General features: G+C 59.2%; 211 protein-coding genes, 10 pseudogenes and 3 riboswitches (2 of these 224 running past the window's edge). Of the genes and pseudogenes, 99 read left to right on the forward strand and 122 right to left on the reverse strand.

Annotated elements, in window-relative coordinates:
• From ACOI7Z_RS03830 to ACOI7Z_RS03840, 3 genes are all read right to left on the reverse strand, one after another.
• Positions 1–146, reverse strand: the start of a protein-coding gene (locus ACOI7Z_RS03830) for a PTS transporter subunit EIIC (protein ID WP_065883975.1). Its footprint begins 1192 nt before the window's first position; the window shows 146 of its 1338 coding nt (coding positions 1–146); it begins with the start codon at positions 144–146; its stop codon lies beyond the left edge, outside the window.
• 101 nt (positions 147–247) lie between these two features.
• Positions 248–994, reverse strand: a complete 747-nt coding sequence (locus tag ACOI7Z_RS03835; protein WP_087849382.1) for a transcriptional regulator, RpiR family protein — start codon at positions 992–994, stop codon at positions 248–250.
• On the reverse strand, positions 975–1940 hold the full coding sequence (locus ACOI7Z_RS03840) for a C4-dicarboxylate transporter (RefSeq protein WP_240513451.1): 966 nt from the start codon (positions 1938–1940) through the stop codon (positions 975–977). Before ACOI7Z_RS03840 ends, ACOI7Z_RS03835 begins: the two co-directional genes overlap by 20 nt.
• A 53-nt stretch (positions 1941–1993) precedes the next feature.
• On the opposite strand from ACOI7Z_RS03840, the gene ACOI7Z_RS03845 reads away from it, so the two are divergent.
• Entirely contained in the window at positions 1994–3496 is a 1503-nt protein-coding gene (locus tag ACOI7Z_RS03845; protein ID WP_080844606.1) for a PLP-dependent aminotransferase family protein, read from the forward strand.
• Positions 3497–3639: 143 nt separating this feature from the next.
• Here the strand turns inward: ACOI7Z_RS03845 and ACOI7Z_RS03850 are convergent.
• A pseudogene (locus ACOI7Z_RS03850) lies at positions 3640–3774 on the reverse strand (IS30 family transposase); the annotation flags it as partial.
• A 183-nt stretch (positions 3775–3957) separates the two neighbouring features.
• Here ACOI7Z_RS03850 and ACOI7Z_RS03855 point away from each other — a divergent pair.
• A pseudogene (locus tag ACOI7Z_RS03855) lies at positions 3958–4530 on the forward strand (ISNCY family transposase); the annotation flags it as partial.
• 61 nt (positions 4531–4591) lie between these two features.
• On the opposite strand, the gene ACOI7Z_RS03860 reads toward ACOI7Z_RS03855, so the two are convergent.
• The 4 genes from ACOI7Z_RS03860 to pgtC all read right to left on the reverse strand — a co-directional run bounded on the left by ACOI7Z_RS03860 (position 4592) and on the right by pgtC (position 9615).
• On the reverse strand, positions 4592–4930 hold the full coding sequence (locus ACOI7Z_RS03860) for a hypothetical protein (RefSeq protein WP_087849384.1): 339 nt from the start codon (positions 4928–4930) through the stop codon (positions 4592–4594).
• A gap of 218 nt (positions 4931–5148) precedes the next feature.
• Positions 5149–6399 carry a two-component system response regulator PgtA gene (gene pgtA / locus ACOI7Z_RS03865; RefSeq protein ID WP_087849385.1) on the reverse strand — a complete coding sequence of 417 codons (1251 nt, stop codon included), beginning with the start codon at positions 6397–6399 and terminating at the stop codon, positions 5149–5151.
• Complete coding sequence (pgtB, locus tag ACOI7Z_RS03870) at positions 6389–8398, reverse strand: two-component system sensor histidine kinase PgtB (protein ID WP_087849386.1); 2010 nt, start codon at positions 8396–8398, stop codon at positions 6389–6391. Before pgtB ends, pgtA begins: the two co-directional genes overlap by 11 nt.
• Positions 8395–9615: a phosphoglycerate transport regulator PgtC gene (gene pgtC / locus ACOI7Z_RS03875; RefSeq protein ID WP_087849387.1), complete on the reverse strand. Its 1221-nt coding sequence runs from the start codon at positions 9613–9615 to the stop codon at positions 8395–8397. The genes pgtB and pgtC overlap by 4 nt, the downstream gene beginning before the upstream one ends.
• A gap of 406 nt (positions 9616–10021) precedes the next feature.
• Here pgtC and pgtP point away from each other — a divergent pair, with 406 nt between their 5' ends.
• On the forward strand, positions 10022–11413 hold the full coding sequence (pgtP, locus tag ACOI7Z_RS03880; protein WP_087849388.1) for a phosphoglycerate transporter PgtP: 1392 nt from the start codon (positions 10022–10024) through the stop codon (positions 11411–11413).
• Between the two features lie 144 nt (positions 11414–11557).
• On the opposite strand, the gene lysM is transcribed toward pgtP, so the two are convergent.
• From lysM to ACOI7Z_RS03895, 3 genes are all read right to left on the reverse strand, one after another.
• Entirely contained in the window at positions 11558–12007 is a 450-nt protein-coding gene (gene lysM, locus ACOI7Z_RS03885; protein ID WP_087849389.1) for a peptidoglycan-binding protein LysM, read from the reverse strand.
• Between the two features lie 359 nt (positions 12008–12366).
• Positions 12367–13011: a TenA family protein gene (locus tag ACOI7Z_RS03890; RefSeq protein ID WP_087849390.1), complete on the reverse strand. Its 645-nt coding sequence runs from the start codon at positions 13009–13011 to the stop codon at positions 12367–12369.
• Positions 13011–13856 carry a BtpA/SgcQ family protein gene (locus tag ACOI7Z_RS03895; protein WP_087849391.1) on the reverse strand — a complete coding sequence of 282 codons (846 nt, stop codon included), beginning with the start codon at positions 13854–13856 and terminating at the stop codon, positions 13011–13013. The genes ACOI7Z_RS03890 and ACOI7Z_RS03895 overlap by 1 nt, the downstream gene beginning before the upstream one ends.
• Before the next feature lie 26 nt (positions 13857–13882).
• Between ACOI7Z_RS03895 and ACOI7Z_RS03900 the strand changes: the two genes are divergently transcribed.
• Positions 13883–14755, forward strand: a complete 873-nt coding sequence (locus tag ACOI7Z_RS03900) for a PfkB family carbohydrate kinase (RefSeq protein WP_087849392.1) — start codon at positions 13883–13885, stop codon at positions 14753–14755.
• A gap of 1 nt (position 14756) precedes the next feature.
• Here ACOI7Z_RS03900 and ACOI7Z_RS03905 read toward each other — a convergent pair whose 3' ends face one another.
• Positions 14757–15710, reverse strand: coding sequence for a substrate-binding domain-containing protein (locus ACOI7Z_RS03905; protein ID WP_087849393.1), 954 nt, complete (start codon positions 15708–15710; stop codon positions 14757–14759).
• A 345-nt stretch (positions 15711–16055) separates the two neighbouring features.
• On the opposite strand from ACOI7Z_RS03905, the gene ACOI7Z_RS03910 reads away from it, so the two are divergent.
• The 7 genes from ACOI7Z_RS03910 to ACOI7Z_RS03940 all read left to right on the forward strand — a co-directional run bounded on the left by ACOI7Z_RS03910 (position 16056) and on the right by ACOI7Z_RS03940 (position 22761).
• Positions 16056–17078 carry a LacI family DNA-binding transcriptional regulator gene (locus tag ACOI7Z_RS03910; RefSeq protein ID WP_032428845.1) on the forward strand — a complete coding sequence of 341 codons (1023 nt, stop codon included), beginning with the start codon at positions 16056–16058 and terminating at the stop codon, positions 17076–17078.
• 380 nt (positions 17079–17458) lie between these two features.
• Positions 17459–18205, forward strand: a complete 747-nt coding sequence (locus ACOI7Z_RS03915; protein ID WP_072199055.1) for an ATP-binding cassette domain-containing protein — start codon at positions 17459–17461, stop codon at positions 18203–18205.
• Between the two features lie 18 nt (positions 18206–18223).
• A complete protein-coding gene (locus tag ACOI7Z_RS03920) occupies positions 18224–19225 on the forward strand; it encodes an ABC transporter permease (protein ID WP_023289710.1) in 1002 nt (333 codons plus the stop codon).
• A gap of 3 nt (positions 19226–19228) precedes the next feature.
• Complete coding sequence (locus ACOI7Z_RS03925) at positions 19229–20308, forward strand: phosphotriesterase family protein (RefSeq protein ID WP_044523249.1); 1080 nt, start codon at positions 19229–19231, stop codon at positions 20306–20308.
• Between the two features lie 14 nt (positions 20309–20322).
• On the forward strand, positions 20323–21078 hold the full coding sequence (locus tag ACOI7Z_RS03930; protein ID WP_023289712.1) for a glutamine amidotransferase: 756 nt from the start codon (positions 20323–20325) through the stop codon (positions 21076–21078).
• Positions 21078–22190, forward strand: coding sequence for a M20 family metallopeptidase (locus tag ACOI7Z_RS03935; protein WP_087849394.1), 1113 nt, complete (start codon positions 21078–21080; stop codon positions 22188–22190). Before ACOI7Z_RS03930 ends, ACOI7Z_RS03935 begins: the two co-directional genes overlap by 1 nt.
• A gap of 142 nt (positions 22191–22332) precedes the next feature.
• Positions 22333–22761, forward strand: coding sequence for a cell envelope integrity TolA C-terminal domain-containing protein (locus ACOI7Z_RS03940; protein WP_087849395.1), 429 nt, complete (start codon positions 22333–22335; stop codon positions 22759–22761).
• 187 nt (positions 22762–22948) lie between these two features.
• Here ACOI7Z_RS03940 and ACOI7Z_RS03945 read toward each other — a convergent pair whose 3' ends face one another.
• Positions 22949–23854: a LysR family transcriptional regulator gene (locus ACOI7Z_RS03945; RefSeq protein ID WP_048334823.1), complete on the reverse strand. Its 906-nt coding sequence runs from the start codon at positions 23852–23854 to the stop codon at positions 22949–22951.
• Positions 23855–23957: 103 nt separating this feature from the next.
• On the opposite strand from ACOI7Z_RS03945, the gene ACOI7Z_RS03950 reads away from it, so the two are divergent.
• Positions 23958–25166: an MFS transporter gene (locus ACOI7Z_RS03950; RefSeq protein WP_137916252.1), complete on the forward strand. Its 1209-nt coding sequence runs from the start codon at positions 23958–23960 to the stop codon at positions 25164–25166.
• A gap of 101 nt (positions 25167–25267) precedes the next feature.
• Here the strand turns inward: ACOI7Z_RS03950 and ACOI7Z_RS03955 are convergent, their stop codons facing one another.
• The gene (locus ACOI7Z_RS03955; RefSeq protein ID WP_032452873.1) at positions 25268–25897 is read right to left on the reverse strand and encodes a helix-turn-helix domain-containing protein; all 630 of its coding nucleotides are present in this window, start codon (positions 25895–25897) and stop codon (positions 25268–25270) included.
• Between the two features lie 66 nt (positions 25898–25963).
• On the reverse strand, positions 25964–26623 hold the full coding sequence (locus ACOI7Z_RS03960; protein ID WP_032452874.1) for a winged helix-turn-helix transcriptional regulator: 660 nt from the start codon (positions 26621–26623) through the stop codon (positions 25964–25966).
• Positions 26624–27061: 438 nt separating this feature from the next.
• Here ACOI7Z_RS03960 and ACOI7Z_RS03965 point away from each other — a divergent pair, with 438 nt between their 5' ends.
• The 8 genes from ACOI7Z_RS03965 to ACOI7Z_RS04000 all read left to right on the forward strand — a co-directional run bounded on the left by ACOI7Z_RS03965 (position 27062) and on the right by ACOI7Z_RS04000 (position 33689).
• Positions 27062–27592, forward strand: coding sequence for a fimbrial protein (locus ACOI7Z_RS03965; RefSeq protein ID WP_023289719.1), 531 nt, complete (start codon positions 27062–27064; stop codon positions 27590–27592).
• 57 nt (positions 27593–27649) lie between these two features.
• Positions 27650–28327 (forward strand): molecular chaperone, encoded by a 678-nt coding sequence (locus ACOI7Z_RS03970; RefSeq protein WP_049014138.1) that lies wholly within the window; start codon positions 27650–27652, stop codon positions 28325–28327.
• Between the two features lie 28 nt (positions 28328–28355).
• Positions 28356–28760 (forward strand): FimD/PapC N-terminal domain-containing protein, encoded by a 405-nt coding sequence (locus tag ACOI7Z_RS03975; RefSeq protein ID WP_240513460.1) that lies wholly within the window; start codon positions 28356–28358, stop codon positions 28758–28760.
• A 45-nt stretch (positions 28761–28805) separates the two neighbouring features.
• A complete protein-coding gene (gene tnpA, locus ACOI7Z_RS03980) occupies positions 28806–29210 on the forward strand; it encodes an IS66-like element accessory protein TnpA (RefSeq protein ID WP_023290559.1) in 405 nt (134 codons plus the stop codon).
• A complete protein-coding gene (gene tnpB / locus ACOI7Z_RS03985) occupies positions 29207–29554 on the forward strand; it encodes an IS66 family insertion sequence element accessory protein TnpB (RefSeq protein ID WP_000612626.1) in 348 nt (115 codons plus the stop codon). The genes tnpA and tnpB overlap by 4 nt, the downstream gene beginning before the upstream one ends.
• 48 nt (positions 29555–29602) lie before the next feature.
• Positions 29603–31141 (forward strand): IS66-like element ISKpn24 family transposase, encoded by a 1539-nt coding sequence (locus tag ACOI7Z_RS03990; protein ID WP_023290558.1) that lies wholly within the window; start codon positions 29603–29605, stop codon positions 31139–31141.
• A gap of 96 nt (positions 31142–31237) precedes the next feature.
• Complete coding sequence (locus ACOI7Z_RS03995; protein ID WP_240513437.1) at positions 31238–33352, forward strand: fimbria/pilus outer membrane usher protein; 2115 nt, start codon at positions 31238–31240, stop codon at positions 33350–33352.
• Between the two features lie 34 nt (positions 33353–33386).
• Positions 33387–33689: a hypothetical protein gene (locus ACOI7Z_RS04000; protein WP_240513436.1), complete on the forward strand. Its 303-nt coding sequence runs from the start codon at positions 33387–33389 to the stop codon at positions 33687–33689.
• A 1-nt stretch (position 33690) separates the two neighbouring features.
• Here ACOI7Z_RS04000 and alsE read toward each other — a convergent pair whose 3' ends face one another.
• From alsE to ACOI7Z_RS04020, 4 genes are read right to left on the reverse strand one after another with little or no spacing between them, the layout of a single operon-like run.
• Complete coding sequence (gene alsE / locus ACOI7Z_RS04005) at positions 33691–34371, reverse strand: D-allulose 6-phosphate 3-epimerase (RefSeq protein WP_087848825.1); 681 nt, start codon at positions 34369–34371, stop codon at positions 33691–33693.
• Positions 34372–34394: 23 nt separating this feature from the next.
• On the reverse strand, positions 34395–35657 hold the full coding sequence (locus ACOI7Z_RS04010) for a PTS ascorbate transporter subunit IIC (RefSeq protein WP_044523287.1): 1263 nt from the start codon (positions 35655–35657) through the stop codon (positions 34395–34397).
• A 30-nt stretch (positions 35658–35687) separates the two neighbouring features.
• The gene (locus ACOI7Z_RS04015; RefSeq protein WP_080901595.1) at positions 35688–35954 is read right to left on the reverse strand and encodes a PTS sugar transporter subunit IIB; all 267 of its coding nucleotides are present in this window, start codon (positions 35952–35954) and stop codon (positions 35688–35690) included.
• A gap of 11 nt (positions 35955–35965) precedes the next feature.
• Positions 35966–36403: a PTS sugar transporter subunit IIA gene (locus ACOI7Z_RS04020; RefSeq protein ID WP_087848824.1), complete on the reverse strand. Its 438-nt coding sequence runs from the start codon at positions 36401–36403 to the stop codon at positions 35966–35968.
• Positions 36404–36620: 217 nt separating this feature from the next.
• On the opposite strand from ACOI7Z_RS04020, the gene ACOI7Z_RS04025 reads away from it, so the two are divergent.
• Positions 36621–37673, forward strand: a complete 1053-nt coding sequence (locus ACOI7Z_RS04025; RefSeq protein ID WP_087848829.1) for a LacI family DNA-binding transcriptional regulator — start codon at positions 36621–36623, stop codon at positions 37671–37673.
• 35 nt (positions 37674–37708) lie between these two features.
• Here the strand turns inward: ACOI7Z_RS04025 and ACOI7Z_RS04030 are convergent, their stop codons facing one another.
• From ACOI7Z_RS04030 to ACOI7Z_RS04065, 8 genes are all read right to left on the reverse strand, one after another.
• The gene (locus tag ACOI7Z_RS04030) at positions 37709–38008 is read right to left on the reverse strand and encodes a LysR substrate-binding domain-containing protein (protein ID WP_240513435.1); all 300 of its coding nucleotides are present in this window, start codon (positions 38006–38008) and stop codon (positions 37709–37711) included.
• A 138-nt stretch (positions 38009–38146) separates the two neighbouring features.
• Positions 38147–39943, reverse strand: a complete 1797-nt coding sequence (atzF, locus tag ACOI7Z_RS04035) for an allophanate hydrolase (RefSeq protein ID WP_087848823.1) — start codon at positions 39941–39943, stop codon at positions 38147–38149.
• Positions 39940–43545: an urea carboxylase gene (gene uca, locus ACOI7Z_RS04040; protein WP_087848822.1), complete on the reverse strand. Its 3606-nt coding sequence runs from the start codon at positions 43543–43545 to the stop codon at positions 39940–39942. Before uca ends, atzF begins: the two co-directional genes overlap by 4 nt.
• 166 nt (positions 43546–43711) lie before the next feature.
• On the reverse strand, positions 43712–44347 hold the full coding sequence (locus ACOI7Z_RS04045; RefSeq protein WP_023289733.1) for an urea amidolyase associated protein UAAP2: 636 nt from the start codon (positions 44345–44347) through the stop codon (positions 43712–43714).
• Between the two features lie 10 nt (positions 44348–44357).
• Positions 44358–45086, reverse strand: a complete 729-nt coding sequence (locus ACOI7Z_RS04050) for an urea amidolyase associated protein UAAP1 (protein WP_087848821.1) — start codon at positions 45084–45086, stop codon at positions 44358–44360.
• Positions 45087–45090: 4 nt separating this feature from the next.
• Positions 45091–45867 (reverse strand): ABC transporter ATP-binding protein, encoded by a 777-nt coding sequence (locus ACOI7Z_RS04055; protein WP_044523302.1) that lies wholly within the window; start codon positions 45865–45867, stop codon positions 45091–45093.
• Positions 45864–46679, reverse strand: coding sequence for an ABC transporter permease (locus tag ACOI7Z_RS04060; RefSeq protein WP_023289736.1), 816 nt, complete (start codon positions 46677–46679; stop codon positions 45864–45866). Before ACOI7Z_RS04060 ends, ACOI7Z_RS04055 begins: the two co-directional genes overlap by 4 nt.
• Positions 46680–46703: 24 nt before the next feature.
• Positions 46704–47762: a putative urea ABC transporter substrate-binding protein gene (locus ACOI7Z_RS04065; RefSeq protein ID WP_087848820.1), complete on the reverse strand. Its 1059-nt coding sequence runs from the start codon at positions 47760–47762 to the stop codon at positions 46704–46706.
• Between the two features lie 56 nt (positions 47763–47818).
• Positions 47819–47917, reverse strand: a riboswitch (guanidine-I (ykkC/yxkD leader).
• Positions 47918–48529: 612 nt separating this feature from the next.
• On the opposite strand from ACOI7Z_RS04065, the gene oxlT reads away from it, so the two are divergent.
• Positions 48530–49786: an oxalate/formate MFS antiporter gene (gene oxlT, locus ACOI7Z_RS04070; RefSeq protein ID WP_023289740.1), complete on the forward strand. Its 1257-nt coding sequence runs from the start codon at positions 48530–48532 to the stop codon at positions 49784–49786.
• Between the two features lie 37 nt (positions 49787–49823).
• Here the strand turns inward: oxlT and ACOI7Z_RS04075 are convergent, their stop codons facing one another.
• Positions 49824–50396 (reverse strand): GNAT family N-acetyltransferase, encoded by a 573-nt coding sequence (locus ACOI7Z_RS04075; RefSeq protein ID WP_170927818.1) that lies wholly within the window; start codon positions 50394–50396, stop codon positions 49824–49826.
• Between the two features lie 24 nt (positions 50397–50420).
• Positions 50421–51029 (reverse strand): HAD-IB family hydrolase, encoded by a 609-nt coding sequence (locus ACOI7Z_RS04080; protein ID WP_023289742.1) that lies wholly within the window; start codon positions 51027–51029, stop codon positions 50421–50423.
• Between the two features lie 154 nt (positions 51030–51183).
• Here ACOI7Z_RS04080 and ACOI7Z_RS04085 point away from each other — a divergent pair, with 154 nt between their 5' ends.
• Positions 51184–51762 carry a TetR/AcrR family transcriptional regulator gene (locus ACOI7Z_RS04085; protein WP_023289743.1) on the forward strand — a complete coding sequence of 193 codons (579 nt, stop codon included), beginning with the start codon at positions 51184–51186 and terminating at the stop codon, positions 51760–51762.
• Here the strand turns inward: ACOI7Z_RS04085 and ACOI7Z_RS04090 are convergent.
• Positions 51738–52836: pseudogene (locus ACOI7Z_RS04090) on the reverse strand (iron-containing redox enzyme family protein). The gene ACOI7Z_RS04085 and the pseudogene ACOI7Z_RS04090 overlap by 25 nt on opposite strands.
• A gap of 202 nt (positions 52837–53038) precedes the next feature.
• Here ACOI7Z_RS04090 and ACOI7Z_RS04095 point away from each other — a divergent pair.
• Positions 53039–53953: a DMT family transporter gene (locus ACOI7Z_RS04095; protein ID WP_087848817.1), complete on the forward strand. Its 915-nt coding sequence runs from the start codon at positions 53039–53041 to the stop codon at positions 53951–53953.
• Positions 53954–53992: 39 nt separating this feature from the next.
• Here the strand turns inward: ACOI7Z_RS04095 and ACOI7Z_RS04100 are convergent, their stop codons facing one another.
• Positions 53993–55225, reverse strand: a complete 1233-nt coding sequence (locus ACOI7Z_RS04100) for an MFS transporter (protein WP_023289746.1) — start codon at positions 55223–55225, stop codon at positions 53993–53995.
• A 275-nt stretch (positions 55226–55500) separates the two neighbouring features.
• Between ACOI7Z_RS04100 and ACOI7Z_RS04105 the strand changes: the two genes are divergently transcribed.
• Both ACOI7Z_RS04105 and ACOI7Z_RS04110 read left to right on the forward strand, forming a co-directional pair.
• Positions 55501–57108 (forward strand): FAD-NAD(P)-binding protein, encoded by a 1608-nt coding sequence (locus ACOI7Z_RS04105; RefSeq protein ID WP_087848816.1) that lies wholly within the window; start codon positions 55501–55503, stop codon positions 57106–57108.
• A gap of 107 nt (positions 57109–57215) precedes the next feature.
• Positions 57216–58316 carry an NADH:flavin oxidoreductase/NADH oxidase gene (locus ACOI7Z_RS04110; RefSeq protein WP_023289748.1) on the forward strand — a complete coding sequence of 367 codons (1101 nt, stop codon included), beginning with the start codon at positions 57216–57218 and terminating at the stop codon, positions 58314–58316.
• 228 nt (positions 58317–58544) lie between these two features.
• Here ACOI7Z_RS04110 and ACOI7Z_RS04115 read toward each other — a convergent pair whose 3' ends face one another.
• The 9 genes and pseudogenes from ACOI7Z_RS04115 to hpxU all read right to left on the reverse strand — a co-directional run bounded on the left by ACOI7Z_RS04115 (position 58545) and on the right by hpxU (position 65739).
• The gene (locus tag ACOI7Z_RS04115; RefSeq protein ID WP_032452914.1) at positions 58545–59033 is read right to left on the reverse strand and encodes a hypothetical protein; all 489 of its coding nucleotides are present in this window, start codon (positions 59031–59033) and stop codon (positions 58545–58547) included.
• Between the two features lie 88 nt (positions 59034–59121).
• Positions 59122–59274 (reverse strand): annotated as a pseudogene (locus ACOI7Z_RS04120) (LysR family transcriptional regulator); the annotation flags it as partial.
• 63 nt (positions 59275–59337) lie between these two features.
• Positions 59338–60597 (reverse strand): allantoate amidohydrolase, encoded by a 1260-nt coding sequence (gene hpxK, locus ACOI7Z_RS04125; RefSeq protein WP_087848814.1) that lies wholly within the window; start codon positions 60595–60597, stop codon positions 59338–59340.
• A complete protein-coding gene (locus ACOI7Z_RS04130) occupies positions 60594–61835 on the reverse strand; it encodes a pyridoxal-phosphate-dependent aminotransferase family protein (RefSeq protein ID WP_023289753.1) in 1242 nt (413 codons plus the stop codon). Before ACOI7Z_RS04130 ends, hpxK begins: the two co-directional genes overlap by 4 nt.
• A gap of 15 nt (positions 61836–61850) precedes the next feature.
• Complete coding sequence (locus tag ACOI7Z_RS04135) at positions 61851–62588, reverse strand: amino acid ABC transporter ATP-binding protein (RefSeq protein ID WP_002905293.1); 738 nt, start codon at positions 62586–62588, stop codon at positions 61851–61853.
• Entirely contained in the window at positions 62569–63225 is a 657-nt protein-coding gene (locus tag ACOI7Z_RS04140; protein WP_002905295.1) for an amino acid ABC transporter permease, read from the reverse strand. The genes ACOI7Z_RS04135 and ACOI7Z_RS04140 overlap by 20 nt, the downstream gene beginning before the upstream one ends.
• Entirely contained in the window at positions 63225–63890 is a 666-nt protein-coding gene (locus ACOI7Z_RS04145) for an amino acid ABC transporter permease (RefSeq protein ID WP_087848813.1), read from the reverse strand. The genes ACOI7Z_RS04140 and ACOI7Z_RS04145 overlap by 1 nt, the downstream gene beginning before the upstream one ends.
• A 9-nt stretch (positions 63891–63899) precedes the next feature.
• Positions 63900–64685, reverse strand: coding sequence for a transporter substrate-binding domain-containing protein (locus ACOI7Z_RS04150; protein WP_023289755.1), 786 nt, complete (start codon positions 64683–64685; stop codon positions 63900–63902).
• Positions 64686–64899: 214 nt separating this feature from the next.
• Entirely contained in the window at positions 64900–65739 is an 840-nt protein-coding gene (gene hpxU / locus ACOI7Z_RS04155; RefSeq protein WP_023289756.1) for a MurR/RpiR family transcriptional regulator HpxU, read from the reverse strand.
• A gap of 179 nt (positions 65740–65918) precedes the next feature.
• Here hpxU and hpxW point away from each other — a divergent pair, with 179 nt between their 5' ends.
• From hpxW to hpxZ, 4 genes are read left to right on the forward strand one after another with little or no spacing between them, the layout of a single operon-like run.
• On the forward strand, positions 65919–67505 hold the full coding sequence (hpxW, locus tag ACOI7Z_RS04160; protein WP_064157880.1) for an oxamate amidohydrolase: 1587 nt from the start codon (positions 65919–65921) through the stop codon (positions 67503–67505).
• Positions 67506–67515: 10 nt separating this feature from the next.
• Entirely contained in the window at positions 67516–67701 is a 186-nt protein-coding gene (gene hpxX / locus ACOI7Z_RS04165) for an oxalurate catabolism protein HpxX (protein WP_023289758.1), read from the forward strand.
• The gene (locus ACOI7Z_RS04170; RefSeq protein ID WP_087848812.1) at positions 67698–69095 is read left to right on the forward strand and encodes an AtzE family amidohydrolase; all 1398 of its coding nucleotides are present in this window, start codon (positions 67698–67700) and stop codon (positions 69093–69095) included. The genes hpxX and ACOI7Z_RS04170 overlap by 4 nt, the downstream gene beginning before the upstream one ends.
• On the forward strand, positions 69092–69478 hold the full coding sequence (hpxZ, locus tag ACOI7Z_RS04175; RefSeq protein WP_044523350.1) for an oxalurate catabolism protein HpxZ: 387 nt from the start codon (positions 69092–69094) through the stop codon (positions 69476–69478). The genes ACOI7Z_RS04170 and hpxZ overlap by 4 nt, the downstream gene beginning before the upstream one ends.
• Before the next feature lie 172 nt (positions 69479–69650).
• On the opposite strand, the gene asd is transcribed toward hpxZ, so the two are convergent.
• Positions 69651–70769 carry an aspartate-semialdehyde dehydrogenase gene (gene asd / locus ACOI7Z_RS04180; protein WP_049014064.1) on the reverse strand — a complete coding sequence of 373 codons (1119 nt, stop codon included), beginning with the start codon at positions 70767–70769 and terminating at the stop codon, positions 69651–69653.
• 323 nt (positions 70770–71092) lie between these two features.
• Between asd and ACOI7Z_RS04185 the strand changes: the two genes are divergently transcribed.
• From ACOI7Z_RS04185 to fabF, 3 genes and pseudogenes are all read left to right on the forward strand, one after another.
• Positions 71093–71650, forward strand: coding sequence for a winged helix-turn-helix transcriptional regulator (locus tag ACOI7Z_RS04185; protein WP_023289762.1), 558 nt, complete (start codon positions 71093–71095; stop codon positions 71648–71650).
• Positions 71651–71691: 41 nt separating this feature from the next.
• Positions 71692–71867, forward strand: a pseudogene (locus tag ACOI7Z_RS04190) (EmrB/QacA family drug resistance transporter); the annotation flags it as partial.
• 19 nt (positions 71868–71886) lie between these two features.
• Positions 71887–73161, forward strand: coding sequence for a beta-ketoacyl-ACP synthase II (gene fabF, locus ACOI7Z_RS04195; RefSeq protein WP_087848811.1), 1275 nt, complete (start codon positions 71887–71889; stop codon positions 73159–73161).
• A gap of 261 nt (positions 73162–73422) precedes the next feature.
• Here fabF and ACOI7Z_RS04200 read toward each other — a convergent pair whose 3' ends face one another.
• Both ACOI7Z_RS04200 and ACOI7Z_RS04205 read right to left on the reverse strand, forming a co-directional pair.
• A complete protein-coding gene (locus ACOI7Z_RS04200; protein WP_032452927.1) occupies positions 73423–73914 on the reverse strand; it encodes a DMT family transporter in 492 nt (163 codons plus the stop codon).
• Positions 73915–73918: 4 nt separating this feature from the next.
• The gene (locus tag ACOI7Z_RS04205) at positions 73919–74359 is read right to left on the reverse strand and encodes a DMT family transporter (protein ID WP_087848810.1); all 441 of its coding nucleotides are present in this window, start codon (positions 74357–74359) and stop codon (positions 73919–73921) included.
• A 99-nt stretch (positions 74360–74458) separates the two neighbouring features.
• On the opposite strand from ACOI7Z_RS04205, the pseudogene ACOI7Z_RS04210 reads away from it, so the two are divergent.
• Positions 74459–75392, forward strand: a pseudogene (locus ACOI7Z_RS04210) (LysR substrate-binding domain-containing protein).
• Positions 75393–75643: 251 nt separating this feature from the next.
• Positions 75644–76000, forward strand: a complete 357-nt coding sequence (locus tag ACOI7Z_RS04215; protein ID WP_074442678.1) for an ASCH domain-containing protein — start codon at positions 75644–75646, stop codon at positions 75998–76000.
• Between the two features lie 619 nt (positions 76001–76619).
• Here ACOI7Z_RS04215 and ACOI7Z_RS04220 read toward each other — a convergent pair.
• Positions 76620–77420: an AraC family transcriptional regulator gene (locus ACOI7Z_RS04220; protein ID WP_170927817.1), complete on the reverse strand. Its 801-nt coding sequence runs from the start codon at positions 77418–77420 to the stop codon at positions 76620–76622.
• Positions 77421–77512: 92 nt separating this feature from the next.
• Between ACOI7Z_RS04220 and ACOI7Z_RS04225 the strand changes: the two genes are divergently transcribed.
• Complete coding sequence (locus ACOI7Z_RS04225; protein WP_087848808.1) at positions 77513–78238, forward strand: type 1 glutamine amidotransferase; 726 nt, start codon at positions 77513–77515, stop codon at positions 78236–78238.
• Positions 78239–78370: 132 nt separating this feature from the next.
• On the opposite strand, the pseudogene ACOI7Z_RS04230 reads toward ACOI7Z_RS04225, so the two are convergent.
• The 4 genes and pseudogenes from ACOI7Z_RS04230 to ACOI7Z_RS04245 all read right to left on the reverse strand — a co-directional run.
• Positions 78371–78644 (reverse strand): annotated as a pseudogene (locus ACOI7Z_RS04230) (LysE family translocator); the annotation flags it as partial.
• Positions 78638–79258 carry a histidine phosphatase family protein gene (locus ACOI7Z_RS04235; RefSeq protein WP_087848807.1) on the reverse strand — a complete coding sequence of 207 codons (621 nt, stop codon included), beginning with the start codon at positions 79256–79258 and terminating at the stop codon, positions 78638–78640. The pseudogene ACOI7Z_RS04230 and the gene ACOI7Z_RS04235, both read right to left, overlap by 7 nt.
• A gap of 143 nt (positions 79259–79401) precedes the next feature.
• Complete coding sequence (locus ACOI7Z_RS04240; RefSeq protein WP_087848806.1) at positions 79402–79626, reverse strand: hypothetical protein; 225 nt, start codon at positions 79624–79626, stop codon at positions 79402–79404.
• Between the two features lie 203 nt (positions 79627–79829).
• A complete protein-coding gene (locus ACOI7Z_RS04245; protein WP_087848805.1) occupies positions 79830–80597 on the reverse strand; it encodes an AraC family transcriptional regulator in 768 nt (255 codons plus the stop codon).
• Positions 80598–80706: 109 nt separating this feature from the next.
• Here ACOI7Z_RS04245 and ACOI7Z_RS04250 point away from each other — a divergent pair, with 109 nt between their 5' ends.
• A complete protein-coding gene (locus ACOI7Z_RS04250) occupies positions 80707–81498 on the forward strand; it encodes a sulfite exporter TauE/SafE family protein (RefSeq protein WP_032452938.1) in 792 nt (263 codons plus the stop codon).
• Positions 81499–81585: 87 nt separating this feature from the next.
• Here the strand turns inward: ACOI7Z_RS04250 and puuE are convergent, their stop codons facing one another.
• The 3 genes and pseudogenes from puuE to ACOI7Z_RS04265 all read right to left on the reverse strand — a co-directional run bounded on the left by puuE (position 81586) and on the right by ACOI7Z_RS04265 (position 83990).
• Positions 81586–82485, reverse strand: a complete 900-nt coding sequence (puuE, locus tag ACOI7Z_RS04255) for an allantoinase PuuE (RefSeq protein WP_223171644.1) — start codon at positions 82483–82485, stop codon at positions 81586–81588.
• A pseudogene (gene hpxA / locus ACOI7Z_RS04260) lies at positions 82409–83274 on the reverse strand (allantoin racemase). The gene puuE and the pseudogene hpxA overlap by 77 nt, the downstream one beginning before the upstream one ends.
• Positions 83274–83990, reverse strand: a complete 717-nt coding sequence (locus ACOI7Z_RS04265) for a GntR family transcriptional regulator (protein ID WP_002905523.1) — start codon at positions 83988–83990, stop codon at positions 83274–83276. The pseudogene hpxA and the gene ACOI7Z_RS04265 overlap by 1 nt, the downstream one beginning before the upstream one ends.
• Positions 83991–84134: 144 nt before the next feature.
• Here ACOI7Z_RS04265 and ACOI7Z_RS04270 point away from each other — a divergent pair, with 144 nt between their 5' ends.
• Complete coding sequence (locus tag ACOI7Z_RS04270; protein WP_087848804.1) at positions 84135–85631, forward strand: NCS1 family nucleobase:cation symporter-1; 1497 nt, start codon at positions 84135–84137, stop codon at positions 85629–85631.
• Between the two features lie 101 nt (positions 85632–85732).
• Positions 85733–87043 (forward strand): guanine deaminase, encoded by a 1311-nt coding sequence (gene guaD, locus ACOI7Z_RS04275; protein WP_087848803.1) that lies wholly within the window; start codon positions 85733–85735, stop codon positions 87041–87043.
• Between the two features lie 54 nt (positions 87044–87097).
• Here guaD and ACOI7Z_RS04280 read toward each other — a convergent pair whose 3' ends face one another.
• Positions 87098–88039 carry a hypothetical protein gene (locus tag ACOI7Z_RS04280; protein WP_023289776.1) on the reverse strand — a complete coding sequence of 314 codons (942 nt, stop codon included), beginning with the start codon at positions 88037–88039 and terminating at the stop codon, positions 87098–87100.
• An 89-nt stretch (positions 88040–88128) separates the two neighbouring features.
• Positions 88129–89385 carry a sensor domain-containing diguanylate cyclase gene (locus ACOI7Z_RS04285; protein WP_087848802.1) on the reverse strand — a complete coding sequence of 419 codons (1257 nt, stop codon included), beginning with the start codon at positions 89383–89385 and terminating at the stop codon, positions 88129–88131.
• 396 nt (positions 89386–89781) lie between these two features.
• Here ACOI7Z_RS04285 and ACOI7Z_RS04290 point away from each other — a divergent pair, with 396 nt between their 5' ends.
• The 3 genes from ACOI7Z_RS04290 to ACOI7Z_RS04300 all read left to right on the forward strand — a co-directional run bounded on the left by ACOI7Z_RS04290 (position 89782) and on the right by ACOI7Z_RS04300 (position 93121).
• Complete coding sequence (locus ACOI7Z_RS04290; RefSeq protein WP_087848828.1) at positions 89782–90822, forward strand: LacI family DNA-binding transcriptional regulator; 1041 nt, start codon at positions 89782–89784, stop codon at positions 90820–90822.
• A gap of 190 nt (positions 90823–91012) precedes the next feature.
• Complete coding sequence (locus ACOI7Z_RS04295) at positions 91013–91936, forward strand: TIM barrel protein (protein ID WP_087848801.1); 924 nt, start codon at positions 91013–91015, stop codon at positions 91934–91936.
• 12 nt (positions 91937–91948) lie between these two features.
• Positions 91949–93121 carry a Gfo/Idh/MocA family protein gene (locus ACOI7Z_RS04300; protein WP_087848800.1) on the forward strand — a complete coding sequence of 391 codons (1173 nt, stop codon included), beginning with the start codon at positions 91949–91951 and terminating at the stop codon, positions 93119–93121.
• 36 nt (positions 93122–93157) lie between these two features.
• Here the strand turns inward: ACOI7Z_RS04300 and ACOI7Z_RS04305 are convergent, their stop codons facing one another.
• From ACOI7Z_RS04305 to ACOI7Z_RS04315, 3 genes are all read right to left on the reverse strand, one after another.
• Positions 93158–94270, reverse strand: coding sequence for a DUF4056 domain-containing protein (locus ACOI7Z_RS04305; protein WP_087848799.1), 1113 nt, complete (start codon positions 94268–94270; stop codon positions 93158–93160).
• A 65-nt stretch (positions 94271–94335) separates the two neighbouring features.
• Positions 94336–95280 carry a hypothetical protein gene (locus tag ACOI7Z_RS04310; RefSeq protein ID WP_065883655.1) on the reverse strand — a complete coding sequence of 315 codons (945 nt, stop codon included), beginning with the start codon at positions 95278–95280 and terminating at the stop codon, positions 94336–94338.
• Positions 95281–95298: 18 nt separating this feature from the next.
• Positions 95299–96420, reverse strand: a complete 1122-nt coding sequence (locus ACOI7Z_RS04315; protein ID WP_087848798.1) for a BamA/TamA family outer membrane protein — start codon at positions 96418–96420, stop codon at positions 95299–95301.
• 220 nt (positions 96421–96640) lie between these two features.
• A riboswitch (TPP riboswitch) is annotated at positions 96641–96742 on the forward strand.
• A 68-nt stretch (positions 96743–96810) separates the two neighbouring features.
• Here ACOI7Z_RS04315 and tenA point away from each other — a divergent pair.
• The 7 genes from tenA to ACOI7Z_RS04350 all read left to right on the forward strand — a co-directional run bounded on the left by tenA (position 96811) and on the right by ACOI7Z_RS04350 (position 104218).
• Entirely contained in the window at positions 96811–97506 is a 696-nt protein-coding gene (gene tenA / locus ACOI7Z_RS04320) for a thiaminase II (RefSeq protein ID WP_065883654.1), read from the forward strand.
• Complete coding sequence (locus tag ACOI7Z_RS04325; RefSeq protein WP_048335802.1) at positions 97503–98231, forward strand: ABC transporter ATP-binding protein; 729 nt, start codon at positions 97503–97505, stop codon at positions 98229–98231. Before tenA ends, ACOI7Z_RS04325 begins: the two co-directional genes overlap by 4 nt.
• Entirely contained in the window at positions 98228–98968 is a 741-nt protein-coding gene (locus ACOI7Z_RS04330; protein ID WP_087848797.1) for an ABC transporter permease, read from the forward strand. Before ACOI7Z_RS04325 ends, ACOI7Z_RS04330 begins: the two co-directional genes overlap by 4 nt.
• A 24-nt stretch (positions 98969–98992) precedes the next feature.
• A complete protein-coding gene (locus ACOI7Z_RS04335; protein WP_065883653.1) occupies positions 98993–99928 on the forward strand; it encodes an ABC transporter substrate-binding protein in 936 nt (311 codons plus the stop codon).
• Positions 99929–100234: 306 nt separating this feature from the next.
• Positions 100235–101620, forward strand: a complete 1386-nt coding sequence (locus ACOI7Z_RS04340) for a diaminobutyrate--2-oxoglutarate transaminase (RefSeq protein WP_072096675.1) — start codon at positions 100235–100237, stop codon at positions 101618–101620.
• A 9-nt stretch (positions 101621–101629) separates the two neighbouring features.
• Positions 101630–103111, forward strand: coding sequence for a pyridoxal phosphate-dependent decarboxylase family protein (locus ACOI7Z_RS04345; protein ID WP_170927816.1), 1482 nt, complete (start codon positions 101630–101632; stop codon positions 103109–103111).
• A 213-nt stretch (positions 103112–103324) separates the two neighbouring features.
• Positions 103325–104218, forward strand: coding sequence for a LysR substrate-binding domain-containing protein (locus ACOI7Z_RS04350; protein WP_087848795.1), 894 nt, complete (start codon positions 103325–103327; stop codon positions 104216–104218).
• A 448-nt stretch (positions 104219–104666) separates the two neighbouring features.
• Here the strand turns inward: ACOI7Z_RS04350 and ACOI7Z_RS04355 are convergent, their stop codons facing one another.
• The 4 genes from ACOI7Z_RS04355 to ACOI7Z_RS04370 all read right to left on the reverse strand — a co-directional run bounded on the left by ACOI7Z_RS04355 (position 104667) and on the right by ACOI7Z_RS04370 (position 109119).
• On the reverse strand, positions 104667–105857 hold the full coding sequence (locus tag ACOI7Z_RS04355) for a cytochrome c biogenesis protein/redoxin (RefSeq protein ID WP_087848794.1): 1191 nt from the start codon (positions 105855–105857) through the stop codon (positions 104667–104669).
• Between the two features lie 102 nt (positions 105858–105959).
• Positions 105960–107303: a sensor histidine kinase gene (locus tag ACOI7Z_RS04360; RefSeq protein WP_050534070.1), complete on the reverse strand. Its 1344-nt coding sequence runs from the start codon at positions 107301–107303 to the stop codon at positions 105960–105962.
• A complete protein-coding gene (locus ACOI7Z_RS04365; RefSeq protein WP_017900551.1) occupies positions 107300–108040 on the reverse strand; it encodes a response regulator in 741 nt (246 codons plus the stop codon). The genes ACOI7Z_RS04360 and ACOI7Z_RS04365 overlap by 4 nt, the downstream gene beginning before the upstream one ends.
• Positions 108041–108126: 86 nt before the next feature.
• Positions 108127–109119, reverse strand: coding sequence for an alpha/beta fold hydrolase (locus ACOI7Z_RS04370; RefSeq protein ID WP_023289793.1), 993 nt, complete (start codon positions 109117–109119; stop codon positions 108127–108129).
• A gap of 242 nt (positions 109120–109361) precedes the next feature.
• On the opposite strand from ACOI7Z_RS04370, the gene ACOI7Z_RS04375 reads away from it, so the two are divergent.
• The 7 genes from ACOI7Z_RS04375 to pqqF all read left to right on the forward strand — a co-directional run bounded on the left by ACOI7Z_RS04375 (position 109362) and on the right by pqqF (position 116014).
• A complete protein-coding gene (locus ACOI7Z_RS04375; RefSeq protein WP_087848793.1) occupies positions 109362–110381 on the forward strand; it encodes a dipeptidase in 1020 nt (339 codons plus the stop codon).
• Positions 110382–110517: 136 nt separating this feature from the next.
• On the forward strand, positions 110518–110589 hold the full coding sequence (pqqA, locus tag ACOI7Z_RS04380; protein ID WP_002905689.1) for a pyrroloquinoline quinone precursor peptide PqqA: 72 nt from the start codon (positions 110518–110520) through the stop codon (positions 110587–110589).
• 54 nt (positions 110590–110643) lie between these two features.
• Positions 110644–111570, forward strand: a complete 927-nt coding sequence (gene pqqB, locus ACOI7Z_RS04385) for a pyrroloquinoline quinone biosynthesis protein PqqB (RefSeq protein WP_087848792.1) — start codon at positions 110644–110646, stop codon at positions 111568–111570.
• On the forward strand, positions 111564–112319 hold the full coding sequence (gene pqqC / locus ACOI7Z_RS04390; protein ID WP_023289796.1) for a pyrroloquinoline-quinone synthase PqqC: 756 nt from the start codon (positions 111564–111566) through the stop codon (positions 112317–112319). The genes pqqB and pqqC overlap by 7 nt, the downstream gene beginning before the upstream one ends.
• Before the next feature lie 2 nt (positions 112320–112321).
• On the forward strand, positions 112322–112600 hold the full coding sequence (gene pqqD, locus ACOI7Z_RS04395) for a pyrroloquinoline quinone biosynthesis peptide chaperone PqqD (RefSeq protein ID WP_065883639.1): 279 nt from the start codon (positions 112322–112324) through the stop codon (positions 112598–112600).
• Positions 112587–113729, forward strand: a complete 1143-nt coding sequence (gene pqqE / locus ACOI7Z_RS04400) for a pyrroloquinoline quinone biosynthesis protein PqqE (protein WP_087777050.1) — start codon at positions 112587–112589, stop codon at positions 113727–113729. Before pqqD ends, pqqE begins: the two co-directional genes overlap by 14 nt.
• Entirely contained in the window at positions 113729–116014 is a 2286-nt protein-coding gene (gene pqqF, locus ACOI7Z_RS04405; RefSeq protein WP_087848791.1) for a pyrroloquinoline quinone biosynthesis protein PqqF, read from the forward strand. Before pqqE ends, pqqF begins: the two co-directional genes overlap by 1 nt.
• Here the strand turns inward: pqqF and ACOI7Z_RS04410 are convergent.
• The 3 genes from ACOI7Z_RS04410 to ACOI7Z_RS04420 all read right to left on the reverse strand — a co-directional run bounded on the left by ACOI7Z_RS04410 (position 116011) and on the right by ACOI7Z_RS04420 (position 119622).
• Complete coding sequence (locus ACOI7Z_RS04410; RefSeq protein WP_087848790.1) at positions 116011–116748, reverse strand: glutamine amidotransferase; 738 nt, start codon at positions 116746–116748, stop codon at positions 116011–116013. The genes pqqF and ACOI7Z_RS04410 overlap by 4 nt on opposite strands.
• A 109-nt stretch (positions 116749–116857) precedes the next feature.
• A complete protein-coding gene (gene mrdA / locus ACOI7Z_RS04415; RefSeq protein ID WP_170927815.1) occupies positions 116858–118768 on the reverse strand; it encodes a penicillin-binding protein 2 in 1911 nt (636 codons plus the stop codon).
• A gap of 221 nt (positions 118769–118989) precedes the next feature.
• Positions 118990–119622 (reverse strand): LysE family translocator, encoded by a 633-nt coding sequence (locus ACOI7Z_RS04420; RefSeq protein ID WP_087848788.1) that lies wholly within the window; start codon positions 119620–119622, stop codon positions 118990–118992.
• Between the two features lie 17 nt (positions 119623–119639).
• A riboswitch (ZMP/ZTP riboswitch) is annotated at positions 119640–119719 on the reverse strand.
• Between the two features lie 343 nt (positions 119720–120062).
• On the opposite strand from ACOI7Z_RS04420, the gene katG reads away from it, so the two are divergent.
• Positions 120063–122240: a catalase/peroxidase HPI gene (gene katG, locus ACOI7Z_RS04425; protein WP_044523422.1), complete on the forward strand. Its 2178-nt coding sequence runs from the start codon at positions 120063–120065 to the stop codon at positions 122238–122240.
• 33 nt (positions 122241–122273) lie between these two features.
• Here katG and zapE read toward each other — a convergent pair whose 3' ends face one another.
• On the reverse strand, positions 122274–123335 hold the full coding sequence (zapE, locus tag ACOI7Z_RS04430; RefSeq protein ID WP_087848787.1) for a cell division protein ZapE: 1062 nt from the start codon (positions 123333–123335) through the stop codon (positions 122274–122276).
• Positions 123336–123431: 96 nt separating this feature from the next.
• A complete protein-coding gene (locus ACOI7Z_RS04435; RefSeq protein WP_032452970.1) occupies positions 123432–124112 on the reverse strand; it encodes an MgtC family protein in 681 nt (226 codons plus the stop codon).
• Positions 124113–124702: 590 nt separating this feature from the next.
• Here ACOI7Z_RS04435 and ACOI7Z_RS04440 point away from each other — a divergent pair.
• Positions 124703–126109, forward strand: coding sequence for an MFS transporter (locus tag ACOI7Z_RS04440; protein WP_087848786.1), 1407 nt, complete (start codon positions 124703–124705; stop codon positions 126107–126109).
• Between the two features lie 8 nt (positions 126110–126117).
• Here ACOI7Z_RS04440 and ACOI7Z_RS04445 read toward each other — a convergent pair whose 3' ends face one another.
• The 4 genes from ACOI7Z_RS04445 to ACOI7Z_RS04460 all read right to left on the reverse strand — a co-directional run bounded on the left by ACOI7Z_RS04445 (position 126118) and on the right by ACOI7Z_RS04460 (position 131867).
• Entirely contained in the window at positions 126118–126999 is an 882-nt protein-coding gene (locus ACOI7Z_RS04445; protein WP_087848785.1) for a LysR family transcriptional regulator, read from the reverse strand.
• A gap of 146 nt (positions 127000–127145) precedes the next feature.
• A complete protein-coding gene (locus ACOI7Z_RS04450; protein WP_087848784.1) occupies positions 127146–129446 on the reverse strand; it encodes an FdhF/YdeP family oxidoreductase in 2301 nt (766 codons plus the stop codon).
• Positions 129447–129765: 319 nt separating this feature from the next.
• Positions 129766–130683 (reverse strand): bestrophin family protein, encoded by a 918-nt coding sequence (locus ACOI7Z_RS04455; protein WP_032452977.1) that lies wholly within the window; start codon positions 130681–130683, stop codon positions 129766–129768.
• 242 nt (positions 130684–130925) lie between these two features.
• Positions 130926–131867, reverse strand: coding sequence for a cation diffusion facilitator family transporter (locus ACOI7Z_RS04460; RefSeq protein ID WP_087848783.1), 942 nt, complete (start codon positions 131865–131867; stop codon positions 130926–130928).
• A gap of 221 nt (positions 131868–132088) precedes the next feature.
• Between ACOI7Z_RS04460 and ACOI7Z_RS04465 the strand changes: the two genes are divergently transcribed.
• On the forward strand, positions 132089–132775 hold the full coding sequence (locus tag ACOI7Z_RS04465; RefSeq protein WP_087848782.1) for an ABC transporter substrate-binding protein: 687 nt from the start codon (positions 132089–132091) through the stop codon (positions 132773–132775).
• Position 132776: 1 nt separating this feature from the next.
• Here the strand turns inward: ACOI7Z_RS04465 and ACOI7Z_RS04470 are convergent, their stop codons facing one another.
• The 4 genes from ACOI7Z_RS04470 to ACOI7Z_RS04485 all read right to left on the reverse strand — a co-directional run bounded on the left by ACOI7Z_RS04470 (position 132777) and on the right by ACOI7Z_RS04485 (position 134872).
• A complete protein-coding gene (locus tag ACOI7Z_RS04470) occupies positions 132777–133646 on the reverse strand; it encodes an oxygenase MpaB family protein (RefSeq protein ID WP_023289819.1) in 870 nt (289 codons plus the stop codon).
• A gap of 113 nt (positions 133647–133759) precedes the next feature.
• On the reverse strand, positions 133760–134191 hold the full coding sequence (locus ACOI7Z_RS04475) for an OsmC family protein (protein WP_004202630.1): 432 nt from the start codon (positions 134189–134191) through the stop codon (positions 133760–133762).
• Positions 134192–134305: 114 nt separating this feature from the next.
• Positions 134306–134452 (reverse strand): hypothetical protein, encoded by a 147-nt coding sequence (locus tag ACOI7Z_RS04480; protein ID WP_032452980.1) that lies wholly within the window; start codon positions 134450–134452, stop codon positions 134306–134308.
• A gap of 15 nt (positions 134453–134467) precedes the next feature.
• A complete protein-coding gene (locus ACOI7Z_RS04485; RefSeq protein ID WP_032452981.1) occupies positions 134468–134872 on the reverse strand; it encodes a YdeI family stress tolerance OB fold protein in 405 nt (134 codons plus the stop codon).
• Positions 134873–135017: 145 nt separating this feature from the next.
• On the opposite strand from ACOI7Z_RS04485, the gene ACOI7Z_RS04490 reads away from it, so the two are divergent.
• From ACOI7Z_RS04490 to ACOI7Z_RS04500, 3 genes are all read left to right on the forward strand, one after another.
• Positions 135018–135521 (forward strand): hypothetical protein, encoded by a 504-nt coding sequence (locus ACOI7Z_RS04490; RefSeq protein ID WP_087848781.1) that lies wholly within the window; start codon positions 135018–135020, stop codon positions 135519–135521.
• Positions 135522–135529: 8 nt separating this feature from the next.
• Positions 135530–135976 (forward strand): DUF421 domain-containing protein, encoded by a 447-nt coding sequence (locus tag ACOI7Z_RS04495; RefSeq protein WP_023289822.1) that lies wholly within the window; start codon positions 135530–135532, stop codon positions 135974–135976.
• A gap of 320 nt (positions 135977–136296) precedes the next feature.
• Positions 136297–137292, forward strand: coding sequence for an SDR family oxidoreductase (locus ACOI7Z_RS04500; RefSeq protein WP_023289824.1), 996 nt, complete (start codon positions 136297–136299; stop codon positions 137290–137292).
• On the opposite strand, the gene ACOI7Z_RS04505 is transcribed toward ACOI7Z_RS04500, so the two are convergent.
• The 5 genes from ACOI7Z_RS04505 to ACOI7Z_RS04525 all read right to left on the reverse strand — a co-directional run bounded on the left by ACOI7Z_RS04505 (position 137289) and on the right by ACOI7Z_RS04525 (position 140421).
• Complete coding sequence (locus tag ACOI7Z_RS04505; RefSeq protein WP_087848780.1) at positions 137289–138914, reverse strand: alpha-amylase family protein; 1626 nt, start codon at positions 138912–138914, stop codon at positions 137289–137291. The two genes, ACOI7Z_RS04500 and ACOI7Z_RS04505, sit on opposite strands and share 4 nt — an antisense overlap.
• Before the next feature lie 39 nt (positions 138915–138953).
• The gene (locus ACOI7Z_RS04510) at positions 138954–139127 is read right to left on the reverse strand and encodes a hypothetical protein (RefSeq protein WP_044523443.1); all 174 of its coding nucleotides are present in this window, start codon (positions 139125–139127) and stop codon (positions 138954–138956) included.
• Between the two features lie 16 nt (positions 139128–139143).
• Positions 139144–139650, reverse strand: a complete 507-nt coding sequence (locus ACOI7Z_RS04515; protein ID WP_087848779.1) for a ferritin-like domain-containing protein — start codon at positions 139648–139650, stop codon at positions 139144–139146.
• Between the two features lie 23 nt (positions 139651–139673).
• Entirely contained in the window at positions 139674–139889 is a 216-nt protein-coding gene (locus tag ACOI7Z_RS04520) for a hypothetical protein (RefSeq protein WP_004202641.1), read from the reverse strand.
• A gap of 346 nt (positions 139890–140235) precedes the next feature.
• Positions 140236–140421, reverse strand: coding sequence for a general stress protein (locus ACOI7Z_RS04525; protein WP_008804757.1), 186 nt, complete (start codon positions 140419–140421; stop codon positions 140236–140238).
• A gap of 654 nt (positions 140422–141075) precedes the next feature.
• On the opposite strand from ACOI7Z_RS04525, the gene ACOI7Z_RS04530 reads away from it, so the two are divergent.
• Together ACOI7Z_RS04530 and ACOI7Z_RS04535 are read left to right on the forward strand one after the other, a co-directional pair.
• Positions 141076–141990: an SDR family oxidoreductase gene (locus tag ACOI7Z_RS04530; RefSeq protein WP_023289828.1), complete on the forward strand. Its 915-nt coding sequence runs from the start codon at positions 141076–141078 to the stop codon at positions 141988–141990.
• Between the two features lie 189 nt (positions 141991–142179).
• A complete protein-coding gene (locus ACOI7Z_RS04535) occupies positions 142180–142425 on the forward strand; it encodes a YmjA family protein (protein ID WP_004202643.1) in 246 nt (81 codons plus the stop codon).
• 67 nt (positions 142426–142492) lie between these two features.
• On the opposite strand, the gene ACOI7Z_RS04540 is transcribed toward ACOI7Z_RS04535, so the two are convergent.
• Positions 142493–143386, reverse strand: a complete 894-nt coding sequence (locus ACOI7Z_RS04540) for a LysR family transcriptional regulator (RefSeq protein WP_087848778.1) — start codon at positions 143384–143386, stop codon at positions 142493–142495.
• Positions 143387–143500: 114 nt separating this feature from the next.
• Between ACOI7Z_RS04540 and ACOI7Z_RS04545 the strand changes: the two genes are divergently transcribed.
• Together ACOI7Z_RS04545 and sra are read left to right on the forward strand one after the other, a co-directional pair.
• Positions 143501–144352: a Vmh family MBL fold metallo-hydrolase gene (locus ACOI7Z_RS04545; RefSeq protein WP_087848827.1), complete on the forward strand. Its 852-nt coding sequence runs from the start codon at positions 143501–143503 to the stop codon at positions 144350–144352.
• Between the two features lie 177 nt (positions 144353–144529).
• Positions 144530–144670: a stationary-phase-induced ribosome-associated protein gene (gene sra / locus ACOI7Z_RS04550; protein ID WP_012541615.1), complete on the forward strand. Its 141-nt coding sequence runs from the start codon at positions 144530–144532 to the stop codon at positions 144668–144670.
• On the opposite strand, the gene ACOI7Z_RS04555 is transcribed toward sra, so the two are convergent.
• The gene (locus tag ACOI7Z_RS04555; protein WP_032425875.1) at positions 144667–144774 is read right to left on the reverse strand and encodes a hypothetical protein; all 108 of its coding nucleotides are present in this window, start codon (positions 144772–144774) and stop codon (positions 144667–144669) included. The genes sra and ACOI7Z_RS04555 overlap by 4 nt on opposite strands.
• Before the next feature lie 78 nt (positions 144775–144852).
• Between ACOI7Z_RS04555 and ACOI7Z_RS04560 the strand changes: the two genes are divergently transcribed.
• Both ACOI7Z_RS04560 and ACOI7Z_RS04565 read left to right on the forward strand, forming a co-directional pair.
• A complete protein-coding gene (locus ACOI7Z_RS04560) occupies positions 144853–146550 on the forward strand; it encodes an NAD-dependent malic enzyme (protein ID WP_004202648.1) in 1698 nt (565 codons plus the stop codon).
• A 522-nt stretch (positions 146551–147072) separates the two neighbouring features.
• Positions 147073–148785: an ABC-F family ATP-binding cassette domain-containing protein gene (locus ACOI7Z_RS04565; RefSeq protein WP_087848777.1), complete on the forward strand. Its 1713-nt coding sequence runs from the start codon at positions 147073–147075 to the stop codon at positions 148783–148785.
• Between the two features lie 35 nt (positions 148786–148820).
• On the opposite strand, the gene ACOI7Z_RS04570 is transcribed toward ACOI7Z_RS04565, so the two are convergent.
• On the reverse strand, positions 148821–149774 hold the full coding sequence (locus ACOI7Z_RS04570) for a bifunctional helix-turn-helix transcriptional regulator/GNAT family N-acetyltransferase (protein WP_087848776.1): 954 nt from the start codon (positions 149772–149774) through the stop codon (positions 148821–148823).
• A gap of 143 nt (positions 149775–149917) precedes the next feature.
• Positions 149918–150517 (reverse strand): inorganic diphosphatase, encoded by a 600-nt coding sequence (locus ACOI7Z_RS04575; protein ID WP_023289834.1) that lies wholly within the window; start codon positions 150515–150517, stop codon positions 149918–149920.
• 253 nt (positions 150518–150770) lie between these two features.
• Between ACOI7Z_RS04575 and adhP the strand changes: the two genes are divergently transcribed.
• The 7 genes from adhP (at position 150771) to ACOI7Z_RS04610 (ending at position 159095) form a co-directional block, all read left to right on the forward strand.
• Positions 150771–151781, forward strand: coding sequence for an alcohol dehydrogenase AdhP (adhP, locus tag ACOI7Z_RS04580; protein ID WP_049156777.1), 1011 nt, complete (start codon positions 150771–150773; stop codon positions 151779–151781).
• 191 nt (positions 151782–151972) lie between these two features.
• Positions 151973–153595 carry a TIGR04028 family ABC transporter substrate-binding protein gene (locus ACOI7Z_RS04585; protein WP_087848775.1) on the forward strand — a complete coding sequence of 541 codons (1623 nt, stop codon included), beginning with the start codon at positions 151973–151975 and terminating at the stop codon, positions 153593–153595.
• Between the two features lie 10 nt (positions 153596–153605).
• Positions 153606–154550: an ABC transporter permease gene (locus tag ACOI7Z_RS04590; RefSeq protein ID WP_087848774.1), complete on the forward strand. Its 945-nt coding sequence runs from the start codon at positions 153606–153608 to the stop codon at positions 154548–154550.
• Positions 154547–155395 carry an ABC transporter permease gene (locus tag ACOI7Z_RS04595; protein ID WP_050533438.1) on the forward strand — a complete coding sequence of 283 codons (849 nt, stop codon included), beginning with the start codon at positions 154547–154549 and terminating at the stop codon, positions 155393–155395. Before ACOI7Z_RS04590 ends, ACOI7Z_RS04595 begins: the two co-directional genes overlap by 4 nt.
• Positions 155392–157008, forward strand: coding sequence for a dipeptide ABC transporter ATP-binding protein (locus ACOI7Z_RS04600; RefSeq protein WP_087848773.1), 1617 nt, complete (start codon positions 155392–155394; stop codon positions 157006–157008). Before ACOI7Z_RS04595 ends, ACOI7Z_RS04600 begins: the two co-directional genes overlap by 4 nt.
• Positions 157008–157994, forward strand: a complete 987-nt coding sequence (locus ACOI7Z_RS04605) for a putative FMN-dependent luciferase-like monooxygenase (protein ID WP_170927814.1) — start codon at positions 157008–157010, stop codon at positions 157992–157994. Before ACOI7Z_RS04600 ends, ACOI7Z_RS04605 begins: the two co-directional genes overlap by 1 nt.
• Positions 157995–158003: 9 nt before the next feature.
• The gene (locus ACOI7Z_RS04610) at positions 158004–159095 is read left to right on the forward strand and encodes an alkylhydroperoxidase domain protein (protein ID WP_087848771.1); all 1092 of its coding nucleotides are present in this window, start codon (positions 158004–158006) and stop codon (positions 159093–159095) included.
• A gap of 6 nt (positions 159096–159101) precedes the next feature.
• Here ACOI7Z_RS04610 and araJ read toward each other — a convergent pair whose 3' ends face one another.
• Complete coding sequence (gene araJ, locus ACOI7Z_RS04615; protein ID WP_065881644.1) at positions 159102–160256, reverse strand: MFS transporter AraJ; 1155 nt, start codon at positions 160254–160256, stop codon at positions 159102–159104.
• A 278-nt stretch (positions 160257–160534) separates the two neighbouring features.
• Here araJ and ACOI7Z_RS04620 point away from each other — a divergent pair, with 278 nt between their 5' ends.
• The 4 genes from ACOI7Z_RS04620 (at position 160535) to ACOI7Z_RS04635 (ending at position 162516) form a co-directional block, all read left to right on the forward strand.
• The gene (locus tag ACOI7Z_RS04620; RefSeq protein WP_086075907.1) at positions 160535–160972 is read left to right on the forward strand and encodes a VOC family protein; all 438 of its coding nucleotides are present in this window, start codon (positions 160535–160537) and stop codon (positions 160970–160972) included.
• Positions 160973–161058: 86 nt separating this feature from the next.
• The gene (ppk2, locus tag ACOI7Z_RS04625; RefSeq protein WP_023289843.1) at positions 161059–161877 is read left to right on the forward strand and encodes a polyphosphate kinase 2; all 819 of its coding nucleotides are present in this window, start codon (positions 161059–161061) and stop codon (positions 161875–161877) included.
• Positions 161878–162055: 178 nt separating this feature from the next.
• On the forward strand, positions 162056–162244 hold the full coding sequence (locus tag ACOI7Z_RS04630; RefSeq protein ID WP_050533435.1) for a hypothetical protein: 189 nt from the start codon (positions 162056–162058) through the stop codon (positions 162242–162244).
• Entirely contained in the window at positions 162244–162516 is a 273-nt protein-coding gene (locus ACOI7Z_RS04635) for a CcdB family protein (protein ID WP_226327374.1), read from the forward strand. The genes ACOI7Z_RS04630 and ACOI7Z_RS04635 overlap by 1 nt, the downstream gene beginning before the upstream one ends.
• A gap of 95 nt (positions 162517–162611) precedes the next feature.
• Here the strand turns inward: ACOI7Z_RS04635 and fdnI are convergent, their stop codons facing one another.
• The 3 genes from fdnI to fdnG are packed head-to-tail and all read right to left on the reverse strand — an operon-like array spanning position 162612 to position 167201.
• Positions 162612–163268 (reverse strand): formate dehydrogenase-N subunit gamma, encoded by a 657-nt coding sequence (gene fdnI, locus ACOI7Z_RS04640; protein ID WP_023289846.1) that lies wholly within the window; start codon positions 163266–163268, stop codon positions 162612–162614.
• Positions 163261–164142: a formate dehydrogenase subunit beta gene (gene fdxH, locus ACOI7Z_RS04645; RefSeq protein ID WP_087848770.1), complete on the reverse strand. Its 882-nt coding sequence runs from the start codon at positions 164140–164142 to the stop codon at positions 163261–163263. Before fdxH ends, fdnI begins: the two co-directional genes overlap by 8 nt.
• An 11-nt stretch (positions 164143–164153) precedes the next feature.
• Positions 164154–167201 carry a formate dehydrogenase-N subunit alpha gene (gene fdnG, locus ACOI7Z_RS04650; protein WP_101978305.1) on the reverse strand — a complete coding sequence of 1016 codons (3048 nt, stop codon included), beginning with the start codon at positions 167199–167201 and terminating at the stop codon, positions 164154–164156.
• 225 nt (positions 167202–167426) lie between these two features.
• Between fdnG and yddG the strand changes: the two genes are divergently transcribed.
• Positions 167427–168305 (forward strand): aromatic amino acid DMT transporter YddG, encoded by an 879-nt coding sequence (gene yddG, locus ACOI7Z_RS04655; RefSeq protein ID WP_032453011.1) that lies wholly within the window; start codon positions 167427–167429, stop codon positions 168303–168305.
• Here yddG and benD read toward each other — a convergent pair.
• The 7 genes from benD to ACOI7Z_RS04690 form a co-directional block, all read right to left on the reverse strand.
• Positions 168302–169075 (reverse strand): benzoate diol dehydrogenase BenD, encoded by a 774-nt coding sequence (benD, locus tag ACOI7Z_RS04660; protein ID WP_065881635.1) that lies wholly within the window; start codon positions 169073–169075, stop codon positions 168302–168304. The genes yddG and benD overlap by 4 nt on opposite strands.
• A 9-nt stretch (positions 169076–169084) precedes the next feature.
• On the reverse strand, positions 169085–170101 hold the full coding sequence (gene benC, locus ACOI7Z_RS04665) for a benzoate 1,2-dioxygenase electron transfer component BenC (protein WP_032453013.1): 1017 nt from the start codon (positions 170099–170101) through the stop codon (positions 169085–169087).
• A 9-nt stretch (positions 170102–170110) separates the two neighbouring features.
• Positions 170111–170596, reverse strand: a complete 486-nt coding sequence (gene benB / locus ACOI7Z_RS04670) for a benzoate 1,2-dioxygenase small subunit (RefSeq protein WP_023289852.1) — start codon at positions 170594–170596, stop codon at positions 170111–170113.
• Positions 170596–171978, reverse strand: coding sequence for a Rieske 2Fe-2S domain-containing protein (locus ACOI7Z_RS04675; RefSeq protein ID WP_087848769.1), 1383 nt, complete (start codon positions 171976–171978; stop codon positions 170596–170598). Before ACOI7Z_RS04675 ends, benB begins: the two co-directional genes overlap by 1 nt.
• A gap of 109 nt (positions 171979–172087) precedes the next feature.
• Positions 172088–173014: a catechol 1,2-dioxygenase gene (gene catA, locus ACOI7Z_RS04680; protein ID WP_087848826.1), complete on the reverse strand. Its 927-nt coding sequence runs from the start codon at positions 173012–173014 to the stop codon at positions 172088–172090.
• 68 nt (positions 173015–173082) lie between these two features.
• Positions 173083–173373, reverse strand: a complete 291-nt coding sequence (gene catC / locus ACOI7Z_RS04685; RefSeq protein WP_023289855.1) for a muconolactone Delta-isomerase — start codon at positions 173371–173373, stop codon at positions 173083–173085.
• Positions 173374–173392: 19 nt separating this feature from the next.
• Entirely contained in the window at positions 173393–174556 is a 1164-nt protein-coding gene (locus ACOI7Z_RS04690) for a muconate cycloisomerase family protein (RefSeq protein ID WP_170927813.1), read from the reverse strand.
• A 171-nt stretch (positions 174557–174727) separates the two neighbouring features.
• On the opposite strand from ACOI7Z_RS04690, the gene ACOI7Z_RS04695 reads away from it, so the two are divergent.
• Positions 174728–175564, forward strand: a complete 837-nt coding sequence (locus tag ACOI7Z_RS04695; RefSeq protein WP_072198970.1) for an IclR family transcriptional regulator domain-containing protein — start codon at positions 174728–174730, stop codon at positions 175562–175564.
• On the opposite strand, the gene kmrA is transcribed toward ACOI7Z_RS04695, so the two are convergent.
• The gene (gene kmrA, locus ACOI7Z_RS04700; RefSeq protein ID WP_087776990.1) at positions 175559–177058 is read right to left on the reverse strand and encodes an efflux MFS transporter KmrA; all 1500 of its coding nucleotides are present in this window, start codon (positions 177056–177058) and stop codon (positions 175559–175561) included. The two genes, ACOI7Z_RS04695 and kmrA, sit on opposite strands and share 6 nt — an antisense overlap.
• 119 nt (positions 177059–177177) lie before the next feature.
• Between kmrA and ACOI7Z_RS04705 the strand changes: the two genes are divergently transcribed.
• The 6 genes from ACOI7Z_RS04705 (at position 177178) to narI (ending at position 186078) form a co-directional block, all read left to right on the forward strand.
• On the forward strand, positions 177178–177753 hold the full coding sequence (locus ACOI7Z_RS04705; RefSeq protein ID WP_032429166.1) for a TetR family transcriptional regulator: 576 nt from the start codon (positions 177178–177180) through the stop codon (positions 177751–177753).
• Positions 177754–177928: 175 nt separating this feature from the next.
• Positions 177929–179311, forward strand: coding sequence for a NarK family nitrate/nitrite MFS transporter (locus ACOI7Z_RS04710; protein ID WP_087848767.1), 1383 nt, complete (start codon positions 177929–177931; stop codon positions 179309–179311).
• 113 nt (positions 179312–179424) lie between these two features.
• Entirely contained in the window at positions 179425–183165 is a 3741-nt protein-coding gene (locus ACOI7Z_RS04715) for a nitrate reductase subunit alpha (protein WP_087848766.1), read from the forward strand.
• Entirely contained in the window at positions 183162–184706 is a 1545-nt protein-coding gene (narH, locus tag ACOI7Z_RS04720; RefSeq protein ID WP_004202708.1) for a nitrate reductase subunit beta, read from the forward strand. The genes ACOI7Z_RS04715 and narH overlap by 4 nt, the downstream gene beginning before the upstream one ends.
• Positions 184706–185401, forward strand: a complete 696-nt coding sequence (gene narW, locus ACOI7Z_RS04725; RefSeq protein WP_065881624.1) for a nitrate reductase molybdenum cofactor assembly chaperone — start codon at positions 184706–184708, stop codon at positions 185399–185401. Before narH ends, narW begins: the two co-directional genes overlap by 1 nt.
• Entirely contained in the window at positions 185398–186078 is a 681-nt protein-coding gene (gene narI, locus ACOI7Z_RS04730; protein ID WP_023289864.1) for a respiratory nitrate reductase subunit gamma, read from the forward strand. The genes narW and narI overlap by 4 nt, the downstream gene beginning before the upstream one ends.
• A 672-nt stretch (positions 186079–186750) precedes the next feature.
• On the opposite strand, the gene nhoA is transcribed toward narI, so the two are convergent.
• From nhoA to ACOI7Z_RS04750, 4 genes are all read right to left on the reverse strand, one after another.
• On the reverse strand, positions 186751–187596 hold the full coding sequence (gene nhoA / locus ACOI7Z_RS04735; RefSeq protein WP_048297608.1) for an N-hydroxyarylamine O-acetyltransferase: 846 nt from the start codon (positions 187594–187596) through the stop codon (positions 186751–186753).
• Between the two features lie 76 nt (positions 187597–187672).
• Positions 187673–189328, reverse strand: coding sequence for an ABC transporter permease (locus ACOI7Z_RS04740; protein ID WP_087849237.1), 1656 nt, complete (start codon positions 189326–189328; stop codon positions 187673–187675).
• Between the two features lie 55 nt (positions 189329–189383).
• The gene (locus ACOI7Z_RS04745; protein WP_044523475.1) at positions 189384–190352 is read right to left on the reverse strand and encodes an ABC transporter substrate-binding protein; all 969 of its coding nucleotides are present in this window, start codon (positions 190350–190352) and stop codon (positions 189384–189386) included.
• Positions 190349–191050, reverse strand: coding sequence for an ABC transporter ATP-binding protein (locus ACOI7Z_RS04750; protein WP_087849238.1), 702 nt, complete (start codon positions 191048–191050; stop codon positions 190349–190351). The genes ACOI7Z_RS04745 and ACOI7Z_RS04750 overlap by 4 nt, the downstream gene beginning before the upstream one ends.
• Before the next feature lie 214 nt (positions 191051–191264).
• Here ACOI7Z_RS04750 and ACOI7Z_RS04755 point away from each other — a divergent pair, with 214 nt between their 5' ends.
• The gene (locus tag ACOI7Z_RS04755; protein WP_048297612.1) at positions 191265–191846 is read left to right on the forward strand and encodes a flavin reductase family protein; all 582 of its coding nucleotides are present in this window, start codon (positions 191265–191267) and stop codon (positions 191844–191846) included.
• A gap of 124 nt (positions 191847–191970) precedes the next feature.
• Here the strand turns inward: ACOI7Z_RS04755 and ACOI7Z_RS04760 are convergent, their stop codons facing one another.
• Positions 191971–192795 (reverse strand): helix-turn-helix domain-containing protein, encoded by an 825-nt coding sequence (locus tag ACOI7Z_RS04760; RefSeq protein WP_065881613.1) that lies wholly within the window; start codon positions 192793–192795, stop codon positions 191971–191973.
• Between the two features lie 203 nt (positions 192796–192998).
• On the opposite strand from ACOI7Z_RS04760, the gene ACOI7Z_RS04765 reads away from it, so the two are divergent.
• The 3 genes from ACOI7Z_RS04765 to ACOI7Z_RS04775 are packed head-to-tail and all read left to right on the forward strand — an operon-like array spanning position 192999 to position 197627.
• Complete coding sequence (locus ACOI7Z_RS04765; protein ID WP_087849239.1) at positions 192999–194570, forward strand: family 78 glycoside hydrolase catalytic domain; 1572 nt, start codon at positions 192999–193001, stop codon at positions 194568–194570.
• Positions 194571–194596: 26 nt separating this feature from the next.
• Positions 194597–195979, forward strand: a complete 1383-nt coding sequence (locus ACOI7Z_RS04770) for a glycoside-pentoside-hexuronide (GPH):cation symporter (RefSeq protein WP_044523481.1) — start codon at positions 194597–194599, stop codon at positions 195977–195979.
• Positions 195980–196022: 43 nt separating this feature from the next.
• Positions 196023–197627, forward strand: coding sequence for a carbohydrate porin (locus ACOI7Z_RS04775; protein WP_087849240.1), 1605 nt, complete (start codon positions 196023–196025; stop codon positions 197625–197627).
• Positions 197628–197687: 60 nt separating this feature from the next.
• Here ACOI7Z_RS04775 and ACOI7Z_RS04780 read toward each other — a convergent pair.
• The 12 genes and pseudogenes from ACOI7Z_RS04780 to dapF form a co-directional block, all read right to left on the reverse strand.
• Positions 197688–197819: pseudogene (locus ACOI7Z_RS04780) on the reverse strand (helix-turn-helix domain-containing protein); the annotation flags it as partial.
• A gap of 189 nt (positions 197820–198008) precedes the next feature.
• Complete coding sequence (gene pptA / locus ACOI7Z_RS04785; RefSeq protein ID WP_004891592.1) at positions 198009–198236, reverse strand: tautomerase PptA; 228 nt, start codon at positions 198234–198236, stop codon at positions 198009–198011.
• A 70-nt stretch (positions 198237–198306) separates the two neighbouring features.
• On the reverse strand, positions 198307–198924 hold the full coding sequence (locus ACOI7Z_RS04790) for a glutathione S-transferase family protein (RefSeq protein ID WP_087849241.1): 618 nt from the start codon (positions 198922–198924) through the stop codon (positions 198307–198309).
• 77 nt (positions 198925–199001) lie between these two features.
• Positions 199002–199853, reverse strand: a complete 852-nt coding sequence (locus tag ACOI7Z_RS04795; RefSeq protein WP_072096569.1) for a transporter substrate-binding domain-containing protein — start codon at positions 199851–199853, stop codon at positions 199002–199004.
• A 38-nt stretch (positions 199854–199891) separates the two neighbouring features.
• Positions 199892–200671 carry an amino acid ABC transporter ATP-binding protein gene (locus ACOI7Z_RS04800; RefSeq protein WP_087849242.1) on the reverse strand — a complete coding sequence of 260 codons (780 nt, stop codon included), beginning with the start codon at positions 200669–200671 and terminating at the stop codon, positions 199892–199894.
• Positions 200655–201581 carry an amino acid ABC transporter permease gene (locus ACOI7Z_RS04805; RefSeq protein WP_087849243.1) on the reverse strand — a complete coding sequence of 309 codons (927 nt, stop codon included), beginning with the start codon at positions 201579–201581 and terminating at the stop codon, positions 200655–200657. Before ACOI7Z_RS04805 ends, ACOI7Z_RS04800 begins: the two co-directional genes overlap by 17 nt.
• Positions 201582–201590: 9 nt before the next feature.
• Complete coding sequence (locus ACOI7Z_RS04810) at positions 201591–202100, reverse strand: GNAT family N-acetyltransferase (RefSeq protein ID WP_087849244.1); 510 nt, start codon at positions 202098–202100, stop codon at positions 201591–201593.
• Positions 202101–202111: 11 nt separating this feature from the next.
• A pseudogene (locus tag ACOI7Z_RS04815) lies at positions 202112–204375 on the reverse strand (NtaA/DmoA family FMN-dependent monooxygenase).
• 24 nt (positions 204376–204399) lie between these two features.
• On the reverse strand, positions 204400–205521 hold the full coding sequence (locus ACOI7Z_RS04820; RefSeq protein ID WP_087849247.1) for a M20 peptidase aminoacylase family protein: 1122 nt from the start codon (positions 205519–205521) through the stop codon (positions 204400–204402).
• Positions 205511–206518: an MsnO8 family LLM class oxidoreductase gene (locus tag ACOI7Z_RS04825; protein WP_023289878.1), complete on the reverse strand. Its 1008-nt coding sequence runs from the start codon at positions 206516–206518 to the stop codon at positions 205511–205513. Before ACOI7Z_RS04825 ends, ACOI7Z_RS04820 begins: the two co-directional genes overlap by 11 nt.
• A gap of 91 nt (positions 206519–206609) precedes the next feature.
• Complete coding sequence (locus ACOI7Z_RS04830; protein ID WP_044523492.1) at positions 206610–207161, reverse strand: (d)CMP kinase; 552 nt, start codon at positions 207159–207161, stop codon at positions 206610–206612.
• 126 nt (positions 207162–207287) lie between these two features.
• Positions 207288–208154 (reverse strand): diaminopimelate epimerase, encoded by an 867-nt coding sequence (gene dapF, locus ACOI7Z_RS04835; RefSeq protein ID WP_087849248.1) that lies wholly within the window; start codon positions 208152–208154, stop codon positions 207288–207290.
• 593 nt (positions 208155–208747) lie between these two features.
• Here dapF and ansP point away from each other — a divergent pair.
• Complete coding sequence (ansP, locus tag ACOI7Z_RS04840) at positions 208748–210202, forward strand: L-asparagine permease (protein WP_087849249.1); 1455 nt, start codon at positions 208748–208750, stop codon at positions 210200–210202.
• 50 nt (positions 210203–210252) lie between these two features.
• On the opposite strand, the gene ACOI7Z_RS04845 is transcribed toward ansP, so the two are convergent.
• Entirely contained in the window at positions 210253–210474 is a 222-nt protein-coding gene (locus ACOI7Z_RS04845) for a YgdI/YgdR family lipoprotein (RefSeq protein ID WP_002906779.1), read from the reverse strand.
• Positions 210475–210621: 147 nt separating this feature from the next.
• Positions 210622–211683, reverse strand: coding sequence for a YncE family protein (locus ACOI7Z_RS04850; RefSeq protein WP_087849250.1), 1062 nt, complete (start codon positions 211681–211683; stop codon positions 210622–210624).
• Between the two features lie 257 nt (positions 211684–211940).
• On the opposite strand from ACOI7Z_RS04850, the gene pqqU reads away from it, so the two are divergent.
• Positions 211941–214046, forward strand: a complete 2106-nt coding sequence (gene pqqU / locus ACOI7Z_RS04855) for a TonB-dependent receptor PqqU (protein WP_023289883.1) — start codon at positions 211941–211943, stop codon at positions 214044–214046.
• A gap of 68 nt (positions 214047–214114) precedes the next feature.
• Here pqqU and ACOI7Z_RS04860 read toward each other — a convergent pair whose 3' ends face one another.
• The gene (locus ACOI7Z_RS04860; protein ID WP_020481014.1) at positions 214115–214414 is read right to left on the reverse strand and encodes a DUF406 domain-containing protein; all 300 of its coding nucleotides are present in this window, start codon (positions 214412–214414) and stop codon (positions 214115–214117) included.
• Between the two features lie 277 nt (positions 214415–214691).
• Between ACOI7Z_RS04860 and rihA the strand changes: the two genes are divergently transcribed.
• Positions 214692–215627 carry a pyrimidine-specific ribonucleoside hydrolase RihA gene (gene rihA / locus ACOI7Z_RS04865; RefSeq protein ID WP_023289884.1) on the forward strand — a complete coding sequence of 312 codons (936 nt, stop codon included), beginning with the start codon at positions 214692–214694 and terminating at the stop codon, positions 215625–215627.
• A gap of 62 nt (positions 215628–215689) precedes the next feature.
• Here the strand turns inward: rihA and ACOI7Z_RS04870 are convergent, their stop codons facing one another.
• Both ACOI7Z_RS04870 and ACOI7Z_RS04875 read right to left on the reverse strand, forming a co-directional pair.
• On the reverse strand, positions 215690–216727 hold the full coding sequence (locus tag ACOI7Z_RS04870) for an NADP-dependent oxidoreductase (RefSeq protein ID WP_087849251.1): 1038 nt from the start codon (positions 216725–216727) through the stop codon (positions 215690–215692).
• 65 nt (positions 216728–216792) lie between these two features.
• Positions 216793–217374, reverse strand: coding sequence for a helix-turn-helix domain-containing protein (locus ACOI7Z_RS04875; RefSeq protein ID WP_023289886.1), 582 nt, complete (start codon positions 217372–217374; stop codon positions 216793–216795).
• A gap of 162 nt (positions 217375–217536) precedes the next feature.
• Between ACOI7Z_RS04875 and ACOI7Z_RS04880 the strand changes: the two genes are divergently transcribed.
• Both ACOI7Z_RS04880 and ACOI7Z_RS04885 read left to right on the forward strand, forming a co-directional pair.
• A complete protein-coding gene (locus ACOI7Z_RS04880) occupies positions 217537–218055 on the forward strand; it encodes a GNAT family N-acetyltransferase (RefSeq protein WP_023289887.1) in 519 nt (172 codons plus the stop codon).
• Positions 218052–218501 (forward strand): DMT family transporter, encoded by a 450-nt coding sequence (locus ACOI7Z_RS04885; protein WP_023289888.1) that lies wholly within the window; start codon positions 218052–218054, stop codon positions 218499–218501. The genes ACOI7Z_RS04880 and ACOI7Z_RS04885 overlap by 4 nt, the downstream gene beginning before the upstream one ends.
• Before the next feature lie 8 nt (positions 218502–218509).
• Here the strand turns inward: ACOI7Z_RS04885 and ACOI7Z_RS04890 are convergent, their stop codons facing one another.
• Positions 218510–218743 carry a YdcY family protein gene (locus tag ACOI7Z_RS04890; protein WP_023289889.1) on the reverse strand — a complete coding sequence of 78 codons (234 nt, stop codon included), beginning with the start codon at positions 218741–218743 and terminating at the stop codon, positions 218510–218512.
• A gap of 16 nt (positions 218744–218759) precedes the next feature.
• Complete coding sequence (locus ACOI7Z_RS04895) at positions 218760–220358, reverse strand: ABC transporter substrate-binding protein (protein WP_023289890.1); 1599 nt, start codon at positions 220356–220358, stop codon at positions 218760–218762.
• Positions 220359–220627: 269 nt separating this feature from the next.
• Here ACOI7Z_RS04895 and ACOI7Z_RS04900 point away from each other — a divergent pair, with 269 nt between their 5' ends.
• Positions 220628–222061 (forward strand): aldehyde dehydrogenase, encoded by a 1434-nt coding sequence (locus ACOI7Z_RS04900; protein ID WP_087849252.1) that lies wholly within the window; start codon positions 220628–220630, stop codon positions 222059–222061.
• Between the two features lie 13 nt (positions 222062–222074).
• Here ACOI7Z_RS04900 and ACOI7Z_RS04905 read toward each other — a convergent pair whose 3' ends face one another.
• Both ACOI7Z_RS04905 and ACOI7Z_RS04910 read right to left on the reverse strand, forming a co-directional pair.
• Entirely contained in the window at positions 222075–222824 is a 750-nt protein-coding gene (locus ACOI7Z_RS04905) for an alpha/beta fold hydrolase (protein WP_087849253.1), read from the reverse strand.
• An 88-nt stretch (positions 222825–222912) separates the two neighbouring features.
• The gene (locus tag ACOI7Z_RS04910) at positions 222913–223086 is read right to left on the reverse strand and encodes a GhoT/OrtT family toxin (RefSeq protein WP_008804686.1); all 174 of its coding nucleotides are present in this window, start codon (positions 223084–223086) and stop codon (positions 222913–222915) included.
• A gap of 195 nt (positions 223087–223281) precedes the next feature.
• Here ACOI7Z_RS04910 and yncL point away from each other — a divergent pair, with 195 nt between their 5' ends.
• Positions 223282–223374, forward strand: coding sequence for a stress response membrane protein YncL (gene yncL / locus ACOI7Z_RS04915; protein ID WP_002906891.1), 93 nt, complete (start codon positions 223282–223284; stop codon positions 223372–223374).
• Between the two features lie 51 nt (positions 223375–223425).
• Here the strand turns inward: yncL and ACOI7Z_RS04920 are convergent, their stop codons facing one another.
• Positions 223426–223677, reverse strand: a complete 252-nt coding sequence (locus tag ACOI7Z_RS04920; protein ID WP_032453085.1) for a hypothetical protein — start codon at positions 223675–223677, stop codon at positions 223426–223428.
• Positions 223678–224164: 487 nt separating this feature from the next.
• Between ACOI7Z_RS04920 and ACOI7Z_RS04925 the strand changes: the two genes are divergently transcribed.
• Positions 224165–224287, forward strand: coding sequence for a small membrane protein (locus ACOI7Z_RS04925; protein WP_004175940.1), 123 nt, complete (start codon positions 224165–224167; stop codon positions 224285–224287).
• Between the two features lie 341 nt (positions 224288–224628).
• On the opposite strand, the gene patD is transcribed toward ACOI7Z_RS04925, so the two are convergent.
• Positions 224629–224736 carry the 3' portion of an aminobutyraldehyde dehydrogenase gene (gene patD, locus ACOI7Z_RS04930; RefSeq protein WP_087849254.1) on the reverse strand. 1320 nt of this gene lie beyond the right edge of the window, so 108 of the gene's 1428 nt are visible here — the last part of the coding sequence; its start codon lies off the right edge, out of view; its stop codon occupies positions 224629–224631.

Consider the following 224736-nt stretch of genomic DNA (forward strand, 5'->3'; position numbering starts at 1 on the left):
GGGTTCGCTTTAAGGGCATCCTTGTTAATCTTGTCATAATCGAAGAGATTAAAACGTAAGCGCGTAGCGCAGTGGTAATAATCCTTAATATTTTCACGGCCACCTAAATTGTCAATGATAGACAATATCTGCTGTTGTTCAGACATTTGCGGGACTCTCTTGATGTAGGGTATAACCTGAAAATATCCGTGAACAGGCTGTAAATCAAAAACTATCATTTTCCTGTTTTGGAAAATAACTTTGTGAGCTAAATCACGTTCTGTACGATATTAAAAACAATACTTTCAAGGTATTTATGAGAAAAATAGTTTGCGTATAACATTTGAGGGTAATTATTAAGTTCGATGGAATGGGCTGGTTTATTATTCAGGATTGCTGGCACGCTTCCTGAAATAAGGCATAATTGCGACTTTTCAGACACGTTATTTATATACTGGCATGAGTTTATCCATTGTCCTGTCAGGGTAAGAATAAAAACGCAGTCAACCTGTCGCAGAATGGTTTTGATCAGTTCGTTGTTTGAACGCTCGACCAGATAAACCTTCCGGTTGCTGCTGCTGATGCTTTCCCTCATGACATTTGCAATATTGAAAAGAAATGAGTTAGACAGAATAATGACGGAACGACTGTTATTAATGACCTCTGCCATTTTTCTGCACTCTTCATAAGGTATATATTTATATATTTCCTCGATGACCTCTTTTTCAGTCATTCCTTTTATACCCTGATGCGTCAACCGATAGGGAGCTATGTCATTTTTTAATTCCTGGAACGAGCCGTATCCCAGTTCCCTGACGAATTTGGTGATGCTCGAAGGCGTCGTATTACAGTACGACGCCAGCTCTTCGATTTTCACATACGGAAATTCTTCGATTTTAGCAATTACCGCCATCGCAATGGCGGTAAAGACGTTTCGCTTACCGGCATAAAAAAGATATTCAGATACTCTCACATAAAGAGGACTGTAAAATACGCTATCCGGAGTGTTTTGCATGCCTGCCCCAACAGAGAGTTAACAGTGATTGCCTGACGGTCATAACAATAATGGAGCATACTACAAAGGTCGCGAATGTCAGTGCCGCCAGTGCAAGCGTGTGGTTCAGTGTGGTCATGGATGCCGCGTCAACCCTTATAAGGGCAGATGCCAGTGCCGTTGACGGGAAGGTAAATCCCCACCAGATCCGCCCAAACGTATCCGGGATCATTCTTCGCCACAGGCTGATGAGCACAATGGCAAAGAAAAGTGCGGTCCAGGCCATGAATTCAATTACGTCATTCATACCGCCATAAATACAGTACAGTCCGACGGCGATGACCGCAGGCGCTGAAACCATAATAGCCAGGCCGGGCATGGCCTTCTGCGGGGTAACAGGACGAACAAACACGATACGCCAGAGGATAAGCGGCATAAAAAGCGCCCAGCAGAGCAGAGCTGAAAACAGCAGCATCTTACTGAGGCCCGGAAACCCCAGATCCACGCCCGCGAAAGCCGGAGAGGCGTTGCCCACCATAGGTATAAGCCATACCGGGCTGATTTCATGCGTATCGAGCTGATCGATAAGCCAGCGGCGGAATGTACACGTGAGGAAAAAAATCTGGGCGGCGACGGCCGCTATCCAGAGCACCTTCGCCAGCAGGATACTGTAAGGTAGCAGTCCCATTGCGAGCAGAAAACCTGAAATTGTGGCAGCACAAAAAAAGTTCTTACTGGCACGTGAATGCCATTCTGCAAGGATAATCTGACGGCAAAAAACCAGCCGCAGAAGTTGGATACCGGTCAGTACTAAAAATACCGCTAATCCTGTCGCAAGGAATACTACACCAGGCAACGCGGACACGTCGTAGGTTTTTGCTGCGGCCCGCCATACCAGGCCCAGGCCGGTTATCCCCATCACCGAGGAATAGAGATCGAAGCTGACAGTTTGAAATTTTTCGGACACCGTATATCTCACTTTTAATTTCCGGGCAAAATTACTGCGCCCAGGACAGATGCATGCTAAATTTCCGCTATATTGGTCCTGTGCCATTACTGTTTAAAGGTCCAATTCAGGTAAATAATTGGACCACAGGGGTTTGTGTGATTGAAATTCACCTCAGCCGCAGCGCGACGGCTCTTCCGCTTTACCAACAGATTGAGCAGCAAATCAGCTGGCAGATCATCAAGGGTCAACTGAATTATGGCGAGTACCTGCCCCCCTCCCGGGAGCTGGCCCGGCAGCTGAGAGTATCCCGGGGAAGCGTTGTCCGGGCTTATGAAGCGCTTTGCATGAAAGAGTACTGTCACAGCCATACGGGAAGAGGAACGATGGTGATTTACCGGGAAAAGCCGGATGCGTCACCGCCTGGTCCGGTTGCGGCTGCCCCCTCCCCGATCGCCTACGCGAGCGATAAATTTCTTCCCGGGGGCTTATCCCTGCTTCCCAGCCATGCCAGCACGGCTCATCTTCCGGTCGGTGAGTTCCGGCAGGCTTTCAACCGCGTGCTGCGTTATCCTGACAGGCTTAATCAGTTTGGCGAGAGCGCCGGGAATCTGGAGCTACGTCAACTAATCTGTGACCAAATCCTTCCTTCCCGGGGGATCTCAGCCAGTCCCCAGGAAGTGCTGATTGTCCCCGGTTCACAGTATGGAAGTCTGCTTCTGGCCATGACGGTACGCCAGGAGAGAACATGTTTTCATTTTGGCGAGCCGGGCTACCTGGAGTTTGCCCGTAATTTTTCGCGTTTCGGCTACAATCTACAGTCACACAGGATGGATCCTGAGGGAATCGATCTATCCGACTTTCGGCCAACGGCGAAGGATATTCTTTATCTGATGCCGGAACATCATTTTCCGCAATGCATCACGTTGTCGGATAGCAGACGAAGCGAAATAATTCATTTGGCAAGTCAGAAGAAGATACTTTTGCTGGAAGATGATTATGACAGTGAATTTTACTTCGACAAAGTTCCCCGCCCTGCCCTCCGTTCAACCGCAGCCTCAGAACAGGTCGTATATATGGGTACCTTTTCCAAAGTACTTTTCAATAACGTTCGGCTCGGATATCTGGTTGCAGACAGCCATCTAATACAACAGATGGCTGCTCTACACTGGAGTCTGTCACGCGGTACAAGCGGGCTTGTGCAACAATGGGTAGCTGAATTGCTGAAAAGTGGAACATATGCGAGACATTTGCGAAGAATGCGAACGGTATACCGGCATAAACGAGATGACATGGTGGCTCTGGTACGGAAATACCTGCCGGACGCACAATTCAGCGTCCCGCCAGGTGGCCTGCAACTTTACGTCAAATTCAGCGAGCCTGAAAAAGCCATCTGGGTTTATGACTGGCTTTCCGGAAACAATATTCAGGTTGCTGATACAGGAAACTACACGTTAGATACTGACGCGACGTCTGATTTTATCGTATTAGGGTTCGCGAATACTGATGTGAATGAATGCGAGACGGTTCTTGAAAGGCTGAGTCACGCACTGTATTCAGGCCTCGACAGGATCTGATTTCGCGGTATGACTATTTTACGTTTCATCAACGATCCTATGATCTTCCTTGTTACCAGAGTGACACCGGTAACATTCACTATATCATTGTGGCCACTGTCTGTAGTGGTTTAATTAATTTGGTCACCTGAGTTGAGGTGTTATCCAAAAGTCTGGCGGAAAGTGGGCAAGATAGAAGAATGATATCTGTCGAACATTCTGGCGATATCATGTAGGTCATCAACTTGCTTATATCTGTCCCAAATAATCGTTTTCGTAATGCGCGTTTTTCGTTTCATGGCAACGTCCCCCTTGATTAAGGATAGCGTGCATCGACCCGTTAAACTCACAGCACTAAGCGGACATTTTGACTTTGCCCTGCCCCGGACATCTGAACTTAGCTTTGACATAGATTATGGTGGCTGAGTTGTAAAGCCTGCTCCTGGATAAGTGACACGTGGATTCACCATGGAGGGATTCTGATGACGGCTCATGCAGCGGACGTTTTCACTTTGGACGAAGTTAACCGACTCAAAATTATTCAGGACGTTGTCGACCGGCGTCTGACCACTCAGATGGCCACACAGCGCCTGAGTATATCTGATCGCCAGTACCGACGCCTTCTGTTGCACTGCCGTGAATCAGGCTCGCCAGATATCGCTAACCGCCATTGTTGAAATCTCAGCAATAACCAGCTGCCAGATGACCTTGCACAGTACGCGCTCAATATTATCCGCGAGCGCTATACCGACTTTGGGTCGACGCTGGCGTGTGAGAAACTCGCAGAACTGCATGATGTTCATCTGTCCAAAGAGACTGTCCGTTCACTCATGGTCAAAGCCGGTCTCTGGATCCCCCGCAAACAACGTGCGCCGAAAATTCAGCAGTCACGTTATCTTCGGGCCTGCTGCGGCGAACTGATCCAGATTGATGGTTGCGACCATCACTGGTTCGAGAACCGTGCGCCCGCCTGTACCGCGCTGGTCTATGTCGACGATGCGACGAGCCGCCTGATGCAGCTTCGTTTCGTTAAATCGGAATCGACCTTCACCTATTCATGCCACTTTAAAATGATGGCGTGGAGATCGCTCTGTGGTCCTTACGCCTGATGTCACCTTATATTGATTGAAGCGTTGCAAGCGCCGAAAGCAGGATACCGATAACGACCGGATAAAAAACGCAGGAAATCAGGAATTCAGCTACCTTATGACCTTCACTTTGGATATGAATAGTTCTTCCTATACTTATCAGAGAGGCAAAAAAACCGATCGTCGCCACAACGGCGATGAAAGTCAGAATGCAATACAGCGTTAACCCGCCAGCCTCTCTTTTCACAAGGCAACCAAACATCGCCAGCACCTGCAACAGGCTTAATGCGATCGCCCCGGAGCAGCTTTCACAAACCCTTCCATAGATACCAAACACTTCCCAGGCACGTTCGTTAATGCGCTTCACTCAGAATTCCTTCTATAAAATAAAAAAATAACAGGTGCTCAAGTTTTTACCTCTTCACCTTTGCAAATCTATATAAAAAATCCATTTAAAAAATGGTGTCCTCTTTTTTCAGGTATTCATAAGGGTTCACCCTTCCCTGCCCCTTTAGCGTAAAAACATCGTTATTTTCCGGCACAGGAACCATTCAGGATATTATTAACCATCGTCTGGCGCCATGCCTAAACCCCTTTGTAGTGCTCTTTACTCAGGCCATACTTCTTCATTCTGAGATAGAGCTTTTTACGCGGTATCAGCAGATACTCCGCCACCTCATTAATACGTCCCTGGTGGATATTCAGCGCTTCGGTGATAATCTGCCGCTCGACCTCCTCAACCCGCCGATCCAGCGGCGTCGGTTCGCCGACAAGCATCTGCGGATTCACCGTTTCCGCGAGCGGTAATACCCCCACCGCAAACAGCTCGGCGGCGTTCGCCAGTTCGCGAACGTTATTTGGCCACACCCGCCGCATCATCCCCTTCAACAGACCGGCATCCACCTCCGGGACGGGATGATTCAGCCGTTGACAGGTTTTTTGCAAATAGTGATGAAACAGCGGCTCGATATCATCAGGTCGCTTTGACAGAGGCTGGCAGCCAATTTGCGTCATCGCGAAGCAGTAATAGAGTTCCGCCACTATCTGGCTGCTGGCGGCCAGCGCCACCAGCGAAGCATTACCGATACCAATCAGGCGAAAAGGCCGTTTCTCATGACTCTGCAGCTGTACCAGATGATGTTGTTGCCCGTGAGACAGATGCTCCAGGTGGCTTAAGACCAGCGTCCCGCCCTGGGCTTGCGCGATCAGTTCATTCAGCGTGTGGGCGTTAGCCGTGCTGAGTTCGCAGGAGATAAACGGACCTTCGGCGTGACGCCCTAACTGGTGCAGGTAACGCGCGCCGGTCATCCGGCCGGTTCCCGGCTCGCCGTAAAGCCATACCGCAATATCCGTCTCTGCCAGCTGCTGAAGGCGCTGGCGATACCGATCCGTCCATTGGCTGCGGCCAATAAGCTCAACCTGTAATTTTTGCTGACAATACTGGCGACGGGCGATCACCGATTGCCTCTGACGCATCGCGGCATCCACCAGCGTGAGCAGCTTGCCCGGATCGATCGGCTTTTGCAGGAAATCCCAGGCCCCTTTTTTCACCGCCTCCACCGCCATCGGCACATCGCCGTGACCGGTGATAAGCAGAATCGGCAGCAGATCGTCATCCTGATGAAACAATGTCATTAAATCGATTCCGGAGCAGCCGGGCATGCAGACATCGCTTAAAACAATGCCGGGCCAGTCCTTCGGCACCCGCTCCCGCGCATCAAAAGGATTATTACAGGCACTGACCTGATACCCCGCTTGCTCAAGCAGCTGCGTATAGGCATCCAGCACATCGGCATCATCATCAATCAGCAGAATCGAACAGTGATTACTCAACATCTTTTACATCCGTCAAATTGAATTCCAGCACCACGCAGGCACTGCGCGTAAACGTCGACGCCAGGCGCAACGCCCCTTCCATTTGCGTCATCAGCGAAACACATATCGAAAGCCCTATTCCCAGCCCCACGGCTTTGCTGGTAGTGAACGGCTTTAACAGCGAAGGAAGTAAGGCCGCAGGCCAGCCGGGGCCGTTATCGGCAATCAACACGCACAGCCTTTCGCCCTGGATGTGCCAGCTCACGGTGATTTGCGCTGCGTGCGGGCAAGCATCAAGGGCATTTGACAGCACGTTCACCAGCACCTGATGAACACGCACTTCGTCTCCCAGGATCCAGACGGTGTCATCCGCTATCAGCAGCGTCCCCTGCTGAGGTTTATGCCGCATCGCCAGCAATTCCCACGCCACGGTAAAGGTCTGGCGCAAATCGACCGGGTGCAGCGGCGTTTCCAGTTCTGCGCGGCGGGTAAACTGGCGCAGGGAGCGGATAATCGCGTCAATGCGGTTGATCAACCCTTCCGCTTTGCTTAACGTCGTCCGCGCCTGCTCCGTCTGTCCCTGCTCGATCGCCCTTCCTGCGGTAAAAAGATACATCGACAGCGCATTCAACGGCTGATTGATCTCATGCGCCAGGGTGGTCATCGTCTGCCCCACCACCGCCAGTTTAGCGGTCTGGATCAGCTCGTCCTGAGTGGCACGCAGATCGGCCTCAATCGCTTTCCGCTCGCCTATCTCCTGTTCAAGCTGCTGTTTTTGCGCATTAAGCTGACCCAGGGTATGGCGAAGCAAACCGGCAATACGTCCCAGCTCGTCGCGCCCGTAAACCGGAATGGTCGCCTCGGTCTGGCCCAGACCAATCTGCACCACCGCCTGATTCAGCGCGGTAAAGCGTTTCACCAGCCGCGAGCGAATAAAATAATGGTTCAGCCCCCACGCCAGCAGCAGCGCCAGCAGCGTCGCCACCAGGATTAACCCGCCGCTGACCCGGACAATCTGCCCCATACGCTGATTAAACATCTGCATCTGCTGGTGACTGCTGCCAAGCTGGGCTTCCAGCAGCGTTCTGAAGCGTCCCAGCGTCGCTTCTCTGGCCCGGCTGGCTTCCACGAGCGCTTTTTGCGCGGTAACGTAGTCGCGCATGGTGTCCGGCATCTTATTTTTCACCATGCCAATTTCCAGCAGCTCATCGATCGTTTGTCGCAGGGTAATGGTGCTCGGCCAGTTATCCAGCGCACGAATATTTTCATCCGATGTTTTCTTCAGGTTTTCCAGATAACGGATATGCGTCTCCACCCGCATGCCGTCATCATTACCGGATTTCAGTTCATTGAGCCTGTCGCGCAGGTCGTCAACGATCTGATTTTCAATACGCGCCAGCGTATAGACCTGCTGTTGTTCATTCTGCACTTCCCGGGAGCGTTTCAGGTACTGCGCCGCATCCCCCTGTCGGGCTTCAATCTGATCGAGCAGCGTTCCCTGTTGCCAGGTAAAATCCTGCACCAGCGAATTCAGCTCAGTGGTGAAATCATCGTGCAGCCAGTCGATCCGCGCCGAAAGCTCTCCCACCTTTTCACGAACCAGAAACATGTTGTAGAGCACGCGATCCAGTTCCGCCAGCAGCGCGCGGCTGTCCTGCAATATCACCGCCAGCTGCTGCCGTTCTGCCGGCGACAACCCCTGGCTCAGCCGCTCTATTTTATCCAGATGCTGGATAATCTGGTTGCGCAGCTGCAGCCGTACCGTGGTATTCGGCGCCAGCAGAAATTCATTGAGCTGATCGACCACCAGGTTGAGATTACCTTCAATCAGAAAAGCCGAATGGATGCGCGGAAAATACTCATCCAGCGAATAGCGGATCTGCGAACTTTGCTCATGCCATGAATAGAGGCTGACGCTGCTGACAATCAGCGTCAGCAGCGCCCCCATCAGAAAAGCCCCGCGTAGGCTGCTACTGATACTGATTTGCCGCAGACGTTGCAGCATGGACCTGCCCATCATTTCAGTTCTTCCAGTTTATTAATCGCCTGCCGCTGATTGTTGAGAAACCAGAGCTGCCACTCCATCATCTGCTGTTCCGCGAAGCTCTTATTGTCGAACTGAGCCAGCCAGGCTTCATCCTCGCTGCTCGCCGGATCGACCGGCACACGGGTCAGCAACGCGCGAATCTCGGGCAGCGGACGCTTGAGACGGGCCTCCGCGCTATGCAGCGCTCGCCAGGCATCTTTTAGCTGAGCAAGACGAAAGCTGATCGCCGTATCGAACATCCGTTGCACCAGGCGCTGGCGTTTGAGGATCAGCCGATAGTTCAATGGCGGTTGATTCATCAGCACCGCCTGCTGCGCCGCCCGCGGATTGCCCGCCGCCAGGGGCGTTACCGGGTATTTCCCGGTATTGGCATCGGCGAGGATCGTCTGGCCCTCCGGGCTTAACAGATAGCGAATAAACCGCCGCGCCTCGCTGGCGTGCTGGCTGTTTTTAAGCACCGCGACATAGGTCGGCGAAACCGCCGACTGCGGGAAATAGGTAAAAGCCAGGTGCGGATCGTTCATCAGCAGATTGGCGTAGTTATCAATCACCGGACCGGCCACGCCCAGGCCGCTTTTAATCTTATCCGCCACCCCAAAACTGCGGGATGAAATGGTTACGAGATTTCCCGCACTCATCAACAGCGTTGCCCATCCCTTAATCCAGCCTTTTTGTTGCAACAGCGACTCCACCATCAGATGGTTGGTATCCGAACGCGACGGACTGCTCATCAGCAGCGCCCCCTGATAGCGAGGATCGGTCAGATCATCCCAGTCCGCTGGCGCAGGCAGGTGCCGTGTCATCAGCGCCGGGCGATTAATCAGCAAACCGAACCCGGAAATCGCTACGGCCACGGAGGTGGAGCGAATGGATTCCGGCACCAGTTGTTGGCTGACTGCCGGCGCACCGCTGAACGGTGCCAGCTTTTTATGCTCCTGAAGATGCTGCAGCAGCATCGGCGACGAGGTCAGGATCAGATCGACATTTTCGGCATTTGCCGTTTCAAGCAGCTGTTCCAGCGAGGCGCTGGTGCGGTTGAGCGTCCTGATCGTCACTGACCCCGGCTCTTTCTGCCAGCGATCGATAATCCACACGGTGGCGCTGGGAGAAAATGTCGTCGCCATCACCAGCTCATTGCTTTGCGCCGCACAGGGTCTCAGCCAGGCGGTCAGCAGCAGCATCGCGAGCATTTTGCTCACTATCCCGCCCCGACGAAGGGACATGTTTGTGATCCCGTTCATAAATATTGAAATACCGAAAAAATTACGTTGAGACAAAACTTACCCGTTTATGACAGCTGGCGAATTAATCACCGCGAGCGGAAAAATAGCCAAACGGGCGCCCGGGAATATCGCTAAAGATTACCAGATAATGATTGGGTAATTTGTTAGAGTCCGCACAAGCCGGACATAAAATCAGCGCAACATTAATTCCGCAGGTTCTCGCTCATTCAATATGAGTCAAAATCAACCCATCAATTCATTAGTTTGAGTCAGTTTTGACTCATTTCGACGATTTGTATTTTACGGCCGCTTATTTCACCCTTCAGGCCGAATGCTCCTGATGTTCACATCAATATAAAATACAGGTGACGACATGTTATCATTATTAAAAAAAGGGCCGTCGGCGAATACAGTTCCTGCTGAGAAAATTCAGGCAACGTATGGTCGATACCGTATGCAGGCGCTGATAAGCGTATTTCTGGGATATCTGGCGTACTATATCGTGCGCAATAACTTCACCTTATCCACGCCCTATCTGAAAGAACAGTTAGATCTTAGCGCCACGCAGATCGGTTTGCTCAGCAGCTGTATGCTCATCGCGTACGGGATCAGTAAAGGCGTGATGAGCAGCCTCGCGGATAAAGCCAGCCCGAAAGTGTTTATGGCCTGCGGTCTCGTACTGTGCGCCATCGTCAACGTCGGGTTAGGATTCAGCACCGCATTCTGGGTTTTTGCTGCGCTGGTTGTCCTGAACGGCCTGTTTCAGGGGATGGGGGTCGGCCCCTCTTTCATTACCATCGCGAACTGGTTTCCGCGCCGGGAGCGTGGCCGCGTAGGAGCTTTCTGGAATATTTCCCATAACGTCGGCGGCGGAATTGTCGCCCCGATCGTCGGCGCCGCGTTTGCGATTCTCGGTACCGAGCACTGGCAGAGCGCCAGCTACATTGTGCCGGCCTGCGTGGCGGTGGTATTCGCCATCAGCGTACTGGTGCTGGGTAAAGGTTCGCCGCGGGAGGAGGGCCTGCCTTCGCTGGAAGAGATGATGCCGGAAGAGAAAGTGGTGCTGAAGACCAAACACGCCCAGAAAGCGCCGGAGAACATGAGCGCATTCCAGATCTTCTGCACCTACGTCCTGCGTAACAAAAACGCCTGGTATGTCTCCCTTGTGGATGTGTTTGTCTATATGGTGCGTTTCGGCATGATCAGCTGGCTGCCAATCTACCTGCTGACGGTGAAACATTTTTCTAAAGAGCAGATGAGCGTCGCCTTCCTGTTTTTTGAATGGGCGGCGATTCCGTCAACCCTGCTGGCCGGCTGGCTTTCCGATAAGCTGTTCAAAGGCCGCCGGATGCCGTTAGCCATGATCTGCATGGCGCTGATCTTCATCTGTCTGATCGGCTACTGGAAAAGCGAATCACTGCTGATGGTCACGGTATTTGCGGCGATTGTGGGCTGCCTGATTTACGTCCCGCAGTTTCTGGCCTCGGTCCAGACCATGGAGATCGTCCCCAGCTTTGCCGTTGGCTCCGCCGTGGGCCTGCGCGGATTTATGAGCTATATCTTTGGCGCCTCGTTAGGCACCAGCCTGTTCGGCGTGATGGTCGATAAAATGGGCTGGCACGGCGGGTTCTATCTGCTGATGGGCGGGATCGTCTGCTGCATCCTGTTCTGCTATCTTTCTCATCGCGGCGCGCTGGAACTTGAGCAACAGCGTAAAAACAGCGAGCAGGAAGAGGCCCGGCTGGCGCTGGCTGACGCGCAGTAAGCGCCTGAACCCGGGGAAACAAGAGCCAGCTTGCTGGCTCTTTTGCCGTTGAGAGAGGAATTGATGTCCGCAGCTGCTCCCGACGACGGTATAAAGCAAGTATCCCTGCCATCACTGATGTTACTACTGAGTGGAATGAACGGCCTACTTCGCCGGGATAATCAGCTCTTGACCCGGATAGATTTTATCGGGATGCGTCAGCATCGGTTTATTGGCTTCAAAAATACGTTGATAATCATTGGCAGAGCCATACATCGCTTTGGAGATAGCGCTCAGGGTGTCACCGGATTTGACCGTGTAAAAACGACTTTCCGCCCCGCTTTGCGTCACCTTAACGCCGTCACTGACCTGACCTACGCCAGTGACATTCCCGACCGCTACCAGAATTTTTTCCTTATCCTCCTGCGAAGCGACATCGCCAGTGACCTTGGCGGTGCCATCGTCCGCAACATCAATATTGACCTTTTCGGCGCCAGGCAGATTAAGACCATCGATATGTTTTTTCAGTTTATCGGCCCGCTCTTCTTTACTGTCTCCGGAGACGGCGTCCCATATTTTCTCGCCCGCTTCTTTCACAAAACTTAATAATCCCATCTTTCCATACCTCCTCGACTGTTACATGATCACATCATCATCGGACCTGTTGACCCAATGTCAGGGGGGCTGGTTTGCTACCCGCCCTCGCGTCAACTGCCTGAAGCAGCACAAGCCACCATCAAAGTATAATCAATAAGCGTCAAAGTGCAGGATATTTGCCCCGCTACGGCAGGAAAGTCTGTATTCCGGCAAGGCGACACGAAATGGAAGCGGACATAGCCCCCCCAGCCATGCAGAGAAATGATGGCCCCTCGTCGTACAATGGCTGGAGAGGCAATGCCCGGATAAGACGCGGACCACCTGAGCAAGATTTCAGAAGACGCCGCTTCCGGCGCCTCCTGTGATTCACCTCGCGGCTATTCCTCGTACGCAGCGTGATGGAAATCAATTTCCCACTGCAGTACTTCACCGTAAAGTGCCGACAGCGCCTGCTTTTCTTTTTCACTCAGCGCCATGGCGCAACGGTCGAGTTCGTTCTTTAGCCAGAGCGCCTGCTGATAAAATTCGTCCTCCGCGTGCATTTCCACCCAGCGTCGTAAATCAGCATCGCTCTGTCGATGATCGCTCGCCCGTCGGCACCAGCAAGAGTACATCCACTCCGCACCGAACATCAGGGTCACGATCTGCTCATAACTGCCCTCGCGGGCGGTCCGCAGCATACCGTCGCGAAAACGCCGTACCCCGGGCAAATCATCCGGGTACTCAGCGGGATCGATCTGCCGCGCTGACAACACCTGCTCAAACCACGCGATCTGCGTATCAGCCAGGGCATTCAGCACGCCAATCAGCCAGCGCTGCTGATGAATACCCGGCGCTTTGCTGACCCCAAGGGCAACAATCGCGATGGCCGTCGCGACAAAGTTGCCCTCAAACACCAGATAGCGGTTGAAGACGGCTGTCGGCAGTCGATCCTGTTCAATATCAGTGACAAACGGGTGCTGCTGCATCGCCTGCCACGCCGGTTGATGTTCGCGCAGCAGGCGTTCGCTAAACGCTTCCATTAGGCTTCCTCCAACGCGGCCTGAGCGACCGACATAAAATGCTTCACCCGGGCCAGCTCAACATCGTTCCACCAGACGCCATCGACCTTCATCGTACTGGCCACAATGACCCCCTGGGTCCGCCCAAGGATCTGCCTCACGTTAGCCGGCGTTACCCCGGAGCCCACCAGGAGCGGTAGCGCCGTCGCCGCGCGGATCTCGTCAATTTCCGCCATTGTGGCGCTATCGCCCGTGCGCTGGCCGGTGGCGATCACCGCGTCGGCCTCGAAGAAATCAACATCGCGCGTCAGCTCCTGAATCGAACGATCGGCGACGATGGCATGGCTACCGTGCTTGACATGGCTATCGGCAAAAACGCGAATATGCTCAGCGCGCAGCATACTGCGGTAGCGCAGCGCCTTTGCCGCCGCCCCTTCGATAAATCCTTCGTTGGCGATATAGGCGTTGGCCCACTGGTTGACGCGGACGAAATCGGCGCCACCCGCCAGCGCGATGGCCATCGCCGGGATCGCCGCGTTAGCCAGGACGTTAATACCCAGCGGGACCGCAAACCGCTCACGAACTTTCTCGGTAATGACCGCCATCAGCGCGGAGGTTTCATGGCCGATATCCTCAGGTTTAGAAAACGGAATATCGCCGTGGTTTTCAATAATCAGACCATGAACACCGCCTGAAATATAATTTTCAGCATCGCGAAGCGCACGCTCAACAATATCGGAGACTGATTTTCCTCGATATTTAGGTGCGCCAGGAAAAGGATCGCAATGAATAACGCCAATAACGGCTTTTTTTCGTGAAAAAATAGCTTGTATTGCATTGGTTTTTTCTGCTGAGATAGCAACCATCTTATCCATCCTGTTAAGGGAACACTATGCGTGTTTACGTTACCGGTAATATTGCCGTCGATGAAACCTGGTCCATTCCGGATATACCGAAAAAAGGCACTTCCATTCACGGCGTTAAAGTTTCGCAGGATATCGGCGGTAAAGGCGCGAATCAGGCGATTATATTATCCCGCTGTGGAATAGAGACGCGTTTAATTGCCGCCACGGGAAATGACAGCAACGGCGCCTGGATCCGCCAGCAGATAAAAAATGAACCACTGACCTTACTTCCCGACCAACCTTTCAATCAACATAGCGACACCTCGATTATTTTAAATAGCGCTGATGGCGACAATGCCATCATTACCACGACGGCGGCTGCCGACGCCTTCAGCCTTGAGGATATTATTCCGCATATGGCGGATGCCGCCGCCGGCGATATTCTGCTGCAGCAGGGCAATTTCTCCCTTGATAAAACGCGGGCGCTGTTCCGGTACGCCAAAACTCTCGGCATGACCACGGTGTTCAACCCCTCGCCCGTCAATCCTGACTTTTGCTATCTGTGGCCGCTTATCGACATCGCGGTAGTCAATGAATCCGAGGCCGAGCTGCTTCAGCCCTATGGGGTGAAAACCTTAGTGATAACCCAGGGTGCCGCTGGCGCCTGGCTGGTTCAGGCGGGACAGCGCCAGTTTTGTCCCGCCGTGTCCGCCGAAGCGATTGATACGACCGGCGCAGGCGATACGTTCCTCGCCGTCATGCTGGCCTCCGCCCTGCTGCGCGGCGTCGCGCCGGATGACCTGGCGCTGGCGCACGCCAGCCGCGCTGCCGCCATAACCGTTAGCCGCCGGGGAACGCTCAGCGCGTTTCCCGGCAGCCATGAGCTCGCCGCCCTGTTAACCCAGGACGGCGCGCGTTGACCTACTTAAACAGCGGACGGTAAGCATCGACGTTCGCTTTGGTCACCACCGTCGCCGGAACCAGAATGGTTTTCGGCACGGTTTTTCCCGACGTGATGCTGTTCAGCGCATTCAGGGCCTCGGCGCCCATCTTTTCCGGATCCTGCTGCAGGACGGCCGTCACGTAGCCGCCGTCAATACCGGAAATCGCCTTCGCCGTCAGATCCCAGCCAAACACTTTAATGTCCTTCTGGCGCCCCTGGTTTTCTACGGCGGCGATAGCGCCGAGCAGCGCGGGTTCGCCGGTGGCATAGATTGCTGTCAGATCCGGGTTGCCGGTGATCAGGTTTTCCGCCGCGGTCATCGCTTTATCCTGCACGTTCTGCCCGTCGACCACGTTAGCGATGGTAATGTTCGGATTGCTTTTCAGCGTCTCTTCGAACCCTTTCTGCCGCTGGTTCTGGATGGCCGAATTCAGCGCGCCGACAATCCCCACCCTCGCCTTGCCATCCATCTCTTTCTGCACGTAGTCCACAAAATATTTACCAATAATTCTGCCGCCTTCAATATTGTCCACGCCGACCTGGGCCGCCTGTGGTCCGGCCGGTAATACGGCATCAATCGCAATCACCGGAATGTTAGCGGCGGTGGCTTCTTTTACCGCTGGCATAATTCCGTTAACGTCGATAGCGGCGACCAGAATGCCTTTAACGCCTTGCTGAATATAGTTTTCTATCGCGTCGTTTTGCGCCACGGGATTATCGTTAGAATTGAAAATAACTAAATCCTTGCCGCTGGCCTTAGCCGCATCCTGCGCGCCTTTATTCATCAAATTAAAGAACAGCGCCTGCTGATTGATTTGCACCAGCGCATAAGTCGGACCGGCAGCGCTGGCGGCAGAAATAAAACTCATCGATGCCAGCATGGTCGTGGCGACAGCAAGTAAACGCAGTTTTCCGGTGTAAAATAACATCATCAGTATCCTCGTCGGGAATAGTTGATAGCCAGCAGAGTTCCGCGCCGCATGCGAACGCAGAAGGATTGTTTTTTTGGCGGGCAAATATCGTCTATATGGCCAGAACAATCATCGATCGTTCGGCGGATACCTGCTTAATGTCATCCCGGCAACCGGTCCGTGTCGGTGCGCGACTGGAATGACTTAAACGGGTTTGGGAATGACTTCCCGGATGATGCGGTAAACTGTCTATACAATTCTCTGCTGATTAAAATTTGTCAAGCATTTATTTTCGCTTATTACGCACAGAGAAATTGCTGTATCCACCGCGCTTAACTATGTTACAGATAGCCGATTCTGGCAGAGATGGCGCAGGAAATGAGTATAAAACGCGTATTGTTATCTGATGTGGCAAAGCTGGCGGGACTGTCGAAAGCGACCCTGTCGCGCTATATGAACAACAGTATTGTGCTGCCGCAGGACACCATCGACCGTATCGAAACCGCCATTCGCGAACTGGACTATCGCGGCAATAGCCTGGCGCGCCGTCTGAGCAAAGGCGGCAGCGAGACGCTTGGCCTGGTGCTCCCCGACATTACCAACCCCTTCTTTGCCGAGCTGGCCGACGCTGCCGAAGAGGCCGCTTCTGCCAGCGGCTACAGCCTGGTGTTGTGTATCACCCGCAACAACCCGGAAAAAGAGTGCCAGTTCATCCGCTGGCTGGATACCTGCCAGGTAGACGGCCTGCTGTTCACCACCAACCGCCCCGATAACGGCCTGCTGCGCAAGGAGATCCAGCGTCACGAACGCATTGTCCTGCTGGATGAAGATATTCCCGGGAGTCAGGTTCCAAAAGTGTTTGCTGATAACGTTCAGGGCGGGCGCATCGCCACCGAAAAACTGATCGCCGCCGGGCATCGTCATATCGCTTTCGTCGGCGGCCCGGACAAACTGATGAGCGTCCGTGAGCGCTATCAGGGTTTTTGCACCGCGATGGAGCAAGCCGGCCTGAGCTGGCCGCCCGAATGGGTGATGTACGGCGACTATCAGCGCGAGTTTGGCCAGCAGGCGCTGCGGCACCTCTTCAGCCAACCGGTTCGCCCTACCGCCGTCTTCGCGGCCAGCGACTATCTGGTGCTCGGTCTGCTTGACGGTCTACGCGCCAGCGGGCTCCAGGCGCCGGAGGCGCTTTCGCTAGTCGGCTTCGATGACGCCAATTACGCCGATTTTACCCAGCCGCGGATCTCCACTATCCGCCAGCCCGCCCGGGAACTGGGGCGCACCGCGGTGCACATCATGATGCGCCTGCTAAACGACGATCCGGATATCCCAGCGGAAACCCGCCTGCCGGTTGAATGGATTGGTCGCGACTCGATCAAGATCTGTTAAGCATGTCCCATAATGACGCAAAAGCGCCCGTTTTTGGCGCAAAAAACGATCAATTAACAATTTATTCACTATAATCAGTAAACCGGTTTACCGGATTGTAATCAATAAAACCTATTGAATACATAAGGTTAAGTCACAGGGCTGCTGTGTTGTTCCTGCCCTGGCACGGATGCTGCAATGTTCTTACTGGCGAACAAATATCTTACATAGCGTTTGTCCTGACTGTACTGGCGAGGGCTCTGATCCGCAGGTAAACCGGTTTACTAGATTGTAAACCGTGACGGATAGAGTCTCTCCCGCAGGATGGCGAACATTTTCCCGGCAATAGCGATGGGAGTTATCAGATGCAGCAGCCACAAACTACCCCGCCAAGGGTGGAGATGATCAATATCACCAAGACCTACGGGTCGATACGTTCATTGCGCGGCGTTAACCTCGAGTTGGCCCCGGGCGAAGTGCTGGGTTTAGTGGGCGATAACGGCGCGGGGAAATCCACCCTCACCAAAGTGCTCTCTGGCGCGGTGATCCCCTCCAGCGGCACGATTCGTATCGACGGTGAACAGCAGCAGTTTACCAATCCGGCCGATTCGCGCCGCTGCCATATCGAGATGGTCTATCAGGATCTGTCGCTCTGCGACACGGTCGACGTCGCGGGCAATCTGTTTATGGGCCGTGAGCCGATGAAATCGGTCCTCGGTATTCCCTTTCTCGACGAGGCCAAAATGCACGCCGATGCCAGAGAGATGCTTAAAGGGCTGGGGATCTCTATTCCGGATACCCGCCTGCTGGTGCGAAATCTCTCCGGCGGCCAGCGCCAGGCTATTGCCATCGCCCGCGCGGCGGCCTTTGACCCGAAAGTGCTGATTATGGATGAACCCACCGCCGCGCTGGCCGTCGCGGAGGTCGAAGCGGTGCTGGAACTCATTCGCCGCGTTTCCGCTCGCGGGGTGAGCGTGATTCTGATTACCCACCGCCTGCAGGACCTGTTCCTGGTGTGTGACCGGATCATGGTGATGTATGAAGGTACCAATGTCGCTGACAGGCGGGTGTCCGACACCAGCCTGAACGATATCGTTAACCTGATTGTGGGCGAAAAATTCACCGCCCGCTCTGCGGCTGCACATTGAGGTAACAGGATGAGTATCATGAACTTAAGCAGCTCCCGCATGATCCAGCATTCGCTGCCGCGCCGCCTGCTGCATAACCACTCGGGCGTAGTCAGCATCGCGCTCTTTTTCGTCTTCTGCTGCGTGGTGTTTTCGCTGATCACCAGCAACTTTCTCACCGGCACCAACTGGCTGAATATCATCCGTCAGAGCGCCCCGCTGCTGATCGTCGCGACGGCGATGACCCTGGTGATTACCACCGGCGGTATCGATCTGTCGGTGGGCTCTACCCTGGCGCTGGTCGGCGCACTCTCCGCTATCGCCCTGAATAGCTGGGGGCTGCCGTGGCCGGTGGTACTGCTCGGCGGCCTGTTGCTCGGCGGCGTCGTTGGCGCCATCAACGGCTTCTTTATTGCCTATGAAGGGATTCCGGCGTTTATCGTCACCCTCGCCACTCTGGCTGTGGTTCGCGGCATCGCGCTGCTGATCACTCAGGGTTATTCGATTCCGGTTCCGGCTGACAGCCTGTTTACCTTTATCGGACGCGCGTGGGTAGTCGGTATCCCCATGCCCGCGCTGCTCGGCATTCTGATTCTGCTGATCGGGCATATCGTTCTTAATCACATGCGTTTTGGTCGCTACGTGACCGCTATCGGCGCCAACGCTGAAGGCGCGCGACGCAGCGGGATTAACACCAAAGCCGTCACGATGAAGGTCTATATCCTCAGCGGCATGGCCGCCGCGCTGGCGGGAATGATCATTACCGCTCGCCTCGGCAGCGGCTCCTCCAACCAGGGCGAAGGCTTTGAACTGCAGGTTATTGCCGCCGTGGTGCTCGGCAGTACCAGCCTGTTTGGCGGCTTCGGTACCATTATCGGCACGCTGCTGGGCGCGCTGTCGATTGCGGTCATTCAGAACGGGCTGATCCTGTCGCATATTTCGCCGTTTTACACCCAGATAGCTACCGGCACCATTATCCTGCTGGCTATCTGGCTGAACACCCGCATTCTCAACCCCACGCGCTCCGCGGCAAAAGGATAGCTGATGAACGGATCAATTTTTCGTCATCCCTCACCGCTGCCGGTTGGCGTCAGCAGCGGTTACGTGATGACAGTGCTTGGCCCGCTGCCGATTAACGAAATGGGCGTCACCCTGATGCATGAGCATATTCTGCTGGATGCCTCCGGCAAATGGGTGCCGCCCTGCTGCTGTAGCGATCGCCATCTTGCCGAAATGCCGGTGAAAATGGAAAACCTTGGCGAACTGTCGCTGAATCCGTTGATGAGCCGCGATAACTGTCAGCTGTTTGATGTCGACGTTGCGATTGAGGAACTCACTAAATATCGCGCCCTTGGCGGCGAAACCGTGGTCGACCCGACCAATATCGGTATTGGCCGCGATCCGAAAGCGCTGGCGCGCATCGCGCGTCTGACCGGTCTGAACATTATTATGGGCACCGGGCTCTATCTGGAGCCTTCGCACCCCGAGTGGGTAAGGACCAGCAGCGTTGAACAGCTGACCGAACGGCTGATTTACGATCTTGGCGGCGCGGAGGAGAAACCGGAGGTACTCGCCGGGCTTATCGGCGAAATCGGTATCTCCAGCCGTTTTACGCCGGATGAGGAGAAATCCCTGCGCGCTGCGGGTCGGGCCAGCGCCGCGACCGGCGTGCCGATCGAGGTCCATCTGCCGGGCTGGGAGCGGCTGGGTCATCGGGTGCTGGATATTCTCGAGCAGGAAGGCGCCGATTTACGCCATACCGTGCTGTGCCATATGAACCCCAGCTTTGCCGATAAACGCTACCAGCGCGAACTGGCCCAGCGCGGAGCATTTCTCGAATACGACATGATTGGCATGAGCTATTACTACGCCGACGAGTCAGCGCAGTCGCCCTCCGACGAGGAAAACGCCCGCGCGATCCGCGAGTTAATTGACGACGGCTATATCCAGCACATTCTGTTGTCGCAGGATGTCTTCCTGAAAACCATGCTCACCCGCTACGGCGGCCACGGTTACGGCTACATACTCAAGCATTTTGTTCCGCGTCTGCGGCGCCACGGCGTCAGCGGCGAACAGCTTGAAACCTTAATGATTGGAAACCCCCAGCGGGTCTTTGGCGGATAAAAGGAAACGTCATCATGCAGAAAAAAATCTTACTGGTCGGTGAGTCCTGGACCAGCACCTCAACGCACGTTAAAGGCTTCGACCAGTTTGCCACCGCCACCTGGCACACCGGCGCAACGGATTTTCTGGCCGCGCTCGCCGACAGTCCCTATGCCATTACCTATATGCCCGCCCACGCGGCGGCGACAGACTTTCCGCTGACGCTGGAAGCGCTGGAACACTGGGATGCGATCATCCTTTCGGATATCGGCGCCAATACGCTGCTGCTGCATCCGGACACCTGGCTGAAGAGCCGCCGCACCGCCAACCGTCTAACGCTCCTGCATGATTACGTGGCCGGCGGGGGGGCGCTGATGATGATCGGCGGCTATTACAGCTTCCAGGGGATCAACGGCGGCGCGCGCTACCGTAATACCGCGGTGGAGAAAGTGCTGCCGGTTCGCTGCCTGGCCTGGGACGATCGCATTGAAACCCCGGAAGGCTGCTTTGCGGAAGTGGCGGGATCTCACCCCCTGTTTAACGATATTCCGGGCGAATGGCCGTGGCTGCTGGGCTATAACGAGGTTGAAATGCATCCGGAAGGTAAACTGCTGGCGACCGTGGCCGGTACCGATCATCCTCTGCTGGCCATTCGCGAATATCAGCGGGGGCGCTCGCTGGTGTGGACCAGCGACATGTCGGCGCACTGGCTGCCGGAAGAGTTTGCCAAATGGCCCGGCTATCGCCAGCTGTGGATTAACTGCCTCGACTGGCTGACGGAACGCCGCTGATGACCGCTACCCTTGAGCTCGCCCGGCAACTGCTGGGCTTTAACACCATCAACCCGCCGGGCAGCGAAGCCGACTGCATGCGGTTCTTCGCCGACTGGCTTGCCGATAGCGGTTTTGAGGTGTCGCTGTCGTCATTCGGCGAGGGACGCTGCAATCTTATCGCCAGGCTGCCCGGGTCGAAGAGCGGTAAACCGCTGGCCTTTACCGGACATCTGGATACCGTCCCGCTGGGAAATGCCCGCTGGCAGTACGATCCTTTCGGTGCGCAGATGGAAGACGGGCGTCTTTATGGACGCGGGTCGAGCGATATGAAAGCGGCGATAGCGGCATTTGCCGTCGCCTGCGTTCATCAGCGGCAAACGATTCGCGCCGGGCGCGGCGCACTATTGCTGATCACCGGCGGAGAAGAGACCGGCTGCGACGGCGCGCGGGCGCTGATCGCCTCCGAGACGTTGCCAGAGGTGGGCGCGCTGATCGTCGGTGAGCCCACCGCCAACTACCCGGTTATCGGCCATAAAGGCGCCCTCTGGCTACGCTGCGAAACGCGGGGAAAAACCGCCCACGGCGCGATGCCGGAGCTGGGGATCAATGCTATCTATCTTGCGGCGGATGCGCTGGGTAAGATCCAGCATTTTTCGCCGGGCGCGCCGCATCCCCTGATGAAGCAACCCACCCTCAACGTCGGACGCATAGAGGGCGGACTCAATATTAATTCCATACCGGACCGCACGCGTTTTGATGTCGATATCCGCAGCGCGCCCAATTTACAGCACGCCGCTATCCGGGAGCGCTTAACGACGCTGCTGGGCGAAAGCGTTACGGTCACCACGCTGGTCGACCTGCCTGCGGTCCTGAGCCGGGAGGATCACGCATGGATTAAGCAGGTTTACCAACGCTGTCAGCCGCTGCACGCTGAGCCGATTACGCCGCGCGTGGTGCCCTACTTTACCGACGCCTCGCTGCTGCTGCCTGCCCTGGGCGACCCGCCCTGTATTATTCTCGGCCCCGGGGAGCCGTCGATGGCTCATCAAACCGACGAGTACTGCCTGCTCAGCCGGCTGGCGGAGGCAGAACGGCTATACGGTGACCTGATCCGCGACTGGATGGCCTAACCGTCCGCGACGAAAGCCCAAAATGTGTGACAGTGTCACTTAAAACGAGCATGATGCATTCAGCGTTTGAATAATCTCGCGGAATAACAGAGGATAACCGCCTCGTACACGAAATGTTTCACCACCAGCAAGGAGGCTTACCATGTCCGTGAAAATCAACGCCGTGCTCGTTTGCACCCTCTCTTTCCTCCTTTCCGCCTGTTCGGGTCATGCTTCTGCGCCGGACAGCGCCGAAGACGCTCAAATATCGGCAGAAGTGGATAAGATACTTCGCGATTATCAAACGGGTGCCGATACGTCACCGCAGGCCAATGCCTCACGCTATCTGGCGCGGATCCAGGCGGCTATCTTCGCTAACATAGACCAGCCGGACTCCTGGCAAGGGCAAAAATGCTCGGTGCGCTTTACCCTGCAGCGTGACGGGACGGTGCAGGATCCGACGGTCGACAACGGCGATCGGCCATTCTGCGCGCAGGTGATGTCCGCGCTGAAAGTCGCCAAAATTCCGCCTGCGCCAGATGAAAAAACCTATCAAACATTCAGCCATGTCGTACTGGACTTGAAGGCCTGAGCTTGCCCGTAGTAAGCGCCCCGGCCATCGCCAGGGCAATGACTAAAAAGTTAAGCTGACAGCCTGCCTAACAGACGCTTTTTGGCGATCAGTGAGGAATGATTCAATGGTGCTTGAGTCGAGGTGATGAGCGGCAAGAGCGCCGGCTGAACGGGACAGCGCATCCAGGTGCGCTGATGATGGCCTCTTATTCATGACTCAATCTCTGATGCATGAAATCAATAAGCGCTCTTGTTTTTGCAGGCAAATAACGCCGATCGGAATACAGGGCGAACAATTGCAAGGGGGCTGCCGATTGTTCAAATTCAATTTCGATTAACCGGCCATCGTCAATATAGGGCTGGCAGGCTTGTTTCGACAGGATGGCATAACCGACGCCTGAGATGGCCGCTCGCCCTGCCATCTCCCCGCTGTTGACCCGATAACGACCGTTCACTTTAATCGTCTCGAATCCGCCCTTTTTATTCACAAACTGCCAGGGAGCGCCTTTAAGCGCATTTACCGTTGTAATACAGGGCAATTCTTCAAATTGCTGTATACGAGAAGGCGTGCCATAACGCTGGATAACGGAGGGAGCCGCAACGATGGTGCAAGGGATGGTCACCAGATGACGGGCTATGTAGTCACTGTCATCCATCTGACCACGACTCACAATGACAGCGAGATCCAGATCATCGCGCAGGGATTCATAACCAGACAAATTGGTGACGCAACTTATCTCCAGGTCCGGATGCTGACAGGCGAAATCGGCAACAATAGCGCCCAGCAGTGCAGGACCGATTTCATTGGGAATACAGATACGTAGTGGCCCCTTGAATTGCATTTGCCGCAACGTTAATTCGGTTTCAGTTTGCTCAAGCGCTTCCAGTAATGGCTTCGCCCGGGTATAGAGTAGATGCCCCGCCTGAGTGAGTTTCATATGTCGGGTACTGCGTTCAATAAGCTGAAGATTCAGTTTGTCTTCTAGCTGAGCAATGCAACGGCTCACATTTGATGCCGGCATTTCAAGGGCTTTCGATGCCCCCACAAAACTGTCTCTTTCAACTACAGCGATGAAGACTTTCAGCGCATTAAAATCAAGAACTGGCCGCATCAACTATCCCACATATGATAATAATGAGTGCCATTTTTACCATCTAATCGATAAGTTTGATAGCAGTTAAGCTAGGTTATCTTTCATCATCAGGTCGCTTGCTATGCCACGGGTCACCACAACATTTAATCAAAAGGCGCTGATACGGATAGCGCTGGTCATCGCTTTTGTGCAGTTTACTAATGCGCTGGAATATATGATGTTCAGTCCTGTTTTTACATTTATGGCCGCGGATTTCGCTGTTCCCGTCTCCTTCTCAGGCTATGTATCCGGTATGTACACCTCTGGAGCCGTCCTGTCGGGAATTATCGCCTTTTACTGGGTTGACCGTTGCAATAAGAAGCGTTTTCTTATCGCTAATATGGTGCTGCTAGCCATGGCGACACTGTTGACAACATTCATGACCCGTTTTCCTCTTCTTCTTACCTTGCGATTCTTCGCAGGGCTGGTAGGAGGGACGACAATGGGTGTGGGGATCGGTATTTTGATAAACCACACGCCGGCTGACTTGCGCGGAAAAATGTTGGCGACGGTGATTGCGTCATTTTCGCTGGTAAGCGTTGTGGGGATGCCCGCTATATTATTTTTGTGTACTCATTACGGTTGGCATGTCGCGTTGTGGTTAATCAGCACGCTCTGTTTGTTGGCATTGCCATTGATCGTCACTGTCATCCCTCAGGACCCCGTCACTTTCGACACGTCTTACGCGCTGCCCCTCGATGTTGATACTTTACTGTTTGCTTCCGGTAATGCGCTGGTACAGTTTAGTCCAATGCTGATCATTCCTGTTCTGGCGCCATTAATGACGCAGCTGTTGGGGGCTTCTGAAGGCCTGCTGCCCTGGCTGTTCTTCGGCGGGGGACTGGCGGGGTATCTGTCTACAAGAATGACAGGGGCATTAACCTCTCGTTTCTCTGCATTGAGTTTGGCGACCGGGTCAACCCTCGTTTTTATTCTGAGCTTGCTGATACCCTTCCTGGGCTATCCGCATCCGGCGCTGTTTATGACGTTATTTCTCGGGGCAGCTTACAGTCGTCTGGTTTCATCTTCGGCGGTTACGATTCAGTTTCCTGATAACAACCAACGAGCGGGATTCTCTTCATTACAGACGTCCATGATGTATCTGATGACGACTGCCGCATTTTTCCTGTCCGCTTTTCTGTTACCTGACCATCGCATGGCGCTCCAGAATATGGACACGTTGCTGGCGCTATGTGCAATTTCCGCATCAGGATCCCCAATTATTATCATCATTTTGCAAAAGAAACTGGCTAAGCGGACGATCCCGCCCGATCGGTGCCCCACTGGGTAGAACATGGCGCGCCCTGCCCTGGGCATTAAAATTATCATTGACCCTGGTGTGGTCGCTAAATGGAGATGAGGGGCGTTTTTTTTGTCTGACGGTGTCTGAATTTAGTACCTGGCGGGAAGCTTATGGATTTTAATGAGTCTTCCCTCTTCCATTTCGATAAAACCACCCGTTTTTAAATCTGCAAGAATGCGCATGACGCCGCTGCGAGAAAGATGGGTTTTCTCACGGATGTAGAGTTCCGCTGTGACTGCGGCGCGATAACTCTCATCTTCTTCGATTAAATTGAGCAACTGCTGGCGGATCATCTCGTACGCCGTCGGTGCGCCCTGCGGCATCACATTGTTGTAAAGTCGGCCATACACAAACATCAGTTGCTTTGAGAGCAGCCCCCATAACGACTTTTCTTTAATAATGTCATGAACACGAGCGGTGGAGATCTCGCCAATCACGCAAGAGTTGATAGTTTTAATGTAATCATCGAAGTAAATATCCGTCAGATTGGCAAGACCAAACACGGCGGGACTGCGCGCAGTGGACAGCATCATATTATCGTTTCGGCGATAAACCGCTACGGTTCCCTCAAGGATGAGGTAACACATCCCCTGGCCATTCACCTTGAAATCCAGTTGCTCCCCCCTTTCAGTTTTACGTGGCGTGCAATACGGCTGTAAATGCGTCATCAACTCTTGCGCGTAGGGTGAACCTCTGTGAGGTTTTGCTGAAGAGGACATAACCGATAACCTTTAGATTGACCTGTCTGATTATAGCCTGGCTTCCTGTTGCGGGTATCCTCATCGTCAGTATTTTCGAGGCAAATGGTTGATATCAAGAAGTATACCCCGTTCCATGGTGATGTAGTTCCCGGTTCGCAGCTCTGCCAGAATTCGCATAATCCCGCTCCGTGAAAGATAGGTTCGGCTCTTAATATAGGCTGCAGCCGTAATTTGTTGCCGTATCGCATCCGGCTCTTGCATCAGTTCAACAAGCTGAAAGCGGATGATGTCATAAGCCGACATCTGCGAGATTTGTGCGCAATGCTCATACACCCGGGAGGCCGTATAAATCAGGAGTTTCGAAAAATGCTCCCATAGATCCAGTTGCGCCACGATGTGATTAAAACAATCCAGTGACACCCGGGCGATCTCTGACGTCTCCAGCGCTCTCACATAGAGATGCTCTGAGGAAAACTGACTACTGACGCCCAGAATAAAGGGTGATGATTCAGAATTTAAAACAATGCCATCGCCGCGACGGTGCAGCGCGACGCTACCTTGCAATAGTAAAAAACATTGCCGGATATCATCTTTATAATAATGCACGACCTCACCTCTGCCGATCACTACTCTTTCTGCCGCTGGCAACACATGATTTATCAGAGTCTCGATGTGCCGAAATGGTTTTAATTCCAGGGCAATTGATTTGTCCTGGTTTTCCGGGGTGGTTAAGCGCGTGTTCATATGCTGCCTCAATTCCTCTACGGTGATCGCTTTATTGATCGACCCGACGAATTATCTTAAAAATGAAGAAACCGCGAAATATTGGTTTAGGGTCCAAAAGTAGACCGTGCTAAAGATGTACTCTAAGTAATTGATTTTGTGCCTCATGACCTTTGAGTCTAAAAATAGACCGGACCTTAATAAACACAATAAAAAAGGAATGTTACTTATTCGTTAAGTGAGAGTCTACTTATAGACCCACAAATCATTTGAGTTTAAGAAAGTGATTAGATAAATTTTAGCCAGCCAGCAGAACAGTTCATGATCTTACCGTAATTAATTATGGCTGCCATGCTGCACAGTAATAAATAAGGCGCTGGTACAAAAAGAGTGTAACGCTCATCGGCACCCTATTGCCTGAATATAAGTGGCAAACCAAGTTAATAAGGAAACAACGTAATGAAAAAAAGTCTTGTTTTAGTTGCCTTGACCGCAACTGCAGCGCTGTCTATGTCTCACGCTTTTGCTGCCGCTGGCACCGTGAATTTCGTCGGCAATATTCTTGATACTGCCTGTGAAGTCGATGTGGCATCGCAAAACCAGCAGGTCAATCTCGGTAACTTTTATAAAACTGAATTTCCGAACAGTGGCGCAAAAGCGGCTGCAAAGGATTTTAATATCGTACTTAAAAACTGCCCAACCACAGTGACTTCGACAAAAGTACGCTTTGATGGCACCCCCGATCTGACCAACCCTAACCTGCTGGCTATTGATACCTCAACCTCCAGTGCGGCGTCAGGGGTGGCGATTAACCTGATGACCGCCGATAAAGTCGACCTGCCTTTACACGGTGAGAACAGCTATAACTACACCCTTAGCAGCACCCAGGACAATACGCTGAAATTCTACGCGCAATATATCTCCACCACGGCATCAGTAACGCCGGGTACGGCCAACTCTGTTGCTAACTTCTCCATTGTATATAACTGATTTTCTGTCCAGAAAAGCTGATGGGGTCGATACGGCCCCATGTTTCAGAGGTCTAAAATGAATGTTCTTCGCAGTATCTTGCTTACCACCACGATATTGAGTATTGGCTTATCCGCTGCTCAGGCCGGTGTCGTTATTGGTGGTACGCGGGTCATTTTTGATGGTAATAAAAAAGAAGCCTCAATTGGCATAAATAATCCTGATAAAACCCCTTACCTGATCCAGTCCTGGATCGAAACGCCAGGTGGCGGTGCCGAAAAGGCGCCTTTCATCATTACGCCGCCGTTATATCGACTGAATAATGGCCAACAAAACGTCGAGCGCATTGTTGCCACCGGAGCATTACCTCAGGATAAAGAGAGCTTATTTTGGCTTAATATAAAAGCCATACCCTCTGCAGCTAAAGTTGACAATACGTTGCAAATTGCCATTAAAACCAGAATCAAGCTCATCTACCGTCCGGCGGCGATGAAAGGCGCATCCCCTGAAGAGCAGGTCGATAAATTACGCTGGCAACGCGTCGGTAATAAGATACAGGTAAACAATCCGACTCGGCATGTCATGAATTTTAACGAAATTTCACTATCAGGTAAAAAATTACCCGATGTCAGTTATGTATTACCCGGTAGCACAGCGACGTTTGATTTACCCTCCGGCGTAACGGGCGGGCCAGTGACATTCAAAATTATCAATGATTATGGCAGTCCCGGGGCAGAACACAAAGCCAGTCTGTAGACCGGCGAAAAGACACTGAGTGGGATTTATGATGATGGCAATGGATTATATAAAAGCACGTTCTCCACGGTTGGCATTATTGATAACCATCGCGCTCTTCGGTAATACGCAAAATAGCTATAGTCGCGATTTTTTTAATCCAGAACTGGTTGAACTGGATAATCCGGGGACAGAAAAAGTCGATCTTTCTGGTTTTGAATCGGGCGCGCAAGCTCCCGGGGATTATCATGTTGATATCGTCCTGGACGATCGGTTAGTTGATACCCGCGATATCAGGTTTGTGTTGCTGAAAGAGCCTGGCGGTGATGACAAATTAGTCCCCTGTTTATCCATTGAGCAATTAGAAAGCTGGGGAGTAAAGACTGGGCTTTTTTCCGCGTTAAAAGGCGAAACATCCGTAAGCGTCGTCTCAGCACCGTCTGGCAGATCCTGATATTCCTGAGAGGATAGTGGACACCAAATATGGTGGACGCTATCCATGAAATCATTAACCGCAGTGCGTAAAAAAAGCCCTAATTATCCCGTTGAGTTCAAAATCAAAATGGTTGAACTCTCGCATCGACCAGAGATCTCCGTAGCGCAACTCGCTCGTGAGCATGGGATCAACGATAATTTGCTGTTCAAGTGGCGCCAGTACTGGCGCGAAGGAAAACTACGTCCTCCTTCAACAATAGAAAACAACGTGCCTGAGCTGCTCCCGATAACACTTGATGCCGAAGATGTTGTCCCTGCAACCTCCCCCCGGTCACAACCTGTAGCTGCTGCGGCACCTGAATCACTCAATATCAGCTGTGAAGTGACGTTCCGGCACGGATCACTCCGTCTGAATGGTGCCATCAGCGAAAATATCCTGAACCTGCTGATACGGGAGCTCAAACGTTGATCCCATTACCATCAGGGACAAAGATCTGGCTGGTCGCTGGCATCACCGATATGAGAAACGGCTTCAACGGCCTGGCGGCAAAGGTGCAGACGACGCTGAAAGACGATCCGATGTCAGGTCACGTTTTTATCTTCCGTGGGCGTAATGGCAGTCAGGTAAAGCTCCTCTGGTCTACCGGCGATGGACTGTGTCTGCTGACCAAACGGCTGGAGCGCGGCCGCTTCGCCTGGCCGTCAGCCCGGGATGGCAAAGTGTTCCTCACACCGGCACAGCTGGCGATGCTCCTTGAAGGTATCGACTGGCGGCAGCCTAAAAGACTGCTTACGTCACTGACTATGTTGTAGGCCTCTTTATCCTGGTCGACGCTGAATGAGCCAGGTAATATACCCGGTATGAACAGCTTACTTCCTGACAATATCGATGAACTGAAACGTCTCCTTGCCGAACAGGAGGCGCTGAACCGTGCCCTTCTGGAAAAGCTGAACGAGCGTGAACGCGAAATAGATCACCTGCAGGCGCAACTGGATAAGCTGCGCCGGATGAACTTCGGCAGCCGCTCCGAAAAAGTCTCCCGCCGTATCGCGCAGATGGAAGCCGACCTTAAGCAGTTGCAGAAAGAAAGCGATACCCTTACCGGCCGGGTGGATGACCCGGCCGTGCAGCGCCCGCTGCGGCAGACCCGTACCCGCAAACCGTTCCCTGAATCACTTCCCCGTGACGAAAAACGGCTGCTGCCGGCAGCGTCATGCTGCCCGGAATGTGGTGGTACGCTGAGTTACCTGGGTGAAGATGCCGCCGAACAGCTGGAGCTGATGCGCAGCGCCTTCCGGGTTATCCGGACAGTACGTGAAAAGCATGCCTGTACTCAGTGCGATGCCATCGTGCAGGCCCCCGCGCCTTCACGGCCCATCGAGCGGGGTATCGCAGGACCGGGGCTGCTGGCCCGCGTGCTGAGTTCAAAGTATGCAGAGCACACCCCGCTGTACCGCCAGTCTGAAATATACGGCCGCCAGGGTGTGGAGCTGAGCCGCTCACTGCTGTCGGGCTGGATGGATGCGTGTTGCCGGCTACTGTCACCGCTGGAAGGGGCGCTTCAGGACTATGTGCTGACTGACGGTAAGCTCCATGCTGATGACACGCCTGTCCCGGTGCTGTTGCCAGGTAATAAGAAAACGAAGACCGGGCGGTTATGGACCTACGTTCGTGACGACCGTAACGCCGGGTCAGAGCTGGCGCCGGCAGTGTGGTTCGCTTACAGCCCGGACAGAAAAGGTATCCACCCGCAGAGCCATCTCGCTGGCTTCAGCGGTGTTCTGCAGGCGGATGCGTACGCCGGGTTCAACGAACTGTACCGCAATGGACAGATAACGGAAGCTGCCTGCTGGGCTCATGCCCGCCGCAAGATCCACGATGTGCACGTTCGCACCCCGTCAGCGCTGACGGAGGAAGCCCTGAAACGGATCGGTGAGTTATATGCCATCGAGGCGGAAATAAGGGGGATGCCGGCGAAGCGACGCCTTGCAGAACGTCAGCAAAAAGCTAAACCGCGGCTGAAATCCCTGGAAAGCTGGCTGCGTGAAAAGGTGAAAACGCTGTCGCGACACTCAGAACTGGCGAAAGCGTTCACGTACGTACTGAACCAGTGGCCGGCGCTGGCTTACTATACTGACGACGGCTGGGCCGAGGCAGATAACAACATAGCTGAGAATGCGCTACGGATGGTCAGCCTGGGCCGCAAAAACTACCTGTTCTTCGGTTCGGATCATGGAGGAGAGCGGGGAGCGCTGCTGTACAGCCTGATCGGGACATGCAAACTGAACGGAGTGGAGCCAGAAAGCTACCTCCGTTATGTCCTTGACGTCATTGCTGACTGGCCGATAAACCGGGTCAGCGAGCTACTCCCCTGGCGCGTAGCACTGCCAACTGAATAACACATCCCCGTCAATACGGTTCTCGCTGCACGCTTACAAACATCCTGTGCGAACCTGTCCGCGATCCCTCAGGCCAGTACGGATTTCCAGTTTGCCATGCAGCGTCTGGTATTGAGCATTCCGCAAGCGGCACTATCAGCGCATGCGCGCGGAGCGGTGTCGCCGGATCGCTGGGATCAAGGGATTAACGCCGCCCTGCTCAACTACAGTCTGAGTGGGGCCAATAACTGGGCAAAAAATAGCAACAGCAGCACCAGCGATAATCAGTATGCCAACCTGCGTCCTGGCGTGAATATTGGCCCCTGGCGGTTAAGAAATTACACCACCTGGTCGCGCGATTCACAGGGTCACGATGCCTGGAAGACGGTTTATACCTATGCTCAGCGTACGATAATCCCGTTACAGTCGCAGCTCACGCTGGGTGATAGCTCTGCCCCGGCAGATGTCTTCGACAGCATGCCTTTTCGGGGAGGACAACTTGCCTCCGATGATGACATGCTGCCCGACTCCCTCAAGGGCTATGCCCCAGTGGTGCGTGGTATCGCCCGGACCAATGCCCAGGTGATAATTCGCCAGAATGGCTATCAGATATACCAGAGCTTTGTGGCGCCGGGGGCTTTTGAAATCACGGATATGTATCCTACCGGCGGCGCCGGCGATCTTGATGTCACTATTAAAGAGGCTGATGGCAGTGAGCAGCACTTTAGCGTGCCATTTGCCTCCCTTCCCGTATTACAGCGTGAAGGCCGAATAAAATATGCGTTAACGGGCGGCCAATATCGTTCTTACAACGGCAGCGTGGACAAAACGCCCTTTGCTCAGATGAGCGTTATTCTCGGCTTGCCCTATGGCTTTACGTTTTACGGCGGATTACAGGAGTCGAGTAAGTACCAGTCCCTCGCCGCGGGCGTCGGTAAAAACATGGGTAACTTTGGCGCAATCTCCAGCGATATCACCCAGGGCTGGTCCACGCCGCAAAATATGCCGAAATCCAGGGGGCAATCATGGCGGGCTCGATACAGTAAAAATTTTGCCGCAACGGGCACCAACTTCGCGATTGCCGGCTACCGCTATTCGACAAGCGGCTACTATGGCATGCAAGAGGTCCTGGATTCTTACGGTGACAGTCAGGCGCTTCAGGACCGACGCCGCAACCGTGCTGAGCTGACGTTGAGCCAGGGGTTGGGAGACCATCTGGGATCGTTGATGCTGAACGCCGCGCGTGAAGATTACTGGAATTCGGGTAAGGCGATGGAATCATGGAGCGTTGGGTATAACAACTACTGGCACAGTATCAGTTATGGCCTGACCTGGACGCTGAGTAAGAATGGGAGCGCGGGATCGTACAGCTCACCCCAGAGCGACGATAAAAACCAGATGCTGGCGCTGAATATCAGCATTCCCCTGGAAAAACTGTTGCCGCAGACATGGGCAAACTATGGCATGAATACCAGCAAGAATAACGGTACGACACACAGCGCTGGGTTAAATGGCGTTGCTTTGCCGAATAATGCGCTCAACTGGAATATTCAACAGGGTTTCGGCACTCACGACGTGGCCTACACCGGCAATATGAATGGTGATTATCGCGGCACCTATGGCGAAATCACAGCCGGGTACAGCTATGACAAAAATACCGATCGTCTGAATTATGGGATTCAGGGAGGTGTGGTTGCGCATGCCAATGGCGTGACGTTTTCTCAGCCCCTGGGTGAAACCAACGTGCTGATTGCCGCCCCCGGGGCTGCCGGCGTAGGCATCCAGAATATGACCGGAGCGACAACCGATTATCGCGGATATACGGTTGCCTCTAACTTAATGCCTTATCGCAAAAATGATGTGTCATTAATCACTGAAACATTACCGGCTAACGTTGAGTTAGAACAAACGGTCAAAACCGTGGTTCCTACGCGTGGCGCGATTGTCAGGGCGAATTATCGGGCAAGCGTAGGCGTTCGCATGCTGATGACCTTGAGCCTGCGAAACGGCCAGTTAGTGCCGTTTGGCGCAATGGCCAGCGTTGAAGGAACAGATCATAACAGTTTTATCGTGGGTGATAGCGGACAGGTCTATTTGACGGGTCTCGATCCCGAGGTAAACCTGACCGTGAAATGGGGAAATCAATCCGCAAACACCTGCAGGGTTCATTACTCGATAAACATGACGAAGCTGAATAACGATGTGATTATCGATAATGCTGTTTGCCGATAACGTTGAAATGGATTTTTATATCAGGTGCATAGGTATGCGACTTTTCCGATCTGCATTATTAATGCTGGCTGTGTTGTTTCCATTGAGTGGCTTCTGTTGTGATTATACTTACATCGGCTCTCCCTATACCGTGGATTATGGCAATATTATCGTTCAGCGCGATGTTCCCGTTGGCCAGGCGATAAGCAATGAGATATATGGCTCTTTAGCACATGCTTATACCTGCGTCACAACCGGCAATGAAGGGTCTAGCTCAGGAATGAAAAGCGCTATTTTACCCTATGTCGCGACGTACGGCGCGCGGCGCGTTTATCAAACCAAAATACGCAAAAAATGAATCAGGCAGCGACGGTTTCACGCTGGAAAATATCGATCATTCTGTCCCATGCCAGGCTGACATCTTCATGAAGAGAAAACAGACCAGATGTACCAACGATAAATACATCCACCCCAGATTCAGCAATCAAACCAAAGGTTTTTTCATTGCAAGAACCATCAATTTCCGTCAGATAATGATAGCCATTATTTTTGCGCATACTGATGAGCTTTCTTATTTTGTTCAGCGACTCAGGTATAAATTTTTGCCCGGCATAGCCAGGGTCAACTGACATGACCGTCACTTTATCCAGCAGGTGCGCATATTCAGCAATGCTTTCAGCCGGCGTCGCCGGGTTCAGCACCACCCCGCATTTTTTTCCCGCATCCTTGATCTGATTCAGCAGGCGGAAAATTTTGTTATTCGCAGTCTCGGGATGGAAGCTAATGATATCGGCTCCTGCGGCGAGACACATTGGGATAATATCTTCCGGGTGGTTCACCATCAGATGGACATCGATGGGAACGGTAGTGATTTTTTTCAGATTCTCAATAAAAAAGGGAGACAGAGTGATATTGCGGACGTAATTGCCATCCATTATATCGACGTGATAAAAATCCGCTTTGTTATTCATTGCTGTGATCTGTTCTTTGAACTGTGTCAAATCCATACACATCAGTGAGGGTGAAAATTTAGCGCCCATAAACCAGCTCCGATAATAAATAGTTAGTTAAACATTGCGATGATATGACCTAAAACGATGCCGACAACGCCAAAGTCTGCATCGCCAAAGGTTGTAGAACCGAGGCCCATATCTCCCATCATTGGCAAAAGGATTGCCGGCAGGAACGAAATGAGCAGGCCATGGGCAAATGCCCCCACCACTGCCCCACGACGTCCGCCGGTGATGTTGCCGTAAACGCCAGCCGTTGCCCCGCAAAAGAAATGAGGCACTAGTCCTGGTACGATGACGCTCAAACCGAACAGCGGGCAGAGGAACATGCTGAGCAGGCCTGCAACAAAGCTTGCGAGAAACCCGACGATAACGGCATTGGGAGCAAAGGGAAACACCGTCGGGCAGTCCAGCGCCGGTTTCGCATCTTTCACTAGTTTGTCTGCAATACCTTTAAACGCTGGCACAATCTCGGCAATCACCATCCGCACACCGGCGAGGATGATATAAACCCCCGCAGCAAAAGTGAGGGACTGAATAATGGCGAAGATAATAAAATTCTGACCGGCACTCAGGGTCTCCTCGACAAAGGTTTTGCCTGCGACGACCACCAGCACCAGGAACAGAATCATCATGGTGAGAGAGATGGCCACCGACGAGTCACGAAGGAAATTGAGTGACTTAGGCACTTTAATTTCTTCAATCGAGGGGCTACCTTTCCCTACGACTTTTCCCACCAGCGCGGAGAGCAGATAACCAATAGAGCCAAAATGGCCGAGAGCCAGATCGTCGGTATTGGTAATTTTTCGGGTAAACGGCTGCAAGATCGCCGGAGAGATCACCATCATCGCGCCGAGAATCACCGCCCCGATGGCCACCACCCAACCACCCGACAAGCCACCTACTGACAAGATCACCGCCAGCATCGCGGCCATATAGAGCGTATGGTGGCCCGTTAAAAAGATGTACTTTAATGGCGTCAAACGCGCCAGGGCGATATTGATCAACATGCCCAGCACCATGATCGTGGCGGTTTCCGTGCCATAATTCTTCTGCGCCAGCGCGGCCATCGCGTCGGTGTTAGGCACCACCCCCTGAATATGAAATGAATGTTCAAATAGTTGGCTAAAAATGGTTAATGTATAGGCAATGATACCGGCGCCAGCCGTTAAAATAACAAAACCCATGATGGTTTTCAGGGTGCCTGAGATAACGTCTGAAATTCCTTTTTTTTGCAACAGCAGACCGATTAGAGAAAACAATCCAACCAGAATCGCCGGTGTCCCTAACACATCGTAAATAAGGAAATGAAGCATATTAAACTCCACGGTTCAGAAAGCCGTTGCTTAAATGTGTTCTGCTAAAATCTCTTTGATTTTATTGTTATCGAGTAAATTACTTAATCCAACAACCTTCGCGGAATGACCAGTTAAATGTTCGGCAATATCGTTGGCGCTCAGAATAAGGTCCGCAGTTTCGCTTTTCGCTGACGTCAGGTCGGTATGTGCGACTTCAACCTCTTTATTCATTTCAGCAAGGATTTTTTTGACATTCATTTCAACGATAAAGCTGCTGCCTAAACCATTGCCACAGACGATGAGTACTTTTTTCATTCTCTTTTCCTTCAGTCAATAACGGCCTGAATTGCCTTAATATCATCGGCTTTTAACAATCGTTCTAGCTTTTGCCGATCGCTAAAGAGTTCTGCCAGTTCACCGATCATCGTGATATGTTCATTCCCGGAACAAGCGCATAGCATAATAACCACGTATACCGGGTCGTTCTCAGTCGAGCCAAATGATATGCCCTCTTTAATATGAAGGAGTGATAATCCATTCCTCAATGCACCTTGCTCGGGGCGGGCATGAGGCATCGCTAATCCTGGGGCTAATAGATAATAAGGCCCAAATCCTTCATGGCTTTTAAAAATCGCCTCAATATAGTGCTCTGCCATATACCCCTGCGCCAGCAAAGGTTCTGCTGAGAGTCGAACGGCATTTTTCCAGTTATCTATTGCGTTAATGACATTAATTTTATCCGGGGTTAACCAGTCTCTAATCATATGCACTCCCGAGGGATTCCATGTGCTGAACTATAAACAGCTAAATAAAATGCAACTGTGATACATCTCTCAAAGTTAGCGCTAACAAGCAAAAATGTTAAAAATCGAGTTACCGCTAACATTTGTTATAATGTGCTTTCCCCTTCGCTGTGGTAAGTTATAATGCGTATCAACGATTTACTTTTGTTACTTATTATTTTTCAAACGGTTGGTGATCCTGGTGAAGAGTCTAGACGCAGACAATAGCCCGAAAGAAAAACGTCGTAAGGGAACTGGGAAGATAACCCTGACCGAAGTGGCTGAGTTTGTCGGCGTGAGCGCCATGACCGTCTCCCGTGCGCTGAGAATGCCTGAAAAAGTCAACCCTGACCTTCGCGATCGTATTGATGCGGCAGTCAGTCAACTCGGCTATGTCCCCAATCTCCAGGCGCGTAATCTGGCGTCAGTCCATTCCGATCTCATTTTGGCCGTCGTCCCCACCTTCTCTTCGCCAGGTTTTTTGCCGGTGTCGGAGGCATTACAAAAAATCCTGACTGAACGCGGCTATACCATGATGTTTATGGAATCTGGTCATGACGGTCAAAACGAACAAAGAACGTTTGAAAAAATGCTCGCCTATAACCCGGCAGCGATTATTCAGTTCAATATCGACACCATTGAGAGCTGCACCCAGCTGCTGGCCAATGTTGATGTGCCTATCCTGGAGATTGGCGCGTTAAATACCCAGCCTGTTGGCATGTGCATCGGCGTGGATTACGGTAAGGCAGTGAAACAGATCGTAACCCACCTCGCGGATGCCTCATTAAAAAACATCGCGTTGTTGTGTACCCCAGCCAACAATACGATGTTTCGCCAGCTTCTGAGTGGCTGGAATACGGCGATGTTGGCCCTGAACCGTTCGCCACATCGGGTGGTGACCACTCATTTGCCTTCAACCATCGCCACAGGCGTGAATATTTTCAAGGATATGATGATTACCTGGGGCGATCTGGATGCGCTAATTTGCACTTCGGATGAAATGGCGTGCGGATGCATGATGGCCTGCCACAGCGCCGGGATCAAAGTGCCCAATACCGTAGCCATTGCGAGTTTAGGCGGCGGGGTTTTATCGACAGTCTGTTCCCCTGCCCTGACAACCGTTGAATTTCCCTGGCATGACATTGGGGTGAAGGCGGGAAAAGCGCTTCTCGAGCTGCTTAACGATAAGCCTTGTGAAAAGTTCATAGAAATTCCGTCAGTACTCAAAGTCCGGGCCAGTACCGCGGTATAACCGCCATCCATGGCTTAATCTGGCGGCCCCCCTGCTTATCGCTTCAATTCGTCCTGCCACCGCGGGGATGACGCCAGTTGATGGCATACCGTGTCGATAAATACCCGGGTCTTGGCGGGAACCAGCGAGCCGGGCGGCATCAGGGCATAAACGCTGACCTTCGCCGCGCTACGCCAGTCGGGCAGCACGCGGACCAGTTCCCCGCGCTGAACCGCCTGGCTAACCATCCACCCCGGCAGCAGTGCGATCCCGGTTGCCCGAATGACCGCCGTCAGCAGCGCTTCACTGATATTGGTGGATTGCCGAACTGTTCTGGCAGCAATACCGCCAGCCATCAGCGCAATGGACAGCGGAAGCGTTTTATCCCGCCCCCCTCCATCAGTAACCTTCCCCGGCCGTCGCTCGGCGTCCGGGAGGCATCGCCGGATGGTGCAGAAGTGCCCTCTGCGGCGCTACTGCAGAGGGTGTTCCGTTTACCTGGCCAGCCACTGACGCCAGCCGCCCCAGGCGGTGATCTCGGTGGCCGCGCCCAGCCCACCGGCTTCACAGATAAAGCCTGTCACCCAGCGGCCGTCCGCCAGCTCAATCTGTCCCAGCCCCAGCGGCGCGGGGATGGCGGCCAGCAGCGACCCCACCTCAGCGCTGGGGATCGCCCAGACTTCCACCGCTATCGCGGCCCCCTCTGGCTCGTCACGCACCATCGCCGGGCGCTTGCCATCCGGGAGGGCATACAACCGATAGCGCGGCGCGCTGTGGGTCGCCTGCAGCAGCCGGCCGCCCCGCGCCAGCAATTGGCCGTTCAGCGGCTGGCCGGTCAGGTGGGCGCCGCATACCGCCAGGGCCATCCGATCATGGCCCGCGGGGTGCGCAGGCGGCGGGCTCTCCAGCCGCGCGCCGCCTGCCAGCGGCAGCCGCTCCGCGCGCTGGAAGGCGTCGGCCAGGCTCAGCAAATACTGATCGGTAAAGGCCCGGCCGAACAGCGTGACGCCGGAGGGCAGACCGTCGGGCATAAACCCGCACGGCACGCTCACCGCCGCATAGTCCAGCAGGTTCATAAAGTTGGTATAGTAGCCCAGGTCGGCGTTGCGGGCGATGGGCTCCGCCGCCAGCTCGTCCAGCGTTACCGGCCGCGGAAAGGTTGGCGTGAGCACGCAGTCCAGCGTCTCGAGGATGGCATCGCACTGCGCTTTATACTCCTGCAGCTGATACATCGCCTTAAAGGTCGCCGTCGCGTCGATAGCAGGCGCTTTCGCCAGCACGTCGCGAATGACCGGCAGCACGGCGTCCGGCTGCTGCTCAATCAACGGGCCAGCCACCGCATAGCGTTCAGCGACCCACGGCCCGTCATACAGCAGGCGGGCGGCGGCGAGAAAAGGCGCAAAATCGATCGCCACGGCTTCCCCGCCGAGCGCCGTCAGCCGCTGCACGGCCTGGGCGAACAGCGCTTCGCTGGCGCGGCAGCCGAGGAAGTTAAGCTCCCGCGGGACGCCAAAGCGAAACCCGGCGGACGGCCTGCCGAAGGCCTGACGACTGTTCCACTGGGGATTGCGGCGGCTGTAGCTATCCTGCGGATCGGTCCGGGCAACCAGCGCCAGCAGCTGGCTGGCCTCGTCGGCGGTGGCGCTGAAAAAGGTCACGCAGTCCAGCGTGCGGCAGGCCGGTACCACCCCGGCGGTGGAGATCACCCCTTTCGTCGCTTTCAGGCCCACCAGGTTATTCAGCCCGGCCGGGACGCGACCGCTGCCGGCGGTGTCGGTCCCCAGCGCGAAGCTGGCGACGCCCAGGGCTACCGCCAGCGCCGAGCCGGCGCTGGAGCCGCCGGAGGGATAAGCGGGATGGTACGCGTTGCGGCAGCGACCATACGGCGAACGGGTCCCGTTCAGGCCGGTGGCAAACTGATCGAGATTGGTTTTGCCCACCGGCACCGCCCCCAGGGCAATCAGCTGTGCGACAATGGTCGCGCTTTGCGTCGGCCGGTAAGCAAACGCCGGACAGGCGGCAGTGGTGATTATCCCCGCGAGATCGATATTATCTTTGATGGCGAACGGCACCCCGTACAGCGGGAGCGTGTCTGGCGAATGGCCTTCCAGCGCCGCCAGAAACGGCGCCTGCTCCGCTTCGCTCAGGAGATGGATAAACAGATTAAACTCGGGCTCCAGCGCTTGCGCCCGCTGGCGGATCCCCGCCAGCAGCGCGCGCGGGGTGGTGTGGCCGTTACGATAGTTCGTCGCCAGAGTCGCCAGGCGTAAATCAAACGTCTGCTGCATCATGCCTTCTCCTCAATAATCACTGCCACCCGCTGCCCGGCACGCACCGCGCTGCCTGGCTGCACATTGACCTGCTGAACCCTGCCATCGCACGGCGCCAGCAGCGGGATCTCCATTTTCATCGACTCAAGCACCACCAGCACATCGCCGGCGCGTACCTGGCTGCCGGCCGCGGTCTGTACCTGCCACAGATTACCGGATACCGGGCTTTCCACCCCCTGCTCCCCCGGCTGCAGCGGCGCATCGCCCGCCTCTTCTGTCGCGCTCTCCTGGCTGTCGAAATGGGCCTGGCCGCTGGCGATCCAGCGCTCGCGCTCGTCGTTAAACGCCCGCTGCTGATGATCGCGAAATGCGCTAATGCTCTGCGCCTCGCGAGAGAGAAACTGCTGGTACTCCGCCAGCCGCAGCGTGCTGTGCTCGATGCGCAGCGGGTAGCGTCCGAGCGGGAAATCGCGGCGAATAGCCGGCAGTTCTTCCGCCGAGACCGGATAGAAACGCAGCTGGTCGAAAAAGCGCAGCAGCCAGGGCTTGCCGGCAAAATCGGCCACCTCGTGATAGCGATTCCACATCTGCAGGGTGCGGCCGACAAACTGATAGCCGCCCGGACCTTCCATGCCGTAAACGCACAGATACGCTCCGCCGATGCCCACCGAGTTTTCCGCCGTCCAGGTTCGCGCCGGGTTGTATTTGGTGGTGACCAGCCGATGGCGCGGATCAAGGGGCGTGGCCACCGGCGCGCCGAGATAGACATCGCCGAGCCCCATCACCAGATAGCTGGCGTCAAACACTGTTTGCCACACCGCCTGCTCATCCGGGAGATCGTTTATCCGGCGAATAAACTCGAGGTTGCTTGGGCACCAGGGGGCGTCCGGGCGGACGGTGGTCATATATTTGTCGATCGCCTTGCGGCAGGCTGGATCGTCCCAGGAGAGCGGGAGATGCACCACCCGTGTTGGAACCTGCAGATCGTCGCTCATGCAGACCGTGGCCCACTCCCCGCGGACCCATGCCAGCAGCGTATCCAGCGCCAGCGTTTCCGGCTGGAAATGGAGCTGCAGAGAGCGGATCCCCGGCGTGATATCGATGATCCCGTCCCGGGATTGCCCCTCAAGGGCCTGCATCAGGGCATGGATGCGAAAGCGCAGCACCAGATCCAGCTCCGCCTCACCGGCCTCCAGCAGCAGGTGGGTATCGCCGGAGAGGCGCGCCACCAGGCGTTTGTCAGCGTCGCCGCAGGTCATCACCACCGGCGAGGTGAGCGGCACAGGCTGCCAGGCAACGTCCTGCGCCTGCAGGGTCGCCAGCTCTGCGCGACGGCCTGCCGCCAGCCGCCGGGCGGTGGGGACGTCAATCGCCACAAAGCGCACCTTATCCCCCGCCTTAAGCTGGCCCAGCTGCCAGAGATCGGCTTCGATCACCGTGACCGGGCAGACGAAGCCCCCGAGGCTTGGGCCGTCCGGCCCGAGGATCACCGGCATATCGCCGGTAAAATCCACCGCCCCCACCGCGTAGGGGTTGTCGTGAATATTCGACGGATGGAGCCCGGCTTCGCCGCCGCTGTCGCGGGCCCAGACCGGCTTGGGCCCGATCAGGCGCACGCCGGTGCGGCTGGAATTAAAATGTACTTCCCAGTCGGTGGCAAAAAAGGTCGCCATATACGCCGGGGCAAAGAACTCCGGCGCGCCGTGGGGGCCATAAATCACCCGCAGCGTTCGCACTTCCGCAAGCTCAGGGCGCAACCCTGCGGGAAGCGCCGCGCCTTCTATGGTCTCAGCCGGAGGCGCAAGATGCAGCACGTCGCCGGCGCGCAGCGCCCGTCCGCCGTGGCCGCCAAACTGACCGAGGGTAAAGGTGCTTTTACTGCCCAGGTAGTCCGGCACCTGAATGCCGCCGCGCAGGCAGAGATAGCTTCTGACGCCTGGCCCGCTTATCGCCCCCAGCCTGAGGGTCGCCCCCGCCGGAACAGAGAAGACGCCGTCCATCTCCTGGTCGATGCCGTCGAGCGTTACGGGCAGCGGCGCGCCGCAGACCACCGCCTGCACCGCGGTGTTAAATTTCAGCGTGGGTCCGCTAAGGGTGATCTCCAGCGCGGCGTCGCCCTCGGCATTGCCCAGCAGACGATTGCCCAGGCGCAGCGCCCGGTCATCCATCGGGCCTGAGGGCGGTACGCCCACCGCCCAGTACCCCAGACGTCCCGGGTAGTCCTGGACGCTGGTCTGGGTGCCGGCGCTGAGTACCTCCACGGTATCGGCCCGGTAGCGCAGTTGCTCCAGACAGCGGGTCCAGGGTTTCCCGGCGGTGAACGGCGCAAAGCCAAGGATCTGCTGCAGGTACTGGCGGTTGGTTTCGACGCCGTACAGGCGGGTCTCCGCCAGGGCCTGCGCCAGGCCGTCGATCGCCTCATCGCGGCTGGGGCGCCAGACGATAGCTTTCGCCAGCAGCGGGTCAAAAAACGGCGGCACTTCACAGCCGGCCTCGACCCAGCGGTCGATGCGCAGGGTAGCGCCGTCCGCCGGCGGAAACCAGACGTCGGTTAACAGTCCGGGCGAAGGCTGAAACTGGCGGCCAGGATCTTCGGCGTAAATTCGTGCCTGAATGGCATGCCCCCGGGGCTGTAGCCCGGCGGACAGCTCGCTCAGCGGCGGTAAATCCCCTGCCGCCAGGGCGATCATCCAGCGCACCAGGTCCACGCCCCACACCTGCTCCGTGACGCCGTGCTCCACCTGCAGCCGGGTATTGACCTCCAGGAAATAGAAGCGCTGCGCCGCGCTGTCGTAGACAAACTCCACCGTCCCGGCGCTGCGGTAGTTCACCGCTTTCCCGAGGGCAATGGCCGCGCTACACAGCGCCTGCGCCATCCCGTCCGGCAGATTTGGCGCCGGCGTCTCTTCAATCACTTTCTGGTTACGCCGCTGCAGCGAGCAGTCGCGCACGCCGAGGGCGATAACCGCCCCCTTCCCGTCGCCGAAGATCTGCACCTCGAGATGGCGGGCGCGTTCGATATATTTTTCGAGAAACACCCCGGCGTCGCTGAAGTTGTTTTGCCCCAGCCGCTGCACCGTGGCAAACGCCTCGCTCAGTTCGCGGGCGTCGCGGCAGACGCGCATGCCAATCCCCCCGCCGCCCGCCGTGCTCTTGAGCATCACCGGGTAGCCCACCGCCTCTGCCGCCCGGCAGGCTTCTTCGCTGTCGGCCAGCAGGTCGCTGCCTTCCAGCAGCGGAACGCCCTCCGCTTTGGCCAGCGCGCGGGCGGTATGCTTCAGGCCGAAGGTTCGCAGCTGTTGCGGGGTCGGGCCAACAAACGCCAGTCCCGCCGCCTCACAGGCCTCGGCGAAGGCGGCGTTTTCCGACAGAAAGCCGTAGCCGGGGTGGATGGCGCGGGCGCCGCTCTGCCGCGCGGCGGCAATGATCTTCTCTACGACTAAATAGGTTTGCGCTGCCGGCCCCTCGCCAAGGCTCAGCGCCTCATCCGCTTCGCGGACGTGCAGACTGCTCAGGTCGGCTTCGGCGTAAACGGCGACGCCCTTCACCTGCATGGCGCGCAGGGTGCGCAGAATGCGGCAGGCAATCGCCCCGCGGTTGGCAATCAGTAAGGTATCAAACATAAGCGGAACTCACAGCGAAGCGGGTCGTCCCGCAACAATTCGTCTTCCCCTGAGGTCGTCCCCGGGAGAGCCGGCGCTTAAAGGTGGCGCGTCGGCGTGTGGTTCAGGCGGTCGGCGCGAACGGCGAACAGCCGAAAGGCCAGCAAACGCCAGCGCTGCCAGCGGGTCAGTTCCATACCAGCACCTCGGCGGGGGTCGGGTTCCAGCCATTGCAGGGATTGTTGAGCTGCGGGCAGTTGGAGATCAACACCATGGCGTTACACTCCGCGCGCAGTTCCACGTATTTTCCCGCCGCCGAGATGCCATCCGCAAAGGTCAGACCGCCCTCCGGCGTCACCGGCACGTTCATAAAGAAGTTAATGTTGGCGCCGATATCGCGCTTATGCAGACGACCATCATGCAGACAGGCGCAGAGGAAATTATCCCGGCAGCTGTGCATGTAGCGCTTGTCGAGGGCGTAGCGGACGGTGTTGCTCTCCTGGGCGCAGGCGCCGCCGAGGGTATCGTGCCGCCCGCAGGTATCGGCCACGATGGTCATCAGCGGACGGCCAAGGTTGGAATAGAGCACGCTGCCGGCGGTGAGGTAGGCGTTACCCTGGCGGCGCAGCGTGCGCTGCGCATCGTAGCGCTCGCGCGGGTTGTCGGCGTTGTAAAACAGGGTATCAATCGCCTGGTTGCCTTCGAGATCGAGCAGACGCAGGGTTTGCCCTTGTTTAACCTCGAACAGCCACGGCTCCCCGGCGGGGATCACATGGCGATAGACGGCCTCTTCCGGACGTCGGTGACTGGTGATAAGGGTCATAAACGCCTCCTTACAGGGCAAAAAGTTGGGTATTGCGGAACGCGCGCAGGTTCTCATCGCGGGTCAGGAGCGCCTGAGTGGCCGCGTCTTCATCGTCGGCCTGATACCAGCTCAGCTGTACCGGACGGGGGGCATACTCTGTGGCCGGATCCTGAGGATGCGGTAGCGCGGTGAGGACCAGCAGGACGTCCATCGGGGCATACAGTTCCACATAGTCCCCGGCGCGGCTGTTGCCGGAGACAAAGTGAAAGCGCCCCTCGTCATCGACGGTCACTTTGCTGAAGAAGTTGACTACCATCAGCAGATCTTCCAGACCGAGATCCCATTTCCCCATCTCCACCAGCAGGTTATCGACGCCGTTGCGGTAGAAGCCATTGCGTAATTCCTGATAGCGTCCGGCGCCATATTTGTCGTGCGTCTCCCCGGCGTTGAGGACCCCGCCGAACGGATCGTGCCAGCCGCAGCTGTCGGCGACGATCCCGGCCAGCACCCGGCCCATATCGGAGTAGAAACAGTGCCCGGCGGTCAGGCGCGCGGTATGCTGTCCTTTGAGGGTATCCGGCAGGTTGAGCCGCTCACTTTTCTCATGAGGATTGAGCATCATCATGCTGACGTTTGCCCCGCCGTCGAGATCGGTCAGGCGCAGGATCTGCCCTTTGCGCAAAATCAGCGAGGTGTGCGCCCCGCCGGGAAGCCGCTCTTCGCGCAGGCTGGGGGTGGATTGAAACAGTTCAGTCATCAATTTATCTCCTTAATGCGTAAACGTTGGTGTCGCTACCGGCGGCCAGTTGCGCCATCCGCGCTTCATTGAGCGGGATGTCGTAGGTAATACGCGCTCCCCAGGCGTTGGGCGCCTGCGGGTCGATGCGCACTTTGTCGAACACCAGCAGCCTCGTGCCCAGGTTGAAGCCTTCGGCCAGGTCGTGGGTGACCATAAACACCGTCATGCGCGTTTCGCTCCACAGCTGGAGCAGCAGCGCATGCATATCCTTGCGAATGCCGGGATCCAGCGCGCCGAAGGGCTCGTCCAGCAGCAGCACCCGCGGCTGCATCACGAACGCCTGGGCAATGGCCAGCCGCTGCTGCATCCCACCCGAGAGCTGCGCCGGGTATTTATCCAGGGCGTGTCCCAGGCCCACTTTCTCCAGCATTCGCTGGGCCTGTTGCCGGGCCTCGCGCTTTCTGCCGCCAAACAGGCGCCCCAGCAGCGGGGACGCCGGCAGCTCCAGGCCGATGGCGACGTTATCCAGCACGTTGAGATGCGGAAACACCGAATAGCGCTGGAAAACCACGCCGCGACTGCGGTCCGGCTCCGCCGCCAGCGGCTGGCCGTCGAGCAGGATGGCGCCGCGGGTCGGTTGCTCCTGACCGAGCAGCAGACGCAGAAAGGTCGATTTACCGCAGCCGGACGCGCCGACCATTGAGCAAAACTCGCCCTCTTTCACCTGCAGATTAATGCGCTCCAGCACCACGTGGTCGCCGTACTCCTGCCAGATGTTTTTGATGTCGATAAAACTCATCCCCGGCCTCCTTCCGCCCACGGGAAACAGGCTTTGTGCAGCTGACGCAGCGCCAGATCCATCAGCCATGCCAGCAGCGTGATCCAGATGACATACGGAATAATCACATCCATCGCCATATAGCGCCGCACCAGGAAGATGCGATACCCCAGCCCGGCGGTGGCGGAGATGGCCTCGGCGGAGATCAGGAACAGCCATGCCGAGCCCAGCAGCAGGCGCAGAGAAGCGATCAGCCGCGACAGCAGCTGAGGAAGCACCACCCGCAGCACCACCGTCCAGCTATTAGCCCCCAGGGTCTGCGCCTTTATAAACAGCTCCGCCGGGATCTCCCGCGCCCGCTGCTCCAGGTCGCGCGCCAGCATCGGCGTAATGCCGATGACGATCAGCATCACTTTCGACAGCTCATCCAGGCCAAAGACGATAAACAGCACCGGCAGGATCGCCAGCGGCGGGATCATTGACACCACCGTCATCAGCGGCGACAGCGCCGCGCGGTACATCGGGAAGACGCCGGCGGCGATACCGATGCCGAGGCCGATCAGCGACGAGACGGCCAGGCCCGTCAGCAGACGGCTCAGGCTGATCAGCGTGTCGGCCCACAGCAGATACTCGCCGCTGCGTTTGTCCGGGGTGAACGCCATCCGGTCAATGGCCGCCGCCATCTGCGACAGGCCTGGCAGCAACTTGTCCTGCGGATTGGCTTCCAGCCGCACCGCCGATCCCATAAACCAGGCGGCGATCAGCAGCACAAACGGCAGCAGCATCAGCGTCAAGCGCATCCCCTTTTGGGGATATCGGTTAATGTGGCGCATGGCGTGGTCTCCCGGCGGCAATCATTACAGCTGGCCCGCGGCGGCCAGCTTCAGGTAGCTGTCGTCAAAGCGCAGTTTGCGGTTGGCGGCATCGCCGAGCGTGACATTGCCCGGGAAAGTCATGCCGATAAAGTCCGCGCTCTGCGCCCCCTCGCCCAGCAGACCTTTATCGAAGGAGAACTGCGCCACACGCTGCATGGTTTTCGCCAGATCCGGCGAGGCGATAAACGCCAGGGTGTCGGCAGGCGTCCAGAAAAGATGAGTGGTTTTGAGCTGCGCCTGGTAGCCGGCGAGATCGGTACCGGAGTCGGCGGCCATAGCGCTCAGCGCCTGGGTATCGCCGGCCTTCATTTTGGCCATCATTTCAAACCACGCGCCGGTCAGCGCTTTGCCCAGCGCCGGGTTATCTTTCAGGGTCTGGGTATTGACCACCATCATGTCGATAAGCTCGCCTGGCACCTGCGAGGAGCTAAACACTTCGCTGGTTTGCGGGGTCTTTTTGATAACCGACAGCTGTGGATTCCAGGCCACCGCCGCCCGCACGCCGCTGGTGCCGAAGGCTGAGACGATATCGGCATCGGAGGTATTCACCACCTTGACGTCTTTTTCCTGCAGCCCGGCTTTTTCCAGACCGCGCACCAGCAGATAGTGGGAGACCGACAGCTCCGGGAGATACACCGACATCCCTTTCAGGTCGCTGAGCTTTTTATCCGCCCCTTTCAGAACCACCCCGTCGTTACCATCGGAGTAGCTGCCGGTGATCAGCGCCGTGCTGTCGACACCGCCGGCCGCCGGAATGGTCAGGGCGTCCATATTCGTCATCGTGCAGCCGTCAAACTGCCCGGCGGTGTACTGATTGATGGATTCGATGTAATCGTTGAGCTGAACAATATTGATTTTGATGCCGTACTTGCTGGCCCATTTATCGATGATCTTTTCATTGCTGATGGCGCCCCAGGGCATCCAGCCGGCGTAGATGGTCCAGCAGACGTTGAACTCTTTCTTGACGGCGGCAAAGGACGGGACGCTGGTCAATAGCGTCAGTGTCAGGACAAGTGAGCGGAGGAGCGGCGATGTTTTCATGGTGGACCTCTGGTTAGCACGAGAAACGGAGCAGCGCGACACCCAACGGTGCTGCTGTCTCCCGGGCTTTTATCCCGCCGTGTAACCTCGCCGAGGTCGCCAGCTCTCGGACCAGACGTTCACCGCGGTGAACCGGAACCCTAGCCAGCTATTGTGTGATCTAAATTGTCTGTTGCGCTGCTTTCTGCTGATGGTATTGCAAGGGCCATGCCAGGAGCCAGACAGCAGTACTTTCAGTGATTTACCGCCAACCGGCGCATCGCCTCCCAAAAATGGGGAGTAAAAGTGGGGCATTGCATGGCTTTGGTGCAAAGGGAAAGCCCACCGCGTCCTGGCCAACAACCGGCCGCGGGTCATGGGGGATGAATCCTGTAGCTGATTATCATGGCGCGGGGTAAATGTTTGCCATTACGCCGCTTCGACATGGGGGATGTCGCAGGCGCTTCTTCCCTGTCATCGGCCTTGAGCCAGTCAATAAGTGAAGCGCACAGCGATGACCCATTTGCACCGACTCAGTGCCGCCTGTTCACCATACTGAATCTCATCCCCTCCCACACTTCCATGTTAACTGTTTGTATATAAAGCACTATTTTAACTGGCACGTTTAATGCTCTGCGGTTGTATACAGCGATGTTGACAAGATCTCAGGCCAGGAGGCGTCAACCCATAGCCACCTGCGGTCGCGACGCCAACGCCTTCTTCTCTCCGTGAAGCCTCCAGGGCGGATGCGTTTCACGGAAACCTGTTAACTGAAAACGGAGAACAACATGACGACACTCAGCGAACCGTTGGTTACCCCGAAATATGGCAAATGGCGCCAGCTGGTGCTGGGCCTGATCTGTATGGCCGCCATCTCCAGTCCGCAATATGTCTGGACGCTGCTGACGAAACCCCTGGCCGCAAAGCTGGGCGTCGGTCTGCCCGAGCTGCAGGTCACCTTCTCGCTGCTGATCATCCTCCAGACCTTCTTTTCGCCCTTTCAGGGGCGGTTAGTGGAGAAATTTGGCCCACGGCGGCTAATCGCTATCGGCACGGTGATGGCGGGAATGAGCTGGGTGCTTTCCGCACAGGTAAATGGCCTGGCGACGCTGTGGCTGGTTTATGGCTGCATGGGCGGCCTTGGAACCGGGATCGTCTACATCGGCGTTGTCGGCCTGATGGTCAAATGGTTTCCGCGGCAGCGGGGGTTCGCCGCCGGCGCGGTGGCGGCGGGCTACGGGATGGGGGCCATCCTAACCACCTTCCCCATCTCCCTGTCGCTGACCACCAACGGCCTTGAACACACGATGACGACCTTCGGGGTCCTCTTCGCGCTCGTCGGCTTCCTCGCCAGTCAGGGACTGAAGCTGCCGCCGCCTGCTGTCTCTTTGCCCGTCAGCCAGACGGTGGCGCAGAGCAGCAGATCGTTTACCTCCCGGGAAATGCTGCGCCAACCGCTGTTCTGGCTGATGTTTGCCATGATGGCGATGATGTCGACTTCCGGGCTGATGGTCACTTCGCAGATGGCGGTGTTCGCCGAGGACTTCGGCATTAGCCAGGCGGTGGTGTTTGGCATGGCGGCCCTGCCGCTGGCGTTAACGATAGACCGCTTCACCAACGGTTTAACCCGGCCGCTGTTTGGTTTTATTTCCGACCGCTTCGGCCGCGAGCAAACCATGTTTATCGCCTTTGCGCTGGAGGGGGTGGCGATGACGCTCTGGCTGGCGTGCCGGGAAGATCCGCTGCTGTTTGTCCTGCTTTCCGGGGTGGTGTTCTTTGGCTGGGGGGAAATCTTCTCCCTCTTCCCGTCGACGCTCACCGATACCTTCGGCAGCGAACATGCCGCCAGCAACTATGGCTGGCTGTATATTTCTCAGGGCATCGGGTCAATCTTCGGCGGCCCGCTGGCGGCGTTGCTCTATCAGTACACCCACGGCTGGCATGTGGTTTTCAGCTGCGCCATTGGCCTGGATTTTGTCACCGCCGCCCTCGCGCTGTGGGTGCTAAAACCGTGGCGCGCGCGCTTTATCCGCCAGCATAGCTAACGACAACCCTGGCAGAAGTGACGGCCAGGCCGTCACTTCACTGATATTCGCTGCGCAGCAGCGCGTACAGATACTCATCGCCCCACTGGCCTTTAAAAAAGATATTCTGCCGGTAATGCGCCTCGCGACGAAAGCCCAGCCCTTCCAGGAGTTTGATCGCGGCGGTATTGTGGGTGTCTACCACCGCGATCAGCCGGTGATGGGCCAACGGTTCCAAGAGAAAGGCTATCACCGCCTGTATGGCTTCCCGGGCATACCCCTGATGCTGATACGCCGGGGAAAAGGTCATCCCCAGCTCGACCTGTCTGCCCTGATCGAAAAAGTGGATCCCCACATCTCCCGCCAGCGCACCGTTGACCTGGATCTCTACCGCAAGCTGGAACCAACTCTCATCCTCAGCAAAGGCCAGGGAACGCTGTTGTTCATAGAAGGCAGTCGCCTCTGCCATACCGTAATGGCTCCAGCTCTGAAAGCGGGCCACTTCCGGCAGGTTGCGATAGCGGCTGAAAGACGGCAGATCTTCCTTTCTGAACCGGCGCAGCAGCAGCCGGGGCGTGGTCAGGGGTAGCAACATCTCTTCTTCCTGGTGAGAGGGGCAATAGCGCGCCATCTTAACCTGCGCAGCCTGACGCCGCTAGCCGCATGGCGGTGCCTCCTCCCAGCGATAGATTTGAGTGGTGGCCAGCGCCAGCATGGCGAAATCTTCCGGCGTATCGCCGTATGCGAAGATCGCTTCGTAATCGGTCAGGGCGTAGTTCGCCAGGATACGCGCCTTTTTGGCCAGGCCGCTGCAGTCTCCACCCTGATACTTTCCGGTCGCTGCCCCGTTTTGAAATTCCACTTCGCTGCACAGCAGCTCAAGATTATGCTGCTGGCACCACGGACGAAGGTAGACATCCAGCGAGGCTGAGACCACCACCACGGTGTCCCCTCGCGCCTGATGCCAGGCTATACGCTGCATTGCGTTCTCCCGCAGCGTGCGGGGAATAAACGCCAGGCTATGATCGTTCCCACGCTGCAGGATCTCAGGTTGCGATTTCCCGGCAAAAGCATAATGAAACACTTTTTGCCGGATGGCAGAGGCTGAAAGCCAGCCCATTTTCCAGGCGAGAATATAGGGCAACAGCCGCAGTTTGCCCCGACGAATGGCTTTCGCATCGAGGGACTGATAAATGAAAGGGGTAAACGTATCTTCGTGGGTTATCGTGCCATCGAAGTCAAAAAAGGCAATGTTCTTCTTCATCCTTGTCACCTTATACACCAATACCGGCGCCGCGCGAGGCGCGGCTGATTTACTTTTTGCCCGCCTGGCGGCAAGATCCGGCATAATGCACCGCTGTCGCAGGACGACCGGGTCACCGGCAGTCATGACAGCGAACCATTCGACAGGAAAACGCATGAAGCCAAAACAAGCGGACATTCTCCGCCACGCCAGCGCGCTGTTTAATCGCGAAGGATATCAGTCGCCCAGCATCGAGCGGATTGCTGAGCATGCCGGCATCTCCAAAATGACCTTCTACCGCTACTATGCTGATAAAGAGGCGCTCATTCTGGCTATCCTCCGGCAGAAAGAGAGCGAGTTTATGCAAGATCTGACGCAGATCACCGCGGATAAAGCCACCGCGCGGGAGAAGTTGTTCGCCGTGTTCGACTACTATCAGTGCTGGTTGACCTGCGAAACGTTCCACGGCTGCATGTTTACCCGCGCGCTGTTTGAATATGGCGCGTCATCGCCGGCGATCCGGGAGCAGTGCTCCCGGTTCAAATCGCGCCTGTGGCAGTTCTTCCGCGATATTCTGACTCGGGTATTAAAACCAGAGCCTGCCGAACGGGTCGCCATGATGATGGTGATGCTCATCGATGGCGCCATCGCCGCCCAGCAGGCCGAGTCCGCCGAATGCCGGGAGATCCCGCCGGGGACGACCGCCTGGAGCGCGGCCAAAGCGCTGATCTACTCAGAAGGCGGTACGCTGTGAGCGCATGCTGCCGTCCAGCGACTGCAGCGCCGCCAGCAGACCATCATAGTAATCGTTGCAGGTTTGCAGGCGCAGCGCGGCGCCAAAGTAGACCTCCTCCATCGCCGCCGGATGTTTTTTGCCAATCGGCACAATCACATTGTTCAGCCAACCGTCCGCATGGCCGATATCGACCGTGATATGTTCGGCATAGTAATGCACGTCGCGATCGCTAAGCCCAATCCTCCGACAGCCCGCCACCAGTTTTTCATACTGTGGCGGGTCGAGCAGTTCGGTCATCGCCATCACCCCCAGCGATTTGTAGTAATGCTGACGATTTACGCCGCCGAGCATAAAGGCGTTATACCCGGCCAGCCCCTGCCACTCATAAAGATGGGCAAAATGATTGTCCGGTAAGGCGATATTCCGCCGCTTCAGTAAATCCTTATACAGATTGACGTGGGTGATCTCAGTGCTGCCCTGGCCTATCTCATCCCACAGATTTTGCGCAATCTCGGCGCGGGTTTCCGGCAACGAGCCCACCAGCCCCATCGCCACCAGATCGAAGAAAAGCAGATTCAGCGCGCTGTCGCTTTTGAAGAAATAGTCGATTTGCGCCGCGGAGGCCTCGCTGGCAAGGAAATCGAACAGCGGATGACGAGACGCCGGGTGCTGCTGGCATAAGGCGCGCAGTTCGTCGACGATATTGCCGGCATTGAGCACCGGCCTCTGGCGGTGGAAACGTTTGCTTTCCGCCCGCAGCCACTCAGACTCAATGTAATTTCGGATCCCGGAGAGCAGCGGATGAAACTGATTGGCAGCCGCCGGCGAGAGCGGGTCGGCAAGCCAGGACTGATAAAGGATGAACAGCGCATGGTGCGCGCGCTTTTTGGCCTGCGAATCGTCAGCGGAGAAGGCGCGGATGCAGGTATTCTCCGTCAGATGCCAGGCTCTGTCGGCGACCAGCGGATTGGCCGTCAGCTTCAGCGACAGCGCGTTGCTGTGCAGAAGCTGGTCAATTAACTCATCCAGCGCCAGCCTGGCCATCACCGCGGTTTGGTCACTACCAATGACCGCATTGTCGGTATTACGCATGAATTTATCCCTGTGAAATGCATGGCGACTATACGGTATAGTACCCCTCACAAAGCGGCAACGTAAATTTCAACCACATTATTAATTCTCTGTTTATTAACGATTTTAAATAAACAGAACAAAAGCCACTAAAATAGTGTTGATATTATAAAAATAATAACGTTACCATTCAGTACAGTGACAAACGACACAAGGAATCACGATGCCCTATCTGTTACTGACGCTGGCCGCCCTGTTCTGGGGTGGGAATTACGTTGTGGGTCACGTGCTGGTTCAGGGCGTGGATCCGATCCTGATGACCGAAGCGCGGTGGGCGTTAACGGCGCTGCTGCTGGGCCTGCTCTACCGCCGGCAGATTGCCGGCAGTCGTCACCTGCTGCGGGAAAACGCCCCGGCAGTGCTGGTGCTCACCCTCTGCGGTCAGGTCAGTTTCCCGCTCACGCTCTATATCGGTCTGCAAACCACCTCCGCCCTCAACGCCGCCATCTATATGTCCGCCACGCCGAGCATGGTGCTGCTGATTAACCGGCTGATTTTTCGCGACCCGGTATCGGCCCGCAACTGGCTGGGGGTGGTCTTCAGCACCCTCGGCGTGATGATCCTCTTATTCCAGGGCAACCCGCTGCATGCCGGCTCGCTGCATACCTTTTCCGTCGGCGATCTGTGGGCGATGGGGTCGGCGCTGAGCTGGGCGCTCTATTGTTCGCTGTTACGTCTCAAGGACCGCCGGATCCCGGCGAATGGCTTTGTCGCCGTCAGCTCGCTGCTCGGCGCCCTGCTCCTGCTGCCGATCTTCGCCTTCTGGCTGATGCGCCACCCGGCGCAGGACTGGGATGCCTGGCGCGAGCCGTTTTTCCTCAGCGGGCTGGCTTATCTGGTGATTTTTCCGTCATGGCTGGCCTATCTGTTCTGGAATAAAGGGATCGCCACCATCGGCGCCACGCGGGGGGAGATTTACACCCACATCATCCCCCTCTCGGGTGGCGTGTTAAGCATCCTCTTCCTGCATACCCAGCCCCATGCCTGGCACCTGTTCAGCGCGCTGTTCATTATGCTGGGGATTGGCATCTGCTCGCTGGAAAAACGCCAGGCGGCGACGGTTCGCCTGCGCGGTTAGCGTGTCTGCCGGGCGCCTGATTACGCCCGGCGTCAGCCCTTAACGGCTGGTGGAGAGCGGCTGGTGACGCGCCGCTCCGGCAGGTTGCGCCACCCGGCCCTCGCGGCCAAAGAAGGTCAGAATGGTAATGACGATCGCCACCGTCCCGGCCACCAGGGCCATCGCCAGGCCGTAGTTATGCCCGTGGTGCTGCGCAATGGAGGCCTGCAGGGTGGCATTCACCGAGGCCAGCAGATTCCCCAACTGATAGACGAAACCGGGCAGCACCGCCCGGGTGTTGGCCGGAACCAGTTCGTTGAGCCAGGTAGGGATCACCCCCCAGGCGCCCTGCACCATAAACTGCATCAGAAACGCCCCGGCCCCCAGCGCCAGCGAGCCGCTGGCGAAAGCCCACAGCGGGATCACCGGCAGCGCCAGCAGAGCGGCGATCATAATCGCTTTGCGCCGGCCAATCTTCTCCGACAGCGAGCCGAAGAACACCCCGCCGATGATTGAGGCGATGTTGTAGCACACCGCGATAATGCTGACCGTTTCCGGCGCAAACCCGTGCTGGACTTTCAAAAATACCGGGTAGAGATCCTGCGTCCCATGGGAGAAGAAGTTAAAGGCCGCCATCAGCACCACCAGGTACAGGCACAGCTTCCAGTGGCTACGCAACACCGGCAGCAGAGCCGTGCTCGCTTTACTCTGCCGGGCCGCCAGCCAGACCGGGGACTCCTCGACGCAGAAATAGATAAACGGCAACAGCAGCACCGGGGCGGCGCCAATGACAAACATCCCGCGCCAGCCGAGCTGTGCAAACAGCAGCCCGTAGGCCACGGCCGCCAGCAGATAGCCGAAAGGATACCCCGCCTGGAAGAGACCGGACATCAGGCCGCGCGAGCGGTCAGGGATCGTCTCCATCGCCAGCGACGAAGCCACGCCCCAGATCCCGCCCATCGCCACGCCGTACAGCACCCGCAGCAGAAAAAACAGCATCAACGACGGCGCCGCGGCGGAGAGCAGCTCAAAGGCGGAGAAGAAAACGATATTGAGCATCAGGATCGGTTTGCGGCCAAACTTTTCCGCCGCCCTGCCGAAGATCAATGCGCCGACGGGCCGCACGGCCAGGGTCAGCAGAATCGCCAGGGTGACCTCTTCGAGGTCGACGTGAAAGGAGTGGGCGATATCGCTCAGTAAAAAAACCAACAGGAAAAAGTCGAAAGCATCGAGCGTCCAGCTTAAAAAACTGGCGATCGCCGCATTGCGCTGTCGTGAAGTCCAGCCGTGCATCTTGTCATCCCTATCCCGACGGCGTTGCCGGGAGCTTGCGCGGCGTCCGGCAGAGCAGGCTGGTGTCACCGCTTGTGTAAATTGTTTGTATAGAAAGTTGCTCTTTTGTTAATTACACCCCTTTTCCGGCCGTCGGCAAGTTTATTAGCACGCTAATTTGTTTCAAATTGCGTGCGACGGCCCACCGGTTCGCTAATTTTCGACCAGAATTAAGGGCAGGCTGGCTTCAGTGCACTGCCCCGATGCCGTATCCACCCACAGGAAGGGAGAGAATCATGAAGAGAATCGCCATCGTCGGCGCCGGGCCGACGGGGATTTACACCTTGTATGAACTGGTGAAGCGCGGTGAGCCGCTATCGATCGCGCTGTTTGAAAAAGAGGCGCAGGCCGGAGTCGGTATGCCCTACAGCGACGATAATACCGCGGCGCAGATGCTGGCCAATATCGCCAGCATTGAGATCCCCCCTATCGACCTGACCTATCTGCAATGGCTGCAGCAGCAGAGCGATGGCTGGCTGGCGGCGCGCGGTTTTGAACGGCACGCGCTGCATGAGCGCCAGTTTCTGCCGCGGGTGATCCTCGGCGAGTACTACCGCGACCGCTTTCTGTATCTTGTCCAACGGGCCAGAGACGCGGGCTTCGTGGTGAACGTTTGCGAGTCCTGTGAGGTCACGGATATTGCGGTGCAGCCCGTCGGGATCGCCATCCACACCGACAGCGCGGCGCAGCCGGTTATCGTCGATCTGGTGGTGATAGCCACCGGCCATTTGTGGCCTGAAGAAGAACGCGCCAGCCGGCAATACTTCCCCAGTCCGTGGACCGGCCTGATGGAGGCCCGCATCGCCCCCTGTCGGGTCGGGATCCTCGGGACCTCCTTAAGCGCGATTGATGCCGCCGTGGCGGTTGTGGCCCGCCACGGCGTTTTCCATACTGAACACGACAAAACGACCCATTTTTCCCTGCACCCCGGCAGCGAAGCGCTGGAGATCACGCTGATGTCACGCAACGGCGTGCTGCCGGAGGCCGATTTCTACTGCCCAATCCCGTGGGAGCCGCTGGAGATCGCCACCCCTGCCGCCCTTGAGGCGGCCGCCGCTCAGGGCAGCGACGGCCTGCTGGAGCGGGTGTTTCAGCTGATCGTCCAGGAGCTGGAATATGCTGCCCCGGCCTGGTGCCAGGCGATGGGGCTGCGCCAGCTGACGCCTGACAGCATCGCCGACGCCTGGTTTGCCGACCGTCTCACCCATGACCCCTTCCAGTGGGCGCAGCGCAATCTGCAGGAGGTGGAGCGCAATAAGCGCGAGCGCCACACGGTGCCCTGGCGCTATGCCATTCTCCGCCTGCACGAGGCGATTGAAACCGTGGTGCCGCAGCTCAACGCCGAGGACAGCCGTCGCTTCCGCCAGGGGCTCGCCCGCGTGTTTATTGATAACTACGCCGCAATCCCGCCGGAGTCCATTCGCCGCCTGCTGGCCCTGCACCGGGCGGGCATTCTGCGAATTGTGGCGCTGGGTGAGGATTACGATCTGCAGCGCGAGTCTGACCGGACGCTGATTGTCCATCATCAGCAGCGCTGTGAATTCGATGTCTTTATCGATGCCCGCGGACAGAAAGCGCTCAAAACCCGGGATCTGCCCTTTCCTTCACTGCGCCAGCAGCTGCTGGCCTGCGGCGACGACATTCCGGACGTCGGCGATGACTACACGCTGCAGGCGCCGGAGGCAGTGCGCGGCCGGGTCGCCTTCGGCGCCCTTCCCTGGCTGATGCACGATCGCCCCTTTGTCCAGGGGCTGACGGCCAGCGCCGAGATTGGCAGCGCAATGGCCCGCGCGGTGTCACAGCAGGCAACCGGCCGGCGGCGCCGTCTCTGGTTTATCGACTAGCGGGACGTTTAAACGCAATATCCGAATAAAGGGGGGCTGGCAGGCGTGCTATAAACAGTAGCTGTTCGCCCCCGAGCAAGACCACGTCTAACATTTACGAGGTACTCATGAGTCATCTTTTTAGCGCGACGCGTATCGGTCAGTTGACGCTGGATAACCGTATCGTTATCGCCCCCATGTGTCAGTACTCTGCCGACGAGGGGAAGGCGACGTCCTGGCACCGGATCCATCTCGGGCAGCTGGCGTTCTCCGGCGCCGGTCTGTTAATTCTGGAAGCCACGGCGGTAGAGCCGGCGGGACGTATCTCGCCGGGGGATCTGGGGCTGTGGGATGATGAAACCGAAAACGCCCTGCGCGCCGTGGTGGAGGATATCCGGGCCTGGTCACCGATCCCTCTGGGGATCCAGCTGGGGCATGCCGGGCGCAAGGCCTCCTGCGCGGCCCCCTGGCAGGGTGGCCATCAGCTGGCGCTCAACCAGGGCGGCTGGCAGACCGTCGCCCCCTCCGCGGTGGCGTTTCACGACGGCGATCGCGCCCCGGCCGAGCTGAGCCATGCCGATCTGGCGCGCATCAAAGCGGCCTTTGTCGCCAGCGCATTGCGCGCCCAACGCCTGGGCTTTGAGCTGATTGAGCTGCACGCCGCCCACGGCTATCTGCTGCACCAGTTTCTCTCGCCGCTCAGCAATCAGCGCCGGGACGAGTATGGCGGTTCACTGGAAAACCGCATGCGCTATCCGCTGGAAGTGTTTAAGGCAATCCGCGAGGCGGTGGGCAACGCCATGGCGGTGGGCGTCAGGTTGTCGGCTACCGACTGGGTCGAAGGCGGCTGGGACGGCGAGCAATCCATTCAGTTCAGTCAGCAGCTGGAAGCGCTGGGCAGCGACTATATCCATGTCTCCAGCGGCGGATTGTCGCCGCAGCAGGCAATCACCGTCGGGCCGGGGTATCAGTTGCCTTTCGCCCGCGACATTCGCGAGCAGGTAGCCATCCCGGTGATTGGCGTGGGACTGATCACCGACCCGCAGCAGGCGGAAGCGGCGCTGGAGAATGGCGATGCCGACCTGATCGCCCTCGCCCGCGCGGTGCTCTACGATCCGCACTGGCCATGGCACGCCGCGGCCAGCCTTGGCGCCCAGGTTCGCGTCCCTTCGCAGTACCTGCGCTCGGAGCCGCACGGCCTGAAAGGCACCCTGCTTCCAAACCGCTGAACCCGGAACGGGCATCAAAAAGGGGTATCGTAAGATACCCCTGAGCAGGATGTTAATGCCGTTCTAGGTGCCGGGCGGCGGCAACGCCTTGCCCGGCCTACAATACCCGATCATTGCGCAGCCAACTCGCACCCTTGCAGGCCCGCGCAAGCGCAGCGCCGTCGGGCGCGATATCAGGCTCCACGCTCTGTTTTTACGGACGGCGGCTGGCCAGGCAAACACCGCGAGTTACTGCTGGGCGGCCGGTGGCGTAGCGTTCTGTTTATCCTTCGCGATACTGTCCTGAATGGCTTTGGTTTTGCTCGCCGCTTCCGCCGAAAGCTGATTGGCGTCGCCGATGGCGTTGTCTTTGATCTGACCCGCCTCTTTGACGATGCGGTCACTTTCCTGCTTTGCGTTTTGCTTCACCGCATCGGCCTGGGCTTTCGCCTGCTCGGCGATGGCATCCGCTTTCTTGTCCGCCTCCGCCTTGATGGCGCTGGCCTGATCCTTCAGGCGATCGGCCTCGGCGTCGGCCTGGCTTTTCAGCGTATCAATTTGCTTATCCGCATCCTGCTTAATCGCCTGGGCTTTGTCCGCCGCGGCATCCTTCATCTGCTCCGCATTATCTTTCGCCTTATCCAGTTTGTTATCTACTTTCGACGCATCGTCGCAGCCAAACAGGGTCAGGCACAGTGCGGAAGCGAGCAGTGTTTTATTCCAGAGTTTCATCAGCATTCCCTTACAGGTTGAGTCATTATCCAGCATTGTGATTTATTGCTTTAATAGCATTCACATTTTATATATAAACGCTCAGCCAGCAGAGTCAAGCCGGCGGCGTCCGCTCCAGGGTCGCCACCAGCCCCTGCAGCCAGTCGGCAAAGACCCGCACCTTGTGCGAAAGATGCCGGTGCGGATAGAGCAGCGACAGCGGCCGACGCGGCGCCGGGAAGTCCGGCAGAATTTCCACCAGCTGGCCGGGAATGGCGGCCCGCCGGGGTCTGGAATCGCCAGGGCATAATCTGAACGGCAACCGGCGCGATCAGGCGTCGGCCACCTGCTCTACCGCCCGGGAGAACGCGTCGATGGCCAGCCCGACGTCGGCGGTGGTGACCGATTCCGCCGGGTGATGGCTGACGCCCCCCAGGCAGCGCACAAACAGCATGGCCGATGGCCAGCGCTCGGCGATGGCGATGGCGTCATGCCCTGCGCCGCTCGGCAGCGTCAGCGACCGCCCCTGCACCGCCACCACCGCCTCGCTCAGCACCGCCTGCAGCTGGCTGTCGCAGGCGGTGGCGGCGATGCGATAATACTCCTCGGCGCTGAAGCTCAGCTGGCGGCGCCCGGCAATGGTCTGCGCCTCCGCCAGCAACTCCTCCAGCAGCGCCGCCAGCGGCGCATCCTGCGGGCCGCGAATATCCAGCGTCAGCTGCACCTCGCCCGGTATCACGTTCACCGCGCCCGGCGCACAGCGCAGGGTGCCGACCGTCGCCACCAGATTGCCGCCGCGCTGCCGGGTCAGGCTTTCCACCTGCACCATCCATTCCGCCGCCGCGGCGAGCGCGTCCTTACGATGGAGCATCGGCACCGTGCCGGCATGGCCGGCTTCGCCGGTAAAGCGGCAGTTCAGGCGGCGGGCGCCGTTAATCGCCTCCACTACGCCGAGCGCCAGACCCGCCTGCTCCAGGCACGGCCCCTGCTCGATATGCAGTTCCAGATAGGCGGCGATATCCTGCGGGCGGCGGGCGGCATGGGCGATCCGCGCCGGATCGAGCCCGGCATTCACCAGCGCCTGGGCGACGCTCACCCCGCCGGCATCGCACTGCGACAGCCAGCTTTCAGGCCAGGTGCCGGTGACGCCGCGGCTGCCAAGCAGGGTGATGCCGAAGCGGGTGCCCTCTTCATCGCCAAAACCGACGATCTCGATAGCCTTTGCCAGCCGTCGCCCTTGCTGGTGCAGACGCTGCACCACCTCAATCGCCGTCAGCACGCCGAGCATGCCGTCGTAGCGCCCGGCGTTGCGCACGGTGTCAAGATGAGAGCCCAGCAGCACCGCCGGCGCGCCCTCCTGCACGCCTTCATAGCGACCGCAGATGTTGCCGACGCTGTCCTGCCACACCATCATACCGGCGGCCTGCATCCACTGACCCACCAGCTGGTTGGCCTGCAGATGCTCCGGCGACAGATAGACCCGGGTCAGGGCGTCGGCGGTTTCGCTGAGGGCGGCCAGCTGGTCGGCGCGTGCCATTACCCGGCTGGCGGCCGCCTCTCTCTCCGCCTGCTGGCGGACGGTATCACTCATAGGTTGCCCTCGGTGCGGTAGTGATCCCAGGCCGCCTGCATCGCCGCGCCCTGGGTGGTGGTGAACTTGAGGTAGTTCAGCACCGCCTCCAGCGCACTGAGGGTCTGCATCACGCAGTCTTTACGCGCGTTATAGCCCATGGTGCCAATGCGCCAGACTTTACCGTGCAGCGGGCCGAACGAGGTGCCAATCTCAATACCGAAATCTTCCAGCATCAGCTTACGCACCTGGTCGCCGTTGACCCCGTTGGGGATCACCACCCCCAGCACGTTATTCATTTTGTGCCGCAGGTCGCCAAAGGTCTCAAGACCCATCGCCTGGATCCCTTTCAGCAGCGCATCGCCGTGCAGCTTGTGGCGGGCGATGCCGTTGTCGAGTCCCTCCTGAAGGATCAGGCGCGCGCACTCCCGGGCGGCGAACAGCGCCGAGGTCGCTTCGGTGTGGTGGTTAAGGCGCTCCGGCCCCCAGTAATCCATCACCATCCCGAGATCGAAATAGTTGGAGTAGATCATCTCGTCGACGCCATCGTGGTGGGCGTCGGTGCGGATCCCCTGCTCAATGCAGCGGCGGCGGCGGATCGCCTCTTCCATCCGCGGGCTGAGGGTAATGGGCGAGGTGCCGGAGGGGCCGCCCAGGCACTTCTGCATCCCGGCGGACACCGCGTCCAGCTGCCAGGCGTCGGTTTCCAGCGGGTTGCCGCCGAGCGACGCGGTGGCGTCAGTATAGAACAGCACGTCGTGGCGACGACAAATCTCTCCCAGCTCCGCCAGCGGTTGCAGCATAGTGGTCGAGGTATCGCCCTGCACGGTAAGCAGAAGGCGCGGGCGCACGCGCTTGATCGCGTCCTCAACCTGGTCCGGGGTAAAGACTTCCCCCCACGGCACCTCGATGGTGTGTACCTCTGCCCGGCAACGGCGCGCTATTTCGCACAGCAGGTGGCCAAACCGGCCGAACACTGGCACCAGCACCTTGTCGCCCGGACGGATCGCCGACACCAGGATCGCTTCGATACCAGCGCGGGAGGTACCGTCCACCAGCATCGTCCAGCGGTTTTCGGTGCGAAACACGCCGCGGTAGAGCGCCATCACTTCATTCATATAGTGGGTCATCGCCGGATCGTACTGCCCCACCAGCTGGCTCGCCATGGCCCGCAGCACGCGCGGGTCGGCGTTGATCGGCCCCGGGCCCATCAGCAGGCGCTGCGGCGGGTTAATTTGCGAAAACTGAGTGATATCCATCTGCCATTCCTTACGTTAGTTAAGACCGCGCACCGAGGAGATAAACTGTTTCAGTTCGGTTGTCTGCGGACTGGCGAACAGCGTTTTGCTGTCACCCTGCTCCCAGACGCGCCCCTGATGCATAAACACCACGCGGTCGCCCACTTCGCGGGCAAAATTCATTTCATGGGTGACGAGGATCAGCGTCATGCCTTCCGCCGCCAGCTGCTCCAGCACCTTAAGCACTTCGCCCACCAGTTCCGGGTCGAGCGCCGAGGTAATTTCGTCACAAAGTAAAACCTTTGGCGACATGGCCAGCGCCCGGGCGATGGCCACGCGCTGCTGCTGGCCGCCGGAGAGATTGGCCGGGTAGTAATCCAGACGGTCGCCGAGCCCGACCTTCTCCAGCATCCGCTGCGCCAGCTCGCGGCATTCGGCCTGGGACTTCTTCAGCACCCGCCGCGGGGCCAGCATGACGTTCTCCAGCGCCGTCATGTGCGGAAAGAGATTGAAGTTCTGGAACACCATGCCGATGGAACGGCTGATCTCCCGGGCCTGGGAATCGCGGTCGGTGATGGTCATGCCCCCCAGCTTGATGCTCCCCTCCTGGTACCCCTCCAGGCCATTGATGCAGCGCAGCAGAGTGCTTTTGCCCGAGCCGCTGCGGCCGATGATCGAGATCACTTCCCCCATGTCGATATCCAGATCGACGCCCTTCAGCACATGGTTGTCGCCGTAGTACTTCTGCATCTGATTAATGGTGATGAGAGGCATTGAATTTGTTCTCCAGATAACGGCTGTAGCGGGACAGCGGATAGCACAGAATGAAATAGCCCAGCGCCACCAGGGCAAACACTTTAAACGGCTGGTAAGTGACGTTGGTCAGCATGGTTCCCGCCTTGGTCAGCTCCACAAAGCCAATAATCGAGGCCAGCGCCGTGCCTTTGATCACCTGTACGGCGAATCCCACCGTCGGCGCGATGGCGATGCGCAGCGCCTGCGGCGCCACCACCCGGTACAGGGTCTGGCCGAAGCTCAGCCCGAGACAGCGCGAGGCTTCCCACTGGCCTTTCGGCAGCGCGCGAATGCTGCCGAACCAGATATCCAGCAGAAAGGCGCTGGTGTAGAGCGTCAGGGCCACCGACGCCGCGGTCCATGCCGAGACGTCGATGCCGAACAGCGCCACGCCGAAAAATGCCAGAAACAGCTGCATCAGCAGCGGCGTCCCCTGAAACAGTTCAACGTAGCCGCGGATCAGTCGTTTTACCTGCCGTCCGCCGGTCAGGCGCAACAGCAGCAACGGTAAGGTCACCAGCGCCCCGCCGGTGAACGCGACCAGAGACAGCAGCACCGTCCAGCGACCGGCCAGCAGCAGGTTGCGGATAATGTCCCAGTCGGTAAAGGTGGTCATCATGCCTGCACTCCCAGCCATTTACGCCCCGCCGCCATCAGCAGCTGACGCATCGCTATCGATAACGCTAAGTAGATCCCGGTGGTCACCAGATAGACCTCAAAGCTCAAAAATGTTCGCGACTGGATCAGGTTGGCGGCGAAGGTCAGCTCCTCATAGGAGACCTGCGACACCACCGACGAGCCGAGCATCACGATGATGCACTGGCTGACCAGCGCCGGATAAATCCGCTGCAGCGCCGGGGGCAGCACGACGCGAAGGAAGGTTTGCGTCCGGCTGAGTCCGAGCACGCGTCCGGCCTCCCACTGGCCTTTCGGCGTCACCTGAATGCCGGCGCGCACGATCTCGGTGCTGTAGGCCCCAAGGTTCAACACCATCGCCAGCAGCGCCGCTTCGCCGGCGGTCATCTTCAGTCCCAGGTTCGGTAAACCAAAGACGATAAAAAAGAGCTGCACCACGAACGGCGTGTTACGAATGATTTCCACATATCCGCCCCACACCCGGCTGAGGACGCCCGGGCGGCCGCTGCGGATCGCCGCCCCGAGGATGCCGATCGCCAGTCCGCCGATCGTCGCCAGCACCGTCAGCTGCACCGTCACCCACAGGCCGGCCAGCAGCTCCGGCCAGTGCGGCCAGAGCTCAGAAAAATGAAGTTGCTCCGTCATCCACAGACCTTACGCGCCGAGGCTGGCAGGCAGCGGCGCTTTCAGCCACTTCTCAGACAGACCGTTGAGGGTGCCGTCCTTAATGCCCTGCTCGATGAGGGTATCCACTTTCGCCTTCAGCGCCGGTTCGTTCTTTTTCAGCCCGATAAAGCACGGCGAGTCCTTCAGCATAAAGCTCGGCACCGGCGCTTTGTCGGCGTTCTGCCGGGCGATGGCCGCCACCACCAGGTTCCCGGTGGCGACATACTGCACCTGACCTGACAGGTAGGCCGACAGGGTGGTGTTATTGTCCTCGTAGCGCTTAATCTGCGCCGCCTGCGGCGCCACGCTGGTCAGCACCATGTCTTCCACCGCCCCGCGGGTCACGCCGACGCTTTTACCGCTCAGCGCGGCCGCGTCCTTCAGCTCCGCCCCTTTCGGGCCAAACACCCCGAGGAAGAACGGCGCGTAGGCGCGGCTGAAGTCGATCACTTTCTCACGCTCAGCGTTTTTGCCGAGGCTGGAGATCACCAGGTCCACCTTATCCGTCTGCAGATACGGCACGCGGTTGGCGCTGGTTACCGGGACCAGCTGCAGCTTGAGCTTCATCGACTTCGCCAGATAGCGCGCCATGTCGATGTCATACCCCTGCGGCTGCAGGTCGGTCCCCACCGAGCCGAATGGCGGAAAATCCTGGGGTACGGCAATGCGGATGACGCCGCGTTTTTCAATATCCTGGAGCTGGTCAGCCTGAGCGGCGGAAACAGACGAAAGGAGACAAGCGGCCCCGGCCAGTGCGATCAACAGTTTCTTCATGATGTTTACCCGTTACGTTAGCATGAAACAAAAGATTCTTTGAATCTGTTTTTGCAACTAATGTGCCAGATACGGTCGATGCGCGGGTTGGCGAGGAATAAAGGCAAAAAGTGTGAACGGACAGGGAGTAAGGAGCAGAAGAGTAGAAATCGACGGCGCCAGAACGCGGAACCAAATGCACCATATTGATGCACAGCACCACGCTGGCGCCCCATCAGCGTTGTTCCAGCTCGTCCAGCTGCTGATAAAGCGTAGCGATATCGTGGATCCGCGGACGACCGCTGTCGAGCGTTTCATGCAGAAAGGCATTGGCCAGCAGATTGATCAAACTGTTGACCGAGGCATAGCTGTCGTAAGCCGAGACGCTGTCCAGCGGCGCGCAGAGCTGCCAGCGGGAGAGCGGGAACAGGCTGTGGGCCTGCGGCTCGCACATTAACAGAACCGGCACCCCGTCGCGCTGCAGCTGCTGCAGCAGCGGGCGCACGATCCGCGGCCGCCGGCGAAACGCCATCATCACCACCAGGTCATCGGCGGTCAGGTCGACCAGCTCTTCGCTGAGGCTCTGCCCCGGCTGGGGCAGCACCAGCACCTGACCGCGAGCCTGCAGCAGCTGCTGGCGCAGGTGCAGCGCCGCCGGATAGGCATTGCGCATGCCAATCACCACAATGCGGCGCGCGGCCACCATCGCCGTCAGCGCCTCGGCGAACTGGTGAGCGTCAAGGGCATTGACCCATTGGGTGAGGTTCGCCATCTCCTGCTTATAATGACGCGCCAGCAGCGTGTTACCCTGCACCGCGTCGCGCTGGTCGGTCAGCGGCATTCCGCTCTGGCGCAGGGTGCGCAGTTCATCGCGCATGTCCTTATATTTGTCATAGCCGAGGCGCTTGAACAGCCGGCTGACGGTGGCTTTCGACACGCCGCTCAGCTGCGCCAGCTCGGCGCTGTTGTAGCTTATCAGGTCATCAAAGTGGTCAAAGATGAAATCCGCCACCCGCTGCTCCTGCGGCGACAGCGAGGCATATTGCCCTTTCAGTCGTTCATCGAGTTGTTGCATAGCGCCCCTGTAACTTTCGTTTCATCATCCATCCCTCATCATACTGTATCTGCTATGCCTTACACATAGCGTGCCAGCGGGAAAATTCCGGTCATTGTTTTTATCAATGAAACGAAACGTTCAGAGATGGAACAGCTTTTGCAGTGTTCTGCGGGTGATTCGTTCAGAAAGGATAATTTATGCACAGTAGCAACGTTTCGACCCACGGCATGGCGGTCGCTCCTCACCACCTCGCCAGCCAGAGCGCGCTGGCCATCCTGCGCGAGGGCGGCAGCGCCATTGAAGCGATGGTGGCTGCCGCCGCGGCCATCGCCGTCGTCTATCCGCACATGAACGGCCTGGGCGGGGATGGTTTCTGGCTGATAGTGCCTCCCGGGGGGGATCCCATCGCCATTGACGCCAGCGGGGCGGCCGGCTCGCTGGCCACCCTCGAGGCCTATGCCGGTCAGCGGCATATTCCCCACCGAGGACCGCAGGCTGCGCTGACCGTCGCCGGCACCGTCAGCGGCTGGGACGAGGCGCTGCGAATTTCACGGGACTTAACCGGCCGCGCGCTGCCGGTGGCGCGCCTGCTGGCCGATGCTATCGGTTATGCCGAAGACGGCATTCCGGTCACCGCCTCCCAGGCCCACGCCACCGCCAGCAAACTGGAAGAGCTGCGCCACCAGCCGGGCTTCAGCGAAACCTGGCTGGCGGCGGGCGAGCCCCCCCGGGCCGGCAGCCGCTTTCGCCAGCCCGCCCTCGCCGGAACCCTGCGCATGCTGGCCAGCGACGGTCTCGACAGTTTCTATCGCGGCCCGCTGGCCGAACGTCTCGCCCAGGGGATGGCCGCGCTGGGGATGCCCGTTACCCTCGGCGACCTGCAGGCCCACCGCGCCCGGCGCCCGGCGCCGCTGACTCTCCAGCACCGACAGGGCACGCTGTGGAACCTCGCCCCGCCGACGCAGGGGCTGGTGTCGCTGGCGATCCTCGGCATCACTGACCGTCTGAACATGGCCGACGCCGACGAGGCGCAAACGGTGCATCGCATCGTCGAAGCCACCAAGCGGGCATTTGCCCTGCGCGATGCGCATATCACCGATCCGCGCCATCTGGATGTCGACGTTCAGCAACTGCTGACTCCGGAGGCGCTGCAGCCGCTGGCCGACAGCATCGACGACGCCAGCGCTTCGCCCTGGGGCGGCGGCAAAGGCCCGGGCGATACCGTCTGGATGGGCGTCGTGGATAACAGCGGCCTGGCGGTGTCATTCATTCAGAGCATCTATCACGAGTTTGGCAGCGGCGTGGTGATCCCGGACACCGGGATCGTCTGGCAAAACCGCGGGGCGGCCTTCAGCCTCGATCCGCAGCATCTTCTGGCGCTGGCGCCAGGCAAACAGCCGTTCCATACCCTCAACCCCGCCGCGGCGCGCCTGAACGATGGCCGGGTGATGGTCTATGGCTCGATGGGCGGCGACGGGCAGCCGCAGACCCAGGCGGCGCTGTTTACCCGCTATATCCTGCAGGGGGCGCCGCTGCAGGAGAGCATCTCCCGGCCGCGCTGGCTGCTGGGCCGCACCTGGGGCCAGTCCTCGGATTCACTGAAGCTGGAGGGACGCTTTGCCCCCGCCTGCATCGCTCGCCTGCGCGAGCTGGGGCACGAGGTGGAAGTGCTGGCCGATTTCAGCGAGGCGATGGGCCACGCCGGGGCCATTGTCCGCCATCCCAACGGCCTGCTTGAAGGGGCTACCGATCCACGCAGCAACGGCGCCGCCGCCGGATACTAAGGAGCAGACCATGACCACACAGCCAGACTGGAGCGAGTATCTGACGCAGATGACCCACCTGTTGCGCCTGGAGCTGGATGCGCCGCGCCGTGAGGAGCTGGAGCGCCAGTTTGCCCGCATCGCCGCCATGGCGCAGCCGCTGATGGACTATCCCCTCGGGCCGCGCGACGACATTGCGGGGGTGTATAAAGCATGACACTTCACCATTTCACCATCGCCGAGATCCAGCGTGCGCTGCACGAGGGCGAACTGAGCGCCCGGGAGATCGCCCGCCAGACGCTGGACGATATCGCCCGCGTGAATCCGCAGATCAACGCCTGGACCGAGGTCACCGCCCAGCGCATGCTGGCGGAGGCCGACAGCATCGACGCCCTGCGCCGGGAAAAGCGCCCCCTGCCGCCGCTGGCGGGCATTCCCTACGCGGTGAAAAATCTGTTTGATGTCGCCGGGCACACCACCCTCGCCGGAGCGGAACTGCTGAGCGACCGGCCGCCGGCAGCCAGCGACAGCTGGGCGGTGCGCCAGCTGCACAGCGCCGGCGCCCTGCTCAGCGGGATGCTCAATATGGACGCCTACGCCTACGGCTTCACCACCGAAAACAGCCACTATGGCGCGACGCATAACCCGCACGATCTGTCGCGGATCGCCGGCGGATCTTCCGGCGGTTCGGCCGCGGCGGTGGCGGCCGGGCTGGTCCATTTCAGCCTCGGCAGCGATACCAACGGCTCGATCCGCGTCCCCGCGTCGCTGTGCGGGATCTTTGGCCTGAAACCCACTTTCGGCCGCCTCTCCCGCTCCGGCAGCCATCCGTTTGTCGCCAGTCTGGATCATATTGGTCCCTTTGCCCGCCGGGTGGCCGACCTTGCCGCGGTGTATGACGCCCTGCAGGGGCGCGACCCGGCCGATGACTTTCAGGCCGATAAAGCCAGCGAGCGCACCGGCAACCTGCTGGAGCGCGGGCTGGAGGGTCTGCGCTGCGCGCGGCTGGGGGGCTATTTCACCACCTGGTGCGATGACGACGCCCGGGCGGCCGTGGATCGGGTCGCCCACGCGCTGGGCGCCGACAGCGAGCTGCAGTTCGCGGATGCCGCCCTGGCCCGCTCGGCGGCCTTTATCATCAGCGCCAGCGAAGGCGGCAATCAGTATCTGCCGGATCTTCGCCACTCGCCCGAGCGCTTTGAGCCTCACTCCCGCGAGCGGCTGCTGGCCGGGGCGATGATCCCCTCCGCATGGTATCTGCAGGCCCAGCGCTTCCGCCGCCATGCCCGTCAGGCGATGAAATCCCTGTTCAGTCAGGCCGATGTGCTGATCGCCCCGGCCACCCCATGCAGCGCCACGCCGATTGGCGCCGAGGAGATGGTGATTAACGGCCAGCCGCTGCCGGTGCGCGCCAGCATGGGAATGCTGACGCAGCCGATCTCCTTCCTCGGGCTGCCGGTGGTGACCGTGCCCCTGCGTACCGCCAGCGGCAAGCCGATTGGCCTGCAGCTGATTGCCGCGCCGTTTAACGAACAAGCCTGTCTTCGCGCCGCGCGGGCGCTGGAAGCGATGGGCATTACCGATGCCCGAGTGGCGGAGATTGCAGCATGATCAATCTGGATAATGTAGACCGCCCGGCGATCCTCGCCGAGGTGACGGCGGCGTTTTATCAGTATGAAGAGGCGCTGGTCAGCAATAACATCGAGGCGCTGGATGCGCTGTTCTGGCACGATCCGCGTACCGTGCGGCTGGGGGCCGGCGAAAATCTGTATGGCATCGAGGCGATCCGCGCCTTTCGCGCCGCCCGCCCCGCCGCCGGTCTGGCCCGCGATCTGCGCCATACTATCATCACCACCTTTGGCGCGGACATGGCGGTGTGCAGCACCGAGTTCACCCGCGAAGGCAGCGCCCGCCCTGGACGCCAGCAGCAGACGTGGGTGCGTTTTCCCTATGGCTGGCGGATTGTCGCCGCCCAGGTCAGTCTGATGGACTGAGGGGAACAATACCGATTATGGCCAGGTGGAAACCGTCTCCACTGGCCATTCCCGGACCGGTAAAAATGGAGTTATTGGCGATGGTCAGGATGTTTGAGGGCTGCTGAATCAGCAGATAGTCTTGCGCTGAAAAGGTCATTTCTGCCGCAGGCCTGTCAGGCAGCAACTGTCATTACACTTTGCCAAGCAGGATATTTAACATACGGCGCAAGGGTTCCGCCGCGCCCCATAACAGCTGATCGCCCACCGTCAATACCGAGTAGATCGGCTCATTATTTAGCGACATTTTCTTGTAGCGGCCAATACCCACCTGCAGCGAACCGCTAATAGCAGCCGGGGTCAGTTTACTGACACTCTCTGGCTTATTATTGGGGATATAGTTTACCCACGGATGGGAATGGGTCACTAACTCTGCGAATTCCGTTTCGCTGACCTCACGTTTAAGTTTAAGGGTAATGGCAGCGCTGTGGCAGCGGATCACGCCGACCCGAATACATAAACCATTAACCGGGATGGTGCCGGGCGCAAGGCCAAGTATTTTATTGGTTTCCGCCTCCCCCTTCCATTCTTCGCGGCTATTTCCATCGCCTAAATCGCTGTCGATCCATGGAATAATGCTGCCCATCAGCGGGACGCCAAAATGCTCCACCGGCATGCCGGCGCTATTAATCAGCTCACTCACTTTATTGACTAAAGGCAGCACGGAACCTGATGCCGCCAGTTCATCAGCGGACAAATGCTGGCTGATATACGCGCTTTGCGCGATCAATTCCCGCACCTGTTTAGCGCCCGCCCCGGAGGCAGACTGATAGGTCATGACGCTCATCCATTCGATCAGATCAGCCTTGATCAGCCCGGCCAGCCCCATCAGGCTCAGCGTAATGGAGCAGTTGCCGCCGACAAACAGTTTCACTCCCGCTTTCACCGCACGATCGATATTATCGCGGTTGACCGGGTCGAGAATAATGCAGGCGTTCTCATCCATTCGCAGCGCCGAAGCGGCGTCGATCCAGTACCCTTGCCAGCCCGAGTGAATTAACGCCGGATAGATGGCTTTGGTATAATCCCCGCCCTGACAGGTTATAATAATATCCATTTCGGCGAGGGCGCTCAGGGAATTCGCATCTTTCAGTCTGTCGCTTTTACCATTAATAACCGGGCCCGCGGCACCCGCACTGGAGGTACTAAAAAAATGCGCTGAAATATCGTCGAAATCATTCTCTTCGATCATTCGCTGCAACAATACTGAGCCAACCATGCCCCGCCAGCCAACAATACCCACCTGCTTCATTTATTTAACCTTAAAAAGTTATGAGAATATTAATTTGCCTTCGCCATACCTTATATCGTATCCCCCAATAAAGGTCATTACCCACCACATCGATTTCTATGATTATTAAAATGTTTCATCTGCCATCAGCGGTTTTTATCTCTTATTACGGTAAAGCAGAAATAAGCAGGCGGCGGAGACTGTCCCGCTTTCAGCAGTCAAAGGAAGAAATGACGTAGCGGAACGCCAGCGGCTGCTCCCCTGACGGTTATCAAGAGTAACTTGCATTTTGATAGTGACTATGTCAATTTGCTGGCAACAGCCACCTGCTCCCTGGACCGCCCATGAAAAATGAACCGCTTTGCCACGCTCCCTGCCCCATCGCCCGTAGCCTGGGCCGCATCGGCGACAGCTGGAGCATCATGATCCTGCGCGACGCCTTTGCGGGCTTTACCCGCTTCGACGAATTTCAGAAAAGCAGCAACGTCGCGCCCAATATTCTGTCGCGCCGCCTGAAGGCGCTGGTCGATGACGGGCTGCTGGAGAAGGTCTGCTATAGCAGCACGCCGCCGCGCTACGAATACCACCTCACCCCGCGCGGCCGCGATTTCCGCATGGTGCTGCTGGCGCTGGCGGAATGGGGTAATCGCCACTTCGCTCCCGAAGGCCGTCAGATGCAGCTGGTGGAAACCGCCACCCAGCGCCGCGTGGAGCCAGTCATGGTGGATAAAGCGACCGGGGAAGAGATTATTCCGGGTAAATACGCCATGGTGCCAGGCCCCGCCGCCTCGCCGCTGATGCAATATCGTCATGAATATCTGCTGCGCAAACGCGAAGGCGATAGCGGGCAAAAATTCCAGCCTGAACCCTACAGAGATGCCGGCAATGAATCCGGCCAGTAAGCAAAGCGTCCACGTTCTGGCGGCCATCTGAATAACGCCAGGATTTTGTTCAGCGCAGCGCGGCAAACTTCGCCACGCGGGGATCTCACCGGATGCCGCGCTGGCGCGGCGGGAGGCGCGAACCCAGGCATTTTCCGATGCGTTCTACCTCATCATGATTGGTTTTTTGCCTGCCGCGCAGCTGGTTCCCTTGATGAAAAAGCTGCCGGCACACTGATACTACAGGAGAGTTAACTATGGGCGTTTCAGTTAAACGCATTGTCGTCACCGGGATGGGGATTGTCAGCCCGCTGGGCTGCGGCGTACAGCACGTCTGGCAGTCGCTGCTGGCAGGAAAATCAGGGATTACCCGGCTCAGCGAGCAGCTGGTCGCGGATATTCCCTGCAAAGTGGCCGGCCAGGTGCCGTCCATTGAAAGCGATCCGCTGCACGGCTTCGACCCGCTGGCGACCATCCCGGCGAAAGAGCGCAAAAAGATGGATCGTTTTATCGAGTTTGCGCTGGTCGCCGCGCGTGAAGCGCTGACTCAGGCCGGTTGGTCGCCGGCATCTGCGGCCGAACAGGAACGCACCGCCACGGTGATCGCCACCGGGATCGGCGGGTTCAGCGAGATCGCCAATGCGGTACATACCACCGATGAGCGCGGGCCGCGTCGCCTCTCCCCGTTCACCATTCCCTCTTTTCTGGCCAACCTGGCCGCCGGGCATGTGTCTATCGCTCACGGTTTCCGGGGCCCTATCGGCGCGCCGGTCACCGCCTGCGCGGCGGGCGCCCAGGCCATTGGCGATGCGGCGCGGATGATCCGCAGCGGCGAGGCGGATATCGCCCTCTGCGGCGGCGCGGAAGCGGCAATACATCGCGTTAGCCTTGCCGGGTTCGCCGCGGCAAGGGCGCTCTCCAGCGCCTCCAGCGACCAGCCGGAAGCCGCTTCCCGCCCCTTTGACCGCGACCGCGATGGATTTGTGATGGGAGAAGGCGCCGGGCTTATCGTGATCGAGTCGCTGGAGCACGCGCTGTCGCGCGGCGCCACGCCGCTGGCCGAGCTGGTGGGCTACGGCACCAGCGCAGATGCTTATCACCTGACCGCGGGCCCGGAAGATGGTAACGGCGCGCGTCGGGCCATGGAAACCGCCCTTCGCCAGGCCGGAGTGACCGCTGAAGAGGTTGACCATATTAACGCCCACGCCACCTCGACCCAGGTCGGCGATAAAGGCGAGCTGGCGGCGATTAAAACGCTGTTTGGCGCACATCCCGTCGCCATTACCTCGACGAAATCCGCCACCGGCCATCTGTTAGGCGCGGCAGGCGGGATTGAGGCCATCTTCACCATTCAGGCGCTGCGTGATCAGGTGGTGCCGCCGACGCTGAACCTGCATCATCCCGATGAAGAGGCGGCCGGTCTTAACCTGGTGGCGCTGGAGGCCCGCCCGCAGAAGATGCGCTATGCGCTGTCGAACGGTTTTGGCTTTGGCGGGGTTAACGCCAGCCTGTTGCTGAAACGCTGGGAATAATCGTCAACTCCCCCGCCGGCGCTGGCTGGCGGGGGAGTTCCACCCGGACACCCTACGCTGTCGCGGGTATCACTTGTCCACCTGGCTCCTGTGTTCTCTGCTGAAGCTGAAAAATTCGCTACCACCGCTGAAGCCGGGTGAGCGGCACCTTTCTCTTAAGGTCAAAAAATGGGAGCCACTGACGCGTTGCTGCGAAAACGGGTGCGTTGGGGTTTTGGCGTCCTGTAGACCAAAACCGATGTTAATGACGAAGACCTGAGCTTATGTGTTAGCGTTTTCCTGCTGCCGGGGGGGTGTCGCCGTTGCGGCTTTTGACCTGCTGCTGGCGTAAATGAAGAACAGCGCGATACCCAGGCAGACAATGGCACCGATTCGGCTCAGCGAGAATGGAATCGACGCATTGCCCAGCCAGCCGAAGTTATCGATCAGCATGCTCATGGTTAACTGGCCAAAAATGACGGCGACCGTAGCCACTGCTGCGCCAATACGCTGGACGGCCAGTACCATAATGACGATATACGGTACGCCAAACATTGCGCCCAGCAGTTGCCATTTAGGCACATCCATCAGCGTCAGGGTGTGTTTGGGTTCGAAGAAGAAGATCAGCAATCCCGTCACCAGCGCGCCGACAGAAAATGTCAGGAACGCGCTTTTGAATACGCCGACCTTGCTGCCCAGCTGGCCATTGATAGCCGCCTGGATACTCAGCATGGCGCCACCGGCGACGGCGAGAAGAATCATGATAATTGTCATAACGTTACTTTACCCCCGGGGCAACCATAACCAGCGCTGCAATGATAAAAATCAGCGCAATGATACGCATACTGTCAATTTTCCGGCGCGACGTACCGAGCAGGCCGAAGTGATCAATCATCAGGCTCTTGAACACCTGGCCTGCCAGAATGCCGATCATCGTCATGGTGATGCCGATTGCCGGCGTTACCACGGTGAGGATGATGACGTAGATCGGCCCAAGCACGCCGCCAAGCAGCTGCCACGCTGGTTGCGCAAAGAATGACGGGCTGTTGCGCGGGCTGAAAAAAAGCATCAGCAGAAAGGTCAGCGCCGCACCCACGCCGAATATGCTGAAGGTAGCCCAGAGGTCACCGACCTCCCCACCCAGTGGCCCGAGCAATCCTGCCTCTATGGACAGTCCCATGCCTCCGGCAATGACGATAAAAATCAATATGAGTTGCATAGCAATCAGTCTCCTGTAGTTCAGGCGGAGAAGATTACGACTTAACATGGATGAAAAAAATGCCATAATGAGATAAACACTTGTGCAGGATATGCATTAATGAATGAGCTTGGGATCATCAGTATTCGCGCCCTGCTGATTTTTATTGACGTTTATGAGACGCAGAATTTCTCTGTGGTAGCTCGGCGGGAAGGGATATCTGCCTCAGGTTTCGCGCGTCATCCATCAGATGGAGGATGTGCTCGGGCAGCAGCTTTTTTACCGCAATACCCGGGCGATAATTCCGACGGAAAGCGGCCATCTTTTTATCCGCTATGCGCGAGCCATGACTGGCAGCATGGAGGAGGCGCGGCGGGAACTCAACGAGAGAACGCTTGAGCCTTCCGGAATGGTGCGCATAAACGCACCGGTGTTCTTCGGACAGCGCCATGTCGCCCCCGCGTTACCCGGCCTGACGGCGCGATATCCGAAGCTCAGCATTGAGCTTACCCTGACTGATGATTACATCGATCCGCACCGCGAGCCGGCTGACGTAATTTTCCGCATTGGCGTGCTGACGGATTCCGCATTTCATGCGCGCGTGTTTGGCCAGCAGTTCTATCATCTTGCCGCGTCACCGGATTACATCCGCCGGCACGGCATGTTGGGATCACCCGAAGAGCTGGCGCGGCATAAATGCCTGGTCTATCGCGGTTCGTCAGGACCAAACCAATGGCTGCTGCGCAGGCACGGAGAGGAATGGGTGCACTACCCCGTCTCGCCCCTGATGTCATCGAATAATGCTGAAACTCTGCTGATTGCCGCACTCGGGGGGATGGGGATTGTGCTGTTTCCTGACTGGCTGATTGGAGACCGGCTGAAGCGCGGCGAGCTTGTCGAACTGCTGCCGGAGCTGGATAAGTCCATAAAAACGGAGCCACAGCATATCGCGGCAATCTATCCGAATGCCCGCCACCCTCCTCTGAACGTTCGGGCGATTATCGATTACTACCTGGACGCGTTCGGTTCACCGCTTTACTGGCAGTCTGAATAAGACAGGCGATGTTATTGCTCGTCCTGAAGTTAATTTCCGTTTCTGGCACAGAGCCAACGAGTTAAATGCCCTTGAGGTCCGTTTTGAGCGAAGAACGGACCACACTATCTAAAGAAAGATATCGCTGATAATGTTGGGACCGCTCAGGTTAAAAAAGGTATAACTTTCTTTTCATTGACGATAACGAAGGAATTTTCATGGTTGAAGTTGAGGAAATAAAAAGGAAATATCCAGGCGCAGGGGCCTGGCAAATGGGTGACAGTCCGGAACTGGCAAGCGAGCTTGCGGAGCTGATTAAAAAAGGGATCAAAACGGCTTCTTGCGGATCTTTTGCCTCTTATCAGCAGGAAGAGTCTGCTCCGAGGATTGGGGATTATAACATTATTCTTGATGGCCAGAATGTTCCAGTTTGCGTGATCAGACTGGTTTCGATGCAGCTGGTGCGTTTTTGTGATGTGACTGAAGCGTTCGCCCGCAAAGAGGGTGAAGGCGATTTAAGCCTTGAATACTGGCAGCAAGAGCATCAGCGTTTTTTCATTCGTGAAGGTCATTTTTCTGAGGATATGGAGTTGATCGCAGAAGAGTTTGAAGTGGTTGAGGTGCTGTGAGACAAGGTTAACGGGCTGACGTTTTATCAACAATATTCGATGCTGGCGCGAAGCGGAAAAGCTATCGAGCAAAAGGTCTGCAGTGAGCGAAATGCGAAGTTGGCAATCGCTCTCATTGCTGTGACAGTCGCATCCGTGGCAGGAAAGTAGGCATTGTCACTCAATCTATCCTGGGTACAGGTTCACCAATATAAGTGTGCGTGCAGCAACGGCAAGTCACCTTAACGTCATTTCTCGTAATTGAAGGGTTTACCTGTTGCAGAATTCCCTTCTCATCAACATACAGGCCCGGGTAAAAACTGCTTTCGCCTATGCAGACGAAGTCAATACGCATAGCGCGATCTCGTGCATCCTTTCTTTTGTGGGTCAGTAGCCCTTTTCGGACCTGAATTCAATAACGTGTGGCTGTATAAAAAACGGCCATGCTTAAAGGCTGTCTCATTCTGCTCATATAATGGCAGCCTAGTTGAACCGCCCTCCCACAACCATCACTAAATACTGGGATAAATATCATTCTCTTCCCCAAGGATTTTACGGTGATTCTGTTCCTCGCAGATGGCTCCCCGTGCAACATATCCGAACGGCTGCGATGAGCAAACAGCGGATATGGTTTCCCGGTTTAAGGCACAAAATCGCGCGGCGTTGAATCAAGAATGGAACGAAAAGCAGCGGTAAATGCCGCCGGGCATGAGAAACCAAGCTGGTAAGCGACCTGTTTGATTGGAACGCCGTTCGCGAGAAGATCCAACGAAGCATAAATTCTGGCTCTCTGCTTCCATGTTCGAAAACTAAAGCCTGTATCCTTCATAAACAATCTGGAAAAGGTCCGTTCCGACATGGCCGACATAAAAGCCAGCTCGCTCAGCGATGCTTCCCAGCGCTGATTGACCAGTAGCGATCTGGCCGCGCTGAATAATCGCTCATCATTCGGCATGGGTAGCGCCATCGTTAAAGGTGGCGCCTCGCTGAGAATTTCCAGAAGCAACAACGCTATCTTCCGTTGAATCGGTCTGGCGTAGTCCTCACTGAACAGCCCTGCGATAAGTTCTTTGACTAACGACGTAGCCGTGATCACATGCACCTGTTGACTCTTCGTAAAGCTCATACATTCTGCGATAAGGCTACTGCTGAAATAGATCGCCCTGAGATCGGTTTGTGAAAGCAGATGGTAACTATGGATATGCAGAGGCGGTAGCCATAATGCCCGCTGAGGAGGGATCACCCAACGGTCACTCTCTGTTTGCACCAGCATCACCCCTCTGGTGGCGAAGAGTAGCTGCCCCTCAACATGATGATGGGGAGGATCGACCTCACCACGTTGATAGCTTATCGCAGTACTGGACCAGCCTGTGGCTTCATCATGTCTTGGCGCTTTATCTATACTACCTGGCATTTCAGATTTAGCCCCTGCATTTATCATATCGAAACTGGAACCACCCGGAATAGCGCCTTAGGCAATGGGTGCGTGACTTATCATTCTGATCGTCAAAGATATTACAGGAGCTTAACCTCATGCGTGTACACTTTATCGTACATGAAAGTTTTGAAGCCCCGGGCGCATATGAAACCTGGGCAATAAACCAGGGTCATGATGTAACTTACTCACGCGTCTATGCAGGCGATCGGCTACCTGCTGACGCCGAAGGCATCGATTTTCTTATCGTGATGGGCGGTCCGCAAGATCCGGACACCACGCTTGAAGCGTGCCCGCACTTTAATGCTAAAGCGGAACAGGCGCTGATTGCTTGCGCGGTTAAAACCGGTAAGGCGGTGATCGGTATCTGCCTGGGTTCACAGCTGATTGGTGAAGCGCTGGGCGCGCCGTTCTCTCATAGCCCGGAAAAAGAGATTGGTAAATTCCCGATCACATTGACCGAAGACGGCAGGAAGGATGAGATGTTCTCTCACTTTGGGAAAACACTGGCAGTGGGTCACTGGCATAACGACATGCCAGGTTTGACGCCGGAGGCTAAAATTATTGCTTACAGCGAAGGCTGTCCGCGGCAGATCGTTGCCTATTCAGACCGCGTCTTTGGTTTCCAGTGCCACATGGAGCTCACATTGGACGTTGTAGAACTGCTCATCGCCCATTCTGAGAAAGACCTGAGCCGTGCAGAAGACTACCGTTTCGTTGACACGCCTGAAGCGCTCCGGGCCCACGATTACAGGGAAATGAATCAAGCGCTTTTTGGCTTTCTGGATAAGCTGGAAGCACGTTACAACGCCGCTGAAGCATAATGTCATGCCCGGTGAGCTTGCCATCGGGTTGAGATTGACATGTCCGCTCCTTGCACAGAGCGGACGAACCAACTGAGGTTACGTTTCAGTCTGAACGAGAAGCGGACAGCGGGTTTACCGGTTGTGTATACCTTAACGGGCGGATGTCGATACTATGCCGGCCCCGCTAAACATCATGCGGATGACAACGCCTGTACACCGCTCCTGCCATTGGATAACGCCCGGGTGTTTAGGACCGTTTCCAAACATTCCTGATGCCATCGCGACTAACCATTCCAGCCCGCTTTTGAATACTCCCCAGAACAGGCAATTGCAACCAGACAGGACCCGCGACGGGTACGACAAACTGAGGAAGAATAGCAAACATGAACAGCAGGAATTTGGGGTAAGTCAGACTGTTCAATCCAGGTGACGTAAATGTGTCGCGATCCCCCATCTAAGGGCGGTACACCTTCCATTAACCAGCTCGAAAACGGAGTAACTCGCGTTGGGTTGCGCATACCTGTGAAAATCATCCACAGATCCGCTTGTTAGTATCGCAAGCACGCCCTGAATGACCTGCCCGTGAGACACAAGACATATTGTTCGATGATGATGTTTTTTTTCCAGATTGGATAAAAAATGCATAATTCGCTGCGAAGCATGTGAGAGAGACTCCCCCCCTGGCGGACAATACTCTGCATCAAGGTTGAATAATGCTTCTGCGGCGTCTGGATTATTCTGCAGGAGCTCTACGCTTGTCATGCCCTCAAACTGACCAAAAGCCTGTTCTTTCAGAGCTGGTTCAGCTATCAGTGAACAATAAAAACTCTCCGCCAGGCGCTGTCCCATTTGCCAGGCCCGGCCAAGCGGAGAAGCGTAAACACATTCTGCCCGGTAATTACTCGCTGCAATCGCCGCCAGTAAGGCTGATGTTTGACGCTCCCCCCGAAGCGTCAATGCGCTATCATTGTGTCCCTGAATACTCCCTTTTAAATTCCATTCTGTTTCTGCGTGTCGAACAAGTATCACTTGCATCATTGAAAGGTCACGTATGCTGTTGTTTGAAATGTTACAAACTAAAAACAGCCCGTTTATATGCAGGCAAGTTCTTAGCTCTCGGCGAAAAACAGGAACACGTGTCGCTGACAAGGGTTATATTCAGTCGCCCCTGCCCGGGACCGCTATCTCAGTAAAACCTGAATCAGCTGTACGAAGATATACACACCCGCTACCACCTGTATGATCCGAAAACCCCATCTGAAATAACGCCATTGATGGCGTTCGCTGGCATCAGCGGCTTCAATCGCGGGATCATAACGTTTTCTTTTCCTGGTTCTGAATGTATCGAATCCCCACAGGATGAGAAGAAAGATGATGATGACTTTTTCAACGATAAGATGGTTCACAAAGAGAGACTCCGGTCTTCTCACGGTTACAGGCAGAATAGAGAAACCGGCTGGAGGCAGCCACCACTAAATGTAGGGGTACCTGAAGACGCAAGCCAGGCATTCCAGGATTGTCTGTCTTATGACTATGTTAACGCATAGCAACGCCATAAACGCGACATTCATTTCCGCCCCATGCTGCCGGAGTCCCCTTCCCCGAAGCATCAGGCTGGGTGATAAACCGATGGCGGCTGCCCGGTCACGCGGCGGAACATGGTGGCGAAAGAGGACGCATTGTCGTATCCAAGAGATAATGCCACTTCGTTCACCGGTTTCCCTGCTATCAACCATGCCATGGCGCTCACCACACAGGCTCGCTGTCGCCAGGCGGAAAATGACAGGCCCAGCTGCTTCAGGAAATGGCGACGAAAGGTACTAGGACTCATAAACAGCGCTCTGGCCCAGCGCGCCGCAGGATCATGGATAGAGGGGTTAAGCAAGAAAGCCTGACAAAGCGCCAGCAGCGCCGGATGCTGCGGCAACGGAATGTCAAATTCGCGGACCGGCATGGCGGCCAGTTCCAGCAACATCAACTGTGTCAGCATGCGATCGCGTGGGCTGTCGTACAACGGTGGTAAATCCACAGCCTCAAGCAGTAGCTGGCGCAACAGCGGCGAGACGCTGATCACTTCGCAACGACGGTGTTTAATGAAAGCGGTCACATAATCTGGCTCAATATATAAGCTACGCGTGGTCACCCCCACAAATCTGACGGCGTGCACAGTTTCAGGAGGGATCCAGACAGCATGTTGCGGAGGAACTACCCATTCTCCGTCCTGAGTGGTGACATACATCAGTCCGGTCGCGCCATACAGCAGCTGTGCGCGACGATGCTGGTGCGGTGGCAGGATAAACCCTTGCGCATAGTCATTACCTAACGCCACCACTTCGCGATCGAGTCGATCGACTTCGTCAATTTTTACGTTGCGCACACCTGCCTCCCTTTGACCGATTTACAAAGGTAATTGAGCGCTACACAAATGGGAAGCCGTACGCGACCGGTATAAGCTGCTCGCTCATTTTCAGGTCGGGGATACTCTCTTGAATGAGATCGTTATTATTGCGCTGGCTGGCTTTACGACCGGCATTACCACAGTCCTGTTCGGCTTCGGGGGCGGCTTTGTGGTGGTGCCATTTGTCTATCAACTGATGCTTCGGCAGCCGGAACTCACGGGAAACGCCATGCATGTCGCGGTGGCTACCTCAACGGCGGTGATGATATTTAACGCCGGCTGGGTCAGCTATCGAAACTGGCGGGCTGGCAAGCTTGCCGCGCAGACGCTGTTCCCGTTGTTATGGTTTATTGCCATTGGGGCGGTGGTCGGCTCATGTCTGGCAGGGATATTGAGCGAGAAGATCGTTCGCGCGCTGTTTATTCTCTATATGCTGGCAACCATCAGCGATTGTTTGTTGCGCAAAGGTTTTTTCACGGGCAGCGCTCGGCGTCGCCTGTCCCTGCCAGTGGTCACTGGCGGCGGTATGGTTATCGGCATGATTGCCGCATTGCTGGGCGTGGGTGGCAGCGTCATGACGGTGCCCCTGCTACGGCGACACGGGTATGCGATGCAGGAGTGCGTTAGCGCATCCAACCCGCTTTCTTTGCCCGTGGCGCTATGCGGGGCTGTGACCTATGCCGTCATTGGCTGGCACAGCATTCCGCTGAACGGATTTCTTGGGTTTATCAGCCTGAAAATTTTGGTCCTGCTCGTCCTGACCGGCTGGGCCGGGATAATGTTTAGCCGCCGGGCTATCCCTGCAGTACCAGATGTATGGTATGCACGCATCTATGTGCTGCTGTTGTGCCTGGTACTCCTCGCCATGCTTATTCAATAATCAAAATACATCCTGGTGAACCGGTTCAACAGACGCGTTCGGGCGATGCCCTCTCCCTGGGGAGAGGGCCTGGTGAGTGGCAGCAAGCTACCCGCGATACGGATGGACCTCGCGCCAGTGGTCGGCGATCTGCTGCCGGGTGCAGACCCATACCTTGTCGTGCTGCTGGATATAGTCAAGGAAACGCTGCAGCGCGCGGAAACGGCCAGGACGTCCCAGCAACCGGCAGTGCATCCCCACGGACATCATCTTCGGCGCGGTTTCCCCCTCGGCGTACAGCACGTCAAAGCTGTCTTTCAGGTAGGTATAAAACTGCTCCGCGGTGTTGAACCCCTGGGCGGTGGCAAAGCGCATGTCGTTGGCGTCGAGGGTGTAAGGCACGATCAGGTGCGGTCGGCGGCTGCCGTCGCTGCAGGCCACTTCGCTCCAGAAAGGTAAATCATCGCCGTAATAATCGCTGTCGTAGTCAAAGCCGCCGTGCTCCACCACCAGCTGGCGGGTGTTGGGGCTATCGCGGCCGGTATACCAGCCGGTGGGCGGCTTGCCGAACAGATCGGTCAGCACCTGCACCGCTTTGTGCAGATGCTCGCGCTCCTCGGCGATATCCATGTGCTGATAGTGGATCCAGCGCCAGCCGTGGCTGACCACATCGTAATCCGCGGCCTTGATTGCCGCCACAATCTCCGGATGCCGCGCCAGCGCCATCGCCACGCCGAAGACCGTCAGCGGCAGCCCGCGCTGGCTAAACTCGCGATGGATGCGCCAGAACCCGGCCCGACTGCCGTATTCATAGAGCGAGTCCATCGACATATGGCGCGCCGGATAGCTGGCGGCGCCGATAATATCGGACAGGAACTGTTCCGAACCCGCATCGCCATGCAGGACGTGGTTCTCAGCGCCTTCCTCATAGTTAAGGACGAACTGCACCGCGATCCGCGCCCCGCCCGGCCAGCGCGCGTGCGGCGGCTGCCCTGCATAACCTCGCAGATCGCGAGGATAGTGTTCCTGGTTCTCAACCATCACCTGCCCCTTTTAAAATGGATTTAACGACTGAAACTGTCCGCTTAACGCTTTTTTCTCCGGGAACGCTAAGTCCCCGTGCTTGCTGGTCGCCAGCCCCAGCGCGACCAGCGACTCGACCATCTTCACCGCCGCGCTGACGCCATCGATCACCGGCACCCGCAGCTCGCGGGTCAGCTCCTGCGCCAGCGTCGCCATCCCGCCGCAGCCAAGGACAATCGCCCCGCTGCCGTCCTCTTTCAGCGCGCGGATGCAGCGCTCACGCACTTTCTCCTGCGCCAGGCCGCTGCCGTCTTCCAGCGCCAGCACCGGTAAATCAATGGCGTGCAGCGCCGCGCAGTGTTGATGAAATCCGTACTGGTGCAGCAAATGGCGGGCGATGATCAGCGTGCGCGGCAGCGTGGTCACAATGGAGAACCGGGTGGCGACCATCGTCGCCATATGCATCGCCGCTTCCGCAATGCCGATCACCGGCCCCTGAGCCAGCTCGCGCGCCGCCAGCAGCCCCGGGTCGCCGAAGCAGGCGATCACATGCCCATCCACCCCCTGCTCGCGTCCGGCCCTGATCTGCTCCAGCACGCCGACCGCCGCGATGGCTTCGTCAAAGTGGCCCTCTATTGACGGCACGCCGGCGCGGGGACAGACCGCAAGGATCTCGGTGCCCGGCGCGGCGACCGCACGCGCGGCGGCGCCTATCGTTTCGGTCATCGCCAGGCTGGTGTTGGGGTTGATCACTTGTATACAAACGGAAGACATCACGACTCCTTGTGGCCGGCGAACAGCCGGGAAAAATCGGGCAGACTGACGCCATCGCGCTCGAAGCACAGGCTGGCGACAATATGATCAAAATGGTGCATCAACGCCTCGCTAAGCGGCTGCAGGGCTTTATCCCGCAGCAAACCGACCAGCTGCTGGTGATCGTCGCAACGGCAGCCCTGGCGCCAGGGTGCGCCCCAGGCGGCAATCACTAACGAGGAGCGCTGGCTGAGGCGGGTCACCATCTCGGTGAGTACCGGGTTGCCGGAGATAGCCTGCAGCTGAATATGAAAGTCAGCGGAGTGGCGGATCGCCGCCGGGCCGTCGTGCGCCTCATGGGCCTGCTGTTCACGCTGGATAATGTTCTCCAGCGCCGCCAAATGCGGCGGCTGACAGCGCGCGATCACATCGGGCAGATTAGCGACCTCAAGCAGCGCCCGGGTGCGAAAGATCGCCTGGGACTCTTCCACGCTCGGGCTGGTGACGTGTGCACCACGTTTGGGCGTTAACGTGACCAGTTGCACAGCGGCGAGTCGTTGCAGCACCTTTCTGATGCCGGTGCGGCTCACGGCGAACACTTCCGCCAGCGCCTCTTCCGGCAGTTTACTGCCCGGCGGCAGCTGATGTTCGACGATAGCCGTCATCAGCGCCTGGTAAATGCTTTCGTCCTTATCCTGCAGCGCTGGCGCGGCCTGGAGACGATGTTCATTATTCATTAACCCACTCCGGTTTCACTTATCGATAGCAGATCGTATACATAAATATTATTTTTTGTATACAAGATTCATCATTCTGGCCTGGATCCTGCAATAGCCTCAGCAATCCATATCAAAGGGTTTTCATTCAGAGGAGCAGGTTTCATGCCACATTCATCCCACACGCAGCAGACGAAGACTCACGAGGCGGCCGCCGGCTACAGTCCGCGGCTATGTAATGACGATCTGGCGCCCACCCGCGACCAGAACTGGAGCTGGTACAATATCTTTTCATTCTGGATGTCGGACGTGCACAGCATGGGCGGCTACGTGGTGGCGGCAAGCTTCTTTACGCTTGGGCTGGCCAGCTGGCAGGTTCTGCTCTGCCTGCTGGTGGGCATCTGTATTGTGCAGCTGTGCGCTAACCTGGTGGCGAAGCCCAGCCAGATGGCCGGGGTGCCTTACGCGGTGATCTGTCGCCAGGCGTTCGGCGTCTTCGGCGCCAATATCCCGGCGGTGATCCGCGGGCTGATCGCCTTCGCCTGGTACGGTATTCAGACCTATCTGGCGGCAAACGCCCTGATGCTGGTCCTGCTCAAGTTCTGGCCCTCCCTTGCCTCGCTGACCGGCAGCAGTTTCCTCGGGCTGTCGACGCTCGGCTGGCTGTGCTTCGCCACCATGTGGCTGCTGCAGGCGATGGTTTTCTGGCACGGCATGAACGCCATCAAGCGTTTTATCGACATCGCCGGTCCGGCGGTCTATGTGGTGATGCTGGCCCTGGCGGGCTGGATTGTATACAAGACCGGTCTCGACGGGATCTCCTTTACCCTCGCCAGCAAATCCCTGAGCGCCGGAGAGCAGACCTGGCAGATGATCACCGCCACGGCCCTGGTCGTCTCCTACTTCTCCGGGCCGCTGCTTAACTTCGGCGACTTTTCCCGCTACGGCAAAAGCATGGGCGAGATCCGCCGCGGCAACCGCTGGGGTCTGCCGTTTAACTTCCTGCTGTTCTCGGTGGTCACCGTGGTGATTGTCTCCGGCACCCAGTCGCTGTTCGGCAAAATGATCACCGACCCGATTGAAACCGTCAGCCGTGTGGGCAACGATCTGGCGGTGGCCATCGGCCTGCTGACCATGATCACCGCCACCATCGGCATCAATATCGTGGCTAACTTTGTCTCGCCGGCCTTCGATTTTTCCAACTGCGCGCCGCAGAAAATCAGCTTCCGCGCCGGCGGGATGATCGCCGCGGTGGGGTCGATACTTCTGACGCCGTGGAACCTGTTTAACTCACCGGAACTGATCCACTATACCCTCGACGTGCTGGGCGCCTTTATTGGCCCGCTGTTTGGCATCCTGATCGCCGACTTCTATTTGATCAAACGCGGCCGGGTGTCGGTAGACGACCTGTTTGACGATACGCCGAAGGGTAAATACTGGTACCGCAACGGCTTTAACCCGAAAGCCATTGCCGCCCTGCTGCCGTCGGTGGGCCTGGGGCTGATTATCAGCTTTATTCCGGCCCTGCACGAAGTGGCGAACTTCAGCTGGTTTATCGGCGTCTTCCTCGGCGCGACCACCTACCGCTGGCTGGCTCGCGACGAGCGTGAAGTAGAGGCGAAAGCCACCTTCCGCTCCGGCGCGGTGGCGCAAAAAGAGTAACCTTCCCCTTCTGCCGCGGCGACTGGCCGCGGCAGGCTGCAAACTGGCACCAATCTTGCTGTTTATCACTATTCCCTGAGCGTTAAGAGAAGGCAGGTTCGATGATGGATTACCAGACCGCGGTGCGCGGTGCATTTTTTGATATCGCCGGCGTGGCGGAGACGCCGGATGAGGTAGCCGCCCAGGCCCGCTATCTCAATGATGGCCTGTTGTTCTTGCAGGACGGGAAAATTGTTACGCTGCTGCCATGGCAGGAGGGTGAAGCCTTTCTGCATCCGCTGAAGGGCTATGTTGACCTGCGGGGTAAGCTGCTGTTGCCGGGGTTCGTCGATGCCCATGTCCACTATCCGCAGACTGAGATGATCGGCGCCTTTGGCGAACAGCTGCTGGAGTGGCTTACCACTTACACCTTCCCGGTGGAGAGCCAGTTTGCCGACGCGGAGTATGCCCAGGAGATAGCGCATTTTTTTGTCAATCAGCTGATTAGCCATGGCACCACCACCGCGCTGGTGTTTTGTACCCTGCATCCGGCCTCGGTGGAGGCGTTGTTCAGCGAAGCGCTGCGCCTCAATATGCGCCTGATCGCCGGTAAAGTGATGATGGATCGCCATGTGCCCGACTATCTGTGCGAAACCGCCGGGGAAAGCTACGAGCAGACCCGGGCGCTGATCCGCCGCTGGCATCAGCGCGGCAGGCTGGGGTATGCCATTACCCCGCGCTTTGCCCCCACCTCGACGCCGGCATTGCTGGAGGCGGTGCAGCGTCTGCGGGCCGAGTTTCCCGATACCTGGCTGCAGACGCATCTCAGTGAAAACCGGGAGGAGATCGCCTGGGTTAAACAGCTGTGGCCGGAGCATGCACGCTATCTGGATGTCTATCATCATTACCAGCTCACCGGCGAACGCAGCGTATTTGCTCACGGGATCCATCTTGATGATGCCGAGTGGCAGTGCCTGCATGACACCGGGTCCGCCGTTGCCTTCTGTCCGACCTCGAATCTGTTCCTCGGCAGCGGGCTGTTCCGCCTGCCCGCCTGCTGGCAGCACCGGGTGCGGATGGGCATCGGCAGCGACGTCGGGGCCGGGACCACCTTCAGCATGCTGCGAACGCTGGGTGAGGCCTACAAGGTAGGACAACTACAGAGCTATCGCCTGCGCGCCAGCGAGGCTTTCTATCACGCCACTCTCGGCGGGGCGCGCGCCCTGCGGCTGGAAGAGAAGATTGGCAATTTTCAGCCGGGCAAAGAGGCCGACTTTGTGGTCATTGACCCGGCGGTCACTCCGCTGCAGCGTCTGCGGATGGGCCGCTGCCATGATATTTATGAGCAGCTGTTCGTACTGATGACCCTGGGCGATGAGCGCAATATCAGCGAGACGTGGGTGAACGGCGAGCGGGTGTGGTGTCAGGATTGATCCTCGCCCTGGCCCTCTTCAAAAGGGAGAAGGCGCTGGCTGGGTTAGCGGCATTCAAAAACTCATCGCCAGGCCGAGGCCATAGCCCGTGGTGTTATTGCCGAACATATAGCGCGCCACCAGCCGGGTGCGGGTGATAAAGACCGGGTATTTACTGCTGTCCAGTTCGAGACCAACCCCCAGGGAGGTCAAACCGGTAAAACCCAGCGCCCCTCGCTGGTCGCCGATAAATTCAGTATGCGCGCCCTCCAGCACGTAGCGCAACGGGTTGCCCAGCAGCGTCCAGTCAGCGATCGGCGCGCGGCGGCGCAGATACAGGCCGAGGTTCTCCGCGCTGGCTTCGCCCTGCACCACCTCGGCGCTGCTGCCGAAACTTTGCAGACGCATATAGGAGTAACGCAGTTCGGCATCAATATCCTGGGTGGCGGAGAAGCGTTCATAATCCAGCATCAGCGCCCCGCCCAGCCCCCAGGCGTTGAAGCGTCCGCCATCAAGAAACTGCAGATCGGCGTTGGTTTTTCGCTCTATGACCCAGCGGCCAAGGCGTACATCGCTGGCCAGGGTGCCGAGCATCACATTGACGATCGGCCGCAGCACCAGGTTACCTCCGAGACTGTCCCGGTGCAGCGAAAAATCCCAGCCGACGCCGCCGGTGGTGGTCAGACTGTTCCATTTGGTCGGCACATTCCGCGTCTGTTGGCCATTGCTGACGACGAATCGCGGGTCGTAACGGCTGTAGCCCATTGTGCCTTCGAGGTAAAGAGGAAACGACTCGCTCAGGGTGGCCCCGCCGCCAAACTGGGTGATGGTCAGGTTGTGTTTATCGTTGCTCCCGGAACCGATGTTGAGATCGCTGGCGGTCACGTCGGGAACCACGGTATAACTCATCAAGGTCAATACCGCATCGGCACGTTGTTTAATCGCGTGCCCGTCCGCCGCCAGCGTCGTCGGCGCAGAAAGAGAGACTACCGACAGCAGAACGAGAAGACGCACCATACGTTGTTTGCCACCTCAAACACAGGCTAATCTTATTACCACCCGTTACAGCAGGCTGGCTCATCCTCAGTATAGTCGGCGAGCGCGAATCAGGCTGCGCCACCGCTATTGCGCAACAGTTCCGCACTGTCAAAAGGCATGCGCGTTACCCGGTTGCGCCCGTCATTTTTCGCCGCGTACAGCGCTTTATCGACGCGGTAAAACAGCTGATCAATCGCTTCGCCATCATGATGCTCGGCGACGCCAATGCTGACGGTGACCGACAGCGTCTGATATTCGCTGACCGCCTGGCGGATCGCCTCCGCCACCATCAGCGCGCGGGCGATCGGCGAATGGGGCAAAAAGAGCAGAAACTCCTCGCCTCCCCAGCGATATATCTTATCTTCACGGTCCACCGAGGTTTCCAGAATGCGGGAGATCACCAGCAGAACTTCATCGCCTTTTTGATGACCGTGAATATCATTAATACTCTTGAAATGATCGATATCGATTAACAACAGACAAAAACCATGGGCGATAAACGACGGCGCGTCGACGAGCCGGTAAAATTCGCGACGATTTAACAGTCCGGTTAAGGGATCGTGGGCGGCGGAAAATTCCAGCTCTTTTTTCAGATGCACTTCTTCAGTGATATCGTGAATGATGCATAACATCAGCCGGATATTATACAGCACCACCGGCCCGGCATAGGTTTGAACATGGCGCAGCGAACCGTCAGCCAGAATATGAGTAAAATTAAGCGGCTTATGCCCGCCGGGCATATTGGCAATGTTATTCATAATGGGGATCACATCCCGACCCAGGGTATTAATTTGCCAGGTATGTTTAGTGCGCATTTCCTCATCGGAATAATGATAAAAGCGCAGCGCGGCAATATTGGCATCGACAATCCGGCCCTCTTTCTGAGGATCGATCAACAGCATCGGTGCGGTATTGGTCATAAAAAAGCGGGCAAAAAAGCCATTGTTCCGCCGCTGGTAGCGGCGGGAGCCGGTATGAATCGACTGATTTTGCGCGAGCAGCTTCACCGCTTCGAATAACAGTAAGGTGCCGCTGTCCTCGGTCTCCACCAGGGTGGTTTTACAATATACCGACTGCAACCCTTTGGCGGTCTGCAGCGTCCAGACTTCAAATATCTCAGTCATGGCGTCGAGATAGCGCAAATAATGCTGCAGCTGCGTTTCCGGGCAGGTGGAATAGATACCGTTGCGCATCTCATGCAGCGACATATCGCCGCTCAGCGTCCGGGAAGCCTGATTGGCATAGACCACACACTCTGTAAAAGGATGGACTACCCAGATCGGGGTGCTTAATACATCAAAAACAGCCAGTTCTTTTAATAACATACAGGCCCCAAACCGACCCACTCCCGGCGCGGAACGGCACATCATTCAGTGCAGCCCTGACGCTGGCATAAAGTGATAGCAAAAATAATCGAGTAACCGTCATTACGCGCGTGCGCGGCAAGTATAGTCGGTTCCTGGCCCAGCGACGCCCACCCGGAGCGACTTTGCGCACGGTTTAACCGACAGAGGAGACACTGCCTTTATTATTAATTTTATTTCAATAGCATAGCAGCAATGCCAGAACGGGTAGTCGCTTTTGATCACAGACTGTGTATACCCGTCACACTTTACGCTGCAGGGGCGCAGGCTTGTGCCGTGGCACGCAGATGGCCGTTGTTCTGCTCAGCGTTACCATGATAGTTTCTATCATAACGCTCATTTTCAATGGTCATCACAGTGAAAAAATCCGCCAGCAAAATCACGCTTACCGACATTGCGCGCGAAGCCAACGTCGGCGTGGCCACCGTCGACCGGGTACTCAACAAACGCGCGGCGGTGAAAGAATCTACCGCGTACCGCGTGCTGGAGGCCGCCCGGCGGCTGGGGTTTACCCTCGAACAGCCGCACTATCGCCTGGCCGCCGGCAAAGCGCCGGTTACCGTCAGGATGGGCTTTATTCTGCTGCAGGAGACCCACTCCTTCTACCTGCCGCTGGCGAGGGCGCTCGCAAGAGAGGCCGCGCCGTGGCTGCCGGCGGGCGAGACGCCGGCGATCCTGCATTTTGCCATTGATGCGGTGGAAGCGATGGCCCAGGCCATTCACCGGCTCAGCGATGAGGTGGAGGTGCTCGGCCTGGTGGCGCTGGATCACCCGCTGATTCGCCATGCGGTGGGCCGGGCCGCCGCCCGCGGCGTTCGCGTATTCACCCTGCTTTCGGATCTGTCGGTTCCCCAGCGCAGCGGCTATATCGGCCTTGATAACCAAAAAGCCGGGCGCACCGCCGCCTGGTTTATCGACCGTTTATGCCGTGGCGAAGGCGAAATAGCCATTATCATTGGCGATAATCGTTTTACCTGTCAGGAAAGCTGTGAGATCAGCTTCCGCTCCTGTCTGCGCGAGCAGGGTAAAGGGCAGCAGATCCTTGAGCCGGTTCGCAGCCATGAACGGGCGGATGTCGCCAGAAGCGTAACGGAACAGCTGCTCAGCCAGTACCCGGCCCTGCAGGCGATCTATGCTCCCTGCGGCGGCATTGAAGGGATTGTCGGGGCGCTGCGCGACAGCGGCCGCCAGCAGGCCGTCACCCTGGTCTGCCATGGCCCGCTAAGCGACAGTGAACTGGCGCTGATCGATGGCACCATCGATGTCATTCTCAACCACCGGCTGGATGACTTTGCCGCCGCCACCCTGCGCGCCATGACGGAAGCCGTTTCGCGGCCGCCCAGCGAAGTGATTTCGCACCCTCAGCCTTTCGATATCATCACCAAAGAAAATTTGTAAACGCCCGCCCCGTCGCCGACGGGGCGGCCTCACGCCTGGACCACGCCTGGACTCATTTTGATAAATAACTATCAAAAACAACCTCAATACAAATCATGACGGCCATCATAAAATTATCATTCCAACATAGTTGGCTATGAAATTTTCATTCAATACTCAGCGGCATCCCCTGTGATAAAAGGAAGCCGACATGACCTATCCTATCGCCAACGCCCCCTGCAGCTGGGGCGTGGATGACCCGAAAAACCCTGACCTTCCCGCCTGGGCTACCGTGCTGAAGGAGGCGGCGCAGGCCGGCTATCGCAGCATCGAGCTCGGCCCGTGGGGCTACCTGCCCACCGACCCGACCAGCCTGCGCGCGGCGCTGGAACAGCATCAGCTGTCGCTGGTCGCCGGGACGATCTTTGACGATCTGGTGAGCGAAGACCATTATCCCACTCTGGAGGCGCTGACCCATCAAATCTGCCGCAATCTGTCGCAGGCTCCGACCGCCGCCCCCATCCCGGGGCACCCTTTCCAGCCGCCCTATCTGGTGATTATCGACTTCGGCAACCCCGAGCGGGCGCGCTTTGCCGGACGCAGCGCGCTGGCTCCGCGCCTCAATGACGCAGACTGGCAGCGGATGATCGCGCACATTACCGCCCTCAGCACCCTCGCCTGGCGGGAGTACGGCGTGCGGGCGGTTATCCATCCCCACGCCGGGGGCTGCATCGAATTTGCCGATGAAATCGAGCGGCTGGCCAACGCTATCCCGCACGACGTGGCAGGGTTGTGTCTGGATACCGGGCATCTCTACTACGCCGGAATGGATCCGCTCACCTGGCTGGATCGCTATTACGCGCGGCTCGACTACCTGCACTTCAAAGATGTGGATCCGCAGGTTTACCAGCGCGCCGTCGCCGAAGGCATCGACTTTTTCACCGCCTGCGCCGAAGGGGTGATGTGCCCGCTCGGCAGCGGCGCCATTGACTACCCGGCCATTAACGATTTTCTTGCCCGCCGCGGCTATCAGGGCTGGATAACCATTGAACAAGAGCGTGATCCGCGCCATGCCGCAGGCAGCCTGCAGGCGGTCACGGAGAGCCTGCGCTATCTGCGCGGCGTCGGATTCTGACAGGAGAACCCCATGATTAACGGTTTAAGACCGCTCGACCGCACCCTGCGCTGGGGCATGGTCGGCGGCGGCGGCAGCAGCCAGATCGGCTATATTCACCGCTCTGCCGCCCTGCGCGATAACACCTTTGCGCTGCTGGCCGGCGCCTTTGATATTGATGCCGATCGCGGGCGCCAGTTCGGCCAACAACTGGGGGTCGATCCCGCACGCTGTTACGCCGATTACCAGAGTCTGTTTCGCGGCGAGGCTGCCCGTCCGGACGGTATTCAGGCCGTGTCGATTGCCACGCCGAATAACACTCACTATGCCATCTGTCGGGCGGCGCTGGAGGCCGGGCTGCACGTGGTGTGTGAAAAGCCGCTGTGCTTCAGCAGCGAAGAGGCGGACGAACTGGTGGCCCTCAGCCAGCGGCAGCGTAAGATCATCGGCGTGACCTACGGCTATGCCGGCCATCAGATGATCCTGCAGGCCCGGCAGATGATCGCCGACGGACTGCTGGGCGACATTCGTATCGTCAATATGCAGTTTGCTCATGGCTTCCACGCCCAGCCGGTGGAGCAGGAAAACGCCAGTACCCGCTGGCGGGTCGATCCCCGCTTCGTCGGCCCCAGCTATGTGCTGGGGGATCTTGCCACTCACCCGCTGTTTCTGGTCGAAACCATGGCCCCGCAGTTGAAGATCGCCCGGCTGATGTGCGCCAGACAAAGCTTCGTCAAAAGCCGCGCCCCGCTGGAAGATAACGCGCATGTGCTGATGGAGTATGACAACGGCGCCGTCGGCTCGCTGTGGAGCTCCGCCGTTAACTGCGGCTCCATGCACGGGCAAAAGGTGCGCATCGTGGGGGAAAAAGCCAGTCTTGAATGGTGGGATGAACAGCCCAACCAGCTGCGCTACGAGGTGCAGGGCGAACCGGCGCGCGTTCTGGAGCGCGGCATGGGCTATCTTGATCCGCTGGCGCGCCAGGACGATCGCATCGGCGGTGGCCACCCGGAGGGGCTGTTCGACGCCTGGTCGAATCTCTATCGCCGCTTCGCCATCGCCATGGACGCCGCTGACCGGCGTGACGAGACGCTGTTGGCGGACTTCTGGTATCCGGACGCCCGCGCCGGGTCGTTCGGCGTCCGCTGGGTGGAAAACTGCGTACGCTCTGCCGACAACGGCGCCTGTTGGGTCAACTTCCGCTAATTCGCCGGCTCAGGGCCTCGCCCTGAGCCTTTCTCGCTACTTCTCAATGCGCGCCAGCTGGGTTTTATCGGCCTCGCGGGCGCGATCGGCCAGCCCCTGAAACGCGGCAGCGCCATAGTATTGCTCAGGAACCGGCAGCGCCTGCATATCGTGCCCCGGATAGATCTGCAGCTCGCCGAGGTCGCGCAAGCGGAATCCCCCCACCTGCGCCGGCATGGTCAGGCGATATGGCGGCATGGTTTCGAAAGGGACCGGCGTCGGCAGCCGGTTTTCCTGTAGATCGTAATTACGCTTCAGCACCAGAAACTTATCCGGCACCCGGCGGCGACTGTTCCACCAGTCGCCATCGATCCGCTGGAACATCACTTCCGTCTCCCCTCGCGTGGCCACCATCAGCCGGGTCAGCGCCTTTTTCAGCGCCGCCTCCATGGCCCGGTTATACGCTTCCACTGACCCGCCGTGGCCGCTAAGGATGACGTTAATCGCCAGCCTGGCGCCCAGTAAGTTGGAGTAGAGATCCTCCGGCGAAAACGCGGAGATCTCCTCTGAAAACCCGGGCACTGACTGGAAGCCATACCACTGGGCGATCTCATGCCACTGGGCGATTTCGAAGGCCAGATGCCCGGCGAGCCAGGCCGCCAGCTGATAGCGCTGCCTGACCCCCGCCGGCGGCGTAAAGGCATTGAGCTGAACGCGGCGCACGCCAAGTTCTTCGCTGTAGAATATGCGCCCCGCCTGGCCCAGCGTCGGCGAAATGCGATTGAACAGATAAAAGGTGTAATCCGCCGTGTCGCGCACATGGGCAATATCGATAAACCCGCCGCGACGGGTATAGATAAGCCCGTTCTGCTCCTCGCTCAGCCCCAGCAGATTTTTCACCGCGCCGAGCGCGCTGTCGTTGTAATGGTGCTTGCCCAGGGTATCCAGGGTCAGCACGTTACCAATCTGATACACCGGGATCGGAATGCCCACCGCCCGCACGTGCAGGTCGTAGCCAAAGGCGCAGCATGGCCGCAGCGATTCCGGCGGCGACAGCTCGCCCAGGGTGGGCGCAGGATGGATCGCCGTCACGGCGGGCAACACCGGGTCCTGCGCCAGCGCCGGCAGCGCCAGCGCCAGCGCGAATAACAGCCATAAGGCTTTACGCATCAACAGCCTCTCCACAGCAACAAAAGAGCGCGCATCTTACCGGCAGACGGCGCCTGCAGTTTTAGTTAAAAACGGTATTCACCGGAGACAAAGAAGCTGTTGCGGTCGTTAAAACCGAATTCAGTCAGCACGTTAAAGTTTTTGGTGACCTCATACTGGGCACCAATCAGCATATTCCACGGCGAGGTCAGCTTCTGCTTAACGTCGAATTTGCCCTCGCCGTCTTTATTGACCGCGGCAATAAGGGGCTGCAGCTCTGGCGGCATGTGCAGGTCGGCGAGATCGCCCTTAAACTCCTGCTGCACGTCCTGATACATGCTGCCGACCCACAGGCTGAGATGGGACGGCCCGTCGATCCCCTGAAAACTGAAACGGTAGCCGACGCGCGGCGAGACGGTGACCGCCGAAATGCTGCCGTCGAGGATATCGAAGTCGGTGCGGGTATAGTTAGTATCCACTAACCCAAACCAGTTGCCGTAGCCGCCGGCGAGCGTAAAGCCGGCCCCCCAGGTGGTCCCTTTAAAATCAAGTTTAAAATCAATATCCTGCAACTTCCCGCTCTGATAAAGCTGGTGAACCGCGCCGGCGATGGCCCGATCCAGGCCGCGAAACTGCGACGGGTCTGAATCCACTGATACCTGGGAGACGGACGACCCGCGGGTATGCCCCACCAGTCCGTATACGTTGAGGAACGGAAAGACCCACATATCCAGGCGCAGGTTTTCGGTTTTGCTCTTCTCGCGGGTGTGTCCGGCATCGATGGCGAACATATCGCTGGGAATGGGATGATTGCCGAGCTTAAGCCCGGAAAAGGTAATACTGTCGACCATGATATCCTGGCGGATATTCATATAGCTCAGGTTGACGCCGTAGGGTAACGGAATGGAATATCCTCTGGCGCGAGCCTCATCGCCCCAGATCGGAAAATAGCTGTCGTTCTCGTCCGGCTCCGCAGCCGACGTGCCCCAGGCCGCTAACAGCAGCGTTAACACCGCGCCGGATGTTCTCATTTTTGTTCTCATGTGTAGTTATAAACCCGAACCGACATTGAAATAGACCGCCTGCTCATGCTCGCTGAACGCCACGTCAATCCCGGTATGCAAACCGTACTGTCGCGCGATCAGGTAACGAAAACCGGCCCCCCATGCCACCTCTGACTGTTCCCATAGCGTTTCCGCCGCGTCCGCCGCGCTCCCGGCGCCAACGAATCCCTGCAGGATCCAGCGCGGAGTGACGGCCCAGGCCAGCTGGGTTTGCGCCGTGGCCACGTAGTCGCCCTGATAGCGGTAGCGCGAAATCCCACGCAGCGCGATGTAAGGACGCGCCATCGGCATCAGGTGCTTATCATGGTGGGTTAAGGACTGATAATTGCCCGCGATCGCCAGGGTCAGCGTCTGGCTGAGCGGAATAAACACCTTCCCGTCCAGCGAAAACGTGTTGTAGTGATAATCGCCCCCGAGCAGCGAACGGAAAAACCGATATTCGCCCTTCAGCGCTAACCCACTCTGAGGATAGAAAATATTATCGGTAGTGTCATATTCCGCCACCACCCCCAGCGCCGAAGAGGTGCTGTTTTGCCCGAGCACCTGCTGCCAGACCCGGTTGACCCGCGGATTATCGAAAGCGACATCCGCCCGGGCATACACCTGGGAGGCCCCGAGGAACACCGGCGTATCGCCCACGCGAAACAGCAGCTTTTGCAGCGCGGCGACCCCTTTGGTCTGCGTCTGCACCGGTTTAGCATGGCTGAAGCCGCCGATGTCGCCGGAATAGATATCCAGATTGACGTTAGCGTAGCCGGCTCCCGCCAGGTAACGAATGCGATCATGCCGCCAGGTGTGACGATGGCCGCCGCCAATAAACCAGGTGCCATTCTGCGTGGCGGCCCCGCCGAAAGCGGTGAGCGGCGGAGGAATAAACTGCCCGCCCTCCCGGCGGCCTTTACCGTGTAAAAACAGGCCAAACAGTCCGCCGCCATAGCCGATCGCCGGCTCGGTTATCGCCAGCGGCACCGGCAGAAAACCGTAACGGTTTTCCGCCAGATACTGACTCATGTCGAGCATGCTATCTTCCGCATCGAAGAGATCGGCGGCATCGCCAGGCGGGCACAACAGGAACAGAAGCGCCAGCGCGGACAGCGGGAATTTCATGCTCACTCCAGGGCGTTGGGGCGCGCACGACACGCGTGGCGAACAGGATTATTACAACGGAATAATGAAAATATAACGTAACCGGAGAACCCTCACCAACGCGCAGCGGCCTGTTTTTCGGGTATTTTTGTACAAAAAAGAGCTGGCCGTCACAGAAAAACACCTTCGCGCCGCCGGACGGCGCGATGATTGTATTCATAAGGTGAATGTCGTATAACATAGCGCTACCGAGGGGTGTCCCGTGAGGGCTGAGATGGCGCAAGCCGAACCCTTTGAACCTGATCTGGGTCATGCCAGCGAAGGGACGGGTCGGCAATTTTGCCAGCATTACCGCCATTGCCTGTTCACACCCCTGCACGCCCGGATCTCCCCTGCATAAATGGAGGTCCTGTGATTGTTCCCGCGTTTAGCCAAGGTCTTTATGGCCGTTTACGCCAGCTGGCCGCCGCTGACTGGCAGCACTATGTGGCGCACCCTTTCGTCCAGCAGCTTGCCGAAGGCACCCTGGCGAAAAGCGCGTTCCGTCGCTATCTGACCCAGGATTATCTGTTTCTGATCCATTTCGCCCGCAGCTACGCGCTGCTGGTGAGTAAACTGCGCACGCTGCCGGAGATGCGCGCCGCGGCCGCCTCCATGAACGCCATCCTTAACGAAGTGCCGCTGCACGTCGGCTACTGCGCCCAGTGGGGCATTAGCGAACCGGAGATGGCCGCCCAGCCCGAAGCGCCAGAAACCATCAATTACACCCGCTACGTGCTGGATATCGGTCATTCAGGCGACGCGCTGGATCTGCTGGTCGCCCTGATGCCCTGCGTGGCGGGTTACGCCGAAATCGGTCTGGGCCTGCTGCATCACCCCTCCACCCGACTGGAGGATAATCCTTACGCCTCGTGGATCCGTAACTATGGCGATGAAGGCTATCTGCAGGGCGTCAGCGCCGCGCTGGCGCTGCTGGAGACCGTGTGGCAACAGCGCGGAAGCGAGGCCCGCCTCGCCGGGCTGAGCGACATCTTCACCACCGCCACCCGCCTGGAGGCGCAGTTCTGGCAGATGGGGCTCAACGCCGCGGCGGAGTCCCGGGCGTGACGGCGCCAGGTATCGAGGTCCGTAAGCTGAGCCTCCATTTCGGCGACCGCCGCCTGTTCGATAACCTGTCGCTGACGGTCCCCGGCGGCCAGTGGGTGTCGCTGCTCGGCGCCAGCGGGGCCGGTAAAACCAGCCTGCTGCGGGTCATGGCCGGCCTGGCCCCCGCCACCCGCGGGGAAGTGGTCGCCAGCGACGGAAAGCCGATACCCGGCCGCCTGGCGTGGATGGGGCAGAAAGACCTGCTTTACCCCTGGCTGAGCGTTCGGGAGAACGTCGCCCTCGGCGCGCGGCTGCGCGGTGAGAAAGTGGATCACGCCCGGGTCGCCACCCTGCTTGAACAGGTGGGGCTCGCCTCCAGCGCCGACGCCCGGCCGGCGACGCTCTCCGGCGGGATGCGTCAGCGCGCCGCGCTGGCCCGCACCCTGTATGAGGACCGGCCCATCGTGCTGATGGATGAGCCCTTCTCAGCGCTGGACACCCTCACCCGCACGCGTATTCAGACCCTCGCGGCCACTCTGCTGGCGGGGCGCACGGTGGTGCTGATCACCCACGATCCGCTGGAAGCCTGCCGGCTGAGCCACCGTCTGCTGGTCCTCTCGGCCGCCGACGGGGAGATCGACGACAGCCATCACCTCACCGGCGCGCCTCCGCGCGCGCCGGATGCGCCCGAGCTGTTGAACGCCCAGGCGGCGCTGCTGCAGCAGCTGATGAGGGCCCACTCATGACTGGACGTCTCTGGCGCGGCGGCATGGTGTTCTGCGGACTGATGCTTCTCTGGGGGCTGGCCAGCCGCAGCGGCATTCCGCACTTTCTTTTACCCTCCCCGGCGGCGGTCGCCGAGGCGCTGTGGGTCAATCGCGCCTATCTCGGCTGGCACACGCTGATTACCCTCAGCGAGATCCTCAGCGGCCTGGCGCTGGGGGTGGCGCTCGGCGTCACGCTGGCGCTGGGCATGATCCTCTCCCCGCGCCTGCAGCGCTGGCTGATGCCGCTGATGCTCACCAGCCAGGCGATCCCGGTCTTTGCCCTCGCCCCGCTGCTGGTGCTGTGGCTGGGGTTTGGCATGAGCGCCAAAGTGGCGATGGCGGTGCTGGTGATTTTCTTTCCCGTCACGTCCGCCTTCTTTGACGGCTTGCGACGGGTCAACCACGAGTATCTCGATCTGGCGCGCAGCATGAACGCCTCCTTCGGCGCTCAGCTGCGGCATGTCCGCCTGATGGCCGCCCTGCCGGCGCTGGGCTCGGGCCTGCGCATGGCGGCGGCGGTGGCCCCCATCGGCGCCATTATCGGCGAATGGGTCGGCTCCGCCGAGGGGCTGGGCTACGTCATGCTTAATGCCAACGCGCGGCTGCAAACCGATATCTGCTTCGCCGCGCTGTTTATTTTAGTACTGCTGACCCTCCTCCTGTGGCTGGCGGTAGACACCCTGCTGCACCGGCTGATCGACTGGTCGCCGGAATAATCATGAAGTAATAAAGGAAAACAGATGAAAACGTCGCTTTTCGCCGGAGCAACCCTGACGGCGCTGCTCAGCGGTCACGCGCTGGCCAATGAACCGCTCACCCTGGTGCTGGACTGGTATATTAACCCCGACCATGCGCCGATTATGGTGGCCGAGCAGATCGGCGCCTTTAAGGCCCAGGGTCTGGACGTCAAGATTGTCCCCCCGTCGGATCCGGCGCTGCCGCCCCGCATGGTGGCCGCCCGTCAGGCGGACCTGGCCATCACCTACCAGCCGCAGGTGCACTTCTTCGCTGACGAAGGGTTACCGCTGGTGCGCGTGGGCACCCTGATCGGCTCGCCGCTGAACACGGTGATCGCCCTGGATAAGCAGATCAAAACCCCGGCGGATCTGCAAGGCAAGAAGGTGGGTTACTCGGTCAGCGGCATTGAGCAGGCCACCCTGTCGACCATGGCGCAGCATGCGGGGATCGATCCGGCCAGTATCAAGCTGGTCAACGTCAATTTTCAGCTGACCAGCGCTCTGCTGACGGGCCAGGTGGACGCGGTCATCGGCGGCTATCGTAATATAGAAGCGCAGGAGCTGAAGCTGCAGGGCAAAGCCCCGGTGGTGATGAACGTTGAGGATTATGGCGTACCGGCCTATGACGAGCTGGTGATTGTCGCCCACCGCGACGCGATTCATGAGGCGAAAATCCGTAAATTCCTCACCGCCCTGCAGGCCGGGGTCAGCTACCTGCGCGCGCATCCGCAGGAGAGCTGGGAGGCGTTCGCCGCCGCGCATCCGGAGCTGAAGACCGAGCTTAACCATCAGGCGTGGCTGCAAACCGTGCCGCTGTTCGCCGCCGATCCGGCGGCGCTGGATAAAGCGCGCTACGACACTTACGAACAGTTTTTATATAACAATAAGTTGGTGAAAAAAGTTACACCTTTAACAAATTATGCGGTTGAGCTGCATTGACTCTTGCCATCGCTGACGGAAGGCTTTCCGTCAGCGCTTTAACGCAGCGGCAATAAAAATATAGAGACTTTCTCACTAATAATTACACTTTAAAGGGTTATCGTTACTCTGGGTTGTTTTATTATAATTCAGCAGCTTACGTTAATTTTTACCCCGGTAAGAATAACGTCAAAATAACGCAATCAATAAAACGTTGAATGCGGATTTAAAAAGCCATATATTGTGCGCGCTTTATGAATGCCAATTCAATTCCTTACACCAATTATTCAACCAGCGTTCAACCGCAATGCTGGTTGTGGGAGTGATATGATGACGGATAAAGTCCGTATTGATACTTTACGTGCCGATTTATTAGACGCAAACAACGAAACCTTTTTGGCCCGTCAGGCCGAATTCGAATCGAATGTCAGGAGTTACCCGCGTAAGTTACCGCTGGCTATCACTAAAGCTGAAGGCGTGTGGCTGACGGATGCGGATAACAAACAGTACCTGGACTGCCTCGCCGGCGCCGGTACTCTCGCTCTGGGCCACAACCACCCTGATGTATTGCAGAGCATTCAAAGTGTCATTACCAGCGGCTTGCCGTTACATACTCTCGATCTGACTACTCCGTTAAAAGATCGTTTCTCCGAATACCTGCTCTCTTGCCTGCCGGGCGAAGGGAAAGAGTATTGCCTGCAGTTCACCGGTCCTTCCGGCGCTGACGCCGTGGAAGCGGCGCTGAAGCTGGCGAAAAAATACACCGGCCGTACGTCGGTGATCAGCTTCTCCGGCGGCTATCACGGGATGACCCACGGCGCGCTGTCGGTCACCGGCAACCTGTCGCCGAAAGCGGCGGTCAACGGCATGATGCCGGAAGTGCAGTTTATGCCTTACCCGCACCTGTACCGCTGCCCGCTGGGCATCGGCGGCGAAGCCGGCGTCAAAGCGCTGACCTATTACTTCGAAAACCTGATCAACGACGTGGAGAGCGGCGTCCGTAAACCGGCGGCCGTGATCCTCGAAGCCGTTCAGGGCGAAGGCGGCGTGAACCCGGCGCCGGTCGAGTGGCTGCAGCGCATCCGCAAAGTGACCGAAGAGCACGGCATTCTGCTGATCGTCGATGAAGTGCAGGCCGGCTTTGCCCGTACCGGTAAATTCTTCGCCTTCGAACACGCCGGTATTCAGCCGGACATCATCGTGATGTCGAAAGCGGTTGGCGGCGGTCTGCCGCTGGCGGTGCTGGGCATTAAAAAGCAGTTCGACGCCTGGGAACCGGGTCACCACACCGGCACCTTCCGCGGCAACCAGCTGGCGATGGCTACCGGCCTGACCACCCTGCGTCACCTGCGCGACAACAACATTGCCGACAAAGTCGCCGCCCAGGGCGAGTGGCTGAAAGGCAAACTGGCGGAGCTGCAGAAGCGCTACCCGGTCATTGGCCACGTTCGCGGTCTCGGTCTGATGATCGGTATCGAAATCGTCAAGCCGAACGACGCGCAGGATCACATGGGCTGCTACCCGGCTGACGGCGAACTCTCTGCCCTGCTGCAGAAGAAATGCTTCGAAGCGGGCCTGATTCTGGAGCGCGGTGGCCGTCACGGCTGCGTGCTGCGCCTGCTGCCGTCCCTGCTGATCAGCGACGCGGAACTGAATGTGTTCCTCGACAAATTTGAACAGGCCCTGCTGGCCGCCGGTGTGAAACCGGTCTGAGTGGAGTCAGTGACCACCATGTCCACATTGAATCCGATTCTTGCTGGTTCGGCGCAGAGCGTTGAGGCTTATCAGCAGGTTATCGAGCAGACCAGTCAGGCCGTTGTGCAGTGGCTGAAGCAACCTGAGATGTATCAGGGGAAAAGCGTTGACGAACTGCGTGAGCGTATCTCCCTTGAATTTAACGATCAGGGGTTGGGTAACCAGGCGGCGATTGATCGTGCGATCGAGTACTTCCTGAAAGACAGCCTGTCGGTGCATCACCCACAGTGCGTGGCGCACCTGCACTGCCCGAGCCTGGTGATTAGCCAGGCGGCGGAAGTGCTGATCAACGCCACCAACCAGAGCATGGACTCCTGGGATCAGAGCCCGTCGGCGACCATCATTGAGATGAAGCTGATCGAGTGGCTGCGCGCGCGGGTCGGCTATCCGGCAGGCGACGCCGGCGTCTTCACCAGCGGCGGCACCCAGAGCAACCTGATGGGCCTGATGTTGGCGCGCGACGCCTTCTTCGCCCGTCAGGGACACTCCATCCAGCAGGATGGACTGCCGGGGGATATCCGCCAGTACAAAGTGCTGTGCTCGGAAAACGCCCACTTCTCGGTGCAGAAGAACATGGCGCTGATGGGTCTCGGCTACCGCTCGGTTACGCTGGTGAAAACCGACGAATTCGCGCGGATGGACGTGGCCGACCTGAAGGCGAAGATTGCGCAGGCGCAGGCTAACGGCGAACAGATCATGGCGATCGTCGCCACCGCCGGGACCACCGACGCGGGGGCTATCGACCCGCTGCGCGACATCGCTGGTATCGCTGCGGAGCATCAGATCTGGCTGCACGTTGACGCGGCCTGGGGCGGCGCGCTGCTGCTGTCTGAGCAGTATCGCGACTATCTTGACGGTCTGGAGCTGGTGGATTCCGTTACCCTGGACTTCCACAAGCAGTTCTTCCAGACCATCAGCTGCGGTGCCTTCCTGCTGAAGGATGCCCGCCATTACGAGCTGATGCGTTATCAGGCGGCCTATCTGAACTCCGAGTTCGATGAAGAACACGGCGTGCCGAACCTGGTCTCCAAATCGCTGCAGACCACCCGCCGCTTCGATGCCCTGAAGCTGTGGATGGGCCTCGAAGCGCTGGGGCAGAAACAGTATGCGGCGATCATCGATCACGGCGTCACCATGGCGAAAAACGTCGCGGAGTACGTGAAGTCGCAGCCGACGCTGGAGCTGGTGATGCAGCCGCAGCTGGCGAGCGTGCTGTTCCGTTCCCGTCCGGCGCAGATGGCGCAGAGCGACGCGGCGGCTATCGCCCTGCTCAACCAGCGCGTCGGCGACGCCCTGCTGGCTTCCGGCCGCGCCAACGTTGGCGTGACCGAGCATAACGGCGTTACCTGCCTGAAGCTGACCCTGCTGAACCCGGTGGTGACGCTGGATGATGTGAAGGTCCTGCTGAGCCTGGTGGAGCGCACCGCTCAGGAGCTGCTGGCGCAATAATCTGCCTGAGCGAGGCGGCGCCTGTCGCCCCGCTCAGCGGCCAGCCCTGCCTGCACTAAGCCGATAAGTTCCCTTATCGGCTTTTTTTATGCCTGCCTGCGCGACTGGCGCGCGCTTCTACGCTTCTCGCCGCAGGGTCCGTTGACGCCTGCCCGCCGCGATGCCACAGTAAGGTCCCGATAATGGCAACCGCCAGAATCCAACGTCCCGGTAATAAGGATGATAATGGAGAAACGCTTACCCGGCCTCGATCTCGACGCCCTGCGCAGCTTTGTGACCGGCATGGAGTGCGGCAGCTTCGCCCTGGCGGCGCAGCGTCTGGCGCGCTCCACCTCCGCCGTCAGCGCCCAGCTCAAAAAGCTGGAGAGTCAGTGCGGCGTCGCGCTGGTGGTTAAACAGGGGCGTCACCTGGCGCTGACCGCGGAGGGCGAAAAGCTAATGAGCTACGCCAGACGGCTGCTGGCGCTCAATGATGAAACCCTGCGCGCGCTGCAGGGCGAACGGCTCACTGGCGAAATTCACCTTGGCATGCAGGAAGATTTTGGCGAATCGCTAATGCCGGGGATCCTTGGGCAGTTTACCCGCCACCATCCGCAGGTGCGGATCGTCGCCAGGGTGGATCGCAATGGCCCGCTGCGCCAGGCGCTGGCGGAGCAGACGCTGGATCTGGCGCTGCTGTGGCAAACCGAAGATCAGGGCCCCGGGCTGGGCCGCTGCCCGCTGGCGTGGATTGCGCATCCTGACTTTGACGTTCGCGCGCGGCTGGCGTCCGGCGAGCCGCTGCCGCTGGTGATGTTCGACAGCCCGTGCCTGATGCGTTCCCGCGCTATTGCCTGTCTCGATGCCGCAGGGATCCCCTGGCAGGTGGTGTTCGTCAGCCACAGCCTGAGCGGCATCTGGGCGGCGGTGCAGGCCGGCCTGGGACTGACGGTACGCAGCCGCATCGGCATGCCAGGCAATCTGCGCCCCGCCGGCGGATCACTGCCATCCCCCGGCAACCTGGCCGTCAGTCTGCAACAAACCCCGCGTCAGGAACCCCATTCCGCCGCGGTCACGCTGCTCGGCGAACTGATGTACGAGGCCCTGCAGGAGTGGGTTGCCCGGTGACAGTGTCACGCCAGTTTCCCTCACCCTAACCCTCTCCCGGAGGGAGAGGGAACCGTTCAGCAGCGTCTGTTAACCCGGCAAACATTTTGTCTCCACCCGCTACGTAACCCGCCTTACCGGGCCTGCACCCGGCACCGTAACCCCCCAGGCCGGGCAAGCGCAGCGCCGCCCGGCAATGGGCATCCAGCACCCTTCCCGTTTCAACGCCCGGTGGCGGCTGCGCCTTACCGGGCCTACACCCGGCTCCGTTACCCCCCAGGCCGGGCAAGCGTAGCGCCGCCCGGCAACAGGCATCCAGCACCCTTCCCGCTTCGATGCCCGGTGGCGGCTGCGCCTTACCGGGCCTACATTCTCCCTGCGCGCTCCTGTAGGCCGGGCAAGCGCAGCGCCGCCCGGCATCAGGTATAAAGGCTGTAGGGATCCGTCCGCCAGACGCCTACGCCACGGGTCAGGCTTTGCTCTCCTGCAGCAGCTGCTGGATCACCTGCTCCTGGCGGGCATAATCCCCTTCGCCGAAGGCGGTATAGCGCAGTTGCCCACGTGCGTCGAAAATGTAATGCGCCGGCCAGTACTGATTGCCGAAGGCGTTCCAGATGGCGTACTCATTATCCGCCACCACCGGGTAGGTTATCCGCCAGTCCTTTACCGCCTCGCGCAGCAGCGGTAGCGAACGCTCCCAGGGATATTCCGGGGTATGAACGCCAATCACCACCAGCCCGGCCGCGCGGTATTTGTTCGCCCAGTCGCGCACGTAAGGCAGGGTATGCTGACAGTTGATGCACTCCCGGGTCCAGAAGTCCACCAGCACCACTCTGCCTTTCAGACTCTCCGGGGTTAACGCCGGGCTATTGAGCCATGCGCTGCCCCCCGCCAGCGAAGGCATCGCGCTGCTGGGCTCGGGCGTCGCGATCGGTTGCAGAACCGTTTTCTGCGTTGGCTGCGGCAGACGGGCGGCCAGCCGCTGCTCCAGCGTCTGACTCCATCCTCCCGCGCTTTGCAAATAGCGGTCGCCGCCGCTGACGATCAGCGCCACCGAGGCCAGCATCGCCACCCCCGCCAGCCGGCGCAGCCGTTCGCCGAACGCCAGCCCGCGACGCAGACGGGCAATCAACGCCGCGCCGCACCACCCGAGCAGGAATAACATCAGCGCCCCGCCGCCGCCGTAGGCCAACAGCAACCCGCCGGTGGTCGCCTGGCCCGGATGCACAAAGCCCAGGCTCAGTATCGCCCCCAGTACCGGCCCGGCGCACGGCGCCCACAGCAGACCCACCGCCAGCCCGGCCAGCAGCGAACCGATCCAGCCGCGCTGGCGTGAGCTGGCGTCGTTAAGCTGATTCCCCAGCGCCACCAGGGGTGACGTCAGCCGCTGCGCGACGCGCGGTGAAAGCAGGCTCAGCCCGACAAGGGCGAAGAACGCCAGCGCCAGGCCGCGCCCAGCCAGCGTCAGATTCACGACCCAACCGCTGGCGACCGTCACCAGCCACGACACAGCGCCGAACATCAGCGCCATGCCCGCCAGCATGATCGCCAGTTGCCCCCGGCGGCCCCGGACGCTGGCGAACAGCAGCGGGATCACCGGCAGCGTACAGGGGCTTAGCAGGGTTAACATCCCGCCCAAAAATGCAATGAATATTGACATCGCCTTCTCCTCATTATGCCATCGCTGCCGAAGGTGGCAGCCACGACATTACAGCAAGGGGATGTAGGGCGGATGTGTCGGGAAAGCGGGAGAATTGTCGGCTTAGTTTTCTATCTGCGCCGGAGATACAGCAGGATACAATCCCTGCGCGGCGAGACGCACGCTGGCATCCAGACCGCCCTGCGGGCGATTGGCCAGGCGCAGCGTGCCGTTCATCTGGCTGACCAGCTGCGCGGCGATCGCCAGCCCCAGGCCGGTGCCGCCGGTATCGCGATTGCGCGAGTCCTCCAGGCGATAAAACGGCTGCAGCACCGCCTGCAGCGACGCCTCAGGGATCCCAGGCCCCTCATCCAGCACATGAATGATGATATCCCCGGCGGCGTCGCGGTTGAGGGCGACCGTTACCGTGGCGCCGAATTTCAGCCCGTTATCAATAAGGTTGGTCATCACCCGGCGCAGGGCCTGCGGTGGGATCCACACCACTCCGGCGCGCGCCTCGGGGCAAAACCGCACCGGCCGGCCGACATCGGCATAATCGCAGGCGATGCTGTCGAGAAAGGCGTCAAGGTTCAGCCGCTGGCGCGCCTCCTCCAGCGGCTGCGAGGTGCGAGCGAAGGCGATACCTTCGCGCACCAGGCGGGTCATATTGTCGAGATCCTGCAGCAGTTTGTCGCGCAGTTCAGGCTGGTCGGCCATCTCTACCCGCAGCTTCATCCGGGTGATCGGGGTTTGCAGATCGTGGGAGATGGCGGCGAGGATCCGCGCCCGCTCCTGCAGATGATCGTGGATGCGGGTCTGCATCGCGTTAAACGCGCGGGCGGCACGGCGCACCTCCTCCGGCCCCTGCTCGGCCATGGTTCCCGCCGTGTCGCTGGCCGGCTCAAGCGCATTCACCGCATGGGTAAAGCGAGTGATGGGCTGCAGTACCTGGCGAACCGCGTACCAGGCGCAGGCCAGCAGGAGGACAAACTGAGCGATCAGCACCACCGGCAGCCAGCGGGCGATGGGCGGTAGTTTCGGCCACAGGTCGAGGGTTAAGGGGGCGCCATCGTGGAGGGTAATATGGGCCTGGATATGCTGCCGCGGACCGGGGATCGCCACAATACTCACCGGATACTGCGCGCTCAACGCCTCCTGCAGGGAGCGCGCCGCGTCCCGGGCGCGCCAGCTGTCCGGGTAGTCGCCGCGCTCGCCGGCGTCCAGCTGATAGCGGTAGTTGCCGCGCGCCAGCTTCGGCAGCCACTGCGGGCGTTCAGCGGGCGGCAGACGGTCGAGGATCGCCACGCTGGTGGCGACATCCGACGCCAGATTGCCCAGCATCACGCTGCGGGCGCTGCTCATACGCTCATAAAACAGCAGCGACAGGGTTAAGGTATTCGCCAGCAGCAGCGCCAGAAACAGCAGCGCCATCAGCCTCGACTGCAGCGAGGCGGGCCAGAACCTCATTCATGCCTCTCGCGGATGGAGACCGGGACCGACAGCACATAGCCTTCGCTGCGCACCGTCTTAATATAGGCCGGCTCGCGGGCATCCTCCCGCAGGCGCTGACGCAGTCGGCTCACCAGCAGGTCGATTGACCGTTCAAACAGTTCGGCGTCACGTCCCTGGGTCAGATTGAGCAGCTGATCGCGGTTCAGCACCCGCTGGGGGTGGTCGAGAAACACCCGCAGCAGTCGATACTCCGCCCCGCTGAGGGCGACAATCGCCCCGCTGTCGTCCAGCAGATGGCGGGCGGCGGTATCGAGCAGCCAGTCGCCAAATGCGATCAGCCTGCCCGCCTCGGTGATCTGCAGGTTGGGCGGCAGCGCCCGGGTGCGGCGTAAAATGGCTTTGATGCGCGCCAGCAGTTCGCGGGCCACAAAGGGCTTCACCAGATAGTCGTCAGCCCCCATCTCAAGGCCGAGGATCCGGTCGCTGTCGTCGGTGCGGGCGGTGAGCATCAGCACCGGGATATCCTGTTGCGGGTTTGCGCGCAGCTGGCGACAGAGCGTTAAGCCATCCTCCCCCGGCATCATGATATCCAGCACAATCAGGTCGATTTGATGGTTTTTGAGCACCGACCACATGGCTTTGCCGTTCGCCGCGCCGCTGGCGCGGTATCCCGATTTTTCCAGATAGTCGACAATCAGTTCCCGGATGTCGCGGTCGTCATCGACGACCAGGATGTGGTCAATACGCTCCAAAGGCTGCTCCTGCGGCAAAATAGACTCTTCACAAGCATAAGCTGTGTTGCCGGAAGCGCAACGTCGCGCCGCCGGCAAGGCGCGGGTTACAAACGATCGGCGTCCACCACCGCCTGCACAAACGCCGTCGGGTCCTCCTGCGGCGGGTTATGGCCCACCGGCCCCTGCAGATCCCGGTGCTCATATTTACCGGTAAATTTGGCCCGGTAGCTGGCGGGAGCCGGATGCGGCGCGCCGTTATTCGCCCCTTCCAGAGTGATGGTGGGCACCGTAATCGGCGGCAGCGCCGCCAGCCGTTGTTCATAGCTGGCATACTTCGCTTCTCCCTTCTCCAGCCCCAGGCGCCAGCGGTAGTTGCTGATGGTGATCGCCACGTGGTCCGGGTTATCCAGCGCCCGGGCGGTTTTGGCAAAGGTTGCGTCGCTGAATGGCCACTGCGGCGACGCCTGATGCCAGATAAATTTCGCAAAGTCATGGGTGTTCTGCCGGTAACCGGCTTCCCCGCGCGGAGTGGCAAAATAGAACTGATACCACCACGACAGCTCCGCCTGCGGCGGCAGCGGTTTTTCGCCAATCTGCTGACTGCTGATCAGATACCCGCTCACCGAGACCAGGGATTTCACCCGCTGCGGCCACAGCGCGGCGACGATATCCGCCGTGCGCGCCCCCCAGTCAAAGCCGGCCAGATCCGCCTGCCTGATGTTCAGGGCATCCATCAGATGGACAATATCGGCCGCCATCGCCGACGGCTGACCGTTACGCGGCGTGCTGGCGGAGAGGAAACGGGTGGTGCCGTAGCCGCGCAGATACGGCACAATCACCCGGTAGCCCTTCTGCGCTAAAGCCGGCGCCACCTGGGCATAGCTCTGAATATCGTAGGGCCAGCCGTGCAGCAGAATCACCGGCTGGCCGTCGCGCGGGCCGATATCCACGTAGCCAATATTCAGATCGCCGGCGTGGATCTGGTGGATCTTGTCGAACGCCCCCGCGTCTTCAGCGGCGCAAACGGCAGCGGACCACAGGGTGGATAACCCCAGCGCCGCGGCGCTGGTATACCGGATCAAGGATAATCTGTTCATCGCTTTGTCACCTTTTATCGTCATCAAGAGAGTACGTAACCAGTTAAGCGGAAATTTGTATCCGCCGTGTGCCCGACAGGGGCCGTTTTTATCTCTTCATGTCAGCGATCCGCCGCGGGATACAGTGTGATACATAATCAATGTTGGCAATTGTTGCTGGCTTGTGAATTTCTGCTTGCCCACGGGCATAAATCCGCTACCGTGACAGCCATTTTTACCACCTGATAACCCAGGAGCCCGCTGTGGCGATTTTTGATGGTCACAATGACCTGCTGCTGAATCTCTGGCTTCACCATCGCGAGGATCCGGTGAACGCTTTCTTTGCCGGGATAGAGAACGGCCACCTCGATTATCCGCGTATTCGCCAGGGCGGTCTGGCCGGCGGCCTGTTCGCCCTCTTTGTACCGCCGCAGGAGTATATCGCCCGCGTGGCGCCCCAGTACGCCAGTCAGGCGTGGGACCCATTAACGATCCTCTGGCAGCAGCTGGCTATCCTCAAGGCGATTTGCGCCCATGACGCCAGCCGCGCGCGGCTGTGCCTGAGCGCGGAGGATATCGAACGCTGCCGTCAGGATAATGCGCTGGCGATGGTGGCGCACATCGAAGGCGCCGGCGGGTTCGACGCCCAGGGCGAAGACCTGCAGGACTTTTATCGCGCCGGGGTGCGCAGCATTGGTCCGTTCTGGAACATCGCCAATCGCTTCGGCTGCGGGGTCACCGGCGCCTTTCCCGGCAGTCCGGACAGCGGGCCGGGTCTTACCGGCGAGGGCATTGCGCTCATCGCCCAGGCCAACGCCCTGAAGATGCAGATCGATGTTTCGCACATGAATGAACAGGCCTTTTGGGATACCGCCCGTCACTCCACCGCCCCGCTGGTGGCCACCCACTCCAATGCCCACGCCCTGTGCCCACAGCCGCGCAACCTGACCGATCGGCAACTGCGGGCGATCGGCGACAGCGGCGGCGTAGTGGGCGTTAATTTCGGCAACGCCTTCCTGCGGGCCGACGGACGGCGCGATAGCGACACGCCCTTCGCCACCATCATCCGGCATATCGACTATCTTATTAACATAATGGGTGAGTCTCATGTGGCCCTTGGCTCGGATTTTGACGGCGTCACCCTGCCGGACGCGCTGGGGGATGTGGCCGGCTTACCGCGGCTTATCAATGCCTTGCGTGACAGCGGCTATGATCAATTGGTGCTGGATAAGCTGCTGTGGCGTAACTGGCTGCGGGTATTAAAAAATGTTTGGCAACAATAGGTTATATTGTAAACATAAAGTTAATTCCTTACAGATTCCGGGTTGATCTCTCTCCCGGTGAAGCGCAATATGCGGCGGCCGTCACAGATCCTGCATTATCCGTGAGGCCTGTCGTCATTTTTAAGAGGAACAAAACATGTGGAAGAAACCTGCTTTTATCGATTTACGTCTCGGTTTGGAAGTGACGCTGTACATTTCTAACCGCTAATCGCCCCGCCCGCCGTTCGCGCGGGCCTCTTTTTTCATTACCCGGTCCGTCTTCATGTTCATTAAAGTCCTCGGTTCCGCCGCCGGCGGCGGTTTCCCGCAATGGAACTGCAACTGCGCCAACTGTCAGGGTCTGCGCGACGGCACGATCCAGGCTAGCGCCCGCACCCAGTCGTCGATCATCGTCAGCGATAACGGTCAAGAGTGGGTGCTGTGCAACGCCTCGCCGGATATCAGCCAGCAGATTGCCCACACGCCCGAGTTAAATAAAACCGGCGTGCTGCGCGGAACGCATATCGGCGGCATTATTCTCACCGACAGCCAGATCGACCACACTACCGGGTTACTCAGCCTGCGCGAAGGCTGCCCGCATCAGGTGTGGTGCACCCCGGAGGTCCATGAGGATCTCTCCACCGGCTTCCCGGTGTTTACCATGCTGCGCCACTGGAACGGCGGCCTGGTGCATCACCCCATCGCGCCGCAGCAGCCTTTTACCGTTGACGCCTGTCCTGATTTGCGGTTTACCGCGGTGCCTATCGCCAGCAACGCGCCGCCCTATTCGCCGTATCGCGACCGGCCGCTGCCGGGCCATAACGTGGCGCTGTTTATCGAAAACCGCCGCAACGGGCAGACGCTGTTCTACGCTCCGGGGCTCGGTGAGCCGGATGAGTCCATTCTGCCCTGGCTGCAAAAAGCGGACTGTCTGCTGATCGATGGCACCGTCTGGCAGGATGACGAACTGCAGGCCGCCGGCGTCGGGCGCAATACCGGCCGCGATATGGGCCACCTGGCGCTCGGCGATGAGCACGGGATGATGGCCCTGCTGGCCTCCCTGCCGGCAAAACGCAAAATTCTTATTCATATCAATAACACCAACCCGATCCTTAACGAGCACTCTCCCCAGCGTCAGGCGCTGACGCAGCAGGGGATTGAAGTGAGCTGGGACGGGATGGCTATCACCCTTCAGGATATCGCATGCTGATCACCGACACGCTGTCGCCGCAGGCCTTTGAAGCGGCCCTGCGGGCCAAAGGCGCCTTCTACCATATTCACCACCCTTACCACATCGCCATGCATAACGGCGACGCGACCCGCGAGCAAATTCAGGGCTGGGTGGCGAACCGGTTTTATTACCAGACCACTATCCCGCTGAAAGACGCGGCGATCATGGCCAACTGCCCGGACGCGCAGACCCGGCGCAAATGGGTGCAGCGGATCCTCGACCACGATGGCAGCCACGGCGAGGACGGCGGGATTGAAGCCTGGCTGCGGCTGGGGGAAGCGGTCGGTCTGAGTCGCGACGATCTGCTCAGCGAGCGCCACGTGCTGCCCGGCGTGCGCTTCGCGGTGGATGCCTATCTTAACTTCGCCCGTCGCGCCTGCTGGCAGGAGGCGGCCTGCAGCTCCCTGACCGAGCTGTTCGCCCCGCAGATCCATCAGTCGCGCCTCGACAGCTGGCCGCAGCACTATCCGTGGATCAAAGAGGAAGGCTATTTTTACTTCCGCAGCCGTCTGAGCCAGGCTAACCGCGACGTGGAGCATGGCCTGGCGCTGGCGAAGGCCTACTGCGACAGCGCTGAAAAACAGAACCGGATGCTGGAGATCCTGCAGTTTAAGCTCGACATTTTATGGTCGATGCTCGACGCCATGACCATGGCCTATGCCCTGCAGCGCCCGCCCTATCATACGGTCACCGACAAGGCGGCCTGGCACACGACCCGACTGGTGTAACCATGCAAAAAACCTCCATCGTCGCCTTTCGTCGCGGCTACCGCCTGCAGTGGGAAGCCGCCCAGGAGAGCCATGTGATCCTCTATCCGGAGGGAATGGCTAAACTCAATGAGACCGCCGCGGCGATCCTCGAGCTGGTGGACGGCCGGCGCGACGTCGCGGCGATTATCGCCATGCTCAACGACCGCTTCCCGGAAGCCGGGGGCGTTGATAACGACGTCATCGAGTTCCTGCAGATAGCCTGTCAACAGAAGTGGATCACCTGCCGTGAGCCAGCATAAACCCGCCGTCAATCCGCCACTGTGGCTGCTGGCGGAGCTAACCTATCGCTGCCCGCTGCAGTGCCCCTACTGTTCGAATCCGCTGGACTTCGCCCAACAGGAAAAAGAGCTGACCACCGAACAATGGATCGAGGTCTTTCGCCAGGCGCGGGCGATGGGCAGCGTACAGCTGGGCTTTTCCGGCGGCGAACCGCTGACCCGTAAGGATCTGCCGGAGCTGATCCGCGCCGCGCGCGACCTCGGGTTTTATACCAACCTGATCACCTCCGGGATAGGGCTGACGGAGAGCAAACTCGACGCCTTCAGCGAGGCCGGGCTGGACCATATCCAGATTAGCTTCCAGGCCAGCGATGAAGTGCTCAACGCCGCGCTGGCCGGTAACAAAAAAGCCTTCCAGCAGAAGCTGGCGATGGCCAGAGCGGTGAAAGCGCGCGACTATCCGATGGTGCTCAACTTCGTTCTGCACCGGCACAACATCGATCAGCTGGATAAAATTATCGCGCTGTGCATTGAGCTGGAAGCGGATGACGTTGAGCTAGCCACCTGCCAGTTCTACGGTTGGGCGTTCCTCAATCGCGAGGGGCTACTGCCGACCCGGGAGCAGATCGCCCGCGCCGAGCAGGTGGTCGCCGACTACCGGCAGAAAATGGCCGCCAGCGGCAACCTCACCAACCTGCTGTTTGTCACCCCGGACTATTACGAAGAGCGGCCGAAAGGCTGCATGGGCGGCTGGGGATCGATTTTCCTCAGCGTCACCCCGGAAGGCACCGCCCTGCCTTGCCACAGCGCGCGCCAGCTGCCGGTGGCGTTTCCGTCGGTGCTGGAGCAGAGTCTGGAGTCGATCTGGTATGACTCGTTCGGCTTCAATCGTTACCGCGGGTATGACTGGATGCCGGAGCCGTGCCGCTCCTGTGATGAAAAAGAGAAAGACTTCGGCGGCTGCCGCTGCCAGGCCTTTATGCTGACCGGCAGCGCCGATAACGCCGACCCGGTGTGCAGCAAATCCCCGCATCATCACAAAATCCTCGACGCCCGGCGCGAAGCGGCCTGCAGCGAGATAAAAGTCAGCCAGCTGCAGTTCCGCAACCGGGCCAGCTCGCAGCTGATCTACAAAACCCGGGACCTGTAATGACGCTGGCGACCCGCACCGTCACGCTGCCGGGCGGCCTGCAGGCCACCCTGGTCCATCAGCCGCAGGCCGAACGCGCGGCGGCCCTGGCGCGGGTCGCCGCCGGCAGCCACCACGAACCCTCGCGCTTCCCCGGGCTGGCGCACCTGCTGGAACACCTGTTGTTTTACGGCGGTGAGCGCTACCGGGATGATGACCGGCTGATGGGCTGGGTGCAGCGCCAGGGCGGAAGCGTGAATGCCACCACCCTGGCCCGCCATAGCGCGTTCTTTTTCGAGGCCGCCGCCGATGGTCTGGCTGACGGTGTCGCGCGTCTACAGGAGATGCTGCAGGCGCCGCGGCTGCTCAGGGAAGATATTCAACGCGAAGTGGCGGTGATTGACGCCGAGTACCGCCTTATCCAGCAGCATGAGCCGTCGCGCCGGGAAGCCGCCGTTCGTCACGCCGCCAGCGCGCCCGCGGCGTTTCGCCGCTTTCAGGTAGGCAGCGCCGACGCGCTGGCGGGCGATCTCCCTGCACTGCAGACGGCCTTACGCGATTTTCACCACACCCATTACGTCGCCCGGCGGATGCAGCTCTGGCTGCAGGGGCCGCAGTCGCTGGAGACGCTCGGCGAACTGGCGGTCCGTTTCGCCGCCGGGCTTGCCGCAGGCGAGGCTCCGCCGCCGGCGCCGCCGCTGCGCCTGGACGAGACCACTGAACTGCAGCTGGCGGTCGACGCCCAGCCCGCCCTGTGGCGCTGTCCGCTGATCGCCTTAAGTGACAACGTCACCTTACTGCGCGAGTTTTTGCTCGATGAAGCCCCCGGCAGCCTGATGGCCGGGCTGCGCCAGCGTGGTCAGGCGCAAGAGGTAGCGCTGAACTGGCTGTATCAGGATCGGCACCTCGGCTGGCTGGCGCTGGTCTTCGCCAGCGACCAGCCGGAACAGGTCGACCGGCAGATAACCCACTGGCTGCAGGCGCTACAGCGGACGACGCCAGACCAGCAGCAACACTACTATCAGCTCTCCCGGCGCCATTTTCAGGCGCTGTCGCCCCTCGATCAGCTGCGCCAGCGGGCATTCGGCTTTGCCCCCGGCGCGCCGCCCGTCGGGTTCGCCGATTTTTGCGCCGCCCTGCAAGCCGCCCCTACGGTCAGCCTGGCCTGCGAGACCCTTTCCCCAGGGGAGCCTGTTGCCACCCAGGGCTTTAGCCTGCCGCTCAGCCGCTGGCGCCGCCGCCCGGTCACTGCCCCGGCGCTGAAATTCGCTTTTTATCCGCAAGCCGCTGGCGGCCTCGTGGCCGAAAGCCCGGCGCAAGCCGCGCCGCTGCTCCACCTCCCGTTACCGGGAGAGCCGCCGAGGCTCCTGCTCCGACCGCCCTTCTCCTGCTCGCCCACTCAGGCCGAGGGGCTGGCGCGCGGGGAACAGCTGCGCCCGCTGCTCGCCGCGCTGCGCCACGCCGGGGGCCACGGCGAGTGGCATCGCTTCGACGGCAGCTGGCAGCTGCTCCTGCAGTTGCCAGCTGCCGGCCGGCGGCCGGAGGCTATTCTGCAGGCCATCGTGCGGCAGCTCGCGCTCCCGGCCGACCCGCTTACCCCGCCGCCGGAGAGTATTGCTATCCGTCATCTCATGGCCCAGCTCCCCGAACGGTTGGTCACATCAGAGCATCAGGCAGGTTGGCTGGCGGCCCTGGCCGGCGGCAGCGCGGAGGATGCGCGGTGGGTCGCGCGCCAGCTGAGCCTGCTTACCGTCCCGGTCAACCCGCCGGGCAGCCTCCCCGGCCCCTGCCGGCGCGGCGTCGAACGGCTGGCTTTCCCCGGGGGCGATACGGCGCTGCTGGTCTTTATTCCGCTGCCGGATGGCGCCTCGCTGGCGGCTCTGCGGGTGCTGGCGCAGCGCTACGAACCGCTCTTCTTCCAGCGCCTGCGGGTAGAGCAGCAGATTGGCTATGTGGTGAGCTGCCGCTATCAGCGCGTCGCCGATCGCGACGGGCTGCTGATGGCGCTCCAGTCCCCGGATCGCCGCGCCGTGGAACTGTTGCGCTGTTGCAAAACCTTTCTGCGCCAGCTGCCGCCGCTGGATGAGGCGGCCTTCAGGCCGCTACAGCAGCGCCTGGCCGCACAGGTCCGCGCCCGGACGCCTCCCGAGGCGCAGGCGCTGGTCGCCCTGCGTCAGAAGTATGCTTTACCGGAGCTGACGGCGCAGGCGGCTGACGCGCTGCGCGTCGAAGCGGTCGTCGACCTGGCCCACGAGATGTCCCGCCGGCGTCGCCGCTGGCGGGTGCTATTCACTGCAGGGGATTAATGGCCGGGTGCATCAGGGGGCAGAAAGGCGCTGACGAAGCGCGTGAGAATTGCCGCGGCCTGCGGGCTCTCCTGCACCTCATCGTATAACCGCTGCGGGTCGATGCCCTCTGCCTGCAGCACCGCCTCCCGGTAGCGGATCAGCGCGCGGGCAATCGGCGCGGTGAACTCCGGGTGAAACTGCGTGGAGACCGCGTGCGGCCCGTAGCGCACGATCTGGTGGGGGTCGTGAGCGGACGCGGCCAGCACCGTGGCCCCCTCCGGCAGGCGGGTAATGGTTTGCATATGGCTCAGATGCGCGGGAAAGGCGGCCGGCAGGTCCCGGAGCAGCGGGTCGTCGACACCCCACGGCGATAGCGAAACGGTTTGGCTGCCGCTTTCCCGTCCGGCTGGATGATACGCCACCTCGCCACCCAGGGCATGAGCCATCAGCTGATGGCCATAGCAAACGCCGAACAGCGGCATGCCGATAGCCACCGCCTGACGGATCCAGTCGGCGGTCCGTTCACTCCACGCCAGGCGGTCGGAAACCATCGCCCAGGAGCCGGTCAGCACTGCCACCGTCTGGCGATCCGGCGCCGGCAGCGGCTCGTCCTCAAACACCCGTACCGCGGTGAGCTGCGCCTGCCACGGCGCCAACAGCGTGCGGAACCAGCGCGGCAGATCGCCATGCTCCTCGCGAATGGCTGCCGGGGGCGTCCCGGTCTGAACCAGCAATAATCGGTTACGTGTCACCCTTCCTCCTCACTCGTCATGTTCCTTAAAAATACTATGCCGCCGGGAAGATAAGGGGACAAATAACCAATTTCTATGAACGATGCGCCTGCGGAATAAATCCTGCCGCTTACTGGGCGTCCGCGCTCTCCCGCTGCGGCACGTCGGTGGCCGCCGCCGGCGCCTGCTGCGGGACAAAAATATGGTCCAGGATGGCGCGCGCCGTCGGTCCGGCCACCACTCCGTCCCCGCCGCCGTTCTCCAGGATCAGCGCCATCGCCACCTTCGGATGCTGATAAGGGGCAAACAGGGTATAGAAAATGTGGTCGCGCAGACGCACCGGGATCATTTTGGCGTTATAGGTCTGGTTTTGCTTCAGACTGAACACCTGCGAGGTCCCGGACTTTGCCGCAATCTGATACGGCGCCGTGTGGAACAGTTTATAGCCGGTGCCGTTGGGCAGATTCGCCATCCCATACATGCCGTTGCGCACAATGCCCCAGTACGGGGATTTCGGATCGCCGACCTGCGGCAGGTTCGCCGGCTGCTGATAACGTTCCACATGATTGCCCTGCTTCATCGAATAGAGCAGATGCGGATCCTGCACCTTGCCGTTGTTCAGCAGCGTGGTGAGCGCTTTCACCATCTGGATGGGAGTGGCGATCCAGTATCCCTGGCCGATGCCGACGGAGATGGTATCCCCCTGATACCAGGGCTTTTTATGCACCCGCTGCTTCCACGCCCGGCTCGGCAGCACCCCGGCATACTCCTCATTGAGATCGATGCCGGTAGACTGGCCGTAGCCGAACTTGCTCAGCCACTCATGGATCCGGTCGATACCCATCTCGAAGGCCACCTGGTAGAAAAAGGTGTCTGCAGACTCTTCAATGGCTTTGGTGACGTTGAGCATGCCGTGGCCGGTTTTCAGCCAGTCGCGATAGCGGCGTTGCGTGCCCGGCAGCGTCCACGTCGGCGCCCCGAAGAAGGTGGTATTCGGCGTGATCACGCCCGCGGAGAGCGCCGAGAGCGCCATATAGGGCTTCACCGTCGAGGCCGGGGGATACAGCCCCTGGGTGACACGGTTGATTAACGGTCGGTCGGGGTTATCCAGCAGCGATTTATAGGCCTGATAGCCGATGCCTTTGACGAACGGGTTAGGATCGTAGCTGGGGCTGGAGACCATCGCCAGTACCCCGCCATCACGAGGATCGACCACCACCACCGCCGCGCGCTGCCCCTTCAGCACCGACTCGATATACTGCTGCAGGTGCAGGTCAAGGGTCAGGTAGAGGTTTTTCCCGGCCACCGGCGGTACCTCTTTCAGCAGACGTACCACCCGGCCGTGGTTATCCACCTCCACCTCCTGGTAGCCGGTGGTGCCGTGGAGCGCTTTTTCGTAATAGCCTTCGATCCCCTGCTTGCCGATATTGTGGTCGGCAGCATAGTTCTCCTCTTCACCGTCTTTCGCCAGCCGCTGCAGGTCGCTGTCGTTGATTTTCGACACATAGCCCACCACGTGCGCCAGCTCTGCGCCGTAGGGGTATTCACGCTGCTGGTAGCTCTCCACCGTCACCCCGGGGAAACGGAATTCGTTGACCGCGAAGCGGGCCACCTCCACGTCGCTGAGGTCGGACTTGAGGGTAACCGCTTTATAGCGGCTGCTGTGGTGCATATCGTCGCGGAAACTGGCGATGTCATCCGGCGTCAGGTCGACAATCGGCGTCAGGCTTTGCAGCAGCGCGGCCATATCGGGAATTTTGCTCGGGATCACCTGCAGGCGATACAGGGTAATATTCTGCACCAGCGGAATGCCGTTGCGATCGAATATCAGCCCGCGGCTGGGGGCGATGGGCAGCATTTTGATATCGTTTTGGTTGGAGCGGGTCTGGTAGAAATCGTGCTGCTCCACCTGCAGATGGTAGAGGTTGAAAATCAGCACGCCAAAGCAGACCACCACCAGCAGAAAGGCGATTGCGGCCCGGCGGATAAACAGCATCTCTTCCGCGGAGTGGTCGCGAATTTCATCTCTCAAAAGGGGCATTAGCGGTACATCACCTGGATCACGGGAAAAACCAACGGCGTAACGGCCGGGAAGCATAGCCTTATCGCGGCGTTAGCCCTACTGAAAGGTTGCTAATGATCTGGCAGAAATGTATCAGCATGTTAGAGCGTGGAGAGCCTTGCGCAGTGAGAGAAAGGCATCAGGGCGCGAGGTTGGCCAGCGACAGGTCTCGCTGGCTCCCCTTTCCCCGGTAAACCCGGTTATTTTCTGGCCTCAAAAGCGATCTTAACCGCCATCCCGGCCAGTACCGTCGCCATCAGCCAGCGTTGAAATTGTTGCCAGCCCGGCCGCCGACCAAGAAAAAGCGCCACCTGCCCGGCCAGCAAGATAATCAGGCCGTTCACCGCCACGCTGATTAATACCTGGGTACAGCCTAATATTAACGACTGGCTGAGCACGCTGCCGAGTCCGGGGGTGATAAATTGCGGCAGCAGGGACAAATACAGGATGGCAACTTTGGGGTTCGCCAGGCTGGTGATAAATCCCATCAGAAACAGCTTACGCCCACTGTCGGCGGGTAAGTCGCGCACCGCGAATATCGGCCGCCCTCCCGGTTTAATCGCCTGCCACGCCAGATAGAGCAAATAAGCGACCCCGCACAAACGCAATGCATCGTAGGCATAAGGGACCGCGAAAACCAACGCGGTAATGCCGAAAGCGGCACACAACATATAGAAGAAAAAACCCACGGCCACCCCGGCAAGGGAGATAAAGCCAGCGCGTTTTCCCTGGCAAATCGAACGCGAAGTGAGATACATCATATTGGGGCCAGGGGTTAACACTAACCCCAGCGCCACCGCGGCAAAGGCCATTACAGAAGCTAATTCAGGCATAACTTATCTCCAGATAGCGGTAATGCCCAGGCGCGCGGCGACGTTGACCATGCTCCCCAACAGTATTCTGTCTTTAGCGCCAGTCACATGGTGTCTAAGTATTAGCTTATTCTGTGTCTGCCAACAACCCCTGCGTCGGGCATTCGTTACGCTCGCGCAGCGGAAAACCCTCATCCTTTTCTCATAGTAAAATTGTCATATCTCAAACAATTAGCATTCCTTCTACCCGTTTGACACAGATCGTTTCCTTTGCCGTCTCGTTACGACTATGGTTAATGATGAGGTTTATTTTTTACCCCTGGATCCGCCAGGGCATATAAGAGGGTGTTTCGCCCTTCGTTGAACGGAATTAGCTATTAAATCCGTAGACTCATTCAAATATCGCTTATTGGTAGCAGTGTATATCGTAACGGCATTCACAAAAGCAAACGGAGCCTGATATGAGCACGTCTAACGACCCATCCAACAACGCATCCGCCGGAAAGTGCCCTTTCCACGCCGAGACGCCCAAGCAGAGCGCCGGCAGCGGCACCGGCAACCGCGACTGGTGGCCTAACCAGCTACGTGTCGATCTGTTGAACCAGCACTCCAGTCGTTCCAACCCGTTGGGTGAGGATTTTAACTACAGGGAAGAGTTTAAAAAGCTCGATTACTCCGCGCTGAAGGCTGACCTCAGAGCGCTGCTGACCGATTCGCAAGAGTGGTGGCCGGCAGACTGGGGCAGCTATATCGGTCTGTTTATTCGTATGGCCTGGCACGGCGCCGGCACCTACCGCACCGTTGACGGTCGCGGCGGCGCGGGTCGTGGACAGCAGCGCTTTGCGCCGCTGAACTCCTGGCCTGATAACGTCAGCCTCGATAAAGCCCGCCGTCTGCTGTGGCCGGTGAAACAGAAATATGGCCAGAAAATCTCCTGGGCCGATCTTTACATGCTGGCGGGTAACGTTGCGCTGGAAAACGCCGGCTTCCGCACCTTTGGCTTTGGCGCCGGTCGTGAAGATGTCTGGGAACCGGATCTGGACGTCGACTGGGGCGATGAGAAAGAGTGGCTGGCCCACCGTCACCCGGAAAGCCTGGCGAAACAGGCCATCGGCGCCACCGAAATGGGGCTGATCTACGTTAACCCGGAAGGCCCTAACGCCAGCGGCGAGCCGCTGTCCGCCGCGGCGGCCATTCGCGCCACCTTCGGCAATATGGCGATGGACGATGAAGAGATTGTCGCGCTGATCGCCGGCGGCCACACCCTGGGTAAAACCCACGGCGCAGCCGAGACCAGCCACGTCGGCGCCGAGCCGGAAGCCGCCCCGCTGGAAGCTCAGGGTCTGGGCTGGCACTCCAGCTACGGCAGCGGCGCAGGCGCGGATGCCATCACCTCCGGTCTGGAAGTGGTCTGGACGCAGACGCCCACCCAGTGGAGCAACTACTTTTTCGAGAACCTGTTCAAATACGAATGGGTGCAGACCCGCAGCCCGGCGGGCGCTATCCAGTTCGAAGCCAAAGACGCGCCGGAAATTATCCCGGATCCGTTTAACCCGGGTAAAAAGCGCAAACCGACCATGCTGGTCACCGACCTGACCCTGCGCTTCGACCCGGAGTTTGAGAAGATCTCCCGTCGCTTCCTCAACGATCCGCAGGCCTTTAACGAGGCGTTCGCCCGGGCGTGGTTCAAGCTGACCCACCGCGATATGGGGCCAAAATCCCGTTACCTCGGGCCGGAAGTGCCGAAAGAAGATCTCATTTGGCAGGATCCGCTGCCGGCGGCGACCCATCAGCCGAGCGCGGACGACATCGCCAGCCTGAAAACCGCCATCGCTGGCGCCGGCCTGTCGGTGAGTGAGCTGGTGTCGGTCGCCTGGGCCTCCGCCTCCACCTTCCGCGGCGGTGATAAGCGCGGCGGCGCCAACGGCGCGCGTCTGGCGCTGGCCCCGCAGAAAGACTGGCCGGTCAATGCTATCGCCAGTCGGGTGCTGCCGACCCTGCAGGCGATCCAGCGCGCCTCCGGCAAAGCGTCGCTGGCCGATATCATCGTGCTGGCTGGCGTGGTCGGCGTTGAGCAGGCTGCGGCGGCGGCCGGCGTCAGCGTCAACGTGCCGTTTACTCCAGGCCGCGTCGACGCCCTGCCTGAGCAGACCGACGTCGAGTCGTTTGACCTGCTGCAGCCGCTGGCGGATGGCTTCCGCAACTACCGTCGCATCGAGGGCGGTGTGTCGACGGAAACGCTGCTGATCGACAAAGCGCAGCAGCTGACCTTAACCGCTCCGGAGATGACGGTTCTGGTGGGTGGACTGCGCGTGCTGGGCGCCAACTACGACGGCAGCAAACACGGGGTGTTTACCGACCGCGTCGGCGTGCTCAGCAATGACTTCTTCGTCAACCTGCTGGATATGGCCACCGTCTGGAAAGCGGCCGATGATCGGGCGGAGCTGTTTACCGGCAGCGACCGTAAAACCGGCGAAGCGAAGTACAGCGCCACCCGCGTGGATCTGGTGTTTGGCTCCAACTCGGTCCTGCGCGCGCTGGCGGAAGTCTACGCCTGCGCCGACGGGCAGCAGAAGCTGGTGCATGACTTTGTCGCCGCCTGGACCAAGGTCATGAACCTCGACCGTTTCGATCTGTAATCCCCTCGCCCCGGCACCCGCCGGGGCGTTTTTTTATACCGCCCGCGGCAGCTGTTGCAGGCGGCTCCGCGTTCGCTGAATATCCTCCAGTTCCACCCCGGCCACCAGCGTCTCCAGGTCGCAGCGGGTCACCAGCAGCAGGCGGATCTGCTTTTCATACAGCACATCAATCACGTTGATAAAGCGCTGCTGGGCCGCCGGCCCTACCGTGGCCAGCGGCGGCACCTCGTCCAGCAACCAGACGGCATAACGTTCGCTGAGCGACAGATAGTCCATCACCGCCGTGGCGGCCTGGCAGAGCTGGGCAAAAGAGAAATGGAGCAAGTCGGGTGACGCCGCGGCCGCCTGCAGCGTGCGATAGCCTACCGCCAGCGGAACCGGTTCGGCAGGCAGCGAGGGCAGATCGTACAGCTGACGCTGTTGTTCGCTCGGGTTAACCCATAGCCGCCCGCTGCAGAAGGCGTTATCCTGGCTCAGGTGCCGTTCGCGATAATCCTCCTCGCCGTTAAGCGCGACGACCGCCAGATGGGCGCGGATCAGCGCGATCGACGGTAAAAAGCGATCGTGATACAGCGGATTAGGCAGCAGCATCTCCGGCGGGTAGTTAGAGGTTGCCAGCAGCACGATGCCCCGTTGAAAAAGGTGTTCCAGCAGCGCCTTCATCAGCATGGCGTCACCGGGGTCGTGAAGATGAAATTCGTCAAAGCACAGCAGGCGGCAGCCGGAGGTCATCTGCATCATCACCGCCTGCAGGCCGGGCGCGCCGGGGGCATTCAGCCGCTGATGCAGTTCGCGGAAGAAGTGATGAAAATGGACCCGACGCCTGGCGGCGAGCGGCAGGCTGGCAAAAAAGTGGTCGAGAATAAAGCTTTTCCCTCGCCCGGTGCGTCCCCAAACGTACAGTCCCTGCGGCGTGCCGGGCGCGGACAGCAGCTGCTGGCCCAGGGCGTCGAGGCGGGCGATGAGCGACAGCTGATCGTCGTCCAGCGTCAGACGGGCACGCGCCGCCTGCTCGGCCATCACGCGGGTAAAGCGAAAATCAGCCGTCGTCATAGTCTGGCCAGATCCCGACGACACACATCCATTATTTAACATTCTTATAACCTCCGGCAGGAGGCCATTCTAGCCGCTTTCCCGCGGGTTGGCGAATCGCGCGGCGAGCGGCCATGTCTGCTGCCCCGCCGCCTGTCTCTACGCTTCTCCGACGCGCCAGTGTACCGAGGTGACGTTCTGCTGGCCGGCCACCTGCGCCATAATCTGCGCCAGCGTTTTGTGATGCTGCTTATGGCTAATCAGCTCCGCGCAAATCTCCAGCTGATCCGCCGTATCTGCCGCCGCCGACTGCAGCCCCTGCAGGGTGAACCTCTGCTGCTGAGCAATATTCAGCAGCAGCTGACGCACGGCCTTTTCATGCTCGCGTAAACAGGTGACGCGCAAGATATAGCGTTTCTCTTCGTCTCCGGCGCCCGGCAAGGCATGAATGCGCTGCGCCGCTTCGCGGAGCAGGATATTAGCGCACAGAATAATCAGCGTCGCCGCCGTCGCGTTCCAGAACTGTCCCAGGCCGCAGAGGACACCGATACCGGCCGAGCACCACAGGGTGGCGGCGGTATTGAGGCCGCGAACGTTCATGCCATCGCGCATGATCACTCCTGCCCCAAGGAAGCCGATACCGGAGACGATCTGCGCCGCAATGCGCCCGGGGCTGTCCGGCGACGCCGACATCGCGCTAAGAATAAACACCGCCGCGCCGGTGGCCACCAGCGCATTGGTCCGCAAGCCGGCCATACGTTGCCGCCACTGTCTTTCCGCGCCGATCAGCGCTCCCAGCAGCATCGCCGCGAGTAAATGTGTCATATAAGGAAATACCATCGCGCCTTCCTCCAGATAACAGAAAGCCAAAAATTATTGATGTCGCGCTCAGCCGCGCCGGGCAATTAGCGGGCGGGTGATGGTGGAGGAAATAAGCTGGTGGGAAACAGAAACATAACGGTGCCTCTCGCGTACGGTCGCGAATCACTACATTAAGGGAGGCAATCCGGTAATCAAAGATTGCTGCCCGCCGGTTCGGCAAGCAGCGAAAACAGTCGCGTTAGCTTGCCGGAGAAAAACAATAAGGATGACTGTCCAACGCATGACTCCTGTATGAAAGTGGGCACATTATAGCCCGGCGTAATAGCGGGTAAAGCGGGAAAACGCCGCCGGTGAGGATTCGTTTACTTTGTCTGGTTCGGGCCCTGGGCAGCGCGATAACGCCAGGCGGGGAACATTGCCGCCCACGGTGATTTACTTCAATTCTTCCCCTGGCGTGCGGCGAAAAGCAGCATAAATCTCAACTTTCCTCCTGTCCGGCACGATCTTGCGCTAAAGATTGCCGTTAACGCTGAAGATTAAAAATTTAAAACTATTAACAATCACTTAACATTAGCAGGCAAACCATTCTTCCTGAGGAACACAACACCATGTCTACCACCCAGGTTCTCGGCGAAACGCCCTATGCTTCGCCAGGACAACCGCACGCCAGCTTAACCGGACGCATTGACGCGCTGCCCGCCTCCTTCGGGTTATGGTCGTTTATCACCCTGCTCTCCCTCGGCGGCTTCTTCGAGCTCTATGACTTGTTCCAGACCGGGTACATTAGTGCGGGCCTGCTGGCGGAGGGTATTTTCCACACCGGCGCGGCGGGGATCTTTGGCATCGCCGATCAGGCGGCCTTTGCCTCCGCCACCTTTATGGGGCTGTTTATCGGCGCGAGCCTGCTGGCGCCGCTGGCGGACAAGCTGGGACGCCGGCTGACCTTTATGGTGGCGCTCGCCTGGTACGGCTTTTTCTCGCTGCTGATGGCGACCCAGAGCAGCGCGGAAGGGGTGATCTTCTTCCGCTTTATGGTGGGAATCGGCCTCGGCATTGAGCTGGTGACCATTGACACTTACCTCAGCGAATGGGTCCCTACCCACCTGCGCAATAAAGCCTTCGCCTTTGCCTTCTTTATCCAGTTTCTGTCGGTTCCGGCGGTGGCGCTGATGTCCTGGATATTGGTGCCAACCACCCTCTTCGGCCTCAGCGGCTGGCGCTGGGTGATCATCTTCGGCGCGCTGTTCTCGCTGGCGATCTGGTTTATCCGCAAAAAACTGCCGGAGTCAGCCCGCTGGCTGGAAACCAAAGGGCGGCATGATGAGGCGCATGCGGTGATGTGCGCGATGGAAGCCCGCTGCGGCCTGACGCCGTCGCCGAAGCATGCGCAGGCGGCGGAGAGCGTCGTCAAACGCGGCACCTTCCGCGAAATCTGGGCGCCGCAGTATCGGCAGCGCACCCTGATGCTGATGGTGATGAATTTCTTCCAGGCGATCGGTTTCTTCGGCTTTGGCAACTGGCTGCCGGCATTGCTCTCCGGTCAGGGCGCCAGCATTACCCACAGTCTGCTGTACGCCTTCTTTATCACCCTCGCCTATCCGCTGGGCTGTCTGTTCTGCACCCGCTTCGTGCATCGCTTTGAGAACAAGTGGCAGATCGTTCTCTCCGCGCTGATGACCGTCATCTTCGGCACCCTGTTTGCCCTGCAGAACAGTCCTATCCTGCTGGTGATCTGCGGGTTTATGATCACCTGGTCCAACGCCTGGCTGACCATCAGCTACCACGCCTACCAGGCCGAGGTCTTCCCGACCCATATTCGCGCCCGCGCCGTCGGCTTCTGCTACTCGTTCAGTCGTCTCTCGACCGCGGTGACCAGCATCCTGATCGGCATTATTCTGCAATATGCCGGCACGCCGGGGGTGATTAGCTTTATCGTCGTCAGTATGCTGATGGTGATGCTGTCGGTGGGGATCTTCGGCCCGAGAACCCGGGGCATTCGACTGGAGAATATCTGAGGCTGGCCTCAGCCAAAAATCCCCTGCGCCTCGGCGAAGCATTTTTCCGCCAGGGACGAGACCGGCTCCTGCTGGCGCATAATCAGCGCCAGCTGCGAATCGACCTGGGTTTCGGCGATCGGCAGAATTTCAAGATTATCGCTCAGCGCTTCGAGGCCGTTGTTAAGCGGCATAATGGCGCAGCAGATCCCCGCCTGCACCGCCTGGATAATCTGAAACGTCGAATCGCTTTCAAAGACAGACTTCGGCGTTAGCCCTTTGGCCTTAAAGCTGATTTCAATGGATTCCCGGTAGTACATTCCCTTGGTCAGAAAGCCAAGGGGCAGCGTCGCCAGCGTATCCCACCCCGGCGTCCCGTCGCTGAAGTCGAAATGGCGTTTATCGTGCAACAGTCCCATACGGGTTTGCGGCAGCCGGGCGATCTTAAACAGACGTTCATCCAGATGCTGCAGGTAACAGATCCCCAGGTCCAGCTGGTTGCGGCTGACGCCATCGATAATCTGCTCCGAGGTCATTGACAGCAGGCTGAACTGCAGCGCCGGGTATTTCTCCGCGAGAGGTTTAATCAGCTGCATCGGATTGAGGCTCGCCAGCGGCACCATGCCAACCCGTAGCTGACCGACCATCTGTCCGCGACAAATGGCCGCCTCCGCCGCCAGACCGTCATGGGCGGCCAGCACCGCCCGCGCCCAGGCCAGGATCCGCTCCCCCTCCGGGGTAAAACCCTCGAAGCGCTGGCCGCGCTGGATAAGGGTCAGGTTCAGCTCCTCTTCCAGATTACGAATGCGCATGGAGAGGGTCGGCTGGGTAATATGGCAGGCTGCCGCCGCCTGGCCAAAATGGCGCGTCTGATCGAGCGCGATCAAATATTTGAGTTGCTTAATATCCATTCTTTTTCCCGTTTGAACCCCGCCGTTCACCCCCGGGGCCGCGCACAGGTTACCAGAATGTTAGTTTCATAACCGATAAATTCAAGCGAGGAGACGAGGGGGCGACGGGCGCAGGACGGCGCGACGCCGCCCAACGCCCTCTTTCTTTAACGCACGCCGGACAGCGGGCGGATCTCTTTCGAGCGCAGCGTCAGGCGGACGGGGACCGACTTATAGGAGGGCGTTCCGCTCTCTTCATCCAGATAGTTCAGCGGCACCAGCACGTTGGCTTCCGGATAATAGGCGCCGACGGTGCCGGGCGCGATGCCGTAGGCCACCACCGTGATATCTCTGAGCGTCAGCGAGCTGCCCGGCAGCGCAGTGTGGATATCGACCCGATCGCCATGCTCCAGACCCTGGTCGGCCATATCCTGCTCGTTCATAAACAGCACGTCGCGGCGACCGAAGACGCCGCGGTAGCGGTCATCCATGGCGTAGATGGTGGTGTTGTACTGGTCGTGGCTGCGCAGGGTGACTAAGCGCATCACCTCCTCGCCCTCCACCACCACGTTCTCATGCACACCTTTGAAAACCGAGAACATGGCTTTGCCGGTGGCGGTAGGCCAGATGCGCTCGGTCGGCGGCAGCGGCATGCGAAAGCCCCCGGGGTGGCGAATGCGCTGGTTATAATTCTCGAACCCCGGAATGGTCTGTTCGATCAGCTCCCGAATACGGTCGTAATCTTCCACCAGATACAGCCAGTCCACTTTGCTGGCCGGCAGAGTGGCCATCGCCAGACCGGCGACAATCGCCGGCTCCGAGCGCAGCGTCGGCGAGGCGGGCTTTAGCTTGCCTGACGAGGCATGCACCATCGACATCGAATCCTCGACGGTGATCGACTGTCGACCGCTGGCCTGCAGGTCAAGCTCGGTGCGGCCAAGGCACGGCAGAATAAAGGTCTCTTTCGCCGTCAGCAGGTGCGAGCGGTTGAGCTTGGTGCCGACGTGCACGCTGAGCTCAAGGCCGCGCATCGCCGGGAAGGCGCGTTCGTGATCCGGCATCGCCACGGCGAAGTTGCCCCCGAGGCAGATCAGGGCTTTGGCGTCGCCGGCGATCATGGCCTCCAGCGCCTTCACCGCATCGTGACCATGATGCCGCGGCGGCGTGATCCCCATCACCCGCTGCAGGCTGTCGAGGAAGGCCGCGGAAGGTTTTTCGCTGATCCCAACGGTGCGGTTTCCCTGCACGTTAGAGTGGCCGCGCAGCGGACAGATGCCGGCCCCCGGCTTGCCGATATTGCCGCGCATCAGCAGCAGGTCGGCAATCAGCCGGACGTTGGAAGTGCCTTTATTATGCTGAGTGATCCCCATGCCGTAGGTGACGATGGTGGCCCTGGATTTGGCGTAGGCCACGGCGACCTGGGTCAGCGACTCGCGCGTCAGACCGGACTCCTGCTCAATGTCCTGCCAGCGGGTGGCGTGCAGATCCTCGGCGAAGGCGGCGAACCCTTGGGTATGTTGCGCAATAAACGCGTGGTCGAGCACCTGGCCCTGCTCCTCCTCCAGCTGCAGCAGCGCTTTGGCGATCCCTTTCAGCGCCGCCGCGTCGCCGCCGGCCCGCACCTGGTAGTAGGTCGAGGCGATCGGCGTCGAGCGATACGTCGCCATCTCCATCACGTTTTGCGGGTCGGCAAAACGCTCCAGCGCCCGCTCACGCAGCGGATTAAAAACGATAATCGGCACGCCGCGGCGGGAAAGCTCATGCAGGGTGCCCATCATCCGCGGGTGGTTGGTGCCCGGATTATGGCCGATAGAGATCACCAGCTCGGTCTGGTCAAAATCGTCGAGGGAAACGGTGCCTTTGCCAATGCCGATCGACTGCGGCAGGCCCACGCTGGTGGATTCATGGCACATGTTAGAGCAGTCGGGAAAGTTATTGGTGCCATACTCGCGGGCAAACAGCTGAAACAGCCACGCCGCTTCATTGGAGGCCCGTCCGGAGGTGTAGAATTCAACTTCATCCGGCTGCAGGCCGCGAAGGATCTCGCCGATACGGGCGAAAGCCTCTTCCCACGCCACCGGGCGCAGCGTGTCGCTGGCGCGGTCGTAAACCAAAGGATGTGTTAAGCGGCCATAGCCCTCCAGTTCAAAATCGCTTTTCGCCAGCAGGGAGGTCACGGTGTTAGCCGCGAGGAACGCTGGCGTCACCCGTTTGGTGGTCGCCTCCCAGGTCACAGCTTTGGCGCCGTTTTCGCAAAACTGAAAAGTGGATTTATGCTCTTTATCCGGCCAGGCGCAGCCCGGGCAATCGAAACCGTCAGGCTGGTTGGTTCGCAGCAGCGTGGCGGGCGCTTCAAAGGCATCCATCTGGGTACGCACGGCGATGGCCGTCGCCTTCAACGCGCCCCACCCGCCTGCCGGACCGTCATAAGGGTGAACACCGGGAACCGCGCGTCTTTTATTGGTCATCTTTTTACTCCTGCTGCTCTGTTCTGGCCGCCGCCGGCGGAAAAAAAGCGTGCGACGGCCCCGGCGACGAGGCGTGGTGTGCGCGGCGTCACCTGATAAGAATGCTGTTTCTCAAGGATAGTACGATGGGAAAGCGTAGGTACTGCGTTTGTTAACCGAATAATAACATACACCACAAATCTGTATAATTGATGTTATCTATCGGGTGTTAAATTTAACTTATTTGCAAATTTTGCTTTTATCCCCCCCTCCGCGCGGCGGGTCGCATGGGCGCGGGAAAGTGATGACCGGGCAGCGGAAACTGCCCGGTGCGCAGGGCTCAGGTCAGGTTGAAGTACCGGTCCGGACGCAGCGTCTCCGGCAGCGGATGTTGACCGGTCATGTCGAGCAGATTGCGCTCAATGGTATTGCACATCGCGTTCAGCGGCAGGTCGTTGGCGGCGGTGCCGAAGGGATCTTCCAGCTCTTCCGCCAGTGAATCCCACGACAAAAAGGTGTAGGAGATAAAGACCGAGACAAACGGCGTCATGTAGTGCAGATCCCCGACCAGGGCGAACGGCAGCAGCGTGCAGAACAGATACACGGTGCGCTGTAGGATCAGGGTATAGGCGAACGGCACCGGGGTGGTGGCCAGCCTTTCGCAGCCGCCCAGCACGTGCGCCAGCTCATCGAGTTTGTTGTCCATCAGCCCATAGGTGATGTCGCTAAGCTTGCCCGCCTCGCGCAGCTGGCCGATTTCGTTGCCGACCAGCAGCAGGATCCGGTTGGTGGGCATTGAGCTGGCGAGGATCTCCGCCACCTGGTCCGCCGGCAGCAACCGCCGCAGGTCAGCCGTCGGATCGGTTTTGCGCAGCTGGTGCTTCAGGCTCCAGCTAAAAGCCACCAGATAGCTGACGATGCGGCGATGGGCATCGTGTTCGGCCGGCAGGATATTGCGCAACTGGCGCACCAGCGTACGTTCGGCGATAAGCACCGTCCCCCACAGATTGCGCGCCTCGACGAAGCGGCTGTAGCTGGCGCTGTTGCGAAAGCCGAGGAAAATCGCTATCGCGATCCCCAGCAGGCTGAACGGCGCCACCGTTAAGTGGATCCCCCACTGCGCGTACCATTGATAGCTGATAATGGCGATGATGGACATCAGCACATTAAGCAGCAGACGAAAGATGATTTTTGACAGCACGGAGCCGTGCCAGTCAAATAGGCGAAGAAACCAGTGTTGTTCTGGCCGAATGATCATTGTCTGACTTCCTGAATTACCGCTCTGGTTATTATCTCTTAATAAAAAATAGAGAGTATCGATGAACCGATTGGTTTATTTTATCGTTAACTGCAACGGGCAGATCTGCGCCATTATTTAGCGATGGTCATGGCCGGCTCAGTATGAGCCTTATTTATCGTTCGGGCAATCAAAGTGCGAGCGGGTGGCCGAGGAATAATGGCTCAGGGATAAAATAACCGCTGAGCCAGTCTGTTTTCCGCTTATGACGTCAGGCAGTTTGCCTTCCCCGGCGAACCGGCAACCGCCGCGCTGGGATCGAGATGCACCATCACATTGAGCACCGGATGGTGCGCTATGACCCGCGCCCGCGCCTGCCGGGCAATCTGATGCCCTTCGGCTACCGACAGCTCTCCGGCCACCTCGAGATGGACATCCACCAGCACCAGATCCCCCGCCTTACGGGTTTTCAAATCGTGCAGACCCGCTACGCCCGGCGTGGCCCGCAGTGTGCCGGCGATCGCCCGCTGCATCTCTTCATCGACGGCGCGGTCCATTAAATCGTGCAGCGCGGTGGCGGCGAAACGATAGCCCATCCGCGTAATCACCAGCCCCACCGCCAGCGCGGCGAGCGGATCGAACCAGGCAAACCCGGCCAGATTACCGATGATCCCCAGCGCCACCACCAGGGATGACGCGGCGTCCGAGCGGGCATGCCAGGCGTTGGCGATGAGCAGCGAGGAGTTCAGCCGCCTGGCGGCCGCCAGCATATAGCGAAACAGCCCCTCTTTGACCACCAGCGCCGTCAGCGCCATCCACAGCGCCACGCTGTGCACCGGCGCAATCGTCTGCGGTTGCGCGAGATGACCCGCTGCAGACCACAGCATACCGACCCCGACCAGCGCCAGGATCGCGCCGAGGACCAGAGAGGCGCCGTTCTCATAGCGCCAGTGGCCATAATGGTGATCGTGGTCAGAGGGCCGGCGACTCTTTTTATTCGCCACCAGCACAACGCCATCGGCGAGCAGATCGGAAAAAGAGTGCATTCCATCGGCAATTAACCCCTGGGAACCCGAGAATATTCCCACCGCAATCTGCAACGCGGAGAGAAAAATATTGACCACCACGCTAACCAGGGTACTCTTTCGCGCCTGCTCCGAACGCTGATGATATTTATTATCATTGTCAAAATTATGTTGTGTCATTATTTCTCTCCCTCAGTGAGCGGGAAGAATAAACTGACAAGCTGAGTTTATGCTTAACAATATAAAAGTCATTGCCTTGCGGTTTAACGAATTCGCTGCGGTCGTTAATGAATAGATTCTGAAAGTGTGGCCGGAGAGGTACAACCGCGCGCGGATGGACTATCTTATCACTGGCGCCGACAGGTCGGGCCGCCTTCTCTTAGCCACCATAGGAGTCAGCGATGTCAGATATCACACCCTCCCGACTGCGTTTTGCCATTAATCTGGGCAATGCGGTACTGGCCCATCCTGGCGAAAGGGGCGTGCCGACAGGCATTACCCCCGAGCTCAGCCATCGACTGGCGAAGCGCTGGGGCGTCGCCGCCGAGTTCGTCACCTATCCTGCCGCCGGTAAAGTGGTGGCCGACGCCGGCGGCGAACGCTGGGATATTGCCTTTCTGGCCATCGATCCGGCACGGGAGGCGACCCTGCGCTTTACCTCTCCCTATATCACCATCCAGGGAACCGCGCTGGTGAGAGCCGGTTCGCCCTGCCAGAGCGTGGCCGATATGGATCGCCCGGCAACCACGATTAACGTCGGGCAAAACGCCGCCTACGATCTGTGGTTAACCCGCCATCTGCAGCACGCCAGCCTGAATCGTCTCCCCTCCTCGCAGGAGGCCATCGACGCCTTCCTCGCCGGTGAAGGGGATATGGTCGCCGGCATCCGTCAGCCGCTGGAGGCGACAGCGCGCCGCCATCCGGAGGTGCGGGTCCTGGCGGATAATTTTACCGAGATCCAGCAGGCCATCTGCGTCGCCCGGGAAGACGTGGCCCGCTTTAGCGCGGTGAACGACGCGTTGAACGAATGGCGAGCGGACGGTAGCCTGGAGGCGCTGATTGCCCGGCACCTGGGCGAGGCGGGCTGAATCACGCCTCCGCCATCCGGCGCATGGCGCAATGCCAGGCGCCGTTGCGTACCGAGGCGCGCAGCACGCGGGCGATAGCCTGCACCATCAGACGCGTCGTGCGCCGCTGCAGCGGCGTCAGCGACAGTCCCAGCATCTCCTGCGCCCATGGCGGCAGAAGATCGATCCCGGCCCGCATCATCACCTGGCCAACCGGCTGACTCAGGCGACCCGGCAGACGGGTGGTGAGCAGCACCTCAGCCACCTCCCGGGTACGTTCGTCACAGCGCAGCTGCGGGCGCATCGCCTCAAGATAGTCCGCGACCTCATTCGGCGTCCGGGGAATATCCTCGGCCCCCAGCCGGCGAGCGATCTCCGCCGACTCGCGAAAATAGTCCTCCTGGCGCTGGACGCTGACCACCGTGCGCTTATAGCGCAGATGGGAGGCCATAAAGCGGCTGCACTCGGCGACATGCACCCAGGTCAACAGCGCCGGGTCGCTTGCCTGATACGGCGTGCCGTCCTTGTCCACCCCGGCGATCCGCTGATGGATCCCCTGCACTTTGGCGATCAGCCGCTCCGCGTCAGGGGTGGCGGCAAAGGTGGTGGCGGAGATAAACTGACTGGTGCGGCGCAGGCGGCCAAAGATATCCTCGCGAAAACGGGAGTGGTCCCAGACGCCGGCCAGCGCCAGGGGATGCAGCATCTGCAGCAGCAGCGCGCTAATGCCGCCGCACAACATAGAGGTAAAATCGCCATGCACCTGCCAGATGGCTGATTGCGGACCAAACAGCCCCGGCTCCCCTTTGGGCTGTTCAAAATCAATCTCTTTTAGCGCCATGCCGGTCAGGCCGAGCACCTGCGCCTCGATCATCCCGCGAATGCCGATCATGATGGAGTCCTTTACGTTTGCGAAAGGACCCAAGATACCACTATTGCGCAGCGGAGGCAGTGGCGGGGAGAGAGATCGCGGGAACGGTGCCCGCAGAGTGCGGGCACGACAGCTTACGGATTCAGCTGGTAGTCGAGGGTGATATTGGCTTTCAGCACCTGCGATACCGGGCAGCCGGCCTTCGCTTTCTGGATGATCTCATCGAACGCCGCCGGCGCGACGCCCGGCAGGACAATCTGGCTTTGCAGCGCGATGTCGGTTATCGCAAACCCGCCGTCGGTTTTATTGAGGGTGACCACCGCGGTAGTGTCGATGGACGTCGCGGTATAGCCCTCTTCGCTGAGCATCAGCGACAGAGCCATCGAGAAGCAGGCGGCATGCGCGGCGCCGATCAGCTCCTCGGGGTTGGTGCCTTTCACCCCTTCAAAACGGGTGTTAAAGCCGTAGGGCTGCTGGCTCAGCGCCCCGCTCTCCGTCGACACGGTGCCTTTGCCATGTTTGAGATCGCCTTCCCAGTGCGCCAGCCCTTTCTTATGAATCGCCATATGACTCCTCCTGTGATGATGTCGAACAAAAAGTATAGTGCCTGATGCCGAACCTGCGTCTATTCTGCGGCCCGCCACCCCGGCATTCCCGAAAAGTACCCGTTGCGGGTGACGCTAACGGCCATCGTGAGGATGATAAGGATCGGTTTTGTCATCCTCGCTGTCGTCCCGTTTACGCGGCACTTCGCCCTGTTCGCCCGGCGCCTCGCGCGCAGGGTGCTTCCCGCGCTCCTCGCCATGCGGGTGAGATGTTGTGCTCATACCGGCAAGCTCCCCTTATTTAGGCGACTGTTTGAGCAGGCGATCGATACGCACTACCGGCGGCGTCATTTTGCGATCAAGGCTACCGTTAATACTGACCAGATCGTCAGGCTCTACATGCTGTTCATTAAACGCGGCAACCGGAATAATGGCGGTGATGGTGCCGCTTTTATCGCGAAACTGATAACGGTCATCTCCCTGCCGGGTCAGCAGATTGCCGCGCAGCGAAATCGTGGCGCCGTCGTGCATGGTTTTCGCCTGCTCAACGGTCATGATCCGCCCCTCCTCGACGCCGCGATAGCCGTCATCCAGTTTGTGCGGCGGCGGCGGCGCGGCATCCTGGCTAAAACCGCCCTTATCGTCCGCTTGCGCGACAGCGGCGGCAAACAAACAGGCCATGGCCAAGGCTAATTTTTTCATCATGCCTCCTTGTTTTTGCTGATGAACAGAATAAAGCCTGGCTGAGGCTGGCCATTTTTACAAAGTCAATTGTTCTGATATCGTCTAATATAAGAATGTCCTTATCGTTGCGCTGATGCCGAAACGAAACGCGGGGAAAATAATAATGATTGAGAATCAACAGCCTTGTCCCATCGTCGACGAAAATGAACGAGCCCTCCGCTTTGAATATCGCTTCAGGCGCTATGGGATAATTGCACTCAGCCTCATTATCCTTACCGCGTTAAGCGGCCTTTGGTCCTCTGGTTATTTCAGTGAGGCGCACCGGGAAAGCGCAGGAGGTGAATTAATCGTCGATTACCAGCGTTATGCCAGACTGATGAGTGAAACCGAACTGAATATTCAGATCAAACCCAACCAGGAAAATGACACCACGATCAGCTTCGCCGCCACGTTATTAACTCGCTACCAGCTTGGCGATATCCGCCCGCAGCCGGATAAAATGTACAGTGCCGACGGGAAATTATATCTGGTGTATCAGCGGACGACCAGCCGCTCGCCGCTCTCGGTGTGGTTAGCGATTACCCCCAAAACCATAGGCACGCTCTCCCTGCAGGCGGCCGTCAACGATCGCCCTGCCGTCAACTGGCAGCAGTTTGTCTATCCGTAGGAGTCGCGATGGAAATGGTCCTTAGAGCCGCAGCAATCTATCTGATATTGCTGATTATTTTCAAGATTGCCGGCAGACGAACCCTGATGCAGTTAACGAATTTTGACCTGATATTGCTGCTGATTATCAGCGAAGCTACCCAGCAGGCGATGCTCAGCACAGACTATTCCGTCACCGGTTCGATGCTGACTATCGTCACCCTGGTCAGTATTGATATTTTATTTGGTTATATTAAGAAAAAATTTGCCCAGGCGGAAAATTTCCTTGATGGCACGCCGGTTATCGTGGTGGAAAATGGTGCTGTCATCGATGAGAAAATCAAGCTCGTCAATATTTCTGTCGATGATATCCTGCTGGCGGCCAGGCAGCACCATGGGATTTATGAACTGAAAGCGATCAAATTCGCTATTCTCGAACGTAACGGCCAGATATCCATTATTCCGCAACAGGAATAACACCGGAATAGCTATTTATCGCGCTCCGGTTGTTTATCCCCCGATTCCGGGGCGCGGGTGGCGTCATCCTCTTCTTTTTCTACGCTACGCGTGTTTAATGTCAACATTTTTCCTCCTCGCGGGTTGTCAGGGACCTTACAGATTATAGAACCTCAACGCCTGCTTATGCAGAAACAGGCCAGAGTCATCAGGATATGTCGCCTGATTCACACTGCGCTTATTCCAGGATATTTCCCACCTCACCGTTGTTATTTGTGCTTAATAATTATTCGATCCGTGCAGCTTAAATTTACGATAGCGAAAAAATGAATGAGGTCACTATGTCCGTGATGGTTATTACCGGCGGAACCGCCGGGGCAGGAAAAGCCACCGCGCTGCGTTTCGCCCGCGCAGGGTATCACGTGGCGCTGATCGCCCGCGATGAAACGGGTCTGCAGGAGACGCAGCAGGCCTGCGAACGGTTTGGCGTCAAAACGCTGGCGATTAGCGCCGATGTTGCCGATGCCGGGGCTGTGCAGCGCGCCGCCGCCGAGGTGGAAGCCACCCTCGGTGCCATAGACGTCTGGATCAACAACGCCATGACCACCGTGCTGGCGCCCTTTCGTCAGATGAGCGACGACGAATTTCGCCGGGTGACGGAGGTGACCTATCTTGGGTATGTCAACGGCACCCGCGCGGCGCTGGAGGTGATGACGCCCCGGGATCGGGGGGTGATTATTCAGGCTGGATCGGCGCTGGCCTGGCGCTCGATCCCCCTGCAGTCGGCCTATTGCGGAGCCAAAGCGGCCATTCGCGGCTTCACCGATGCCGTGCGCACCGAGCTGATGCATGAGAAAAGCCACATCCAGTTGACCATGGTCCAGCTGCCGGGGATGAACACCGCTCAGTTTGGCTGGGCACGCAACAAAATGGATCAGGCCATGCAGCCGGTACCGCCGGTCTATCAGCCGGAGGTCGCCGCCGAGGCTATCTACAGCGTGATCCAGCGGCCGGTGAACGAGCTGTGGGTGGGGAAAAGCACCATCCAGTCGATCCTCGGCCAGGTCTTCTTCCCTCGTCTGCTCGATCGGCTGATGGTGAAGAAAGCGTGGGAGGGACAGTTTACCGGCCAGCCGAAGCCGGCAGAGCACCAGGACGACCTGTTCACGCCGGTGCGCGGCAATCATCCCGGACACGGCCCCTTTAACGATGGCGCACGGCGTAAAGCAGTGACCATCAGCGCCGATCTCCCGGGAAAAGTGGCTGCCGGCGTCGGTGTGGCGGTGGCGACGATGGCCCTGCGGGCGTTGTTCCGTCGACCGGGGAGACGGCGCTAAGGCAGGCTGCGGCTGAACCAGCGGTAGCCATACCCTGAGAGCGCCAGCCGCGCCTCTTTCCCGCCGTGCAGCCCGTCCTGGTAGAACTTATCTTCCAGAATCGGGCTCCAGTAGCCCTCGGCCAGCGGCGGGAGCTGGACCTCTACCGCCTGCTGGCCGCAGTTCGCCAGCATCAGCACCTCCCGCGATTCGCTGCGATAGCACAAGGCCAGCACCGCGGCAGGCTTCACCGTAAGGAGGGTAAAGGGGATGGATCCCGGTTCAGTATATTCCGTGCGCGCCAGCACCATATTGCGCACCCGATGCAGTAGCGAGCGGGGGTGGCGCAGCGCCGCTTCGACATTGATCCGCTGGTAGCGAAACCGTCCGCTGGCCACCGGTTTTACCGGCAAATCCTCACGCGCCGCCCGGGAGAAGCCGCCGTTGGGCGCCGCCGACCACTGCATCGGCGTTCGGACCGCGTAGCGCTCCGGTAAGCGCAGATCGTCGCCCATCCCAATCTCGTCGCCATAGCGCATCACCGGCACGCCAGGCAGCGCCAGCAGGATAGCATGAGCCAGCGCGATGCGTCGGGTATCACCACCCAGCATCGGCGCCAGCCGCCGGCGCACGCCGCGCTGGTAAACCGACATCGATTTATCCGGGGCAAAGGTGCGGATAACCTGGCGCTTGTTGCGTTCGCCAATCCCCTCAAGGTCCAGTTCATCATGGTTACGCAGCCAGTTGACGAAGCAGCATCCGTCCGGCGGGGCCACCATCGCCTGCAGCGCCTTCACCACCGGGGCGGCGCGCTGCTGCGCCAGGCTGACATAGAGGTATTTATTAAGCCAGAAATTGAGCACCATCTGCAGCCGATCGCCGCGGCCGAAATAATGGCGATACGCTTCCACCTCCACGTCCACTTCACCCAACAGTATCGCGTCGGGATTGAGGCGCTGCACGACCTGGCGAAGATGCGTCAGCAGCGGGTAGCCCCGCGCCTCTTCGCCCTTCCCGGCCTGCTTCACCAGATGTGACGCCGCATCGAGGCGAAATCCTGACACCCCGGCCTGCAGCCAGAAGGTGATGATGTTTTCTATTTCGGCGATCACCGGCGGATGAGCGAGATTCAGGTCGGGCTCATGCCGATAAAACATGTGACGATAGTATTGTCCGGCCTGGTCGTCCCAGCTCCAGACGCTCTCCTCGACGCCGGGAAACATGGGCGGATCGTCGTTCTCCGGCGGCCGATCGGCCCAAAGATAGTATGGCCGCCACGGCGAGCGGGGATCGCGTCGCGCCGCCTGAAACCACGGGTGCCGGGCGGAGGTGTGTTGGATAACCAGCTCAACGATCACCCGCAGTCCCAGCTCCCGGGCGCGGGCAATCAGCTCAATCACGTCGGCGATGGTCCCGAAGCGGGGATCGGGCTGCAGATGGTCGCTGATATCATAGCCATCATCCTGCAGTGGGGTGAGATAGAAAGGGGTCAGCCAGAGCACCGTCGCCCCCAGACTACGAATGTAGTGCAGCTTTTGGCGTATACCGGCAAGATCGCCAAACCCATCGCCGTTGGCATCGTAAAACAGAGAACTGTCCACCTGATAGATGACCGCTCTGTGAAACCACTCTTCCTGTTGCATCACTATCACCTTGCGTTCTGCCCGCCACTGTCAGCTTCCTCAGCGCGCCCTCCTGTTCCTGACGTCTGCTTTGCCGACAGGCGGTACGGGATCGGGCTCTGCAGGAGGGGCCCTGTTGGCCACCGCGTCCACCAGCGCCTGCTGCCTGGCGGTTAATTTCAGCGGAACCGCTTTCTCGGTGGCGAGCAGCGCGATGGTGTGGCGCTTAACCATAATTGACTCCGGCGGCTTATTGTCCGGCCTCAACGCCGGGCAGATTGTTATGCATCAGATATTGCCCGGCCAGCGCCGGCAAATGATGCAGCAGCCAGTCAGCCATCCCTCTCTCTTCGGCAAGGATCCCTTCCAGAGTAGGCATCGCGCTATGGTCCCCCACTCGCTTCGCCGCCGTTAATAAAGCGGTATAGCAGGCGACCTCAAAATGGGCAAAAACGTAGGCGGTGATAATCAGTTTAATGAGCTCATCGCCGGGCAGCATGATGCCAATAGTCTGGCCCAGGGCTGCGACCCGGCTCATCGCATCCTTCAGCGCCGAGCGGGAGATATGGTTGCGGGCGATAAGGTCCTGCAGGGCCGACAGTTGCCGACGGGTTTCATAGAGATGTTGTTCAAGGCGGGTCCGTAATTGCGGTTCATTATCGAGGCGTCTGATGGTGGCCATAAGCAGTGACTCGGCCTGTTTTTCCATGGCATGGGCATCGCGAAGCCAGTTATGGTAATTTTCACTATCCGTCATATACACCTCTGATCATTAATTTTTTATTTTGACGGGGAGTCTTCATTCTCTTCCGCCGCCTGGTCAGCTCGCGCTGCGCTATATCCGGATAAATGCCCAACAATATTAGCGTAAATACTGATGAGAATGACCCACAGGACGCTGTCTTTCCACCAGATTAACGAGGGTATCGCCAGACCCACCCACATAACGGCGGCCACAAGATGACAACGCTTAATAAATACCGGCGTCAGTTTCATTTTATTACCTTAGATCTGAACAATATTTAGTAAGCGGATGTGTTGCTGCCCACTCCTGGCATCCGGCGGTTAATACCCGGCTGACAATATCTTCCCTTTCCGCAGCCATAAAAACAGTGCCGTCATTTACTCGCCCTTACCGCTTCGCCGGCACATTGCCGTTGCGGTAAACAGCGCTTAATTATTAAGGTTGCTATAATTTAATTATCCTGCTCCTTTTCTTCCGTTGCGGACAATAGACGATGGGTAAGTGAAAGCGTACGCAAATAAACAGAAACCTGCGGACCGCCTGGCCCACAGGTTTCTGTCCTGACGCCGTCGAAACGGCGTCACGGGTCATCAGTCGCTAGCTGTCGCCGGCTTTACGGCCGCCGCCATGACTGTTCTTACCACCCTTTTTACCGGCTTCGGATGCACGCTCAGGATCATTTTTAAAGTTCCCGCCGCTGTGCTGTCCACCTTTACGCCCGGCTTCGGATGCTTTTTCACGATCTTCTGCAAAATTACCTGAACCGCCTCTATGCTCTGCCATAATGTTCACCTTTGGTTTGATCAATATCGGTTGGTAAATGGAAAATGACCCTGTTACAAATCATCGCCCTCGATGTCTAACACTAGAGGAATACCCGCAGGAGTCAAATTAATTCCGGCCATTAATCAGCGTTACCAATAAATAAATTAACGACAGCGAAGCGGCACTAAAAATTAATCTTTCTGCAACTCCTTCTTCGCTTTGGATTATATGCCCATTATGGTCTGCTCTGCGGACAGCGATTCTCGTTTGTAAACAAATGAAAATAAAGTGATGAATAAATATTTCTTCCACTCCCGGACAGCCACCCTTTCAAAAAATACCACCTAAGAGGCATGGCTTTATTAGCCATGCGTAGCGGTTAACTTAATATTCCCTTTTTCACGACGCGTCTTCCTCTCCGTCTTTAAAAAATTTTTCCCGGGGAGAAAAATAGCCCAGCCACGTTAAATATTGATGGAATAATCCTAATTTAACCCCAGCGATATTAACGCAGCGCTATTCACTTAAATACGCCGGGGATCAGTCGGTTAAGGAATAACAGTACCTCTTTTCCCGGGCATTCACTGGCCCTGGGCGAGTCGCCCGGGGTCTGGCGATAGGGGAACCTGACCTATCCTTACAGCTGGCCCGTTCTGTCTGAAGGAGATGACTATGCAAGATGAAAAACCGCCAATGAAGAAATTACCCACCTCCATGTTGCCAGAAGAGACGGCTCCACGTCCGGAGTTCCCGGAGCAAGAACAAAACCCGCCGGGTCTGGATGCGGAAATGGAGCCGTCACCGGACCATGGGGAAACCAGCTACACCGGCACCGGGCGGCTGGCCGGTAAGAAAGCGCTCATTACCGGCGGTGACTCCGGCATTGGCCGCGCGGTGGCGATCGCCTTTGCCCGCGAAGGGGCCGATGTCGCCATAAGCTATCTGCCGGAAGAGCAAGAGGATGCCGATGAAGTCATCGCCCTGATTAAAGCCGAAGGCCGCACCGCGGTAGCCCTGCCGGGGGATATTCGCTCCGAGTCCTTCTGTCAGTCGCTGGTGGCCGACGCGGTGGAACAGCTGGGTGGCCTGAGCATCCTGGTCAATAACGCCGGGCGTCAGCAATATTGTGAGACTCTTGAGGAGCTCACCACCGAAGACTTTGACGCCACCTTTAAAACCAATGTCTACGCGCCGTTCTGGATCACCCGCGCCGCGCTGCCCCATCTCCAGGCCGGGAGCGCAATCATCAACACCACCTCGGTGCAGGCCTATAAACCCAGTCCGATCCTGCTCGATTACGCCCAGACCAAAGCCTGCCTGGCGATCTTCACCAAATCGCTGGCCAAACAGGTGGCAAAACGCGGCATTCGCGTTAACGCCGTGGCGCCAGGCCCTTACTGGACGGTACTGCAGTCCAGCGGCGGTCAGCCGGACGAGAAAGTGAAACAGTTCGGGAAGGACACGCCGATGGGGCGTCCGGGACAGCCGGTCGAGATCGCCCCGCTGTACGTCACCCTGGCATCCGATGCCTGCTCTTATACCTCCGGCCAGGTTTGGTGTTCTGACGGTGGGGACGGGGTAGTCTAAGCCTCCCGGCAGACCGGCGTGCGACATCGCGCGCCGGTTTTACCCTCCGCCCCCGGGGATCGGTATCTGCTCTCTCGCCTCGCCGGCGCGGCGATTTTTCCTCTCCTGCAGCCTACCGGCTGCATGCTATGATACTCGCCCGCCGCTGTGCGCTAACCCCGGCCCTGACGCCAATCCTGAGGACGACAGATGAGTAATGACATCCCCCTGAAATTTTATGACATCGTGGACGAATACGAGACCGAAGCGGCTGCCCCGGTTAAGGATGAGGAACGCGATGCGCTGGCGCGCTATTTTCAGCTGCTGATTGCGCGGTTAACCAATAACGAAGAGATAGACGAAGAAGCGCAGCAGGAGATGGCCCGCGAGGCGGCCATTGACGAGCGCCGTATTGACGATATCGCTAACTTCCTCAATCAGTGGGGCAACGAGTAAGTCTTATCGTCAGCTCACCGGCAGGGCCGCCGCCCGCCGGTATTGCCGCTGAAGTCGACGCCGCTGCTCAGGCATCGGCGAGCGTTTCCCCCAGACGTCGCTGCAGCGCATCCAGAAACAGCGGCATCCCATCGGGCTGATAGTCGCGGGAAAGATAGATGCCGTAAACGCTCAGCGCCTTCGGCGTCCAGTCAGGCAGCACCACCTCCAGCGCGCCGCTGGCAATCGCGCCCCGCGCCTCCAGTTCGGGGAGCATCGCGATGCCGCACCCGGCGACCGCCGCCTCCAGCAGCAAGGAAGAGATCCCCGCGCTCAGATTACCGTTCACCGACACCGACGCCTCCTGCCCCTGCGCATCGCTGAACTGCCAGCGCTGGCCGGCAAAATGGCTGTATAACAGGCAGTTATGCTGTTGCAGATCGTCAAGCGTCGTCAGCGGACCATGCTGGCGGAGCCAGCGCGGCGCAGCGCAGAGTAGCGACCGGCACACGCCGAGACGGCGAGCGATAGCCCCGGCCTCCGGATTATCGGTAATGCGAATGGCCACGTCGATGCGCTCGCCGATCAGGCTGACCGGATGGTTATTGATATCCAGCTCCAGGCGCAACAGCGGATAGCGAGCGAGAAAGTCCGGCAGCAGCGGGGAGATCAGCTGCATCGCGGTAAAATGCGCGCACGCCACCCGCAGCGTGCCGCTGGGGTCGGCCCGCTGGCGCTCGCCGGCGATTTCATCGGCGATCCGCGTCAACCCGCGGGTCTTGAGCAACACCTTCTCCCCCGCCGGGGTCAGCGTCAGCCGCCGGGTTGAGCGATGGATCAGCCGGGCGCCGGCCCAGCTCTCCATCTGTTCCAGATAGCGGCTGACCATCGGGCGCGACATCCCCAGCGCGCGCGCCGCGGCGCTGAGGCTTCCCAGTTCGCAAATCCGCAGATATACCTGCGCCGCAATCACCCTGTCCATCACGCCTCCTTCATCTGCACGATTTATGAAACTCAGCATCTCTTATTTCAGGAATTCTATCAAATAGTGAAATCCGTACAATGCTACGCATTCCCCTGTGACTGAGAATAAATGATGAAATTATCTGCCCTTGCTATTGCCACCGCCCTGTTCAGCGGCGCGGTCTTCGCGGCGCCGCTGACGCTGCAGACTTACAACCCTCAGGAGAAAGGTATTTTTGCCGTCAACTCCACCCTCGTTTCCGGCCCGCATGAAGCGGTGCTGTTTGACGCCCAGTTCAGCGTCAAAGACGGCGAAAAGCTGGTGGACATGATCAAGAAAAACGGCAAACCGCTGTCGCGGATTGTGATCACCTCCGGCGATCCTGACTTCTACTTTGGCCTTGAGCCGCTGGTGAAAGCCTTCCCGCAGGCGGAAGTGGTCGCCACGCCGGAAGTGGTTAAACATATTGAAGCCACCAAAGCGGCAAAGCTGGCGTACTGGGGCCCGCAGATGAAAGACGGCGCGCCGACGCAGGTATACGTCCCGCAGGCGCTGAAAGCCAATAGCTTTACCATCGATGGCGAAACAGTGACGATTATGCAGCCGCATGATTACGCGGCGTTCGTTTGGATCCGGGCGAACAAAACGATCCTCGGCGGCACCGGCGTGGCGTGGGGCATGCATCTCTGGACCGCCGACACCCAGACGCCGGCCAGTCGCCAGCAGTGGCGCACTACGCTGGAGCAGATGATTGCCCTGCACCCGCAGCAGGTGATCCCGGGGCATTACCTCGGCACGCCGCCGGAGGGTGACAGCGCGGTGCGCTTTACAAAAACCTACCTCCAGCAGTTTGAGCAGGCGCTGAAGACACATAAGGATTCCGCCGGGGTGATCAAGGCAATGGAGACCCAGTGGCCGGGGCTGGCGGAAACCAGCTCGCTGGAGCTTGGCGCCAAAGTTAACACCGGCGAGATGAAGTGGTAATGCCGGCGCTGCGCGAGGGAGACTGTTCTTAATCTGGCGCGCTAAGGTTGCTATTGCCCTGAAAATGGACCACCCTACCTGAGGCCGCATAAAAAACGTGCGGCCAACTTTGGGTTACATTTCATCCGGTCACCACCGGGTTTGCCCTTGAAACCAGAACAGGATAAAGGAGTCAGAATGAAATCGAACCATCAGGCACGTCATCTTCTCGGTCTGAACTACAAGCTTTCCCAGCAGAAAAAAGTGGTGCTGGAAGGCGATGAAGAAACCACCCTCAACCATATCCATGCTACCGGCCGCAAACGCCGCGGTGGTTAATTTTCAGCCTGAGTGATGATAAACAACACCGTCCTGTTGCCAGGATGGTGTTTTTTTATGGCAATTGACGGCTTGTTTACCCGCTTGAAGACCTTCTGCTCTATACTCTGCCCGCTGCTTTTCCACCCGCCCTTCGCTTATCGCCGCGCCGGGACTGTGGACACGATCAAGGAGTTAGTGCGATGCAATTTACCCATAAGAAAAACCGTTCCCTGTACATCCCCTACGCGGGCCCCGTTCTGCTTGAATTCCCTCTGCTCAACAAGGGCAGCGCCTTCAGTATGGAAGAGCGCAGCAGTTTCAACCTGCTTGGCCTGCTGCCGGAAGTGGTTGAAACCATCGAAGAGCAAGCGGAACGCGCCTGGATCCAGTATCAGGGATTCAAAACAGAAATCGACAAACACATTTACCTGCGTAATATCCAGGACACCAACGAGACCCTTTTCTATCGCCTGATTGGCAACCATCTCGAAGAGATGATGCCGGTTATCTATACCCCGACGGTGGGCGCCGCCTGCGAACGTTTCTCCGAGATTTACCGTCGCGCCCGCGGCGTCTTTATCTCCTACCAGAATCGCCATAACCTTGACGACATTCTGCAAAACGTCCCGAACCATAATGTCAAAGTGATTGTGGTGACCGATGGCGAGCGTATCCTCGGCCTCGGCGACCAGGGGATCGGCGGGATGGGGATCCCGATCGGTAAACTGTCGCTGTACACCACCTGCGGCGGCATCAGCCCGGCTTACACCCTGCCCATCGTGCTGGACGTCGGGACAAACAACCAGCAGCTGCTGGACGATCCGCTGTATATGGGCTGGCGTCATCCGCGTATTACCGACGACGAGTACTATCAGTTCGTTGACGACGTGATCCAGGCGATTAAAGCCCGCTGGCCGGACGTACTGCTGCAGTTTGAAGACTTTGCGCAGAAGAACGCCATGCCGCTGCTCAACCGCTACCGCAATGAGATCTGCTCCTTTAACGACGATATTCAGGGCACCGCGGCGGTCACCGTCGGGACGCTGATCGCCGCCAGCCGCGGCGCCGGCAGCCAGCTGAGCGAACAGAAAATCGTCTTCCTCGGGGCGGGCTCCGCCGGCTGCGGCATCGCCGAGCAAATTATCGCCCAGATCGTCCGCGAAGGACTCAGTGAAGAAGAGGCCCGCCAGCGCGTATTTATGGTTGACCGCTTCGGCCTGTTAACCGACGGCATGCCTAATCTGCTGCCGTTCCAGAACAAGCTGGTGCAGAAGCGTGAACATCTGCAGGGCTGGGATACCACTAACGATGTCCTGTCCCTGCTGGACGTGGTGCGCAACGTGAAACCGAACATCCTGATCGGCGTTTCGGGTCAGCCGGGGCTGTTCACGGAAGAGATTATCCGCGAGATGCATAAGCATTGCCCGCGGCCGATCGTGATGCCGCTCTCCAACCCAACGTCACGGGTGGAAGCCACGCCGCAAAATATCCTGAGCTGGACCGACGGCGAGGCGCTGGTCGCCACCGGCAGTCCGTTTGCCCCGGTCACCGTGAAAGGCAAACAGTATCCCATCGCCCAGTGCAACAACTCCTATATCTTCCCGGGCATTGGTCTGGGGGTGATCGCCTCCGGCGCGTCGCGGGTCACCGACGAGATGCTGATGGCCGCCAGCGAAACCCTGGCGAAACACTCGCCGCTGGTGAACAACGGCGAAGGCCCGGTACTGCCGGAGTTGAAGGATATCCAGACCGTCTCGCGGGCGATCGCCTTCGCGGTCGGTAAGGTGGCTCAGGAGCAGGGCGTGGCGGTGAAAACGTCCGCGGAAGCGCTGCTGCAGTCCATCAGCGATAATTTCTGGCTGCCGGAATATCGTAATTACCGCCGCACCTCAATTTAATCGCGCTCACCGGGCCGAACGATCGGCCCGGTTATTAATAGCGTCCGGATAATATTCCCCGCCACAGAAACGCCTTTTTCGCCCATATTCATTTATCGTAAAAATAGAAACCAGATAGCATTTGCCGCGCGCCCTGTGCCACGCAAAATCATGGCCTCTGCCCCCTAGCAGACGATCCGCAGGCAGAAACTGCAGCCGCGCGGGGCGGGACAATCGATATCCGACGCTTCTCCACACCCTGCCAGTTTTGTCACTGGCGCGCTTTTCCTTTCCCCACTACACTGCCATCACCCATTCACTTACTGAATATAAAAGGAGGCCCCCCATGCTGTATTGTGAAATGTTTATTGTTTCACATGCCTTAGGCAATGGCGCCAGCTCAAGCGTTATCGGTATCGTGCTGCGATAACTTTGGCTTGAGCGAAGACCCTTCACAGAATCCCTTCTCTCCGGCTTACCGGGTTATCGTCAGCGAGTTTTGACGAGGCATTTGCATGCCTGTAACTCTTGAGTAAGTTGACTATGAGTACATTACTAACTGCCCATGCGCTCCACGTGGAGACTGCCTTCGGGCCGCTGTTTAATACCCTCTCCTTCACCCTGAAGAAAGGCGACCGTATCGGTCTCATCGGCCATAACGGTTGCGGCAAAAGCACCCTGCTGCAGGTGCTGGACGGCACCCTCGCGCCCACCTCGGGCAGCGTCTCACTCGCCGGTCAGTGTCTGATGGCCCGCGTTGAACAGCATCTGCCGGAGGCGCTGCGTTCGCAGTCGCTGCTGCAGGCAGTGCTGGCCCCGTTACCCGCCGACGCGCGGGAAGCACAGCGCTGGCTGGCCGAACGCCTGCTGGCGCAGATGGGCTTCACGCCGGCGGTCATGGAGCAGCAAACCAGCACCCTGAGCGGCGGGCAGCATACGCGCCTGCTGCTGGCCCGGGCGCTGATCCGCCAGCCTGACCTGCTGCTGCTGGACGAGCCCGGCAACCATCTCGATCTGCCCACTCTGCTGTGGCTGGAAAGCTTCTTGCAAACCTGGCAGGGGAGCTTCGTGCTGGTGTCACACGACAACGCTTTACTGGATGCTGTAACTAATGCCAGTTGGATCCTCCGCGACCAGACGCTGCACAGCTTCGCCTTGCCCTGCAGCGCTGCCCGTCAGGCACTGCAGGAGCAGGATGAAAGCGCCGCGTTACGTCATAAGGCGGAGCAAAAAGAGATCGACCGGGTCAGCGCCAGCGCCCGGCGGCTGGCCACCTGGGGGCGGGTGTATGACAACGAAGATCTCGCCCGCAAAGCCAAACAGATGGAGAAGCAGGTCGCCCGCCTGAAAGACGAGCAGACCGAGCTCAGCATCGGCCCGCCGTGGCGCCTGGTGTTGCAGGGGGACGCCCTGCCGGCGGACCGCCTGCTGGAGATGGACAAGCTGCCGGTGGCTCCCGCGCCGGGACTGCCGGCCCTGTTCACCACCGGCGTAGCGCGACTGCGCAGCGGCGATCGCGTGGCCATCATGGGCCGCAACGGCGGCGGGAAATCGTCCTTGCTGCGCCTGCTGTGGCAGCAGATGAACGACGCATCGCCGCTTCCGGGGTTGCGTCTGCACCCCCGGCTTCACCCCGGGTACTACGACCAGACCCTGGCGCAGTTGCCGGACGAGGCCAGCCTGCTCGACGCCCTGACGCCGTTCGCCCCGTCGGCGGACACCCGTAAACGGGCGCTGATCGCCGCCGGGTTTGGCTGGGCGAGGCATGGGCAGAAGGTCTGCACCCTCAGCGGCGGCGAGCGGTCGCGGCTGCTGTTCGTCGGTCTGTCGCTGGCGCGCTACAGCCTGCTGCTGCTGGATGAACCCACCAACCATCTGGATATGGAGGGCAAAGCGGCGCTGGCGCAGACGCTCCGCGACTATCCCGGCGGCGTGCTGCTGGTCAGTCATGACCGCCAGCTTATTAGCGAAAGCTGTAACCGCTTCTGGCTGATCGACAGCGCCGGGTTAACGGAGTGGCACAGTCTGGAGGAGGTCTATGCCCGTCTGCAGGCGCAGACCCCCACCCTGACGGCGGCCTCCTCACCCCAGGAGCCGTCACTCGCGGCTGATGATGAAGAGGCGCTGCTGACGCGCCTGATAGCCCTGGAGCAATGGCTGGCGGACGATATGGCCCGTAAGCCGAAACATCAAAAGCCCTCGCTGCAGACCCAGTGGCGAGAGGAGATCGCCCGGCTGCTTAACCAGCTGGCGTAATCTTCGCACTCCCCGCCGGCTAAGGCACCACGCCCTTAGCCGGCGTTTCCTGGCCGGGTAAACTGCTGCTCGGTCATCATCTTTCCCCACTGGTCCCCCTGCCATTCGCGGGTTAACGTGAAGCCAAAGGACTCATACAGTTTGCGGGCCGCGTCCAGACCTTTAAACGTCCACAGCTGAACGGCGCTGAACTGACGACTATCGCAGAAAGCCATCGCCTCACTGAGCAGCCGCCTGCCAATGCCGGTTCCCCGGCAGCTGTCATCGAGAATGAACCAGCGCAGATGCGCCTGCTGCTGGCCGAGATCCTCGCCATCGATCGCCACCGAACCGACAATCTTCCCCTCGCGCATCGCCAGCCAGATCTGGTTGACCGGCGAGGAAAGCCGGGTGGTGAATTCCGCGACACCGCTGGCAACCTTACCTTCAAAAAAAGCGCCGAAATCATGGTTCCGGGCGTAATACTCCCCGTGCATCTGGGCTATCCGGCCAATCGCCCCCGGCTGATAGCCGGTCACCAGCGAAATTTGCGGCGTCGTTTCCGCAAGCGCAGCATCCCGACACTGCGCCAGCGCCTGAGCATAGGCCGCCAGTCCGCTGGCGACGGTCCGTTGCTGCGTCTCATCGAGATGCGCTAACGCCTCCACCACCCGGCGGGTACCGTAGGCGTTAATCGTTGCCACCGTGTCGTGCCCTTTCGCGGTCAGCGCCAGCGATTTAGACCGCGCGTCCTCCGCGCAGGGGCGCTCCTCCAGCTCTCCGGCGGCCAGCAGACGGGCGACCATCCGGCTGACGCTCGATTTTTCCAGCCCGAGCAATGTGACCAGCTGCGCGGCGGTTATCGTCCCCCTGACCGACACCTCCAGCAAGGTATGCACCGCCGAGGGTGAATAGTGGGTGGCGGCCAGCGTGGTGTTCATAAAACCCAGCTCGCGCACCATTAATCGCGAGGCCGTTCGAATTTGTTGGATAAAAGGCGTGTCAGACATAGTGAGGCGTCCAGTGAAGTAGATAGTTGTATAATACAACCATTTACTTCAGGCCGCGTCAAGAGGATAAACTATCCAGCATGGCAAGGTAGCGTATCGGATGATGGCGTGCCGCGGGCGCCGGACTGCGCCCGCGATAAGTATTATTGCGGGTTCTTCGCCTTCCAGGCCTCCCAGGCCGATTTGATCTCCTGCTTCGCGGCGGCCGCATCATTAAAACCGGCCAGCTCGACCTTTTTCCGTCCCTCTGGTAGTTCTTTGTAGACCCGGAAGAAGGCCTCCAGCCGCTGCTGCTCGATTTTCGGCAGATCGGTGATGGTCTGAATGTCGTCATAGGTCGGATCAATTTTACTGGCCGGGACGGCGATGATTTTGTCGTCTTTCTCACCGCCGTCTATCATCTTAAGAACGCCGATCGGCCGCAGCTTAATCAGCGTGCCCGGGGCCATCGGCGCGCGGGTGTAAAACACCACGTCCAGCGGGTCGCCATCCCCGGCCAGCGACTGGGTTAACGAACCGTAGTTCGCCGGGTAAGCCACCGGCATCGACTGAAAGCGGTCGGCGACGATAAACCCCGTTTTAGCGTCGGTTTCATACTTAATGATCCCGCCTGCCGGGATCTCGGTGACCGCGTAAAACTCTTCCGGATTGTTTTCCGGCTGCGGGAATTCCAGCACATTGTGAGCCTGCGCGGCGGCGGAAAAAAGCAGACCGGCGGTGAGGAGCGTTTTGACCAGATGCATTGTTGTATCACTCTGTTGTTATAAGAAATTGATGCGCAAAACAATAGAGTTGGGTGATGAAGAAAACATGACCATTCCGTGACACTATTATTACCTACCAAAATTAGAGGTATTGTCTGAATTTTGTGCTACGACTGTAGCAAAAAACCACATCCTGTACTAAAGCGCCTTGTTTTTTTCTCCATAGCGTCTAATCCTTATTGGGTAATATTGCATTAATAAAATTAATCAATCCCCTCTCAAGGAGACAGGCATGAAGGCAGCTGTTGTTACTCACGACCATCAGATTAACGTTACGGAAAAAACGCTGCGCCCGCTGGAATACGGCGAAGCGCTGTTGAAAATGGAATGCTGCGGCGTGTGTCATACTGACCTGCACGTGAAAAACGGCGATTTTGGCGATAAAACCGGCGTTATCCTCGGTCATGAAGGGATCGGGGTAGTACAAAAAGTCGGCCCTGGCGTCACCTCCCTGAAGCCGGGCGATCGCGCCAGCGTGGCGTGGTTCTTCGAAGGCTGTGGCCACTGCGATTACTGTAACAGCGGCAACGAGACGCTGTGCCGCTCGGTGAAAAACGCTGGCTATACCGTCGACGGCGGCATGGCGGAAGAGTGCATCGTCACCGCCAACTACGCGGTTAAAGTCCCGGACGGCCTCGACTCCGCCGCCGCCAGCAGCATTACCTGCGCTGGGGTCACCACCTACAAAGCCGTTAAGGTCTCCCACATCAAGCCGGGCCAGTGGATCGCTATCTACGGCCTCGGCGGGCTGGGCAACCTGGCGCTGCAGTATGCCAAGAATGTCTTTAACGCCAAAGTGATCGCTATCGACGTCAACGACGGCCAGCTGGAGCTGGCGGCGTCGATGGGCGCTGACCTGACCATCAACTCGCGCAATGAAGATGCGGCGAAAGTGATTCAGGAAAAAACCGGCGGCGCCCACGCTGCGGTGGTGACCGCGGTGGCCAAAGCGGCCTTTAACTCGGCGGTGGATGCCGTTCGCGCCGGCGGCCGCGTGGTGGCGGTAGGCCTGCCGCCAGAGGCGATGAGCCTCGATATTCCACGTCTGGTACTCGACGGTATCGAGGTGGTCGGCTCGCTGGTCGGCACCCGTCAGGATCTGGTGGAAGCGTTCCAGTTCGCCGCCGAAGGCAAAGTGGTGCCGAAAGTCACCCTGCGTCCGCTGGAAGATATCAATGCCATCTTCAAAGAGATGGAACAAGGTCAGATCCGCGGCCGTATGGTTATCGATCTGCGTAGCTAATCGCCAGCGCCTCTCCCGTCCGGGCGAGGCGCTTCTCCTTTCGCGCTTCCCCTCGCTTCCCGCCGCTTCCCCTCGCTTCCCGCCGCGTAAAGTAAATGCAATTTCCGCAAATGCTTAGCGCAATTCCTTGGTTCCTTTGTTTTTAGCCGCGCCCGATGATGGCAACACAATAGATAACAAAGGAATTCACCATGCATCGTCATTTTCGCCTGCCCGCGCTGGCCGCGCTGTTTCTCTCCGGCGCCTTTTCCGTCTGGGCCGCCGACACGCCGGTTAAAGGCGGTACCTTGATTTATCTGGAGCAGCAACCGCACACCAATCTCTATCCACCCGCCGGCGGCTTTTATCCCAATGGCGGCATACTCAATCAGATCACCGACAAGCTGACCTGGCAGAACCCGAAAACGCTGGAGATTGAGCCGTGGATCGCCGAAAGCTGGACCAGCAATGCCGATAAAACCGAGTACACTTTCCACCTGCGAAAAGGGGTCACCTTCTCGGATGGCACGCCGCTGGACGCCGCCGTGGTCGCCAAAAACTTCGACACCTATGGGCTGGGGGATAAAGCCCATCGCCTGCCCGTCTCGGAGGTGATCAATAACTACCAGCGCAGCGAAGTGATCGACCCGCTGACGGTGAAATTCTACTTCAACAAGCCGTCGCCGGGCTTCCTGCAGGGGACCGCCACCATCGGCTCCGGCCTGGTCTCCCTCAGCACCCTGCAGCGCAATTTCGAGGAGCTGGGCGATGCCCGGCACATCATCGGCTCCGGTCCCTTCGTGGTGCAGGATGAAAAACCGGGCCGCGAGCTGACGCTGGTGGCGCGCAAGGATTATCAGTGGGGGCCGAAAAACATCGCCCAGCAGGGCCCCGCTAACCTCGACGGCATCACCTATATCGTGACCCCGGAAGACAGCGTGCGCATCGGCGCGCTGCTGGCGGGCCAGGCGGGCTTTATTCGCCAGGTGCAGGCCTACGATGAAAAGCAGGCGACCGATCAGGGATTTACGGTCTACGCCGCGCCTACCCGCGGGGTCAACGACAGCCTGAGCTTCCGCCCGGATAACCCACTGGTCGCCGACCTGCGGGTGCGCCAGGCCCTGCTCCATGCCACCAACGCCCGGCAGGTGGTGGAGACGCTGTTCTCCGCTAACTACCCGCAAGCCACCTCCGTGCTGGCCAGCTCCGCCGCCGGCTATGTCAATCTGAGCGATAAGCTCACCTTCGACCAGGCCAAAGCCCGGCAGTTGCTGGATGAGGCCGGCTGGAAACCCGCCGCCGACGGCATTCGCAGCAAAGACGGGCAGCGGCTGGCGCTGACGGTCTATGAGTCGCTCCCCCAGCCGCAGAATAAAGAAGTGCTGCAGCTGATCGCCCAGCAATGGCGCCAGGTGGGGGTAGCGTTAACGGTCAAAGCCGGGGACGCCGGCAGCCGTACGCTCGACAACCTCGACCCGCAGAAAACCCCGCTCACCGTCTCGGAAGTGGGCCGCGCCGACCCGGATGTAGTAAAAAGCATGTTCTTTCCTAACAACCGTGACGCGCTGTTGCAGAAAGGCGGCTCCAGCGATAAAGTGCAGCACTTCCGCGATGATAAGCTGAACGACCTGCTGACCGGCATCTCCGCGGCGGTGGAGCCGCAGCAGCGCCTGCAGTTAACCGGCGATGCCCAGCGCTATCTGATCGATAACGCCTATGTGATCCCCATTTTCGAAGAGCCGCAGGTGTTCGCCGGCGCGCCGTGGGTGAAAGGCGTCAGCTTCGAAGCCGTCGGGCGTCCGTCGTTCTACGGCGCCTGGCTGGATAAACACTAAGAGGCCGGATATGAGCGCTTATCTTCTGCGACGGTTCGGCCAGGGGCTGCTGGTCCTGTGGGCGGCGTTTACCCTCACCTTTTTCCTGCTGCAGGTGCTGCCGGGGGATGCGGTGCTGATCAAGTTTCAGAACCCGGACCTCGGTCTGAGCCCGGCGCAAATCGCCGACATGCGGCTGGCCTACGGCGCCGACAGCCCGCTGTGGCGCCAGTACCTGCACACGCTGCTGGCGATGCTGCACGGCGACTTTGGCTATTCCCTGCAGGCGGGTCTGGCGGTCAGTAGCCTGATTGCCAGCAACCTGCCGGATACCTTAAGCCTCGCCCTGCCGGCCTTCCTGCTGGCCGTGATCCTGGCGTTTGCCCTCGCTTTCGCCTCACGTCTGCCGGGGCTGCGCTGGCTCAGCAACCTCCTGCAGTCGCTGCCGGTGCTGTTTATTTCGCTGCCCACCTTCTGGCTGGGTATCGCGCTGATCCAGCTCTTTTCGTTTCAGCTGCGCTGGATCCCGGTGATTAACCCCGGTCCGCTGGAGGGGCTGATTTTACCGGTTATCGCCGTCGCGCTGCCCATCTCCGCCCCGCTGGCGCAGATCCTGATGCGCAGCATGGATCAGGTGGCGGTTCAGCCCTTCGTCGCGGTCGCCCACGCCAAGGGAATGAGCGAGACCGGCGTCCTCTGGCGCCATGTGATGGGTAACGCCCTGCTGCCGGCGCTGAATATAGCCGGGCTGCTGCTGGGCGAGCTGATTGCCGGGGCGCTGATCACCGAGACCGTCTTCGGCCGCAGCGGCCTCGGCCAGTTGACCCAGCAGGCGGTGAATAACCAGGATATCGCCGTGCTGCAGGCGGTGGTGATGATTTCGGCTCTCGGTTTCGTCCTGATCAACCTGCTGGTCGACCTGGTCATGCCGCGGCTGGATCCCCGACTCCAATTACAGACCGGAGGTGCGAAATGAGCCTGGTCGACTATGCCATCGCGGTTCGCCGCCGCCCGGAGTGGCGCAAAGTGCGTCTCCAGCCAGGCCTGTGGCTGGCGTGGGCGGTAATGATCACCGCCCTGTTAATGGCCCTTGCCCCACAGTGGTTTACCTCCGCTAACCCGCTGGAAGGGATCCCCGGCGCTCAGCGCCTGGCGCCACAGGCGCACCACTGGCTGGGTACCGACCAGCTGGGCCGCGACCTGTGGACGCGGGTGGTTTACGGCGCGGTACATTCTCTGTCGGCGGCGCTGATCGCCGTCGCCATCGGTCTGGTGGTGGGCACCGCCCTTGGCACCCTCGCCGGGGCGCTGGCCGGCCGCGTGGAATCGACCATCATGCGCCTGGTGGATGTCCTGCTGGCTATCCCTTCCCTGCTGCTGCAGCTGACGGTGATCATTCTGCTGGGTTTTGGCACGGTAAATGCGGCGGTGGCGGTCGGCGTGGCGGCCATCGCCAGCTTCGCGCGCCTGGCGCGTGCGGAGGTGGTGCGCGTGCGCCACAGTGATTACGTCGAGGCGGCCCGGGGCAGCGGCGGCACCTTTCTCGCCATCTTCTGGCGTCATATCCTGCCCAACTCGCTCACCGCGGTACTCGCCTTCGCCACGCTGCAGTTTGGTCAGGCGATGCTGGCGCTGGCCACCCTCAGCTTCCTTGGCTACGGCACCCCGCCGCCGGTCCCGGAGTGGGGATTACTGATCGCCGAAGGTCGTAATTACCTGTCGACCGCCTGGTGGCTGACCACCTTTCCCGGCCTCGCCGTGGTCGCGGTGGTCCTTGCCGCCAATCGTCTTAGCCGCCAGTGGAGTGGAGTACGTCCATGAACGTTCTGTCTGTTGAAGATCTGCGCATCAGCTACCGGTCGCGGGGTGAATGGCGCGAAGTGGTGCATAACGTCAGCTTTTCCATTCAGCGCGGCGAAATGCTGGCCTTCGTCGGTGAATCCGGCTCGGGGAAAACCACGACCGCGCAGGCCATTATCGGCCTGCTGGCGGATAACGCCCGCCGCGACGCCGGGCGGATTATCCTCAATGGCGAAGTGATTAGCGACTGGTCGGCAAAACGCCTGAACCGCCTGCGCGGGGTGAGCATCAGCCTGGTGCCGCAGGACCCCGGCAATTCGCTTAATCCGGTAAAAACCATTGGTCAGCAAGTGGAAGAGATCCTGCGGCTGCATCAGTCCCTTTCCGCCGCCGAACGCCGGCAGCAGGTTCTCAACCTGCTCGCTAAAGTCGGGCTCAGCCACCCGGAACAGCGTTTTGACCAGTACCCGCATCAGCTGTCGGGCGGGATGAAACAGCGGGTGCTGATCGCCATCGCCATCGCCCTGCAGCCGGATCTGATTATTGCCGACGAGCCCACCAGCGCCCTCGACGTTACGGTGCAAAAGCGCATTCTCGATCTGCTCGACATCCTGCGGTGCGAGTCGGGAACCGCCGTGCTGTTTGTCACTCACGATCTGGCGCTGGCCGCCGAACGCGCCGACCGGATCATGGTGTTTCGCCAGGGCGAGATTCAGGAACAGGGTGCCACCGAGGCGATTATCCGGCGTCCGCAGCACCCTTACACCCGCCAGTTGCTCCACGATCTGCAGGACGCGCCGCTGAGGCTGACGGCGGATCGTCACCGTCCGCTGGCCACGCCGGCCATTCGCGTCGAAGGGATCAGCAAACGCTTCTCGCTGGGCAAACAGGCCCTGCAGGCGCTCGACAGCGTCAGCTTTGAGGTCAAACGCGGCTGCACCCATGCGCTGGTGGGCGAATCCGGCTCCGGGAAAACCACCCTGGCGCGGATCCTGCTGGGCTTCGAGCGCGCCGACGCCGGACAGGTGACCATCGACGGTATTGACGCCGGGCATCTCAGCCGGGAGGCGCAGCGTCAGCTGCGGCGCAAAATCCAGTTCGTCTACCAGAACCCCTTTGCTTCGCTCGACCCGCGCCAGACGCTGTTTGCGATTATCGAAGAGCCGTTAAAAAACTTTGAGCGCCTCAGCGCGGCGACGCGTCGCCAGCGTGTGGAGAGCGTCGCCGCCCGGGTGGCGCTGGCCCCGGAGCTACTGTCGCGGACGCCGCGGGAGCTTTCCGGCGGCCAGCGGCAGCGGGTGGCGATTGCCCGGGCACTGATCCTCGAGCCGGCGATACTGGTTCTTGACGAAGCGACCTCGGCGCTCGATGTCACCGTTCAGGCGCAGATCCTCGCCCTGCTGCAGCAGCTACAGCAGCAGCTTGGTCTGAGCTACCTGTTCATTACTCACGATCTGGCGACGGTGAGGCGGATTGCCGACAGCGTCACAGTGCTGCGCGCCGGTCAGGTGGTGGAGCATGGCGACGTTGGGCGCCTGTTCGCCGCCCCGCAGCAGGCCTACACCCGCGACCTGATCGCCGCCATTCCCCAGGTTTCCCCACGCCTGGCTCAGGCCCACATGGAGAACGCATAATGCCTAAACGCCTCGGCTTTTTTACCCGTCTGCTCGATCAGGGCTCCGCACAAACGCGCTACCGGCTGGCGGCCGAACAGATCCGCCACGCGGAGCGCGTCGGCTTCGACAGCGCATGGATTGCCCAGCACCATTTTCATGAACAGGAAGGCGGCCTGCCTTCCCCGCTGGTGTTTCTCGCCCACGTGGCGGCGCAGACGGACCGCATTCGCCTCGGCACAGCGATTATCACGTTGCCCATGGAAAATCCGCTGCGCGTCGCCGAAGACGCGGCGGTGCTGGATTTACTCACCGACGGGCGTCTGGAGGTGGGATTTGGTTCCGGCGGCACGCCAACGTCGTTTCTGCCCTTCGGCCTGACCAGCGAGCAGCGCGGGGCGGTGTTTGCCGACCATCTGCACCTGATCCACAGCGCCTGGCGCGGCGACACCCTCAGCCACCCGGACAACCGTCTCTATCCGCCCGCGCCGCAGCTGGCGGCGCGCATCTGGATCGCCACCTTCTCGGTGGAAGGCGCCATCCGCGCTGGTCAGGCGGGGCACGGGCTGATGCTGTCGCGCACGCAGCCCCGGCCGCCCGGTGAGCCGCGCCTGCCGCTGGACGCCATTCAGAACCCGATCGTCGACGCCTACCTGGCGGCGCTGCCGGACGGCGTTGCGCCGCGGATCCTCGCTTCGCGCACCGCCTTCGTCGCCGACAGTCACGCCAACGCCCTGCAGATCGCCGAACCCGGCCTGCGCAAGCAGGCTGCACAGTACCGGGCTGCGGGTCATCTGATAGAAGGTGACAGTGTCACTGACTATCTGCAACAGCTGGATGCCCACGTGGGCGATCCTGAGCATGTTGTTGCCTCCCTGGCGCAGGACAGCGTGCTGGCCCGCGCCACCGATGTTTCGTTCCAGGTGCACTCGGTGGAGCCTTCGCACCGGGATACGCTGCGTTCCATTGAGCTGATCGCTCAGCATATTGCCCCCCACATCAGATAAGGAGTCACCATGACGCTGAGTCAGGATATTCTGGCCGAACTGGCGGAGATCGCCGCCGGTTCCCCGCTCGACCAGGCGCGCGCAGTCCGCGATGCCGCTACCCGACATGCGCAGGGAAGTTATGAAGTGCTGTTCAGCCAGCAGGACGCCGACTTTCCCCTCGATGAACGCTTCGCCGTGGCGGCAAAGGTGGCGAAGCTCCATCAGGCGGACGCGCTGGCGGCGCACTATGCCGGCTTCGGCCTGGCCGATCCGACCACGGATCGTCTGGTTCCGGCGCTGGCCTTTGCCCGCCTGCTGACCTTCACCCCCGTCGAAGCGACACCCGGCGCGCTGCAGGCGCTGACAAACGCGGGCTGGAGCCTGCGGGGCATCGTCACCCTGGCGCAGCTGGTGGCCTTTGTCAGCTTCCAGAGCCGCCTGCTGCTGGGTCTGCGGGCGCTCAACCACAAGCCCATCGTCAGCGCCGACACGCCGGTGGTGGCCGGGTACTGGCACACCACCCCGCACGCGCAGAGCGGCAAAGCGGCCCCGGTGCGCTTCACCCGCGAGGAGCTGCACTGGGAACCCTGGCTGGCGGATAAACCGTTGGCGGAATTTAGCGCTGAAGAACAGGCGATTCTGGCCAAATATGGCCATAGCGATTCGCCCTACTTCCGCCTGCTGGCGCGCAACCAGCCGGTGCTGGAGCAGCGGACGCTGACCGATAAAGGCATTTTCTATACCCCGGGGGGATTGCCGCGCGCCGAACGTGAACTGGCCGCCACGGTGGCCAGTAAAATCAACGGCTGTATTTACTGCGCCTCGGTGCATGCCCGCAAAGCGGCGCAGCTGGCGAAGGACGAGACTGCCGTCGACACGCTGCTGGCAGTGACGCCGGGAGAGGATCTGCGCGGCGGGCAGTCGCCGCGCTGGCAGGCGGAAATCGACGCCGCCGCCGCGCTATCGGTGACGCCGCCCGCGCTGAATGCCAGCCATCTGGCAGCGCTTGATGAACAGGGCTTAGATACTCTGGCCCAGCTGGATCTGCTGCAGTCAGCGGCCTTTTTCGCCTGGGCCAACCGGCTGATGCTGACGCTCGGCGAGCCCTGGCGTGAGTAAGCATCGTTAGCAAGCCTGTCGGCGTTGATGGCGGCCGTAGATGAGCAAGGCGCTCATCGCCAGAAACGACAGCGTGGCGGCGGGGAGCGCCACGCTGTTCCAGCCGAAGCCCTGGGCAATCATCATTCCGCCGCAGAAGGCGCCGATGGCGCTCCCGAGGTTAAAGGCGATCTGCCCCCCTGCCGCCCCCAGCATCTCGCCGCCTTTGGCGTTCTGCAGCAACAGGATCTGCAGCGGCGCCGACAGGGCGAACAGCCCGGCACAGCAGAAAAACGCCAGCGTCAGCGAAGCGATTTTATGCTCCCCGAAGGCAAAGATCAGCAGCAGCGTCACAGCGATCGCCCCGTCGGTGATGGCCGCGATGCGCAGCGGACTGTAGCGCCCGGAAATTTTGCCGCTGAACAGGTTGCCGACCACCATGCCCAGCCCCGCCAGCATCATAATCAGCATCATCCGGCTTTCGGCAAAGCCGGAAACGTTGAGCATAAAGGGCTTGATATAGCTGAACCACGCGAACACCCCGGCGTTGCCGAACATGGTGGCGGCAAAAATCAGCCACGGCGCCGGGGAAGCGAGGAAACGGAACTGCTCGCGCAGCCGGGTGGTGGCCCGATCATACAGCGTAGGGACCCAGCAGAAGATGGCCATAAACACCGCGATGTTAAACACCGCGATAAGCGCGAAGGTATAGCGCCAGCTAAAATGATGCCCAAGCCAGGTGCCCCCGGGAACGCCCACCAGGTTAGCCACCGTCATACCGCCGATCATCCCCGCCACCGCGGCGGTCACCCTCCCCGGCGGCGCGATTTTCGACAGGATGATCGCCCCCACGCCGAAGAAAGCCCCGTGGGGAAACCCGGAAACCAGCCGGCCAAGCGCCAGCATGGCGTAGCTGCTGGAGAAGGTAAACAGGGTATTGCCGAGAATGCACAGGGCGGCGAGAAACAGCATCACCGATTTCAACGAAAACCGGCTGGAGAGCAACGCCATGATCGGCGCGCCGATGACCACGCCGAAGGCATACCAGGCAATCATATTGCCGGCGGCGGGGATTGAAATCCCGACATCGCGCGCCATGTCCGGCAGCACGCCCATAATGCCAAATTCCGCCATGCCGAGTCCGAAAGTGCCCAGCGCCAGTGAAAAAATCGTTTTTTTCATACATCTTATAGGGGTATTGAGAGACGGCCGGCATTATTGACCATCCCGCCTCGCCACACCAGCTAAAAACGCCCGACGACAGTATCCTCCATACAACGGCCTGATTCGTTCATGCGCTCGCCAGCGCCACCGTTGGCGGTCCTGCTGGCGGCAGAGGCGCCTGGCGGTGGATAATCCCCTGTAAAAATTGGTGGGCACGCAGGGACACATCGTGGATTGATCTCAAGTTAACTTGAGGTTGTAAAGTCGAGACATCGTTCACCTCGGGAGAATCATCCATGCAAAATGTTGATGTTGGCTTTACCCATGTCGCCTTTACCGTCCGCTGTCTGGCCAGCAGCATCGATTTTTATACCCGCTACACGGCGATGACCGTTATTCACCAGCGCGAACCCAACCTCCCCTCGGCGCGTAAAGTGGCGTGGCTCAGCGATCGCACCCGACCTTTCGCCCTGGTGCTGGTGCAAAGTGATGACCCTGCCGACACGCCGCTGGGTCCGTTCGGCCATCTCGGCGTCGCCTGCGCCACCCAGGCGGAGATCGATGAGAAGGTCGCCCAGGCGCGGCGGGAAGGCGTTCTGCGCCGGGAACCGGAGCAGCTGGGCGATCCTGTGGGCTATTTCGCTTTCTTTGCCGACCCGGACGGTAACACCCTGGAGCTGTCATGGGGGCAGCGAGTGGGGCTGGAAGTCATTGCCGCGGGGAACGCCCGCTAGCCCGTCCCGGGCGCGAATATTTTCCACCGCCACGCCAGTGAAGGATTACACTTCAAAGGGATACCTCGGCAACACGGAGCATGGCGATGGGTAATAAGAAAAGCGGTCATCCTGTCGACGCGGCGGTGAAGATCGCCCCGCTCGACAATAAAGCGTACGAGAAGGCGCTGCGCAAGCTCCACGTTGAGCTGGTAAAACTGCAGCGCTGGGTGGTGCATAAAGGGCTGAAGGTATGCATCGTCTTTGAAGGCCGGGACGGCGCCGGCAAAGGCGGCACGATTAAGGCGATCACCGAGCGCGTCAGTCCGCGGATCTTCCGGGTCGTCGCCTTACCCTCGCCCACCGAACGCGAGAAAAGTCAGCTCTATTTTCAGCGCTATATCAAGCACCTCCCGGCGGCTGGCGAAATCGTGATTTTCGATCGCAGCTGGTATAACCGCGCCGGCGTCGAACGGGTGATGGGCTTTTGTACCCCGGAGGAGGTGCAGAAGTTCCTCGACGGCGCGCCGATGGTGGAGCGCGGCATGGTCGAGTCGGGCATTATCCTGCTCAAGTACTGGCTGGAGGTCTCTCCGCAGGAGCAGGAGCGGCGCCTGCGGGATCGCATCGACGACGGGCGCAAGATCTGGAAGCTCTCGCCGATGGACATCAAGTCTTTCAACCGCTGGGATGAATATACCGCTGCCCGCGACGCCATGTTCGCCGCCACCGACACCGCCTGGGCGCCGTGGTTCGTCGCCCGCTCCGAAGATAAAAAGCGAGTGCGTCTGAATATCATCACCCACCTGCTGTCACAGATCCCCTACGAAGCCTTGCCAGTGGAGCATGTCACGCTGCCGAAGCGCAAAATGGGCAAAATGAAACAGACCAATTTCCCCTTCCGCTTTATTCCGGAGAAGTTCTGATTATTTCCCGCCGCGCTGGTTAATGCCAGCGCCGGGTTTATTACCATAACCATGAATATTTCATGCGGTTGCTTTCCTCTGGAAGTTGTCTCGCAAAATAAAAAACAAATCCGAACCAGGTATTTCTTTTCATCGCACACCGCGTGATAATCAGCTCGCCAACAACAAGGAGCAGATAATGAAACAGAATGCCGTTAACAAGTCACAGAATCGCGATCGCACAACAACGTTTAACCCGCAAAACCAGTCACTTACCATCGTCGATGCGGACAAACGCCGAAAAGACCAGGAATTCATTAAGGCACTGAATGAGTTCACTGCCCGTGCAGGGTTGTTGTCAGAGGATCCTTTTTTCGGAGGGATTTAATGGCGGCACAATTTGATATTTTTCGTAACCCATCATCGAGAACCAATGCGTTTCAACCTTATTTAATGGTAATCCAACATGATTATTTTAATGACCTTGGCACACGTTTAATTGTGCCGCTGAGCTATCATTCTCATTTGACCGGCCATTATCATGCTGCCGCCCCGGTTATTAATATGGAGTTTGAGAAACTGTTCATCAACGCGCCGGCAATCACCAGCGTGGCAAAGCAAAGGCTGGATAAAAAATATTTTTATCTGCAATTTGGCTAAAGAAAGAACGACCGTGATATCAGCGATGGACGCATTAATCACTAACACATAAACCCGCTCCAGCAAAACTGGAGCGGGCCTCCTGGCCAGACGGCTTACTTCATCCCTTCGCGACTCTCTTTGATCGCCTCCAGACGTTCCACATCGCGATACCAGCGCGGGTGATGTTTCTTCGCCCAACGGCGGCTGACCTTGCCTTCAATCATCCCCTTAATCGACCCCTTCACCCAGAACGCCATATACATATGGATAAGGATCGCGTGGATCAGAATAATGGCCGACGTCGCGTGAATTAACAGGCTGTAGCGAATCACCTGAATCGGGAAATAGTGGGCAAACCAGGGACGCCAGATAATCACGCCGGTCACCAGCAGCACAAAAATCATGCTCATGATGGTCCAGAACATCATCTTTTGCCCGGCGTTATATTTACCGACCCGCGCCACTTTATGCTCGTTGCCTTTCAGCACCTCCACAATGCCTTTCAGCCAGGGGATATCCTGTTTATCAGGGATGTTGTGATGGACAAAACGCACGAACATAAACATCAGGGCGATAAAAATCAGCACTCCGAAGAAGGGGTGCAGAATACGCCCCATCTGCGGGGTACCGAAGGTTTCCGTCAGCCACTGCAGGGTCGGGAAGAAAAACGAAATACCCGATAGCGCCACGAGGAAGAAAGCGATCACCACCGTCCAGTGACAGGCACGATCGATAAAGGTCGTGCGCACTATCATCTTCGATTTACTCATCATGCTCCTCCTCGTCGTCAACTTCCTTATTTGGCCCGATACCGATGTAGTGATAGATAAGCCCGGCAAAGGTAGCGATAAAGCCCGCCGCCGACAGCGGCTTCAGGATCCCTTTCCACAGCTCCACCGAGGTATCAATCTTCGGCGCAGCAGGCAGCTTGTGATAAAGCTCGGGCTGGTCGGCATGATGCAGGACGTACATCACATGGGTGCCGCCGACGCCCTGCGGGTTGTAAATCCCGGCCCTGGCATAGCCGCGTTTTTTCAGCTTAGCCACCCGCTCCTCGGCCACCTCCAGCATCTCTTTCTTCGTACCGAAGTGGATCGCGCCGGTCGGACAGGTTTTCACGCACGCCGGTTCCTGACCGACGCTGACCCGGTCCACGCACAGGGTGCATTTATAGACCCGGTTATCCTCTTTATTGAGACGCGGGACGTTAAACGGACAGCCGGCAATGCAGTAGCCGCAGCCGATGCAGTTTTCCTGCTGGAAATCGACGATGCCGTTGGCGTACTGAATAATCGCCCCGGCGGACGGGCAGGCCTTCAGGCAGCCCGGCTCTTCGCAGTGCATACAGCCATCCTTACGGATAAGCCACTCCAGTTTGCCGTTCTGTTCGGTCTCGCTAAAGCGCATCACCGTCCAGGATTTAGCGCTGAGATCCGCCGGGTTGTCGTACACCCCGACGCAGTGCCCCACCTCATCGCGGATGTCGTTCCACTCGGAGCAGGCCACCTGGCAGGCTTTACAGCCCACGCAGGAGGAGACATCGATAAGCTTGGCGACTTCCGCCTTATGGTCCCGCGCGCGCGGCGCGGGCGTGATCGGGTTGGTCGCGGAGCGTTTAATAATGTCTTGTGTTTCCATCGCCATTGAATCGCTCCTTACGCTTTCTCGATGTTGACCAGAAACGCCTTGTACTCCGGCGTTTGCGAGTTGGAATCGCCGACGTTCGGCGTCAGGGTGTTAGCGATATAGCCTTTGCGAGCCACGCCTTCAAAACCCCAGTGCAGCGGGATCCCGACGGTCTCCACCTGCTGGCCGTTGACGTTGAGAGTTTGCAGACGGCGCGTCACCACCGCCACCGCGCGAATAAAGCCGCGCTGGCTGCTGACTTTTACCCGGTCGCCGTTGGCGATGCCTTTCGCTTTTGCCAGCCCTTCGCTGATTTCGACAAACTGTTCCGGCTGCGCGATGGAATTGAGCAGCGCATGCTTGGTCCAGGTATGGAAGTGTTCGGTCAGACGATAGGTGGTCCCGACGTACGGGAACTTATCCTTCTTACCTAAGCGAATGGCGTCCTCTTCATACACACGCACCACCGGGCTGGAGACCACCTTCGGGTGCAGCGGGTTAGTGCCAAGCGGGGTTTCCATCGGCTCGTAGTGTTCCGGGAACGGCCCTTCCGCCAGCTTATCCAGCGCGAACAGACGACCCAGCCCCTCCTGCTGCATGATAAACGGCCCGGTGTTGCTCCCCGGCGGCGCGGTATTGAAGTCCGGAATATCATTCCCGACCCACTTGCTGCCGTTCCACTGGATCAGCATCCGCTTCGCATCCCACGGCTTGCCGTTGATGTCGGCTGACGCGCGGTTATAGAGCACCCGGCGATTGAGCGGCCACGCCCAGGCCCAGCCCAGCGTATTGCCCAGACCCGACGGGTCGGCGTTATCGCGGTTCGCCATCTGGTTGCCCTGCTCCGTCCAGCTGCCGCTGTAGATCCAGCAAGACGACGCGGTGGTGCCGTCATCGCGCAGCAGCGCGAAGCTATTGAGCAGTTGCCCTTTTTTCGCCAGCAAAGCGCCATGTTGATCGTAAAGATCTGCCAGCGCGTAGCCGTTGTTCTCTTTCGCGACCTCTTCAGACTCGGGGCGATCCGGCTGTTCATAGCGCCAGCTCATCTTCAGCAGAGGCTCAGCGCCTTTACCGCCTTCGGTGCGGTACAGTTCGCGCAGACGATGGTAAATCCCGGCCAGGATCTCGCCGTCGTTACGTGCTTCACCTGGGGCATCCTGACCTTTCCAGTGCCACTGCAGCCAGCGGCCAGAGTTAGCGATCGAACCGTCCTCTTCGGCAAAGCAGGTGGACGGCAGGCGGAAGACTTCGGTCTGAATGGCTGCCGGGTCGACATCGTTCGACTCGCCGTGGTTTTGCCAGAAGGTCGAGGTTTCGGTGACCAGCGGGTCGATAACCACCATATACTTCAGCTTGCTCAGGCTGCGAACCACTTTGTTTTTGTCCGGGAACGACGCCACCGGGTTAAAGCCCTGGCAGATATAGCCGGTGACGTTGCCGTTATCCATCATGTTGAAGTATTTGATCACGTCGTAAGCCTGGTCCCACTTTGGCAACCACTCAAAGCCCCAGTCGTTCTCTTTTTGCGCCGCCTCGCCGTAGAAGGACTTCATCAGGCTGACAAAGAATTTCGGGTAGTTGCTCCAGTAGTTCACCTGGTCCGGCAGGGTCGCTTTTGGCGTGTTGGCCGTCAGATACGTCTGCAGATCCGGCTGCTTATCAGAAGGCAGCGTCAGGTAGCCCGGCAGGCTGGTGGACAGCAGGCCAAGGTCGGTCAGTCCCTGAATGTTAGAGTGACCGCGCAGGGCATTCACGCCGCCGCCGGCCATGCCCATATTGCCGAGCAGCAGCTGGATCATCGCCATGGTGCGAATGTTCTGCGCGCCGACGGTGTGCTGCGTCCAGCCCAGGGCATACAGGAAAGTGGTGGTGCGATCGGCGGCGCTGGTTGAGGCCAGCACGTCGCACACCTTGAGGAAGTCCGCTTTCGGCGTACCGCAGATGTTTTCGACCACCTCCGGCGTGTAACGGGAAACGTGCTGCTTCAGCAGGTTCCACACGCAGCGCGGATGGCTGAGCGTCTCATCGCGTTTGGCGTAGCCGTTTTCATCGAACTGGTAGTTCCAGGACGATTTATCATACTGGCGTTTGTCCGCATCATAGCCGCTGAACAGCCCCTCTTCGAAGGCAAAATCATCCCGCACCAGCAGGCTGGCGTTGGTGTAGTGCTTCACGTACTCGGCATTGATTTTGTTATGTTCGATCAGGTACAGCAGCACCCCCGACAGGAAGGTAATGTCGGTACCGGAGCGAATCGGCGCATAGATATCCGCCACCGACGCCGTACGCGTAAAGCGCGGGTCGACAACGATAAGCGTGGCGTCGTTGTTGTTTTTCGCTTCCATCGCCCAGCGGAATCCCACCGGGTGGGCTTCCGCGGCGTTGCCGCCCATCACCACCACGACGTTCGCGTTTTTGATATCCACCCAGTGGTTGGTCATCGCACCGCGACCAAATGTTGGAGCAAGACTTGCTACCGTTGGTCCGTGTCAGACGCGTGCCTGGTTGTCTACCGCCAGCATGCCGAGCGAACGCACAAATTTTTGCGTCAGCATGCCGGTTTCATTACTTGCTGCCGAAGCGCACAGCATGCCGGTGGAAAGCCAGCGGTTAACCGTCACGCCCTGTTCGTTCTTTTCCATAAAGTTGGCGTCGCGGTCGGCTTTCATCAGCCGGGCGATGCGGCTGAAGGCTTCATCCCAGGAGAGTCGCTGCCATTTATCAGATCCCGGCGCGCGGTATTCCGGGTAGCGCAGGCGGTTGTCACTGTGGACATAGTCCAGCAGGCCGGCGCCTTTCGGGCATAACGCGCCGCGGCTCACCGGATGGTCCGGATCCCCTTCAATATGGTAAATCGCTTCTTTGGCGTTTTTCGCGCCGTCGCCGAGGCTATACATTAATAGCCCGCAGCCAACGGAGCAGTAAGTGCAGGTGTTGCGGATCTCTTTCGCACGCAGCAATTTGTAGTTGCGTGCCTGAGCTAGCGCCATTTTGGGGGCAAAGCCCAGGGCGGCAGCTGTGGTTCCGGCCATACCGCCTGCGCAGATCTTAAAGAACTTTCTGCGGCTGACGTCCATTGCATTCCTCCATGCAGGATGTTGATTCATCGCGCGGAGGAAACTAACAGCAAAATCCCGGGAAAATTTGCGTCAAATCAAGGAGCAAAACCAACGCCCCCTTAATCGCCAGCCGCGGCCGTTTTCACTAATCCCTAGGGGTTACCCATGGCGGAAAATTTCGCCCCGCGGCGGTAAAAAGATGATATATATGCCGGCTGCATTTGCGTAACCCTCAGGATAAGCATGGAGAAAAAGAGAGCCACGACCATCGGCTTCGCCGCCATTATTTTATGGAGCACCATGGTCGGATTGATTCGCGGCGTCAGCGAAGGACTGGGACCGGTCGGCGGCGCGGCGATGATTTACAGCCTCAGCGGCCTGCTGCTGATTTTTACCGTCGGTTTCCCTAACCTGCGCCAGATCCCGCGCCGCTATCTGCTGGCCGGCAGCGCGCTGTTCGTCAGCTATGAAATCTGCCTCGCGCTATCCCTGGGCTATGCCGCCAGTCGTCAGCAGGCCATTGAAGTGGGGATGGTCAATTACCTGTGGCCCAGCCTGACCATTCTGTTCGCCATCCTGTTTAATGGTCAGAAAAGCAGCTGGCTGGTGATCCCCGGTTTGCTTCTCGCCCTGCTTGGCGTCGGCTGGGTGTTGGGGGGTGAGCATGGCCTGCAGCTGGACGAGATTATCAGCAACGTCATCTCCAGTCCGCTCAGCTATCTGTTGGCCTTTATCGGCGCCTTTATCTGGGCGGCCTACTGCACGGTGACGGCCAAATATGCCCGCGGCAAAAATGCCATTACCCTGTTCGTCCTGTTAACCGCGCTGACGCTGTGGCTGAAGTTTCTCGCCACGCCGCAGCCGCCGATGGTCTTTAGCTGGCCGGTCAGCATCAAGCTGCTGACGGTAGCGGTGGCGCTCGGTCTGGCCTACGCCGCGTGGAACGTGGGGATCCTCCACGGCAACGTCAGCCTGCTGGCGGCGGCCTCCTACTTCACGCCGGTGCTCTCCTCCGCGCTGGCGGCGATCCTGCTTAGCGCCGCGCTATCGTGGCCCTTCTGGCAGGGGGCCGGGATGGTGTGTCTCGGCTCCCTGCTCTGCTGGTACGCGACCCGCCGTTAGCCGAGATCGCCGCCCGCCACCGGGAGGGTCACGCCGGTGATATAGCTAGCCTCATCGCTGGCGAGGAACAGGATCGCGTTCGCCTGTTCCGCCAGCGTGCCGTAGCGGTGCATCAGGCTGCTGGCCACTGTCTGATCGACCACCTGCTGATACCACGCCTTCTCCTGCTCACCGGGCTGCTCGTCGTTACGCGGCGTCAGGCGCGGCGGCGCCTCCGTCCCGCCCGGCGCGACCGCATTGATGCGGATGCCGCTGCCGCTGTACTCCATGGCAATCGACCGGGTCAGCGCATTGACGCCGCCTTTCGCCGCCGAGTAAGGCACCCGGTTGACCCCCGCCGTCGCCACCGATGAGACGTTGACGATGCTGCCTTTGCCCTGCTTGAGCATCCAGGGCAGCGCCGCGCGGCAGCCCCACAGGGTGGGAAACAGCGAGCGGCGGATCTCTTTCTCAATCTGGTCCGGCTGGTATTCGGCAAACGGCCGCGCCCAGATAGTCCCCCCGACGTTATTGATTAGCACATCGATGCGGCCAAAATGCGCGACCCCGTCGGCAAACGCCTGCTCGGCGCTCGACCACTGTTCCAGGTCCGCCTCCAGCGCCAGCACCTGACTGCCGGACTGCGCCAGGGTCGCCGCCAGCTCGCGCACCCAGGGCGCGCGATCGATGAGCAGCAGAGCCGCGCCTTCCGCAGCCGCCTGCTCCGCGGTCTGGCGGCCAATGCCCTGGGCCGCGCCGGTGATGGCGACCACTTTATCGCGAAAACGCATACTACCTCCTTATGCCGCCGCGCTCTGGCTGGCGATAAATTTCTCGTACCAGAAGCCCGCCGGGGCGATCCCTCGCTCGCGCAGCGCCGTGGCGACCGCGTTGACCATCGGTGGCGGGCCGCAAAGATAGATATCGACCTCGCCATTATTCAGCATGGCGTCGTCAAGATGATCGGTGACAAAGCCGCGCTGCGGGCAGGCACTGTTTTCCTCTGCCACCACCGGCAGCCAGCGAAAGTGGGTTAACTGCTGACGGAATGCCTCCAGCGCCTCGGTCTTCACCAGGTCGCCGTCGCGCGTGACGCCATACAGCAGGGTCACCGGGCGCGAGCTGTTCTGCGCCTGCAGAGTCTCGAGCATGGAGAGCAGCGGCGCCAGCCCGGTACCGCCGGCCAGCATCAGCAGCGGACGTTCGCCATGGCGCAGATAGAAGCTGCCCATCGGGCCGCTGAGGATCAGGCGATCGCCGGGCCGCGCCTGCCGGGTTAACCACTGGCTCATCATGCCGCCGGGCACGTTACGGATCAGGAAACGTCCTTCTGCCGAGCCTGGGCGGGAGCTGAAGGAATAGGCGCGAACGTGCGGCGTGCCTGGCACCTGGATGTTGACGTACTGCCCCGCCAGGAAGTCCAGCGGTTCATCGAGGGCGACCACCAGCTCGACGGCGGTATCGGACAGACAATTCACCTGCCGCACCTGCGCCCCGGTGTTCGTCAGGGCGGTTTTACACTGGGCGGCAGCCACTGGCACATCGATAACGCAGTCGCTGGTGGGCACCATCTGACAGGTCAGCACCTGGCGGGCCTGCGCTTCCTCGTCGCTTAGCGCTTCGTCGAGATACTCGTCGCCGAGAGCGTATTCCCCGCTGGCGCAGTGGCATTTGCAGGTGCCGCACACGCCGTCCGAGCAGTCCATCGGCAAATTCACCTTCTGCCGATAGGCGGCATCCAGGACTTTCTCTCCGGCATGGCATTGAATAAAGCGGGTAATACCGTCCTCAAAATTAAGAGCAATAGTGAAGGTCATAAGCGCCTCTTAAATGTGGTAAACGTCGATCACCTGACGGATATAATCGTTATTCAGGCGCACGGTTTTGCGCACGATCTGCGGTCTGCCGTCCTGCTCGGTCAGCGTGCAGCAGGTGGCGCCGAAAAAGGCGTCGGTGTGCTGATAGCGGTGGCTCCAGGTCACCCAGCTGTAACGCACCTCCAACCCTTCATCGTTCTCCCCCAGCAGCTCGACGTTACTGATGATATGGGTGGTCCGCGGCTCCGGCGTGCTGGCCCCGGACCGCTCGGTTTTAATGCGGTAGACGCGATCCTCCAGCCCTTCGCGGTTGGGATAGTAGATCAGCGAAATCTCTTTTTGCGGGTCGCGCGTCAGCTGGTCATCGTCGCCCCACGCCGGCATCCAGTAGACGACCTGCGGGCTGTAGCAGCTGAGCCATTCATCCCACTGACGATCATCCAGCAGACGGGCTTCGTAATAGAGAAACTGGCGTACCTGTTCGAGGTTCAGCATCAGACCATCTCCACGCGCTGGGTGATCGACTGGTCATAGCGCTGCTGCTCTTGTTCAATCGCCGCCAGCATCAGCGTCTGCCAGTGATGGTGATGGGCGATATACAGCGCCTCGTCCTCCGATTTCACGCCGCTTAAGCGCGGATGAAATCCGGCGTGCTGCGCATGCTCATCCGGACCGTCGACCCAGCGCAGCGCGCCGCGGCTGAGATCGCTCCACGCCAGGTTTTCGCCGAGATAGCCGCGCTGACAGGCGCTGAACTCTTCGAGGTCGTCCGGGGTCCCCATCCCGCTGACGTTAAAGAAATCCTCGTACTGGCGGATGCGCAGGGCCCGCGCCTGGTCGGATTCCCCCTTCGGAGCAAAGCACCAGATAGTGACTTCGGTTTTGTCCACCGCCAGCGGACGAATGACGCGGATCTGGGTGGAGAATTGATCCATCAGATAGACGTTGGGGTACAGGCACAGGTTGCGGGTTTCATTGACCATCTGGTCGGCGCGGAGTTCGCCGAATTCCGCCTGCAGGCGCTCGCGGTGGGCATACACCGGGCGCACCTCCGGGTTCAGCGCCCGGGTCCACAGCAGCATATGGCCGTTATCAAATCCGTAGCCGCCGCCGAGGCTTTTTGACCAGCCGTTGGCGTCCACCGCATGGGTGCCTTCCGCTTCATAGTTGCGCCGCGACATGGTGGAGGCATAGTTCCAGTGCACCACGCTCACGTGGTAGCCATCAGCGCCGTTCTCTGCGCCCAGCTTCCAGTTGCCCTCGTACACATAGCTCGACGATCCCTTGAGCACCTCCAGCCCCTCCGGCGCCTGGTCGACGATCAGATCGATGATTTTGCAGGTTTCCCCGAGATAGGCTTCCAGCGGCTGCACGTCGGCATTGAGGCTACCGAATAAGAAACCGCGATAGGACTGAAAACGCGGCAGCTTTTGCAGGTCGTGCGATCCTGCCTGTTTGAAGGTGTCAGGATAGCCGCCGGTGCTTTCATCTTTAGCTTTTAATAGTTTGCCATTATTGCTGAAGGTCCAGCCGTGAAACGGACAGGTAAATGAGTTTTTATTCCCGGTTTTCCGTCGACATAACATGGCGCCGCGATGGGCACAGCTGTTAATTAACGCATGCAGCTCATTCTTTTTATCGCGGGTAATAATGACCGGCTGACGTCCCAGCGTCAGGGTATAATAATCCCCCGGTTCGGCTATTTGGCTTTCATGGGCGAGAAACGCCCAATTACCTTCAAAGATATGCTTCATTTCAAATTCAAACAGCTGCGGGTCGGTAAATATCGAACGGTGGCAGCGGTAAATATGGTTTTCACGATCGACAATTAAGGCATTGTTAATTTTGTCTTTAAGCGCTGATAGCGTTTTTTGCATGAGTCAGTCCCTCCTGCAGTATTCAGGATGAAAGAAACCGGGTGAATTGTTTGCTTTCAGGTGCAATGTCTGGCCCGGGCAACCGCGTGCCCGGGGCCGTTACAGCAGATTACGCTTTGGCGCGCAGGCGGGCGCCGCGCTGCTCTTCGTCGGCGCTGAGCGCTTTACACAGGGTGAAATCAAAACAGACCTCAGTGTGCTCTCCCTCAAGGTCGCGCATCGCGATAGTCTCGCGGTCCGTCACTTTGATCGGGTCGGCAATCAGGCCGTCGCGGGTGGCAAAGGCAAAATCATCCCACAGGTATTTATCGCCGCTGAGGTTGATCTGGCTGGTGAGATGTTTATGCCCCGGCGCGGAGACGAAGAAGTGAATGTGCGCCGGACGGTTGCCATGGCGGCCTAACCGATCCAGCAGCTTCTGCGTCGGGCCATCCGGCGGACAGCCGTAGCCGGAAGGCAGGATGCTGCGCACGCTGTAGCGGCCATCGGCGCCGGTGCGGATCCGCCGGCGCAGGTTGTATTCGCTCTGGCTCGGGTCGAAGAAGGAGTAATTGCCGAGGGTATTGGCGTGCCAGATATCGACAATGGCGTTGGCCACCGGCCGGCCCTCGGTATCGTTGACCTGGCCATGCAGCCACATCACTTCCCCGGCGTCGGCGCCATCATCCATCCGGGCGTGGCCGTCGGCCAGCGGCGCATTGGCCACATACAGCGGCCCTTCGATGGTGCGCGGGGTGCCGGTTTCCCGGTGCGCCGCCGCGTCAATGGCGTCCTGACGCAGGTCGAGGAAATGCTCCAGACCCAGTCCCGCCGCCAGCAGCGCCGCCTCCTGACGGCCGCCCAGCACATGCAGATAGTTCACCGCATGCCAGAACTCTTCTTCGGTGACGTTATAGTCGTCGATCAGCGTACAGATATTCTCCAGCAGACGGTGAATAATGGCTTTAAAACGTTCGTTACCGCCAGGGACATGTAAACCCGCGCCTTCACGTAATAATTTCTGCACGGCTTCTTGTTGTACAAAAGCATTACTCATCATTATTCTCTCTTATCGTTGTAGGGTATTTCCGGGTCACCCCGGCATGAGGTCAGGTGTTATTATTATTAGCTATCGTCGTCACGAACAGACGAGGGATGACGGCACAGCGCCTCGACGCGAATATCCATAAAAGGATACAGCGGCAATCCCATTAATATTTGATGTAACTCTTCGGCATCGTTGACATCGAAAATACTGACATTGGCGTAAAGACCGGCGACGCGCCAGATATGTCGCCATTTGCCTTCCCGCTGTAATTGTTGTGAATAGGCTTTTTCGCGTTGCTTTATTTCCTCCGCTTCGGCGACGGGAAAACCAAGCGGAATATTCACGGTCATCTCCACTTTAAATAGCATGTGTTTCTCCTGTTACCCGCTACGCCTGGCGGGTGTAAAAACGCAGTTTGTCTTCATCCAGCTCGACGCCAAGACCCGGGGTTTGCGGGAGCGCCACCTCGCCGTCGGCAAAGGAGAGCGGTACGCTGACGATATCGTCTTTCAGCAACAGCGGGCCGAACATCTCGGTGCCCCACTGCAGAGGCAGCGTCGACCAGGCGTGCAGCGAGGCGACAGTCCCCACGGTCCCCTCCAGCATGGTGCCGCCATACAGGCCAATCCCCGCCGCCTGGGCGACGCGAGCCAGCGCCAGTACGCTGTTCGGTCCGCCGGCCTTGGCTATTTTCAGCGCGTAGGCGCCGGTAAAGCCCTGCTGCGCCAGTTGATAGCCATCGTAAGCAGTGGCTACCGCTTCGTCGGCGAGGATCGCGGTTTCAATATGCTGGCTCAACCGCACCAGCGCCGCGTTGTCGTGGGCGCTGACCGGCTGTTCGATGAGGTCGACGCCCATCGCCGCCAGCTCGCGGCAGCCTTTCGCGCCGGTCGCGGCGTCCCAGGCCTGGTTGACGTCGACGCGGATGCTGGCGCGATCCCCTAACGCTTCCACAATGGCGCGGGTATGGCGCAGGTCGGTAGCTAATTCGCGGGCGCCAATTTTCAGCTTAAACGCCCGATGGCGGCCCTCTGCTAACAATTTTTCCCCTTCGGCAATATCTTTTGCGGTATCGCCGCTGGCTAACGTCCACAGCACCGGCAAGGACGTTTGCAGCGCCCCGCCGAGTAGCGCCGACACCGGCAGGCCCAGCGCTTTGCCCTGGGCATCCAACAGTGCGGTTTCGATGGCGGACTTCGCAAAGGTGTTGCCTTTAACGGCGCTGTTCATGCGGGCGGTCAGCGCATTCAGGTTATCGGCCGGTTGCCCCAGCAGCAGCGGCGTCAGGTAATGCGTTATCGCCGACGAGATAGCCTCAGGGCTCTCGACGCCATAGCTCAAGCCGCCGATGGTGGTGGCCTCGCCAATGCCGCAGATGCCGTCGGAGCGAGTAAGGCGCACGATCACCAGCGTCTGACATCCCATGGTGGTCATCGACAATTTATGTGGCCGGATGGTTGGGACATCCACAATCCAGCTCTCAATACCTTCTACGGTGGCAGTCATTTTCGCTTCCTGATGAGATGTATAACTTTTTGTACCCACATCCATAACGGGGAGGGCTGTGCCATTGACAATAGGGTTCGGTCTGGCGGGTGGTCAACGGCGATAATCGAAATGTTGTGCGATTATCGGCACGTTTGTTAAAAGGCGGTTAATAATGTGATCGCGGTGGTAAAACCGGCACAATTCAGGACGGTGCGGTTTGCGCACGGTATAGTGATGCCCCGTGAGCTTTGCAATGCAACGGAGAGGGAATCCATGCGTGACCATACCCCCACCACCCTAAGCGCCAGGCAGGCCGAGCACGATCCCAACTTTATGCTGTCTCTGGCTCGCGGGCTGGAGGTGCTTAACGCCTTTACCCCGCAGCGTCAGCGGCTGACCATTTCCCAGTTAAGCCAGAAAACGCAAATTTCCCGCGCGGCGGTACGCCGCTGCCTGTATACCCTCGCCGCGCTGGGCATGGTCCATAGCCCGGATGGCCGCCATTATGAGCTGTTGCCCCGGGTGCTGGCGGTGGGCCATGCCTATCTCGCCGGCACCCCGCTGGCGAAAGTGGCGCAGACGGCGCTGGATAGCCTCGGCAAAGCCCTCGGCGAATCCTGTTCGGCGGCAACGCTCGATGGGGATAACGTGCTCTATATCGCCCGCGCCGCGGTGAATAATTTACTGAGCGTCGATCTCGGACGCGGCAGCCGTCTGCCGGCGTGGGCGACGTCGATGGGTCGCGTATTGCTCAGCGCGCTGCCGGAGGAGCAGCTGGAGGTGACACTGTCACGCGCTGTGCTCATTCGCTACACCCCACACACCCTGTGCGATATGGCCGGGCTACGCGCGGAGATTGATCGGGTGCGCATGCAGGGCTATGCCCTCGCCGACCGCCAGATAGAGGTGGGCCTGTGCTCGCTGGCGGTGCCGGTGCTGTCGCGTCATGGCCAGGTGGTGGCCGCGCTGAATGTCGGAGTGCCGGCCGCGACGGTCAGCGCCGCGGCGTTAAAAGAGAAGGCCCTCGCCCCGCTACGCCGCGCGGCGATGGACCTGTCGCTACAGCTATAGCGCCGACTGCGGCTTCGTCACCGTGGCGAGGCTGCGCCAGATCCCGGCGGCCAGCAGCAGAAGCATGACCCCCGCTGTCGCCAGCACCTGGCTGTGCGCCTGGGTAAAGGCCGCCTTCGCCGCCGCCATTAGCGCCTCCGCCACCCCCGCAGGCAGCAGCTGGCTCAGGCTGACCGCCTCGCCGATCGATGACGACGCCTGCTGCGCCATCGTCTCATTCAGCCCGGACGGTAGCACAATGGTGGCGCTGTAGCTGCGGGTGAGGATCAGGCCGAACAGCGCAATGCCGAGGCCGGCGCCCAGCTCATAAGCCATGGTTTCGATCGCCCCGGCCGCCGCCGCTTTCTCCTTCGGCGCCGCCGCCATAATGGCGGAGCTGGAGGCCAGCAACGCGCTGGCGACGCTAAAGCCCAGCAGCGTCATCAGCCCCCAGGCCAGCCAGTGTTGAGTGCTGAAATCGGTCAGCGCCAGGCCCAGAAAGCTGAAGGCGCTCAGCAACATCCCGCCGGTAGCCACCTCGCGCAGTCCGAGCTTCGACACCAGCATCCCGGCAATCGGCCCGCTAAAGCCGCTGGCCACCATCACCGGCAGCATAAACATCCCCGCCTCGAACGGCGTTTTCTGATACACAAACTGCAGCTCCTGCGCCATCAGCAGCTCAAAACCCACCAGGGTAATCAGGGCCGTCATCGCCATCATCACCCCACTTAAAATAATACGATGGGTGAACAGACGCATATCCACCATCGGCCGGGCCGCCGACAGCTGTTTGCGGATAAACCAGGTCAGCATCGCCGCCCCGCCGATCGCCACCAGCGCGGTGAGCCACAGCGCCAGCTGGCCCTTCAGGGCCGATTTGGCGCTATACACCAGCATCAGGATCGCCGCAATCAAAATGAGCGCCTGCAGCAGGTTCAGCGGCTGGTCGCGGCGCGCGGGCTGGCGCGGCACCACTTTCGCGTTAATGGCGATAACCACCAGCACAATCGGCACGTTGATCAGGAACACCGATCCCCAGTAGAAATGCTCCAGCAGCATGCCGCCCACCAGCGGGCCAAAGGCCGCGCCGCCGGAGCCCACCGCCGCCCACAGCCCCAGCGCCATATTGCGCTGGCTGGCCTCGGCGAAGGTACTGCGGATCCCGGCAAGCGTCGCCGGAACGATCATCGCCGCCCCCACCGCCAGCAGGGCGCGGGAGGCAATCAGCGTCAGGGCGGTCGGCGACAGCGCGGCGCACAGCGAGGCGATGCCAAAAATAGCGCTGCCGAGCAGCAGCAGACGTTTAAAGCCGATTTTATCGCCAAGGGCGCCCATCGGCAGCACCATCCCGGCCATCACCAATGAATAGATATCAATGATCCACAACAGCTCATTGCCGCTGCTGCCCAGCGCGACGCTGAGGGTCGGCGCGGCCACATGCAACACCGTGGCGTCAATCGCCACCGGAATATAAACCAGCAAAATCGCCATCAGCGTCATCCATTGCCGTGACATAGCGTGTACCTCAATGTTAGAACTTGGACACATGTCCAGGATGGCGATCCTGCCGGATTGTTGAACACATGTCCAACTTTTTGTTACACTCGGCCAAAGCCAGATATCAGCGGGGTTCTATGCACTATTTACAGCGGGATGAGCGACGGGAAGGAATTATGCAGGCCGCCATGCGTCTGGCGCTGCGCGGCGGCTTCAGCGCCATGACCGTCCGGCAGATCGCCCGCGAGGCGCAGGTGGCCGCCGGACAACTGCACCACCACTTCGCCTCCATTGGCGAGCTGAAGTCCCAGGTGTTCATCCGTCTTATCCGCGAGATGCTCGACATGCCGCTGGTGGCGGAGGATGCCAGCTGGCGCGAACGGTTATTCTCGATGATCGGCAGCGAGGATGGCCGGCTGGAACCCTATATCCGCCTGTGGCGGGAGGGCCAGGTACTGGCCGACAGCGACCCGGACATCAAAGCGGCCTACCTGCTGACCATGACCATGTGGCATGCCGAGACCGTGGCGATCGTGGAACAGGGCCTCGCCTGCGGTGAGTTTCACTCGAGCGAGCCGCCGGTGGATATCGCCTGGCGTTTTATCGCCCTGGTGTGCGGCCTCGACGGGATTTACGCCCTCGGCACCCAAACCCTGGACGAGACGGCGTTTAGCCGTTACGTCAATAAGATGATTACGCTGGAGTTATTTTAGTTAAATTTTACATTTAGTAACAATTAATCCCGCTACGCTCTCCACGTGCTCTCCGACAGCACGTTTTTTTTATCTACGCTTTTTAGATAACGCCAATTAAGGGTTATTCACCGTCACCTTGTATTCAGCTGTTGACCTTATTTATTTACTCCATTCCGGGCAATTAGAGGGCAATATGTCGGTACAAAATGAGAAAGATAATCATTACCTTTTGAAAAACTGGCGGCCAGAAAATAAGGCCTTCTGGGAAAACAAGGGTCAGGCCATTGCGAGAAGAAACCTCTGGATATCAGTCACCTGCTTACTACTTGCCTTCTGCGTATGGATGTTATTCAGCGCCGTGGCGGTCAACCTTAATAAGGTCGGTTTTCATTTCACTACCGACCAGCTTTTTTTATTAACCGCACTTCCTTCACTTTCCGGCGCGATATTACGGGTCCCCTACTCCTTTATGGTACCCCTCTTCGGCGGGCGCTACTGGACCGTATTAAGTACAGTGATCCTAATTGTGCCTTGTATTTGGTTAGGCGTGGCGATCCAGAATAGTGCTACTCCATTCTGGGTATTTATTGTTATTGCGCTGCTGTGCGGTTTTGCCGGGGCTAATTTTGCTTCCAGTATGGGAAATATCAGTTTCTTTTTTCCCAAAGCCAAACAGGGCAGCGCGCTGGGGGTCAACGGCGGCCTGGGCAATCTCGGGGTCAGCGTGATGCAGATGGTCGCCCCGGCGGTGATCTTCCTGCCGATCTTCACCTTCCTCGGCGTCCATGGCGTCACCCAGCCCGATGGCTCGACCATGGCCCTGAGTAATGCGGCGCTCGTCTGGGTCCCCCTCCTGCTGCTTGCCACCGCTGCCGCCTGGTTCGGTATGAATGATATCGCCAGTTCGAAGGCCTCGATTCGCGATCAGCTTCCCGTACTCAAGCGCCCGCATATGTGGCTGTTGAGCCTGCTCTATCTGGCGACTTTCGGCTCATTTATCGGCTTCTCCGCCGGCTTCGCCATGCTGGCGAAAACCCAGTTTCCTGCGGTCGACATTCTCAAGCTGGCTTTCTTTGGGCCGTTTATTGGCGCGCTGGCGCGCTCGTTCGGCGGGATCATCTCCGACCGTCTGGGCGGTGTGCGGGTGACGCTGGTCAATTTCGTGCTGATGGCGCTCTTTACCGGTCTGCTGTTCCTCACCCTGCCGGGCAGCGGATCCGGCAGCTTCCTCGCCTTCTACGTGGTGTTTATGGGGCTGTTCTTAACCGCCGGGCTCGGCAGCGGCTCCACCTTCCAGATGATCGCCGTCATCTTCCGTCAGCTCACCATCGAGAGCGTGAGGCAGCGCGGCGGCAGCGAAGAAGAAGCGCAGCATGAAGCCGTAACCGATACCGCTGCCGCGCTGGGCTTTATCTCGGCAATTGGCGCCATCGGCGGCTTCTTTATCCCGAAAGCCTTCGGCACCTCGCTGGCGATGACCGGTTCGCCGGTCGGGGCGATGAAGGTCTTTTTCGTTTTTTATGTGGTTTGCGTATTGGTGACCTGGCTGGTCTACGGCCGACGTAAACTCGCTTAACCATAACGATTTATCTGCCGGATGGCGGCTTCCGCCTTATCCGGCGTACGCGTTCGTTCGCTCATCCGGCCGGGTGGCACGATGCCGGACTTTATCGGAGCAGGAGAAATGTCATGAGTAAACTACTGGATCGCTTTCGCTACTTTAAGCAGAAAGGCGAAACCTTTGCCAACGGCCACGGTCAGGTCTACAACAACAACCGTGACTGGGAAGACAGCTACCGTCAACGCTGGCAGTTCGACAAAATTGTCCGCTCCACCCACGGCGTGAATTGCACCGGCTCCTGCAGCTGGAAAATTTATGTCAAAAACGGTCTGGTGACCTGGGAAACCCAGCAGACCGATTATCCGCGTACCCGCCCGGATCTGCCGAACCATGAACCACGCGGCTGCCCGCGAGGCGCCAGCTACTCCTGGTATCTCTATAGCGCCAACCGTCTGAAGTACCCGCTGGCGCGTAAACGGCTGATTGCGTTGTGGCGCGAAGCACTGGCGCAGTTTCCCGACCCGGTGCAGGCCTGGGATAGCATCATGCAGGATCCGGCCAAAACCACCAGCTATAAAGTGGCGCGCGGCAAAGGCGGCTTTGTCCGCTCCAGCTGGAAAGAGCTGAATCAGCTCATCGCCGCCGCCAACGTCTGGACCATCAAACACTACGGCCCGGACCGTGTCGCCGGGTTCTCGCCGATCCCGGCGATGTCGATGGTCTCCTACGCGGCGGGTACCCGCTATTTATCCCTTATCGGCGGCACCTGCCTCAGCTTCTACGACTGGTACTGCGATCTGCCCCCGGCCTCGCCAATGACCTGGGGCGAGCAGACCGACGTGCCGGAATCCGCCGACTGGTACAACGCCAGCTACATTATCGCCTGGGGCTCCAACGTGCCGCAGACCCGGACCCCGGATGCCCACTTCTTCACCGAAGTACGCTACAAAGGCACCAAAACCATCGCCATCACCCCGGACTATTCGGAAGTGGCCAAACTGTGCGACCACTGGCTGGCGCCGAAGCAAGGTACCGACAGCGCGCTGGCGATGGCCATGGGCCACGTCATCCTCAAAGCCTTCCACCTTGATAACCCGAGCGATTACTTTCTTAACTACTGCCGCACCTATACCGACATGCCGATGCTGGTGATGCTTGAGCCGCGCGACGATGGCAGCTATGTGCCAGGCCGCATGCTGCGCGCCTCCGACCTGCTGGATGGACTGGGCGAAACGAATAACCCGGAATGGAAAACCGTCGCCTGCACCGCCGACGGCGAACTGGTTGCGCCAAACGGTTCCATCGGCTTTCGCTGGGGCGAAAAAGGGAAATGGAATCTCGAACCGCTGGCTGACGGCAAAACGGTGGAGCTCACGCTGTCTCTGCTGGATATTCGCGACAGCGTGGCGTCAGTCGCCTTCCCCTACTTCGGCGGCAATGAAAACCCGCATTTCCGCAGCGTGCCGCAGGCACCGGTAACCCTTCATCCGCTCCCGGTGAAACAGCTGACGCTGGCCAGTGGCGAAAGCGGCCTGGTGGTCAGCGTATATGACCTGATTCTGGCTAACTACGGCCTGGACCGAGGGCTTGATGATGTCAATGCGGCGAAAGATTTCGCCGAGGTTAAAGCCTATACCCCGGCGTGGGCGGAGCAGATCACCGGCGTGCCGCGCCAGCATATCGAACAAATCGCCCGCGAGTTCGCCGATACGGCGCATAAAACCCATGGCCGTTCGATGATTATCCTCGGCGCCGGGGTAAACCACTGGTACCACATGGATATGAACTACCGGGGGATGATTAACCTGTTGGTGTTCTGCGGCTGCGTCGGCCAGAGCGGCGGCGGCTGGTCGCACTATGTCGGCCAGGAGAAGCTGCGCCCACAGACCGGCTGGCTGCCGCTGGCGTTCGCGCTGGACTGGAACCGCCCGCCGCGGCAAATGAACAGCACCTCCTATTTCTACAATCACGCCAGCCAGTGGCGCTATGAAAAACTGACCGCGCAGGAGCTGTTGTCGCCGCTGGCCGACGCCAGCAAATTTAGCGGCAGCCTTATCGACTTCAACGTCCGCGCGGAACGGATGGGCTGGTTGCCTTCTGCGCCACAGCTCAACGTCAACCCGCTGACCATCAAGCAGCAGGCCGAGGCCGCCGGGCTATCGCCCTCGGAGTTCACGGTGCGGTCGCTAAAATCCGGCGAGATCCGCTTTGCCGCCGAGCAGCCGGACAGCGGCAAAAACCATCCGCGGAACCTGTTTATCTGGCGCTCTAACCTGCTGGGATCGTCCGGTAAGGGGCATGAGTACATGTTGAAATACCTGCTCGGGACCGACAGCGGTATTCAGGGGGATGAACTGGGCGCCAGCGATGAGGTGAAACCTGAGGAAGTCGAGTGGCAGACGGCGGCTATCGAGGGCAAACTCGACCTGCTGGTGACGCTGGATTTCCGCATGTCCAGTACCTGTCTCTTTTCCGATATTGTTCTACCGACCGCCACCTGGTACGAAAAAGACGATATGAACACCTCGGATATGCATCCGTTCATCCACCCGCTTTCCGCCGCCGTCGACCCGGCGTGGGAGGCAAAGAGCGACTGGGAGATTTACAAAGATATCGCCAAATCCTTCTCGCAGGTCTGCGTCGGCCATCTCGGGAAAGAGACCGACGTGGTGCTGGTCCCGCTGCAGCATGACTCTCCGGCTGAGCTGGCGCAGCCGTTCGAGGTGCTTGACTGGCGCAAGGGCGAATGCGATCTGATCCCCGGGAAAACCGCTCCGTCGATTGCCCTGGTGGAGCGCGACTATCCCGCCACCTGGGAACGCTTCACCTCTCTCGGGCCGCTGCTCGATAAGCTTGGCAACGGCGGGAAAGGCATCTCGTGGAGTACGCAAAGCGAAGTCGATTTCCTCGGCAAGCTTAACTACCTCAAGCAGGACGGTCCGGCCAAAGGCCGGCCGCGGATCGACAGCGCCATTGACGCCTCCGAAGTTATTCTCAGCCTCGCGCCGGAAACCAACGGCCAGGTGGCGGTGAAAGCCTGGCAGGCGCTGGGAGAATTTACCGGTCGCGACCACACTCATCTGGCGCTGAATAAAGAGGATGAGAAGATCCGCTTCCGCGATATTCAGGCGCAGCCGCGCAAGATCATCTCCAGCCCAACGTGGTCCGGACTGGAAAGCGAGCACGTCTCCTACAACGCCGGTTATACCAACGTGCACGAACTGATCCCGTGGCGCACCCTCTCCGGGCGGCAACAGCTGTATCAGGACCATCCGTGGATGCGGGCTTTTGGCGAAAGCCTGGTGGCTTATCGCCCGCCCATTGATACCCGCAGCGTCAGCCAGATGAAGGCCGTGCCGCCGAACGGTTTTCCGGAGAAAGCGCTGAACTTCCTGACCCCGCACCAGAAATGGGGGATCCACTCCACATACAGCGAAAACCTGCTGATGCTGACGCTGTCGCGCGGCGGGCCGATCGTCTGGCTCAGTGAAACTGACGCCAGAGAGCTGGGCATTGAAGATAACGACTGGATTGAAGCGTTCAACGCCAACGGCGCCCTCACCGCCCGGGCGGTGGTGAGCCAGCGCGTGCCGCCGGGGATGACCATGATGTATCACGCTCAGGAGCGGATTATGAATATCCCGGGTTCGGAAGTGACCGGCCGCCGCGGCGGCATTCATAACTCCGTCACCCGCGTCTGCCCGAAGCCGACGCACATGATCGGCGGCTACGCCCAGCTGGCCTATGGCTTTAACTACTACGGCACCGTCGGCTCCAACCGCGACGAGTTCATCATGATCCGCAAAATGAAAAATATTGCCTGGCTGGATGACGAAGGTCGCGATCAGGTACAGGAGGCGAAAAAATGAAAATCCGTTCTCAGGTTGGAATGGTGCTGAATCTGGACAAATGCATCGGCTGTCACACCTGCTCGGTCACCTGTAAAAACGTCTGGAGCAGCCGGGAGGGCATGGAGTACGCGTGGTTCAATAATGTGGAAACCAAACCGGGCATTGGCTACCCAAAAAACTGGGAAGACCAGGAGCAGTGGCAAGGCGGCTGGATCCGCGGCATCAGCGGTAAACTGACGCCCCGCCTCGGCAATCGGGTTAGCGTGCTGTCGAAGATATTCGCCAACCCGGTGCTGCCGGCGATTGACGATTACTACGAACCCTTCACCTACGATTACCAGCATCTGCACAACGCGCCGGAGGGAAAATATCTGCCTACCGCCCGCCCACGCTCGCTGATCAGCGGCGAGCGGATGGATAAAATTGACTGGGGCCCGAACTGGGAGGAACTGCTCGGCGGTGAGTTCGAGAAACGCGCCCGCGACCGTAACTTCGAAGCCATGCAGAAAGAGATGTACGGCCAGTTCGAAAACACCTTTATGATGTACCTCCCGCGCCTGTGCGAGCACTGCCTCAACCCGAGCTGCGTGGCCACCTGCCCGAGCGGCGCCATCTACAAGCGTGAGGAAGATGGCATCGTGCTGATAGACCAGGACAAATGCCGCGGCTGGCGGATGTGCATCAGCGGCTGTCCATATAAAAAAATCTACTTTAACTGGAAGAGCGGTAAGTCGGAAAAATGCATCTTCTGCTATCCGCGCATTGAGTCCGGGCAGCCAACGGTGTGCTCCGAAACCTGCGTCGGGCGCATCCGCTATCTCGGCGTCTTGCTGTATGACGCCGACCGTATCGAAGAGGCTGCCAGCACCGAGCATGAAACCGACCTCTATGAGCGCCAGTGCGAGGTATTCCTTAATCCAAACGATCCGGCGGTCATCGAGGAAGCGTTAAAACAAGGCATCCCCCACAATGTCATTGAGGCGGCGCAGAAATCGCCGGTCTATAAGCTGGCGATGGACTGGAAGCTGGCCCTGCCGCTGCATCCGGAGTATCGCACTCTGCCGATGGTCTGGTATGTGCCGCCCCTGTCGCCGATCCAGTCGGTTGCTGACGCCGGCGGTCTGCCGAACAACGGCGCCATCCTGCCGGCGGTTGAGAGCCTGCGCATTCCGGTCCAGTACCTGGCGAACCTGCTGAGCGCCGGGGATACCGGGCCGGTATTGCGCGCGCTGAAACGGATGATGGCGATGCGCCACTACAAGCGCTCGCAAACCGTCGAGGGCGTGACCGATACCCGGGCAATTGAAGAGGTGGGACTCAGCGTTGAGCAGGTCGAAGAGATGTATCGCTATCTGGCGATCGCCAACTACGAAGACCGCTTCGTGATCCCCACCAGCCATCGCGAACTGGCGGAGGATGCCTTCCCGGAACGCAACGGCTGCGGCTTTACCTTCGGCGACGGCTGCCACGGGTCAGATACGAAATTCAACCTGTTTAACAGCCGGCGGATTGACGCCATCGACGTCAGCGGCGTGCGTAAGCATGGGGAGGGCGAGTGATGCGGATCCTGAAAGTGCTCGGTCTGCTGCTGGAGTATCCCGACGAGGTGCTGTGGGAGAACCGCGACGAAGCCCTGGCGCTGGTCAGCGCCGATATCCCATCCCTGACGCCCTTTGTCGGGGAGCTGCTGGCGGCGCCGCTGTTGGATCGCCAGGCCGACTGGTGCGAGGTGTTCGAGCGAGGGCGTGCCACCTCGCTGCTGCTGTTTGAACATGTGCATGCTGAGTCCCGCGACCGTGGCCAGGCGATGGTGGACCTGATGAATCAGTATCAGCAGGCAGGTCTGCTGATCGATTGCCGTGAACTGCCCGACTATCTGCCGCTGTATCTGGAGTATCTCAGTATTTTACCCCTCGCCGACGCCCGCGAAGGGCTGCAGAATATCGCGCCGATTCTGGCGCTGATCGGCGGCCGCCTGAAGCAACGAGAATGCTCGTATTATCAACTGTTTGACGCCCTGCTGGCGCTGGCAAAAAGCCCGCTCACCAGTGACAGTGTCACCAAACAGGTGGCGGGAGAAAAGCGCGACGATACCTGTCAGGCGCTGGACGAAGTGTGGGAAGAAGAGCAGGTGAAGTTTATTGAAGATAATGCGACCGCTTGCGACAGCTCGCCTATGCAAGCTTATCAACGACGCTTTAGCCAGGATGTGGCGCCGCTGTACGTCGACATCCGCGCCGGAGGCCCGAAATGATCCAGTATCTGAACGTCTTCTTTTACGATATCTACCCTTACCTTTGCGGCGCCGTGTTTCTGCTCGGCAGCTGGCTACGCTACGACTATGGGCAGTATACCTGGCGCGCGTCATCCAGCCAGATGCTGGATAAACGCGGGATGGTGCTATGGTCGAACTTGTTTCATATCGGCATTCTCGGCATTTTTTTCGGCCATCTCTTTGGCATGCTGACCCCGCACTGGGTCTACTCGTGGTTCCTGCCGATGTCGCAGAAGCAGCTGATGGCGATGATCCTCGGCGGCGTGTGCGGGGTGCTCACCCTGGTGGGCGGCATCGGCTTGCTGGCTCGCCGCCTGACCAACCCGCGCATTCGCGCCACCTCCACCACGGCAGATATTCTGATCCTGTGCATTTTGCTGATTCAGTGCGCGCTGGGGCTGACGACGATCCCCTTCTCCGCCCAGCATCCGGACGGCAGCGAAATGCTCAAGCTGGTGGACTGGGCGCAGGCGGTGGTCACCTTCCACGGCGGCGCCTCGGCGCATCTGGACGGCGTGGCCTGGATTTACCGCGTCCACCTGGTGCTGGGGATGACCATCTTCCTGATCTTCCCGTTCACCCGTCTGGTTCACGTCTGGAGCGCGCCGGTGGAGTATTTCACCCGCCGCTACCAGGTGGTGCGCTCCCGACGCTGAGCGCTGGCGGCTGTTATTATTCATCCTAACCGGTAGCCCGGACGCGGCCTTCGCGCGAGTCCGGGTAGTTATCGGCCCGGGCTCCAGCCGTTATGCCGGGTGGCGGCTGTCGCCTTACCCGGCCTACAGGGCCCTCTCACAGGCTCATACCCCGTAGGCCCGCGCAGGCGCAGCGCCGCCGGGCAAGATATCAGGCACGGTACCTGTAATTTCGCCGGGTGGCGGCTGTCGCCTTACCCGGCCTACAGGGCCCTCTCACAGAGCTCATAACCCGTAGGCCCGCGCAAGCGCAGCGCCGCCGGGCAAGATATCAGGCACGGTACCTGTAATTTCGCCGGGTGGCGGCTGTCGCCTTACCCGGCCTACAGGGCCCTCTCACAGAGCTCATAACCCGTAGGCCCGCGAAGCGCAGCGCCGCCGGGCAAGATATCAGGCACGGTACCTGTAATTTCGCCGGGTGGCGGCTGTCGCCTTACCCGGCCTACAGGGCCCTCTCACAGGGCTCATAACCCGTAGGCCCGCGCAGGCGCAGCGACGCCGGGCAAGATATCAGGCACGGTACCTGTAATTTCGCCGGGTGGCGGCTGTCGCCTTACCCGGCCTACAGGACCCTCTCACAGGCTCATACCCCGTAGGCCCGCGCAAGCGCAGCGCCGCCGGGCATGAGAAAATTTACTTCCCGGCTTCCGGATGGGTATCGAACGCCGCCATCACCGCCGCCAGCGCCGCTTCGCTGAAGCCATGTTTAGGATCGTCCACGCCGAGGCCGAAGCGGGTCTGCAGCCCTTCGTACAGCGCGGAGACATCGGCAAAATCGACCTTCTCCACCACGTGGTTATTCTCCCAATGGGTAAAGTGGAAATTGGTGAGGGTCATTTTGCCGCCGTCAGGCAGATGACGGCACATCAGCAGGTGGTGACGGAAGTGGGACTGCGGCCAGTGCGCCGACCAGAAGTTACCCATCACATAATCAGACGCATACTGGCGGCCTAAATCGAAATGGTACATCGACTGCCAGTGTTCGTGATGGTTGAACTGCAGCGTCCACTCATCCCCTTCATGCACCAGACGATAGCTGCCGTGCGGCGTCTGCTGCGGGATATCGGCCAGCAGCTTGATCGGCGCGGTCAGCGTCTGGCCGCCGAAGCCAACGTCGGCTACCCAGCGCTCGCCCGCCACTTCCACCAGCAATAAACGGTGAGTGCGCGGCGGCATCTGCGGCGGATTGGCCAGCACCACCCGGCCAAGCAGGCTGCGAACGTTAAAGCCTATTTCGCGCAGCGCGCGCTCCAGCAGGCCATTTTGTTCAAAACAATACCCTCCGCGGCGGCCGGCGATCAGCTTCTCTTCCAGCGCCAGGTCGTCAAGATGGATCTCGCGCGGCAGCAGGACGTCGAGGTTTTCAAAGGGGATGGCGCTGTTATGCTGCAGATGCAGTTGGCGCAAGGTATCAATGGAAACTTCAGGTTCGCCCGTCCAGCCCAGACGGGAAAAATAGGCGCGTAAAAAGGGACTCATCAGGGTCTCCAGCTGTAGGTGTCCGACATTTATAGCCTATTTTTCCGCACCGACCCTCTTTTTTGTGCGCTTGCCGTTAACCGCGCGTGCTGCGCTGCATCAGCGCCAGCGCCGTCAGCATCAGGACCAGACCGGTCAACAGCGTCAGGCTGGCCATCGCCATGCCCTGACCAACGGATCCCTGTTCAAACTGGCGCCAGATAAACACCGCCACGGTCTGCGTGCCGGCGGGCGACAGCAGCAGCGAGGTCACCAGCTCCCGGGACGCCACCGCAAACACCATCAGCATCGCCGCCAGCAGCGCCGGAAAGACCAGCGGCAGGACAATCAACCGCAGCGCCCGCAGCGGCGACGCGCCGTGCACCCGAGCGGCGGGCTCAAGGTTCGGGCCCAGCTGGCGCAGCGCGCTGCCGACATAGCGCACCGGCCAGGGCAGCAGCAGGCAGCAATAGGAGAGCAGCAGCATCCACAGCGTGTTGTAGGGCGAACGCGGCCAGAAGGGCTGATTCCACAGCAGGATCAATCCCACCCCCACCACCACGCCGGGCAGCGCCGCCGGCATCAGCGACAGCGCATCCACCACCCCGCGCCCTTTGATCTTCTGCACCATTACCAGCCAGGCGGCCAGCAGCCCCAGCGCGCCGACGATCAGCGCCGAACCTAACGCCAGCGACAGGCTGACGCCGAGGGCCGACAGGGCGTCGCCCTGCTGGTCGAACAGCGCCGCGAAGTGACGCAGCGTGACATTCTCCAGGCTCACCCCGCCCGAGAGGGTGCCCATCAGGCTGGTGAGCATCATCGAGACGGCGGGGACCCCGACCGCCAGGCCGCCGACGGCCGCCATCACCAGCAGCGCGGGCAGCGTCATCCAGCCCAGCGACGTTCCGCGGTTTTCTCCCGGTTTACCGGTGACGCTGGTGACCTCCTTCTCCCCCACCAGCCGCGTTTGCAGCCACCAGGCGAACAACGCCACCACCATCAGCAGCAGCGACAGCAGCGCAGCGCCGGTGAGATCCACCGGCCAGTCGGCCAGCTTTTTCTCAATGCCCACCGTCAGCATGACTACTCCCGCCCGACTGCCCAGCGCCGCCGGGACGCCAAACTCCTCGATGGCGAGAGTAAACGCCAGCAGCATCCCCGACGCCAGCGCCGGGGAGAGCATCGGCAGCGTCACGTGCCAGAAGGCGCGCCAGGCGCTGGCGCCATGGACACGGGCGACCATCGCCAGCCGTTGCCCGCTCGCCAGCAGGCTGCGGGAGACGGCAAAGTAAACCACCGGAAAAATGTTAAAGGTCATCACCAGCACGATCCCGCTGCGGCTGAACAGCAGATCGTTTAGCTGCCAGCCGGTCAGCTGCTGCAGATAGCCCTGACTTTGCAGAGCCAGCATCCACGAGAGCGCCGAGATATAGGGCGGCGTCAGAAAGGGGATCAAAAACAGCATGTCCCACAGCCGGGGCAGCGGCAACGAAAACATACCGCGCAGAATACCGAGCGGCAGGCCGATCATCACGCTGGCCAGCGCCACGCCGCCGGCAATCCACAGCGTACCGCCGAGCATCGACGGCAGCTGGGGGTCGGCCAGCAGCGGCGAGACACCGCCAAAGGCGTCATGGAGCGAACCGGCGCTAAAATGGGGAAAAATCGCCTGCAGCAGAATAAACAACAGCGGTAACGCGACCAGCAGCGTCAGGGCGGCAAGCGTCACGCCGGAAAGGAATTTTTGTTTCACAGCGGTTCCTGAAACGAAGCGTTCTCCGGCGGCCAGCGCCGGAGAACCGTGTCAATTAGTGGGCATACAGCTGACTGAAGCGGCTGAGGACGGCGCTACGCTCGCTACTCCCCTCGCCGCTGGTGGGCAAGACCTTCAGCGCGTCCAGCAGCGGGCGTTTGGCGGCCACATCGCGGCGAGCGGGCATCAGCCAGGCGTCGGCGACCCGCGCCTGACCTTCCGGCGACAGCACGTAATCGATAAAGGCTTTGGCCTCGTCGGCATGCTGGCTGGTTTTGAGGATCATCATCGGGCGCGGGGCGATCACCGTCCCGCTGGCCGGGAAAATCACCTTCAGCGACTCGCCCTGCTGAATATTGCCGTAGGAGACATAATCCACCGCGCCGAACACCGCCGCTTTCGCCCCCTGCATCACCGGCGTCACCGCCTGGGCGTTGGGGCCGCTGACCACCATGCCGTTCTTTTTCAGATCGTCAAACAGCTGCCAGGCCTGGTCGCCCATGCTGTTTTGCAGGCCAATCAACAGATCCAGCGACGCGCCGGAGAGCGACGGGTCGGGCGTGGTCACCTTGTCTTTAAACGCCGGCTGGGTGAGGTCGCGCCACTCTTTCGGCTCCGGAGTGCCGCTTTTGCTGTTCCAGACGATGCCAAGCGCCGAGACCCCCTGGGCGATATAGTCCGCCGATTTCAGATTAGCCGGTACCTTGTCGGCGTTGGCGCTGTGAAAAGGCAGCAACCAGCCCCGGTTGTGCAGATCCTCCGCGGTATCCCATGAAGCGGAGATCAGCACATCCGCCTGCGGGTTAGCCTGCTCGGCCTCCAGACGGGCCATCACTTTGCCGGTGGTGGCCTGGAAAACGGTCACCTTCACCCCGGTCTGTTGTTCAAAACCACTGGCCAGGCTTTTCGCCAGCGAGCCGGGGCCGGCGGTGTAAACGGTCAGCGCATGGGCGCTGGAGAGCATCATGGCGGAGAGAGCCATCGCGAGTACCACTCCTTTCTTAACAGTCATAACGGTGTTCATGCAACTTCCCCTGAGGTTGGCGTAACGGCGCGGACAGCGGCCACGCGGCCCGCGGATAAATGGACGATCCGGTCGGCTAACAGGTCGGCTTCACGGCGGTCGTGGGTGACATACACGGCGGTGGTGCCGAGCTGTCGCAGCAGGCGGCTCATTTTGCCACACAGCGATTCGCGCAGTTCGCTGTCCAGGTTGGAGAGCGGCTCATCAAACAGCAGCACCCGCGGCGCGGCGACGATCGCCCGCGCCAGCGCCACCCGCTGCTGCTGGCCGCCGGAAAGGCCTGAAGGTTTACGTTCCGCAAAGCCGTCGAGGCCCACCCGCGCCAGCGCCTCGCTCACCCGGCGCTCGCGTTCGGCGCGGGCAACGCCGCGCATGCGCAGCGGAAAGGCGACGTTCTGCGCCACGCTCATATGCGGCCAGAGGGCGTAATCCTGGAAAACCATGCCGATATCGCGCTGTTCCGGGGGCAATCCCCATCCTGCGCGGGCGACCAGCCGATCGCCAAAGCGGATTTCACCGCTGGCCGGCACGCTCAGCCCGGCCAGCAGGCGCAGCAAGGTGCTTTTGCCGCAGCCGGACGGGCCCAGCAGCGCCACAATGCTGCCGGGTTCGATATGCAGCGAGAAGCCATCGAGAATGGGGGTCTCTGCGAAGGCGAATGAGACCGCCTGCAGAGTGATAGGGGTCAGCGCGCGCATTGTCGCCCTCCCTTGCGGGAAAGCAACCCCTGCCCGGCGGTCGACATCCGACGGGGCGCGCTCACCTGGGATAACATCAGGGGAGCCAACATATTGTGATCCTCTTTGGGACTTTGTGCTGGCGACTATAGTCAGACGAGATGACGTATTGATTACATTTTCATTGCGGCTTAACGTGTTACCTGCCAACCGACCCATTACTCAAGGAACGCCTATGAGCCGCTTTCGCCACGTGGAACTGCAGTATGCCAGCCGCCTGCTCAACCACGGCCCGACCATTTTGATCACCAGCTACGACGCTGCGTCCGACCGGCGCAACGTCATGGCCGCCGCCTGGTCGATGCCGGTGGAATTCGCCCCGCCGCGGGTGGCTATCGTGGTGGATAAAAGCACCTGGACACGGGAAATCATCGAGCGCAACGGCACCTTCGGCATCGTGGTTCCCGGCGTGGCCGCCGCCAGCTGGACCTACGCGGTCGGCAGCGTCAGCGGCCGCGATGAAGACAAATTCAATGCTTACGGAATTCCGGTGGTGAGCGGTCCGGAACTGGGACTGCCGCTGATCGAGGAGAAGTGTCTGGCATGGATGGAGTGCCGTCTGCTGCCGGCGACGGCGGCCCAGGAGCAGTACGATACGCTGTTTGGCGAAGTGGTTTCCGCCGCCGCCGATGAGCGCGCGTTTGTCACCGGACGCTGGCAGTTCGATGACGATAAGATCAATACCCTGCATCATCTGGGGACCGGCAATTTTGTCGCCAGCGGCCGCCACGTGCGGGCCAATACTCCGGAAGAATAAAGATTCAACTGCTGCGCACTTTCTCCCGGGGGCGGCGCACAGCGCCTTGCCCGGGCTACCGGATCGCAGACCGCTGAGGACGCGTAGCCCGGACAGATGCGCAGCATCGCCTCCGGGGAGAGAACTAGCGCTGCAAACGCCGCCGGTCTTCGCTGGGCGTCAGGCCAAAAACCTTTTTATATAAAGTGGTAAAGTGATTACTGTTGGCAAAGCCGCATAGATAGGCCACTTCGGTAATCGTCATATCGGTCTCGCGTAATTTTACGCGCGCCGAAACTAATCGCAGACGCTTTAAATAATTATCCGGCGTCAATCCCGTCGCCTCTTTAATATGGCGAAAAGCGGTACGCGTGGTCAGATGGAATTTTTCCGCCAGTTGCTGCCAGTTATGCTCTTCAAAGCAGTGCTCCTGTAACCAGGTCAGCAATTTATGCAGCTTATATTTGGTGGTGCTATATTCCGCTTCGGTTTCGGCATGCAGAATCGTCGTCACCAGCTGGAAAAACGCGGCTTCGCGCAGAGCAATATTTTGCCCCTGCCGCAGCTCGGCAGAAAATATCTTATCCACCAGTTCCTTGCAGATATGGCGGGTGTCCGGCGCCAGCCAACCGTAGCAGGACGCATTCTGCGCAGAGAAAGTCTGTAATAAGGTATCGAGAGGCTGTAAATAATGAAACTCTACCAACGGATTAATCAGCACATTAATTAACTTAAGCGTCCCTAGCTCATCATAATAATGAACGTCGCCAGGCTGAACGTAAAAAACGTCGCCCTGTTGAATATATAGCGGTCTGCCATTAATAACGTGTAAACCGTGCCCTTCCTCAACGATCACCAGCTCAGCAAATTCATGACTATGTTCATGGCTATTATCTTCCGGATCGCTGGCGTACATGCCCAGCTTATCCTGCGGATGGGTGAAATAATACTCAACGGTCAACATCATCATCTGTAAAGTCCAAAACGGCTTACGGCGCAGAGGCAAGATAATGCATTTTCCCGACCGCCACGAGCAAGATGTTTGGAAGTGTGATCGGCAACCCGCCCATCTCATTATCAGTGCCAATCTGGCAAATGCATTGGCATTGCCAGAGTGGTTGCCCCCGGGGCCGGCATCTTATGCTGCGGACAAATAAATACAGAGGACGCAGTATGTCACAGGCAATTCAGCATAATTCTCAGGTCTCGATGACCCGCCACCCGGATTTTCTACGCACCGCCGAGACGCTCCGGCCCGCGCTATGTCGCCAGGCGTACCCGCCGATCGCCGTGGTGGAAGCCCACGCCGACGCCACGGCGCTGTTTGGCTGGCGCGCTGAGCCGGTAAGTTCCCTGGCCGCGTTTTATCAGCGCGAGCTGAGCAGCGGCGATAGCGTCATTATTGATTTTGGCAGCCACTTTGTTGGCTACCTGCATTTTCTCTGTCAGAGCGTCGGGAGCCCGCCGGACGCTCCGGCCCATCTGCAGTTCACCTTCGGCGAAACGCTGAGCGAAGTGTGTGAGCCGTTCAGCGATTACCAGGGCTGGCTCAGCAGCAGCTGGCTGCAGCAGCAGGATCTGTGGCTTGATGTACTGCCCGCCGACGTTGATCTGCCGCGCCGCTACTGCTTCCGCTATCTGAAGGTGGAGGTCAAAGCCGTGTCGCGCAAGTTTCGTCTGCAGTTCAACCAGATTCAGGTGAATGCCGTTACCTCCGCCAGCGGCGCATGCCCGGCAGCGACAACCGCCGACCCGCAGCTCAAGGCCATCGACAGCGTTGCCGTTCTGACTCTGCAAAACTGCATGCAGGAGGTGTTTGAGGATGGCCCCAAACGCGACCGCCGCCTGTGGCTCGGCGATTTACGTTTGCAGGCGCTGGTGAACGATGTGACCTTCGCCCGTCACGATTTAGTACGCCGCTGCCTGTACCTTTTCGCCGGGCATACTCGTGAGGACGGTATGGTATCGGCCAACGTGTTCGTGCAGCCGGATGTCATTGCTGACGATACCTTTCTTTTTGATTATTCTCTGTTTTTTGTTGACGTTCTCTACAACTATCTGCAAAGCGCGGAGGATATTGCTACGGCCCGCGAGCTGTGGCCCACGGCCCGTCGTCAGATTGAACTGGCGCTGAAACGCTGCGACGCCTCCGGGGTTGTGCGCGATAGCGACGACTGGTGGGTGTTTATCGACTGGCAGGCATCGCTGAATAAACAGGCTTCAGCGCAGGGCGTGCTGATTTACTGCCTGCAGCGCGCCGTCTGGCTGGCGGAGCGTTTCGAACCTGAGCTGGCCGTCCGCTATCGCCAGCGTTTACAGCAGCTTAAAGCTGCGGCCCTCGATGTCTTATGGGACGAGCAGCAAGGCTTCTACATCAGCGGCGAGCAGCGGCAGGTCTCATGGGCATCGCAAATCTGGCTGGTACTGGCGGAAGTCGGTACTCCTCAGCAGCGCCGGGAGATCATGCATAATCTGGAGCAAAATCCCCCCGCGATCGCCATGAACACGCCATACCTACGTCACCACTATATTGCCGCCCTTCTGCAGTGCGGGCTGCGCGACGACGCTATTGCGCAGATCAAAGCCTACTGGGGAGCAATGGTCGACTACGGTGCCGATACCTTCTGGGAAATCTTCGACCCGGCGCATCCTGATTTTTCCCCTTATGGCAGCAAGCTGATAAACAGTTATTGCCATGCGTGGAGCTGCACCCCGGCCTGGTTTATTCGCCAGTACGGACTTTAACAACAACGATAAGCGAGTTTACTTTTATGGCAGAAACAACCTTTACCCTTTGGCGGCAGCGCCTTGGCTATGGCATCGCCGACCTCTCCTGCAACCTTGTGTGGCAGATGATCTCTCTTTATCTGATGTTCTTTTACACTGACGTGATGGGCCTGCCCGCTTATTACGTTGGCCTGATGTTCCTCGTGACGCGCCTGGTGGACGGCGTTGCCGACGTGCTTATGGGGCTGGTTATCGACAATACCGCCACCCGCTGGGGGCGCTGCCGTCCGTATCTGCTGATTGGCGCGATCCCCTTCGGACTGCTGTGTATTCTGGCCTTCTACGTGCCTGATTTCGGCACCACCGGTAAGCTGATCTACGCTTTTGTCACCTATCTGTGCCTGTCGTTTCTCTATACCCTCGTTAATATTCCATTCTGCGCCATGCTGCCGTTTCTGACGAACGACTCGCGGGAGCGCACGACGCTGTCGGCGGTACGTATTCTGCTCGGCTCGCTCGGCGCGACTATTGTCGCGGTCGCCACGCTGCCGCTGGTTGGCGCGCTGGGGAAAGGCAATCAGGAGCACGGCTTCTTCTATACGGCGGTGGTTTTCGGCGTGATTGCCACCTTTTTTCTGCTGGTGAGCTTCCGGAACGTTAAGGAAAATATCAGCATTACTCAGGAGCGCATGACCTTAAAACGCGCCTGGGTCAGCCTGCGCGCCAACCAACCATGGTTCGTCTTCGCCATCAATATTTTCCTGATGTGGGGCGCGTTTTTCTTCCAGACCGGGGCGCTGGTCTACTTCTTCCATTATTACGTCGGTAATAACGATCTCACGGCGATCGTCGCCGGGATCTCCACCTTCGTTCCTCTGCTGGGTACCCTCACCGTTCCGCTGCTCGCCAGCCGGATGAAAAAGCGCCACGTCTATCTGGTCGCCAGCGCGATCAACCTGGTCGGCATGGTCATGATGATGGCGGCAGGCGTTAACAGCTGGGGTCTGGTTGCCGGAGCGGTCGTACTCTCGCTTGGCGCCGGACAGCGCACGGCAATTTACTTCTCTATGCAAGCCGATCCGGTGGATTACGGAGTCTGGAAAACCGGCATCAATACCGCCGGCATTTTAACCTCCATCAACGGCTTTCTTGGCAAGGTGGCGATGGCGGGCGCGGGAGCCATTACCGGGGTCCTGCTCTCATCCGGCGGTTATATCGCTAATCAGACGCAAAGCGACGGCGCGATGCTGGCGATAAAAGCCTGCTACCTCTATATCCCGGCGCTGCTGATTGTCGCCTCAATGCTGTGGATGGGTCGCTTCTACCGACTCGACGACCAGTACGAGCAGATCCGCGCCGACCTTGACGCTGGACGCCGTGCGCCGTCGAACCCATCGCCCGTTGCTGGAGAAAACCACGCCCTGTAAGGCGCAGCACCCCCTAATACCTCTGAAAAAAATAAGGATTGATATGCGTATCTCTTTGATTAGCGCAGCGGTTTGCTGCGCCCTTTTTTCGGCTTACGACGCGAGTGCGGCCCCGCTCACCGTCGAACAACGGCTGGCGCAGCTGGAGGCCCGGCTTAATCATGCGGAGCAGGAGGCCGGAGAGGCCAAACGTCGGGCGCAGCAGGCGGAGCTGCGCACCAGCGCCGCGGAACAGCGCGCGGCGGCAGCGGAAAAGCAGGTGCAGACCCTCAGTCAGCGCACCGCAGCGACCGAGCAAAAGCAGCAGGCTGCTGACAAACCGCTGGCGAAAAGCAGCCTCAGCGATGGCTTCGAGTTCAACGCCTACGCGCGCTCCGGGATGCTGGTTGACAGCCACGGCAAAGGCGCGCGCGGCGGGCCGGGTGTCTCCCCGGCCAGTTCGCTCAACGGCGATGCCCACGTTGGCCGTCTCGGCAACGAGAAAGATAACTACGTGGAGCTCAGCTTCGGCAAAAAAATGACCTTCAGCGACGGGTCATGGGCGCACTTTAAAACCATGCTTGCCGACGGGGCAACCAACCCGGATCCATGGGTACAGGATAACGACAGCCACCACCTGAACGTGCGTCAGCTGTACGTCGAGATGGGCAATTTCGCCGATTTTTCCGGGCCGTTCAGGAGCGCGTCCATCTGGGCGGGCAAGCGTTTCGACCGCGATAATTTCGATATCCACTTTACCGATAGCGATATTATGTTCCTCGGCGGTACCGGCGGCGGGATCAATGACGTGAAGTGGGGTGATACGCTGCGCGGCGATTACTCGGTCTATGCGCGTAACTTCGGCGATCTGGGTAGCGATAACTACGAGGATAACGATATACAGAACCTGATGTTCACCGCCAACCACTTCTGGAACAACTGGCAGCTGATGACCACGGCGATGACCGCCCAGGGCAATGATGACCTGAAAGATAATACCTCGACCACCGGCAGTTACGCTCTGCGCAGCGATAATACGGCGAAAAACGGCTACTACGCGATGCTGGCGTATCACGACAAACAGCAATTCTATGGCCTCGCGCCGGGCGTATCGGAGAGCGCCCTGCAGTACGGCGGCGGGCTGGGCGCCGAGGCGCGCCAGCCCGGCAGCGATGGCGATCTTACCGAGAACGCAAAGTCCCTGCGTTTTGCGTCCTACGGCATTTTGCCGTTGGGGAAAAACTGGCAGCTTGCACCATCGGTTATCGCCCAGCATAGCGAAGATCGCTACCGCGATGGCGACCGCTACGATTGGGCAACCTTTAACCTGCGGGTTTCCCAGGGCATCACCCGCAACTTCGCCCTGCTATACGAGGCGTCCTGGCAATATATGGACCTGAATCCCAACGGCCGAACCTATCGCTATAATGACAACGTGCATCAATACCAGGCGGTGAGCGGCGATTTTTACAAGCTTACCTTCGCCCCGACGTTCAAAGTGGGCGATGTGTTTGATATCAAAGCGAGGCCGGAGATCCGCTTCTTTGTCACGTGGATGAACTGGGATAAAGACCTGGATCGCTATGCGATCAACGATGATTTCGGCAGTAAAGGCTTTACCGCCGGAGGAAACTGGAACTTTGGCGTGCAGACGGAGATTTGGTTTTAATAAAGTAGCCCGTCCGGGGAAAACGCCTGGACGGGTTGATTTAAATACACGCTGTTACTTAACGCCAACGGCCGCTGCAAAGTCCTGCTGTTTTAAACCTGTGGCTTCACGTATCGCTTTCACGTCAATTTCGCTGAAGGTATGAACGTGCTGCTCCTTCGGCATTTGTTGACCTTTCTCGATCCTGACCATTTCTTCTGCACTCGCCAGCAGATCGGCAAACAATTCATCTTTCCTATACACCTCAGTTGGCTCTCTGGCGCTTAGGATAGATGAACATGATGTTTCTCTCAGTGCGTAGCCGGAGAAGCCCCTGCCGGAGGCGGCGCAAAGCACCTTGTCCGTTGGACAGATGCGCAGCATCGCCTCCGGGGCGCCGGGTTACATGCTATAACCTGGCTTCTTAATCAATTGCGCCATCTGCGGGGCGATCTCACTGTCCCACACCGCCTGCCACGCGTCCGGCTCAACCTGAGTGAGCGCGACGCTGACCGCGCCCTCTTTACTGTTCAGATGGCGGATCAGCACCTCGGTAATATCGGCGGCCAGCGCGGTTTTTTGTTCGTCAGTCAGTTCACGGGGAAAGCATTTAATATCAACATGCGGCATAGCAAAGACTCCTTGTGGTGAAGGCCATAACGCTACCACAGAATGGCGGTTGCGGTTGGCATCGCGTGCGTTAAATCAGCTTGTTACGTCGTAGCGCCGCGGCCAGCTCCGGTCGCTGATAGACCGCCAGGGCGACGGCGGCAAATTTGGGCGTATGGGCGTTAAACCACGCCTGCCTGGGCCCCCAGCTATACATCGCCGCGATATAGCAGTCCAGGAGGGTAACCGACGCGCCCAGCGCCCATGGCCCGGCGACCAGCTGCTGTTCGAACCAGAGATAGAGGTTGTTCCGGTACTGGCGACAATTCTCCACCAGCTGCTCCGCCGCGGCGGGCGCCCAGCGTTCCGGGTAGTCGGCATAGGTAAAGGTGGGATAGACATTCGCCACCAGCCAGATCAGCAGACGCTGAAACTGCTGACGCTGCGGCGTCCCCGGCGCGGGGGCCAGCTCGGGGCGCTGGTCGAGGATCATCAGCGCGATGGCGGCGGTTTCGGTCATGATGCTGCCGTCGGCCAGCGTCAGGGTAGGCACCTGGCACAGCGGGTTAATCTGCCGCAGGCGCTCGCGCGCCGGGCCGGGCTGGTCAAAGCCCTCGACGTCAACCACCTCGTAGGGAATATCGGCCAGGGAGAGCATCAGCTCGCTAATCGTCGAGCCCCATCCCGGCACGCCATATACGGTAATCATGGTCTGCCTCCAGGGTAAAGCCTAAGTGTAGGCAGAAAATTGCCGCTCACCCACCCGGCATACCCTGGCCCTGGCGGTTAGTAGGTGATCCCCGGCGGGTTGACCACCGACTGCGCCACCGCTTCGCCCTGCTCTCCCCAACGCGCCAGCACCTGTTGATATTCACCGCGGGCGATCGCCCCGTCGAGGGCGGCCTGCAGGGCAAAGACCAGACCGTTGCCTTTTTTAGTGGTCGTCGCCACCCAGGCTTTTTTCGGCCCGAGGCCTACCACCCGGGTCTGGCCGTTAAGGGCCGCTTTATAGGCGGCCACCGACTGCGGGCCGAAAAAAATATCCGCCCGCCCGGACTGGATATAGAGGTTGCCGGATGCATCATCGGTCAGGTAGACCGGCTGGGCCGGCGCCCGCCCGGCGGCCCGGTTGTCCTCATTCCAGCCCAGCAGGATCCGCTCCTGATTGGTGCCGGACCCAACGATCACTTTGCGCCCGGCGAGGTCTGCGGGTCCATGCACCGCGGCGATGTCGCTGGTGGATTTCACCGAAAAGGCCAGAGAGTCCACCCGATAGGTGGCGAAATCGAACTTCTCTTTGCGCTTCTCGGTTACCGCAATATTAATCAGCGCCACGTCATAGCGGCCGGCGGCGATGCCCAGCGGCCAGTCCTCCCATGCGGTGGGCACCAGCCTGAGCTTCAGGCCAAGGCTCCCGGCCAGCAGGCGGGCTATATCCGGGTCGCTGCCGATCCGCGTGCGGTTGTCGCTGGCCAGCAGCGCCAGCGGCGGCGAATTGAGCGCCGAGATCGCCACCGTCAGCGTCCCCGGCTCCACGAAGCGGTAGCCCGGCGGAATTTTCGCTATCGCCTGCGGGTCGCGGGTGACCGGCAATGGCTGCTCATTGGCGCGCAGATCCAGCGCCGCGTGAGCGTCCAGCGCCAGGGCGCTGAATACAAGGGTCGCTATCGCTCTGTTCATGACGGCAGCACCCTGGATAAAAACTGCCGGGTACGCGGATGCTGCGGATGGTTGAGCACCTCGTCGCTGCTGCCCTGCTCGACGATCCTGCCGTCGACCATAAACACCACCTGGTCGGCCACCTCACGGGCAAAGCCAATCTCGTGGGTGACCACCACCAGGGTGGTACCGGAGCGCGCCAGCTTCTTGATGACATCCAGTACCTCGCCCACCAGCTCCGGATCCAGCGCCGAGGTGGGCTCATCAAACAGGATCACCCGCGGGTCCAGCGCCAGCGCCCGGGCTATGGCGATACGCTGCTGCTGGCCGCCGGAGAGATGCCGCGACCAGGCGTCGGCTTTATTGCGCAGGCCGACGACGTCCAGCAGCTCCCAGGCACGGGCAATGGCCTCTTTGCGCGTGACCTGCTTGTGGGCGATCGGCGCTTCTATCAGGTTCTCCAGCACCGTCAGGTGCGGAAACAGGTTAAAATTCTGGAACACGTAGCCGACGTTGATCCGCTGGCGGAGGATCTCCTTCTCTTTCATCTCATACAGCTTGTCGCCTTTGCGGCGATAGCCGATATAGTCGCCATCAATCTGAATAAACCCCTCATCGACGCGCTCGAGGTGATTAATGGTGCGCAGCAGCGTCGACTTGCCCGAACCGGAAGGGCCGAGGATCACCGTCACCGTGCCCGGAGGTATCTCCAGCGACACATCGTCCAGCGCCTTGTGGCGGCCATAGTATTTGCTGACCCCGGTGATAGAGATATGGCCATTACGAGAGCTGGGCATGGACGGCCTCCTGGGGCTGTGGTTGACGTGCGGGTTGATTCAGACGGCTGCCGCGGGCGCTGTTCACCGCTGAGCGGCGCTCACTGCGCGCCAGGCCACGTTCCACCAGGTACTGAATGGCGGAGAGGACGCTGGTGATCGCCAGATACCAGGCGGCGCCGACCATCAACAGCGGGATCACCTCCTGGGTACGGTTGTAGATCATCTGGATGGTGTAGAACAGCTCCGGCATCGCCAGGACGTACACCATCGCCGTTCCTTTCGCCAGACTGATGATCTCATTGAAGCCGGATGGCAGGATGGTGCGCAGCGCCTGCGGCAGAATAATGCGCAACGTGCGTCGCCAGGCGGGTAGCCCCAGCGCGGCGGCGGCTTCATACTGCCCGTGGTCAACGCCGAGGAAGCCGCCGCGAATAATCTCCGCGGTATAGGCGCTCTGCACCAGGGTCAGGCCTACCACCGCCGTGGAGAATTGCCCCAGCACGTTTATCGTCTGGTAGCTGGCCCAGGTGACGCCGGTAAACGGGATCCCCAGCGACAGGGTGTCGTAGAGATAGGAGAAGTTGTAGAGAATGATCAGCACGACAATCAGCGGCAGCGAGCGAAACAGCCAGATATAGCCCCAGGCGAGGCTGCTGAGCAGCCACGATGAGGACAAGCGGGCCAGCGCCAGCAGGCCGCCGAAGATCACGCTCAGCACCGTGCCGAGCAGGGTCAGAAGCAGGGTTTGCCCCAGCCCTTCGAGGATCACCGGGTCGAAGAACCAGCGGGCGAAGACGCCCCACTCCCAGCGCGGGTTAAAGGCCACCGACTGGATCACCACCGTCAGCACCAGCAGGGCCACCAGGGCCCCGACTACCCGCAGCGGATAGCGCGCCGGCACCACTTTGATCGTTTCAGATGAATGCATCATGCCTCCTCAGGCGCTGTGGCTGAAGGCGCTCACCGCCAGCGCTTTAGTGAACCGCAGTCGGCCATCGTAGGGCGGCTGACTGTACTCTTCGGGGTCTCGCGCGAGGTCGAACTGCGCCTCATACCCCTGGCTGAGATAGAGCTTGACCGCCTCCGGCTGACGGAAACCGGTTGTCAGGTAGATATGGCTGTACCCGGCCAGCATCGCCCGCCGCTCCAGCTCCTGAACCACTTTCGCCGCCAGCCCCTGCTGGCGCAGACGGCGGTGCGTCCAGATACGTTTGATCTCTGCGGTGTGGCGATCCTTCGGCTTATAAGCGCCGGTGGCGATAATTTCTCCCTCACGCTCAAGGACGATAAACAGCCCCTGCGGCGGCAAATACCACTCGCTCAACTCCACTTCCGCATCGCGGGAAAAATAGTCACCGTAGCGGGCGGCGTATTCGGCAAACAGCCCGCTAATAATCGGCTGCAGCTCCGGTGCGTCCGGAGAAATATCGCGGAATGCTTCGCTCATCGCGCCTCCTGTCAGTCGCCCAGTCCGGGCGGGTTGATCTCCGATTGCGGAATGCTTTCCACTCCCTCTCCCCAGCGGTTAAGCACTTTGGCGTAATCGCCGCTGGCGATAGCGCCGTTCAGCGCCGCCTGGACGGCATTCACCAGCCCGCTGTCTTTTTTCAGCGTCACCGCGATATGCGCCGCTTTCGGCCAGCCGCCGTCGACGCTGCCCACCAGTTTGGTTTTGCCGGTCAGCGCCGCCTTCCACGCGCCAATCACATTGGGGCCGAAAAAGGCATCGGCTCGTCCGGTCTGCAGGGCCAGCGTCTGGGCGGCATCATCCTTGGTGTAGACCGGGGTAAACGGCTTCAGCCCTTTTTTGACGTTCTCCGCGTTCCACGCCAGCAGGATCGCCTCCTGGTTGGTACCGGAGCCGACGATAATCTTCAGCCCGGCGATGTCTTCCGCCTTGTCAATCTTGCTCAGCGGACTGCTGCTTTTGACGTAGAAGCCCAGCGAGTCTTTGCGGTAGGTGGCGAAATCGAACTTCTCTTTCCGCGCTTTGGTGACGGTAATATTGCTGATCGCGGCATCATATTTGCCGGAGGTAACCCCCAGCGGCCAGTCTTCCCAGGAGGTGGGAACCACGTTCACCTCCAGCCCGAGACTCTCCGCCACCAGCCGGGCGATATCCGCCTCGCTGCCGAGCAGGGTTTTGTTGTCAGCGGCGAAGATCGTCAGCGGCGGTGAGTTCAGGGCCGCCACCGCGACGGTAAATTTCCCCGGCACCGCCAGATGCAGATCTTTCGGCAACAGCGCAATGGCCTGTGGATTTTTCGCTGTATGAATCGGCGTTTTGTTGGCCTCCAGGCTTACCCCGGTGCCATTGATCTTGACGTCCTGTGCCCACGACGAGGCGCTAAATGCCAACGCGACGGCCAGCAAGAGTGTTGTTTTCTGCATAGCGTGATTCTCTTTTCTTATTTTTGGAATTGATTAGCGGGTAGCGCCAGTCCCAGACTTTCCCGCAGGGTGGCGCCCGGATAGTCGCGACGGAACAGGCCGCGCGCCTGTAACAGAGGCACCACCTCATCCACAAAGCGCGGAAAGGTTTCCGGCGTGCCGCCCTGAATAATGAAGCCGTCCGCCGCGCGCTGTTCGAACCACAGTTGCAGGCCGTCGGCGACATCGCTGGCGGTGCCGGTAAAGCGCGGACGCGGGCTCGCTACCTCCAGGGCCACCTGGCGCAGGGTTAATCCGCGCTCGCGGGCGTGACGTTTAATCTCGTCGGTGGTACTGCGGAAGCTGTTTTGCCCGAGGTCGCCAATATCCGGGAACGGTTCATCGAGCGGATACTGCGAAAAATCATGGTGTTCGAAATACCGCCCCAGATAGTTCAGCGCATCCTCGATGGAGACCAGCGCCGCGGTGGTCTGGTACTGGCGCTCCGCGTCTTCGGCGTCATCGCCGACAATGACGCTGACGCCCTGGAAAATATGCAGCTGATCCGGGGTGCGCTGCCAGGCCGCCAGCTGGCTTTTCACGTCCTGATAAAATGCCTGCGCCTCGGCCAGCGATTCCTGATGGGTAAAAATGGCATCGGCGTGGCGTGCGGCTAATTTTTTGCCGTCGTCCGACGCGCCAGCCTGGAAAATAATCGGTCGTCCCTGCGGCGTGCGGGCAATATTCAGCGGTCCGGCCACTTTAAAGAAATCACCGTGGTGATCGAGCGTATGCAGCTTATTTTTGTCAAAGAACTGACCGGTCGCTTTATTGCGCACAAAGGCATCCTCTTCCCACGAATCCCACAAGCCTTTCACCACCTGCAGATATTCATCGGCAATGCGATAGCGCAGCGCATGATCCGGATGCTGGGTCCGGGAGAAGTTTTTCGCCGACCCTTCCAGCGGCGAAGTGACCACGTTCCAGCCCGCCCGCCCCTGGCTTAAATGGTCGAGGCTGGCGAACTGGCGGGCGGTGGTAAACGGCTCGCTGTACGAAGTGGATAAGGTCCCCACCAGTCCCAGACGCCGGGTGACCGCGGCCAGCGCGGAAAGTACCGTTAAAGGTTCGAAGCGATTTAAAAAATGGGGAATCGATTTTTCATTAATATATAAACCGTCGGCGACAAAAATAAAATCCAGTTTTCCCGCTTCCGCTTTTAACGCCGTCTCTGTAACAAAATCAAAATTAATACTGGCGTCCGCTTGCGCTGCCGGATGACGCCAGGCGGACATATTTCCCGATGCGCCATGTAATATCGTTCCCAGACGCAATTGTCGATTTTCAGACATAGCTACCCCTTCCCCTGTCATCCATTAAATGTGTTGTAATGCCTGCTCCGCCAGACGGGCGAAATAGTGCGCTGCGGGTGCAATAAGCCGTTCGTCCGGATTAAATGCCGGATGGTGCAGACCATATTCGCTGGCGCTGCCGATACTGACGAACGCCCCGGGAATATGCTGAAGATAGACCGCAAAATCTTCACCACCGAGATGCAGATCGGCGTGGTGGGTGCGGTACCCGGCCTGGGCCGCGACCTCGCTGGCGAAGTCGGCCCAGCGGGCGTCATTGACCAGCGCCGTCGGGCCGGCATACCAGAAGACGTCAATCTGCGCGCCAAAGGCGCTGGCGAAACCGGCCGCAATCTCGCTGACCCGGGCCTTGACCCGCTGCTGCACTTCACTGCTGTGGGTGCGCAACGTCCCCTCCAGCTCGACGCTCTCCGGCAGCACGTTCCAGGTATTGCCTCCCTGGATCCGCGTCACGCTGAGCACCACCGAGTCGAGGGTGTTCACTTCCCGGCTGGCCACGCTCTGCAGCACCGTCACCAGCTGGCTGGCCAGCAGGATCGCATCCTTTCCTTCATGTGGGCGGGCGGCATGCGCCCCCTTCCCGGTCACTTTGAAGACGAAGCGATCGACGTTGGCGTAGAACGCGCCGCCGCGGGTGGCAAATTCGCCCACCGCCAGGCCGGGCTCATTGTGCATGCCAAAGATCGCCGACACCTCCTCCAGCGCCCCGGCGCGGATCAGGGTTTTCGCCCCGCCAAAATTTTCTTCCGCCGGCTGGAACAGGATCCGCACCCGCCCCGGGAGTTCCGCTTCCCGATCCTTCAGCAGCAGCGCCGCTCCCAGCATTACGCTGGTGTGAATATCGTGCCCGCAGGCATGCATCACCCCTTGATTCTGCGAGCGGTAAGGCAAACCGGTCGCCTCCTCGATGGGCAACGCGTCGATATCCGCCCGCAGGGCTATCACCTTGTCGCCGCTGCCGACTTCGGCCACCAGCCCGGTTTTCAGATCGTAGGGCTGCAGGGTCACCCCACCGCTCTGCAGCCAGTCGCGGATCCGCGCAGTGGTGGCCACCTCCTGCAGGGAGAGCTCCGGGTTCTGGTGCAGCTCGCGCCGCCAGCTAATCAGTTGTTGTTCAAAGGACATTCAGCACCGCCTTGCCGTAGTGAGCCTGCGCCAGCAGGCGCAGGGAGCGCAGGCGCGCAGGCCCGTCGCTAATGGGGGTATCAATGATGAGTTCATCCAGCTGATCTTCCGCCTGCAGCGCGTCCAGCCGGGCTTTCACCTCTTCGGGGGTACCCGATATCAGCGAAGATTCGCGGCGGGCGATACGGGTGGGACGGCTACCGGCCTGGCGGGCAAAGGCAACGGCCTGCGCCTCACTGCCGACGGTCACCCGCTGGCCGTTCTCCAGCTCAACGCCCCACGCCTCCACCTGCTGCGCCAGCGCGGCGGCGGTAGCGGGATCGTCGGCGACCACCACCTGCACGGCGACAATCGCCTCGCGCGGGCTCAGCTCGCGCCAGCGGTTGAGCACCGTGCGGCGCAGCGCGCTGTCGCCATTGAGATGGGCGGCAAAGACAAAGTTCCAGTCAAGGCGGGCCGCCAGTTCAGCACTCTCCAGGCTGGCGCCGAGCAGAAAACCGTCTGCCCGGCGCGGCGGGATCGGCGTGGCGCGCAGGCTCTCTTCCCCTCCGGGCTCAGTCAGCGACAGCCAGTTATCCAGCTGCGCCAGCTGGTCGGCAAAGGCGCCTTTCTCTTCCTGATGCAGGCCCTGCTGCAGCGCGCGGGTGGAGAGCGGCAGGCCGCCAGGCGCCTTGCCGACCCCGAGATCGATGCGGCCCGGCGCGAGGGCAGCCAGCAGGTTGAAGTTTTCCGCGACCTTATAGGGGCTATAGTGCTGGAGCATGACGCCGCCGGACCCAAGACGAATGCGCCGGGTGTGGCCCAGCAGCCAGGCGATAACCAGCTCCGGCGAGGGGCTTGCCAGCTGATCGGTATTGTGGTGTTCGGCGACCCAGAAGCGGTGATAGCCCCAGGCTTCGGCGTGTTGCGCCAGCGTTAATGTACGCGCCAGCGCCTGCGCGGCGGTTTCCCCGGCGGCAAGCGGACTTTTATCCAGGATACTGATTCGATAAGACATTTCGCAGGCTCATATGAAAGTACGTGCCTGCATTATTAAAATCTCTGCTAACTATTGAGAAACAATTAATTCACATGTGTACTGCTGAAAATTAGATATGCCCGCCTGACCGCTGCGCTTCCAGCTCGCGGAGCAGCGCCTCGGCCTGCCGCGGACTGCGCAGCCGGACGAAGCGAATATGACGATATTGCGGATCCTGCATATCGGCCAGATAGCGTCGGCGATTCTGCCGCCAGGTTTTCAGCGTCCAGAGGATGATGGATTCCCGGCTGCAGAACGAACGGCGGAAACTCTCGCGGTTGCCGGTGCCCGGCCACAGCTCCTGACGGCGCCACGCCCGGCTCGCGGCCCGCCACACCGCCTGGCGCAGCGTGCGCCAGAGGCCATAATCCAGCCAGATCACCAGATCCACCTCGCGCCATTTGACCCCGCGGCTGCGATTGTAGTTGCCATCCAATACCCAGCCCGGGGTGGCCGTCGCGGCGGCAATGGCGGCGAAAAACGCCTCATCCGGCGCGCCCTGCCAGTTCGGCCGCCAGTACAGGCGATCCAGTTCGATGCACGGCAGCCCCAGCCTGTGCGCCAGGCGACGAGCCAGGGTGGATTTGCCTGAGCCGCTGGTGCCGACCACATTGATGTTCATCTCTGTTTCTCCCTGGTAGCCATTTCCGTTGTTTGCCGCCTTTGCCCGGATGGGAAAAGGCAGTATGTACAGCCGCTTACGACAGCAAGCGAAAGGCAAAAAATTTCCGGCTGATCGCTCCACCTGTCATGCCGCGCCAGTGGAGATAGCGCCGCCGCCGACAAAGCAGTCGTTATCCAGCGTCAGGCTGGCGATCTTATGTACCGGGCCTCGCATACAGACCTGAAAATCCGCGCCGAAGGTGATGCGCAGCTGGCCGCCTGGCATGTTGACCTCCACCCGATCGTCCACCTTCCCTAACCGGCGCATGGCGCTGGCCGCCGCGCAGCTGCTGCTCCCGGAGGCCATCGTAAACCCGGCGCCCCGCTCCCAGATACCAATCTTCAGCGTATGGCGATCGACAACTTCCACGAACTGCACATTGCAGCGTTTGGGGAACAAGGGATGATGTTCAATTTGCGGTCCTAAGCGATGAACCTGTTCCAGATCGAGCTTATCCACGAGGACAACGCAGTGGGGATTGCCCATAGAGACCAGCACGACGGACAGGGTTTCATCCGCCAGCGGCAAGGGATAATTCACCGCCTCGGGCAAATTCACCAGGGCGGGTAACGCCGCCGGATTGAAATTCGCCCGCCCCATGTCGACGCTAATCTGATGAAAATCACGCTCCACGGTGCAATAGACGTCTCCGCCCGCCGTGTGCACTAAAAAGGGCTCATGCCCGACACGACCGATATCAAACAGATAGCGCGCATAGATCCGTAGCCCATTCCCGCTTTTCTCCGCCTCGGAGCCGTCCGGATTGATAATACGCAGCGTGGGGTGGGTTCGATCGCCGCTGTCGATCAGGAGACCATCAGAACCGACGCCATAGTGGCGATGGCACAGAATTCGAATATGCTCGTTGCTCAGCTGGTCGGCAACGGCGCGATGGCATACCAGGTAATCATTACCCAGTCCGTGATATTTATGAAAGTGCAAGGGGTTCATTGTGTGGGGTCGCCTGGCGCTACGGGTATGTTTTTCCATCTTACAATACCTGCCCCGGCAGAATGAATTAAACAATAAGGGTTAACCGCTCTGTTCATTCTGCTCCCCTGCAGGCATCACGCTTCCTCCGCCTGCGCGGCGCCGTGACCAACGCTGAAGCCATTTATGCTGGAATAACCGGATATTAACATCAAAATCACTGATGATAATGGCTAAAAAATGGTCGTGGATGACCGGTTAAACGCCCGGCTGCGACCCGGCGAGCAGGTGGCCATCGCCCGTGGCCAACGGATGCAAAAGCAGCGAACTGCGCCTCCGCCGTCCCCTGACAACCTCGCGCTTACCCCAGTCGACGCCAGCATACCAGCGCTTTCATTCTGTTGCGGGAAACTCTGCGACGCTGATCTCATTGATAAATCTGTCAAATGCTATCGGTAAATGTTTTAGGTGCGTAACTATTAGGTTACGTGTAGGATTCAGCGCCATGTCTGAGCTTATCTCCTACGTCAGAATGATGAGAAAGCCAGCATAATGTGCCAGCCGTCCTCCACGCCGGCTGCAAACATGGGCATTGACAGGAAACTGATACATCAATGAATACGAAACACGACACTGCAGCGGAGCACCATGCTGCAAAACGCCACTGGCTCAACTCACATGAAGCGGGTTATCACAAAGCGATGGGCAACCGTCAGGTACAGATGATCGCCATCGGCGGCGCCATCGGTACCGGTTTGTTCCTCGGCGCCGGGGCACGTTTACAAATGGCAGGGCCAGCGCTCGCACTGGTCTATCTGGTCTGCGGCATCTTCTCTTTCTTTATTCTTCGCGCCCTCGGCGAACTGGTTCTCCACCGCCCCTCGAGCGGCAGCTTCGTCTCCTATGCCAGGGAATTCCTCGGCGAAAAGGCCGCCTACGTGGCCGGCTGGATGTACTTCGTTAACTGGGCAATGACCGGGATCGTCGATATCACCGCCGTGGCGCTGTATATGCACTACTGGGGCGCGTTTGGCGATGTGCCGCAGTGGGTCTTCGCCCTCGGCGCGCTGGCCATCGTCGGCACCATGAACATGATCGGCGTGAAGTGGTTCGCCGAGATGGAGTTCTGGTTCGCGCTGGTCAAAGTGCTGGCGATCGTCGCGTTTCTCGTGGTCGGCACCATTTTCCTCGGCTCCGGTAAGCCGCTGGACGGTAATGCCACCGGCTTCCACCTGATCACCGATAACGGCGGCTTCTTCCCGCACGGCCTTCTGCCGGCGCTGGTGCTGGTGCAGGGCGTGGTCTTCGCCTTCGCCTCCATTGAGCTGGTGGGCACCGCGGCCGGTGAGTGTAAGGATCCGGAGACGATGGTGCCGAAGGCCATCAACAGCGTGATCTGGCGTATCGGCCTGTTCTACGTCGGATCGGTGGTGCTGCTGGTGCTGCTGCTGCCGTGGAACGCCTACCAGGCGGGACAGAGCCCGTTCGTCACCTTCTTCTCCAAACTGGGCGTACCGTATATCGGCAGCGTGATGAACATCGTAGTGTTAACCGCCGCCCTCTCCAGCCTCAACTCCGGCCTCTACAGCACCGGACGTATCCTGCGTTCCATGTCGATGGGGGGCTCCGCGCCGAAGTTTATGTCGAAAATGAGCCGTCACCACGTCCCTTACGCCGGGATCCTGGCGACGCTGGCGGTGTATGTGGTGGGGGTGTTCCTCAACTATCTGGTGCCGTCGCAGGTGTTTGAGATCGTGCTGAACGTCGCGTCGCTGGGGATCATTGCTTCCTGGGGCTTTATCGTGGTGTGTCAGATGCGTCTGCGCAAAGCGATCAAGGAAGGAAAAGCGGCGAAGGTGAGCTTCAGAATGCCGGGGGCGCCATTCACCTCCTGGCTGACGCTGCTGTTCCTGTTCAGTGTGCTGGTGCTGATGGCCTTCGATTATCCGAACGGCACCTATACCATTGGCTCAATTCCATTACTGGCGGTGCTGCTGGTGGCGGGCTGGTTTGGCGTGCGTAAGCGCGTGCATGCGATTCACAGCACAGCGCCGACGCTCAAGCAGTAAATGGCAGGACTCCCGGTTTGTCCATCGCGGGCAAACCGGGAGGTCAGGACTTAGTTATCCTCAACCAGCTGCGACACGTCGCTGCTGTTAATTTCCCGCTTATTACCAGACTCATCGATATAGCTGGTCATCCCCGTTTCTTTATCCAGCTGCGGCTTGCCGTGGGTGACGATCGTCTGACCGCTTTTGGTGGTCATAACGTAGTTGGACGAACAGCCGGCCAGCAGCGCCAGCATCGCGCCGGCGCAAATCACCATGAATGGTTTTTTCATTTTATCTCCACTGATTACCACTGCCCGCGCGAGGCGGGAAAGCGTTAAGTGTATAACCTTCAGGTTTATCAGGCCAATACGCGTTTGTAACAGAGGGTGAGATGCCGGGCGCAACCACCGGTAGCGATGGTCGTCGCGCCCGGGACCTTACAGGGCGATGCGGATCACGTCGTCCGGCGCCGTGGCCTCTTTCTCACGGCTGGATGCTTGTTTCACGCTGACGTACAGCGTTTTGCCGTCATCAGAGAGCGCCAGGCTGTTGGGATGGATCGGCGTTTTAAAGGTCTTCACCACCTTATAGCTCTTGCCGTCGATAACGCTCACTTCCCCCGCCTTACGGTGCGTCACATAGGCTTCATTGCGGGTGGGGTTAAACAGCACCGCCAGCGATTCCGGCGCGGTGATTTTCTCCAGCACTTTGCCGTCGCGGGTATCGACCACCAGCACTTCCGGCTGCTTGCTGTCGGTAATAAAGGCGCGGTGACCGGCGGTATCGAGGCTCAGGTTAAGGTAGAAATGCGCCTTGCCGTCATCCAGCAATTTTTTGCGCGACACAATGGTGTTGCTCTCGCTGTCGATGGTCAGCAGTTCGCCGTCGGCATTGGTGGTATAAAGGCGTTTCGCCTGCGGATCTATCGCCAGGCCGGTGGCCATCGCCCCGGTGCCGGTAATCGTCGTTTTCAGCTTCAGGGTAGCGCCATCCACCACCCAAATCACGCTCTCTTTGCCCAGACCGGTAATGTAGATAGTGTTGGTCTGCTCATTGACCGCCAGCTCGCGCGGCTGCAGCGGGCGCACGGTTTCACTGCGCTGACGCTCGTCCAGCACCAGTCGCCCCTTCACAGCGCCGGTTTTGGCGTCAATGGCGGTGACGGTGCTGTCGACGGTATTACCAAACCACAGCGTACCGGTGGCATGGTTGATAGCGGCGCCAAACGGCTTCAGATCGTTGTGAATAATCTGCGTCACGTCGAGGGTGGTGGGGTCAAGACGATAAACAATCCCCCCTTTGTCCAGCGAACGACTTTGCGAAGTGGCGACCCACAGCGCGTTCTCCTGCTGGCTGTAGGCCATTTCGTAGGCCCCTTTCCCGACGGCCTTGCGCAGCATCTCTTCCGCGGCGTGGGCGCTAAAGCTGCCTGCCAGCAGCAGAGAAGTGAATAACAGTGAATGGCGCAGACGCGGCGCGGCAAACTGACGTAATGACATGACGACTCCCTTTGATAAACCTGTATGTGCTGACCCGACATCGCTTCCGGCGGCAAAGTCATGGCTCTGCCTTATTTTGAATGCGAATAGTAATCATTAATCATCTCAAAGTGGAGCGCTAATTGTTGTTGCCCGGTAAATTCGTCAGCCTGAAGCACTATCCGTTAACTAACGGCAGTTAATAATTTTCAAATATTTTACAAACGGGGTAACATATATACATATGTTCCATTTGGTTCGTCTCCCGAGTACTATCGATGAAAATCCTATCCGTGCGACACGCGGCCCTGCCGGCCCTGCTGCTGCCGCTCATCGCCGCCGCCCAGGCCGCCGATGAACAAACCATGGTGGTGACCGCTGCGCCAACCACTGTTTCTGAACTGGATACCCCCGCCGCCGTCAGCGTGGTCAATGGGGATGAGATGCGCCAGGCCGCGCCGCGCGTCAACCTCTCTGAATCGCTGGGCGCCGTGCCGGGCCTGCAGGTGCAGAACCGGCAAAACTATGCCCAGGATCTGCAGCTGTCGATTCGCGGCTTTGGCTCCCGCTCTACCTACGGCGTGCGCGGGCTGCGCATCTATGTGGACGGCATCCCGGCGACCATGCCCGACGGCCAGGGGCAGACCTCCAATATCGATATCGGTAGCGTCGACACCCTCGAGGTGCTGCGCGGCCCCTTCTCTGCCCTCTACGGTAACTCGTCCGGCGGGGTGATCAATGTCACCAGCCAGACCGGCACCCAGCCGCCCACCGTGGAAGCCAGCAGTTACTATGGCAGCTTCGGCACCTGGCACTACGGGATGAAAGCCACCGGCGCCGTTGGCGACGGCAGCCACGCAGGCGATGTGGATTACACGGTGTCGACTAACCGCTTCACCACCCATGGTTATCGCGATCACAGCGGCGCGCGCAAAAATCTGGCCAACGCCCGGCTGGGGGTGCGCATCAACGACGTCAGTAAGCTGACGCTGCTGCTGAACAGCGTTGATATCAAAGCCAATGACGCCGGCGGCTTAACCGCCGATGAATGGCGCGATAACCCGCGCCAGTCGCCGCGCGGCGACCAGTATAATACCCGCAAGGATACCCGGCAGACCCAGGCTGGCCTGCGCTACGAGCGCCAGCTGAGCGACCAGGACGATCTCAGCGTCATGATGTACGCCGGGGAACGCGAAACCACCCAGTACCAGTCGATCCCGCGCGCGCCGCAGCTGAAGCCGAGCCATGCCGGCGGGGTGATCGACCTCACCCGCCACTACCAGGGGATCGATACCCGGCTGACCCATCGCGGCGAGCTGCTGGTGCCGGTCACCCTGACCGCCGGTCTTGACTACGAGAACATGAGCGAGCGCCGCAAGGGCTATGAAAACTTTGTGATGGTCAACGGCGCGCCGCAGTATGGCGAACAGGGCGCGCTACGCCGTAACGAACGTAACCTGATGTGGAACGTCGACCCTTACCTGCAAACCCAGTGGCAGCTCACCGACAAACTTTCGCTCGATGCCGGGGTGCGCTACAGCTCGGTATGGTTCGACTCGAATGATTACTACATCACCCCAGGCAATGGCGACGACAGCGGCGATGCCAGCTATCACAAATGGCTGCCCGCAGGCTCGCTGAAGTATGCCCTGACCGACGCCTGGAACGTTTACCTCTCCGCTGGCCGCGGCTTCGAGACGCCGACCATTAACGAGCTGTCATACCGCGCCGATAACCAGAGCGGTCTCAATTTCGGCCTGAAGCCCTCCACCAACGACACGGTGGAGATCGGCAGCAAGACGCGGATTGGCAATGGGTTGCTCACCGCCGCCCTGTTCCAGACCGATACCGATAATGAGATCGTGGTCGACAGCAGCAGCGGCGGGCGCACCAGCTATAAAAACGCCGGCAAGACCCGTCGTCAGGGGATGGAACTGGGACTGGATCAGCAGTTTGGCGAGAGCTGGCGCCTGAAGGCGGCCTGGACCTGGCTTGACGCGACCTATCGCACCAACGTCTGCGGCGACGCCAGCTGCAACGGCAACCGTATTCCGGGGATCGCGCGCAATATGGGTTACGCCTCCTTCGGCTATCAGCCGGAGCAGGGCTGGTACGCCGGGAGCGATATTCGCTACATGAGCGACATCATGGCGAACGACGAAAACACCGCCAAAGCCCCTTCCTGGACGGTGGTCGGCCTGACGACCGGCTATAAGTGGAGCTATGGCAGGATGGATATGGATCTGTTCGGCCGGGTCGACAACCTGTTCGACCGCGAATACGTCGGGTCCGTCATCGTTAACGAGTCCAACGGACGCTACTACGAGCCCGCGCCGGGACGCAACTACGGTATCGGGCTGAACCTCGCCTGGCGCTTCGAGTAACGCCCGGCTTCGCCCGCGGACCGGCGGGCGAAGCCGTTACCCTCAGGCGCTGGCGCCCGGGGCGCTGATTAAAGCAGGTTTCTCAGGGACAATTCGAAAATGATCTTTTCCGCCTGGCAGGAGAAGGCGATGGACAGATCGAGTTTCACCTCGTCGCCGGCGGCGGCGAGCGTGTAGTCAACCTGCGGTGGTTCACTGGCCGGCGCCGCTGCGGCGGCACGCTCGCGAACGGCGGCTACGGTTGACTCCGCTTCCTCGCGGCTCGGGAATAATTTCTCAGCCCGGTAGACGCAGTCCTCGTTATCAATAATTGTCCCGACATCAATGGCGCAGCCTTTGGTGCTGCATTTATCTACTACATCTTTCATCGTCATAACCTCTTGAGTTTTCTTAAGGATAAGAATCCGCTCGCCGAAAAGCAAACCATTAATATCCGTAAGGATTAGCGATTTTTATTCTATCGCGCCGCGCCGGACGCTAGCTTGCGCCACCGCAAGGCGAGGCATGATGATGCAGGACCGCCGCGACTCACCGCGCGATTACCCCTGCAACCGTGCCAGCCATCACACTATTCTGCACACTTTCTCGTCTGCCTCGCGCCTCAGCGTTAGTCTGGTCACAGAACAACGCCAACAAGGAGCTGCTATGGCACTGCCGATAATGATTGATTGCGATCCGGGACATGATGACGCGATCGCCCTGGTCCTCGCCCTCGCCTCGCCGGAGCTGGAAGTGAAAGCCGTCACCGCCTCCGCAGGCAACCAGACCCCGGAGAAGACCCTGCGCAACGTGCTGCGTATGCTGACCCTGCTGAACCGCGCGGATATTCCGGTCGCCGGCGGCGCGTGGAAGCCGTTAATGCGCGATCTGATCATTGCCGATAATGTGCACGGGGAAAGCGGACTGGATGGCCCGAACCTGCCGGAGCCGGCCTTTGCGCCGCAAAACTGCACCGCCGTCGAGCTGATGGCCAGGGTGCTGCGCGAAAGTCAGGAGCCGGTGACGCTGGTGGCCACCGGGCCGCAGACGAACGTGGCGTTGCTGCTCGCCAGCCATCCTGAGCTGCACGCGAAGATCGCCCGCATCGTGATCATGGGGGGCGCTATGGGGCTGGGCAACTGGCAGCCGGCGGCGGAGTTTAATATCTACGTCGATCCGCAGGCGGCGGAGATGGTCTTTCAGTCGGGGATCCCGGTGGTGATGGCGGGCCTGGATGTCACCCACCGGGCGCAGATCCTTCCTGCGGATATTGAGCGATTCCGCCAGATTGGCAATCCGGTATCAACCATCGTCGCCGAACTGCTCGACTTCTTTATGGCCTACCACAAGGACGAAAAGTGGGGCTTCGACGGCGCGCCGCTCCACGACCCCTGCACCATCGCCTGGCTCCTCAAGCCGGAGCTCTTTACCACTATCGAGCGCTGGGTCGGCGTGGAAACGGAAGGCAAATATACCCAGGGGATGACGGTGGTCGATTACTACCATCTGACCGGCAATCCGCCCAATACCACCCTGATGCTGGATGTGGACCGCGAAGCCTTTGTCGATCTGCTCGCCCAGCGGTTAGCCTTTTACGCCTGATATTCATGCAGCGCCTCTCTTCCCGGCCGGGAGAGAGGCGCGTTCAGGCTATACCCGGCGTATTAGTCGTCCGCCGACACGCGGATCACCACCTTACCAAAGTTTTCACCTTTCAACAGGCCGATCAGCGCCTGCGGCGCCTGCTCCAGACCGTCGATCAGCTGTTCGCGATATTTAATTTTACCCTCCTGCACCCAGCGCCCCATCTGCTGCTGGAATTCCGCGATCCGATGCCCATAATCCTGGCCGATAATAAAGCCCTGCATCCGAATGCGTTTCTTGAGGATGGTCGCCATCAGCAGCGGCAGACGGTCCGGCCCGTCCGGCAGACCGGTGGCGTTATAGCCGCTCACCAGCCCGCAGACCGGAACCCGCGCCGCGGTGTTGAGCAGCGGCAGCACCGCGTCAAAAACCTTGCCGCCGACGTTTTCGTAGTAGACGTCAATGCCCTGCGGGCAGGCCTGGGCCAGCTGTTCGGCAAAGTCCGCCGCGCGATGGTCAAGGCAGACATCAAAGCCTAAGGTGTCAACCGCATAGCGACATTTCTCCGCGCCGCCGGCGACGCCGACGGTACGGCAGCCCTTAATTTTGCCGATCTGTCCGACCGTAGCGCCCACCGGCCCGGTGGCCGCAGCGACCACCAGCGTGTCACCCGGCTTCGGCTGGCCAATGTCCAGTAATCCCATGTAGGCGGTGAAGCCCGGCATCCCCAGCACCCCCAGCGACCAGGACGGGTGCTGCGGGTTGTCCCCCAGCTTCACCAGGCCGCTGCCGTCGGAAAGCTCAAAATCCTGCCAGCCGCTGTAGCCCAGCACCCAGTCGCCGGGTTGAAAATCATCATGCTGCGAGGTCACGACGCGACTCACGGTCCCGCCCACCATCACCGCGCCGATGGCCACCGGCGGTGAATAGGACGGCGCGTCGCTCATCCGCCCGCGCATATAGGGATCCAGCGATAAATAAACGGTACGCAGCAGAACCTGACCCGGCCCCGGGGTGGGCACCTCGCGCTCTTCCAGGCGGAAATGCTCTGCCGTCGGTTCACCATGGGGACGGGAAGCCAGTACCCAGCGGCGATGGCGTTGCGGTTGTTCTGACATAGCAAACTCCTCTTGTTAGCAGACAGTACTGAGGCTAGCTGCTTTATGCGCAATGCGCTTTATCATTACGAGCCGGATGGCGATTGATTAAGGCGCACCACCAGATAGACGCAGGTCTCTGCGGATTCATTGATAAAGCGGCAGTCGTTCGGTGGGCCGAGCTCCAGACAGTCCCCGGTCTGCATCTCGTGGCGGGTATTCCCTTCCAGGAAAACCAGCTCGCCCCGCTGCAGCCAGATCAGCTGGCGGGCCAGCGCATAGGACGAAGCCGGCATCGGCACATCGCTGCCGGGCGGCAGCTCGATCTGCACCAGGTCAATGGGCAGATCGCTGCGCGGCGAAACGTGGCGGCGGAGATAGTGGCTTTGCGGGTCGTGCCATACCGGCTGGCTGGCAAAACGCAGCAGCTTGCCTTCCTGCATTTCCGCCCTGGCGATCAGGGTCGACATACTGATGCCGAAGGCGCCGGAAAGGCGGCCCAGCATCGACGCCGTCGGGCTGCTTTCGCCGCGCTCGATTTTATGGATCATCGCCCGCGAGGCGCCGGCCCGTTCGGCCAGGTCGTTCAGCGACCAGCCACGGGATTCGCGCTCGATGCGGATGCGCGCGCTGATACGCTGATTGAGGTTGTCTTCTATAGTGTTCATAACGTAACACTATAGTGTGCGCGCAGGCATTACACAACCGCCCGTCGGGCCGCATAACCCCTGGCCCATCAGGAAAAAATTTGCTGAAAACGGATGACAGCGTGGCGTTCATTATTGTAATAATATCGTACTACTATAGTGTACGGAAAACTGAGGTTTGCTATGTCCATCCGCCCTGCCATTAAAGACGATTGCGCGGCGATCGCCGAGATCTATAACCACGCCGTCGTGCATACCGCCGCTATCTGGAATGACAAAACCGTGGATACCGACAACCGCATCGCATGGTTTGAAGCCCGCCAGCTGGCAGGCTTTCCGGTGCTGGTGAGCGAGGAAAACGGCGTCATCACCGGTTATTCCTCCTTTGGCGACTGGCGCGCGTTTGACGGCTTTCGCCACACCGTGGAGCATTCGGTGTACGTTCACCCCGAGCACCAGGGGAAAGGCCTGGGCCGCAAACTTCTGGTCGCCTTGATCGCCGAAGCGCGTCGGCTGAATAAACATGTGATGGTCGCCGGGATCGAATCGCAGAACCACGCCTCGCTGCACCTGCATGAAACGCTGGGCTTTATCACCACCGGGCAGATGCCGCAGGTGGGAACCAAATTTGGTCGCTGGCTGGATCTGACCTTTATGCAGCTACAGCTTGATGCGCGCCAGGACCCGGACGGCCAGGCATGAATGGGTCGCTTACCCTCGCCTTTCTGGTGGCCGCCGGCGTAGGCCTGGTGGTGCAGAACACCCTGATGGTGCGCATCACCCAGTCGGTGTCGACGATCCTCATCGCCATGCTGCTCAATTCGCTGGTCGGTATCGTTATTTTCGTGACCTTGTTGCTGCTGCGCCAGGGCGTCGCCGGCTTTCATGAGCTGGCCCTGAACGTGAAGTGGTGGACGCTGATCCCCGGCATGCTGGGATCCTTTTTCGTCTTCGCCAGCATCAGCGGCTATCAGACCGTGGGCGCAGCCACCACCATCGCGGTACTGGTGGCCAGCCAGCTGGTCGGCGGGTTGATCATGGATTTAATTCGCGCCCACGGCGTACCGCTGCGGGCGCTGATCGGGCCATTATGCGGCGCGGTCATGCTGGTGGTGGGCGCCTGGCTGGTGGCCAGACGCCAGTTCTGAGCGCCTGTTCAGAGGATCGCGCCGCCTTTGGTCAACTGCTCGCGGCGCGCGTCCTGCTCTTCCTGATGCTGTCGCCCATGGTGAGCGATGGCGGTGCGCAGGCGCTGCTGCTGAGTATAGCGTTCCTCACGACTGAGCTGCGCGTCATCGCTCAGGGCGATCAGCAGCTCATTCATATGCGCGATAACGCCCTCGGCAAGAATGTCATCGACTTTAACGATGACCTCATCCAGATGTGCCATTCTGTTCTCCTTTCACTTAATTCAGCTTCGCTTTGGAAAAATCGCTCCCCATCATGCTCACAGTGTAGCCGCTGACGTTGCTGCGGGTGGCATAGAAGGTCTTGCCGGTCGCCAGGGTGATCCACGGCGCCTGCTGGTAAAAGATCTCTTGCGCCTGTTCGTAGAGTTTGGCGCGCGCCTGCGGATCGCTCACCAGCAGGGCTTTCTTCACCAGCGCGTCATACGACTTATCGCACCAGCGGGCGGCATTCGAGCCGGTCTGGATATTATCACAGCTGAGCAGCGTGCCGGCAAAGTTGTCCGGGTCGCCATTGTCTGACATCCAGCCGTACAGGGCGCTGTCGTGTTCGCCTTTACGCATGCCGGCCAGGTATTCGCCCCACTCATAGCTGACGATCTTCGCTTTCACCCCGACTTTCGCCCAGTCGTTTTGGATCATTTCAGCAATGCGTTTTGAGTTTGGGTTGTAGGGCCGCTGAACCGGCATCGACCACAGGGTCACTTCCGCCCCTTGCTCCAGACCCGCCTGTTTGAGCAGCGCCTTCGCTTTCTGCGGATCGTAGTCGTAGTCCGGGAGGTCTTTTTTATACCCGAGCATGGTGGATGGGATTGGCGACTTCGCCACCGTACCGGAATCGAGGAACACCGCCCTGACGATGGCCTGTTTGTCGGTAGCGTAGTTTAACGCCTGGCGCACCAGCACATTATCAAACGGTTTTTTCTCGGTGTTGAACGCCAGATAGCCGACGTTCAGCGCCTCGACGGCGTGCAGCGTCAGATCGTTATTGCCCTTGATCACCGGGAACTGTACCGGGGAAGGCGCCGGAATAATCTGGCACTCGTTAGTCTGCAGTTTAGCCAATCGGGTCTCGACGTTCGGCGTGATGGAGAAGATCAGGTGCTTCGTCGGCACCTCGCCTTCCCAGTAGTGGGGATTGGCGATATAGCGGATTTGCGAATCCACTTTGTACTGCTGCAGAGCATAGGGTCCGGTGCCGACAGGCCAGTTATCGACATTTTCTGGCGTTCCTTTCTTCAGCATCGCCTCGCCATATTCCGCCGACAGAATAGAGGCGAAGTCCATTCCCCAGTCGGCAAGAAACGCCGCGTTCGGCTGATTGAGCACAAACTGGACGTGATAGTCATCGACCTTTTTCACCGACTTAATCAGCTTATCGAGGCCCACATCGTGGAAGTATTCATAGTTCCCCTGCGACACCTTGTGATAAGGATGCTGAGGATCCATCTGGCGCAGTACCGAAAACAGGACGTCGTCGGCGTTAAAATCGCGGGTCGGTTTGAAGAATTTATTGCTGTTGAACTTCACCCCCTGACGCAGCGTGAAGGTCCAGGTTTTGCCATCTTCAGAGACATGCCACTCGGTGGCCAGCGACGGGATCGGCGTGTTCTTCACCGGGTCAAAGGTGACCAGACGGTTATACAGCACCTGCGAGCTGGCGACGAACGACGGGCCGGAGCTGGCGATCTGCGGGTTGAAGGACTCCGGGGAGGCCTCTGAGCAATAGACCAGCGTGTCATTGCCCGCGGCCCATGCGGCGCTGGCCGGCAGCAGAGCGCTCAGCAGCAGCGCCAGCGTGGTTTTCCCTGTAGACATGGTTATAAGTCCTGATTATTGATTATAAGAACCGTAATAACAGCACAGCCCCTGGCCCCCGGCAAATAATCAATGGCTATCACCTTATGCCAATCGCGCTGAATTTGCTGGTTTAATCGGCGTCGCGCTGCTTTTTGCGCCAGGTACGGTTGGGATGTTGTGAGCTACGCACAATTCCGGCAAAAAAATGTGCGATAACCGCCCCGCTCACGCTCGCCGCCAGCCGAGACCGGTACACTGGAGGAACCGCAGAACAAGAGGTTACCCCCATGACAATCACCTGCAATCTGTACCTTGACGGCCAGTGGCACGATGCCGAAGACGGTCGGACCTTTACCCGGCGCCACCCTGCCCACGACGACGTCGCCTCGGTTGCCGCTGCCGCCAGCCTCGCCGACGGTAAACGCTGCGTCGAGGCCGCGGCCAGCGCCTTCCCGCAGTGGCGCGATACATCCCCGGCGGAACGGCGACGCTTACTGCTCGACGCGGCGGAACATATGCTGCTGCGGGAAGCTAAATTTATCGCCGCCATAGCGGCGGAGACCGGCGCCACCGCGCACTGGGCGGGATTTAACGTCCATCTGGCGGCCGATATCCTGCGCGAAGCGGCGGCGCTGACCACCCAGATCGAAGGGCAGATCATTCCATCCAACGTGCCGGGCAATCTGGCGATGGGGGTCCGCCAGGGTGCCGGCGTGGTGCTGGGCATGGCGCCGTGGAACGCGCCGCTGATCCTTGCCACCCGGGCGCTGGCGACGCCGCTGGCCTGCGGCAACACGGTGATCCTCAAGGGCGCTGAGCTCTCCCCGGCTACACAAGGATTGATTATCGACGCCCTCGACGCGGCGGGCTTCCCGCCGGGCGTGGTGAACTATCTCACCTGCGCGCCTCAAGACGCGCCGGCGCTGGTGGAGTCGCTGATCGCCCATCCGGCGGTGCGGCGCGTCAACTTTACCGGCTCCACACCGGTGGGGCGGATTATCGCCCGCACCTGCGGGCAGTATCTGAAACCGGCGGTGCTGGAGCTCGGTGGCAAAGCGCCGCTGCTGGTCCTCGACGATGCCGACATTGAGCAGGCGGCGGCGGGCGCCATTTTTGGCGCCTTCGCCAACGCCGGACAGATCTGCATGTCCACCGAGCGCATTATTGTCGACAACGCCGTGGCGGAGCGCTTTATCCCTCTGCTGACCAGGCGCGCCGCTTCTCTCCCCGCCAGCCTGACCGGCCCGGTGGTCGACATGAACACCGTCACCCGCTGCAACGCGTTAATCGACGATGCCTTAGCCAAAGGCGCCCGCCTGCTGACCGGCGGCAAAGCCAGCGATACCCACATGGCGCCTACCTTGCTGGACGGCGTCACCCGCGAGATGCGGCTGTGGAACGAAGAGTCCTTCGGCCCGGTAAAAGCGATTATTCGCGTTAATAACGACGAAGAGGCGCTGGCGGTAGCCAACGACAGCGACTATAGCCTTTCCGCTGCGGTCTACAGCCGCGACAGCGCCAGAGCGTGGAACCTGGCGCAACGTCTGCAAACCGGCATTTGCCATATCAATGGCCCAACCGTTCATGATGAAGCGCAAATGCCGTTTGGCGGCTGCAAAGCCTCCGGCTATGGCCGGTTCGGCGGTCGGGCCGGGATTGCGGAATTTACCGAGCTGCGCTGGATAACGCTCCAGACCCAGCCTCGCGAACTGCCATTCTGACGCCGACTCCCCCTTAGCCGTGGCTGGCGATGAGCTGCGCCAGCCCTTCCGGGTTTTCCCACGCCATTGAGTGCCCCGCGTGGGGCACAATCCCGACCGGGATCCCTTGCGCCTCTACCCGTTCGATATCCGCATAAGGGAGCGACTGCTCGCCGACGATCAGTATCTTCTGACAGCGCAGCTGGCAGAGCTGGGTAAACCAGGGGGTATTGCTGCCATGTATCAGGCTGCTGGCGGCTCGCCAAACGGCCCAGGGGGCGCTGTTTTGCAAACAGCCGGCCCAGGGCGAGCGCTCTTCCGCCAGCATCCTGGCGTAACCTTCGGCGATAAAGGCGGCCTCTGACTGCGCCGCTATGCGCCTGCTGTACTCGCCGCCTCCGGCGAACAGGTTGGGTTCAGAAACCAGCAGCGTGGTCACCCGCTCCGCCAGCAACCCTGCCGCTTCGATGGCAATGCTTCCCCCCATGCTATGCCCGTACAGCGCGAAGCGCTGCAGGCGCAGGTGGTCGAGGACTTGCTCCACTGCTTGCGCCTGGTTATGTATGTTGTAACTAAAGTCGTGCGGTTTATCGCTGTAGCCGAAGCCCGGTAGATCGATAAGTATTTTGCGCCGCCCGTTGAGTGCGGGGGCGCTGGCGACGCGGGGGTAGTCGTAAGATGACGCGCAGCCGAGGCCGTGGATAAACACCAGCGGAAGCCCCTCTCCCGGAAGATCGAGCCAGCGCAATGTGGCGCCTGCGACGGACGAAAAGAAACCGTTCACCTGTTTGCCTCCATGATAAGGTTACTGTGTTTTTATACAGTAACCTTATCCTTACCGCCACCCTTTTCTGTCGTCCGCCGCCGGAGCGTTAAAACAGCGAGACGAGTAGCGCCATCGGGAAGCTGAACGGCCAGGTGGCGCCGATCAACAGGGCCGCCAGCAGGCGGATCACCCGGCTCTCTTTGGTTAAAAACCAGCTAATTACGGCGCAGATCACGCCCATAATGGCGTAAAACACCAACATTTTTTGATATAACGTCATTCTTCGTTTTCCTTCCCTGAGGAGCGTTCCATGGTGGGATAATTATCTGCCATGACGTCGTGATTCAGAGATACCTGTATAACAAATTCAGAATCGGGCTGAATATTCAGAACAAAGCCCGATTCGTCTTAATCCGATAGCGCAACCGCGCCCGCCGTACTATACCTTTAGGGACTTACTCATTAAGGTGGCGTTATGGATGTCTCCAGCAAGACCGTCGTTATGATTAATGTCTGCGCCGCGTTCGCGCTTATCAGCCTGCTGTCAGTGAGATTTGGCTGGTTTTAATCATTTTACTCAGCAACGAAACCTAAAAAAGCAGCCCTCTGGGCTGCTTTTTTACGTGCGGAGGCTCGCGCCTATATTAGGGTCATAAACAATACGGGCTGAGTGGCCTGCGAAAATAACCTTGTTTAGCGCAGGGTTATAATGAGGCAAAACATTCACTTTCTCACTATCCCATTCGGCGGCGGCGCAAACGGCCTGCCCCACTCCCGCGCTCTCACAGCCCTGAATACGTTTTGCTGGCGCGTTACCATAGCTCAGCGCCACGGTGCCGACAGCCAGCAGAATAAAAGCAAAAATTTTCACAGCGACATCAACGTTAAAACCGAATATGCGTGAAATGATCGCATGAGCGGCGGCGGAAAGTCAAACCCGGGAGCGTGCGCCACCGCGCTGGCGCGTATGGCGGATTGACGCGCCGGTTATTAAATATTGCGAATAAATATTACCCGTTAACCGTAAATATAAAAGCCTTATTTATCGTCGTGAAATAGTTTCTGTTCAGCGCAATCTGATTCGTCTGATAAAGATAATATTTCGCCAATCCCAAACCAAAAGATTATCGCGCGTTGGCCGAAAATGCGATATACCGCGCAGGCGCTGGATCTTAATAAGATAAAAGGCGGCTACAAGCCGTTGTAACTTAACCTTTTCATGTCAGGCCTCGCTGGCGAGGGCCCCCAATAGCGCTAAATGACAACAAATATCATTTGCCTTCTCTTCAGAGAATACTTACATTCATAACTATTGGTAATGTTTTTAGCGCTGTGCGCTTTTCTATTTCGAGGTGGATATGTCCGGAATCATCACCCTGGTCATCGCGCTGATCCTGCTGGTCGCGGCGGTGTATAATCTTATTTCCTATATACGGGACCGTCGCAGCGCCAGCTTGCCGAGCAAAAAAACCAAGCGCTGAACACGGTTAACGCGATTTCCTTCCTGCGCCAGCATCGCTGGCATACTCCTCTTCCTGGCTTAGTGCGGACATAAAAAAAGCCCCTGCCATCAGGCAGGGGCCGGTATTGGGTCGCAAACCGCGACGTTGCCGCCTCACCCGCCGGGCGCGACGCGCCCAGGGTGACTGGCGAACCCCATCCGGCGCTTATCTCCGGCACTCACGATGGCTTAGCTCTTGAAGGGGTATCAGAATAATCTCACATTCCCCGCCGCGAGTTTTAACCATTTTTGCCATCGTGACTATTAGCGAACTAACACACCCATTGCGTAATCATTCGTTGCCGCTTATGGGTCAATCCGTTAGCCATGTTTAACCATCACATGGCGGACCACGGTGTAATCCTCAAGGCCGTACATCGACATGTCTTTCCCATAGCCCGACAGCTTCTGGCCGCCATGCGGCATTTC

This window comes from Klebsiella sp. C283 (assembly GCF_048822555.1).
GTDB classification, from domain to species: Bacteria; Pseudomonadota; Gammaproteobacteria; order Enterobacterales; family Enterobacteriaceae; genus Klebsiella; species Klebsiella quasipneumoniae.

What these genes read in the sequence shown, in the direction of transcription:
- pqqD (WP_065883639.1), top strand. Translation starts at nt 112,322, where the DNA reads ATGCAAAAAACCTCCATCGTCGCCTTTCGTCGCGGCTACCGCCTGCAG.
- ACOI7Z_RS04745 (WP_044523475.1), bottom strand. Translation starts at nt 190,352, where the DNA reads ATGAACACCGTTATGACTGTTAAGAAAGGAGTGGTACTCGCGATGGCT.
- ACOI7Z_RS04805 (WP_087849243.1), bottom strand. Translation starts at nt 201,581, where the DNA reads ATGCATTCATCTGAAACGATCAAAGTGGTGCCGGCGCGCTATCCGCTG.
- ACOI7Z_RS04065 (WP_087848820.1), bottom strand. Translation starts at nt 47,762, where the DNA reads ATGAAAACATCGCCGCTCCTCCGCTCACTTGTCCTGACACTGACGCTA.
- ACOI7Z_RS04265 (WP_002905523.1), bottom strand. Translation starts at nt 83,990, where the DNA reads ATGAATAATGAACATCGTCTCCAGGCCGCGCCAGCGCTGCAGGATAAG.
- ACOI7Z_RS04595 (WP_050533438.1), top strand. Translation starts at nt 154,547, where the DNA reads ATGAGCCTGGTCGACTATGCCATCGCGGTTCGCCGCCGCCCGGAGTGG.
- ACOI7Z_RS04215 (WP_074442678.1), top strand. Translation starts at nt 75,644, where the DNA reads ATGGGTGACAGTCCGGAACTGGCAAGCGAGCTTGCGGAGCTGATTAAA.
- ACOI7Z_RS03915 (WP_072199055.1), top strand. Translation starts at nt 17,459, where the DNA reads ATGATCAATATCACCAAGACCTACGGGTCGATACGTTCATTGCGCGGC.
- ACOI7Z_RS04280 (WP_023289776.1), bottom strand. Translation starts at nt 88,039, where the DNA reads ATGGTGCGTCTTCTCGTTCTGCTGTCGGTAGTCTCTCTTTCTGCGCCG.
- adhP (WP_049156777.1), top strand. Translation starts at nt 150,771, where the DNA reads ATGAAGGCAGCTGTTGTTACTCACGACCATCAGATTAACGTTACGGAA.
- atzF (WP_087848823.1), bottom strand. Translation starts at nt 39,943, where the DNA reads ATGATGCAGCAGACGTTTGATTTACGCCTGGCGACTCTGGCGACGAAC.
- ACOI7Z_RS04110 (WP_023289748.1), top strand. Translation starts at nt 57,216, where the DNA reads ATGAGTCATCTTTTTAGCGCGACGCGTATCGGTCAGTTGACGCTGGAT.
- pgtC (WP_087849387.1), bottom strand. Translation starts at nt 9,615, where the DNA reads ATGCTCGCGATGCTGCTGCTGACCGCCTGGCTGAGACCCTGTGCGGCG.
- ACOI7Z_RS03945 (WP_048334823.1), bottom strand. Translation starts at nt 23,854, where the DNA reads ATGCGGCCAGTTCTTGATTTTAATGCGCTGAAAGTCTTCATCGCTGTA.
- ACOI7Z_RS04860 (WP_020481014.1), bottom strand. Translation starts at nt 214,414, where the DNA reads ATGAAAGATGTAGTAGATAAATGCAGCACCAAAGGCTGCGCCATTGAT.
- ACOI7Z_RS04820 (WP_087849247.1), bottom strand. Translation starts at nt 205,521, where the DNA reads ATGTCCTTTGAACAACAACTGATTAGCTGGCGGCGCGAGCTGCACCAG.
- ACOI7Z_RS04895 (WP_023289890.1), bottom strand. Translation starts at nt 220,358, where the DNA reads ATGTCTACAGGGAAAACCACGCTGGCGCTGCTGCTGAGCGCTCTGCTG.
- hpxW (WP_064157880.1), top strand. Translation starts at nt 65,919, where the DNA reads ATGCACAGTAGCAACGTTTCGACCCACGGCATGGCGGTCGCTCCTCAC.
- ACOI7Z_RS03910 (WP_032428845.1), top strand. Translation starts at nt 16,056, where the DNA reads ATGGCGCAGGAAATGAGTATAAAACGCGTATTGTTATCTGATGTGGCA.
- ACOI7Z_RS04775 (WP_087849240.1), top strand. Translation starts at nt 196,023, where the DNA reads ATGCGTATCTCTTTGATTAGCGCAGCGGTTTGCTGCGCCCTTTTTTCG.
- hpxZ (WP_044523350.1), top strand. Translation starts at nt 69,092, where the DNA reads ATGATCAATCTGGATAATGTAGACCGCCCGGCGATCCTCGCCGAGGTG.
- ACOI7Z_RS04060 (WP_023289736.1), bottom strand. Translation starts at nt 46,679, where the DNA reads ATGCGCCACATTAACCGATATCCCCAAAAGGGGATGCGCTTGACGCTG.
- ACOI7Z_RS04130 (WP_023289753.1), bottom strand. Translation starts at nt 61,835, where the DNA reads ATGGATATCACTCAGTTTTCGCAAATTAACCCGCCGCAGCGCCTGCTG.
- ACOI7Z_RS04710 (WP_087848767.1), top strand. Translation starts at nt 177,929, where the DNA reads ATGTCGGTACAAAATGAGAAAGATAATCATTACCTTTTGAAAAACTGG.
- ACOI7Z_RS04830 (WP_044523492.1), bottom strand. Translation starts at nt 207,161, where the DNA reads ATGAACATCAATGTGGTCGGCACCAGCGGCTCAGGCAAATCCACCCTG.
- ACOI7Z_RS04770 (WP_044523481.1), top strand. Translation starts at nt 194,597, where the DNA reads ATGGCAGAAACAACCTTTACCCTTTGGCGGCAGCGCCTTGGCTATGGC.
- ACOI7Z_RS03950 (WP_137916252.1), top strand. Translation starts at nt 23,958, where the DNA reads ATGCCACGGGTCACCACAACATTTAATCAAAAGGCGCTGATACGGATA.
- ACOI7Z_RS04355 (WP_087848794.1), bottom strand. Translation starts at nt 105,857, where the DNA reads ATGTCAATATTCATTGCATTTTTGGGCGGGATGTTAACCCTGCTAAGC.
- ACOI7Z_RS04875 (WP_023289886.1), bottom strand. Translation starts at nt 217,374, where the DNA reads ATGAACACTATAGAAGACAACCTCAATCAGCGTATCAGCGCGCGCATC.
- sra (WP_012541615.1), top strand. Translation starts at nt 144,530, where the DNA reads ATGAAATCGAACCATCAGGCACGTCATCTTCTCGGTCTGAACTACAAG.
- ACOI7Z_RS03990 (WP_023290558.1), top strand. Translation starts at nt 29,603, where the DNA reads ATGAACAGCTTACTTCCTGACAATATCGATGAACTGAAACGTCTCCTT.
- ACOI7Z_RS04465 (WP_087848782.1), top strand. Translation starts at nt 132,089, where the DNA reads ATGTCAGATATCACACCCTCCCGACTGCGTTTTGCCATTAATCTGGGC.
- yddG (WP_032453011.1), top strand. Translation starts at nt 167,427, where the DNA reads ATGGAGAAAAAGAGAGCCACGACCATCGGCTTCGCCGCCATTATTTTA.
- ACOI7Z_RS04445 (WP_087848785.1), bottom strand. Translation starts at nt 126,999, where the DNA reads ATGGATATTAAGCAACTCAAATATTTGATCGCGCTCGATCAGACGCGC.
- ACOI7Z_RS04055 (WP_044523302.1), bottom strand. Translation starts at nt 45,867, where the DNA reads ATGAGTTTTATCGACATCAAAAACATCTGGCAGGAGTACGGCGACCAC.
- ACOI7Z_RS04585 (WP_087848775.1), top strand. Translation starts at nt 151,973, where the DNA reads ATGCATCGTCATTTTCGCCTGCCCGCGCTGGCCGCGCTGTTTCTCTCC.
- pqqC (WP_023289796.1), top strand. Translation starts at nt 111,564, where the DNA reads ATGCTGATCACCGACACGCTGTCGCCGCAGGCCTTTGAAGCGGCCCTG.
- uca (WP_087848822.1), bottom strand. Translation starts at nt 43,545, where the DNA reads ATGTTTGATACCTTACTGATTGCCAACCGCGGGGCGATTGCCTGCCGC.
- ACOI7Z_RS04600 (WP_087848773.1), top strand. Translation starts at nt 155,392, where the DNA reads ATGAACGTTCTGTCTGTTGAAGATCTGCGCATCAGCTACCGGTCGCGG.
- ACOI7Z_RS04765 (WP_087849239.1), top strand. Translation starts at nt 192,999, where the DNA reads ATGTCACAGGCAATTCAGCATAATTCTCAGGTCTCGATGACCCGCCAC.
- ACOI7Z_RS04335 (WP_065883653.1), top strand. Translation starts at nt 98,993, where the DNA reads ATGAAAACGTCGCTTTTCGCCGGAGCAACCCTGACGGCGCTGCTCAGC.
- ACOI7Z_RS04490 (WP_087848781.1), top strand. Translation starts at nt 135,018, where the DNA reads ATGATTGAGAATCAACAGCCTTGTCCCATCGTCGACGAAAATGAACGA.
- ACOI7Z_RS04200 (WP_032452927.1), bottom strand. Translation starts at nt 73,914, where the DNA reads ATGACAATTATCATGATTCTTCTCGCCGTCGCCGGTGGCGCCATGCTG.
- ACOI7Z_RS04505 (WP_087848780.1), bottom strand. Translation starts at nt 138,914, where the DNA reads ATGCAACAGGAAGAGTGGTTTCACAGAGCGGTCATCTATCAGGTGGAC.
- ACOI7Z_RS04115 (WP_032452914.1), bottom strand. Translation starts at nt 59,033, where the DNA reads ATGCTGATGAAACTCTGGAATAAAACACTGCTCGCTTCCGCACTGTGC.
- ACOI7Z_RS04030 (WP_240513435.1), bottom strand. Translation starts at nt 38,008, where the DNA reads ATGGCTGGCGGTATTGCTGCCAGAACAGTTCGGCAATCCACCAATATC.
- pqqU (WP_023289883.1), top strand. Translation starts at nt 211,941, where the DNA reads ATGAAAATCCTATCCGTGCGACACGCGGCCCTGCCGGCCCTGCTGCTG.
- ACOI7Z_RS04750 (WP_087849238.1), bottom strand. Translation starts at nt 191,050, where the DNA reads ATGCGCGCGCTGACCCCTATCACTCTGCAGGCGGTCTCATTCGCCTTC.
- ACOI7Z_RS04690 (WP_170927813.1), bottom strand. Translation starts at nt 174,556, where the DNA reads ATGGATGTGGGTACAAAAAGTTATACATCTCATCAGGAAGCGAAAATG.
- ACOI7Z_RS04565 (WP_087848777.1), top strand. Translation starts at nt 147,073, where the DNA reads ATGAGTACATTACTAACTGCCCATGCGCTCCACGTGGAGACTGCCTTC.
- katG (WP_044523422.1), top strand. Translation starts at nt 120,063, where the DNA reads ATGAGCACGTCTAACGACCCATCCAACAACGCATCCGCCGGAAAGTGC.
- ACOI7Z_RS04205 (WP_087848810.1), bottom strand. Translation starts at nt 74,359, where the DNA reads ATGCAACTCATATTGATTTTTATCGTCATTGCCGGAGGCATGGGACTG.
- ACOI7Z_RS04300 (WP_087848800.1), top strand. Translation starts at nt 91,949, where the DNA reads ATGATTAACGGTTTAAGACCGCTCGACCGCACCCTGCGCTGGGGCATG.
- ACOI7Z_RS04910 (WP_008804686.1), bottom strand. Translation starts at nt 223,086, where the DNA reads ATGACGTTATATCAAAAAATGTTGGTGTTTTACGCCATTATGGGCGTG.
- ACOI7Z_RS04635 (WP_226327374.1), top strand. Translation starts at nt 162,244, where the DNA reads ATGGCGGCACAATTTGATATTTTTCGTAACCCATCATCGAGAACCAAT.
- ACOI7Z_RS03960 (WP_032452874.1), bottom strand. Translation starts at nt 26,623, where the DNA reads ATGAACACGCGCTTAACCACCCCGGAAAACCAGGACAAATCAATTGCC.
- ACOI7Z_RS04800 (WP_087849242.1), bottom strand. Translation starts at nt 200,671, where the DNA reads ATGCCCAGCTCTCGTAATGGCCATATCTCTATCACCGGGGTCAGCAAA.
- ACOI7Z_RS04620 (WP_086075907.1), top strand. Translation starts at nt 160,535, where the DNA reads ATGCAAAATGTTGATGTTGGCTTTACCCATGTCGCCTTTACCGTCCGC.
- ACOI7Z_RS04885 (WP_023289888.1), top strand. Translation starts at nt 218,052, where the DNA reads ATGAATGGGTCGCTTACCCTCGCCTTTCTGGTGGCCGCCGGCGTAGGC.
- nhoA (WP_048297608.1), bottom strand. Translation starts at nt 187,596, where the DNA reads ATGAGTCCCTTTTTACGCGCCTATTTTTCCCGTCTGGGCTGGACGGGC.
- pqqB (WP_087848792.1), top strand. Translation starts at nt 110,644, where the DNA reads ATGTTCATTAAAGTCCTCGGTTCCGCCGCCGGCGGCGGTTTCCCGCAA.
- ACOI7Z_RS04925 (WP_004175940.1), top strand. Translation starts at nt 224,165, where the DNA reads ATGTCCGGAATCATCACCCTGGTCATCGCGCTGATCCTGCTGGTCGCG.
- fdnI (WP_023289846.1), bottom strand. Translation starts at nt 163,268, where the DNA reads ATGAGTAAATCGAAGATGATAGTGCGCACGACCTTTATCGATCGTGCC.
- ACOI7Z_RS03900 (WP_087849392.1), top strand. Translation starts at nt 13,883, where the DNA reads ATGCGTGTTTACGTTACCGGTAATATTGCCGTCGATGAAACCTGGTCC.
- ACOI7Z_RS04045 (WP_023289733.1), bottom strand. Translation starts at nt 44,347, where the DNA reads ATGACCCTTATCACCAGTCACCGACGTCCGGAAGAGGCCGTCTATCGC.
- ACOI7Z_RS04515 (WP_087848779.1), bottom strand. Translation starts at nt 139,650, where the DNA reads ATGACGGATAGTGAAAATTACCATAACTGGCTTCGCGATGCCCATGCC.
- ACOI7Z_RS04510 (WP_044523443.1), bottom strand. Translation starts at nt 139,127, where the DNA reads ATGGTTAAGCGCCACACCATCGCGCTGCTCGCCACCGAGAAAGCGGTT.
- ACOI7Z_RS03890 (WP_087849390.1), bottom strand. Translation starts at nt 13,011, where the DNA reads ATGGAAGCGTTTAGCGAACGCCTGCTGCGCGAACATCAACCGGCGTGG.
- ACOI7Z_RS04085 (WP_023289743.1), top strand. Translation starts at nt 51,184, where the DNA reads ATGAAGCCAAAACAAGCGGACATTCTCCGCCACGCCAGCGCGCTGTTT.
- araJ (WP_065881644.1), bottom strand. Translation starts at nt 160,256, where the DNA reads ATGAAAAAAACGATTTTTTCACTGGCGCTGGGCACTTTCGGACTCGGC.
- ACOI7Z_RS04460 (WP_087848783.1), bottom strand. Translation starts at nt 131,867, where the DNA reads ATGACACAACATAATTTTGACAATGATAATAAATATCATCAGCGTTCG.
- ACOI7Z_RS04530 (WP_023289828.1), top strand. Translation starts at nt 141,076, where the DNA reads ATGCAAGATGAAAAACCGCCAATGAAGAAATTACCCACCTCCATGTTG.
- ACOI7Z_RS04755 (WP_048297612.1), top strand. Translation starts at nt 191,265, where the DNA reads ATGAGCCGCTTTCGCCACGTGGAACTGCAGTATGCCAGCCGCCTGCTC.
- oxlT (WP_023289740.1), top strand. Translation starts at nt 48,530, where the DNA reads ATGACGACACTCAGCGAACCGTTGGTTACCCCGAAATATGGCAAATGG.
- ACOI7Z_RS04305 (WP_087848799.1), bottom strand. Translation starts at nt 94,270, where the DNA reads ATGCGTAAAGCCTTATGGCTGTTATTCGCGCTGGCGCTGGCGCTGCCG.
- ACOI7Z_RS03930 (WP_023289712.1), top strand. Translation starts at nt 20,323, where the DNA reads ATGCAGAAAAAAATCTTACTGGTCGGTGAGTCCTGGACCAGCACCTCA.
- ACOI7Z_RS03965 (WP_023289719.1), top strand. Translation starts at nt 27,062, where the DNA reads ATGAAAAAAAGTCTTGTTTTAGTTGCCTTGACCGCAACTGCAGCGCTG.
- ACOI7Z_RS04900 (WP_087849252.1), top strand. Translation starts at nt 220,628, where the DNA reads ATGACAATCACCTGCAATCTGTACCTTGACGGCCAGTGGCACGATGCC.
- ACOI7Z_RS04450 (WP_087848784.1), bottom strand. Translation starts at nt 129,446, where the DNA reads ATGACCAATAAAAGACGCGCGGTTCCCGGTGTTCACCCTTATGACGGT.
- narI (WP_023289864.1), top strand. Translation starts at nt 185,398, where the DNA reads ATGATCCAGTATCTGAACGTCTTCTTTTACGATATCTACCCTTACCTT.
- mrdA (WP_170927815.1), bottom strand. Translation starts at nt 118,768, where the DNA reads ATGCCCCTTTTGAGAGATGAAATTCGCGACCACTCCGCGGAAGAGATG.
- ACOI7Z_RS04535 (WP_004202643.1), top strand. Translation starts at nt 142,180, where the DNA reads ATGAGTAATGACATCCCCCTGAAATTTTATGACATCGTGGACGAATAC.
- ACOI7Z_RS04520 (WP_004202641.1), bottom strand. Translation starts at nt 139,889, where the DNA reads ATGAAACTGACGCCGGTATTTATTAAGCGTTGTCATCTTGTGGCCGCC.
- lysM (WP_087849389.1), bottom strand. Translation starts at nt 12,007, where the DNA reads ATGGGATTATTAAGTTTTGTGAAAGAAGCGGGCGAGAAAATATGGGAC.
- benB (WP_023289852.1), bottom strand. Translation starts at nt 170,596, where the DNA reads ATGCTGAACCTCGAACAGGTACGCCAGTTTCTCTATTACGAAGCCCGT.
- ACOI7Z_RS04420 (WP_087848788.1), bottom strand. Translation starts at nt 119,622, where the DNA reads ATGCCTGAATTAGCTTCTGTAATGGCCTTTGCCGCGGTGGCGCTGGGG.
- ACOI7Z_RS04150 (WP_023289755.1), bottom strand. Translation starts at nt 64,685, where the DNA reads ATGAAGAAACTGTTGATCGCACTGGCCGGGGCCGCTTGTCTCCTTTCG.
- ACOI7Z_RS04270 (WP_087848804.1), top strand. Translation starts at nt 84,135, where the DNA reads ATGCCACATTCATCCCACACGCAGCAGACGAAGACTCACGAGGCGGCC.
- pqqF (WP_087848791.1), top strand. Translation starts at nt 113,729, where the DNA reads ATGACGCTGGCGACCCGCACCGTCACGCTGCCGGGCGGCCTGCAGGCC.
- ACOI7Z_RS04050 (WP_087848821.1), bottom strand. Translation starts at nt 45,086, where the DNA reads ATGACTGAACTGTTTCAATCCACCCCCAGCCTGCGCGAAGAGCGGCTT.
- ACOI7Z_RS04000 (WP_240513436.1), top strand. Translation starts at nt 33,387, where the DNA reads ATGCGACTTTTCCGATCTGCATTATTAATGCTGGCTGTGTTGTTTCCA.
- benD (WP_065881635.1), bottom strand. Translation starts at nt 169,075, where the DNA reads ATGCGTTTTCGCGATAAAGTGGTCGCCATCACCGGCGCGGCCCAGGGC.
- ACOI7Z_RS03975 (WP_240513460.1), top strand. Translation starts at nt 28,356, where the DNA reads ATGATGATGGCAATGGATTATATAAAAGCACGTTCTCCACGGTTGGCA.
- ACOI7Z_RS04095 (WP_087848817.1), top strand. Translation starts at nt 53,039, where the DNA reads ATGCCCTATCTGTTACTGACGCTGGCCGCCCTGTTCTGGGGTGGGAAT.
- ACOI7Z_RS04185 (WP_023289762.1), top strand. Translation starts at nt 71,093, where the DNA reads ATGAAAAATGAACCGCTTTGCCACGCTCCCTGCCCCATCGCCCGTAGC.
- ACOI7Z_RS04870 (WP_087849251.1), bottom strand. Translation starts at nt 216,727, where the DNA reads ATGTCAGAACAACCGCAACGCCATCGCCGCTGGGTACTGGCTTCCCGT.
- ACOI7Z_RS03925 (WP_044523249.1), top strand. Translation starts at nt 19,229, where the DNA reads ATGAACGGATCAATTTTTCGTCATCCCTCACCGCTGCCGGTTGGCGTC.
- ACOI7Z_RS04370 (WP_023289793.1), bottom strand. Translation starts at nt 109,119, where the DNA reads ATGAACAGATTATCCTTGATCCGGTATACCAGCGCCGCGGCGCTGGGG.
- ACOI7Z_RS04695 (WP_072198970.1), top strand. Translation starts at nt 174,728, where the DNA reads ATGCCCCGTGAGCTTTGCAATGCAACGGAGAGGGAATCCATGCGTGAC.
- ACOI7Z_RS04440 (WP_087848786.1), top strand. Translation starts at nt 124,703, where the DNA reads ATGTCTACCACCCAGGTTCTCGGCGAAACGCCCTATGCTTCGCCAGGA.
- ACOI7Z_RS04360 (WP_050534070.1), bottom strand. Translation starts at nt 107,303, where the DNA reads ATGAGGTTCTGGCCCGCCTCGCTGCAGTCGAGGCTGATGGCGCTGCTG.
- ACOI7Z_RS04610 (WP_087848771.1), top strand. Translation starts at nt 158,004, where the DNA reads ATGACGCTGAGTCAGGATATTCTGGCCGAACTGGCGGAGATCGCCGCC.
- ACOI7Z_RS04330 (WP_087848797.1), top strand. Translation starts at nt 98,228, where the DNA reads ATGACTGGACGTCTCTGGCGCGGCGGCATGGTGTTCTGCGGACTGATG.
- ACOI7Z_RS04760 (WP_065881613.1), bottom strand. Translation starts at nt 192,795, where the DNA reads ATGATGATGTTGACCGTTGAGTATTATTTCACCCATCCGCAGGATAAG.
- ACOI7Z_RS04295 (WP_087848801.1), top strand. Translation starts at nt 91,013, where the DNA reads ATGACCTATCCTATCGCCAACGCCCCCTGCAGCTGGGGCGTGGATGAC.
- ACOI7Z_RS03970 (WP_049014138.1), top strand. Translation starts at nt 27,650, where the DNA reads ATGAATGTTCTTCGCAGTATCTTGCTTACCACCACGATATTGAGTATT.
- ACOI7Z_RS04500 (WP_023289824.1), top strand. Translation starts at nt 136,297, where the DNA reads ATGTCCGTGATGGTTATTACCGGCGGAACCGCCGGGGCAGGAAAAGCC.
- ACOI7Z_RS04010 (WP_044523287.1), bottom strand. Translation starts at nt 35,657, where the DNA reads ATGCTTCATTTCCTTATTTACGATGTGTTAGGGACACCGGCGATTCTG.
- ACOI7Z_RS04235 (WP_087848807.1), bottom strand. Translation starts at nt 79,258, where the DNA reads ATGATGCAAGTGATACTTGTTCGACACGCAGAAACAGAATGGAATTTA.
- ACOI7Z_RS04675 (WP_087848769.1), bottom strand. Translation starts at nt 171,978, where the DNA reads ATGCAAAAAACGCTATCAGCGCTTAAAGACAAAATTAACAATGCCTTA.
- asd (WP_049014064.1), bottom strand. Translation starts at nt 70,769, where the DNA reads ATGAAGCAGGTGGGTATTGTTGGCTGGCGGGGCATGGTTGGCTCAGTA.
- ACOI7Z_RS03955 (WP_032452873.1), bottom strand. Translation starts at nt 25,897, where the DNA reads ATGTCCTCTTCAGCAAAACCTCACAGAGGTTCACCCTACGCGCAAGAG.
- catA (WP_087848826.1), bottom strand. Translation starts at nt 173,014, where the DNA reads ATGAGTAATGCTTTTGTACAACAAGAAGCCGTGCAGAAATTATTACGT.
- ACOI7Z_RS04135 (WP_002905293.1), bottom strand. Translation starts at nt 62,588, where the DNA reads ATGCCTCTCATCACCATTAATCAGATGCAGAAGTACTACGGCGACAAC.
- tnpA (WP_023290559.1), top strand. Translation starts at nt 28,806, where the DNA reads ATGAAATCATTAACCGCAGTGCGTAAAAAAAGCCCTAATTATCCCGTT.
- hpxU (WP_023289756.1), bottom strand. Translation starts at nt 65,739, where the DNA reads ATGCAACAACTCGATGAACGACTGAAAGGGCAATATGCCTCGCTGTCG.
- ACOI7Z_RS04485 (WP_032452981.1), bottom strand. Translation starts at nt 134,872, where the DNA reads ATGAAAAAATTAGCCTTGGCCATGGCCTGTTTGTTTGCCGCCGCTGTC.
- ACOI7Z_RS04285 (WP_087848802.1), bottom strand. Translation starts at nt 89,385, where the DNA reads ATGTTATTAAAAGAACTGGCTGTTTTTGATGTATTAAGCACCCCGATC.
- ACOI7Z_RS03845 (WP_080844606.1), top strand. Translation starts at nt 1,994, where the DNA reads ATGCTAAATTTCCGCTATATTGGTCCTGTGCCATTACTGTTTAAAGGT.
- ACOI7Z_RS04455 (WP_032452977.1), bottom strand. Translation starts at nt 130,683, where the DNA reads ATGATCATTCGGCCAGAACAACACTGGTTTCTTCGCCTATTTGACTGG.
- ACOI7Z_RS04170 (WP_087848812.1), top strand. Translation starts at nt 67,698, where the DNA reads ATGACACTTCACCATTTCACCATCGCCGAGATCCAGCGTGCGCTGCAC.
- ACOI7Z_RS04225 (WP_087848808.1), top strand. Translation starts at nt 77,513, where the DNA reads ATGCGTGTACACTTTATCGTACATGAAAGTTTTGAAGCCCCGGGCGCA.
- ACOI7Z_RS03935 (WP_087849394.1), top strand. Translation starts at nt 21,078, where the DNA reads ATGACCGCTACCCTTGAGCTCGCCCGGCAACTGCTGGGCTTTAACACC.
- ACOI7Z_RS04105 (WP_087848816.1), top strand. Translation starts at nt 55,501, where the DNA reads ATGAAGAGAATCGCCATCGTCGGCGCCGGGCCGACGGGGATTTACACC.
- ACOI7Z_RS04630 (WP_050533435.1), top strand. Translation starts at nt 162,056, where the DNA reads ATGAAACAGAATGCCGTTAACAAGTCACAGAATCGCGATCGCACAACA.
- pptA (WP_004891592.1), bottom strand. Translation starts at nt 198,236, where the DNA reads ATGCCGCATGTTGATATTAAATGCTTTCCCCGTGAACTGACTGACGAA.
- ACOI7Z_RS04525 (WP_008804757.1), bottom strand. Translation starts at nt 140,421, where the DNA reads ATGGCAGAGCATAGAGGCGGTTCAGGTAATTTTGCAGAAGATCGTGAA.
- ACOI7Z_RS04075 (WP_170927818.1), bottom strand. Translation starts at nt 50,396, where the DNA reads ATGGCGCGCTATTGCCCCTCTCACCAGGAAGAAGAGATGTTGCTACCC.
- ACOI7Z_RS03895 (WP_087849391.1), bottom strand. Translation starts at nt 13,856, where the DNA reads ATGGTTGCTATCTCAGCAGAAAAAACCAATGCAATACAAGCTATTTTT.
- ACOI7Z_RS03835 (WP_087849382.1), bottom strand. Translation starts at nt 994, where the DNA reads ATGCAAAACACTCCGGATAGCGTATTTTACAGTCCTCTTTATGTGAGA.
- pgtP (WP_087849388.1), top strand. Translation starts at nt 10,022, where the DNA reads ATGTTATCATTATTAAAAAAAGGGCCGTCGGCGAATACAGTTCCTGCT.
- ACOI7Z_RS04545 (WP_087848827.1), top strand. Translation starts at nt 143,501, where the DNA reads ATGAAATTATCTGCCCTTGCTATTGCCACCGCCCTGTTCAGCGGCGCG.
- ACOI7Z_RS04475 (WP_004202630.1), bottom strand. Translation starts at nt 134,191, where the DNA reads ATGGCGATTCATAAGAAAGGGCTGGCGCACTGGGAAGGCGATCTCAAA.
- ACOI7Z_RS04435 (WP_032452970.1), bottom strand. Translation starts at nt 124,112, where the DNA reads ATGGTATTTCCTTATATGACACATTTACTCGCGGCGATGCTGCTGGGA.
- pgtA (WP_087849385.1), bottom strand. Translation starts at nt 6,399, where the DNA reads ATGTTGAGTAATCACTGTTCGATTCTGCTGATTGATGATGATGCCGAT.
- ACOI7Z_RS04705 (WP_032429166.1), top strand. Translation starts at nt 177,178, where the DNA reads ATGCACTATTTACAGCGGGATGAGCGACGGGAAGGAATTATGCAGGCC.
- fabF (WP_087848811.1), top strand. Translation starts at nt 71,887, where the DNA reads ATGGGCGTTTCAGTTAAACGCATTGTCGTCACCGGGATGGGGATTGTC.
- ACOI7Z_RS04495 (WP_023289822.1), top strand. Translation starts at nt 135,530, where the DNA reads ATGGAAATGGTCCTTAGAGCCGCAGCAATCTATCTGATATTGCTGATT.
- ACOI7Z_RS04850 (WP_087849250.1), bottom strand. Translation starts at nt 211,683, where the DNA reads ATGTCATTACGTCAGTTTGCCGCGCCGCGTCTGCGCCATTCACTGTTA.
- ACOI7Z_RS04880 (WP_023289887.1), top strand. Translation starts at nt 217,537, where the DNA reads ATGTCCATCCGCCCTGCCATTAAAGACGATTGCGCGGCGATCGCCGAG.
- fdxH (WP_087848770.1), bottom strand. Translation starts at nt 164,142, where the DNA reads ATGGCGATGGAAACACAAGACATTATTAAACGCTCCGCGACCAACCCG.
- ansP (WP_087849249.1), top strand. Translation starts at nt 208,748, where the DNA reads ATGAATACGAAACACGACACTGCAGCGGAGCACCATGCTGCAAAACGC.
- ppk2 (WP_023289843.1), top strand. Translation starts at nt 161,059, where the DNA reads ATGGGTAATAAGAAAAGCGGTCATCCTGTCGACGCGGCGGTGAAGATC.
- ACOI7Z_RS04145 (WP_087848813.1), bottom strand. Translation starts at nt 63,890, where the DNA reads ATGACGGAGCAACTTCATTTTTCTGAGCTCTGGCCGCACTGGCCGGAG.
- zapE (WP_087848787.1), bottom strand. Translation starts at nt 123,335, where the DNA reads ATGTTAAATAATGGATGTGTGTCGTCGGGATCTGGCCAGACTATGACG.
- kmrA (WP_087776990.1), bottom strand. Translation starts at nt 177,058, where the DNA reads ATGTCACGGCAATGGATGACGCTGATGGCGATTTTGCTGGTTTATATT.
- ACOI7Z_RS04560 (WP_004202648.1), top strand. Translation starts at nt 144,853, where the DNA reads ATGCAATTTACCCATAAGAAAAACCGTTCCCTGTACATCCCCTACGCG.
- narH (WP_004202708.1), top strand. Translation starts at nt 183,162, where the DNA reads ATGAAAATCCGTTCTCAGGTTGGAATGGTGCTGAATCTGGACAAATGC.
- pgtB (WP_087849386.1), bottom strand. Translation starts at nt 8,398, where the DNA reads ATGATGGGCAGGTCCATGCTGCAACGTCTGCGGCAAATCAGTATCAGT.
- yncL (WP_002906891.1), top strand. Translation starts at nt 223,282, where the DNA reads ATGGATGTCTCCAGCAAGACCGTCGTTATGATTAATGTCTGCGCCGCG.
- ACOI7Z_RS04575 (WP_023289834.1), bottom strand. Translation starts at nt 150,517, where the DNA reads ATGCATCTGGTCAAAACGCTCCTCACCGCCGGTCTGCTTTTTTCCGCC.
- ACOI7Z_RS04715 (WP_087848766.1), top strand. Translation starts at nt 179,425, where the DNA reads ATGAGTAAACTACTGGATCGCTTTCGCTACTTTAAGCAGAAAGGCGAA.
- ACOI7Z_RS03920 (WP_023289710.1), top strand. Translation starts at nt 18,224, where the DNA reads ATGAACTTAAGCAGCTCCCGCATGATCCAGCATTCGCTGCCGCGCCGC.
- catC (WP_023289855.1), bottom strand. Translation starts at nt 173,373, where the DNA reads ATGCTATTTAAAGTGGAGATGACCGTGAATATTCCGCTTGGTTTTCCC.
- ACOI7Z_RS04020 (WP_087848824.1), bottom strand. Translation starts at nt 36,403, where the DNA reads ATGATTAGAGACTGGTTAACCCCGGATAAAATTAATGTCATTAACGCA.
- ACOI7Z_RS04315 (WP_087848798.1), bottom strand. Translation starts at nt 96,420, where the DNA reads ATGAAATTCCCGCTGTCCGCGCTGGCGCTTCTGTTCCTGTTGTGCCCG.
- ACOI7Z_RS04890 (WP_023289889.1), bottom strand. Translation starts at nt 218,743, where the DNA reads ATGGCACATCTGGATGAGGTCATCGTTAAAGTCGATGACATTCTTGCC.
- ACOI7Z_RS04480 (WP_032452980.1), bottom strand. Translation starts at nt 134,452, where the DNA reads ATGAGCACAACATCTCACCCGCATGGCGAGGAGCGCGGGAAGCACCCT.
- ACOI7Z_RS03905 (WP_087849393.1), bottom strand. Translation starts at nt 15,710, where the DNA reads ATGATGTTATTTTACACCGGAAAACTGCGTTTACTTGCTGTCGCCACG.
- ACOI7Z_RS04470 (WP_023289819.1), bottom strand. Translation starts at nt 133,646, where the DNA reads ATGATCGGCATTCGCGGGATGATCGAGGCGCAGGTGCTCGGCCTGACC.
- hpxK (WP_087848814.1), bottom strand. Translation starts at nt 60,597, where the DNA reads ATGAGTGATACCGTCCGCCAGCAGGCGGAGAGAGAGGCGGCCGCCAGC.
- dapF (WP_087849248.1), bottom strand. Translation starts at nt 208,154, where the DNA reads ATGAACCCCTTGCACTTTCATAAATATCACGGACTGGGTAATGATTAC.
- ACOI7Z_RS04310 (WP_065883655.1), bottom strand. Translation starts at nt 95,280, where the DNA reads ATGAGAACATCCGGCGCGGTGTTAACGCTGCTGTTAGCGGCCTGGGGC.
- ACOI7Z_RS04605 (WP_170927814.1), top strand. Translation starts at nt 157,008, where the DNA reads ATGCCTAAACGCCTCGGCTTTTTTACCCGTCTGCTCGATCAGGGCTCC.
- ACOI7Z_RS03995 (WP_240513437.1), top strand. Translation starts at nt 31,238, where the DNA reads ATGCAGCGTCTGGTATTGAGCATTCCGCAAGCGGCACTATCAGCGCAT.
- ACOI7Z_RS04140 (WP_002905295.1), bottom strand. Translation starts at nt 63,225, where the DNA reads ATGACCACCTTTACCGACTGGGACATTATCCGCAACCTGCTGCTGGCC.
- ACOI7Z_RS04015 (WP_080901595.1), bottom strand. Translation starts at nt 35,954, where the DNA reads ATGAAAAAAGTACTCATCGTCTGTGGCAATGGTTTAGGCAGCAGCTTT.
- ACOI7Z_RS04590 (WP_087848774.1), top strand. Translation starts at nt 153,606, where the DNA reads ATGAGCGCTTATCTTCTGCGACGGTTCGGCCAGGGGCTGCTGGTCCTG.
- ACOI7Z_RS04220 (WP_170927817.1), bottom strand. Translation starts at nt 77,420, where the DNA reads ATGATAAATGCAGGGGCTAAATCTGAAATGCCAGGTAGTATAGATAAA.
- alsE (WP_087848825.1), bottom strand. Translation starts at nt 34,371, where the DNA reads ATGGGCGCTAAATTTTCACCCTCACTGATGTGTATGGATTTGACACAG.
- ACOI7Z_RS04825 (WP_023289878.1), bottom strand. Translation starts at nt 206,518, where the DNA reads ATGTCTTATCGAATCAGTATCCTGGATAAAAGTCCGCTTGCCGCCGGG.
- ACOI7Z_RS04080 (WP_023289742.1), bottom strand. Translation starts at nt 51,029, where the DNA reads ATGAAGAAGAACATTGCCTTTTTTGACTTCGATGGCACGATAACCCAC.
- benC (WP_032453013.1), bottom strand. Translation starts at nt 170,101, where the DNA reads ATGACCTTCACTATTGCTCTTAATTTTGAGGACGGTATTACCCGCTTT.
- ACOI7Z_RS04810 (WP_087849244.1), bottom strand. Translation starts at nt 202,100, where the DNA reads ATGAGCGAAGCATTCCGCGATATTTCTCCGGACGCACCGGAGCTGCAG.
- ACOI7Z_RS04340 (WP_072096675.1), top strand. Translation starts at nt 100,235, where the DNA reads ATGATGACGGATAAAGTCCGTATTGATACTTTACGTGCCGATTTATTA.
- rihA (WP_023289884.1), top strand. Translation starts at nt 214,692, where the DNA reads ATGGCACTGCCGATAATGATTGATTGCGATCCGGGACATGATGACGCG.
- ACOI7Z_RS03940 (WP_087849395.1), top strand. Translation starts at nt 22,333, where the DNA reads ATGTCCGTGAAAATCAACGCCGTGCTCGTTTGCACCCTCTCTTTCCTC.
- ACOI7Z_RS04845 (WP_002906779.1), bottom strand. Translation starts at nt 210,474, where the DNA reads ATGAAAAAACCATTCATGGTGATTTGCGCCGGCGCGATGCTGGCGCTG.
- narW (WP_065881624.1), top strand. Translation starts at nt 184,706, where the DNA reads ATGCGGATCCTGAAAGTGCTCGGTCTGCTGCTGGAGTATCCCGACGAG.
- ACOI7Z_RS04100 (WP_023289746.1), bottom strand. Translation starts at nt 55,225, where the DNA reads ATGCACGGCTGGACTTCACGACAGCGCAATGCGGCGATCGCCAGTTTT.
- ACOI7Z_RS04540 (WP_087848778.1), bottom strand. Translation starts at nt 143,386, where the DNA reads ATGGACAGGGTGATTGCGGCGCAGGTATATCTGCGGATTTGCGAACTG.
- guaD (WP_087848803.1), top strand. Translation starts at nt 85,733, where the DNA reads ATGATGGATTACCAGACCGCGGTGCGCGGTGCATTTTTTGATATCGCC.
- ACOI7Z_RS04570 (WP_087848776.1), bottom strand. Translation starts at nt 149,774, where the DNA reads ATGTCTGACACGCCTTTTATCCAACAAATTCGAACGGCCTCGCGATTA.
- ACOI7Z_RS04790 (WP_087849241.1), bottom strand. Translation starts at nt 198,924, where the DNA reads ATGATTACCGTATATGGCGTGCCGGGATGGGGCTCGACGATTAGCGAG.
- hpxX (WP_023289758.1), top strand. Translation starts at nt 67,516, where the DNA reads ATGACCACACAGCCAGACTGGAGCGAGTATCTGACGCAGATGACCCAC.